The following is a 181907-nucleotide window of genomic DNA, read 5'->3' as shown; positions in this document are numbered from 1 at the left end:
CTGGCCATGACACGCATCCCGGAGGGCTACCGCGGCACGCTCGTCTACAGCACCGAGCTGTTCGAGCACTCCACCGCCGAGCGCCTCATGGCGCACCTGCGACTGCTGCTGGAGGGAGTGCTGACCTCCCCGGACCTGCCGCTGTCAACGCTGCCCTTGCAGACGGCACAGGAGCGTCAGCGGCTCCTGATGGAGTGGAATGGCGCCACGGCCAGCTTCCCACGCGAGGAGTGCCTCCACTCGCTCCTCGAGCAGCAAGCGGCCCGCACGCCGTACGCGCCGGCCGTCCAGTTGGGGGATCTGGCGCTGTCCTTCCGGGAGCTCAATGCCCGCGCCAACCAGCTTGCCTGGCACCTGCGCAGCCTGGGTGTCGGCCCCGACGTGCGCGTGGGCCTGTGCCTGGAGCGCACCCAGGACGCCATCATCGCCCTGCTGGCCGTGCTCAAGGCCGGTGGCGCCTTTGTGCCCATCGATCCGGCGGCGCCCGCGCAGCGCAAGTCCTTCGTCCTCCAGGACTGCGGCGCATCCGTGCTCCTCACCGTGCAGCACCTGGCCGACGCGTGGAAGCCCGAGGTGCGGCACCGCGTCTGCCTCGACTCGCAGGATGTACGGCTGACGTCCCTCTCCCGGGACAACCTGCCGCCGCTGGCCACTCCGGACAACCTCGCCTACGTCATCTACACCTCCGGCTCCACGGGCACCCCCAAGGGCGTCATGGTGCAGCACCGCTCGTGGATGCACCTGCGCGCGGCCACCGCCCAGGCGCTGCATGACGGCCAGACGGGGCCGTTGCGCTTCAGCGTCAACGCGCCGCTCTTCTTCGATGTCTCCATGGAGCAGCTGCTGCACGTGGTGGACGGCCACTGCCTGTGCCTGGTTCCGGAGAAGACCCGGTTGGACCCCGGGGCCATGCTGGACTGGCTGGAGCGGCAGAAGGTGGACGTGCTGGACTGCACCCCCGCCCAGCTCACCCTGCTGCTCCAGGCGGGCCTGCTGGAGCGCGCCCATGTGCCGCGCATGGTGGTGTGCGCGGGCGAGGCCATGGACGATGTCCTCTGGCAGCCGCTGGCGCGCACGACGCGCACGCGGACGTTCAACGCCTACGGCCCCACCGAGTGCACGGTGTACGCCACCTCCTGGTGCGTGCAGGACGCGTCCGTCCCGGTGCCCGTCATCGGCCGGCCCTTGCCCAACCTCCAGGCCTACGTCCTGGATGAGCAACTCCAGCTCGCGCCGCTGGGCGTGCCCGGAGAGCTGTACCTCGCGGGCGAGGGACTGGCGCGTGGCTACCTGGGCCGTCCGGCCCTCACCGCCGAGCGCTTCATCCCCAACCCCTTCAGCACCGAGCCCGGCGCACGGATGTACCGCACCGGTGACAAGGCTCGCTGGAGGGCGGACGGCACGCTGGAGTACCTGGGCCGCCTGGACTTCCAGGTGAAGGTGCGTGGCTTCCGCATCGAGCTGGGCGAAATCGAAACCGTCTTGCGCACGCACCCATCGGTGAAGGACGCCGCGGTGCTCGCACGCGAAGACGTGCCCGGCGACAAGCGCCTCGTCGCGTATGTGGTGGCGGGTACCTCGGAGCTGGATCCGGCGGCGCTGCGAGCGCACCTGCAGCAGCGGCTGCCCGAGTACATGGTGCCCTCGGCCTTCGTGGCCCTCTCCGGCCTGCCTCTCAACGCCAACGGCAAGGTGGACAGGAAGGTCCTGCCCGCACCGCGTGCCCTCGACGTGCCCACCGTGGGCCATGTCGCCCCCAGGGACCCGTTGGAACTCACCTTGGCGCGTGTGTGGGAGCAGGTGCTCGGAGTCCAGCCGGTGGGCGTGCGCACCAGCTTCTTCGAGCTGGGTGGCCACTCGCTGCTGGCCGTGCGCCTCATGGCCGCCATGCGCCAGGCCACGGGCCGTCAGCTCCCGCTGGCCGCCCTCTTCCAGGCCCCCACCGTCGAGCAGCTCGCCGCACTGCTGCGCCGCCAGGACTCCGGCACGTACTCGCCCCTGGTTCCCTTCGGCACACAGGCCAACATCGGCAAGGCGCCCGTCTTCTTCGTCCACCCGGTGGGTGGCAACGTCCTCAGCTACGCCGAGCTGGCGCGGCTGCTCGGCACGGACCGGCCCTTCTACGCCTTGCAGGCACGCGGCCTGGACGGCCCCACCGCGCCGATGAACACCGTGGAGGAGATGGCCACCGAGTACGTGAAGACCATCCGCTCCGTGCAGCCCTCCGGGCCCTACTTCCTGGGTGGCTGGTCCATGGGCGGCGTCATCGCCTACGAGATGGCGCATCAGCTCCGCGCCGGCGGTGAGCAGGTGGCGCTCGTAGCGATGATTGACTCCTACGTCCCGTCCGTGACGGTGGCGAAGGAGCCGGAGCCGGACCGCATGCAGCTCGCGTTCATGTTCGCCCGGGACATGATGGGCGCGTCGCTGGCGGACCTGCCGCTGGACCTCGAACAGCTCGCAGGTCTGGAGCCGGACGCGATGTTGGAGCGGTTGCTCCAAGCCGCGGCAAACGCGGGAGCCCTGCCGCCGGGAACGGACGCCGAGCACGTGCGCGCCCTGTTCCGGGTGTTCGAGGCCAACCTGCTCGCCTCGCGGCGCTACGAGGCCCCGGCCACCCAGGGCCGCGTGGTGCTCTTCAAGGCCACGGACAGCGCGGAGGGCCTGCCCGAGGACGGCGGCTGGAAGGCGCTGGTGGGCGACGGGCTGGAGCAGCACCTGCTGCCCGGCGACCACTACAGCCTGCTGCGGCAGCCCGCGGTCCGCGAGCTGGCTGAGCGACTCCGCGAGGCACTGAAGTCCGCTCGGTAGGCCTCCGGCCTGGGTGGTGCCGCCTCGCCCAGAAGCGGCATCACCCGGGCAGCCTCCGCCCGAGCCCAGGTGCACCCAGTCACGGAGCATCCGTCCTGCCGAGGTGCCGCCCGGCGAGCACCCTGCCATCACAACATTGCCAGTGGCCTCACAGCCGCCTCCCGGCGACTCCTCCTCCTCTGGGGGGATAGATGACCATGGAGAAGCGGCTGTGGTTGCAGATCGACATCGATCGCGTCGGAGACCAGCTCCGAGCCTCGGGCCGGGGCAGTGACGGCGAGAATCCCGCCCCCCACATCCTTCCCAATACCACCGTCGAGGACGTGGAGGCCTTCGGCGAGCAGATCCGCCAGGCGGCGAAGCACGGCAAGGAACTCCAGGAGGAACTCCTACAGGCCCAGCGGCTCTACAAGGCCCTGCTCCATGCGGACCTTCGAGACGTGATGCAGCGGCAGCATGGGTACCGCCAGGAAGAGGCGCTCCTGCTGCGCCTGGGGCTCAAGCATGAGCGCTCGCTCCAGGCCATCCCGTGGGAGGCCCTCTGCCAGCCCGATACGAACCAGGGCTTCCTTGGCAACTCGGATGAGGTGCTCGTGGCGCGGAGCGTCGTCTCGAACCGGCGAGCCGTCTGTCGGGAGGTGAGCGGGGCAGTCCGGGTCCTGGGAGTCTCACTCGTCGGCCGCGCGACGGTCACCCGGCTTCAGGCCGCGCTCGATGAGCCCATCCGGAACGGAGAGGTCGAGTTCGATTTCCTCGTGGGCGCCCAGGCACGCCGCTCCGCGCTGATCAAGCGTCTGGCACGCCCGCCCTCTCCCCACATCCTCCACCTCGTCTGTCACGGGCGGGTCGATGAGCGCGGCCGGCCCCAGCTCGAGATGCTCGATGACACGGGCACTCCGGACTGGTTCGACGTGGAGTTGCTTGCCCAGGATCTCCACGAGCACTGTCGCGAGTACCTGCGCTTGATTGTCCTGGATGCCTGCGAAGGGGCCCAGCCAGGAGGCCTGGTCAGCGCGGCGGAGTGCCTCGCCCAGAAGGCGGCCGGCGCTGTCGTCGCGTACCTCTGGCCCGTCAAGTCGGACATCACCCAGCACTGCTCGGAGGAGTTCTACAAGTCGCTCACCCGCGAGTCCGCGCGCCGCGGCGACGTGGCCGTCAGCCTCAACGCGGCCAGGCGGGCGGTGCTCACGAGGTTCCGCTCCTCCGCGGAGGCGTTCTCGCCCGTGCTGTTCCTGCGCGGAGACGACTCCGTCCTGTTCGACTTCCAGCACCGGGAGGTCCAGCGGCCTCCTCCGCCCTCTCCGAAGCCCCAGTCCCCCGAGCCGTCGCCCGCCCTCCGCATGCTCCTGAAGAAGCCCTTCACGCTGGTTCTGGGTGACCGCTGGAGCAACGAGCGCGACATGCTGAAGGGCTTCCGCAGGCGGCTCATCGAGGACCTCGCCTCGAAGGTCGGACCGATTCCCGACGGAGTCTCCATGAGCGCGCTCACGCAGCACTATGCGCTGCGCTTCGAGGAGCAGAACCTGGACAACCAATTCCAGGATGTGTTCGGAAAGGTCGCGGCCTCACTGCCCCTGGTGGAGGATCTGGCGCGCCGGCTCGCGCCCGGCGTCCACGTCACGCTCCTGCGGTTCCCCATCCTGGAGCGGGCGCTCGACAAGCACCGGCCGGACATCACCATCCATGTCATCAATCCTCCCCCTCCCGGACGGGACGGGGGCCTGGCCACGCTGCGCCAGCGCAAGGCGGGAGCGCGCGACTGGGAGATCGTCACCACCCCGCCCCGCTCGTTCAACCCGGAGCGAGACATCATCCTGCTCCGGCTCTACTGCGGCTACCTGCCTCCGAACGCCTACATGCGCGCCCTGCTCACGGAGGACGACTATCTCTTCGGAGTCAGTGAGCTGGACAGCATGCTGACCGGAGAGGCCGGGAGCATGTTCCCCCCGGATCTCGTCGACGAGCTGGTCGCCAGCCTGACCCACAGGCCCGCCCTCGTGCTGGGCATGTCGATGCTGACCTGGCACCACCGGAGGCTGCTCTACCAGCTCTTCGGCAGGAGCCCGCTCCCGAAGGGCAGCCTGGTGGTCCTCGAACCGGGCGAGGGAGAACAAGAGCTGTGGAGACGGGGGCGCATCCTGCCCCCGAAGGGCGCGGACCCGGTGCTGGAGCTGAGCGCCTCGCAGCTCGCGGTGCCGTTGAGCAACGCGGAGCCTCACGTGGAGGGGCCATGAGCGCCGTTGACTCCCTCAATCCCTTCCGGGGCCCCCAGCCCTACCGGGCGGAGGACCAGTCGCGCTTCTTCTGCCGCGATGAGGTCACCCGGAGGCTGACGAACAGCATCCTCGCCCATCCCTGCGTCTCGCTCTTCAGTCCGTCGGGCGCGGGCAAGTCCTCGCTGATGCAGGCGGCGGTCCTGCCCCAGCTCCGGGAGCAGCACGGCATCCGCACGGTTTGTGTCGATGCCTGGCTGGCCCACGAAGACCCCCTCCACCGGGTGGCCCGGAGCATGTTCGTGGACCTCGATCTGGGTGACATGCCCGACGGCCGGAACCCGCGCGAGCTGATCGACGAAGCGTTCCAGCTCGCGGAGCTGCGCTCCAGCCGCCCCATCCTCCTCTTCCTGGATCAGCTCGAACAGACGCTGCTGCCGTCGCGCCAGCCGGAGGGGGTGCGAGCGCTGATCGACACGCTGGCGGCCATCCTCCGGGAGCCCATGCGAGACAGGCAGCTCGTGCTGTCCCTGCGCGAGGACTACCTGGGGCGGCTGCGGGACCAGGCGCGCGCGAGCCGGGAGCTGCTGGACCGCGGCTTCCGCCTGGGTCCGCTGACGGTGAAGGAGATGACACGAATCGTCTGCCGGCTGGCGGCGATGGGCGTGCCCGCGCAGGAATGGTGCCCGGTGCAGATGCAGCAGCTCATGCTCCAGATGCGCACGCCCGGACAGAGCGACTCCGCCGAGGCCGAGGTCCAGGCCGCCTTCGCGCAGATTGTCTGCCGGGCCCTGTGGGAGGAGCGCAGGACGTGCGACGGCGAGACGGGCCCGGTGGCGGCGGAGCCCATCCTCCACCGGTACCTGGACACCACGTTGAAGGCGCTCGGCCCCACCCAGGGGTATTCCGCCCGGAGGCTGATGGAGGAGTACCTGGTGGCCGAGGGCGGGAGCCGCACCCTGGTGACCCAGCAGCAGGCGTACGAGGTGCTGTCGCCCGACTGCGCCGAGCAGGTGCTGTCCCAGCTCCAGGACGCGGCCGTGCTGCGGTCGGAGCACCACGAGGGCAGCCGGTACTTCGAGCTGGGCCACGACTGGCTGGCGAACAAGGTGACCGAGCTCAAGCGGGGGCGCCGGCAGCTCGAGTTGCAGCAGTGGGAGGCCGCGCAGCGCAACCGGATGCTCCGCATCACGCTCGCGGTGAGCAGCCTCGCCCTCCTGATGCTCTTCCTGGCCTTCATGGCCTGGATGTACAAGCGCGACGCGGTCAACCAGTCCCTGATGACGGGCGCGCGCGAGGCGATGCAGCGGGGCCAGCCCGCCGTGGCCATGAAGCTGCTCGCCGAGGTCAAACACCCGAAGCCCGCCCGCCAGTGGGACGCCCTCGCCCTGGAGGCGATGGACTCCAACTTCCTGGAGGTGACGCTCCGCGGCCCCGAGGGCCAGTCCGTCAACGCGGCCTCCTTCAGCCCGGACGGCCGCCGCATCGTCACGGGCTCGGATGACGGAGTCGTCCGGGTCTGGAACGCGGATGGCCATGAGGCGCCGCTGGAGCTGCGGGGCCATACGGCGCCCGTCACCGCCGCGGAGTTCAGCCGGGACGGCCGGCTCATCGTCACCGCCTCGGCGGATGGCACCGCGCGGGTGTGGGCCACCGGGGAGCGGACGCCGCCGCTGGTGTTCACGCACTCGGATTCGGTCCGCTTCGCCACGTTCCACCCGGACAATGCGCGCATCCTCACCGTCGCGCGGGACGGGGTGGCGCGGCTCTGGCGCATCGACCTGCCCGAAGGGCCGCCCGAGGTCCTGAATCGCTCGTCCAGCGAGCGGCTCAACTTCGCCGCGTTCAGCCCGGACGGTCAGCGGCTCGTCATGACCTCGTGGGACAGGACGGTGCGGGTGTGGCGGGCACGCGGAGACTCCTTCGAGCGGGAGGGGAAACCCCTCCGGGGACATGGGGGTCCGGTCGTCTTCGCCGCGTTCAGTCAGGATGGGCTGCGCCTCGTCACGACTTCGCATGATGGGACGGCCTGGCTGTGGCGGACCGAGGGCCCCGGGCAGCCCTTCGTGCGTGACAGGAGACTCGAGGAACACGACGCGCCGGTCACCTCCGCGGCGTTCAGCCCGGATCGCCAGTACATCGCGACCGCCTCGCTGGATGGGACCGCCCGGGTCTGGCAGTGGGACGGCTCCGGGCCGCCCTTCATCCTTCGGGGGCACACGGCGCCCATCAACTCGGTGGCATTCACCCAGGAGAGCCTGCCGCAGCGTCTCGTGACCGCCTCTCAGGACGGCACGGCCCGGGTGTGGCGCGCGGAAGCCTCGACGCAGCCGCTCGTCTCCCGGGTGATGGCGCATGAGGAGCCCCTGGCCTCCGCCGCCGTCAGCCCGGATGGCCGGCACGTCGTCACCGCGTCCCAGGACGGCCGGGCGCGGGTGTGGGACGCCGAGGGCTTCCGGGAGCCCACGCTGCTGCCGGAGGAACACGCGCAGGCGCTCACCTCCGTGGCGTTCAGCGCCGATGGCCGCCGCTTCGTCACGAGTTCGTGGGACAAGACCGCCGTGGTCTGGCGGTTCGACTCACCGGGCGAGCGGCCCCGGGTCTTCACGCACACGAGCCCGGTGACCTCCGCCGCGCTCAGCTCGGATGGCCAGCGCCTCGTCACGGGCACGATGGAGCGGCGAGCGTGGGTGTGGTCAGTGGAGGATGGCGCCGCCGCCTCGCCCGTCAGCCTGGGGGAGCACGGGGGCCCGGTCACCTCCGTGACGTTCAGCCCGGACGACCGGTTCATCGTCACCACCTCGCGAGATGCCACCCTGCGGGTCTGGCCCGCGGAAGGAGGTGACGCGAGGGCCATCCTGAAGAAGCACAAGGGGCCGGTCCTCTCGGTGGCCTTCAGCCCGGATGGCCAGCGCCTCGTCACGGCCTCCCAGGATGGCGACGTACGGCTGTGGGACTGGGGCGCCGGTCATCCCGTGCCCCGTGGCGTCCTCCGGCACGATGGTCCCGTCCTCTCCGCGCGCTTCAGTCCGGATGGGCGGTTCATCGTCACCGCGTCGTGGGATGGGACGGCGAGGGTGTGGCTCGTCGGCGAAGACAGGGTGCCCCGGGTGCTGAAGGGACACGAGGGGCCGATCCGCTCCGCCATGTTCGCCGGCAGCGGCCGCATCGTCACCGCGTCGTGGGATGGGACGGCGCGGGTGTGGGACCTGCCGGAGGACCTCGAGAAGCCGGCCTCGCGCGCGGAGCGCCGCGACGACCTCCTGGAGCGGAACCGGGACTGCCTCCTCCCCCGGATGCGAGAGGACTACCTGCGTGAGAGCGAGGCGAAAGCACGGAAGGGCTATGCCCGGTGCGAGCGCGACTACCGCCGCGTTCCGGATCAAACCGTGGCGCTGCGGAATGACAACCTCGCCGCCGGGTCTCCGAGGAGGATGTAGCCGCGAAGGTCGTTGCGGAGCATCCATCGCAAGGCATGGCCCTTCGGCTCGATGGGGTCCGGCTGCCCGTCCAGCTCCGCCCTGCGCCGGAGGTCGTAGTCCGCCATCAGGTCCTCGGTCGCATGCAGGGATTCGCGCATCAGGGTGCCGAGCGCGACGCCGGCGCGGCCGCCGTTGGCCAGCACCTTCAGCACCGAGGCAACCCGCGAGGCGCGGCTCTGGGGCACCTCGTCGCCTTCCGAGAAGCTGAACAACCAGGCCAGGTCGCTGTGGCCGATGACGGCCAGGGGCCCACTCGGGTTCGCCAGCGCGGCCTGTGGCAACGCGGCGAGGAAGGGCCGCTGCTTGGGACCGGGCAGGCACTTCAGCACGTCGTCGAGCGGGACGTCGTAATCCTGTTGCTGGGCGAGCATCGCCAGCCAGGGGTGGTACATGCTCCGGGCCGGAGTGGCCGCGCCGAAGCACGCGAGGCAGAACCACATGCCGCCGGGAAGGAAGGTCCTGTCACGGACCTGCTCACGGGTGAGCCACTGCCCGGCCCCCAGGTCGAGCGCCCCTTGCTGGGCCCACCGCGTCTCCTCCGAGGCCTTTTCCGCCTCCAGTCCCAGGCCATGGGACACCGACAGCATCACGCCCGCGCGAGCCCCAGCGGCCGTGTCCAGGAGCGTCTCCAGCCCCGCGCCCTTCCCGGTGAGCACCTGGAGCGCCAGGCCCGGCCGCCGTGGCATCCACTGCGTCTCCACCATCCGCTGGAAGGGCTCCACCAGCAGCTCACGGCCGTACCTCGTGGCCTCCGAGCCATCCGCCGCGACGTAGAGCACGACCTCGGGGACGGCGCTCGCGGCGGTGCCCGTCTCGAAGGCCCGCACCTTCTCCGCGTAGGAGGCATAGCCCTCCAGGTCCGCCGAGCCCGCCGGCGTCGCGACGTGGAGCCTGCCCACATAGGAGCCGGGGGCCAGCACCTGCTGGAGCTCGATGGAGACCTGATGCAGGTCGCCCAGCAGCAACAGGTACTTCGGCCGCTCCTCCTCGGGGACCTGCTCGGCGCGGTACGTCGCATTGCTCCACTTCACGGCCGCCGCCGCGTCCATGCCGGCGGGGACCCGGTAGACACGCACCTCGGCGCCTTGCTCCCGGGCACGGTGCTGGAGCAGCGGCTTCAGGGCCTGGAGCATCGCGTCTCCCTCGGTCCCCTCCGGAGCAATCACACCCCAGCGCTGCGCGGCCAGGTCCCTGGGAGCGGCGTCCGGGTCTTCGAGCCGTGGCACCTCCGCCCGCTCCGGGAGGTACTCGGGCTCGGGCGCATTCCCGGCGGCTTCCACCGGGAGCCCTCGTTCGAGGAATGGCCGGTGCTCCCCGGCGCGCGACATGAGCAGGTGCAGGACCTCCGGGTGCCTGGGTTCCATGAGTGAGTCCCCCTTACGGATGAAACCCACGGGCCCCTGCATTCTCCTCCACCTTCGCACCACCCTCCGCGCACCTCTCACGGACTCAAAACCGACACTCCCCCCCGTCCCCGGGTCCATTGTTCCCCACCCCGGCGCGGCCCCACCCTGTGCGCCCATTTGCCGCCACGAGTGGAGGTCCCGGGTGCCGCAGCTCGACGTCGACGCGATGAATGACGCGGCATCGTGGCGGCCCCTCGCGCCCGACGGCGTCACGCCGTCCAGCGAGCTCACCGTCGCGCTGGAGAGCGCCACCGTCCGCTTCGGCGCCGACGCCCGCAGCCTGCGCATCACCACCAGCCGCGCCGCCACGGGACACCTGCTGAGGCGCACCCTGCCCGCCGCGCTGGACCTGCGCCCCTTCGACGAGCTGCGCCTCTCTCTGTGGAGCAGCCGCGTCACCCACGGCACCGGCGGGCCCCTGCCCTTCTTCCTGGAGCTGCGGCTGGGCAGCGACGCCGTGGGCCCGGACGCGCCCTCCAACACCTGGCACCGGCTCCTGCCCGTCTCCACCCGCTCCACCTGGGAGCCCGTGCGCCTGGGGCTCTCGGACCTGGACCCGGCCGTCCGCTCCGCCGTGCGCGTGCTGCAACTCCGCTGCGTGGAGGCCTCCTCGCCCTTCACCTGCTTCCTGGATGACGTCATCGCCGTGCGCGAGGAGATGATTGGAGACGTGGAGGCCGCCCTCGCCGCGAGGCTCGACGGGAAGCTCCGCCTCGGGGACACCGCCGTCCCGGCCGTGGTGAACGCTCCCGGCGTCCCGGTGTCCGCGACGCCGCCGTACCTCCTCATCACCCAGTACGAGATTGCCTGGTCCGACGCGCGCACGCCGGCCACCCGCGGCCGGGGGGACTTCTCCACGGGAGGCAGCGTGCTGCGCCCGCCCAGCTTCGGCTGGGACCTCCACTATCAGCTCCAGGCCTTCGCCAATGACAGGCCCTCGCAGGCGCGCATGCTGGAGTTCCTCCTGCGCGCGCTCGGCCCGCACGGCGAGCTGGTGGTGAACGGCTGGCCCCTGCCCTACGCGCTGGTGTCGCCGCCCGCCGACGAGCGGCTCGGCGGACAGCGCACGGAGCGGGTGGCGCTGCACTACCGCATCGCCGCGCGCCTGGAGGTGGGCGCCTCCGAGCCCACCCACTCCGCGCGGGAGCCCATCATCGAAGCGGACCTCCGCTCGGCCTGAGTCCAGCCGCGCACGCAGCAGTCGGGGAGGAAGGCATGGCATTCAATATCGGCCTGAACGTCGTCGAGGTGGATGGCGAGGGCACACCGGCCCTCGCCGGCGCCGCCGCCTCGGTCGCGGCCTTCAACGTCACCACCTGGCGCGGGGTGCCCAACCGCCCGGTGCGCCTCACCAGCTTCGCGAAGTTCGTCGAGCACTTCGGAGGCTTCTCGCGCGACGAACCCGGCGCCTTCCTGGTGAAGGGCTTCTTCGACAACGGCGGGCAGACGGCCTGGGTCAACCGCGTGGTGGGCACGGACCCCAACACGGGCGCCCTGCCGGCCTCGCTCCCATTGAGGAACGGCGGCGGGGCCGTCACGCTGTTGCTCGAGGCGGGCTCCCGCGGCGAGGGGGACCCGGGCACGTGGGGTGACGGGCTGCACGTCCAGGTGAGCGCCCGCGCCACCGCGTCCTCGCGCGTGCGGGAGACGGCGCCCGCGAGCATCCAGGGCTCGCCGCTCACCGAGCCGCTCGACATGTCCGGCCTGCCCCCCCTCTCCCTGAAGGTGGACGGAGAGGACAGCGTCACCCTCATTGCCTTCCAGCCCTCGGACTTCCCCAGCCCGGCCCAGGCCACGGCTGGACAGGTGCGCGAGGCCATCAACCGGCGCACCTCCAAGGTGGTGGCCTCGCTCAGCGGGGACAACCGGCTCGTGCTCACCTCCACCGGCACGTCCGCGCGGCTGCGCAGGGACTTCACCCGGCTCCAGGTGACGGACACGAACGCCACGCTCGGCTTCACCGTCATGGCGGCGCCGGTGGTGGGCACGCCGGCCGCCGTGAGCGGCACCGGCACCCAGCTCATGTTCCTCGACGGCTTCAAGCCCGGGGCCGCCGTGCGCATCAGCGACGGGACGAACACCGCCCACGCGAAGCTCCAGTCCGTGGACCCCCTCACCCGCGCGGTGACCTGGGCGCCCGCGGTCTCCGGCATCGGGGACTTCTCAGTGACTGGCCTGCGCGTGGAGAGCGTGGAGTTCGACCTCACCGTCGCGCTCGGCAGCCCGCCACGGGAGCACGTGGTGGAGCAGTGGACGGGCCTGTCCATGGAGCCCGACGTGGACACCTACGCTCCCCGGGTGCTCAACGACAGCCAGCGCGGCTCGCGCTACATCCGGGCCAGGGACACGGAGAGCTCCAGTCCCCCCGGGCAGAACGTCCCGGCCGCCAGCGCCAGCTTCCTGCGCTTCGACCCCGGGCGCGACGGCACCCCCACCGCCAACGACTTCATCGGCGACGAGGCCGGGCACACCGGCTTCCACGCCTTCGACGCGTTCGACGTGCAGCTCCTGGGCACCGAGCGCACCGAGCCGGGCATCGTCGCCGCGGCGCTCACGTACTGCGAGCGCCGGGGTGACTGCATGTTCGTGGGTGCCGTCCCGGAGGGCTCCGTGGAGACGGGCGAGGCGGCGGCCTACGGCCAGTCCTTCCAGGGCCGCAAGGTGTACGGCGCGCTCTACGGCCCGTGGATCGTGGTGGCGGACCCGCTGGGCACCGGCGCCGAGCCTCGGAGGAAGCTGCCGCCCACCGGGCACGTCATGGGCGTCTACGCCCGCATCGAGAGCAGCCGCGGCGTCTGGAAGGCACCGGCGGGCGACGAGGCGAACCTGCGCGGCGTGCTGGACGTGGAGTACCGGCTGAGCGAGGCCGAGCACACCGAGCTGGTGGTGAACGGGAGCGTCAACGGCATCCGCGCCGTGCCCCGCGCGGGCATCGTGGTGGACGCCTCGCGCACGCTCAGCACGGACTCCCGGTGGCGCTACGTCAACGTGCGCCTGCTCTTCAACTTCGTGAAGAGCAGCCTCAAGCAGGGGCTGCGCTGGGTGCGCCAGGAGCCCAACCGCGACGCGCTGTGGAAGGCGGTGAGGCTGGGCAGCGTCACGCCCTTCCTCATGGGGCTGTGGCGCCAGGGCGCCTTCGGCACCGGCACGCCGGAGCAGACCTTCACCGTCATCTGCGACGAGACGAACAACCCGCCCGAGCTGGTGGAGCAGGGCTACCTCAACGTCGAGGTGTACTTCTACCCGTCGCGTCCCGCGGAGACCATCGTCATCAAGGTGGGCCAGCAGCCCGGCGGCGGCAGCGCCTCCGAGGCCTGAGCCGCCCTTCCCTCCCACACACGCAGGAGCGCGCCATGCCCAAGGTGGGCGATTTCTACGAGAGCTTCAGAGCCAACGAGTTCGTGCTCGTCATCGACGGCACGGAGAGCCCCGGCGTCACGAAGGTGTCCGGCCTCAGCGAGGGGGAGCTCGACACCATCGAGCAGCCGGACGGGGGCACCAACCACGTCTACAAGGTCGCCGCCACCAAGGTGAAGTTCGAGCCGCTCACCATCGAGCGCTACGTGGACGGCAGCCCGGAGGACCAGCGCTTCAAGGACTGGTTCCAGCAGACGTTCAAGCTCAACCGGCGCACCAACGCCGGCTCCTCGCTGCGCAAGAACGGGATGATCATCAAGCGGCACGAGGGCCGCGACGTCCTCACCTTCGCCTTCCGCGACGCGTGGGTGAAGTCCTCCAAGTTCACGGACCTGGAGGCCGGCAGCACCAACCTGATGAAGCAGACCATCGTGCTGGAGCACGAAGGGCTCGAGCGCGTCGACTGAGGAGGCACGTGCATGCAACCCAACGCACCGCGAAAGCGGGAGGCGGAGTTCACCCTCCCCATCGGCTACACGGACGACGAAGGCCGCACCCACCGCGTCGCGGTGCTGCGGAAGATGACGGGCCGCGAGGAGGCCATCCTCGCGGACAAGCGCAACCAGCGGAACGGCGGCAAGCTCGTCAGCGAGCTGCTCGCGAGCTGCATCCTGCGCCTGGGCGAGGTGGAGAAGCCCACCGTCAACACCGTGGAGCACCTGTACTCCGCGGACCGCAACTTCCTGCTGCTCCGGCTGCGAAGCATGACGTTCGGCGCGGAGCTGCAGGCCGGCTATAGCTGCAACACCTGCGGCGACGCGGTGCAGCTGGTGGAGGACCTCGACGGGCTGCCCGTGCGCATGCTCGGCGAGGGCGAGAGCCCCGAGGACATCACCGTGCAGTTGGAGGACGGCTACACGGACAAGGAGGGCCAGGTCCACACCGCCCTCACCCTGCGGCTGCCCACCGGCGCGGACGAGACGGCGGTGGCCGCGCAGATGCGGCAGAACGCCTCGCTGGGGAAGAACGCGCTGCTGGCCCGCTGCATGAAGTCGCTGGGGGACATGCCCCGGCACCGGCTGGAGGCGCTGGGACCGAAGATTCTCTCGGAGCTGACGCTCACCGACAGGCGCCTCATCGACAACGCCCTCAACCAGGCCGCGCCCGGCGTGGACCTCATCCGGGAAATCTCCTGCACCGGCTGCGGCAACGTCTTCAAGAGCACCCTGGACATGACCCATTTTTTGTCTCCGGGGTAGGCGAGGAAGACCTCCGCCGCGAGGTGTTCTTCCTCGCCTACCACCTGCACTGGTCCTGGTCCGAGCTGATGGAGCTGGACAGTGGCGAGCGCCGCGCCTTCGTGCGGCTGCTCGTGGAGCAGATTGAACGCGAGAACGCCCAGCTCGAGTCCTCGAGGAGAAGGTAGCCCCATGCCCATCGCGCTGCTCCTGCACCCCGTGGCCGGCGCCCTGTGGCGGGGAGTCCACGGCGTGCAGGGCGGATTGGGGCTGTCCGCCTGGGTGGAGCTGGTGCGGCTGGAGGAGGTGCTCATCGGCCGCGCCCAGGGCGCCTTCCTCGTGCGCTGGTTCGGCCCGCGCCTGCCCCTGCGCGGCGGGCACCTGCGCGTCGTGCTCGTCAACCTGGAGGCGCTGCGCGAGCGCTTCCTCGCCATACAGCGCGCCCGGGTGCGGGAGACGCCGGGCCTCAACCTGGAGGAGCCGCTGGCGGGGTTCACCGGCATCGCCGCGGGCCTGGCGCTCTCGCCCACCGGTGTCCTGCTCCTCGTGGCCTTCCTGCTGCGCAACCTGCCGGGGTGGTTCGCGGCAGTCGTGGGCGCCATCGCCGGTGTCCTCGTGGGTGTCCTCGTGGGTGGCCTCGTGCTGGGGGCTGGCGTGCTCGACCTGCCGCTCGCGCTGCTGGGACTGCCCGCCGCCGGAGCCCTCAGGCCGGACTGGCTCCGGAAGTACGGGCTCGTCCACGAGGCGCTCGGCGCGGCGGCGCGGCTGATGGAGGCCTTCCTCGGCTTCGTGGACGTGCTGCTCGGCCCGCGTGAGCAGGTCCGCAACCCCATCCTCCGCGGCATCCTGGAGGTGTTCGACGCGCTGGCGCGGTTCGTGCCTTTCGTCATGGCGGCCGCCGCGGTGCTCATCGTGTACGTGGCGGGCAATACCCTGAAGCTCGCCCGGCAGGCGGTGGCCCTGCTGGAGGTGAAGGACGCGGTGCTGGAGTCCGTGGCCCTCGTCGTCTCCAACACCTCCGAGACGCTGGCCGGCATGCTCTCCGGCCCCGGCTCTCCCTTTGAGGGGCTCCGGCTCACGCTCACCGCCATCGGCCGGGCCCTGGCCGCCGTGGGCCGCCAGCTCTCCGGGCTCGTGGAGCAGGTCTCCACCACCTTCGTCAGGTTCGCGGAGTCGTCCGGCGCGCGGCTGGGAGGCTACGGCGAGCAGCTTCACGGCTTCTTCTCCGCCGCCTTCGAGACGCACCCGCTCGGCCGCGTCATGACGTCCTTCCTGCACCAGGTGGAGGTCATCCAGGAGGCGCTCAGCCAGCTCCCGCCGAAGCCCTCCAAGCCGCCCGAACCACCCTCCGAGGGCGGCTGGCTGTTTCCGGAGTGGCTCCTCGCGCCTCCACCTCCCATGCCTCCGCCGCCGAAGCTGCCGAAGCCGGCCGACATCGCCGCGCGCATGGGCGGGCTGCCCCGCATCGAACTGGAGAAGCTGAAGCCCCGCGAGGGCCTCTACAACGTCTTCGACACGCTGCGCGGGAGGCGTCCCTTCATCGGCCCCCAGGGGCTCGCGGAGCTGGAGGTGGCCCGGGACATCCACGGCGTCCTCGGCAGGGAGCGGCGCGAGCAGGTGCGAAAGGCGGGCGTGGAGCTGGCGCGGGCCCGGGCCCGGGAGACGGCCCTGCGCGAGGTGATGGTGGGTGTCGTGGAGACGGTGCTGCCGCCCGCGTTCCACGCCTACGTCCCGACGCTGCGGGAGGTGTTCGAGGCCCTCGACGAGAACCTCTACGGCGGGAAGACGTACCCCGTGAAGACACCGCGCGACAGCGGGAAGCTCCGCCCCGTGGTGCACCGGCTGCACCTGCGCCACCCGGACGGAGCCACCGCCGAAGTGACGGGCTTCAGGACGCTGCTGCTCCAGCGCCTCGGTGAGCAGCGGTACCTCGCCCCGGGGGAGGTGTGAGCGGATGCCCATCGACCTCGCCCGCATCGCGGCCGCCTTCGAGGCCCCGTTCGCCCTCCAGCTCAAGGGCATCTCACTCGCGTTCGAGGAGGTCGGCCGCCGGCTGCGGGCGCGCCTGCGCGAGGCGTCCCTCCTGGAGAGCGCCAGCCGCGACTACCCCACCCTCACCTTCCGCGACGACGCCGTCACGCTCTGGATTGACCGGGTCCAACACCGGGCCCTCGCGCCATCCACGCCTGCGCCGAGCTTCGGTGCCTCGCTCCAGCGGGCCGGCTCCCGCTTCTCCCGCGAGCTGGGCCGGGTGCGCCTGGCCGTGCGCCAGGAGCGGCTCGTGCCCGGGCTCTTCGAGCGGACGGCGGAGGTGCTCGAAGCCATTGACGCGTCCATCGCCCGCTTCGAGCGCGTCTCGCCGGAGATGTTCGACCCGCGGCGGCGGAAGGCCTCGGACCTCTTCGGTGAGGCGGCGCTCCTGTGGCGCGCGCTCGGCAGCAGCACGGAGCACCTGCGCGGCGTCGCCGGCCAGCTCGCGGAGGCCCAGGCGCTCTTCACGGACTACTTCACGGGCCGCGAGCTGCTCCAGCGGCTGGAGGCCGAGCGCACGGGACAGGCCGTGGCCCACGCGGAGGAAGCGCTCGCCGCGGCGGGGACTCCGGGCCCCCTGGCGGAGTCTCCGGTGGCGATGCTGGAGGAAGGCACGCGGCTCCTCGTCGGGACGGCGCTCGTGCTGCCGCTGATTCCCGAGTGGCTCACGCTCCTCCACGGGCCGGGCGGCGCCAACCTCCGGCTCGCCCTCCTCGACGCCTTCTCGAAGCACGGTGTCGCGGCCCTGGAGGAGACCGTCATCGGCCTGCGGCGACAGGTGCTCGACACCGTCTACGGCGACCTGCTGAAGGTGGCGCAGCAGGCCTCCGACTTCCTCTGGGCCGTGGAGCGCGTCTTCCTGGGGACGCTGCGCGTCTTCCTGGAGTTCGGCCACCTCTACGGGGAGGAGCTCGTCACCGCGGTGGTCTTCTTCGTGGAGGACCTCTCGAAGTACCTGCACGCGTGGACGGTCGTCATCGAGAAGCTGCGGCGCTTCGTCGACTTCATCATGAACGCCGACCTGCTGCCCCTGCTCGCCACGGCCATGGGCTTCGGAGGCGCGAGGCTCCTGCTCCTCATCCCCGGGATGCCGTCCCTCTCCCTGCGGGACTTGCTGGTGCTGGACGCGAACGTGCGCCGCGTCGCCACGCGCGCCGGAGCCCTGAGCGCACTCACCATGGCCGAGGCGGAGCTCTCGCTCGTCCCCGAGTTCCTCTTCAAGGACAAGAAGAAGCACCTGCGCCAGCTCGACCTGATGAAGCAGGTGGTCCGGGCGGCGACCACGGCCCCTCCCCCGCTGCCTCCGGAGACGGCCCGCTTCCAGTACCCGGAGCACGTCGGCTTCCCCCACCTCGGCTGGGCCTTCTTCGGCTGGGGAGCGCCGGACTTTCGCTCCACGCTGGCCACGCTGCGCGACGGCGTCCAGCGCACCGTGCGGGAGAACCTCCTCGTGGGCGAGGACCTGCTGGAGAACGTGGCGGACGTCTTCCAGCGGGTACAGACGGAGGCCATGCTGCTCGGCGCGCCCGAGCGCTACCGCGCCATCTCCGAGCAGTCGGAGCAGCTCACGGCCACGGTGTTCGGCGCACAGGCCGAGGAGCTCCAGGCACGCCTCGCGGCGCGCCGGCCGGACCTGCTGGCCGAGGCCTTCGAGGGCTGGCTCGCCATGGGCGGCTTCCAGCTCGTGGGCCAGACCCTGCCCCTCTACGTGGAGGAGATGGACTCCTGGTGGCACGCAGGACAGGAGGCGTACCCGACGTCGCCCCACCTGCTCGCGCGGCGGGCGCGGGTGGGACGGGTGAGCATGCAGCGGCTCACGCTGGACGCGCGCGGCCGGCCGCTGGACGAGGCCCTGGCCCTGGAGCTGGCCCACCAGTTTCAGGGAGCCGTGGCCACCGCGTACACCACCGCGAGCGAAGAGCTGAGGAGGGGCGGCCATGGATGAAGAGCTCATCGGCCAGCTCGGGCTCATCCTCACGCAGCTACGCGTCACGCGGCGCGCGCTGGAGGACGTGGAGCGCAGCACCGCTCGCTACCACGGGCTGGCCTTCGCCTCGGCCCTCCAGCGCGGGCCCCGCTTCGGCGAGCCGCCCCTCTTCGCGGACGCGCTCAAGGTGTACGTGGTCAACATCAACGACCTGGCGCCCGGCGGCGGCTTCGGCGCCTTCCTGGAAGGGCTGGTGGGCGGGCTCGGCCGGTTCTTCGGCGGCCTCTTCGGCGGGCTCGTGGGAGGAACCCTCTCCGGGGTGGCGCTGCCGGTGATGCTCGGGCAGGTGGAGCGCATCGCCCGCACGCTGGAGCGGATAACGAACCGGCTCCTCTCCGGCGTGGCCCCGGCCGCGTCCGAGGCCCAGGCCGCCGTCGCGCCCCCGCCCGCCGCCGCCGCGCCCGACATGGAGGCGATGCTGCGCGACCTGCGCGCCACCGCCGATGCCTTCACCGGCCTCTTCCTGGCGGCGCAGGGTGAGCCGGAGAAGGCCGCGGGCGTCTCGGCGCTGCCGAGCACCGAGGCAGGCGCGCGCTGGATGCAGATGCTGGAGCTGGCGCGCGGCGTGCTCCAGGGCATCACCAAGGTCATCGACGGGCTGCGGCAGCTCATCCCCCTGGTGCTCGGCTCGCTGGCGTTGCTCTTCTCTCGGCTGGACGACCTCAAGCTGGCCATCCTCGGCGTGCTGGAGTTCGGGCTGCGCAACGCGCTCACGCTGCGGGGCACGCTGATGGTGACGCTGCTCGACACCGTCTCCGCGGGCGCGCGCCTGGGGGTCATCGTCCTGGGAGTGCTGGCCAGCTCGGTGGAGCGCATCCTCGCCTCCGTCTTCGACATCGTCGGCGTGCTGCTGGACACCGCGCTGGAGGCCTTCCACTTCCTCTCCAGCGGCCTGCAGCGCACGGTGGACACGCTGCTGCGCTGGGCCACCACCACCCTCTTCGCGGTGCTCACCACCCTGGGTGACACGCTCGTCTTCCGGGCCTTCGTCTACGTCGTCCGGGTGCTCCCCGCCGTCCTTCCCCCGCTCTACGCGCTGGTGCACGAGAAGAACCCGCTCACGGACGAGCAGGTGAAGGCGCTGGAGAGGGCCTCGCGGCTCGCCTTCCCGGCCACCCGGTACACCGGGGAGGCGCCGCTGGAGTCCCTTCCCCCCTTCCCCGGCTTCGCCCCCACCGAGGATCTCTTCCAACTGAGGAGTGCCGTCACCCAGGCGGGCGAGCAGATCACACGGCAGGCAGGCAACATCCTCGGCGAGACGCAGGGAGCGCTCACGCGCTTCGGTAGCGCGCTCAACGCGTCGGCGGCCCAGGGCGAGGCGCTCTTCACCCAGCAGCTCAACACGAAGCTGTCCGGCGTCGCCTCGCGAGCGGCCACCCTCACCGAGTCGCTCCGGCTCGACGTGGAGCGCGGCGCCCGGCCTTCGGGCCTGGAGCTCATCGCGGACGCCTACCAGGGCTGGCTCACCGGCGGTGGGCTGGAGCACCTGCTCGGCACCGTCACGAAGCACTTCCAGCGCACGCCCACCGCGGGGCCCGGCGCCGAGGGCACGCTGCCGGCGAGAATCACGGAGGCGGCCCAGGCCGAGCGCCCTCGCGCCACCGTCGAAATCCGGGACGTCATCATCGAGCTGGCGCCTCCCCCGGCGGCGGCCGCGTCCCCCGTCCCCACCGCCCTCGCGCCGCGGCGCATGAGCGACGAGGAAATCCTCGGCGCCGTGGTGCGCGCCATCCACGACCTGGAGGAGCGCGGCATCACACCCGAAGCCAGCACGCTTCTCACGCACCTCGGTGCCTAGGAGGAATCACCATGCAGCGAAAGACGGGCTACCTCGCCAGCATCGACAACGTGCCGCCGCTCATCTTCCGGTTCCAGTTCAACCCGGAGCTGCTCCAGGAGAAGAAGACCTTCAACTACCGCGAGGCCAACAGCTTCGGGCAGTGGAGGTTCGACCAGGCGCAGGCGGGCACCGGGCTGGTGGAGAGGGGCTCCGGGCTGATGAATGACGCGAAGGAGATTGGCTCGCTGCTGGTGGGCGCCCGCCCGCTGGAGGCGCTGGAGGGCTCGCCGCGCACCTTCTCCCTGGACTTCACGCTGGACGCCACGGTGCCCGGCCCCATGGACGGGGACAATCACTACGGCGGGAGCATCGAGCCGGACCTCGCGGTGCTGCGCTCCTTCATGCTGCCGGCGTGGGACCTCATCGACGTGTCCAAGATGGTGGCGGCGGGCTTCAGTGACGTCCCCTGCTTCAGCCGGCCGCCCCAGTGCTCGCTCGTCTACGGCGCGCTGAGCGTCACCTGCGTGATGACCGACCTGAACATCAAGCTGACGGCCTTCCAGGATGACGGCTCGCCCGCGCGCGCCGAGGTCAGCGCCACCCTCAAGGAGCAGACGTTCGCCTTCTCCCCGCTGGCGGACTTCCTCCTGCGGCACGACGGCATCCGGCGCAGCTACAGCCGCAAGGGCTTCGGCGAGGACGTCCTGGCCGTCACGCCCGTCCTCAGCAGCATCTTCACCTGAGCCGCGCGCGCAAGGAGCCCGCCATGCCTGTCCACCTCACGTCGCGCTATCACGGCACGCCCGTCTACCCGGCCCGGGACGCCGGGGGCGAGGTCCACCCCACGGTGGGCATCCGCCCCTCCACGCCGCCTCCGCCCGGCACGCCCCTCGTCCGGCACCGCGTCACCGGGGTGGAGTCGCTGGAGTACCTCGCGTGGCGCTACTACGGCGCCAGTGATGCCTGGTGGCGCATCGCCGAGGCCAACGCGCTCGTCTTCCCGCTGGACCTGAGGCCCGGGGCCGCCCTGTCGATTCCAGCGCCGGGCGACCTGGGCGAAGTGAAGCGGACCCGGAGGTTCTGAGCCATGGCCGATTCCCGCAGGCCCCGGGTGTCCGTCTCCGTGGAGAAGGTGCCGGTCGAAGCCACGGTGCAGTCCGTCACCGTGGAGGACGACGACCGCGCCCTGGACAAGGCCACACTCGTGGTGGACGACCCGGACGGCATCGCCCGGGAGATGTTCCGCGAGGGGCTCACCCTCAAGGTGGGGATGGGCTGGGCGCGGGAGCACACCACGCTTTTCGAGGGGGAGATTGTCTCCTCGAATCCGGTGTCCAACGGCGGCGTCCCCCGCGTCTCGGTGACGGCGTATGACCTCGGCTACCGGCTGATGCAGGGCCCGCCGCTGCCCCCGCGCAACCACGTGGGCCGGCTGAGCGACATCGTCCTCCAGGTGTTCCAGCAGGGCGACTCGGGCGTGGAGGTGGGGACCATCGCCCCGGACCCGGACCCCGAGTTCACCGAGGAGAACCCGCTGCGGCCCGAGCCGGACGAGCGGCCCTGGCGCTTCCTCCAGCGGCTCGCCGACAGGCACGGCTGCCGCGCCTTCGTCGAGTACAACGAGGGCGCCTCGGCCTTCTACTTCGTGCCCGTGCGCAAGCTGCTCCAGGCCGAGCCGCAGGGGACGCTGAAGTACTGCCGGGGGATGAGCCAGCTCATCGAGTTCAGCTACGAGCGCATCGCCCGCGCCGCCGCGCCCGTGAGGTCCGCGACGGTGGAGGACCCGCTCAGCGGAGAGGCCCACTCCGTGGCCGGTCCCCCGCCCGAGCCCGCCCCGCTGCCCACGCCCAGCGCGACGACGCGCACCCAGCTCGCGAGCCGCGGCCCCACCCGGGTCCAGCAGTACGACGCCGCCCTGGAGGTAACCGCGCGCGCGCCGGGCAACCCCTCGGAGCAGGTGCCGCGCCAGGAGGTGCGGGGGCTGCCCTCGGACCGGGCGCTGGCCGAGACCGCCATCCAGCAGGACCCCACGCGCGTGCTCGGCTTCCTCGGCCGGGGCGAGGCGGTGGGCACCGTGAAGCTGCGCGCCAAGGGCCGCGTCACCATCGAGGGCATCGCCTCCTGGGCCGCGGGTGACTGGTACGTGCGCCAGGTGCGCCACGTCTACACGCGCTCCGCCCTGGGAGAGGACGCCCGCGGCACCTACCGCACCCACTTCGTCGTCACCCGGTGAGAAGGCCCCATGCTCCAGGCTTCCCTTCAGCGGCACGCCGGCAGGTACTACGGCAAGTACAGCGGAGAGGTCACCGGCAACGCGGACGAGCAGCACCTGGGCCGGCTGCTGGTGCGCGTGCCCGCGATCTTCGGCGGGGAGCTCGCGGTGCGCGCGCGCCCGTGCCTGCCCTACGGCTGCTTCTTCATTCCCCCCGTGGGCACCAAGGTCTGGGTGGAGTTCGAGGCGGGAGATCCGCAGTACCCCATCTGGGTGGGCACCTGGCACCCCACCGGCACCACGCCCCCGGAGGCCGCCGTCTCACCTCCGGAGCACCGCCTCCTCCACACCCCCTCGGGACACAGCCTGGAGCTGCGCGACGCGGAGGGCGAGCAGGAGGTGGTGCTGCGCCACCGGGGCAACGTCGCACTGCGCATCGCCCCCGAGGGCACCGTCACCCTCACCCTCCCCGACGGCGCGCACCTGACGCTCCACGCGGCGGGCCAGGCCGTGCTGGTCAACAAGGAGGGCAGCCAGCTCGAGCTCAGCGGGAACACGGCGCGCGTGGTGGCCACGAACATCTCGCTCCAGGGCACCACGGTGGACGTCGGCGAGGACGCCTCCGAGCCCACCCTCCGGGGACAGTCCTTCAAGACGCTGTGGGACGCCTTCGTCCTCCACACCCACGCCACGGCGGTGGGCCCCTCGGGGCCGCCCGTGCCTCCCGTGGGTCCGCTGCAGCCAGGGGTCCACCTCACCACCAGCGCCCGGGTGAAGTGAGCGCGCGCACGAGAGGAGGCGTGGCATGGCGTTGAACAAGACGGAGCTCGCGGACTCCATCCGGGGCCTCTTCCAGAAGGCCTTCGACGAGTCGTGGTCGAGCGAGCAGGTGGCTGACGCGCTGGCCGAGGCCATCGACACGTATGTCCGCGCGGCGGCCGTCACCGGGGTGACGGTGACGGTGACGAATACGAGCAACACCGTCATCGGCACCGGGACGCAGACGGGCACCGGCTCGCTTCAGTGAGGGAGACACATGGCGAACGAGCTCGACGACGTGGGCGGCATGGCCTTCCCCTTCCGCATCGACCCCCAGACGGGCGGCGTGTCCTGGGCCACCGGCGCGGACAAGCTCCGCCAGAACATCCGCGTGCTCATCGGCACGCGTCACGGGGAGCGGCCCATGCTGCGGGACTTCGGCACGCGCGTGCACTCGCTCGTCCACGAGCCCAACGACGGCGTGCTCGCGGACCTGGTTCGCACGCAGCTCCAGCAAGCGCTGCTGACGTGGGAGCCGCGCGTGCTGGTCCTGGGCGCCGACGTCACCCACGCGGAGGGCGAGCTGCGGGTCCGCCTGCGCTACGCCCCCACCAACGAGCCCTCCCCCGACGAGCTCGTCCTCGTCCTGCCCTGAGAGGAGCCTCCCCATGGCGCAGCCACCGCCGGCCATCGACTACACGAACAAGGACTACGCCTCGTTGCGCGCCGCGATGCTGGACCTGGCGCGCTACCGGCTGCCGGAATGGACGGACCGTTCCGCGAGCGACCTCGGCATGTTGATGGTGGACCTCTTCGCCTACATGGGCGACGTCCTCCTCTACTACCAGGACCGCATCGCCAACGAGGCCTTCCTCCACACGGCGGTGGAGCGGCGCAGCGTGATGCACGCGCTGCGGCTCATCGGCTACGAGCTGGCCCCGCCCGTGGCCGCCACCGCGGAGCTCCTGCTCACCTTCCGGGCCCCGCCGGCGCAGGGCTCACCGCTCGTCACCGTGCCCCACGGCGCGCAGTTCGCCACCCGGGCCGTCAATGGCGTGTCCCTGCCCTTCGTGTACCTGGGGCCGGACCTCACCCTGGACCTCACCTCGGACCAGGTGGAGGCGCTCCCGGACGGCCGGCGCATCTACGCGGGGCTGCCCGTGCGGCAGGGCCAGCACGTCCCCACCGAGGTCATCGGCTCCTCCACCGGCGAGCCCAACCTGCGCTTCGCCCTCTCGCGCGCGCCGCTGCTCCCCGAGTCCCTCGTGGTGGAGGGGCAGGAGGGCGCCGGCTGGGTGACGTGGCATCGGCGGGAGAGCCTCGTTCTCGGCCTCGCCCCGGATGGCCAGGTCACCGCATCCGGCCCGGAGGCGCGCCACTACACGCTCCAGTTCGACGAGAAGGACACGGCCTGGGTCCTCTTCGGAGACGGTGTGTCCGGGCGCAAGCCCCCGGTGGGGCTCAACAACATCCGGGCCTCCTACCACGTGGGCGGAGGCGCCGCCGGCAACGTCCCGGCAGGCAGCATCACCGAGGCGCGCACTCCGATTTCCCTGCTGGAGTCCGTCACCCAGCCGCAGCCTGCCGCGGGTGGAGCGGACGCGGAGAGCACCGAGCACGCCGTGCGCTTCGGCCCCCAGGCCTTCCGCTCCGCCGGTCGCGCCGTCACGGTGAGCGACTACGTGGCGCTGGCCCACCAGGCCGGCGGCGTGGCCAAGGCGCGCGCGCGCAGCCAGGGGTGGAACGAGGTGGCGCTGTACGTGGCCCCCCAGGGCGGCTCGTGGCGGCCCGTCCCGGAGGCCCTCAAGCGGCACCTGCTCTCCTTCTTCGAGGACAAGCGCATGGCGGGCACCTTCGTGCGCATCCTCGACGCCACGCCGGTGCGCATCGACGTCGCCATGGAGGTGCTGCACCAGCCCAGCCACCGCGCGGAGGCCGTCCGCCAGACGGTGGAGTCCACGGTGCGCGCGCTGCTCGCGTACGAGCGGGTGGACTTCGGCATGCCCGTGTACCTCAGCGACCTCTACAGCGCGGTGGAGGCCGTGCCCGGCGTGCTGGCCGTCACGGTGACGCGCTTCCGCCGCAGGGACGCGGGGGACTCGGAGATAGAGGCCGAGCTGCGGCGCCTCAACCTGCCCCCGCTGGAGCAGCTTCCCGAGGTGCTGCGCCGCGGGCTGTCGCTCGACGTGGCGCCCGAGGGCCGCATCGACCTGGACGACTTCGAGCTGCCCGAGCCAGGCACCCTGGAGGTGGCCGTCAAGGCCACGGCGAGATGAAGCTCCTGCACTTCCAGGCGGCCTCCGACCTCCTCGGACGGCGCATCCGCGTGAGCTGGGAGCTGGAGCCCGAGGACGGCGAGACGCTCGCCGACGCGCCCCCCGTGCGCCTGCGCCGCAAGGAGCGCGACTTCGACTTCCCTCCGCCCGCCCCGGGCGCGGACGCCTTCCTCGTCTACGACAGCACCACCTTCCCCGAGGGCCCGCCCGCCGTGGCCACGGACCTGCCGGGCTGGGAGGTGCGGGAGGAAGGCGGCGGGCGCACCGTCACCTCCGTCATCTCCGTGGCGCGTCCGCTGGGCGGGCGGCTGGAGGAGACGTCCCGGCGCACGGTGTCCACCACCTTCGGCCCGGGCGGCACCGTGCTGCGGCAGCGGGTGGAGGTGCTGGACCTCGGCGGCGCCTCCGGCGCGCTGGTGCCCCGGCGGACGTACTACTACCAGCTCTTCGGGGCCTCGCTGCCGGTGGACGGAGACGGCGCCCCGCGCGCCACGGCCACCGCCACGGAGGCCTACGGCCTCAACAAGGTCCTCTACGACTCGCTGCCCGAGGTGTACCGGCGGCACGACGTGGTGACACGCGCCCCCGGCCATGGCTCGGACTCGGTGCCCGAGGCCGCCCCGCGCGGCGGCCAGCTCCGGCGCTTCCTCGACCTGTTCGGCCTGCCGCTGGACTCGCTGCGGGGCTCGGCGGAGGGGCTGATGGACTTGCGGGACGTGGACGCGGTGGACGCGCGCTTCCTCCCGCTGCTGGCGAAGTGGCTCGGCTGGGATTTGAGCTTCGACGTGGGGATTCCCGTCCAGCGCAACGAGCTGAAGGCCGTGCCCCGCTTCTACCGGAGCGTGGGGACGGTGCCCGGGCTGCGCGCGCTCGTCAGCCACTACACCGGGTGGTTCACCCAGGTGGCGGAGCTCGCCCAGCACCTGCTGCGCGCCAACCACCCCCCGCAGCGCAACCTCTTCGCCGCCACCGAGGCGGGCGGCACCTGGCGCGGCATCGACGACGCGGCGGCGGTGCTGGGCTTTGGACCGGGCAATGACACCGCCCGGGGCGACAGCACGGGGCCCGCCCGGCTGGAGGGAACGGCCACCGAGCCCTTCGCGCTGCGGCCCGGAATGGAGCTGCGCCTCTCGGTGGATGGCGGACCGCCGGCCGGCGTGCGCTTCCGTGCCACGGATTTCGCACGCCCCGAGGCCGCCACCGCCTCGGAGGTGGCCTCGGCGCTCGCCGCCGTCCTCTCCGAGGTGGCGGTACGGACCACGCAGGACGGAAGGCTGGAGCTGGCCTCGCACACGCAGGGGCCCGAGTCCGCGCTGCTCGTGGAGGCGCCGCCCACCAGCCTCGTCACCCTGGAGGGCGCGCCCGGAGGGAGGCCCTCGGCCACGCGCGATGCCGCGGGGCGGCTGCACCTCCTCTACGAGGCGCGAGAGCTCCCTGCCTCCGACCTGCTCTCCACCGGGCCCGTCAGCGCCCCGGCGCGCGTGGCCCGGAGCGCCACCCTGGCGGCCAGCGTCCCGGGAACGGCGCCGGAGGTGCGCCACAAGGTGATGGTGGACGGCGCGTGGCGGGACTCGCATCCGGTGGAGCTGCCCACGTCCGCGCCGCGCTCGATGCCCACCGCCGCCGCGATTCCGGATCGGCGCCTGTGGCTGGCCTTCGTGGAGGCACCGGACACGCCCGCCTCGCGCCTGTGCTGGGTGCTCGGCACGCCGAGGCCCGCCACGCCGGCCCGGCTGCTCGGCCAGCGGCGCGAGCCCTTCGCGCTGGCACCGGGCACGCGGCTGCGCCTCACCGGCGGCTTCGGCGCGGAGACGTTCGAGGTGCGGGAGACGGACTTCGCGGACGTGAGGCGCGCCACCGCGTCCGAGGTGGCCGCCGCGATCAACGGGCGGCTCTCCCATGTGCGGGCCGCCGCGCAGCCGGACCGCACGCTGCGGCTGGAGACGGTGGTGACGGGGGACTCCGCCCGGCTGGAGGTGGACTTCGCCGGCTCCACCACGGCTCGGGCGCTCGGCTTCGGCCCGGGCAACGCCTCCGCGCGGGGCCACTGGGACGAGCGCCACGCCTGGAGCGCGCCCCAGGACGTGGGCACCGTGCCGGACGGCTTCCACGCGGACCCGTATGCCCTGGCGGACGCGGGCGGTGCCGTGAGCCTCTTCTGGGCCTCCCACCAGGAGGGCCGCTGGCACATCCACTCGGCGCGCTGGGACGAGCGGCTGTGGGTCGCCACCTCCTCCGGCGTGAGCGTGCGGCGCGGAAGCGGGCCCTTCACCACGCTGGGCAAGTCCCAGGGCCTGCCGAGCGCGGACGTGCGAAACGTCGCGGTGGACGCGCGGGGCATGGCGTGGTTCGCCACCCCGGCGGGAGTGGTCCTCCGCCGGCCCGACGGCACCACCTCCACCTTCGACACCGGCAAGGGCCTGCCCTCCAACGACGTGCGGGCCGTCGCGCTCGCGCCGGACGGGACGGCCTGGGTCGCCACGGCGGGCGGCGTCAGCCTCCTGCGCGAGGACGGCAGCCACTCCACATTCACCACGGCCGACGGGCTCTCCTCCAACGACGTGCGAGGGGTGGCCGTGGCACAGGACGGCACGGTGTGGCTCGCGACGGCGGCGGCGCTCAGTGTGCGGCCCCCGGGCGGGACGTGGCGGCCCTGCGGCCCCCCGGACTGCTTCCCGGGCTTCATCGTGCGCGCGGTGGCCGTGGCGCGGGACGGCACGGTGTGGGCGGCGACGGCCGGCGGGCTGGTGAGGCGCGAGCCGGACGGCACCGTGCGCATCTTCGGCGCCGCGGACGGGCTGCCCTCGCTGGACGTGCGCTCGGTGGCGCTGGGCGCCGGAGGTGCGGTGTGGTTCGGCACCTCGAGCGGGCTGTGCGTGCGCCGGCCCCCGGGCGGCTTCGAGACCTTCGACACGCGGCGCGGGCTGGCGAGCAACGACGTGCGTGGCGTCACGCTGGAGCGCGATGGGACGGTGTGGGCCGCCACGGCGGCGGGACTGTCCATGCGGCGCCCGGACGGCGCCTTCACCACGCTCACCACGGCCCAGGGGCTCGCGAGCAACAACGTGCGCGCGGTGCATGGGCCCTGGTCGGCCCGCCGCGCGCTGGCCTCGGGCCTGGGCGGCCGCCGCGAGCCGGCGGTGGCCAGGGACGGCGCCGGCAACCTGTGGCTCGCGTACGCGCACCACCCGGACGGGGGCACGGCCGAGGACACCTGGCTGTTGCGCTACCGCCGCTTCGATGCGGGCTCCTTCACCTGGGGCGAGGAGCGCGAGCTCACCCGCCCACCAGCGCTCGGGCGCGCCACGGACCGCGAGCCGGGAATCGTCGCGCTGCCGGGCGGCGGCGCCCGCGTGTACTTCCGCTCGGACCGGAGCGGCGGCACCCGGCTGTGGTCCGTGTCCGTGGACGCGGCCGGTGACGTCGGCGCGCCGGAGCTGCTCACGGACGGCCCCGAGGCGGACACAGCCCCGGTGCCCGTGGCGCTGGGGGACGGGACGGTGTGGCTCTTCCACCGGAGCGACAGGAGCGTGGCGCTGTCCGGAGTGGGCTCGGCGCGCATCGCGGAGGAGGGCTCGCTGCGCCGCCATGCGGGCTCGACGAGCATCGTGCTCTCCGACCTCGCGCGTGCCGGGCTCCAGCGGCGCTGGGGGGACCTGCTCGCGTACACCCCGCAGCGGCCCGCCAACGAGGCGCCCCTCACGGACGACGAGCTCTACACCCGCGGCACGCTTGGGCTGTATGTGAGCCGCACTCCGTTCGGAGACCCGCTGACGGCCGACGAGGGAGAGCGGGTGCGGCAATTGCTGCACCGCTTCCTGCCCATCAACACCCGCGCCGTGCTCGTCCTCGCTCCCTCCCTCACCGTCGAGTCCATGTACCCGGCCGGCCAGGACATCGAGGAGCGATACCAGGACAATCATCCATTTATCGACACGTACCCGGGACCCGCGGACGGCACCTCGGCGGCCCTGCCTGGATGGAAGATTCTCGCTTCCAACACGAAGGACGACGTCTCGGTGGACCCGGGCAGGCCCACCACCTGGCGGCGCCGGACCTTCTTCTTTCCCCCCGGTTGACACGAGGGTTTCGCGAGGAGGCACGCATGGCGGGACGGCCCGGCATGGAGAGGGCCGCGGAGGGCCTTCATGGGCTCTACCGCGACGTGGTGCGCGACGCCCGGGGACAGGTGTCGTGGGACAGCGGCTGGCGGAGCAACGCCATCGTGGGCTCCTGCCGCAGCCTGCTGGCGGCCTTCCTGCGCGGCGGGCCGCCGGAGGCGCTCGGCATCCAGGGCCTGGCGGTGGGCGCGGGCCTGGAGGCCTGGGACTCGGGCTTCATCCCGCCGGCCACCAGCGCGCAGACGGCCCTGGTGGACCCGCACCCGCACCTCGTCCCGCGCTCGGCGCTCACCCTCTCCTTCCTCTCGGGCGCCTCGGTGTCGCCCACGCCCACGAACCGGCTCCAGATCTCCGCCTCGCTGGGGCCCGGAGTGCCGCCCTGGCCCGACACGGCGACGGGCCACCCCACCAGCGCGCTGCGCGAGTTCGGGCTCGTGGGCCGGCTGGACGGGCAGTCCATCCTCATCAACTACGTCACCCACCCCGTCATCACCAAGGACGCGGCCAGCACGCTGGAGCGCACCGTCTGGCTCGTCTTCTGAAGCGCAGGAGCGCCGCGCATGGCCATCATCTCCCCCAACACGTTCGACCCGCTGAAGCGCTACATCAGCGTCCGGCTCCAGCAGGGCGTGCCCATCGTGGACGCGGACTGGAACGAGCTGGAGGACGTGCGCCGCTTCGAGCTGCGCGCCTTCCTCAAGTGGTTCGTCGGCGACGGCATCCCCGAGGGCATGAACGCCTTCGTCGTGCAGGGCTCGGAGACCCCCGACAACTTCGTCGTCCGCGCCCGGGTGTACGAGCCCGGAGACGACGGGACGCCCCCACTGCTGGACCGGGGGCTGCACCACGTGGGGCGCTGCCTCGTGGACGGGCTGGACGTCATCATCGCGGAGGACCTCACCTACCGGGGCCAGCCGCTGCACGTGAGCCAACCGGGCTCGGCCGCCCTGGCCGCGGCGTGGGGCGTGCCCCAGATTCCCGAGCTGCCGGCCGTCGACGGCGACCTGCTCGTCTACCTGGACGTGTGGGAGCGGCTGGTGCGGCCCAGCGAGGACCCGCGGCTCGTCTTCCCGGGGCTGGGGACGGAGAGCTGCGCGCGCCTCAAGCGCGAGTGGGTGGTGCGCGTGCGCCAGTCCGGCCACGTGCCGCAGACGGGCTTCGGGATTCCACCGGTATCGGACCCGGACTATCTGCAAGGACACAGCTACTTCGCCCTGGCGAGCATCCGCCGCCGCGCGAGCGGGGGCCCCGTCACCTTCCAGGACATCACCGACCGGCGCGGCTCCCGCCTGATGCTGCCGCCAGCCACCCTCATCGAGGACACCCTCGGCGAGAATGCCTCCACGTACCGCCTGTACAACACCTATTCGAGACCACGCCTCAGCCTGCGCAGGGCCATCAACCTGCTGATGCGCGGCGAGCTTCCGGGCGAAGACGAGCGGGTGGTGTCGGACACCCCGGGCTCCGACAACATCAAGAGGGCCTTCTTCGTCGACGCCCAGGAGAGGCTCCAGGCCTACTGGGAGGCGCCGCAGGAGGGGCTGGACCAGATTGTCGGCGCCTCTCTGGATACTCGCGAGACGCTCTTCACCCCCTCGTTCGGCTCACTGCGCAAGTACACCTCTGGAAGCGCACGCAACCGGGAGCCCGACGCGGCTCCACTCCCCGACGGAGGCGCCCTGCTGACCTACCAGCGCGAGGTGTCGGGCATCTTCTGCAAGCGCCTGCTCCCGGGCCTGGATCCGGGCGCCCCCGAGCAGCAGGTGTCCGACTCGGGCTCTGCCCCCGCGGTCCGGGTGCACGGCAACCTCGCGGCGTTCTTCTTCTTCACCACGACGGGGAGCCAGTGGCAGTTCCGCCGCTACCGGCACACGGACGGCGTCTTCATCGACTCCAGCCCCAAGTCCTTCGCCTCCATTCCCAACACCACCACCCAGCGCCACTTCCACGCCACGGTCGACAACAGCGGCCGGATATGGGCCGGCTTCCGTACGGGCGTTGACATCGGGGTGGCCCGGCTCTCCCTCGCGGACGGGGTCGTCACGCAGCTCGGCACCTTCAACTCGGGTGGCATCGACTTCGACCCCTTCCTCGTCCCCGACAACGAGGGTCAGGCCCTGCTCTTCTGGGGCAACGACTCGGGAGGGTTGCGGGTCGCGAGCTTCCGCGCGGACGGCTCCTCGCAGGTGGACACCGTCCCCACCACCCAGCAGGGGGATGCCAACCCCACCGCGGTGATGGACGTGATGGGAGACCTCTGGCTGTTCTTCAACCGCAACGCGAACAATGAAATCTGGTTCATCCGGCGCGGAGCGGATGGGACCTGGTGGCCCGCGCGCATGCTCACGGGCGCCCGCAACTCCAACATCCTGCCCCATGCGGTCCTCGCCCCCGACGGCAGCATCTGGCTGTTCTACCTCGCCTCACGCACCGGCCCCTCGAACATCGTCTTCCGGCGCCTCTACACGTCCATCTGAAGGCGGCGGGGAGACCGCTCACCACCGGGTGATCAGCACCTCCACGCCCAGGCCCGTCTCCTTGAAGATCTTGGGCGTCCCGTGGTGCCACCCGTCCTCCGACTTCTTGACGAGGTAGAGGGGCACGCTCAGCCGCAGGCCCACCAGCTCCGCCACGTCCACCCCGAGCCGCGCCTCGGGGACGAGGAAGGAGAACTCCTCGGGGTTGCGAAGGTAGCTGCCGGACGCCCCCAGGCCCGCGCGCAGCCGGACGTAGGGCCCGCCCTGGAGCCCCTTCACCCTGCCCCCGAAGCCATCCATGTCGGAGACGAAGTCTGCATACGTGCCGAGCGTGACGAGCCGCAGCCGCGTCTCGTTCGGCACGAGCCGGTCCATGTCCCGCACTCCGAACGCGGACACCGCCACGCCGAGCCTCAGCTCGCTCCGGTCGGACACGCCCCCCTCCCGGCGCTCCTCGTAGGCCGTGGACGACAGCGGCTTCTCCCAGCCCACTCCCACGCCCCGCTGGCGGCTCGCATGGACCGTGAACGCATGGCGCGGCGGCGTATAGGTGAGCCAGTCATCCAGGAACGCGGCCCCGGCCGGGCGCAGGGCAATCCTCAGCCCGCTCTTCTGGTGCGAGACCAGGTCATGGAAGGCCGTGCCCACGCGCACGCGCACCGGCAGCAGGTCGCTCCGCGTCCCCGTCGCCTTCGCCACGCCCATGACGCCCTCGCCATACTCGTAGCCCACCTCCCCGAGCGCCTCGAGCAGGTCGTCGACGTCACCGTGCTTCAGCTTCTTCGCCTTCGCGGTCCGCGTCAGGGCGTCGGTGGCGTCGCGAAGCTTCCCCAGCTCGACGCCATCCGCGACGTCCTCGCAGGCGCCGTCCACCACGCACCGGAAGCCGCCGGAGGAGATGCCGAGCACGTCGCGGATGTCCTGCTCTCGCCTGTCGAGCATCTGTCCGGGGACGCGCGGCACCAGGGACTCCACGGCCCGGGTCGAGGTGAGCTGGGTGGACAGGAAGCGGATGGCGTCCTGCATGCCGCGATAGAAGTCGTGCTGGCGGAAGCGCCGGTCGAAGAAGCCCATCATCGCGAACTGGTACTCGGAGGGGAGCACGGTGCCGCGCCGGGGAATCTTGATGCGGCCCGACAGGTTCGCGTCGTGCTCCAGGGTGTCGAGCACGACGCTGTCCCGCGCCGCGGTCATGAGGTTGCCCACGTGCTGGAAGTACGTCTCCTCCAGCGGGCTGAGGGAGCCCTCCCGGGGTGCGTCGCGCGGCTTCCACGTCCAGTCGACGACGTCCTGGTCCAGGTACACGACGGGAAAGCGCGAGCGATTGAAGCCCGCGCCTCCCTCGTCGACCCAGCGCGCCCCGAGCCGCACCGCCAGGTCCAGCGGGTTGTTGTTGAGGAAGCCTCCGTCCACCAGCTTCAGCGACTGCTTCGGGCCCCACTGGACCTCGTCGAAGAACGACACGTCGACTTCGACAGGAGGGAACGCGAGCGGGAACGCGCCCGACGCCTGCGGGGTGAGCAGCAGGTTCTTGAGGGAGACGGGCTGGCCACCCTCCTCGTCCGACGGCGGCGCGCCCAGCGCCGGGTAGTGGACCCGCGCTTCCTGCTCGAGCGCGAGGTAGGGCGCCGTCGCGCTCGAAGCGCCCTTCGTGAACGGCAGGCGTGCCGTGAGCGTTCCATCTCCCCGCGTCATCACCTGGACGACGAGCTTCTCGGTGACGCGTGTCAGCTCCGCCTTGGAGTCGGGGCCTCCCCAGCCGAAGGGAACATCCCGGCCGCGCAGGTTCGTCACCGTGAGGCCGAAGGCGAACGAGCAGTCCGGCCGGAAGCGCTTCGTCTTCGCCTCCTTCTCTATCTCCGCGAGCGTCAGCTCCATGTGAGGCGCGCTGAAGAGGTGGTTGCTCCGGTCGGGGTCGTCCTGGGGAAGCAGCATCTCCAGGTCGAGCTGCTTCACCCAGACGGTCCAGAAAAGGCTCTCCTCGGGGGACCATTGGGGCTGCTCGAAGGCGGGATCACAGGAGGCCAGCCCACCCAGCAGGGCATTCACCGCGCCCGCCGAGGCGCCCGTCCACACCCGGGGCGTCGGGTCTCCCAGGCCGGCGCCGCCATCCCGGCGAGCCACGCTCCAGAACCGCACGAGCGTGGAGATGAACCCCGCCTGGTATGCCCCCAGGCTGATGCCGCCGCTGACGACGAGGACCGGAGCGCTCGACTCGGTCGCCCTGGCCAGCTCACTCGCGGCGGCCGGGTCCGCGACGTGCTCGGGCGGGAACTCCGTGCCCATGTACACGCGCCGGGGCTCCTCGGCGGGGGGGCCTGCGTCCGGCGTGACACCGGCATCGGGCGCCTGGGCGTTCGCCGCCCAGGCCCACAGGAGGACAGCACAAGCGGGGAGAAGGGAACGAAGCATCGGCATACCCCGCATTCTCGCCCACTTCCGCCCCAACCCGTCCCTTCAACAGGGCTCCGTCTTCTGTATAAGCCAGTCCGTCCCCTACGAATCCGGATTGACCATGAGCACCCTGCCCCCCTGTCCGAAATGCAATTCCGCGTACACCTATGAAGACGGCAGCCTCTTCGTGTGCCCGGAATGCGCGCATGAGTGGTCGAAAGACGCGGCCGCCGCCCCCGCGGGCGGTGAAGAGAAGCGCGAGGTGCGCGACGCCTACGGCAACCTGCTGCAGGACGGCGACAGCGTCACCGTCATCAAGGACCTGAAGGTCAAGGGCTCGTCGACGGTCGTCAAGGTCGGCACCAAGGTCCGGAACATCCGCCTCGTCGACGGAGATCACGACATCGACTGCAAGATCGACGGCATCGGCGCGATGGGGCTCAAGTCGGAGTTCGTGAAGAAGGCGTAGGCGAGACCGCCGGTCTACCGCGCGGTCCGTGCCGGGCCGGCCGGCGCCGGAGTGGCGAGGAAGCGGGTGACCTCCTCGAGGAAGAGGCCCCGCCCCCGCTCCGGCCGATCCAGGTGCACGAAGTGGGTCGCCTCGGGAATCGTGACGGCCTTCACCTCGGCGGCATGGGCCAGGTGCGCCTGGAGCCGGGTGACATCCTCGGGCCGGCTCCAGAAGTCCTTCTCGGCGCGCAGGATGAGGACGCGCGAGGTGATGGACGCCGCATCCCAGAGCTGCCGCCCGATGGCGAGGTAGAAGCTGTCCTCCAGCGCGCCGGAGGGGGCGCGAAGGGCCGGCGGAGTCCGCGAGGCCGACATCGGGTCGCTCGCGAGCGCCTCGCGCTGGTAGGCCTCTGCCACCGCGGGGAAGCGCCACTGCGCCTTGTCTTCCATGGGAATGGACCGGTCCCACCCACCGACGAGCGAGGCCGACGTGCTCCAGCGGTAGGCCTCCACCGCCTCTGCGTTGAAGCGCCCCGGGCGCTTCGGGTCCTCGTACTCCGTGCCGTGGCCGAGCATCTTGTGCTCGGTGCTCCCGGCATACAGCGTGTTGAGGGCGACCAGGTGGCTGACCTCTTCGGGGTGGAGGCTGGCGTACATTCCCGCCCAGTGGCCACCGGTGGCCCAGCCGAGGATGGCGACCTGGGGCCGGCGGGTTCGCTTCTTCACCCAGCCCACCACCGCGTGCACGTCGCGGACGACCTCGTGAGACGTGACGAGTGGACGGCCCGCGGCGGGCCCGCTCATGGCCTTGGGGCGGGTGGAGCCGCCGTAGCCACGCGCATCCATGACGTAGACGGCATGCCCCGCGCGCGCGAGGTCCGCCGCGAGCGAGCCGCCCTCGACGGGCAGGTCGAAGGAAGCCCGGCCCGGGACTCGCCCGCCATGAAGGAGGATGACGGGCGGAAGCCCCGGCACCTGCTTGCCGGTGTCACGCACCTCGCGGACGGAGAGCTCGATGCCCGGCTCCGCGGGCACCCGGAAGTCCCCGCGCGTCACCGCGGCGCCCGCGTCGGCCGCGAGCAGGGCTCCCATCAGGAGCAGGGTCCGAACGGCATGTTGGATGTCCATCAACGCCTCCGCGCGTGAGTCGCGGAGGATACTGACACCAGGCCGCGGCGCGGGCCTACGTCTTCTGCAGCTCGCGAACGGGCTCGGCAGCGGCAACCTTCTCCGGGGCGGAAGCCGTGGAGCCCACCTCGAACAGGGGCTCGCCGACGCCCGTCACGGTGTTCCGCAGGGACGGAGTCACGCTCTCCTGGACGCGGGCAGCCACGGGGAGGGGCTCCGCCATGGAGGGAGTGTGCGTGGCATCCGCGTACCGGACCTGGACCTGCTTGCGCTTGCGGCGCCACAGGAGGTAGCCGGTGACGGCCACCGCCAGCACGCCCATGACCACGTACTGGCCTTCCTTGAACTTGCTGATGAGCATGTCCAGCTCACCGCCGAAGTGGAAGCCGAGCCAGATGAAGACGGGCGCGGACAGCAGCGCGGCCAGGCCGTCCCAGAAGATGAAGCGCCAGTAGGACATGTGCACGGAGCCCGCGGTGAAGTACGTCACCGCGCGCACGCCGGGCATGAAGCGGGCGATGCAGACGATCTTCTGCCCGTGCTTCTCGAACAGCCCTTCCACCTTGGCGCGTTTCTCGGCCGTGACGATGCGGGCGAAGAAGCCCCCGCGCGTGTCGGAGCCACGGCCCAGCTTCGCGCCCAGCCGGCGGCCGGCGAGGTAGATGAGGCTGTCACCAACGAGGATGCCGGCGAAGCCCACCACCATCATCACCGGCAGGCTGGCCGCGCCCTTGTGCGCGAGGAAGCCGCCCAGGATGAGCGAGATGTCCTCGGGAAGCGGAACGCCGAGACCACAGGCCACCAGGATTCCGAAAACGGTGGCATAGGCGAAGAAGCCCTGTGAATCGCCAAGCAGGTGGGTGAGGAGTTCTTGCACGCGTTGTCCCGTCCGTTCACTTCCGGAGGGCCGCGCCGGGGGTGACCCGGGCCAGCCCATCCAGCGCCCAGGCTTCAACCGGGCGCGAGTCGTCAAAACTCCGGGCCAGGGCCTTCAATCCGAAGTAGCCCTGCCGGCCAGCCGCCTCGTAGGCCGCTTCCTGCGCACCCGTCGCCAGCAACGCCAGCGCCCGGCTCAGCAGTGCGACCCCGTATTCCCCCACCGTCGCCTCCCCCGCCCCCGCTACCCGGGCCTCGCGCAGCGCCGCCGCCCCGCCCGCCCACCTGCTCTCCAAGCGCGTCCCCATCCGGGACGAAAGCACCGCACGCGCGAACTCCCGGACCACCGGCTCCATTTCGGGCCGCCGGGTCGCAGGTCCCACCACCAGCACCCACCCTCGCCCCGTCTCCACCCGCCGGATGCTGCCCTCCACGTCGAGCAGATTAACCACCACCTGCAAGACGGGCTCGCCTTCTGGCAGGCCCAGAAGTCGCGCGGCCTGTTGAAGGGGCGCATCCAGCAGCGGCAGCCATGCGCGCTGTTCCGCGCGGTACAGGTCCAGCGTGCCGGCGCGAAGGTCCGCCACCGGCCACTCCGCCTCCACCCGCTCCAGCAGCGCCTCCAGCCCGTCCAGACTCCGGGCGGCCCCGGGCGCCTCGGGCCCTCCCAGCAGCCGCGCCAGGTAGGCCTCCACCGGCACGGGGTGGGCGTCGAAGTAGGCCTGGGCCCGGGCCAGCACGGCCGGGGACGCCGTCACCAGGGCGTCACGCACGCGCGTCCGGGCCGGTCCGTAGCTGAAGGCGGGCACCGGGTGCTCCCGGTACCTCACGCCCGCGTCGTACCCCAGGCGGTTCAGCAGCGCGAACAGGGTGAAGACGCGGACATCAGCCCGAACCTCCAGGCCACCGGCCGTGTACACGCTGGAAAACCAGTCCTCCGCCGGGGCAACCGTCACGGGAGTGGACATCCGCGCCTGTGCATGCACGGCCCCGGAGGCCCCGAGCAAGGTGAGGATGACCAGGAGGGAGGCACGCATTCGCGCGCCGGAAGCTACCACGGGCCCGTCAGGCGGCCGGGGCCTTTCCGACGAGCGTGCGCAGCATGTCCCGGTTGTCGCGCGCCTTCTGCCCGAAGTGGCTGACGATGCCCATCAGCAGCTTCACACACGCCTGTGGCTTCGAAGCCAGGAGCTTCTGGAAATCCGAGGCGCGAATCTCAAGAGCCGAGACGTCGGTGACGGCGGTGGCGGTGCAGAGCCGCTCACCCTTCTGGACGAGGGCCAGCTCGCCCAGGGGCTCGCCCGCGCCCACCTCGCCCAGGGCCACGTCCTCGCCCGAGGCGCTCTTCGCGCTCAGGCGCACGGTGCCCTCGCCGACGATGATGAGCGACTCGCCCGTCTTGCCCTCGACGAAGAGGGCCGAGCCCTTGGGGAACGCCCGGGGCACCGCCACGCCGGCGAAGATCTGGATGCCGGTGTCGGTGAAACCCTTGAAAATCGGGCACGCCTTGAGGGTGTTCGCGGGCACGAGAGCCATGCGGGACCTCCTAACACGGGGAGCGCGAGCCCGCGAGTCAGCGGCTGGCGCGGTGCTCCGCGGCGAGGTGCACGTAGCCCTCGGCGGACTTGCGGAGGAACGCCCGCTCCTCCTCGGTAATGGGCCGCTTCACCTTGCCGGGCGAGCCCACCACCAGGGAGCCCGGCGGCACCTTCGTCCCGGGTGTGAGCAACGCCCCGGCGCCGATGATGCACTCGTCCCCCACCTCGACGCCGTCCATGAGGACGGCGCCCATGCCCACCAGCACCCGGTTGCCCACCGTGCAGCCGTGGAGGATGACGCGGTGGCCCACGGTGACGTCATCCCCCACGTGGGTGGGGTGCGTCTTGCTGGTGACGTGGACCACGGTGAGGTCCTGGATGTTGGTGCGCCGGCCGATGCGGATGGGGTTGACGTCCCCGCGCAGCACGGCGTTGAACCAGACGGAGGAGTCCTCCCCCAGCTCCACATCACCCACGACCTGGGCGGAGTCCTCCACGAAGCAGCTCGGATGGACGTGGGGGGACACCCCGCGGAACGGCCTCAACGCCATGGCGGAACCTCCTGCGCGACGACGGGACGGCGGAGGCGGCGGACTACGCCTCCGCGACGACGTGGAAGGGCGAGGTGGCGGGAGCCACGGGCAGCGGCTCCACGGTGGGCAGCGACAGCACGGACACCTGATTCCCGGCGAGCTGGTTGGGCGTGGCGCGCTCCACCTTCACCTTGACGATGGCGCCCGCGGGGGCGTCCCCATCGAAGTTGACGGTGCGGTTCTCCGGCGTGCGGCCGAAGCGCTTCGAGGCGTCGTAGCGCGAGTGGCCCTCCACCAGCACCTCCACCTCCGAGCCCACCAGCTCCGCGGTGATCTCCCCGCTGATCTTCCGCTGCAGCTTCTGCAAGCGCTCCAGGCGGGCGATCTTCACCTCGTGCGGCACGGGGCCCCACTCGTTCTCCCGCAGGGCCGCGCCCGTCTTGGGACGGGGGCTGAAGACGAAGGAGAACTGGTTGTCGTAGCGGACCTGCTCGGTCAGCTTCATCGTCATCTCGAAGTCCTCCTCGGTCTCCCCGGGGAAGCCCACGATGATGTCGGTGGTGACGGCGATGCCCGGCCGCGCCTGGCGCAGCTTCTCCAGCCGCTCCAGGTACTGCACCACGGTGTAGTCGCGGCGCATCATCTTCAGGATGCGGTCGCTGCCGCACTGCACGGGCAGGTGGAAGTGCGGAGCAATCTTGGGCTGGATGCGGAACGCCTCGATCAGCTCGTCGGACAGGTCATGCGGGTGGCTGGTGGTGAAGCGCACGCGCTCGATGCCCGGCACCTCCGCGGTGCGCAGCAGGAGCTGCGCGAAGGAGATGCCGCCCGCGTACGAGTTCACGTTCTGGCCGATGAGCGTCACCTCGCGCACGCCCACCTTCGCCAGGTCGGCGACCTCCACGAGCACGTCCGGGAAGGCGCGGCTGACCTCGCGGCCGCGGGTGTGGGGGACGACGCAGAACGAGCAGACGTTGTCGCAGCCCTTCATCACCGTGACGAACTCGGTGACCTTGCCGCGGGACGTCTCCGGGTCCGCGCGGGGGAAGACGTACTCCTCCGAGTGGACGAAGGCGGTCTCCACCACGCGCGCGCGGTCCTCGGCGACGCGGCCGATGATGTCCGGGAGCTTCGCGATGTTGTCGGGGCCGAAGACGAAGTCCAGGTACGGCACCTTCTTGAGGAGCCGGTCCTTCTCCTGCTGCGCCACGCACCCGCCCACGCCGATGAGCGCGCCACGGCTGGCCTTCACCGGCTTGTAGCGCCCCAGGGCGGACAGCATCTTGTCCTCGGCCTTCTCGCGGATGGCGCAGGTGTTGAGGATGATGAGGTCCGCGTTCTCGGGCACCGGGGTCGGCTCGTAGGACATCTTCGCCAGCACCTCGCTCATGCGGAGCGAGTCGTTGACGTTCATCTGGCAGCCGAAGGTGTGGATGAAGTAGCGCTTCATGGGAGAACCCTGAGTAAGAACGTGCCCTTATGCGATGGCCGGGCGCGGAATGCAACCCGACGGACGGCCCGGCTCATCCCCGGCTGAGCAGCCGCGTCAGGCGGGTGTGGAGGTCCACCAGCTCCGCCTCTCGGGCGCGCAGGAGGGCCAGGGTGTCCGCCCCGTACTTCCGGGCCAGGGCCTCGGTGGCGGACTCCTGCTTCGTCAGTTCCTCGCGGATCTTCTCGCGCAGCTCCTCCACCTGGGGCCCCGTCTGGCCCTCGAGCTGGCGGAGCTTGTCCTGGAGCTTCTGGGTGGCCCAGCGCCGTCCGCTGAAGGCGCGAAGGATGGCGGTGCCCTGCTCCGCCTTCTTGGAGTCCAGCCCGGAGACCGTCAGGGCCTCGTTGTGGGCGCGGACGAGTGCCTCCGCCCCCTGCCCCGCCTCGGCGTGGGCGAGGTAGGTGCGCTGGTAGCGGACCAGGGTGTCGAGCAGGGGCCCGTCCACCGGCAGGTACGCCATGCGGAGGGTGCGGTCGTCGGCGGCGTCCAACTGGGTGGAGCGCTCGAAGTTGGGGATGTCCTGGTAGCCCGCGTCGTCAAAGAGGGAGGGTGCCATGGGATTTTCTCTCGCTTCTAACAGCCTCGGAGGGGCGGTTGTAGCGCGTAGCGGCGGGGATGTGCCGCCCAGACAGCCGAGGCTGGCCTCAAGGCAGGTTGGCGAGGTCGTCCGTAAAGAAGGCGTCAAGGAGTGTCGGTGGCGGATCCGAGCTGAGGTAGTTGAGCTGCCCGATACGGAGGCCCTCCAGGGGTACCTTCGCGAGCTCCAACGGAAACGGACGGCAGTCGGTCATGCGTTCGACCTCGCGTCCCAACACATCGGCCAAGGGCTTGTCCTCGCTCCGTGGCTCCAGGAACAACATGGGGCGTGAAAAGCGGCGATTGGGAAGCCAGAGCTGCGTCGTCACGTAGACGAGGTAGAGCGGGGCCAGGACGCTGACAGCTACGGCCCAGCGGGTGACTCGCCTGTTCCCGTCGGGCTGAGGCTCCGTCTTGAAGAGCTGGCAGCGCAGGCAGGCGGAAACGAACGGCTGTGTCCCACCACCGACGGAGTGCTCCGGAAAGGCTGTCCGGAGCTGCCCCACGAACAGCCCCCACTCCTTCCAATCGAGTGCCCTCTCCCATGCGGCCATGAAGCGTTGGTGCTCGGGCGTGCGCTGATGGGCAGGGATGGACTCGCTTGCGTCATCCTCCTCCGGTGGAAACCCGCGTGGGTAGTACTGTTGAGCACAGCGAACGAGTTCCTCTTGAGTCAGACCAGTCATCGCTTGGGGTCCACGGGAATGTCGAAATGTGCGATCTCGATTCCGCGGGTGCGACACTCCGACACCCGGGCGCCGGCAATCTCCTCCTTGAGGATTCGCTCGTAGCGGCTTTTGAAATGGATGCAGTGCACGGCGATCATCTCCCCTGGCCGAGCTTCAGCCAGGACATCGTGCGCAGCACGGTTCGCCATCTCTGCGGATATCCACCGTGCTTCATTCAGGGAGATATCTCCCTGTGGCCCATTGCGCAGCGGCAGACCCACCTCGAACTTGCAGACATCCGTGGCGCCTGAGTCGCCTTCGGTAATCCGTGCGCTGATGCAGACAGCTCTCCACCCATCAGGCATCGACCTGCTGTCTACCGCGACAACCGTCCTGAACCGGAAATGCGCAGGGGTGATCCGTCCGGTGACGGGATTGCGCCCATGCGCACAACCGCCCAGTCCCCAGCAGGTCCACAGGACGGCGACGAATCCGACCCGTCGTCTCCACTGAGCGCCGAGTCGGGCCACTTCCCCACCTCACACCGGCACGAGCTGATCCGCGATGCGCGCCAGGTCCGACACGGAGTTGACGACCACGGCCTGGTGGCAGTGCTTCTCGTAGGTGAGCATCTCGCTGTCGCCGATGCCCCAGTTGCCGCGCTCCTCGGGGCAGATCCACAGCAGGCGCTTGGCCTTGCGGCGCAGGTCCTTCAGCGCCCACGCGTTGTTCGCGTTGTAGTTGTTCCGCCCGTCGCCAATGATCATCACCGTGGTGCGCCGGGTGATGCTGCCCAGGTGGTCTCGGGTGAAGTCCGCCAGCGCGCGGCCGTAGTTCGAGTTCGCGCTCAGGGAGACCGTCTTCCCCGCCGTGGCCATGTCGATGGCCTCGTCCACGTCCAGGTCCTTGAAGTACCGCGTCACCTCGCCCACGTCGGACACGAAGACGAAGGAGCGCACACGCACGAACAGTGACTGCATCGTGTGCATGAACAGCATCATCATCCGCGACGCGTTCCGCACCGAGTCGGACACGTCACACAGCACCACCAGCTCCGGGCGCTCGGGCCGGCGGCGGCGGAACTGCGGCACCATGGGCACCCCACCCCACGGCATGTTCCGGCGCAGGGTGCGGCGCACGTTGAGGGCGCCCCGGCGGTACGAGCGCTGCTTGCGAATCATCCGGCTGCGCAGCTTCTCCGCCAGCGTGCGGACGGCGGACTCCATCTGGTCCACCTCCGCCTGGGTGAGCAGGTGCAGCGGCTTGTCCTGCACCGTGTCCGTGCGGCGGCGGATGCGGGCCTCGGCCTGGCGCTTCACCTCCTGGCGCGCGGCGTCCTCAATCTTCCGCATCGCGTCCGCCACGTGGCGCGAGACGATCTCCACGCCCTCCGGATTGAGCCCCCGGGAGCGCAGCTCGTCCTCCAGGGACTTCATGTCCGAACGGGCCTTGTCCATGCCCGCCGCCGCCAGCATGCGCCGCGAGAAGAAACCCGCCTGCAACGGGCTCTCCAGCTGCGACAGGTCGAGCTGGAGCGAGGCCATCCGGAAGATCTGCGCCAGCTTCGCCCGGTCCCCTTCGAGGATGGCCTGGGCCAGCGGCGACATCTCCGGCAGGAGCTGATTCATCTGGATGATGACCATCTTCAGCAGGTCGCCCTCCAGGTACCCCTCTTCCTTGAGCTGGTCCGCCAGCGACTTGTCGATGGCCTCGAACGTCTTCGCCGCGCCGGAGAAGTAGAAATCGAACGCGCGGTTGAAGGTGTCCACGTCCAGCTCGCGCTTCACCAGGGTGGTGCGAAGCACGGAGCGGAACAGGCCCCGGTCCTTCAGCCCCACCTCGGCGGTGGCGCGCAGGGCGTCCTGGACCTCGGACGTGCTGACGCGCACGCCGTTCTGACGGAGCACTTCGGCGAACTCGACGATGCGGGCGTCCATCAGCGCTTCCCCTCCCCCTCGGCCATGCGCTCGAAGGACATGACGGCCTCCACGTGGTGCGTCTGGGGGAACATGTCCACCACCTGCAAGGCCAGGGGCTTGTAGCCCGCCTCCACCAGCCCCGCCGCGTCGCGGGCCAGCGAGGCCGGGTCGCACGCCACGTACACCACCCGGCGCACGCCCAGGGCCGTCATCCACTTCGCCAGTCCCGGGGCCCCCGTGCGCGGCGGGTCCGCCAGGCACACGTCGAACTTCCGCCCCTCGGCCACCAGCCCGTCGCACGCCTTGCGCGCGTCGCCCTGGATGAAGCGCACGTTGGCCACTCCACCCTCGCGAGCACTCCGCTGCGCCAGCTCCACGCCCACCGGCGACGACTCCACGCCCAGCACGGACGCCGCGCCCGCTGCCAGGGGAAAGGTGAAGTTCCCATTCCCCGAGTACAGCTCCAGCACGGAGTCACCGTCCCGCGCGCCCAGCTCGTACACGGCCGCCGTGACGAGCCCGACGTTGGCCTCCGCGTGTGCCTGGGCGAACGCATCCGGCCGCAGGTACAGCGGCACCTCCGGCCGCAGCGGCGAGTACGAGCGCAGCGCCGGCTTCCCCAGCACGCGCGGTGAGCCCTCCTTCGGCACCAGCACCGCGCCCTCCAGCCGCAGCGAGCGCACCGCGGCCTCCGCCGCCTCCACGTGCCGCGCCGTCACCGGCCCGTTCAGGTTCACCGCGAAGGCCGCCTTGTCCCCTTCCGCCAGCAGGAGCACCTCCTCGGTGTCCTTCGCCAGCGGCTTGAGCAGCGGCGCCAGCTTCCCGGGCAGCGCCGCCAGCACGGGCGTCAGCGCGCCACACTCGGACACGGGGACGCGCTCGTGGCTGCGCCGCCCGAAGTACCCCAGCGTCCCCTTGCCCGTCGGGTGCAGCACCGCGCGGCGCCGGTAGCCCCAATCCCGGGGTGCCACCAGCAGCGGGCGTACCGTGAAGGACTCCCTCGGCAGGTGGCCCAGGTGCTCCAGGGTGGAGAGGACGATCTCCTGCTTCGCGGCGCGCTGGGCGGGCTCGGACAGCCCCAGCCAGTCACAGCCGCCGCACTCGCCGGCCGAGGGGCACTTCTCCGGACGCCGGTCCGGGCCTGGAGCCACCACCTGCCGCAGCAGCCCACGCAGGACGCGGCCCTGGGCCTCCAGGTGCACGCGCACGGTGTCGCCGGGGAAGGCGCCCGGGATGAAGACGGTGCGCCCCAGCCAGGAGGCCACGCCCTCGCCGAGCTGGCCCAGGCGCTCGATGGTCAGTTGAACAGGAGTCTCGGGTAGCGGCTGCATTCAGGGGCTCGACGGGCGGCGCCCCAGGCAGCCGCCCCTACTTCCGGGTCATCGCGACCGGCTCTTCCGGGGGGAACTCCGCGCGCAGGCGCTCCACGAATTCCCCGATGCGCGACCGCTTCTCGTCATCAACGTCCAGGAACTCCACGGCCATCCCCGGGGACTGGTTCGCCACGGGCGTGCCGAGCGCATTGGTGCGAGTCACCCGGCCCTTCAGCTCCACCGGGAAGTGCGCTCCGGGCAGCGTCACCAGCAGCCGCACCACCGTGTCCACCGGCAGCGGCTTGTCGGTGTTGATGTAGAGGCCGCCGCGCGACAGGTTGACGGCCCAGTCCGTCACGAAGCCGGACACGCTGCTGTAGGCCACGGGCAGCTCATACTCCACGCGGGGTGCGCGGTCGCTCGGGCCCTGCTTCTCCGGAGTGTCAGCCATGGATGGGGGCTCCCCCGCGGACCATCAACAGCGCCCGCGAGGGCACACCCTAGCCGCGTGCGCTCAGAATTTCATCTCGCGCACGTCCGGAGCCACCTTCAGCTTCGGCTCCGTCAGCTTCTGCACCAGCTCCACCGTCACCCCGGGGGCCAGCTCGCGCAGCACCAGCCCCTCGGGCGTCACGTCGATGTACGCGTGGTCCGTGACGATGTGCTGCACGCACTTCAGGCCCGTCAGCGGCAGCGAGCACTTCTTGAGGATCTTCGGCTGGCCATCCTTGTTGGCGTGCTCCATGGCCACGTAGATGCGCTTGGCACCCACCGCGAGGTCCATGGCGCCGCCCATCCCCTTCACCATCTTCCCGGGGATCATCCAGTTGGCCAGGTCGCCCTCCTCGCTCACCTCCATGGCGCCGAGCACGGCCATGTCGATGTGGCCGCCGCGAATCATCCCGAAGGACAGCGCGGAGTCGAAGAACGCGGCACCCTTCACCGTCGTCACCGTCTCCTTGCCCGCGTTGATGAGGTCCGGGTCCTCCTGCCCCGCGAGGGGATAGGGCCCGATGCCCAGCAGGCCGTTCTCCGACTGGAGCACCACCTCCACGCCGGCCGGGATGTAGTTGGGGACCAGGGTGGGGATGCCGATGCCCAGGTTGACGTAGTAGCCGTCCCGCAGCTCCTGGGCGATGCGCATCGCGATCTGTTCACGAGTCAGTGGCATGGGCTCCTCACGCCTGCTTGCGGACGGTGCGCCGCTCGATCCACTTCTGGAGGTTCTTCGCCTGGACGATGCGGTGCACGAAGATGCTGGGGATGTGCACCTGGTCCGGGTCGATCTCCCCGGGCTGCACGATGTGCTCCGCCTCGACGATGGTCGTCTTGGCGGCCATGCACATCATCGGAGAGAAGTTCCGCGCGGTCTTGTTGAACACCAGGTTGCCCCAGGTGTCCGCCTTCCACGCGTGGATGATGGCGAAGTCCGCCTTCAGCGGCGTCTCCAGCACGTGGAGCCGGCCGTCGATCATCCGCGTCTCCTTGCCCTCGGCCACCTGCGTCCCGGCGCCCGTGGGGGTGAAGAAGCCGCCGATGCCGCAGCCACCGGCGCGGATGCGCTCGGCCAGGGTGCCCTGCGGGTTCAGCTCCACCTCCAGCTCGCCGGAGAGGAACTGCCGCTCGAACTCCTTGTTCTCTCCCACGTAGCTGGACACCATCCTCTTCACCTGCTTGTTCTGGAGCAGGATGCCCAGGCCCAGCTCGGTGGTGCCGCAGTTGTTGGAGATGATGGTGAGGTTCTTCACGCCCTTCCGGTGAAGCGCCTCGATGAGGTTCTCAGGGTTGCCGCACAGCCCGAAGCCGCCGCTCATGAGCGTGCAGCCATCCGGGATGTCGGCGACCGCCTCGTCCGCGTTCGCGTAGACCTTGTTCATCCGCCCTCCCGATATGGAAACGGGGTGAAGGCCCGGGAAGGCCCCCACCCCGCCCCCCTCCCCGTGGGGAGAGGGTGATTACCGCTCCACCATCAGCGCGATGCCCTCGCCGCCGCCGATGCACAGCGACGCGACGCCGCGCTTCTTGCCCAGGTCCTTCATCGTGTGCAGCAGCGTCACCAGCACGCGGGCGCCGGAGGCGCCAATCGGGTGGCCCAGGCACACCGCGCCACCACGCACGTTCACCTTCGACGCGTCCAGCCCGAGGAGGCGGTTGTTGGCGATGGCCACCACCGCGAACGCCTCGTTGATCTCCCACAGGTCCACGTCACCCGCGGAGAGGTTCTTCTTCTTCAGCAGCTTGTTGATGGCGTCCGCCGGGGCGATGGTGAACTCCACCGGCTTGCGCGCCGCCTGGTCATAGCCGGTGATCCGGCCGAGGATGGTGCGGCCCTCCGCCTTGGCGCGCTCCTCGCTCATCAGCACCAGCGCCGCGGCGCCGTCGTTGATGGAGGACGCGTTGGCGGCCGTCACCGTGCCGTCCTTCTTGAAGACGGGCTTCAGGCCCGGAATCTTGTCCGGCTTCGCGTTGCGGGGACCCTCGTCCTCCACCACCGTGACGATGTCCTCCGGCTTCTTGCCGGGGATGTGCACCGGGGTGATCTCCGCGGTGAACAGGCCCTCCTTCTGGGCCTGGATGGCGCGGCGGGTGGACTCCAGCGCGTACTCGTCCTGCTGGGCGCGGCTGATGTTCTGCGACGTGGAGCACTCCTCGGCGCAGTTGCCCATGTGGACGTTGCCGTACACGTCCCAGAGGCCGTCGTGGATCAGCGCGTCCTTGAACTCCACGTTCCCCATGCGGGCGCCGCCGCGCATGGTGTGGCTGAGGTAGGGCGCGTTGCTCATGGACTCCATGCCGCCGGCGACGACGACGTCCGCGTCACCCAGGGCAATGGCCTGGGCGCCGGCGATGACCGCCTTCAGGCCGGAGCCGCACACCTTGTTCAGCGTGGTGGCGGGAACGGTCTCCGGGAGGCCGGCGAAGATGGCCGCCTGGCGGGCGGGCGCCTGGCCCACGCCGGCCTGCAGCACGCAGCCCATGATGATCTCCTGCACGGCCTCCGGCTTCACGCCCGCGCGCTCCAGCGCCGCCTTGATCGCCGTCGCGCCGAGCTGGGGCGCCGTCACCTTGGACAGCGAGCCCTGAAAGGAGCCGATGGGAGTACGGGCCGCGCCCACGATGACGACTTCACGAGCCATGAAAACTGCCTCCGTTGAGGATGAGCGAATGACCTTCGGTAACAACGATGGGGGTCCTTATCACCGGGCGTTCCCCGGAGTTCAAGCGTCCTCGCTCGGCCTCCGGACGGGAGCGTCCACTGACCGCGTCGCGCCGCGCTAGGTGCCATAAGCCCTTGAATACAGAGGGCCTGGAGATGGCCCGGAAGGCCAGCCCCCCGCCCGACCGGTCGGATGGTCCCTCGCGAGCGCGAAGAATCTCAGGGAGTCAGGCGCCAGGTGCTCAGCGCCGCGTCGGAGCCGCCGGTGGTGAGGCTCTGCCCGTCCGCGCGCCACGAGACGGCGTTCACGTCGCCGTCGTGGAAACCGACCACCGCCAACGCAAGGCCGGCATTCACGGCCCAGGTGAAAACGAGGCCGCCCACCCCGCCTCCAGCGATGAGTCGGCCATCCGGGCTCCAGGTGAGCGTGTACGGATCGAGCCCGCCACGCGTCTCTTCGAGCACCTTCCCGGTGAGAAGCTCGTGGACGGACAGGCCAGGCCGGTGCCCGATGGCCAGCCGAGTCCCATCCGGACTGAGGGCCGCGGTCAGCGGCTGGGCATCCACGCCGGACTCCACGATGCGCAGCTCCCCGGTCTGGCTGTCCCAGAGCTCCCAGCGGCTATCGGAGCCCACCGCCACGACGTACCGGCCATCCGGGGTCCATGTCAGGGCCCGCACCGCTCGGTTCCGCTCCGGGAAGCGGAACACCTCGCCCCCCGAGTCCACGTCCCAGACCCGCACCGTCGAGGTGGTGCTGGACGCCGGATTGAATCCCGAGAGGGTCGCCAGCCGCCGGCCATCCGGGCTCAGCGCGACGCCGCGGACCTCGATGGGCAGGGGCTCCTGTCCCGTGGCGAGCTGGATGGGCGCACGGACGAGCGTGCCGTCCTCCACGCGCCACACACAGGCCTGACCATCAACGCCGCCACTGGCGAGCCGGGTGCCGCCACCGTCCCAGGCCAGCGCGCGGATGGCCTTGCCACCGTGCCCCGCCAGCGTGCGCACCGGCGAGCCCTGGCGGTCCCAGAGGCGGATGAGGCCCTCCCTGCCTCCGGAAGCCAGCCGGTCTCCCGACGGGTTCCAGGCCACCGCGTCCACTTCGTAATCATGGGGCAGCAGCTCACGCAGGAGCAGTCCCCGGGTCACCGCGTCCACCGTGAGCACGTCGACCGCGGCGGGCAACGCCTGCACGGCGGCGAGCGCCGGCCTCGAGGGGTGGAAGCGAAGCGCGTGATAGCGCCGCGCGCCGAGGCCGGAAGGGTCTTCCTGGCGGGCCTGCCCCACCACGGCGCCGGTATCCGCCTCCAGCACGGCGAGGCTTCCGGCCATGTCCCCCACCCCGAGCCATCGGCCGTCCGGGCTCCAATCGAGGACCCAGGCCGTGCCCCAGGAGCCGCTCCACGTTGCCTGGAGCTGATGGGTCGCCGTCGCGTACACGCGCACCTCGCGCGTGCCACCCACGACGTAGCGCTTGCCGTCGGGGCTCCACGCGAAGCCCGCCACCTCCGTCAGCAGCGCGTCACGCCGTGCGAGGGAGACGTCGTGGAGCTCCACCCACCACTGCGAGGAGGAGAGCGGGATACCCACCCCCACCGAAATCCGGCTCCCGTCGGGGCTCCACGCCAACCTCCGTGGCTTGCTCACCGTCGACAGGAATGTCCCGGTCGAAGCCCCGGTACCGGCGTTCCACAGGCGCACGGAGGATTCGAGGTCATCCGCGCTGGCGAGCCGTTGCCCATCCGGGCTCCACTCCAGCACGCGCACATTGCCGGTGTGGGCCTTCCACTCCCGCAGGGTGCGCCCCGTCGACGGGTCCAGTAGCGCGATACCTCCCCCCGAGCGACCCACGGCCACGACGTCTCCACGGGGGCTCCAGGCCACCGAATGGAACAGGTGGGGCCAGGCGCTGATCACCCTCATCGCGCGCCCGGTCTCCGCGTCCCAGATGCGCAGCCGGTTTCCCCCGGTACCGGGACTGTCGAGCGCGGCGAGCCGCGTGCCATCGTGGCTCCAGACAGGCGACTCGGGCAGGCGCGCCCCCACTCGCCGCCATGCGTCGGAGGAGGACTCCAGCTCCGGGGCGAACCGCGCGGTGCAGACCTCGATGGAGGCGAGCGTGAAGGTGTAGGGCCCCTCACGTCCCTCACAGCCCACGCCCCACCAGCCGACGAAGCGCCAGCCCTCCTCGGGCGTCGGGGTCAAGGTGAGCTGGCTTCCAGTGTCGAACCAGCCACGGCAGTTGCCCGGGCAGTCGAGCCGCGCGGGCGTGGTCGTCACCCTGCCGCGGCCGAACACCTCGACCAGGACCTCGCTCCGGCCCTCGCCCGGAAGGGGGGGCCGGATGGAGTAGCTCGCCGCCACGGACCAGGGCCCCTCATGCCCCTCCGCATCCACGGCGCGGCAGCGGGCCTGGAAGGCCCCCGCCTGGAAGAAGACCTGGCCCAGTTCGAAGGTGGCCCCGCTGGGGACCGCGTCGAGGAAGTGCGTCACGCCCTCGCCGTCCCCGAAGTCGAACTGATAGGTGAGCGGGCCGCCCTGGGGGTCATCGGCGGCGCAGCGGAACACCAGTTCCTCGCCAGGCTCGGCGTGCGTGCCGTCGACCTCAAGACGGGCCGCGCCTGGAGCCACGGGCTCGGGCGGCGGCTCATCGCCCCCCGAACAGGCTGTGAGCGCGAGCGTCAGGGAGAGGACGAGAAGAGAGCGCCCGGAACGGGCGGAGGCCAGGGACACAGGACGGGTGTACATACGGTTCGTTCCCTCGCGCCCCGGCCCCGGATATGCGCGGGGTGATGACTAACCGCACCACCCGTGGGAAGTCAAAGGCCCCCTCACGGAGTGAGGCACCGCGCAAGCACCTTGCGTCTCCCCGGATACGGCAACGGCCGGGCCCCCTCTCGGGAACCCGGCCGTCTCGCCGTGAGGCGCGTGCTGCTGAAGCGATTACTTCTTCAGCTTGCTCGCCATCACGTCGCCGAGGCGCGCCTTCGAGCCTTCCGCCTGCTTGCGGAGGTACTCGCGGTAGTCCTCGCCCTCGCCGATCAGGGCCTTCATCGACAGCGCCACCTTCCGGTCCGGCGTGTTGATGTCGATGATCTTGACCTCGACCTCCTGGCCCTCGTTCACCACGTCACGCGGGTTCTCGACACGCTCCTCCTTCAGCTCGGAGACGTGGACGAGGCCCTCGATGCCCGGCTCGATCTCCACGAACGCGCCGAAGTCGGTGACCTTGGTGACCTTGCCCTTCACGCGGCTGCCCACCGGCAGGCGCTCGGACAGCGTCTCCCAGGGGTCCGGCTGGAGCTGCTTGATGCCCAGGCTGAAGCGCTCGTTCTCGACGTCGATGTTGAGCACCACCGCCTCGACCTCGTCGCCCTTCTTGAACATCTCGCCCGGGTGCTTGATGCGCTGCGTCCACGAGATGTCGGACACGTGCACCAGGCCGTCCACGCCCTCCTCGACGCCGACGAACACGCCGAAGTCGGTGACGTTGCGGATCTGGCCCTTGATGACGGAGCCGATCGGGTACTTGTCCTCGAGCAGCGTCCAGGGGTTCTGCTCGATCTGCTTCATGCCGAGCGCGATGCGCTTGGCCTTCGGATCGATGTCCAGGACGACGGCCTCCACCTCCTGGCCGACCTCCAGGATCTTGGACGGGTGCTTGAGGCGCTTGGTCCAGGACATCTCGGACACGTGCACGAGGCCCTCGACGCCCTGCTCGATCTCGATGAACGCGCCGTAGTCCGTGATGCTGACCACCTTGCCGCGCACGCGGGTGCCGACCGGGTACTTCTCGTCGGCGCGGTGCCACGGGTCCTCCTGGATCTGCTTGAGGCCCAGGCTGACGCGCTCCTGCGTCGGGTCGAACTTGAGGACGACGACGCGGACCTCGTCACCCACGTTGAACATCTCGCTGGGGTGACCGATGCGGCCCCAGGACATGTCCGTGATGTGGAGCAGGCCGTCGATACCGCCGAGGTCGATGAAGGCGCCGTAGTCGGTGAGGTTCTTGACCACGCCCTTGAGGACCGCACCCTCCTTGAGGTTCTTGAGGGTCTCCTTCTTCATCTCCTCGCGCTGCTTCTCGAGGAGCACCCGGCGCGAAAGCACGATGTTGCCGCGCTTCTTGTTGAACTTGATGACCTTGAACTCGAATTCCTTCGAGATGTACTGGTCCAGGTTCCGCACGGGGCGGATGTCGACCTGGGAGCCAGGGAGGAACGCCTTCACGCCGATGTCGACGGAGAGGCCTCCCTTGACGCGGCCGACGATGGTGCCCTTGACGATCTCGTCGCGCTCACAGGCGGCGCTGATCTCGTCCCAGATGCGCATCTTGTCGGCCTTCTCCTTGGAGAGGACGACCATGCCGGTGTCGTTCTCGCGGCTCTCCAGGAGCACCTCGACGGGGTCGCCGGCCTTGACCGAGACCTCACCGCGAGGATTGGTGAACTCGGAGATCGGGACCTGTCCCTCGGACTTGTAGCCGATGTCGACAATCGCGAAGTCCTTCGTCACCTGGACCACGGTGCCCTTGACGATCTCCCCTTCCTTCAGGATGCCGTCACCACCGCGCTCCTTGAGCGAGGCCTCGAACAGTGCGGCGAAATCCTCGTCGCCTGCGTCCATCCCGACCTGCTGGTTCACGTTCTGCTGCATGTAGAGGAAGTCCTTTGAAACGGTACAGCTGCCCCCTGATTGTGGGTGTACGCTGCGGCCTGCGGGGAGCAACGGGCCGTGACGTTCGTCCTCGTCATGAGGACCAGAAATTTTTGGAAGCCGCGCACCCTAGACACCGGAGATTCCGGGAGTCAAGCCAGCACGTGCTCCTTCTGATGTTGGGTGGATACCCTACATCGGCCCTGTCAAGCCCGCCGCACCTCATCCGCCCGGTAGGACCCCAGGCGGACGGGCACGAGGCCCGGCCGGATGGACCCAACACCTAGGTAAGAACGGGTCTGCCCGCGCGCAGCCCTCCCTTCAAATCCCGACCTGGACTCGACGGAGGCCCGCCCGGTGAGGGGGCTGGCGGAATGGAACTTCCATTCCACCCGTCAGCGGCCCGGGGAGCCCCTTCACCCGGAGGGGAGAAATCCAGCCGAATGCGACAATTTTCCCCCGGCTCCGTTCCGCCTCTGGGTGGAGGCCCGCGAGTCCGGTGACCGGCGTATGTCACGGGGGAGGTGCGCCCGGGGGGGTGGACTGTTCCCGAACGTCGGCGGCCGCGGGCCCCTCCCCCTTTTCCCCTGTCCTCCACCACACGGGCTTCCGCTGGGTTGTGCGGCCCTGCTTCGAGCCTGCTCGACAGGTGCCCGCCCGGGTCCAGAATCACCCGACTTCAACGGATTTCATGCCCTTCCATTGATTCAAGAATCAATGAGCCGCTACGGTACGCGCGCTTCCTGCTCGCCGTCCCCCGAGGTGGCCATGGTGCAGCGCTTCCCCTCACGAGTCCTCCGTCTGTCGTCCCTCCTTGTCGCATTGCTCGTCCCGCTCGCCGGGTCAGCCCTTCCCGTCCGGGCCACGGCCGCGAGTGCCGTGCTGGCCGGGGTGCCGACCACGGGCTTCCGGTTCGTCGACATCACCGCCGGCGACGGCACCGTGCTCAAGGCCAACTACATCTCGCCGACGGCGCCGGGCCCGCACCCGGCCATCGTCTTCATCTCGAGCTGGGGCCTCAACGACCTGGAGTACCTGGCCCAGGCCGGCGCGCTGGCGCAGCGGGGCTACGTCGTCCTCTCCTACACGCCGCGAGGCTTCTGGGCCTCCGGTGGCGGCATCGACACGGCGGGCCCGGCGGACATCGCGGACACCTCGCGCGTCATCGACTGGCTGCTCGCGAACACCCAGGCGGACGGCTCGCGCATCGGGCTCGCGGGTGTCTCGTATGGCGCCGGCATCTCGCTCATCGCCTCGGGGTTCGACTCGCGCGTGAAGGCGGTCGCCGCGCTCTCCGGCTGGACGGACCTGGTGGCCTCGCTGTTCGGCGGGGAGACCCGGCGGCCGCAGGCGGTGGCCCTGCTGGACCTCGCGTCGCGGCTGCTGGGCAGGCCGAGCCCCGAGCTGCGGACGGCCGTCGACAACTACTTCGCCAACCGCGACATCGAGGGCATCAAGGCCTGGGGCCGGGTGCGCTCGGCGGCCACCTACGTCGACCGCATCAACGCGAACGCGCCCGCCATCCTGATGGCCAATGCCTACGGAGACAGCCTCTTCCCGCCCAACCAGCTCACGGACTTCTACAGCCAGCTCACGGGGCCCCGCCGCCTGGAGCTCGCCCCGGGTGACCACGCCGTCGTGGAGGCCACCGGGCTGCTGGGCCTGCCGAACCACGTGTGGACCAGCGTGACGCGCTGGATGGACCAGTACGTCGCGGGCGTGAACACCGGCATCGCCAGCGAGCCTCCCGTGGTGCTTCGCACCTACGACGGCGACGTGGAGGGCTACACGTCCTGGGCCGACGTCTCCTCGGGCACGCAGCGCTACGGGCTGGGCGCCATCCGCCTGCTGGACGGCACCGGCACCCTGGGCGGCACGCCCTCCACCAGTGGCGCGAGGACCGTCTGGGCGGGCTACGACACCACCGCCGACGCGGGTGTGGCGCTGCTGACCAACGGGCTCCAGGCGCTGACCGGCATTCCTCCCACCGTCTGGCTGCCGGGGGTCAACCGCCTCAGCGCCGGAGTCTGGACCTCGGCCTACGCGTCGAGCCCCATCGCCATCCGTGGCGTGGCCACCCTGCGCCTGCGCATCACCCCGTCCACGGCCTCCGGGACTGTCGTCGCCTACCTGTATGACGTCTTCGGCGACTCCGGCGGGCTCATCACCCACGTGCCCCTGAGCTGGCACGGCGCCACGCCCGGCGCGCCGCTGGACCTGGACGTGGTGTTCCCCGCCACGGCCTACGACGTCCCGGCGTGGCACCGGCTCGCGCTCGTCGTCGACACGGAGGACCCGCTCTACCTGGACGCCAACTCCACCGGCGCGCCGCTGTCGCTCGGCGCTCCCTCCTGGCTGGACCTGCCGCTGCGCTGACTGTTGGGGGCGGCGGTGAGCGCGTGCGCACCGCTGCCCCCCAGGGCTATCGGGTGACGGCGATGGCGACCGTGAGGGTCGCCACGTAGCCGCTGGTGGTGTTGCCCGTGACGTTCGCGAGCTGGGACGTCCAGCCATCGCGGAACACGTTGTCCGTGGACAGGCTGATTCTCGACAGGTTGGTGACGCTCTGCGAATACCCGGTGGTGGCGTACACCGCGTCGCAAGAGGCCTTGGGAAGGGCGAGCTGGGAGGTGGCCACCTTGTTCGCCGCCGTCGTCGCGGACGCGAGGCTCGGGTAGACCTCGAAGTGGATGTGCGGCCAGCGCCCCGAGTAGCAGCCGGGGAAGATGGTCGTGAACGTCACCTGCCCCTGGGCGTTCGTCGCCTGCACCCCGCGCAGGTAGTTCTGGTTCGTCACCCCGGAGGAGTAGAGCGAGTAGCGGCCCTCGCGGTCGCAATGCCACAGGTAGATGGCGTACCCGGCGAGCGGCTCACAGTTGCCCGCGGAGTTGATGAGCGTGAGGGTGACGGTCAGCGGAATCCCCGCCGCGGTCCCCGTGGCGGAGCCCACGCTCGAGCGGATGTCACTCCGGACGATGCCCGTCTGGGTGAGCACGTTGGGGCCGTTGGAGCCGTCTCCCGGATACGGTCCCGCCGTCTCCGTCGGAATCGTGGTGCAGGTGCCAGCGCTCGGCGTGAGCCCCAGGGCCTCCGCGGAATCCTCGCCGCCGCAGCCCACGAGAGGCACCAGGCTCGCGCCCAGGGCGAGGCGAAGGAGCGTCCTGCGCTCCATGGACGCGTGGATGAGCTTCAGGTCCTGTTGCAGGCCACCATCGTCATGCTCGTGCATTGTGAATCCTCCCCTGCCCCGCCGGGGGCAGTGGGGAGGGGATTCAACCCAGGATATCTTACGAAATCCTTAAGACGCGTATTTTAAGCATACCTTGAAATACGCGCCTTCATGGTCCACGAGCTGCCTACCCCAGCAGCTTGAACGTCTCGCGGGCAATCACCATCCGCTGCACCTCGCTGGTGCCCTCGTAGATGGTCTGCACGCGGGCGTCGCGGAAGTACCGCTCGACGGGGAACTCGTCGATGTAGCCGTAGCCGCCGTGGAGCTGCACGGCCTTGTCGGCCACCTTGTTGCTCATCTCGCTGGCGAACAGCTTCGCCATGGAGGCCTCGCGGGAGAAGGGCTGGCCCTGCTCCTTCATGTACGCCGCGCGCAGCGTCAGCAGCTCCGCCGCATCGAGCTGCGTCTTCATGTCCGCCATCATGAAGCGCGGGGCCTGGAACTCGCCAATGGCCTGACCGAACGCCTTGCGGTCCTTCGAGTACGCCACGGCGGCCTCCAGCGCCGCCCGGCCCACGCCGCACGCCTGCGACGCAATGCCGATGCGCCCGCCGTCCAGCGCCGTCATCGCCAGCCGGAAGCCCTGCCCTTCCTGGCCCAGGAGGTTCTCCGCCGGAATCTCACAGTCCTCGAACGTCAGCGGCACCGTGTTCGAGGAGCGCAGCCCCATCTTGTCCTCGTGCTTGCCGATGATGAGGCCCTTCGTCCCGCCCTCCACGATGAAGCAGGACAGGCCCTTGTTCCCCGTCGGAGCCGTGCGCGCCCACACCACCATCACCCCGGCGTACGCACCGGACGTAATCCACTGCTTGCTGCCATTGAGGACGTACGTGTCCCCGCGCCGCACCGCGGTGGTGTTCATCGCGCCCGGGTCGGAGCCGGCGTGCGGCTCGGACAGCGCGAAGGAGCCCGCCACCGCCTCGCCGGAGGCCAGCCGCGTCACGTACTTCTCGCGCTGCGCCTCCGTGCCGAACGCGTTGATCAGCTCCGCGCACATGTTCGTCACGGCCATCGTCACCGACGTGGACGCGTCCGCCGCCGCCATCTCCATCATCGCCAGCGAGTAGGCGACGACGCCCGCCTCCGAGCCGCCGTACTTCGCCGGGATGTTCACCCCGAGCAGCCCCAGCTCGCCCATCTCCTTGTAGAGCTCCGTGGGGAAGCGCTCCTCGCGGTCCAGCGTGCGGGCCAGCGGGGCCACGCGCTCGCGCGCGAACTTGCGGGCGGTGTCGCGGATCAGCGTCTGGGTCTCGGTCAGCTCGAGGTTCACGGCGGTCTTCCTACTCGATGGCCTTGAGGTTGAACGGGTACTCGATGGGGCGGTCCACGCCGTCCGGCGGCTTGGGGAACGTCATGGACGACAGCACCGCCACCACGCAGTCGTGCAGGCCCGGGTCCTTCAGCGTGCTCGACTTCTTCACCACCTTCGCGTCCTTCACCAGCCCGTTGGCGTCGATGGTGAAGGACGTCATCAGCCGCCCCTCCACCTTCTGGTCCTTCTCCGCCATGTGGTCCTCGTAGCACTCCTGGATACGAGGCTGGTTGTACGTGACCACCTGGCGGATGGAGTCCGGGGTGAACGGAAGGCGCTCGACGTCCGGCCCCTCGCTCTTCGCGGGGGCCGTCGCCTGGGCGGGCTTCCCGCCGGAGGGCTTCTTCGCCGGAGCGCCCTGCGCGAGCGCCACCGCCGAGGAGAGAACGACCACGGAGAGAAAAGCCCGCTTCATCACGACTACTCCTTCAGGACGTTGGCCGAGATGACGATGCGCTGAATCTCGCTCGTCCCCTCGTAGATCTCGGTGATGCGCGCGTCGCGCACGTGGCGCTCGGCGTCCATCTCCTTGCTGTAGCCCATGCCGCCGTGCACCTGGAGGGCCTTGTTGGCCACGCGGCTGGCCATCTCGCTGGCGTACAGCTTGGCCATGGCGCTCTCCGCGCTGTGGCGCACGCCCTTGTCCTTGAGCAGCGCGGCGCGCCACACCAGCAGCCGGGCCGCGTCGATCTCCGTGGCCATGTCGGCGATCATGAACTGGATGGCCTGGTGCTCGCGGATGGGCTTGCCGAAGGACTTGCGCTCACCGGAGTAGCGCACCGCCTCCTCGTACGCCGCGCGGGCGATGCCCAGCGCCTGCGACGCGATGCCGATGCGGCCGCCGTCCAGCGTGCTCATGGCGATCTTGAAGCCGTCGCCCTCCTTGCCCAGCATGTACTTCGCCGGCACGCGCATGTCCTCGAAGAACATGGAGCAGGACCAGGCGGCGCTGATGCCCATCTTCTTGTCGGGCTCGGCGCGGATGAAGCCGGGGGTGTTGGTGGGCACGAGGAAGGCGGTGATGCCCTTGTTGCCCTTCTCCTTGTTCGTCATGGTGAACAGGACGATGGCGTCCGCCTTCGGCCCGTTGGTGATCCAGTTCTTGGAGCCGTTGATGACGAACTCGTCACCGCGGCGCACCGCGACGGTCTTCTGGGCGGCGGCGTCGCTGCCGGCCTCGGGCTCGGTGAGGCCGAAGCAGCCGAGCTTCTCGCCACGGGCGAACGGCGTGAGGAACTGCTCCTTCTGCTCCTCGGTGCCGAACTTCATCACCGGGTCGCAGTAGAGCGAGTTGTTCACGCTCATGATGACGCCGGTGGAGGCACAGCCGCGGCTGATCTCCTCCATGGCGATGGCGTAACAGACGTTGTCCAGCCCGGCGCCGCCATAGTTCTCGGGGACGGCCACGCCCAGCAGGGAGAGCTCCGCGAGCTTCTTCACCGCGTCCGTCGGCCACGCGTGGTGTTCATCCCACTTGCGGGCGTTGGGGATCAGCTCCTTGGCGGCGAACTCGCGGGTCATCCGCTGGATCTCGCGCTGGACGTCGGTCAGCTCGAAGTTCATGAGACTCCTCAACAGCGGGGAGGAAAAGAGAAAGGCCTACATAGTATGAGGGTTTCCCCTCGGGAACAGCGAAGAGCTAGCGCCGGGCCTCAAGCGCGGGTTGGTGGTCCGATTAGAGGACGACCGACTGCCTGATACCTCGGAATCCAAGGGTGAGCCCAGGAACATGTTGAGGGGCACGGTGACGTCGAAGGTGACGTCCGTCCGGCCGCCCTCCCCCGTCCAGACCCGCCGCGCGACGAGGGACAGCGTCCAGGGCACGGTGTGCCGGTGGCGCTCGATGAGGTCGTACGACAGCCCCACCCCGGCCATTCCACCCGAGCCGTCCCGTCCCCACAGGCCCGCTCCCTCGGCGAGCACTCCGATGCGGAGTGTGTCGGGGAAGGCATACACCCGGGCCCCGGCGAGCAGCCGGAAGGCCGAGGGCTTCCGGCGGAGCTGCGGCTCCACGAAGGGCGAGAGCACCAACGTGGGGCCGGGCACGTCCAGCGGCGGCGAGGCCCAGGGGTGGATGGGCCAGGACAGCACCCAATGCTCGCGGGAGCCGGGCCCCCACTCGTAGCGGACATCCGGGACGAGCGGCTCCAGGAAGCAGCCGGTGTACAGGCAGAGCGTGCGCTTCCAGGAGACGAGCGCGGGAGCCCGCCCGTCCCCGTCACCCTCACCTTCCGAGGCCCGGGAGGGAGCCGCGGCCAGGAGGCAGATCAGCAGTCCCCCGGCCGCGAGCGCGCGCCGCACGTCACTTGCCGGTGAAGGTGGCCGGGCGCTTCTCCAGGAAGGCCTTCATGCCCTCGCGCTGGTCCGCCGAGCCAAACAGCTCGCCGAACGTCTTGCGCTCCATCTCGTTGGCGACGCGCAGGTCCTGGTCGGCACCGGCCTCGATGACGCGCTTGGCCTTGGCGATGGCGAGCGGGCCGTTCTTGAGCATCTTCGCGGCCACGTCGCGGCAGTGCGGGAGCAGCGCCTCGGGGGCGAGCACCTCCAGCACCAGGCCGATCTCCTTGGCCTTGGCGGCGTCGATGCGCTCACCGGTGAAGATGAGCTCCTTGGCGCGGGCGCGGCCCACCGCGCGGGTGAGACGCTGGGTGCCGCCGAAGCCGGGGATGACGCCCAGGCCCACCTCGGGCAGACCGAGCTTCGCCTTCTCGGACGCGTAGATGATGTCGCAGGCCAGGGCCAGCTCGCACCCGCCGCCCAGCGCGAAGCCGTTGACGGCCGCGATGGTGGGGATGGGCAGCTCCTCCAGCATGGCCATGACGCGGTGGCCGAGCGCCCCGAACTCCTGGGCCTGCGTCTCGGTCAGCGCCGCCATCTCCGCGATGTCCGCGCCGGCGACGAAGGCCTTCTCACCGCCGCCGGTGACGATGAGGACGCGCACGTCCTGGCCGATGGACTTGAGCGCCGCCTCCATCTCCTGCAGCGTCTTGCTGTTGAGCGCGTTGAGCGCCTTGGGACGGTCGATGAAGAGGGTCGCGACGGCGCCCTCCTGCTCCAGCCGGATGTTCTCGTAGGCCATGTTCGGGGCTCCTCGTGTCCTAGTACTTGTAGAAGCCGCGGCCGCTCTTCTTGCCGTACCAGCCGGCGTCCACGTACTGGCGCAGCAGCGGGCTGGGGCGGTACTTCGAGTCACCCAGGCCCTTGTGCAGCACCTCGGCGATGTAGAGCACGGTGTCCAGGCCGATGAAGTCCGCGAGCTGCAGCGGGCCCATGGGCTGGTTGGTGCCCAGCTTCATCGCGGTGTCGATGTCCTCCACCGTGCCCAGGCCCTCCATCAGCGCGAAGCAGGCCTCGTTGAGCATGGGGATGAGGATGCGGTTGACGATGAAGCCCGGGTAGTCCTTGGACACCACGGTCGTCTTGCCCATCTTCTCGGCCAGGGCGCGCGTGGTGGCGTACGTCTCGTCGGACGTGGCGGCGCCGCGGATCAGCTCCACGAGCTGCATCACCGGCACCGGGTTCATGAAGTGCATGCCGATGACGGACTCGGGGCGCTTCGTGGACGCGGCGATACGGGTGATGGGAATGGACGAGGTGTTGGTGGCGAGGATGCCGCCCGGGCGCACCACGGCGTCCAGGTCCTGGAAGATGCGGCGCTTGAGGTCCTCGTTCTCCGTCACGGCCTCGACGGCGAAGTCGACGTCCTTCGCCTCCTTGACGTCCGTGAGGGTGACGAGGTTGGCCTCGGCGGCGGCGCGCTTCGCCTCGTCCAGCTTGCCCTTCTCCACCAGCTTCTTCAGGCCGCCGCGGATGCGGTCCGCGCCCTTGGCGAGGCCCTCCTTGGAGACGTCCGCCAGCGTGACGCGCAGGCCCGCCTGCAGTGCCACCTGCGCGATGCCCGCGCCCATCTGCCCAGCCCCGACGACGACGATGTGCTCCGTTGCCATGGTCTTCGCGTACCCCTCGGTCGGTATGTGAACGGCGTGCGGGCGCCCTTAGCCCACGCGTCCGGGGCGGTCAACGACCGGAGGGAGGCAACCGGAGCTGACGGACGATGTAGCGGTCCTCTCCCACAGACAACGACTCGTCCAGCCGCACCCTGTCTTCACGCCCTTCCAGCTTCACGAAGAGCCGCGCGCGCCAGACGCCCTCGGGCAGGTCCACCTGGAACGTCACCTCCGGCGGAGGCCCCGAGGAGAAGAAGCGCTCCTCGCGCTTGAGCACCTTCCCCTCCTCGTCCAGCACCTGGAGGTCCAGGGCACGGGCGGCGCTCCACCCCGCCCCATCGAACTGGAGCCGCAGCTCGCGCTCGGGGGTGCCCGAGGTCTGCCACAGCCAGAAGCCGAGCGCCGCCAGCAGCAGCAACGGCAGCCGCTTCGCCAGCGGGTGGGAGCGCCAGCCCCGGCGCTCGGGGGCGGGAGCCGGGGGCGGCGCGGGAGGAGGCGTGTCCGCCACCGTCACTCCTTCTTCGTCCGCTTGGAGCCGGAGCCGGGACGGCGCGCGTTGAGCTCGGAGACGACCACGCGGGGCGTGCCGGCCCGCTTCTCCTTCGCCTCGCCATGCGGGTGCTCGGCCTCGGAGGACTTCTCGGCCTTCTCCGGGGGCACCAGGCGGATCTGCGCCTTGATCTCCACCGTCATGCCGGACATCAGCTTGAGGAACTCGTCGCGCAGCTTCTCCGACTGGAGGAAGCGGCGGAGCTCGTCGCTGATGACGCGGGTGATCTCGTCCTTGGTCTTCTCCGCCTGGCCCAGGATGAAGCCCAGGGCCTCCTTGGGCAGCTTGAGCTGGCCCGCGAGGTTGCGGATGCCCTCCTCGGTCATGAAGAGGGCGCCCAGGCCCGCCACGGCCATGCGACGCACGAACTCCGGCACGAAGCCGGCGGGTCCGCCGGAGCGCCCTTCCCGGCCCTGACGGTCGTCATCGATCAGCGGGTCGGGCGGGAAGTCGTCGGTGGCCATGGAGTGTCTCCTCGGAGTCTATCGGGCCTGCACCACCGGCAGCGGCACGCTCTTCACGCTCTGCGCGGACACCCGTCCCGCCACGTTGCGCGCGACCTCCAGGAAGGCCTTGGCCTCCGGGCTGTCCTTCGCGCCCACCACCACCGGCACGCCCGAGTCTCCCGACTCGCGCACCTTGAGGTCCAGCGGGATCTCACCCAGGAATGGGATGCCGAACATCTCCGCGGCCTTGCGGCCGCCGCCGTGGTTGAAGATGGGCGTGACGTGCGAGCAGTTCGGGCAGACGAACTGGCTCATGTTCTCCACGATGCCCAGCACGGGGATGTGGACCTTGTCGAACATCTGCTTGGCGCGGACCACGTCGGCCAGGGCCACGTCCTGCGGCGTCGTCACCAGCACGGCGCCCGCGGCGCGGATGGACTGGGACAGGGACAGGGCCACGTCGCCGGTGCCCGGCGGCAGGTCGAGGACGAGGTAGTCCAGCTCGCCCCAGTTCACGTCGCGAACGAGCTGCATCAGCGCGCCGTGGAGCATGGGGCCGCGCCAGATGAGCGCCTGGTCCGCCTCCACGAGGAAGCCGATGGACATGACCTTCAGGCCGTGGGCGAGCAGCGGATCCAGGGACTTGCCGTCCGGGCTCACGGGCTTCTTGTCCGACAGGCCCGTCATCAGGGGCACGGAGGGTCCGTAGAAGTCCGCGTCCAGCAGGCCCACCCTGGCGCCGTGCTGGGCCAGGGCGGTGGCGAGGTTGAGGGCCACGGTGCTCTTGCCCACGCCGCCCTTGCCGGCGCCGACGAGGATGACGTTCTTCACGTGGGGGAGCAGCGCGCCGCCGGGCACGCCGCCGCCGGCCGCGCGCACCTGGGCGCCCCACTCGATGTCGAAGGACTTGAGCCCCGGCACGGCCTTGAGGGCGGCCTCGGCGTCCGCCTGGATCTTCCCCTTGAGGGGGCAGGCCGGCGTGGTGAGCTCGATCTTCAGCTTCACCGTGTCCCCGCTGACGCGGACGTTCTTCACCATCCCCGCCTTCACGAGGTCCACGTGGAGCTCGGGGTCCATGACCTTCGACATCGCCGCGAGGACGTCCGCCTCGGAAACGCTCATCTGAACACCTGAAACCTTTTGGAAAACGGGCGGTTGGGAGCCGCCACCGGGCGCGGAATCTGCCAGCCCCCCGGGGGCTGTCAACGTCGTTTAACGCGGATGGCCCCCTGGCGCACCCTGGTGGCACGCCGTCCGGCGAGGCATGGCTGGAGGGCTGAACGGGCCCATCAGCGCGGCTGGAGGACCGGGCAGGCGTCCGCCCGTGTCACTCAAGGGCGGCCACGCGGTACTCGCCATCCTCGAGGACGAGGACCACGGCGCGATCCTCGCCCAGGGGGAAGAGGGCCTCGCCCGCGCCGACGCGGACGTTGGCGTTGAGAGCGAGCCGGGCGCGGCGGAGGCGCTCCTTCGCGAGGGGCTCACGCTCGAAGTCCTCGCGCAGGCGCTCGGGGGTGTAGCGGGCGCGCAGCGGGGCGGCGAGCTGGCTCCATGCGGCCTTCCAGTCGCGGGACTCCACGGTGTCCAGGAAGCGCGAGAGGGCCGCCCGGGGCACGTCGGCCGGCCTGGACTCCACCACGCGCCAGCCCTGGTCGCCCCGCGCCAGGGTGAGCGAGGGGGCTCGGGCCTCCAGTACGGCGGTTCCCGCGCGCACGGCGGCGGCGCGCTCGCGACGGGTGGTCTCGTCGGAGTAGCGCTCCAGGAAGGCGACCTCGCCCTCGGGCCCTCCGTTGGTGAGGGCGTAGGCCTCCTGGAGCCGGCCCTCCTCCAGGGCGCGAGCGTAGGCCTCGGCGACGGATACGGGCTCGCGCGGGGTGGTGGCGCAGGCGGCCAGAAGTGGAAGGCTGAGCAGGACGGAGCGCTTCATGAGCGCGCGGAGGGTAGCACGCACACGCGGCGCCGCATCCGTGAGATTCAGTTCCCTACTCCAGACATTCTTCCACGACCAGGCTTTCGGTGCCTACCACCGCTCCAGCAAGCATTTGATTCGCAATGCAATGCAAGGTCCGAGGCCTCGAACAGGTCACCATTCATCCGGGGTGCACCCTCAATGTCTGTCATTCCCGCTTTCCGCTGCGCCCCCTCAGAAATCCGTCACTGTCACGTCAAGCGATTGGCGGTATAGAGCGTGCCAGGGCCGGGGCAAACGGGCGCCATGCTTTCCATGCATGCCCGTAGGGTCGCGAGGGTCATGAGGGGGCATCGCCGAAATCGCAGAGGGCCGCTCGAGGCCGTGCTCCCGTTTGGGGCGGTCCGCGCCTTCGGCAACTCCGCCCCCAGCAACGCTCCTCACGGCCAGGTCAGGCTCCCGGACCGGTACTCGTCCAGCCGTCCGGGATGCCTGGGACACGCTGACAAAAGGAACAACCAGATGAGATACTCCTCCCTCCGAAAGAGTTGGGTGGTGCTCGCCGCGGTGCTCGTGGCGGGCATGGGATGCAAGTCGGACCCCGAGAAGCCCTGCGAGGAACCTCCCTCCTCGTGCGAGGCGCTGGAGCGCAACTGCGGTCAGGTGCCAGACGCGTGCGGCCGTGTCCTCGAGTGCGGAACCTGCGCCGTTGGGCAGACCTGTGGTGGTGGTGCCGAGGGGCTGTGCGGTGGCAGTGACTGCACCGTGGAGTGCCCCGCCGGGTACACCTGCACCGCCGACAACACCTGCACGGGTGGAACCAACAGGACGCTCGCGCTGGACTTCAAGACGTTCTCCGTGGCGGGGCGCCTCCTGCGTGACGGGGCTCCCATCCTGGACGACACGTGCCTCCGGTTGGACCATCACAACACCAGCACCGATATCCTCGCTTCGTTCCTCGTGCTGACCGAGGTGACTCGCGGCACCCAGCACTCCGTCCTCGTCGAGTGCTCGCGGGAACAGGGGTGGACGTTCCGCGGCCAGGTGCCTCCCGGCGCCTATCGTGTCGACTTCCAGACACACAACTTCTTCTGCAGCCAGAAGGGACTGCCTCCCCGGATCGCCGAGTTCTTCTCCGTGCAGTCCGACCGCGAGGACGAGGTCTTCGACCTGAGCGCGCGGGCCGTGACGGTGGAGGGGTGGCTGCTGCTCGGGGGGCAGCCCTTCCCCTCGGCGGAGGGCCCGTACCGCCTCCGCTTCACCGAGGTGCGCACCGGCGCGACCTTCGAGCTGTCACTCGCCGCGGACGGCACCTTCCGGGGAGATGGCACCCCGGGCGTCTACCGCGTGGACTGGCTCGGCGGCCGGGAGCATCCAGAGGTTCCCACCGAACCGCGTCTGGTGGCGTCCACCGTGCGCATCGACGGCCCCATGGAAGGCCTGACGCTGGACCTTACCCGCCTGGAGCATGAGGTCGCCGGCACCATCACCCGTTCCGGGCAGCCGATCCTGGACACGACGTGCGGAACGACAACCGTGCGCTTCGTGGAGCGGTTCAACGGAGCCACCAGGACCTTCCAGGCCCGGTGCTCGCAGGAGCAGGGGTGGAGCTTCGCGGGCCGCCTCCCCGCTGGCACGTACCGGGCGGAGGTCGTCACGTCGCCCTTTGATGGCACAGCCGCCGTGGTGGGCCTGCCCGAGGCCCTCTCCACCGTGGCCCTGCCCTCGCTCGAGCTGCGCGGGGACACGGCCACGCTCGCCCTGGACGTGAAGGCGTACGCCGTGGCGGGCCGCATCCTCAACGGAGGGGCCGAGCTCCCTCTGGGAGCGTGCGAAAGCGCGAGTCATCCCGAAGGCGACCCCGCCCGTTACAGCTACGTGCAGTTCATCAATGAGGCCACACGGAATGGGAGCCGGGTTCGTGTCGATTGCACCTCCGGCACGGGCTGGACCTTCACGGGCCATGTGGCCCCGGGCACCTATCTCCTGACGATCCCGAGCACTCACGGGCCGGTTGCCCCGGGCTTCGTCGCCCCTGCCACGGTCGAGGTCTCGGGAGACCGGAAGGAACTCGTGGCCGACCTCCAACGTCATGAAGTCGCGGGACGCATCTCCTTCGAGGGTGAAGGCGCCAGCGCCGCGTGCCTCACGGACACCGGCTTGCCTCCTCATCTGCTCTTTATGGAGCCGAGGAGCCGGAGGAGCCAGCTGGTGGAGATTCACTGCGACGAGCCGGCGGCGGGAAGCTTCCGTGGCGAGATCTACCCCGGTACCTACTGGGTCTACTTCCAGTCCCGCCGAACGAAGAACGCCGAACTCTTCTCCGCCTTCGTCATGGATGGCCCCCGCACGGACCTCGCACTGCGCGCGGTGGTGACCTTGCTTCCGTCCCGGCCACCCGTGGGACCTCCACCGCCCCCTCCCCCATCTCCTGATGACACCCCCATCTCCGGAACGCTGACCCTCAACGGAGGGAAGATTGGACCGGTGCGGGAATGTGGATGGCATACCTACTGGCCCGGGACGACGATTCGGGTGGACCACCCTCCACTCGTGGTGCTCACCGACGAGCGGCGCGGACGCACGTACCGCCTCCCCATTTCCTGCGGTGATGGCGGATCGGAAGGGAGCGTGTGGACCTTCTCGGGCTGGGCGACCCCGGGCACCTATCGCGTCGAGGTGGAGGCGACCTCGCCCCTCCTGCTGAACCGGATCCCAGGAAACCCGTACGTGTTCAACCCAACCATCGTGATTCCCTGACAGGGCGAGGAACAACCAGATGAGATGCTCCTCCTTTCGAAAGAGTTGGGTAGCGCTCGCCGCGGTGCTCGTGGCGGGCATGGGATGCAAGTCGGAACCCGAGAAGCCCTGCGAGGAACCTCCCTCCTCGTGCGAGGCGCTGGAGCGCAACTGCGGTCAGGTGACGGACGCGTGCGGCCGTGTCCTCGAGTGCGGAACCTGCGCCGTTGGGCAGACCTGTGGTGGTGGTGGAACCGAGGGGCTGTGCGGTGGCAGTGACTGCACCGTGGAGTGCCCCGCCGGGTACACCTGCACCGCCGACAACACCTGCACGGGTGGAACCAGCAGGACGCTCGCGCTGGACCTGAAGGCCTTCGAGCTGGAAGGACGGCTGCTGCGCGACGGAGCCCCCATCCGGGACACTTCGTGCCAGGGGACGTACACCTCCAACGGCGGCTCCTACACCTGGTCGTCTCACCTGGACCTCATCCAGTTGCCAGGAGGCGCGCGCTACTCCGTGAACCTCTCGTGCTCGGAGGAGAATGGCTGGACCTTCCGCGGCTGGGTACCCGCCGGGGCGTACCGGGTCGACTTCCAGCAGGTCCCGAGCCCCTTCGATGTCCCGCCTCAGCCCCTTTGGCTCGCCGAGTTCCTGTCCGTGCAGGAGGACCGCGTGGGGCTGGTCTTCGATCTGTCCACCACTCGCGTGTGGCTGACCGGGAGCCTGACGAACAATGGGCAGCCCATCCCCGCGACGAGCGGATTTTCCCTGCTGCGCTTCACCGATGTGCGCACCGAAGCCACCTTCGATCTGAAGGTCTTCGAGGGGCGCGTCGAGGGTAACGGCACGCGAGGTAACTATCGGGTGGAATGGCGCGGCTCGGATAGGGGCGACGACGCGCCCCCCGATCTGCCGCAGGGCCCTGTCGTGTTGTTGTCGGAGCCCATGCGAATCGAGGGCCCCATGAACGGGCTGGCGTTCGACATTGCGAGCGTGCCGGTGGCCGGCTCCATCACCCGCGATGGTCAGCCGCTGCTGGACTCCAGTTGCTATGTTCCTGGCGTGCGCTTCACCAATCTGGACACAGGGGGCACCCAGCGCCTCAGCATCCGCTGCTCCTCGGAGAATGGATGGTCCTTCTCGGGCGTCTTGCCACGGGGCAGGTACCAGGTGGACGTCGAGAACCCATCCAGTCATGGTACCAGGCGACCGCCGAGCGTTCCCGAGGGGACCAGTCGGGTCCTTTCCTCGCTGGAAGTGGCCCAGCCCCAGCCCACGCTCATGCTGGACGTGAAGACGCATGCTGTCTCCGGCCGCGTCCTGCTGGCGGGGGCCGAGATCCCGGAGACAAACTGCACCCGCTACCGCCCGAGCAACTGGGTGGACGTCACCGCCGTGGCGTTCACCGACGTGGACACCGGAGAGACGTCCCGGGCGCTGGTCGAATGCGCCTCTGGCACGGGCTGGACCTTCCAGGGTCGGGTCCGGCCGGGGCGCTATCACGTGAGCTTCAACCTCCGCTCCACCTACCGGGACGACCCCTACCTGCTGTCGGGCATGGGCAACTACGCCTTGGCCTCCACGGTCGAGGTCTCGGCGGACGTGCAGGACATCGTCCTCGACCCCGGCGTGGCCTTCCCCGAGGTTGCGGGCCGCGTCACCTTCGTGGGGGACCTGCCCTCCCTCCCCACCCCGGCCTCCGCCGGCACCAAGCGGCTGGAGTTCCACGAGCCCACGACCGGGCGGAAGCAGACCCTGCAGCTCACGGATGTGGAAGGGGCCCCGGCGAGCTGGACGTTCCGCGGCAGGATCAACACCGGAACCTGGCACGTGAAGCTCGTCTACCTCGACCGCTCCTGGACCTTCGTCGAGCACGAGCTCGCGTCCGCGTTCGTCATCGACGGAGCCCGTGACGACGTGGAGTTCCAGGCCGTGCTGAGAGGGCCTGACTGGGTCCCCGTCTCGGGCACCCTCACCCGCAACGGCCAGCAGCTCGGATATTCGATGCTGTGCGGGCATGGCCTCTTCCAGTCCAACGCGGGTGGCCTGGCGGGAGAGGTCGTTCCAGAGGTGGTGCTCACCCACTCCGGCAACAGGCGCACGCACCGCTTCCGCCTCCAGTGCGGCACCGAGTCCCCCCGGAATGACGCGTGGACCTTCTCCGGTTGGGCACCGCCGGGAACCTACCGGGTGGAGGTGCGGCTCGACTTCCCGCCGGAGCGGCGAGCCACGTTCACCTCCCGGCATCTGGACCAGGTACCGGGGCCCGTCTACGTCATCAATCCGAGCCTCCGGCTTCCCTGAGCGCCAGCAACACCGCGGAGAGCCCGGCCCACCCCGGGCGCTCCGCGTCGAACCGCTCCGTGCCCCACCCGCCCAGGCTCCACGCGGTGGGGCACAGGGCGTACGTCTTCGTGCTCGAAGCGCCCATCAGCAGCTTCAGCAGGGAGAGCCGCCGCCGTGGCGCGCCGTAGGTGAAGAGCTCGAAGCGCTCCGCGGACACCTTCGCCAGTGACAGCGCATGGCGGCACGCCTCCTCGAAGCCGCCAATGCCATCCACCAGGCCCAGGTCCTTCGCTCGCAGGCCCGAGTACACCCGGCCCTCCGCCAGCGCGTGGATCTCCTCCGGGGTCCGGCCCCGCCCCTTCGCCACGTGTCCGAGGAAGGCTTGGTAGAGCTCCTCCACCTCCGCATCCACGATGGCGTGCTCGCGCGCCGTGAAGCCCCGCGAGTTGGAGAAGATGGCCGCGTTCTCCCCCCGGGCTATCAGCCTCCGGTGGATGCCCAGCCGCTCCAGCAGCGCGGACGCCTCGAACTTGCCGGCGAACACGCCGATGGAGCCGACCACCGCGTGCGGCGCGGACCAGATCTCCTTCGCGCCCACCGCCACCATGTACCCGGCGCTGGCGCACACCCGGTCCATGTAGGCGAGCACCGGCTTCTTCCGCGCCACCCTCTGCACCGCTTCCAGCATCAGCTCCGAGGCCAGCGGCGCGCCTCCGGGGCTGTTGACGTAGAGCACCACGGCCTTCGCGCGCCTGTCCCGCGCCGCCGCGCGCAGGGCCTTCACCACCGTGCCCGACAGGGCCATTCGCCCGCCGCCGCCCGCCTGTCCCGGAGCGATGATGCCCGACACCGGCACCAGGGCCACGCGAGGAGGGAGGCGCAGCCGCCGCCAGCGCACCGGCGGGAAGGGCACGGTGGCCAGGTACGTGGCCATGGACTCCAGCTCCGTCTCCTCCTCGTGCTCCTCCCCGGCCTTCACCAGGCCCAGGTGCACCGGCAGGTCCGCCTCGCTGACCAGCGTGTCCACCAGCCCCGCCTCCACCGCCCGCCGCGCGCTGAAGGGCCCCCGGTCGATGAGCGCCTTCACCTCCTCCGCCGTCTTCCGGCGCCCACGCGCCACCGCGGCCACCAGGTCCGCGTAGCGCTCGTCCAGGAAGGACTCCACCGTCCGGGCCTGGATGTCCGACACCGTCTCATGGGTGAACAGCTCCGGCGCCGTCTTGTAGTCGCCGCGCCGCACGAAGTGCGCCTGGATGCCCACGCGCGCGAGCCCCCCGGCCAGGGCGGTGGCCTCCGCGGCGTAGCCCACCAGCTCCACCCGTCCCATGGGCGCCAGGAGCACCTCGTCCGCCGCGCACATGACGGGGTAGGCCTCCGTGTCCACGCTCACCGCCCAGGCCACCACCCGCTTGCCCGCCGCCCTGAACTCCGCCAGCACCGCCACCAGGGCGTCGCGCTTGGCCGGGGGCACCGCCAGGTTCTCCACCTCCAGCAGGATGCCCTTCACCCGGGCGTCCCCCGCCAGCAGCCGCAGCGACTCCCGGAAGCGCTCCACGGAGGTGACGGCCGCCGGCTCCGGGCGGCTCCCTCCGAGCTGGAAGCGGGGCGCGCGCCGCTCCCGGTACGGGGGATCTCCCGTCAGCCGGAAGCGCACGTAGGCCGGCCGGTGGCCCACGGCCAGCAGCCGGAGGGGCAGTCCCAGCAGGGTGCGCAGGAGGAGGAAGAGGTTGATGAGGGCCACGAAGGGCAGTCGCAGCATGGCGTCCACCAGGAGGGAAATGTGGGCCTTCGGGCCGTAATGGAGGCCCGTATTGAGTGCAAGCCCTGTTCAGCCCGTCCGTTGGGTCGTGTTAGCCTCGCCCGCCATGCGATACGTCCTTCCCCGGCTCGTTCTCGTCCTCGCCCTGATGTCGGGCGGTGCCGCGCTGGCCCAGCCCCGGCGTCAGGTCAGTGAGTTCCAGGCCCCCCGCGAACTGACCCCCGAGGAGAAGGAGGCCGCCAAGCAGCGAGCCATGGGCAACAACCTCAACGCCTATGGCAAGGACATCCAGGTGAAGGAGAAGCCCGTCCCCTGGATGGCCATCGGCCTCGTCGGCATCGTGTTCGTGGTGGCCACGCCCTTCGCGCTCCGGGCCTACAAGAACACGACGAAGGAGATCGCTGGCGCCAACACCTTCGGCTCCAACCGGGGTGACGAAGAAGAGGCCTGAGCCTCCCTTCCCACGTCAGCGAGGGCGGACCTCCACCTCGCCGCCCGGCTCCACGCTGACGCGCACGGGCAGGAAACGCTCCACGACGCGTGCGTGGGTGGTGAGGTGGTCGGTGATGCGGGCCGTCGTGAAGCGCGTGGTGCCGGGCGTGGCCGGGCCCAGGCGGCCGGAGGCCAGCAGCGCCGCGGGCAGGAGGATCTGATCGGCGAGGTGCTCATCGAGCGCGCCCCCGGCCTCCATGAAGTCCGTCAGGGCCTCCGCGGCCTCGCGCCCCACCGCTTCCGCGGGGCGGCCCCGCTCGCCCAGCGCGGTGAAGCCGGCGAGGGTGTGCTCGAACTGGGCGAGCACGAAGGTGACGGTGCCCACCGAGCGGGTGACGGGCAGTGGCCGGTTCTCCGCCTCGGCGAGGATGCCGTGCTCGCGCAGGGCGGACACGGCGGAGCGGGACTGCCGCTCGGCGATGGTGAAGGGCAGCCCGCCGACGTACGAGGACACGCGCACCTCGCGCAGCATGCCCCGGGCAGGCAGCTCCACCAGGAGCGGCGGCACCTGGGGCGGGCCCACGTCCGCGACAATCTCCCCCGCGCCCTCCGGATAGAAGCCGGCGTGAGGCATCGTGAGCTGCACGGGCAGGCCATACGCGCGAGCCACCGGCTGCCAGACCTGCGCGACGTAATGGAAGCTGGGGCTGTGCGGCAGGTGCGTGCCGCCACGGAGGGTGAGCCGCCCGCCGCCGGCCAGGGCCAGCGGGTAGACGAGGCACTGGAAGAGCAGCGGCGTGCTGCCGGCGGTGCCCACCTCCAGGAGGTAGTCGCCCGCGCGCACGGGACCCGGCGTGAAGGTGAGCTCGGAGGCGCCCACGGTGGCGCCCTCGCTGGAACCGCTGCTCAGGGCCTCGGCGCCACGCACGCAGGCCAGGTGCTGGGGACGCAGGCCAGGAGGCGCTCTCCGCTCGCGCAGACGGGTGATGTGGAAGGGGCGTCCGGTGATGAGCGACAGGGACAGCGCCGAGCGGAGGATCTGCCCTCCCCCCTCCCCTTCACTGCCGTCGAGCTGCACCGGCCCGCTGGCGGGCCCCTCCGTGCCGGTCATGTCCCTCGCCGTCCATGGCGATACCGCGTGGCGGTTGAAGCGTAACAGGTACGCGCGGAGATCTCCCGAGAGGATACGGAGGCCGCCGCGCTGGCGCGAGGGAGCTGTCAGGCCGGAGGCAGTGCGGCCTCCGGCCCCCAGCCCTACTCGTCCGCGGAGGGCAGCACGCCCACCTTGATGGCGCTGGGGTGCGCCGCCGAGTGGTACACGCGGTGGAAGGCCCGCGTGAAGTCCCCCTCCTTCGCCTCGAAGATGTTGGGGACGAAGGTCTGCGGGTTGCGGTCGATGAACGGGAACCAGCTCGACTGCACCTGGATCATCACCTTGTGCCCGCGCTGGAAGGTGTGGAACACGTCGTTGATGACGAAGCGCACCTTCGTCACCTCGCCGGGCTTGAAGGGCTTCGGCTCGCTGTAGCTGTCGCGGAAGCGGCCTCGGAACGGCTCGCCGCGCACCAGCGTCTGCTGGCTGCCGCGATTCTTCAGGCCCTTCTCCGCGTCGCCCTTCTTCCACCCGCGCGGCCTGCCGGGGTGCACATCCACCAGCTTCACCACCCAGTCCGCGTCCGTGCCCGTCGTGGAGACCCACAGCTCCGCTTCCAGCGGGCCCGCCAGCGTCAGGTCGCGCTCCAGCGGCTCCGTCTCGAACACCAGCACGTCCGGCCGGCGCGACGCGAAGCGCTGGTCCTCCGCCATGTAGTTCTTGCCCCAGCCCGCCGTCAGCTCCTGCGTGTACGGCACCGGCTTGTCCGGGTCGCTGACGTACTCGGCGAAGGACTCCGCGGTGCCCGTGGGCGCCTTGTTGAAGCTCAGCCCGCCCTTCGGCTGGAAGTAGAGCCGCGCCTCGCGCAGCCCCTTCGGAGGCCACGACTCGAAGCGCCTCCAGCGGTTGGCGCCCGTCTCGAACACCAGCGCCTCCGGCAGGTCCGGCTTCTCCCCGCCCTTGAGGTGGTGCTTGAAGAAGGCCAGCACCAGCGCCTGGTAGGTCTCACTGGTCTTGAAGCCGAACTCCGCGTCGCCCAGCGAGGAGCCCTCCGTGCCCTGCCAGCCCCCGTGCTGCCACGGGCCCATGATGAGCGTGTTGGAGATGCCCGGGTTCTGCTTCTCGATGGAGTCGTACGTCCGCAGTGGCCCGTACAGGTCCTCCGTGTCGTACCAGCCGCCCACCGTCATCACCGCCGCCTTGATGTTCTTCAGGTGCGGCAGGATGTTCCGCGCCTGCCAGTAGCTGTCGTAGTTGGGGTGCGCGGCGATTTCCTTCCAGAACGCCACCTCACCCTTGAGGTGCTTCGCGTCCGCGTTGCTCAGCGGCCCCAGGTCCAGGAAGAACTCGTACCCGTCCGGCGTGCCGTGGTCGAACCACTCCCAGTCCTCCTTGTCGGTGGGCTGCGGACGGGGCTTGCCGAACACCGAGAAGAAGTTGAACGCGAGCGCCAGGTTGAAGGCGCCGTGCCGGTGCATGTCGTCCCAGAACCAGTCGCCGATGGGCGCCTGCGGGGACACCGCCTTGAGGGCCGGGTGCGAGTCGATGGCGCCCGCCGACGCGTAGAAGCCGGGGTACGAGATGCCATACTGACCCACGCGGCCATTGTTGTGGGGCACGTTCTTCACCAGCCAGTCGATGGTGTCGTACGTGTCGGTGCTCTCGTCGATGTCCCTGGGCCCGGCCTTCTTCGGCTTGTGCGGGCGCACGTTGACGAACTCGCCCTCGGACATGTTGCGACCGCGCACGTCCTGGCCCACGACGATGAAACCCTCCTTCTCGAACTCCTCGGAGGGGCTGATTCCGGCCGGGTACCGGTCCACACCATACGGCGCGACCGAGTAGGGCGTGCGCATCAGCAGGATGGGGTAGCGCTTGTTCGGACCCGCATCGTTCGGCACGTAGACGGCGGTGAACAGCCGCGTTCCGTCCCGCATGGGGATGCGGTACTCGAACTTGGTGTAGCGCGTCCGGATGCGCTCGGTGCGCTCGGGGGACTGGCCGTACGGCTTGGGCGGCGTCGTGGCCTGGGCCCAGGCCGGACCGGAGAGGGAGAACAGCAGGAGTGCCGCGAGGCCGCGGGACACGAAGTGCATGCTCGCTCCTGGTGGAGAGGGCGACATTCTGGGGGAACACGGGCGACGCCGGAAGGTCCGGCTTCGTGGCGCCCCCAACGCGTGTCAGCGGCGTTTGTTCCCAGGGCCCCCGGAATCCGGCGGCGGGTGCGTCCGCGGGCGCCCTGGCAGTCACGCCCCGTCGTCCGGGGCTCCGTCCAGCCCGTACTTGCGCAGCTTGTCGTGCAGCGTGGCGCGGCCGATGCCCAGCCGCCGCGCGGCCTCGCTGCGGTTGCCTCCGGCGATGCGTAGCGCGTCGAGGATCAACCCCCGCTCGTACGCCTCCACCCGCTCCTTGAGGCCCGCGCCGGCCATGTCGTCCCGGGGCTCGCCGCCTCCCGCGGAGGCCGCCGCCGGGGCACCGCCCTCCCCGGCTCCGGGTGCCGGCGCGTCCGGGACGGGCAGCAGCCCCAGGTCCAGCTCGCCCTCGCTGGAAAGGGCCACCAGGCTCTCCAGCGTGTTCTCCAGCTCGCGCACGTTGCCCGGCCACGGCAGCGCGCGGAGCTTCTCGAAGAAGCCCTCGGGCACCTTCAGAGGTCCGGTGTGGAAGCGGTCGCTGAAGCGGTCCAGGAACATCCGCGCCAGGACGGGGATGTCTTCCGGACGCTCGCGCAGCGGAGGCACCCGGAGCTGCACCACGTTGAGGCGGTAGTAGAGGTCCTCGCGGAACGCCCCTTCCGCGGCCCGGCGGCGCAAGTCGCGGTGCGTGGCGGCGATGATGCGCACGTCCACCTTCACAGGCCGGTCCTCGCCCACCGGCCGCACCTCGCCCTCCTGCAGGACGCGCAGCAACTTGGCCTGGAGCGGCGGGGCCAGCTCGCCCACCTCGTCCAGCAGCAGCGTGCCGCCGTCCGCCTCGCGGAACAGGCCCTGGCGCACGCGGTTCGCCCCGGTGAAGGCGCCCTTCGAGTGGCCGAACAGCTCCGCCTCCGCCAGCTCCTCGGTGAGCGCCGCGCAGTTGAAGCGCAGGTAGGGCCCCTTCGCGCGCGGCGAGGCGCGCACCAGCGCCTCCGCCACCCGCTCCTTGCCCGTGCCGCTCTCACCGGTGATGAGCACCGTCACGTCCCGCGAGCCGGCGCGCTGGACGAGCTGCGCCAGCCGCCGCATCGCCTCCGAGGCGAACACCAGCGAGCGGGACAGGTTCAGCTCGCCCGCCAGCCGCTCGTTCTCGTCGCGCAGCCGCACCGCCTCCAGCGCGCGGGACACCACGGCGAGCAGCTCGTCCACGTCGAAGGGCTTGCGGAAGTAGTCGTACGCCCCGGCCTTCATCGCCTCCACCGCGAAGCGCTCCGAGCCATGCGCGGTGACGACGATGACCCTCGGCGTCTGCGGCAGGCCTTGCAGCCGCTTCACCAACTCCAGGCCGTCCATCCGCGGCATGCGCAGGTCGGTGATGACCAGCTCGTACGGCCGGGCCGCCAGCATCCGCAGGGCCGCCTCGCCGTCCTCCGCGACTTCCACCGTGACTCCGGGCAGGCTGCGGAGCGTCTCTCGCAGCGTGAAGCGCACGCCCGCGTCGTCGTCCACCACCAGGACGTGGTTGGACGGCTCCGGCGGCGCGCCCGGCTCACCCGGCATGGGCCACCTCACGCGCGGGCACGGGCCGCAGGGTGTCCGCGGGCAGCTCGCGCGGCAGCACCAGCTTCGCGATGCACCCGCCCCCCGCCCCGTTTTCCAGCGTGACTTCGCCCCCGTGCTGGCGCGCCAGCGCGCGCGCCACCGTCAGTCCCAGCCCGGAGCCCTTCGCCTTGGTGGTGACACCCGCGTCGAACACGCGCCCGGCCACCTCCCGAGGCAGCCCCGGCCCCTCGTCCTGGATGGACACCCGGGCCTCCCCGAGGGACGTGCCCCCCACGTCCACCGTCACCCGTCCTCCCTGGGAGCTGGCCTCGATGGCGTTGTGGAGCAGGTTCATCACCACCTGCTTCACCTTGCGCGAATCACACACCGCGTTCACCGGGCCCGTCCCCACGCGCTCCAGCCGGATGCCGCGCTCCGCGGCGAGTCCTTCGTGCAGCACCAGCGCCTCGTCGCATAGCGCCGCCAGGTCCACCGAGCTCACCGACAGGGGCACGAGCGGCCGGGAGTAGTTGAGGAACTCCTCCAGGATGCCCTGCATGCGGACCACCTCCGTCGACAGCACCTCCAGGCGCTCGGCGGGCTGGGCGCGGCCGGCCTCGCGCACCATGAGCTGGGTGAGCCCCTTCACGGTGGCCAGCGGGTTCTTCAGCTCGTGGGCAATCTCACCGGACAGCGCCTCCAGCGCGCGCGTGTACGTGCGGTGGGTGGCCAGCAGCTCGTCGCGCTGCGCCAGCGCCTCGATGAGCATGTCGTCGAAGGTCTTCCGGATGATGACACCCAGGGCGTTGACCAGGACGAGCAACAGGAGCATCAGCACCGCCACCGCGATGAGCATGGCCCGCGGGGGAGACCCCAGGAAGGACAGGGGAAGCCCCGGAAGCCAGCCGCCGAGCTGCCCCACCGAGAGCAACGACAGCGCGCTCATCTCCGCCAGGAACACCTTCACGTGACGGGCCCTGGGAAGGCCGATGGCGCCCACGAAGGCCAGGACAATCACCAGGGGCAGCAACGGGCTGGCGAGCCCGCCGGTCCCCACGATGAGGCAGTGGAGGAACACCACGCCGAAGAGGAGGTTGGTGGGCACGGTGCGCGCCGTGAACTGCTCCCGGTTGAAGCGCCGCAGCTCGTAGACGAAGAACGAGAGGGCGCACACCACCAGCGTGCCCATCCAGGCCAGCCGCCACGGCTGGGGGTCCAGCAGGGCCGACCCCGCCAGCGCCACGATCAACACCGCGCCCACGGTCGCGCGCAGCCGCACCATGTGGCCGAAGATGCGACCGATGTGCTTGAGCTGGATGTCGTTGAAGCTGCGCTTCATCCGCGCGTCCATGGCCGCTCCCTTCCGCTCACGCCTCCATGCTCATGGTATGCCGGCCCGGCCGCCTTCAATCACCCGAAGCGAGGGCGGGGCCGCGCGCCGCTTTCCACGTCCCCCCTGCCCTCCCGCCTTGGGGGCCGGCGAAGACGGCTTCCTCGAGCCGGGGGACACTCGCCGCCCGGTGCCCGCCTTCCCGTCCGCCTTCGGGCCCCGGAGGGCCGGGACGCGTGTACCCGCTGGCGGCCGCCGGCGCGTCTTCGGTGATGGCCTCGGGGCGGGGCGCGCCGGCCGCGGGAACGGCAGACAGAAGAACAGGTACATGTCGAGCAGCATGGGGGCGTCTTCCCCTTCCTCGGGTGCGCACGGGATGTGGCGCCCGTCTCGCTGAGCAATGGCGATGCCACCGGCGGGCGGCGCCGGCGGGCCTCCCCCTCCTCATGGGAAGAGGACGGGCGCAAGGTGCCACGCCCCCCCCCATGCGAGCCCGTGAAGAAGCATGAAGAAGAGGTGATGAAGGACCCTCTCCCCTCGACGGAGCCCCGCGTTCGGAGGATGCGCAGCTTTCGCTGAAACGGGGTGGCCGCCCGGCGGAAGTGAATGGCGCGGCTGGAGGGACCGGGCGAGGCCCTGCCGGGCTTCCGGCGGGGGTGCCGGATTTCCGGCGGGGGCATCGCGCGGGCTTCCGGCACCTGGGCACCCACCCCGACGGACATGGACACGGCATGGGCCTTGCGATGGGCCGCCATGTCACCGCGCGACATGCCGCGGCTTCGAGGGGAGAGTCCATGCGACGTGCCGTCCTGCTGTTCGTGGCCCTGGTGGCCGTACTCGGTGGCCTGCTGGGGTTCCGCATCCTGCGCGACCGCCGGGCCGCGGAGGCCCCCCCCGGAGGCTCGGGCGTGGTGGAGGGAACCAGCGTGGATGTCCGGGCCCGCATCAATGCTCGTGTGCTCGGCAGGCATGTGGAGGAAGGCGCCCGGGTGGACAAGGGAGCGCTGCTCGTCACCCTGGACTGCACGGAGCCCGAGGCGGGCCAGGCGGAGGCGGAGGCACGGCTCTCCATGGCCCGGGCGCAGGCGGACGCGGCGCGGGCCGCCGCCCAGGCCGCCATCCGCAACAGCGAGGCCGTCGCGGCCCAGGCCGAGGGCAGCCAGGCGCAGATCGCCTCGCTCGCGGACCAGCAGGGACTGGCCCAGCGGCAGGCGGAGCGGCTGGAGAAGATGGGCGCGGCGACCACGGAGGCCGCGCTGGACCAGGCGCGTGCCCAGGCCGCGGCACTGGAGCAGCAGCTCGCGGCGGCCCGTCACTCCAGCACGGCCGCGGGGCGTCAGGCCCGCGCCGCCACCGAGCAGGAGCGCGCCAGCCAGCAGCAGGCGGAGTCCGCGGTCCGCGCCGTGGAGGCGGCCGAGGCCACGCTGCGCCGCGCCCGGGTGTCCGTGGCGGAGTGCGAGCTGCGCGCCCCCATGGCCGGCACGGTGGAGACGCTGGCGCTGGAGCTGGGAGAGCTGGCCCTGCCGGGCGCGGTGGTGGCGCGGCTGGTGGATACGCACCGCCCCAAGGCGACCTTCTATCTGCCCAACGCGGAGCTGGCCGCCGCGCACCCCGGGCAGGAGGCCACGGTGCGCGCGGACGCATACCCCGACCGCACCTTCCCCGCCCGGGTCGTCACGGTGTCGCGCGAGGCGGCCTTCACGCCGCGCAACGTGCAGACGCGCAGCGACAGGGACCGGCTCGTCTATCCCGTCGAGGTGCACATCGACGCGCCGGAAGGGCTGCTGCTCCCGGGCATGCCGGTGGAGATTTCCCTGAGCGCGGCGCGGGAGCCCGCGGTGGCGGAGCAGCGGCCATGAGCGCGGCGCCGGAGGGAGACGGAGCCCCGGACGTCGCGCTGGAGGAGGTCCGGCGGAGCTTCGGCGCCACCCAGGCCCTGCGGGGTGTGTCGCTGGCCGTGGGCCGGGGCGAGGTATACGGCCTGGTGGGCCCTGACGGCGCGGGGAAGACAACGGCCATCCGGCTCATGGCGGGCCTGCTGCGGGCGGACGGGGGCCGGGTGCGGATGCTGGGCGAGGACCCGACGCATCCACGCTCCCAGGTGCGGGAGAGCCTGGGCCTGGTGCCCCAGCGCAACACGCTCTACGGCGACCTGAGCGTGGACGAGAACCTCCACTTCTTCTCGCGGCTGTTCGGCCTGTCGAAGGAGGACTTCGCGGCGCGGCGCGAGCGGCTGCTCGACATCACCCGGCTGGGGCGCTTCACGGGGCGGCGCGCGGACGCGCTCTCCGGAGGCATGTACAAGAAGCTCGCGCTGGCCTGCGCCCTGCTCCACCGGCCGCGCGTGCTGCTGCTGGACGAGCCCACCAACGGCGTGGACCCGGTGAGCCGCCGTGAGCTGTGGGAGCTGCTCTACACGCTGGTGCACGAAGGCATGACGCTGGTGGTGTCCACGCCGTACATGGACGAGGCGGCGCGCTGCCACCGGGTGGGGCTGCTCTACGCGGGAGAGCTGATTGCCGAGGGCGGCCCCCGGGAGCTGGCGCGGCGGCACGGCGTGGCGGCCTCCAACTTCGAGGCGGTGTTCCTGGCGCTCGTCGAGCGGCGCAACGGCGGGAGGGCTGCATGAGCACGGCCATCGAGGTGGAGCACCTGACACGGCGCTTTGGTGCCTTCACGGCGGTGAACGACGTGAGCTTCACCGTGGGCACCGGGGAGATCTTCGGCTACCTGGGCGCGAACGGCGCCGGCAAGTCCACCACCATCCGCATGCTGTGCGGACTGCTGAAGCCCACGGACGGCCACGCGCGGGTGGCGGGCCACGACGTGGGCCACGAGCCGGAGCGCGTGAAGGAGCGCATCGGCTACATGTCCCAGCGCTTCTCGCTGTACCTGGACCTGACCGTCCGGGCGAACCTGGAGTTCTTCGCCTCCGCGTACGGGGCGCACGGCCGGGAGCTGGAGCACCGCATCGGCGAGATGCTGGAGCGGATGCAGCTCACCGCCATCCAGGACGAGGTGACGGGCTCGCTGCCGGGCGGCATGCAGCAGCGCGTGGCGCTGGCCAGCGCCGTGCTGCACCGGCCGCGCATCGTCTTCCTGGATGAGCCCACCGCGGGCGTGGACCCGGTGCAGCGGCGCTCCTTCTGGGCGCTCATCCGCGAGCTGGCCGCGGGGGGCACCACCGTCTTCGTCACCACGCACTACATGGACGAGGCGGAGTACTGCGCCCGCATCGGCATCATGGTGGACGGCCGGCTGGTGGCGCTGGACACGCCGGAGGGGCTGAAGCGCACGCACGCGCCGGGACGGGTGCTGGAGGTGCGGGGCCCGAAGCTGGCGCCGGCGCTGGACGCGCTGCGCGGTGAGCCGGGCGTGCTGGACGTGAGCCGCTTCGGCGCGGGCGCCACGGTGCGGGTGGACCCGGAGCGGCTGCCCGGAGAGGCGCTGGGCCACTGGCTGCGGGCGCGGGGCGTGGACCCGCTGGAGATGGAGGAGTCCGCGCCCACGCTCGACGACGTCTTCCTGGCGCTCACGGCCGGGGCCCAGCGAGGGGAGGACTGAGCCACCATGGCCTCTTCACACGCGAGCCGCACGCTGGGACGCATCCTCGCCATGGCGGGCAAGGAGGTGCTGCACATCCGCCGTGACCTCCGCACCCTCTACCTGGCGCTGGCCATGCCGGTGCTGCTGCTGGTGCTGTTCGGCTTCGGCATCAGCTTCGACGTGGACCACCTGGAGCTGGCGGTGGTGGACCAGGACCGGACGGCCGTCTCGCGCGAGCTGGTGCGCCAGGTGACGGCGTCCGAGGAATTCGTCGTGGCCTGGGAGGGCACCTCTCCCGAACAGGCCGTGGCGGAGCTCCGGCGCGGGCGCGCGGTGGCGGTGATGGTGCTGCCCCGGGGCTTCTCCGAGGACGTGGCGCGCGGCGGGGCGCAAGTGCAGTTGCTGATGGACGGCGCGGATGGGAACACCGCCACGCAGGCGCTGGCCAAGGCCCAGGCGCTGGTGGACGTGGCGGGCCGGAAGCTCGCGGGAGCGGCCTTGCCCGCCCCCCCGCTGGAGGTGCGGGTGCGGACGCTGTTCAACCCCAACGGGCGCTCGGCGCTGTTCCTGGTGCCGGGGCTGGCCGCGTACCTGCTGGCGATTGTCGCGGTGCTCATCACCGCGCTGACCGTGGCGCGCGAGTGGGAGCGGGGCTCCATGGAGCAGCTCTTCGCCACGCCGGTGGGGCGGCTGGAAATCGTCGTGGGCAAGCTGCTGCCGTACCTGGGCATCGGCCTCCTCCAGGTGTTGCTGGTGCTGACGGTGGGCGCGTGGGTGTTCGACGTGCCGGTGCGTGGCAGCCTGGTGGCGCTGGGGCTGGGAGCGCTGCTGTTCCTGGTGGGCATGCTGGGCCAGGGGCTGCTCATCTCCGTGGTGACGCGCAACCAGGTGGTGGCCACGCAGGTGGCGACGATGACGTCCGTGCTGCCGTCCCTGCTGCTGTCGGGCTTCATCTTCCCCATCGAGAACCTGCCGCTGCCGCTCCAGGTCCTCAGCCGGCTGATTCCGGCGCGCTACTTCGTGGCCACGCTGCGGGGAGTGCTGCTGCGGGGCAACGGCCTGGACGTGCTGTGGCCACAACTCGTGGCGATGACGCTGTTCGCCGCCCTGATGCTGACGGTGGCCACGCGCCGCTTCCAGCGGCGGCTGGACTGAAGGGAGGCCGGGACATGCATCCGCTCGTCGTGCAGTACCGCGCGGTGGTGGTGAAGGAGGTCCGGCAGACCGTGCGCGACAAGCGCGTGATGGCGCTGCTGACGCTGGTGCCGCTGGTCCAGCTCTTCGTGCTGGGCTTCGCGGTGAACTTCGACGTGCGCCACGTGCCCACGGCAGTGGTGGACCGGGACGGCACGGTGGAGAGCCGCGACCATGCCCGCACGCTGCTAGCCGGGGACACGCTGGACCTGAAGGCGGAGGTCCGTGACGAGCAGTCCGCGGAGGAGCTGGTGGAGCGCGGCGAGGCGTCCGTGGCACTGGTGTTCCCTCCGGACTTCGAGGAGCACGTGCTGCGCGGGAGCGGCGCGCGGGTGCAGGCGCTGGTGGACGGCTCGGACCCGGTGCGCTCGGGCGTGGCGGCGGACGCGGTGGCGCGGCACGCCGCGCTGCGGGCCTCCCAGCACCTGCGGGAGCAGGCGCGAGTCCGAGGGGAGACGCCACCCCGCCCGGCTGTGGAGCTGGTGCCGCGCGTCCTCTACAACCCGGAGCTGGCCACGGCGGTGTACGTGGTACCGGGCATCGCGGCGATGCTGCTGCTCATCGTCACCACCATCATCATGGCCATGGGGCTGGCGCGCGAGCGGGAGAGCGGCACGATGGAGCAGCTCCAGGTGACGCCCCTGCGGCCGGGCATCCTGATGGCGGGCAAGGTGACGCCCTTCCTCCTCATCGGCCTGGTGGACGTGGGGCTCGCGCTGAGCGTGGGGGCCTGGGTATTCGGCGTGCCGCTCCGGGGCAACCTGGGGCTGGTGGCGCTGGCCACCCTGCTCTACGTGCTGTCCACGCTGGGCACGGGGCTGCTCATCGCGACGCTGAGCCGCACGCAGCAGCAGGCCTTCGTGGGAGGCTTCCTCTTCATGCTCCCGGCGGTGCTGCTGTCGGGAGTGATGACGCCGGTTCGGGCCATGCCGGACTGGCTGGCGTGGGTCACCTACCTCAATCCGGTCCGCTACTACGTGGAGGTGCTGCGCGGCGCCCTGCTCAAGAGCGCGGGCCTGCCGGACCTGTGGCCCCAGGTCCTGCTGCTGGCCGTCTTCGGCGCCATGGTGATGGCGGTGGCGTCACGCCGGTTCCGCAAGACGACGGCGTGAGGCCCGCGGCACCGGCTACTTCGGACCGGACTCCGCGGTGCCTCCCGAGCCGGCGCCCAGCTTCTGCTTCAGCGCCTCCAGTCCCTTGCCTCCCGCCTCGCGGGCCGCGTCGAGCGTGTCCGAGGCGCGCGCGCCCACGCCCTGACGCACCCGGTCCATCCAGGTGATGGGCGCGTAGACCTGCTTCGCCCGCTCGGGGCCCAGCACGGTGACGAGAATCTTCTCCGGCCCGCCTGCCCGGGCGATGAGCGCCTGTCCCAGGATGAGGGCCGCTCGAGCCTGGAGGAAGATGGGCACCCGGTCGCCGTGCTTGCGCATCTCCTCCGCGCTGGCGTGGACCTCCTGACGCTCCTTCTCGCCGACGTACGGACTGGCGGCCAGCTTGTCGAGGTACTTCGCGGACTCCTCGTAGCGCTCGCGGCGGAAGTGGATGAAGGCCCAGCCCCACCACGTCAGCTCGTTCTCCACGCCCAGCTTCTCCAGCGAGCGCAGGCCACGCTCGATGTCATCCTCGGCGGGGCGCTCGCGCTTGAGCGCCATGCGGTTCCACGCGCGCAGGAAGTAGCCTGCGGCCAGCAGCGTCTCGCGGGACTGCTCGGAGGTGGTGTTCTCGAACGCGGGGAAGTCCTTCACGGGCAGCGCCTCGACCTCGGAGAGGTAGGCGTTCAGCTCCTCTTCCGCCGCGTAGTGGTAGCCGGCCTCGCAGAAGGACAGGCCTCGGCTGGCCCGGACCGCCACGCGCAGCGACGGCATCCACGTGGGCTGGGGCGTGGCGCGCGACAACTCGTAGAACACCAGGTCGGTGGCGGGCACCCGGTTGCCCCGGTCCGCGCTGTCGAGCACGAGCCAGGCCAAGGAGAGGAAGGCATGCTCCTGCCCGGCGTCGTACCCCGGGAGGGGCGGCGGCTCCTGGGGCAGCCAGCGGCTCCACAGCAGCGGGAACTCGTCCTCGTCGCGCTTCTCGAGCGTCTTCTTGGCCTTGTAGAAGGCAACGCCCAGGTCCAGGTACGTCCTGGCCACGCGGCGGGCCTCCTCGTCCGTGACGGCCTTCTCCGGAAGGGCCCGCGTCTCGGCGACGGCCTTCCAGAGCGTGGCGATCTCCTCGGGCGCGTTCGGCTGGCCTTCGGCGCGAATGGTCAGCTTGAGGGCGCGGTAGGGCACCAGCGCGTACGAGTCGCGAATCTTCTTTTCGATCTCCGCGCGCTCCGCGGCGGCCCGCTCTGCGTCCGTCTTGCGGCAGCCGCTCAGGACGGACAGGAACACGAGGAGGAGCGCCGCGGTGCGGGTGCAGCGCTTTCGAGAGACAGGGAGTGCGAGAGCCATCTGGCCGGGACGGTACCACGAGCCCCCTCCCCCTCGCTCCGAGGGCATTCCGGGAGGCAAGCCCTCCTCCGTGTGCATGCGCCCCCGTGCATGCATAGACTCCGGGGAACGAAAGCCGCGAGGAGGTGGACGATGACGCACGACGAATTCCTGTCCCGGCTCGCCGAGCGAGCGGGCCTCCGGGACACCGAGGAAGCGGCCCGGACCGCGCGCGCCGTGCTGGGTGTCGTGGGCACACGGTTGGACCGGAGGGACCTCCAGCTCCTCACCGAGGACCTTCCCGCGCCCATCTCCGAGTTGCTGCGGAGCGACACTCCCGGTCAGGACTTCGACCTGAAGGAACTGTACGCGCGCGTCGCGGGCCGCGAGCACGTCCGGCCGGGCTTCGCCATGGAGCACACCGGCATCGTCTGCCAGGTCCTCGCGGAGGCGCTCTCGGAGGGCACGCTCCACCGGCTCCACGAGAACCTGCCCGCGCCGCTCGCCGGCCTCTTCACGCCACGTGAGCCCCGCGAGCGCTTCGAGTACGTCCACCTCGATCCGGCCCGCGGAACGCTCGCCGAGGGCCGTCCGGGAAGCCGGCATCCGCTGTCCGAGTCCCGGCCCGAACGGACGCACACGCACTCCGTGGCGAGGTCCGACAACCCGCACGGAGACACGAAGCTCTCCAGCGCGTCGGGACTCACGCAGGAGCGCGAGCACGAGACGCTGGCGACCGGACATCCCCGGACGGGGCCCACGCGGCGCGGCGAAGACTGACGGCGAGGTTCCGGTGGCCGTGGTGACGGTAGTTCCAGCCTCCTCGGGCTTCCAGTTGTCGGGTTACGCCGCCTCTCCCTGGATGGAGACGCGGAGCCCCCGGTGGGTCACCCGGATGTGCGGACGTCCGAACCATCCGCAGTGCTTGCAGACGGCGTTCGGACCGGACGCGGACACGCGAACCGGCAGGTCCGCGGCACAGACAGGGCATCCCTCGGGGATCTTGTAGTCGAGCGGTGTCGTCTGAACTTCGGTCATGTTCCAGAGGTAACGCAGTTCGGAGCCTCCGCAAGCCACGGCGGCCGGAAGCGTCCGCCACGCCCCTCTTCGAGCCCGCCCGGCTGCTCTCCGTTCAGCCGGCCGCGTCATCCTTGAAACGGGAGGCGGGCAGCCGTCACACGGCTCAGGCCGCTTCGAGCAGGCGCAGGAAGGCGCGAGCCGCCTCCGCGTCGCGAATGCCGGACACGCCCTCCCCGAGCTGGAGCTCCGTCTCCACGACGCCGGGCACGCGCGTCTGGCTGAAGCCATTCGCCACCCAGATTCTGTCCTCGCGAGCGATGCGAGCAACCTGCCGGTACAGGGCCGCCGGGTCCGCCCGCAGGAAGACGCGGAACATGTTCGTCTGGACGGGGCGTGGCAGCACGGTGATTCGGGAGTCCGCCGCCAGGAGCTCGGTCACCGCCTTCGTCCGCTTGACGTACTCCGGGATGCGGGCCAGCACGTCATCCAGCCGCATGGCCGCCGACGCCACGTACGGGTACATCTGGAACACATTCCCGCCGTGCCGGTGGCGCCAGGTGCGCGCGGCGCTGATGAAGTCCTTCCCGCCGACCACCATCGCCCCGCCGAGCGCGCCCACCATCTTGTAGAAGGACACGTAGACGGAATCGAAGCCACGGCAGATGTCCGCGAGCGAGCGCCCGTAATAGGGCTGGCACTCCCACAGCCGCGCGCCGTCCATGTGGAGCTTCACGCCCTTCTCGCGGCACGTGCGCTTGAGCTCCTCCAGTTGCTCCCACGTCTGGAGCTGGCCTCCCAGCCACCGCACCGGCAGCTCCACACTCACCGTCCCGAGTGGCTCACGCGCCTCGAGCACGTCGCTGGCCAGCAGCGGCCGGCTCCACGGAGAGATGATGACGTCGCGCAGCCCGTGCAGGACGGAGTGGCTGTCATTCTCGTGCAGCACGTGGTGGGAGGACGGATGCACCCCGAAGGTCCGGAGCCCTCCCGCGTCCGCGTACAGCCGCAGCACGATGAGCTGGCCCATGGTGCCGGTGGGCATGAAGCAGCCGTCCTCGAAGCCGAGCAGCCCCGCGATGCGCTTCTCGAAGGACTGGACGAGTTCGCCCTGCCCGTAGATGTCCCCCGAGAGGCCCTGGCGCTGCATCCACTGACCGATGCGGACCAGCTCTGCGCCCGCGTCCTTGGGAGTGCCACTGGCCAGGGAGCCACGGCAGTCGCGGCGCAGCTTGTTCATCTCCTCCCGGGAAGGCCCCGCCCCGGGCTCGGACCTCCCCGCGGGCGCGGAAGGCGGTGGCGTGGCGGCCTCCGCGGTGCCTCGCAGGAGCGTGGAGCCGGACAGCAATCCGGTGAGGGCGAGGAACTCGCCCCGGCTGAACTGGCGTGAGGTCATCGGGTGCACACCTTCCTGGGCGCAACGGTGTCCGGGAGGGCGAACCTACCCCGCGCGAGGACACGCGGCACCCGGTACCTTCGGTGGACACGCTCCGGACCCCACCCCTGCTCACAGGGAGTTGACACGGCGGGTCGACAACATGCGTCACGAGTGGACGGCGCGGCCACCGGGAAATGTCCGGCGCGAAGTTGAAGGTGATGTCATATTCATGTGCCATGCGCATCACGATCATCACGTTCGGGACGGAGGGGGACGTCCGCCCCATGGTGGCGCTGGCGGAGGGCCTCGCCCGGGCGGGACACACCCCGGTGCTGGTGGCCGACCCGGCGTTCGCGCCGCTCACGGAGGGGCGTGGCATCGAGTTCAAGCCCCTCTCCGGAGACATCCGCGCCACCACGGCCAGCTCGGAGATGGAGGCGCTCTTCACCCGGGGCCTCAACCCGGCGGAGCTCTCGCGCATGATGGCCCGCCTCGCCATCGACCACTCGGAGTCGTGGGCCGAGCAGTTCCTCGCGGCGGCCCGGGGCAGCGACGCCATCATCGCGATTGGCCTGGGGTTCTTCATCGGCCTGGCCATCGCGGAGAAGCTGGGCATTCCCGCCATCGGCGCGGGCCTGCAGCCCGTGTCCCCCACCGGCCGGTTCCCACCGCCGCTCATTCCCCCACCCCGCCGTCCGCTGCCAGGGGTGGTCAATCACTCGCTGCACGTGGCGATGCGGCAGCTCGTCTGGCTCAGCTTCCGCCGCATGGTCAACCAGGCGCGCCGCAACGTGCTGGGACTCGGGCCCTGGTCGCTCGTCCATCCCGGCCACGTCATGTTGAAGCGCCGCTGGCCGGTGCTCTACGGCTTCTCGCCCGTGGTCGTCCCGCCGCCGTCGGACTGGCCTGACCTCATCAAGGTCACCGGCTACTGGTTCCTGGACGGGGCCAATCACTGGAAGCCGCCGGCGGCGCTGCTCGACTTCCTCGATGCCGGGCCGGCGCCCGTGTACGTGGGCTTCGGCAGCATGGGCGGCTTCGACCCGGTGGAGACGAGCCGGCTCGTCGTTCGCGCGCTGAACGGCCGGCGCGCGGTGCTGGCGGCGGGCTGGGGCGCGCTGGACCGGAACGCCCTCCCCGACACCGTGCACTTCCTCGAGTCGGCGCCGCACGACTGGCTCTTCCCCCGGATGTCGGCCGTCGTGCACCACGGCGGCGCCGGCACCACGGCCGCGGCGCTCCGCGCGGGCGTGCCCATGGTCACCGTGCCCTTCCTGGGTGATCAACCCTTCTGGGGATGGCGCATGGAGCAACTCGGTGTGGCGCCGGGCGCGATTCCGCGCAAGCAGCTCACGGCGGAGAACCTCGCGGCCGCGATTGCCGCCACCGGCCGGCCCGGGCTGCGAGAACGGGCCGAGCAGCTTGGCGGGCTCATCCGCGCCGAGGACGGCGTGGCCCGGGCGGTGCGGATCATCGAGGGCATGCGATGAACGCCGTGCGAGAGGCACCGGGCCCGAAGGGCCACTGGTTCTGGGGCAGCCTGCGCGAGCGGCGGAAGGAGTCGCTGAGCTTCTTCCTCCGGATGCACCGCGAATACGGCCCCGTGGCGCAGTGGCGCATGGGGCCTGTCAACCGGGTGATTTCCCTGGTGGATCCGGAGCACGTGCGTCACGTCCTGGTGGAGCACGTGGGCCGCTACACGAAGGGCGCGGGCGCGCAGCGGCTGAGCGCGATGCTCGGCAATGGGCTGCTGACCAGCGAGGGAGACTTCTGGAAGCGGCAGCGGAGGCTCGCCCAGCCCGCGTTCCATCGCGAGCGGCTGGTGCCGATGGTGCGGGTGATGGAGGAGGAAGGCCGGCGCATGCTGGAGCGCTGGCGGGAGCGCCCGGACCCTTCCGCGCCGCTGGACCTGGCCGAGGAGATGGCCAGGACGACCCTCTCCATCGCCAGCCGGGCCCTCTTCTCCACGCAGGTGATTGGCGAGGCGGGCCGCGTCCTTCCCGCGCTGACGGTGGCGCAGCAGGAGGTGAACGGGCGCGTCCTCGCCCTGCTGCCCCTGCCGCTCGCCCTTCCCACACCGGGCAACCGCGCCTTCCTGCGGGCGCGCCGGACGCTCGACGCCGTCGTCTTCGACATCATCGCCCGCCGCCGGAGAGGAGAGACGACCGGACAGGACCTGCTGGCGATGCTGATGGAGGCGCGCGATGCCGACACCGGCGAGGGCATGACGGACGCGCAGCTCCGCGACGAGCTGATGACGCTCTTCATCGCCGGATATGAGACCACCGCCAACGCGCTGTCCTGGACCTGGTCGCTGCTGTCCCAGCACCCGGAGGTGGAGGAACGGGCGCGCGCGGAGGTGGCCCGGGTGCTCGGCGAGCGGGCGCCCGAAGCCGAGGACATCCCCAAGCTGCGCTACCTCTCGCAGGTGCTGGAAGAGAGCATGCGCATCCACCCTCCTGCCTGGGTCCTGGTGCGGCAGGCGCTGGAGGAGGACGTGCTGGACGGCATCCGAATCCCCGCGGACCCGCGCCTCATCGTGGCCATCTCGCCGTGGACCCTCCACCGCCAGCCGGACCTCTGGCCGGACCCGGAGCGGTTCGACCCGGACCGCTTCTCACCGGAGCGCGCGGCGGGACGCCCCCGCATGGCCTACCTGCCCTTCGGCGCCGGACAGCGCCTGTGCATCGGCACCCACTTCGCCATGATGGAGATGGTGCTGCTGCTGGCGCAGGTGCTCCGGCGCTACCGCCTCAGGCGCGTGCCCGGCACGAAGGAGCACGAGGAGCCCCTGGTGGCGCTCCGTCCCAAGGGGGGAGTGCCCATGTTCCTGGAGCCCCTCGCCTCCTGAGCGCCATCATCCGATGGCCGCCCGCAGCCGCTGCTCGAAGCGGCCCAGGAGCGACTCGGCGAGGGCCGGCGCGATGTTGCGCCGGTCATAGACGGTGTGGGCGCGCAGCCCGCCGCACGTGCTGACCGCCATCACCACCGCCTGGTTCGGCAGCGGTCCACCCAGGAAGCCCAGGCCCTGGAGCGTCAGCTTCCGCCCGGGCTCCGGCGTGGGCAGGCGCCCGATGTTGGTGATGACGCTGTTCCACGGGAAGCGCATCATCCCCTCGATGAGGCCGAGGCCGCTCTCCTTCTCCAGGCTCGGAGGCGTCTGCGCGTAGACCAGCTCGTGCAGGAGGTGGGCATTGCCCAGCTCGGCCTGTTGCCGGACATCCTGCGTCACGGTGCGGGCCAGCTCCCAGAACGGCTCGTGGTTGCTCACGCGGATGCGGCTGACCACGCCTGACAGCCGCACCGCGACGTCCTCGGAGTCCGTGGGGCTGTGGCGCGCGCCGCGCAGGTCCACGGGCGAGCCGAGCGACAGCACCACCGGCTGCCGCGGTGCCAGGAACTCCGCATGCAGCGCCCCCAGCCAGGCCGCGCCCAGCGCTCCGTGGACCGTCGCGCCGTTGCGCCGGCAGGCCTGGACCAGGGCCTCGGTCTGCTCGGGCGACAGCTCCAGCTCGTGGTGGCCATTCTCGCGCGTCAGGCGCAGCACCTCGCACAGTCCCGGGACCACGTTGCCGGGAGCCAGCGTCTGCGCCCGTGCCCGGATGTCCGCGACCACGGTGGCGAAGTGGTGGGCCTTGTCCGGCGCGCCGAAGGCCTCGGGCCGATAGAACGACTCCTGCGCCGGTGGCGGCGCGCTGGGACGAGGGGCCACGCCCTGGTCCAGGAAGCGGATCAGCTCCGTCATCAGCCTCGCGCTCGAACGGCCGTCGGCGATGGCGTGGTGGAACGTCAGCCCCACCCACGTCCGCGCGCCGTCACCGGACACGTGCGCCCGGAACAACGGGGCACTGCCTTCCGGGAAGGGCCTGTCCAGCTCGCGCAGCCAGTGGGTGCGCAGGTTCTCCGGCTCGATTCGCACCAGCTCCGGCGGAGCCGCGTCCACCGCCTCGAAGCAGGGACGCCCCAGCGCCGCGTCCTCGACGATGCGCGCCCGCAGGATGGGATGGGCCTCGATGAGCGCCGCGAGCCCCCGCGCGAGCTCCTCCTCCGAGACCGCGCCGGTGAGCTCCGCGTAGGCCACGAAGTTGCCGCAGATGACCCTGTCGATCTGCCAGAAGAGACACTCCGCCAGCCCCAGCGGCCGCCGCCAGGCGGTGGCCGACTCCGGGTTCGATGAAGGGACGGGCTCTGCACTCATGAGGGACCTCCGCGCGAGGGCTTCGTGCCGCACCGCGCCACACGATCGGATGTGAATGCCGATTCAGGTTTCAGTATACCTGCCCGGCGCACAACGGGAATGACGAGGAAGGCATGAGCACCGAGCAACCACTGGACCAGGAAGCCATCGCCATCATCGGCATGGCGTGCCGCTTTCCCGGCGCCAGCACCGTCGAGCAGTTCTGGCGAAACCTCCAGGAGGGGGTGGAGTCCATCACCTTCTTCTCCGACGCGGAGCTGGAGCGCGCGGCCATCGACCCGGCGGAGCTGGCGGACCCGAAGTACGTGAAGGCCCGGGGGCTCGTGGACGGCATCGAGCGCTTCGACGCGCGCTTCTTCGGCTTCTCGCCGCGCGAGGCCGAGCTGACCGACCCGCAGCAGCGCGTCTTCCTGGAGTGCGCGTGGGAGGCCTTCGAGCGGGCCGGTTATGAGCCCTCCTCCTTTCCGGGGCCCATCGGCGTCTTCGCGGGAGCCGGAGCCAACGGCTACCTCCTGCACCACCTCGCGCCCGCGGGGCGGCTGGTGGGGACGGCGAACGCGTTCCAGGCCATCCTCCACAACAAGAACGACCACCTCGCCACGCGCGTCGCCTACAAGCTGGACCTCAAGGGGCCGAGCGTCTCCGTGCAGACGGCGTGCTCCACGTCGCTCGTCGCCGTGGTGATGGCCAGCCAGTCGCTGCTCAGCCATCAGTGTGACCTGGCGCTGGCCGGCGGTGTCACCCTCCCCCTGCCCCAGCGGACCGGGTACCTCTACAACGAGCGGGGCATCGGCTCGCCGGACGGCCACTGCCGCTCCTTCGACGCGAAGGCCCAGGGCACCGTCCCCGGCGCCGGAGCGGGCGTGGTGCTGCTGAAGCGGCTCTCGGATGCGCTGGCCGACGGAGACACCGTCCACGCCGTCATCCGGGGCGGTGCCCTCAACAACGACGGCGCGTCGAAGGTCGGCTACACGGCGCCGAGCGTCGACGGGCAGGCGGAGGTCATCGCCATGGCCCAGACGCTGGCGGGCGTGTCACCGGACTCCATCACCTACGTGGAGGCGCACGGAACGGGCACGCCCATTGGCGACCCCATCGAAGTCCAGGCGCTCACCCAGGCCTTCCGCCGCGACACCGGGCGCACGGGGTACTGCGCGCTGGGTTCGGTGAAGACCAACCTGGGACACCTGGACACCGCGGCCGGAATCGCCGGGCTCATCAAGACCGCCCTGGCGCTGGAGCACCGCCAGCTCCCGCCCAGCCTCCACTTCGAAGCGCCCAACCCGGAGATCGACTTCGCGCGGAGCCCCTTCTACGTCAATGCGAAGCTGAGCGACTGGAACGCGCCCGCCCCGAGGCGCGCGGGGGTGAGCGCCTTTGGCCTGGGCGGCACCAACGCACACGTCGTGATGGAGGAGGCACCGGCGAGAGGCCCCTCCGGCCCATCGCGCCCCTTCCAGCTCCTCCAACTGTCGGCCCGCTCGGACGCGGCGCTGGAGGCGATGACGACGCGGCTCGCGGAGCACCTGAAGGCGAACCCCACCCTGCCCCTGGCGGACGTGGCGTACACGCTGGCGGTGGGCCGGCGGACGTTCGACCACCGGCGGTTCGTGGTGTGCCGGGACACGGAGGACGCGGCGAGCACGCTCGCGGCCCTGCACCCGGAGCGGGTGCTCTCACGAGTGCAGGAGCCCGCTCGACGCACGCTGGTGTTCCTCTTCCCGGGCCAGGGCTCGCAGCACCCCGGCATGGCGGCGGACCTCTACGCCTCCGAGCCCGTCTTCCGCCAGGAGGCGGACCGTTGCCTCGAAGCCCTGCGCCGCCGGCACGACCTGGACCTGCGGCCGCTCCTCTTCCAGTCCACCCGGGATGACGCGGGCGCGGCGGCGCGGCTGGAGCGGACGGCCCTCACCCAGCCCGCGCTCTTCGTCATCGAGTACGCGCTGGCACGGCTGCTCCAGCACTGGGGCCTCCAGCCGGGCGCGATGCTCGGTCACAGCGTCGGTGAGTGGGTCGCGGCCTGCCTCGCCGGGGTGTTCTCGCTGGACGACGCGCTGGACCTGGTGGCGCTGCGGGGACGCCTGCTCCAGGACTGCCCTCCCGGGGCGATGCTCTCCGTGCAGCTCCCCGAGAAAGAGCTTCTCCCGTGGCTGACGCCTGAGGTGGAGGTCGCCGCCGTCAACGCCCCGTCCTCCTGTGTGGCGGCGGGCTCCGTGGAGGCCATCACCGCGCTGGAGCGCCGGCTCCTCGAGGCCTCCGTGCCCTGCCGCCGGCTGCGCACCTCGCACGCCTTCCACTGCGCGCGGGTGGACTCCGCGGTGGCACCGTTCCGCGAGGCGGTGGCCCGCGTCCAGCGGCACGCGCCGAAGCTCCGATTCCTCTCCTGCGTGACGGGGACGTGGATCACCCCCGAGCAGGCCACCAGCCCCGGCTACTGGGCCGAGCACCTGCGCCGGCCCGTGCGCTTCGCCGATGGACTGGACGTTCTCCTCCAGGAGCCCGACTCCGCGCTGCTGGAGGTGGGCCCCGGGCGCGCGCTGCGCACGCTCGCGCGGTGGCACCCTCGCAAGAAGCCGGGACAGGCGGTGCTGCCATGCCTCCCCTCCGCCGAGGAGCGCACCTCCGATGTGGAGCACCTGCTTCGCACCGTGGGACAGCTCTGGTTGCTGGGCGTGGAGGCTCCGGGCCTCTTCGCCGGTCAACAGCGCCACCGCCAGCCGCTGCCCACCTACCCGTTCGAGCGGCAGCGCTACTGGGTCGAGCCGCCCACCACCGCGCTCGCCCAGGGAGCGCGGCCGGGCTCGCTGGAGAAGAACCCGGACCTGTCGGGCTGGTTCTACCTGCCGACGTGGAAGGAGTCGGTTCCCCGGTTGATGACGCCCGCCGCCTCGGGTGGAGCGTGGTTGCTGCTCGTCGACGAGGCCGGGCTCGGCGCGCGCGTGGCCGAGCGGCTGCGCCAGTCCGGCCGTGACGTGATTGAAGCGCGGCGGGGCCGCGTCTTCCGCCGCACGGGGGCGGACACCTTCGAGGTTCCCCTCACCCGCGAGGGCTACGCGGCCCTGCTCTCGGAGCTGTCCACCGAGGCCCGCGCGCCGGAGCGGGTCATCCACCTCTTCGGCCTCACTCCTGAAGGCTCGGGGGCCTCGTCCGAGGACGTGCTCTCGCGCTCGTTCTACAGCCTGCTCTTCCTGGCCCAGGCGCTCGGGAGTCAGGGGCTGGAGCGGCCGGTGCGGCTGGTGGCGGTGACCAACGGCATGCAGGAGGTGGCGGGAGGAGACCTGCTCTGGCCCGAGCAGGCCACGGTGATGGGCCCGGTTCGCGTCATCCCCCGCGAGTACCCCAGCATCCACTGCCGCGCCGTGGATGTGTCGCTGCCCGCGACGAAGGGGCCGCTGTTCGACCGGCTCGCGGAGTTGCTCGCCGCGGAGCTCGCCTCCGGCGCTGATGAGGCGGTCATCGCGTACCGGGGAGGCCGCCGCTGGGTGCAGGACTTCGACACGCTCCGGCTCGAGGCCGGCCCCACTCCGCCCCTGCGAGAGCGTGGCACCTGGCTCATCACCGGTGGCTTCGGCGGCCTGGGGCTCTCCATCGCGGAGACCCTGGCGGAGAAGGTGCGTGCCCGCATCGTGCTCACCACGCGCTCGGAGTTCCCCTCACGCGAAGAGTGGCAGCGCATCCTGGAGCATCCGGCGGGCAACGACGAGGTCCGCCGGAGGATTCGCGCCGTCCAGCACCTGGAGGAGCGAGGCGCGGAGGTGCTGGTGTGCCGCGCGGACGTCACGGACCTGGAAGCGATGCGCGCGGTGGTGGCCACGGCGAGGGAGCGCTTCGGTGAGCTCCATGGCGTCATCCACGCCGCGGGCGTCCCGGGCGGCGGCCTCATCCACCTCAAGAGCCCGGACACGGCGGCCACGGTCCTGGCACCCAAGGTCCAGGGCACGCAGGTGCTGCTGGCCGCGCTGGAGGGCACATGCCCTGACTTCGTCGTGGCCTGTTCGTCCCTGTCCTCCGTCGTCGGCCGGCTGGGACAGGTGGACTACACGGCGGGCAACGCCTTCCTGGACGCGGCCATGCGCGCGTTCCACGCCCGCACCGGCCTCCACGCGGTGGCGGTGAACTGGGGCGCCTGGGAAGAAGTCGGAATGGCGGCTCGCAAGGACGCCGCTCCGGAGCAGCCGCTCCGGTTGCTGGAGCATCCCCTCCTCCACCGCTGCCTCGAGGACACACCGGAGCGGATGGTCTTCGCCTCGGACATCGGAGACCCGCGCTCGCGCTGGGTGGTGGACGAGCACCGCATCCTCGGGACGCCCACCGTCCCCGGTGTGGCCTGGTTCGAGCTGGTGCGCGCCGCGCTCTCCGGGCGCGCCGAGGGGCGTCCCATCGAGCTGCTCGACACCTTCTTCCTCTTCCCGCTGCGGGTGCCGGACGGAGAGACGCGCGAGGCCCGGCTCGTCATCGAGCAGGAGCCGGACGGCTACCGCTGGGTGGTGCGCTCGCAACCAGCGGACGGCACCGGCAAGGCCACGGCGCATGCCACGGGCCGCGCCCGGTTCCTGGAGCCCCAGGAGCCGCGCACGCTGGACCTGGACGCGCTCCGGCGCCGCTGCGAGGGCACGCCCGACTCGCTCGAAGCCGAGTACGAGGAGGACCTGGGGCCCCGGTGGCGCAGCGTCCGCCAGCTCCACCTGGGCAAGGGCGAGCTGCTGGTCTTACTGGAGCTGCAGCCGGAGTTCGCCTCCGACTTCGAGCACATGCGCTTCCACCCGTCGCTCATGGACCGGACCTCCGGCATGGCGAAGAGCTTCCTCGCCGAGCGCGGCTACTACCTCCCCTTCGGCTACGGCCGGCTGCGCTTCCTCGCACCGCTGCCGCGCCGCATCTACGCGCACGCTCGCTACCTGGAGCAGGCGGGCTCGGACGGAGAGACGCGCGCCTTTGACGTGGTGCTGGCGGACGAGTCGGGCCGCGTGCTCGCCGAGGTGGAGCGGCTGACGCAGAAGCGGGTGAATGACCCGGCCGCCGAGCTGCGCGCCCTGGCCGCCGCGAAGGCGGAGTCCCTCCCCGGGTCCGAGCACGCCGGAAGCACCCGAGAGGAAATCCTCCCGTCCGAGGGAGTCGCCGCCCTGGAGCGCCTGCTGGGCGCCCGGGTGATGCCGCAGGTGGTGGTCTCGGTGCGGGACCTCCAGGCCACCCAGGAGCACACCGACGAGGTCGTCCGCGAGCGCATCGCCGAGGCGGCCTCCGAGCTGCGTACGGGAGGCACCCTCCAGCCCCGGCCGGACCTCAAGAAGGCCTACGTGGCTCCGCGCACGGAGCTGGAGCAGAAGCTCGCCGCCGCGTGGCAGGAGGTGCTGGGCATCGAGCGCATCGGCGTCCACGATGACTTCTTCGAGCTCGGAGGCGACTCGGTCCAGGCCATCCAGATCATGGCCCGCGGCAGCCGGCTGGGGCTTCAGCTCAACCCGGAGCAGTTCTTCCAGACCTCGACCATCGCGGAGCTGGGCCGGGAGCTGGAGGGGATGCTGACCCGCCAGGCCGAGCAGGGACCGGTGGTGGGCCCCGTCCCGCTCACACCGGAGCAGCGGCGTCTCCTGGAGGGTCCACCCGAGGCCCTCGCCCAGGCCAGCCGCGTGCTGGCGCTATACATCCCCGGCTCGCCCGGCACGGACCGCGTGGCCCGGGTGCTCGACGGGCTGCTCACCCGGCACGACGCACTCCGGCACCGCTTCACCCGGGACGACACGGGCTGGCGTCAGGAGAGCGCGCCACCGGGCGGCGAGGTTCCGCTGCGGGAGTTCGACCTCGGCGCGCACCTCACGGATGGACATGAGGAGGCGCTCCGGACCGCGGAGGCGCAAGCCAGGTCGATGCTGGACCCGCTGCATGGGCCGCTCCTGGCGGCGGTCCTCCTGCGTGGCTCGGGAGACGGTTGCCGGCTGCTCCTGGCAGGCCATGACCTGGTCGTGGATGGGACCTCGTGGCGCATCCTGGCCGAGGACGTGACGGAGGGCCTGCACGCGGGTGATGGCGGTGCCCCCCGCCCGAAGACCTGGTCCTTCCGGCACTGGGCGGAGCAGCGTGCCGGTACTTCGGATGCCCCTCGGAAGGACCTCGGGCTTCCACCACCGGGTCCGGCGAAGGCCGCCACGCACGAGCGCACGGACTCGCTGTCAGCGGACGAGACGCGGCTGCTCCAGGAGAAGCTCACGAGCGCCTGGCGCGCGGACCTGGGCGAGGCGTTGCTCGCGGGATTCACCCGTGCGCTGGCCTCCTGGACGGAGGGGCGCGTGCTGCACCTCGACTTCACCCGCGACGGGCGCACCGAGGTCGAGGGCCTGGACTGCTCCCGCACGGTGGGCTGCTTCGACGTCACCCGCTCCCTGCGCATCGCGCTGACGGAGGGCTCCGACGAGGTGACGCTCCTCAAGGTCATCAAGGAGGAGGTCCGAGGCCTCTCCGCCCAGGCGCCCCGCCCTCCGGAGCGGAACGAGGTGGGGCTGCGGGTCCTCGGAGGAAGCGGAGCACTCCCGGAGGGGCTCTCCGGACGCGGCCTGACGGGAGGCTGCCTCCTGGAGCTCGAAGGCTACGTCTCCGGAGGCCGGCTCCACGTGCGCTGTGTCCATGAAGGAAGCGTCCTGGCCATGCCGGCACCGGAGCGGCTGGTGACGGACGTGCTCGGCTCCCTGCGCTCGCTGTGCGCCGGAGACCGGGAGACGCGGGACGCCATCTCCCCCACCGACTTCCCACTCGCCGGACTGGACGACGCGCAGATGGATGTCCTCGCGTCGCTCATCGACCAGGTCGACGGAGCCAACGACTGACATGAAGAACATCGACGACGTCTACCGGCTCTCGCCGATGCAGCAAGGCATGCTGTTCCACAGCCTCTACTCGCCGCGCGGGGGCGCGTACGTGGAGCAGGTCTCCTGGACGTGGAGGGGCCCTCTCGAGGCCCCGCTACTCCAGCGCGCGTGGCAGCGGGTGCTGGAGCGCAATCCCGTGCTGCGCACCGCCTTCTTCTGGGAGGGCCTCGCCGAACCGGTGCAGGCCATCCGCACCCGCGCGGAGCTTCCCTGGGCACAGCACGACTGGCGGGGCCTGTCCGCGGAGGAGCAGGAGGCGCGCTGGAAGGCGTTGCTCGACCTCGACTTCCGGCAGGGCTTCAACGTCGCGGCGGCGCCATTGATGCGCTTCACCCTCCTCCACCTCGGGCCGGACCTCTACCGATGCCTGTGGAGCTACCACCACCTCCTGCTGGACGGCTGGTCGCTCCCGCTGTGCCTGAGGCAGGTCGCCCTCCAATATGACGCGCTCGTCCAGGGGCGAGAGCCGGAACTGGAGACGGGGCGTCCCTATCGCGACTTCATCGCCTGGCTGTCGAAGCGGGACCGGAAGGAGGCGGAGCAGTACTGGCGGCAGGCCCTCCAGGGCTTCGTCGCCCCCACTCCGCTCTGGGTGGACCGTGGCGCGGAGCAACCACCTCGCGTGGATGCGGTCTACGCCTCGCGCTCGGTGCGCGTGCCCGCCGCCGTGTCGGGGCAGCTCACGGCGCTCGCGCGCCAGCACCAGCTCACGCCCGGCACGCTCGTGCACGGCGCGTGGGCGCTGCTGCTGAGCCGCTACAGCGGTGAGCAGGACGTGGTCTTCGGCAGCGTGACGTCCAGCCGCTCTCCCGCCCTCCCCGGCTCGGACATGATGCTGGGGCTGCTCATCAACACGCTGGCCACCCGCGTGGCGGTGCCGCCGGACGCGGAGCTGCTGCCGTGGCTCAAGGCGCTCCAGGCGGACCAGCTCACCGCGCGCAAGCACGACCAGCTCTCCCTGGTGGACGCGCAGGGACTGGGCCAGGTGCCGCGCGGACAGCCGCTGTTCCACAGCGTCGTCTCCATCCAGGCCGCGGTGGACCTCCGGTTCGACCCGTTGGCCGGAGGCAAGGTGCTCCTGGAGGACTTCGCCTACGCGGATCCCCGGACGGGGCACCCGCTCACCTTCGTGGCGAACATGGGCGCGGAGCTGGAGCTGCAGCTCGTCTACGACGCGGACCGCTTCACGGCGGACGTCATCGAGCGGATGCTGGGACACGTCCGCACGCTGCTGGAGGGAATGGTCGCGGGCCCCCGCCAGCCGCTCCGCGAGCTGCCGCTGGTCACTCCCGAGGAGCGCCACCGCCTGCTGGTGGAGTGGAACGACACCGCGACCGCCTTCCCCCGAGACTTCTGCCTCCACGAGGTGTTCGAGGCGCAGGTGGCCCGGACGCCGGAAGCGGTGGCCGTGGAGGCGGAGGGCGCGCGCCTGACGTACCGCGAGCTGGACCGCCGGGCGAACCAGCTCGCGTGGCACCTGCGCTTGCTCGGGGTGACGCGGGGCTCCATCGTCGGCCTGTGCCTGGAGCGCTCGGCGGAGACGGTGGTGGGCGTGCTCGGCATCCTCAAGGCGGGCGGCGCGTACCTGCCGCTGGACCCGGCCTATCCCCGGGACAGGCTCGCCTTCATGCTCGACGAGGCCCACGTCTCCGTGCTCGTCACCCAGCGGTCGCTGGCGGACCTGCTGCCCATGAGCGGCGAGCAGCGGGTGCTGATGGACGAGGACCACGAGCGGCTCGCGTCCTCGCGGGAGGACCGCCTCGAGTCGGTCACCGGCCCCATGGACCTGGCGTACGTCATGTACACCTCGGGCTCGACGGGGCGGCCCAAGGGCGTGTGCGTCCCCCACCGCGGCGTGATGCGGATGGCGACGGACACCGGCTACTTCGACACGGGTCCGGCGGAGACCTTCCTGCTGTTCTCGCCCATCTCCTTCGACACCTCGGCCTTCGAGCTGTTCGGGAGCCTGCTCCACGGGGCGAAGCTGGCGGTGTGCCCGCCGCACATGCACACGCTGGAGGAGCTGGGCGGGGTGCTGAAGCGCTTCAAGGTGACGACGCTCTGGCTCACGGCGCCCCTGTTCGACCAGATGGTGGCGTATCACCCCGAGGCGCTCGACCCCGTGCGCCAGGTGCTCGCGGGGGGCGACGTGCTGCCGCCGGCCAGGGTCCGGGAGCGGCTCGCGCGGGGTGGCCAGGTCATCAACGGCTACGGCCCCACGGAGAGCGCCACCTTCACCACGTGCTACGTGATGAAGACGCCGGAGCAGGTGGAGCGCACGGTGTCCATCGGCCGGCCCATCGCGAACACCCAGGTGTACCTGCTGGATGCTCAGCTCCGCCCCGTGCCGCAAGGAGTGCCGGGGGAGCTGTACATCGGCGGAGACGGGCTCGCCGCGGGCTACCTCCGAAGGCCCGCGCTCACGGCGGAGCGGTTCCTGCCCAACCCGTTCAGCACCGAGCCCGGCGCGCGGATGTACCGGACGGGAGACATCGCCCGCTACCTGCCCGACCGCCGCATGGAGTTCCTCGGCCGCGCCGACCACCAGGTGAAGGTGCGGGGCTTCCGCATCGAGCTGGGAGAAATCGAGGCCAGACTCCTGGAGCACCCGGCCGTGAAGGAGTCCGTCGTGATTGCGCGCGAGGACGTGCCGGGGGACCGGAGGCTGGTGGCCTACGTCGTCACCGCGGCCGGTGCGAAGGTGGAGAGTGAGACTCTGTCGCGCTTCGTCGCGGAGCGGCTGCCGGCGCACATGGTGCCCTCGGCCATTCTCGTGCTGGACGCCCTGCCCCTGTCCCCGAATGGCAAGGTGGACCGCAAGGCCCTGCCCGCCCCCGTGGGCGTCACGGCCTCCAGCGCGGCGCCGGCGGCTCCGCGTGACGCGGTGGAGCAACAGCTCGTCCAGCTCTGGGAGGAGCTGCTTCACGTCAAGCCGGTGGGCATCGATCAGAGCTTCTTCGCGCTCGGCGGCCACTCGCTGCTCGCCATGGGCATGATGTCGCAGATTGCCCGCAGGCTGGGGCGCACCCTCCCGCTGTCGGTGCTCTTCACGCACCCCACCATCGCGAGGCTCGCGGAGCTGCTGCGCGAGGAGCCCTCCACCGCCGGGTGGACACCGCTCCTCCCCATCCAGCCCCACGGCAAGCGCAAGCCGCTGTTCTGCGTGCACCCCATCGGAGGGAGCGCGCTCTGCTACGTCCCGCTCTCCAAGCACCTGGGCCCGGAGCAGCCGCTCTACGGCCTTGAAGCGCCGGGGCTCGACGGGAGCCGCGAGCCCTTCACCTCGCTGGAGGCCATGGCGGCGGCCTACCTGGAGGTCGTGCTGAAGACGCAGCCGGATGGGCCGTACTTCCTCGCCGGCTGGTCCATGGGTGGGCTGGTGGTCTTCGAGATGGCGCGGGAGCTGCTGCGCCGCGGGAAGTCCGTCGCGCTCGTGGCCCTCATCGATAGCTGGGTCCCCATGCTCCAGCCTGGGGCCACGCCCGCGCGGCTCGATGACACGCTCGTGCTCCAGGGCTTCGCGATGGAGCTGGGGAAGATGGCCGGACACGAGGTGTCCCTCTCCAGCGAGGAGCTGGCACCGCTCACGCCCGAGGCACGGCACGCCCTGTTGTTCGAGCGGGCCCGGAGCGCCAATGCGCTGCCTCCGGGACTGGGGCCCGAGGCCCTGCGCGCGCGTCTGGACGTCTACCGTGCCCATGCCCAGGCCTTCCGCGCGTACGCCCCCGCGCGAGAGCACCCCGCGCCCATCGTCCTCCTTCGTCCAGAGGCCGGCGCACTCCAGGCCGCATCGGGCCCCATGGGTGGATGGGACACGGTGACCCTCCAGCCGCCACGGCTGATCGAGCTGCCGGGAGACCACTACTCGGTGATGGTCGAACCCCAGGTGACGGAGCTCGCCCGCCAGCTCGGGGCGCTCCTGTGAAGAACGTCCAGGATGTGTATCGGCTCTCGCCCGTGCAGCGGGAGCTCCTCTCGCGGCTCGATGCACCGGAGGCACGTCCCTCGTGCCTGCACTGGAGCTTCCGGCAGGGGCTGGACGAGGCGGCCCTGGAGTCCGCGCTGCGCCAGCTCGTGGCCCGGCACACCGCCCTGCGTACCGGCTTCTTCTCCGAGGCCCAGGGCATGCCCGAGCCCAAGCAGGTGGTGCGGGAGAAGGTGGAGCCGAAGCTGGGACGCGTGGACCTGTCGGGCCTCCCGGAGCCGGAGCGCGCCCGGCGCGTCGCTGCCTTCCTTGCGGAAGAACCTCGTCGTGCCATGAACCCGTCGGCGGCGCCCCTCCTGCGCGTCACGGTCTTGAGGACGTCGCCGGGCGCGGGGACGGTGGTCCTGTGCTGGCACCCCCTCATCCTGGACGACACCTCGGCGCTGCGCTGCGTCCAGGAGCTGCTCCTCCTCTACCGGGCCGCGCGACGAGGAGAGGACGCCGGGCTCGGGAGCAGCCGTCCCTACCGGGACTACATCGCGTGGCTCGAACGGCAGGAGCCGCGTGAGGCCGAGCAGCGATTCCGGCACGCACTCCAGGCCCCACGAGGCTCGACGCTCCCCGAGACCTGGAGCACGGGAGCCACGGACGCCTCCGGCGTGGTCGAGCAGAGACTCTTCCTGCCGCCCGCCGCCAGTGGCCACGTACAGGCCTTCCTGCGGCAGCACACGCTGGAGCTCGGGACGTTGCTCCAGGCGGCGTGGGCGTTCCTCCTGTTCCAGCAGGGGCTGGGAGACGACCTGCTCCTCGGCGTGCACTCCGGCTGCCCTTCCGCGCTGGTGGGAGACGACACCCTGGTGGGGCGCTTCGCCACCGTCGTTCCTCGGCGCATCCAGGTCCCGCGCGCGGGCACACGGCTGCGCTGGCTCCGAGGGCTCCAGGCCGAGCTGCCGGAAGCACACACCGGCCACCCCTGCGTCCCTTCGCGGCTCCAGTCCGTGTCACCCGCGAGCGTGCTCATCACCGAGCCCGAGGACGCCGTGCTGGGGCCACACGCCCGGAGCCTTGGCTTCCATGGGCTGACGCTCGTGCCAGGCAGCCTGCCCGCTCCGCTGGTCATCAGCGCCGCACAGGGGCCCCGCCTGTGCCTGCGGTTCCAGTACGACGCACGACGGCTGGCGTCCACCGCGGTGGCCCGCCTCGCCGGGCAGCTCGGCAGGCTCATGGAGGAACTGGCGCTGCAACCGGAGCGGGAGCTCTCCTCACTCCCCCGTCCGCCGGGCGACGACGGCACCGCGACACGCGACCACTCGGACGCGGCGCGAGTCGCCCTCGCGGATGACGCCTCCAGTCCGACAGGAACCGGGGCCGCACTCCCCCAGCCTTTGGCGGCCGCGGAGACCCTCCACGTGGGCACGACCTTCGGGCGGGCGGAGGTGGAAGCCGTCCTCGCGCAGCATCCGCTCGTGGCCCGGGCCACCGTGGTGCCGGACAGGACCGAGCCCGGCCGGCTCGTGGCGCACGTGGTGCCAGCACGTCCCGCGGGGCACGCACGCAAGAAGCCCGGCTTCGGCCTCTTCTTCTTCGCCAACGAGGACGCCCGCGCGGCCAACAAGTACCGCCTCCTCCTCGAAGCGGCCCGGCTCGCGGACCGCAATGGCTTCACGGCCGTCTGGACACCCGAGCGCCACTTCGACGAACACGGCGGGCTGTACCCGAATCCCTCCATCCTCGCCGCGAGCCTGGCCACCATCACCGAGCACGTCTCCCTGCGAGCGGGCAGCGTCGTCCTGCCGCTCCACAACCCGCTCCGCGTCGCGGAGGAGTGGGCCGTCATCGACAACCTGTCGAACGGCCGGGCCGGCCTCGCCGTGACGTCCGGCTGGATGCCGCAGGACTTCGCGCTCGCGCCGGACCACTTCCCCCGGAAGCGAGAGGTGATGCTCCAGTCGCTCGCGCAGGTGCGGGAGCTCTGGAGGGGCGGCACCGTGCCCTTCAAGGACGGCGCCGGCAAGGAGGTCCACCTGCGCACCCTCCCGCGCCCCGTGCAGCCCGAGCTGCCGGTGTGGATGACGTGCCCCGGCAACCCGGACCTCTTCGTCCAGGCCGGCGAGCTGGGCCTCCACGTACTCACCTCGCTGGCCTCCCAGTCCGTAGAGGAGGTGCGGGACAAGATTGCCCTCTACCGCGAGGCCCGCGCCCGCGCCGGCCACGACCCGGCCGCGGGCAACGTGACGGTGATGCTGCACACCTACGTGGGCAGGGACTCCGACGAGGTGCTCGACACGGTCCGCGAGCCGCTGACCCGCTACCTCCGCACCCACCTGCGGCTCCAGGAGGCACGCGTCCGGAGTCTGGACCTCCAGGTGGACATCAACGACCCGCGGTGGCTCGACTCGCTGGCCCGGTTCGCCTTCGAGCTGCACTACCGCACCAGCGCCCTCATCGGCACGCCGGCCTCCTGCCTCCCCATGGTGGACCGGCTGGGCGAAATCGGTGCCGACGACCTCGCGTGCTTCATCGACTTCGGTGTCGGCGAGGACTCCGTGCTGGAGGGGTTGACCCACCTGGTCGAGCTGAAGACCCTCGCCAACGATGAGACGCTGCGCCTGCGCCGCGTGCTGACCGAGTACCTGGACGAACGGCTCCCGGGCCTGCCTTCCGTCTCCATCGAGTCATGACGCATCGCGACGCGCACCTTCAGCGGCGCGCTGGCGCCTCAATCCCTGACGCACTGCAATACTGAATCAGGCTTCAGGTCCATGACGCGCTGCGATGTTGAACCGATGTTCAACTCACGGCCGTCGAAAGTTGAATCACCCTTCAAGTCCGATTTGCTCCGCGAGCCTTGCGTTTGGTACGAATCGCCCACTTGCGGCGCTCGTCGTTCACGCCGCGGGCCGGGGCATCCCCTTCCACCAGGTGCAGGCCTTCGCCAGGGGACGCGCTCGCACTCTCCACCGAAATCAAATAGCGATTGCAACGGAGCTACAAATGGCAACGAGTCGCGCGGGTATTCGTGCTGTGGCTGCGGTCCTCGGTCTTTATGGCATCGCGTGTCAGAACCAGGACCCGGCGGGTGATGGCCCTCAAGTGACGGAGCTTCCCGCCGAGGTCGTGGCATGTCGCGAGCGCATCGCCGCGAAGACCTCGGAGGTGACCGCGGCGGGCATCGACATCTCCACCTGGCCCATCACCGACGCGCCGGAGATGAAGGAAATCACCACCACGGCGCCGCAGACCCAGCAGAACTACCTCGAGTATGACGGCCACTACCGCCCGGTGACGAACCACCCGGGCTGCTCGGTGACGAACCTCTACTACGACAAGAGCAACACCACCGGCGCCACGCCGTACGTCGACGGCAACAATGACGGGAAGTGGACCGGCAACTCCGCCTTCGGCGGCCCCAACGCCGCCACCGGCTTCCTCGACGGCAACGTGGCGAAGATCCCCGGCTATCCCTGCGCGGCCAAGGAGTACACGCAGAACAACGAGGACACCTCGAAGCCCATCGTCATCCTCGTGCACGGCAACTCCACCCGCCCGCACACCTGGGAGAAGTTCCAGCTCCCGGCGGGCACCGACGTCAACACCGCCTACGAGAACGTCCAGTTCACCGCGGACACCACCGCCAGGAACCAGCTCGCGGAGATGCTCATCGCGCAGCGCTACCGCGTCATCGCGGTGGACTTCCGCACCGACGTGGTCACCAGCATCGACCCGTCCGCCAACAGCAGCACGCAGAACGCCTCGGGCAACATCGACCACGGCTGGGCCACGCCCATCCTCGAGTCGCTCCTCAAGGCGGTGATGAAGGACCAGCCGAACCGCAAGGTCGCCCTCATCGGCCACTCGCTGGGCGTCACCGTGGCGCGCGACGCGCTCCGCCGCATGTACGTCGAGTGGAGCTCCGGCCGCGCGGGCGCCATCAACCCCTTCCCGCAGGTCAGCCACGTCATCCTCGGCTCGGGCGCCAACCACGGTGTGTCCACGTATGACCCCGCGCTCGGCTCGCTCTGCCAGAACAACACGACGATGCGCGGCACCATCGTCTGCGAGATGGGCAGCCGCTCCAACTACGTGCAAACGTACTTCCACAAGCCGCTCAACGGCCCCCGCGACCTCTTCGCCACGCCGTGCGCGGACGGGGACTACGCCTTCGGCAAGACGGGCCAGTGCGGGAACAACGTGGTGAAGTACTACACCATCACCATGACCGATAAGGAGCGCGGCACGAACTACCAGGACCTCTACGTGTCCGAGGCCGCCTCCCGCATCGACATGGACGGCTGCGTGAAGAACACGCTCACCACGCTGAACGACTACGACACCAGCGGCTACTTCAACAAGGGCTTCATCGCCAACCACTTCGGCTCCATGCGCTCCGCCGCCGGCCTCGACCTGGTGATGCGCTACCTGGCCGAGTAGCACGCCCCACCCTCCCCGCCTGAATCAGGGCCGGCCCACGCCCTCATGGCCGGGCCGGCCCGCGTCTTTCCCTCCTTCCCGAGCACTCCCCATGAAGCGATTCCCGTTCACCGCGACTCTCTGCGCGCTCGCCCTGGGCGCCGCGCCGGCGGCCTGGGCCCAGCAGGCGCCCGCCACCGCCGAGGCCCCTCCCGCTCCCCAGTCCGCGCCGGCCGCCGACGCGCCCCAGGCCACCGAGGCCAGCCCCGCCGCCGGGAGTGAGCAGGCGGCCCCCACGAAGGACGAGCAGAAGCCGGGCACCACGCCCGAGCAGATGGCGGGCACCTCCGAGGTAATTGACCCGCGGCCTCCGCCCGTGGTCCGTCCGCGCATCGCGGTGGGCAACGAGACGTTCTACGTGAAGCCCCTGCTCGCGCTCGCGGGCGGCATCCACGTGGAGAACCTCATCCAGACGCTGAACCGCAGCCGCGAGAGCCGGGCGACGACGCTGGCGCTCACGCGCTTCGGCTTCGAGGGCCGCCTGGGCGAGTACGTCTCCTTCCGCAGCGAGTTCGAGCGCAACATCCGCGCGCACGGCTCGGGCGTCTGGGAGGGCACCGCGTCCTTCAGCGTCCGCGACCAGGTCATCCGCCTGCAGCGCTGGGGTGCCACGGTGGAGGCGGGCATCATCGTGGACCCGGCCAGCGTGGACTACATCTCCACCCACATCGCGGACACGCTGCTCGCGGACAAGTACACGCGAGACCCGCTGCTCTACAGCGGCTTCAACCGCGGCCAGGGCGCGCAGGCGGCCTATAACTGGAAGGGCTTCCGCGTGGGCTTCGGCTTCACCGCGGCCAACCCGCTGAGCACCTCCAGTTCCTACCAGGTGGGCGGCACCTTCGGCGGCGGCAGCCGCTTCTGGGAGCGGCCCCTGGGCAACTACCGCAACGGCCAGCCCGACGACGACCTGCACTTCCAGGTCCTCAGCCCGTCCGTGGGTTACACGCACGAGCTGTTCGAGGTGAAGGCGATGGCCCAGGTGTTCGACGTGAACTACCAGACGTCGTCGCGCACCGACCCGCTCCTGCGCGGCAACAACCTCCGCGGCAACGTGCTGCTGAAGCTGCACACCAACGTGGGCATCCCCCTCTTCATCACGCCCTTCTTCAACATCGCCCGCGTGCAGAACGACGTCGCCAACAGCACCCCGGGCTTCGCGGACCAGCTCCTGTCCACGAAGTACACGGCCACCTCGCTGTCGGCCGGCGTGGACTTCAACGTCCAGGGCCGCTCGGGCGTCGGTGTCCAGTTCGCCCGCATCGCCGACCGGTCGCCCACGTACGTGGCGGCGACGGGCGACAGCCCGGCCAGCGAGCCCCTCACCCGCACCACGCAGACGTACCTCAACATCGGTGGCACCTACTGGTTCACCGAGGACGTGGCGCTCGGCGCCCGCTACGCGCGCTACCAGAAGAAGCAGGACCTGGTGGAAGACGAGATTGACGCCTCGTACTTCGTGACGATGCGGCTGCTGCTCTAGGACGTCCGGAAGCGCGGACCGGCGACACCACGTTCGATTCGGGAGGGGAAGACTTGGAACCGACGCAGCAGCGGCAGGACTCCATCATCAAGGTGGCGGTGGCGAGCTTCATCGGCACGGCCATCGAGTGGTACGACTTCTTCCTCTACGGGACGGCGGCGGCGCTGGTGTTCAACCGCCTGTTCTTCCCCTCCTTCGACCCGCTGACGGGGACGATGGCGGCCTTCGGCACCTTCGCCGTGGGCTTCGTCGCCCGTCCCCTCGGTGGCGTGGTGTTCGGCCACTACGGCGACAAGCTGGGCCGGAAGGCCATGCTCAGCGCCACCCTGATGATGATGGGTGTGGCGACCTTCGCCGTGGGCCTGCTGCCCACCTACGACACGCTGGGCGTCTGGGCACCGGCGCTGCTCGTGCTGCTGCGGCTCATCCAGGGCTTCGGCCTGGGCGGTGAGTGGGGCGGCGCCGTGCTGATGGCGGTGGAGCACGCCCCCCCGAACCGGCGCGGCTTCTATGGAAGCTGGCCGCAGATGGGGGCCCCGGCGGGGATGCTGCTGGCGACAGCGGTCTTCTCCATCTTCTCCCGCCTGCCGGAGGAGTCGTTCACCGCCTGGGGCTGGCGCGTCCCCTTCCTGCTCAGCTCGCTGCTCATCGGCATGGGCGTCTTCATTCGGCTGAAGGTGGCGGAGTCCCCCGTCTTCCAGCACCGCAAGCCCCAGGAGGCGGCGCCGCGCATTCCCGTGCTGGACGCGCTGCGCACCTACCCCAAGCAGATCCTCCTCGCGATGGGGGCGCGCTTCGCGGAGAACGGCTTCTTCTACATCATCACCACGTTCGTCCTCTCGTACGGCACCGAGCGCCTGGGGCTGCCGCGCTCCACGTTCCTCAACGGCGTGTTGCTGGCGATGGCGGTGCACCTGGTGGCGATTCCGGCGTTTGGCGCCGCGTCGGACCGCTTCGGCCGCCGCCCGGTGTACCTGGCCGGCGCGGTGGGGTGCGGCCTGATGTCCTTCCCCTTCTTCTGGCTGCTGGACACGAAGGCGACGGGGCTCATCTGGCTGGCGATTTCGCTGGGCATCGTCGCGCACGCGGCCATGTACGGCCCGCAGGCGAGCTTCTTCTCCGAGCTGTTCGGCACCCGCGTCCGTTACAGCGGGGCGTCGCTGGGCTACCAGCTCGCGTCGGTGTTCGCGGGAGGCCTGTCGCCGGTGATTGCCACCGCGCTGCTGGCGCGCTCGGGGGGACAGGCGTGGCCGGTGTCGCTCTACATGCTGGTCCTGGCCGTCATCACGCTCGTCTCCGTGTACCTGTCGGCGGAGACGTTCCGGGAGGAGCTCACGGAGGTTGCCCCCGAGAGCCCCTCGCCAGACTCGCTCAGCGAGCCGTCCAGCCGCAGTCCATCACCTGCGCAGCCCCGGTGATGCCGGAGGCGGCGTCGGAGCACAGGAAGGAGACGTAGGCGGCGACCTCGGCCGGCTCCAGCAACCGCTTCACGGCGGCCGGCGCGAGCATGATCTTCTCCACGACCTCCGTCTCGGTGATGCCGTGGACGCGCGCCTGGTCGGCGATCTGCTTCTCCACCAGCGGCGTGCGGACATAGGCGGGGCACACCGCGTTCACCGTCACACCCTTGTCTGCGGCCTCGAGGGCGACCGTCTTGGTCAGCCCCATGAGGCCGTGCTTGGCGGAGACGTACGCGGACTTGTACGGCGAGGCCACCAGCCCGTGCAGCGAGGAGATGTTGACGATGCGCCCCCACTTCCGGGCGTACATCAACGGCAGGGCGTAGCGCGTCAGCAGGAACGGACCGACGAGCATGATGCGGATCATCTGCTCCCAGCGGTCCTCGGGGAACTCCTCCACGGGCGAGACGTGCTGGAGGCCCGCGTTGTTGACGAGGATGTCCAGCCGTCCCCACTCGCGCTCCGCGTGGGCCACCAGGGCGCGGCAGTCCTCCCGGGACGACACGTCCGCGCGCTGGAACCGCGCGCCGGGAAGCCGCTTCGCCACCGCGGCGCCCGCCGCCTCGTCCAGGTCCGCCACCAGCACCCGGACACCCTGGGACGCGAGGCTCTCCGCCACCGCGAGACCGATACCGTTCGCGGCGCCCGTCACGAGCGCGCACCGACTTGAATCCTGAATCATGTTTTCACCTCCGCCGACATGGTGGAGGAAGCCGCCGTGAAGGGCAATGCCGTGACGCTCGAAGCGCCCCATGGGGCAGTGAGTCACCCCGGCCCTCCCCCGCGCCGGGCGCCCGCGCGAGCCGTCGAAGCCGAAGCCTCGGTACCAGTCCCGGTCGGAGCCGGCCACGCGGTCCCCGGGAGCGATGCAGGCGGTGGTGGAGGTCCCGCGCCGCCCGGGGTATTGAGCCGGCCCATGTCTCTTCACCTCGTGAAACGCCTCGCACGGGACTGGTTCCTGGTGGGAATGGTCGCCGCCGTGGTGCTGGCCGCCCTCTTCCCCGACTTCGGCCGGACCGGCGGGGCGATGCACGCGGACGTCGTCGCCAACGTTGGCATCTTCGTGGTGTTCCTCCTGTATGGCCTCGGCCTGCCGCTGGCGAACCTGAAGGCCGGCGTCATGAAGTGGCGGCTGCACGTGGTGGTGCAGGCGTTCACCTTTGGCGTCTTTCCCCTGCTGTGGCTGCTGCTCGACGGAGTGGTGGGCCGCTGGCTCCCGTCCGAGCTGTCCCTGGGCTTCCTCTACCTGTGCGCGGTACCGTCGACCATCTCCTCCTCGGTGGCGATGACGGGCCTGGCTCGCGGCAACGTGGCGGCGGCCATCTTCAACGCGAGCCTGTCGAGCCTGATCGGCGTCGTGCTCACACCGCTCATCGTCAGCCTGCTCGCCACGACGGCGGGACAGTCGCTCTCGCTGGGGGACGCCATCACCAAGCTGGCGGGGCTGCTGCTGCTCCCCCTCGTCATGGGCCAGTTGCTCCGGCCGGTGCTCGGGGGATGGTTCACGCGGTACCGGCGCTACACCAGCATGTTCGACAGGGTGTTCATCCTGGTGCTGGTCTACGCGTCCTTCTGCGACTCGGTGAAGTCGGGGCTCTTCACGAACTACGGAGGGGGCATCGTGGCGGTGACACTCGGGGGCGCGGCGCTCTTCCTCACGCTCGTGCTGACGCTGAGCACCCACGTCACGCGCTGGCTCGGGTTCGTGAAGGAGGACGAGATCGCCGCGGTCTTCTGCGGCTCCAAGAAGACGCTGGCCTCCGGTGTACCCATGGCGCGCCTCATCTTCGGCGCCCACCCGGGCCTGGGGCTCATCGTCCTGCCGCTCATGTTCTACCACCAGCTCCAGTTGCTCGTGTGCTCGGTGCTGGCCGAGCGGTACGCGAGCCGCGAAGCGGTTCCCGCCCCCCAGGAGTGAAGAGTCCGGGTGTCACGTTGACCTACCCTGCCGCGACCTTCGCGGCCTGGAAGAAGTCCGCGGGCATGGCGTGCTCCAGCTCCCAGTGGATGCGCATCGGCCGCTCCGACTCATGGCGCACGTAGCGAGCCGGGCCCAGGCACAGATACGGCATCGACTCTCCACGGTCGTCCTTCTTGCGCTCACGAACGAAGAGAACCACGCGTGTCCCGCGCCTGGAGTGCTCCACATACCGCAAGCCCGTGGGAGATGAGGCTGACGTGCTGTTCTGCGACTCCCAATGAAAGAGCGTCGGCGACACCGCGTAGTCCGCGTAGCGCGTGGTGGGCTTGAAGTCGGCATCCGACTTGTCGAGGGTGACAAAGAGCAGATCCGTCCGGTGCGTCTCCACCCACAAGACGCCTTCCCTCAGCTCCCGCAGCATCCCTCTGGCCCCCAACACTCCGTAGCCGGCAATCACCTCGTAGAGTCCGTAGGTCGCATGACTCGACAGTGGCACCGCCCCCTCCGGGTCCAATGGAACGTGTACCCGCCGGCTCCTGTCCGCGAGCACGTCCAGCAGGTCCAGCAGCTCCTCGCGAAGCGGTGCACAGGCCCACACCTCCGACATCACCTGTGGCCACTCCGCCACGGACCGTTTGCGAAAGCCCAGCGCCGCGAAGAGCATCCACCGAAGGCGCTCCTCACGGCTGCCCGGGACCACGGGCGCCGGAGGCTCGGCACCTGACAGCCACGTGCGCCAGGTCGTCAGCCGCTCCTCGTCACCGACATGGAGGAGCCGCGCCAGGGCCTTCGCGAGCGTGGCCTCCTGCGGCTCAGCAGGCCGGCGCTCGAAGCCCGCCGCGCGTCGCAGGGCCGTGAAGGAGCTGGTTTCCGAGGGACGTCCGTACACCTCCTCCAGCTCATGACCCGATGCCCGCAAGAATCCTTGCAGGCGTGTGTCAGGCGGCAAGCCCCGCAGTTCCTCCACGAGCATTCGCCGCGCCTGGAGGACCGCGGACCGGACGTTCTGGAGGACGTGCTGCTGGGCAATCCTGTCCAGACGGATGGCGCAGCCGGGCGGGAGGCGGGGGAAGTCGTGCTCCAGCTCGTGCTCCAGTTGCCGTCGAGTCCCTCCGACGATGGCTCGGAAGCGCACGTCGAAGCGGTAGCTCTTGTGCGCCTGTCCGATGAAGTCGAGCACGGTCAACACGCTCTTGCCCGGGGACCAGCGAAGGCCGCGGCCGAGCTGCTGAAGGAAGATGGTGGCGCTCTCCGTGGGCCGCAGCAGCAGCACGGTGTCCACCTCGGGGATGTCCACGCCCTCGTTGAAGAGGTCGACCGTGAAGAGGGCCTGTACCTCACCACGCCGCAGCCTGGCGACCGCCTCCCGCCGCTCGGTATCGGGTGAGCCGGCGTGCAGGGCAACGGACTTGAGCCCCGCGGTATTGAAGTGGCGAGCCATCATCTCCGCATGCGCGACACCCGCGCAGAACCCCAAGGCCCGCATCGTCTGGGGGACCTGGACGTACTCCTCGACGGCCTGGAGGATGCGCCGGGCCCGCATGTCATTGCCCGTATAGACGCCCTCCAGCTCTCCCTTCGCGTACGTGCCGCGCTTGAACGTCACCGAGGAGAGGTCCGTGCCGTCATGAACACCGAAGTAGTGGAAGGGGCAGAGCAATCCCTGCTCGAGGGCCTGCCAGAGCCGCACGTCACAGGCGATGCGGCCGTCGAACCACCCCAGGACGGACTGGCCGTCTCCGCGATCCGGAGTGGCGGTGAGCCCCAGCAGGACGCGGGGGCGCAGGCGCTCGAGGAGTCTGCGGTACGTGGGCGCCTCGGCATGGTGGAACTCGTCCACGACCACGACGTCGTAGGCATCCGGCGCGAAGGCGTCGGGCTGCCGCTGCAACGACTGGATGGAGGCAAATACGTGCCGCCCGCCATGACTCGGGCGTTCGCCTCCGACGAGACGCTCACCAAACGCGGCGTCCCTCAGGACCAACTGGAAGACTTGCTGGCTCTGCTGGAGGATTTCATCGCGATGGGCCACGAACAGCAGTCGCTCATGTCCCGCGGCGCGCAGGCGCCGGTAGTCAAAAGCGGCCACCCACGTCTTCCCCGTCCCGGTCGCGGCCACGACGAGGTTCTTCCAATGCCCATGGAGGCGCTCCGCCTCCAGCGCTTCAAGCATCTGGCGCTGGTGCGGCTTGGGCTCGAACTCGATGTTGAGCGCCACGAGTCGCTCGATAGCGGACGTTCCGGCCCCGCCTCGCTCACGCGCGAGTGCCTTGGACAGCCGTTCGCCATCCGCTTCCGGGTGGTACGGGACGAACTCCGGCTCGCTCCAGTACTGCTCGAAGGTCGCCCTCACCCGCTCGAGGATGCCCGCGTTGTCCGCGTGGCTCACCCGCACGTTCCACTCCAGCCCGTCCACCAGCGCACTGTGCGTGAGGTTGGAGGAGCCGATGTAGGCGGTGTGAAGCCCCGTGTTCCGGTGGAAGAGCCACGCCTTCGCATGCAGGCGCGTCTGGTCCGTCTCGTAGGACACCTTCACCTGGGCGCCAAGCCCGACCAGCTCATCGAGCGCGCGGCGCTCCGTGGCCCCGGTGTACACAGTGGTGATGACGCGGAGCTGCCCTCCACGGCGGACAAAGTCCTCCAGTTGCCTGCGCACCAGCCGAAGGCCGGCGAAGCGCACGAAGGCACAGAGGAGGTCGATGCGATCGGCGCTCACACACTCCCGCGCCAGCTCGGGCCCCACCTGGTAGTCCCGACGCCCATTCACCAGGAGGCCACTCTCCGCGAGCGAGAGATGGGGACGTGCCGTTGGCTGCGGCTCGGCCATATGGGATTGGGGCCGGCGTGCCTCACGAAGAAGCTGGGCCTTCTCGTACACCTGGTCCGCACGAAGGACCGCGGCATCCTGTCCTTCCTCGCTCAAGCGCGAGACCAGGGCGTTGGTGAGGCGCACCTGCTGCTCGAGTTGCCCTTCGTCCGCGGGCACGGCGGCAAGGGCTCGACGCGCCAGAGCATACACATGCCGCGCGAGCAGCTCCGGTCGCAGCGTCGCGTCACACTCCTGGAGGTCGATCCACCAGCCTTCGCGCTCCGAGACGCCAAGGCGTTCTCGCAGATCAAGGCTGACGAGTGTCTCGTAGAGGCCGGACTCGAGCGCGGAGGGCATTCGCGGAGTCTACCCTCGCCGCTCGCGTGTTGGGACTGGGGCTTGCCGCCAGTCCGAGGCCTGACGTCTACTCCCACCAGAGGGGAAGATTCATGACGACGGCGATGGAGCGTCTGGCGGAGAAGAAGACGCTGCGGCAAAGCTGGCAGGCCGCGCTGGCAGTCCTGGTCCTGGAGCTGGCGCTCGCGGCCCTCGCCGCCAGGACGAGCGGACAGTGGGTGAACCTGGGAGCCGTCTTCTGGGGACTGGCGTGGCTCTTCCTGGGAGCCGTTCCGGGCTTCTTGTTCGGCATCCCCAAGGTCCTCCAGAGGACCTCCGATGCCGAGGATGCGCCAGCGGGCAGGCAAGGTGCCTACTCCCAGTTGGTCAATACCAACCTCGAGCAGGTCTCCGACTGGCTCACCAAGATCCTCCTCGGCGCGGGGCTGGTGCAGCTGCAGCAGATCCCCTCCGCGGTCATGCGCGCGGCGGAGCATATGAAGGGAGCGCTGGGCGGCGACGCGAGCGTGTCGTTCGCCACCTCGATCATCGTGCTCTTCACGGTCGAAGGGTTCCTCATCGGCTACCTCGCCACGCGGCTGCTGCTCGCGCGGGCCTTCCGCAAGGCCGATCAGGATGCCATCTCCGAGGTGCTGTCCGCGTCTCAGGTCCAGGCCCTGGAAGCAGTGACCGGGCCTGACGCCAGCGATCAGGAGGAACCCTCGAAGGAGCTGACCGAGGCGGCGGAAACGCTCGCCCAGATGCCGCTGGCGGAGGTGCGGGCGCCGGAGCTGGTCCGGTGGTCCACGGCCCAGCGGCTCCTCGGCAACACGGCGGATGCCATCCGGGCGGCGCGCCTGGCGGTCGAGGCGTATCCGAATGATGTCCGCACCCGGCTCGAGCTGGGCATCGCGCTCCAGGACGCCAACGAAACGGACGAGGCGCTCCAGCACTTCCGCCTCGCGCACAAGCAGATCCTGGATCGGGGACCGAAGAAGCTGGCGGCCGGTGTCTACGGCTGGCTCACCTACCTCTGTCTCTTCCGCCCTGCCCCGGAGGGCTTCACGGAGGCCATCCAACTGGGCGAGGAGTTCCTGGCGAAGAAGCTGCCCCTGGGTGACGGCTCCCTCCTCGTCAACCTGGCGGCGGCGTACGGGCAGAAGGCCCGCCACCTCGCGAGCCTGGGCGGGCACGACGACGAGGTGAAGCAGACGCGGCTCCGGGCGCTCGAGACGGTGAAGATGGCCATCGGTGTCAACAAGGGGCGATGGAAGGACCGGGTACGGGATCTCCTCGTCAAGAACACCCCCGGAAAGAAGCCCGGAGACGACGACCTCGAAATCTTCGAGGCGGATCCCGAGTTCCGCGAAGCGGTCGGACTCTAGGCCCGGTCTGATTGTTGCCTGGAACTCTTTCCCTCCCACCTGGATGCGCTCCTGCGGGCCTACGAGCGTTTCCCAGCAATCGGCGCGCGCTCGGCGCCTTGAATCCACGACAACGCACCCGCGCATCCGCTCGCGAGGTACCTCATGCACCCTGCTCACCTGAATCCGGCGCGTCTTCCCCTCGGGACGAGGGTGGGCCCATGGCGTGTGCTGGAGCGCCGCGGGCTGGGGGCCCACGGCGCCGTCTACCGTGCCATCCACGCGGAGACTCCCTCCGCCCCCGTCGCCCTCAAGCTGGCACTCCACCCTCGCCATGAGCGCTTCGCCCGCGAGGTGGAGCTGCTCTCCCGCATCCGCCACCCCAACGTCCCTCGCCTCGTGGACCATGGCGTGTGGCAACCGCCGGAGGGCCCCGCCTACCCCTACCTCGCCATGGAGCTGGTAGACGGCGTCTCGCTTTACACCTGGGCCTGGGTGCAGCGGCCCACCTCCCGGCAGGTGCTCCACGTCCTCGCCAGCCTCGCGCGCGCCCTGGGCGCGACACACGCCGCGGGCGGCGTCCACAGAGACATGAAGGGTGACAACGTCCTCGTCAGCGGCGCGGATGGCCGCGTCTTCCTCACCGACTTCGGCGCCGGGCACTTCCTTGGCGCCGCCACACTCACCCAGCCGCCTTTTCCTCCAGGCACGCCCGCCTACCGCTCCCCCGAGGCATGGCGCTCCGTGAAGCTCCCCATGCGGGAGCCCCTCGTGCCCTACGCGCCCGGGCCGGCCGATGATGTCTTCGCCCTCGGCGTCACCGCCTTCCGCCTCGTCACCGGCGAGTACCTCCACGGCGCGGACACGGCTCCCGGCTCCGGGCTCCTCGCGGGCGCCGCCGTCCCGTCCGTGCGCACGCTCAACCCCCGCTGCTGCCAGGCGCTGAGCGAGTTGACGTCCCGGATGCTCTCCATGAGCCCCGAGGCCCGTGGCAGTGCCCGCGACCTGGCCGAGGCGCTGGAAGCCGCCGCGCATGAGGCGGGGCCCGAGGCGGATGTGCCTCTCTTCCTCCCGGAGGCACCTCGCCCCGTGGAAGCCCCCGCCTCCCACCAGCACGTCGTCCTCCCAGCACCTCGGCGCGCAAGGCGCCATCCCTGGAGCATGGCGGCGGGAGTGGGAGGCGCGCTGGTGGTCGTAGCCGGGTGGCTGCTGAGCACGCAGCTCGCGGAAGAGCCCGGAAAGGCGCTCGCCGCGGTGCACGAAGACTCGAAGGATGGAGGCACCGTCGGCGTCGGAGACGCGGCGCTGACGGCCCCGGTGCCTCTCGACCGGGCGCCATCCGCCTGGTCGACCATCGCGGTGGAGGTGCCGCCGAAGCCCTTGCCGGGACAGCGGAGGCCGGATGCCAATGGCCGCTGCTCAGGCAAGCTGCAGGTATCCATCAATGGGGGGTGCTGGATCAAGCTGACCTTGGATCCGAAGGACTGTGAAAAGGAGGAGGACTACTACGTGCACCAGGGCCGATGCTACGTCCCTGCCTTACGACCCGCGCGCCCGCCCACATCGAGTCCTTCAGGTCGCCTCGACGGCGCCCGATAGCTCAAGGTTCGGACTGGATCTCCCAATCATGCGCACTCAAGCAACGGGCATCCCAGAACTTCGCGTCGTGTGTTCGTTCGTATCTCTCGAAGAATTTTCCAAGACAGCCTGCCACCTCGAACCACTCGTCCCGAGGAGCAAGGGACGAGGCAACAACAGCTCCGCCATGTCTCACTGAAGGGCGCGTTGAGGCGAACAACATGACGAACCGCTCGATGGCGCTACTCGCGCTACTGCTGGCATCCGGGTGTGCAGCGGAGTCGTATTATGAAAAAGGCATTGGGAAATGGTTTGGCCGGGACCCCAGTAGGATTGGCAGCCCCGTTTGGGTTCAGGGTCCTTGGCCAGAGATCGAACCGTCCGAAGACAGAGACCAGGTGATTGACCAACTCTGCCCCGCGCTCATGCACATGCCGGCCGCCACCGCTGGCACGCATGGGCAGGAATATTGCGGAGTCATCTACAGCTTTCAAGGTCGATACTACGCGAGCTGGCCTGCTCCGTTGAGACTCGACCCGACATCAGCAGGCAAGGACTGCATCGTGCCAAACGACGTCCGCGACAATCGAGGGCGCGTCTCCGTAGTCGGTGACTACCACACCCATCCATGGAGGCGCTCCCCCATGTCCGAGAAAGACCGCTGGAAGGCCCGCCAGCGATACTCCTTCCGCGTCCAGATGGATGCCGCATGTACCGTGCAAATGCTCATTCCCCATGTCCACGAGGACCGGCCTGGAGAGATCTACGAGCGTCGAGAGAGACGATGGGTGCTCATCGGGCATATCTACGACAAAGACAGCGGCACGATCAGCCCCATCAAGGAGGCACCATGAGAACCGTCGCGCTGGCACTCGCGCTTTGCCTGACAACCGGGTGCGCCCTCTTCAACCGCGCCTATAAGCCCCCTCGCGCCCCCGGAGCGGAGCGAGGGGACTACGAGTTCCCCGTGATGGGGATGAAGGACATGGAGTCCACGCGAGTTCGCGGCGACCTCGCCATGGCTATCGCACTCGCCATGGACGACTTCTTCCTCTCCATGCCGCCCCTGCCAAAGGGTGCAAGCCCGGTCGAACAGTGCCTGAGGAAGCGCGAGGTCTGGGATGTGGAGGCAGTACCGCACCTGGAGGGAGTGGTCATCGTCGGGATTTCTCCCCGGCCCGAGAAGTGCGATCCACACAATGTCTCCCTGGATGGTGGCGGCCTCTATGCCATCGACACAACGCAGTGGCGGATACTCTCGGTCCGCAAGTAGAGCCCGCCTCACCGTTCTTGGGACCTTGGGTGGTGACTCCAGGCTCTCTTCGAGAACATTCGGCCCCGGACACGACCGTCCATTCATGGATGAGGCGGTCGCGAGCCGGGTGCTCGCGGATGCGCAGCCCGATGCGCCCCCTCCCTACTGATGGGCGTGCGCGGAACCTCCGTGCTCCTTCACGGCCCGCTTGAGCAGTTCCAGCAGGGCGCGCAGGCGCGGGTCCTCCACGGGCTCGACGAGCTGGACCGAGTGCCGCCGCCCTCCATCGTCGATGGTGACGGTGTACGAAGTCCGGTCCGCGCCTCGCTGAGACGCCGGCCCTGGAGTGGAGGGCTGCTCGAAGAAGCGGGCCTCCTGCACACCCCGCGAGATTGCCTCCGCTGTATCAGGAGGCAGCTCCCCCAGGTCCACCCCCCGGGGCCTGCTGAGACCCGGGAAGAAGGCAAGGCCTCCCTCCCTCTTGAGCTCGATACGCATCGCTCGCTCCGTACCAGGCCGAGAGTGTCCCGCCCGTCCTAGTGGGCGACAGGCTGCTGCTCGGCCGGCATGCCGACAGCCTCGATGGGTTCGCCGGCCTTCGCCCGGGAGATCCGGACGCCCACCTGGTTCCAGGCGTCACGGACCGCCTTCTCCTCTTCCCCGCCCTGGCCGTAGAGGCGGGCGGCGGCAATCACGGTGAGCCGTGCGAAGGAGAGGAAGGAGGAATCCGCCTTGAGCCGGGGGTCGCGCAGCGTCTCGTACCAGATGTGGCCGGCCCGCTCCCACGCGTAGCCTCCAAGGTCCGTGGCCACGAGGTAGAAAGCCCGGTTGGGAATGCCGGAGTTGATGTGCACGCCTCCGTTGTCCTCCCAGGTGCGGACGAAGTCCCGCATGTGGCCGGGCTGGGGGTCCTTTCCCAGGACGTCATCGTCGTACGCCGTGCCCGGCTCCTTCATGGAGCGCAGGGCCTTGCCCTCGACCTCGTCCGTGAACAGCCCGGCGCCGATGAGCCAGTCGGCCTGCTCCGCGGTCTGGTTCAGCGTGCGCTGCTTCACGAGCGAGCCGAAGACATCGGAGAGCGACTCGTTGAGCGCCCCCGCCTGGAGGAAGTAGGCCAGAGGGCCCTCATATTCGGTGACCCCGTGCGCCAGCTCGTGCCCGATGACGTCGATGGCGAGGGTGAAGCGGTTGAAGATCTCCCCATCTCCATCGCCAAACACCATGCGCTCCCCATCCCAGAAGGCGTTGGCGTAGTCGGTGCCGTAGTGGACGTGGGCGTTGAGCGGCATCCCGTTGCCGTCGATGGAGTTGCGGCCGAAGATTTCCCAGTAGAGGTCGTAGGTCGCCCCCAGCCCCGTGTAGGCCTCGTTCACCGCCACGTCGCCTGTGTCGCCCTGCCCCTCGATCCGGGCCACCATCCCCGGAAACTGCTCCGAGTTCTTCATGTCATAGATGGTCCGCTGCTTCTGGCTCTCGACGACCATCGACCCCGGGATGAGCGCCCGCGCCATCCGAGGCATCCCGCTCCGCATGAGCCGCATGGCCCGGAAGGTGTTGTCGATGGCGAGCGTCCGCAGGATTCGCGCGCGCTGCTGGGGTGAGCCGTTCTGGATGATTTGACGGGCCAGGTACGGGGGAAGGATGCAATGAATGGAATGGCGGTGTCTGGGTAGGCCGTGCATCACCGGGCGCTCCTTCTACGAGGGTCTCCCCGAAGGATGGTGATGGCGGCAGTTGGAGCGCGAGGTGCGGCACTGCGCCGCCTCCATCGCTCCCACGGAGCCCAGCCTGGCCTGGGGCCCCACGCCCTCTCACGCGCACGCTCTCAAGGCGTGGTGATGCGCACCATCCGCCCCACCGAGGGCACGCCCGTGCCGTTCACCAGGAAGAGCTGGTAGTAACCCGGGGGCGCCACGTTGTTGTTGGGCGGCGCGGTGATGGTGAGGCTGCCGGTGCCCCGCGTGAAGCCCAGCGTCACCAGCCGCTGGTGCTGGTCGAACGCATGCGTCACCGACCCGAGCGCGATGAGTGACACCCGGGTGATGCTCGCCGCGTCCGGCGTGGAGAGGGTGAACGTCGTCCCGGGCGCCACGGTGCCCGGCGCCGAGCTGACCACCGGCCGCGCCCCCTTGAAGAGGTAGGGCGGCGAGTACACCTCCGCGGTGCGCACCTTGCGTCCGCCAGCGCTCAGCACACGCCCGTCCGGAAGCAGCAGCGCGGTGGAATGGTAGCCCCGGTAGGCGGCGTTGCTCGCGAGCCGGGTCCACCGGTTGGTGGCGGGGTCGTACACCTCCGCGTGACGCACGGGATAACTCGAGTTGTCGAAGCCGCTCCCGCGCGTGCCTCCGAGGACGAGCACCCGGCCATCCGGGAGGATGACCGCGTTGTGCTGGCGCCGGGCCGTGGTCATGGACGCCACGTACCTCCAGGCTGGCGAGGACACGTTCAGGTCGATGGTCTCCACCGTGGCCGTCGGCGGGTCTCCCCCGCCCACCAGGAACACCCGGCCGTCCAGAATCACCGCCGGCCCGTAGCTCCGCGTGCCGAAGTTGCTGGACGGCCCCGTGCTCCAGGCCCCGGTGCCCGAGGTGGTCATCCAGCGGGAAGCGCGCCAGGGCCCGGCGAAGAAGAGCCGGCCGTCCGGCGCCAGGAACATCCGCGGGTAGTACGGCAGCTTGAGCCGCGCGGTGGTCATGTCCCGCCACGTCCGGGAGCCCGCCAGGTAGCGCTGCGGCAGCTCGTTGATGTCACCCGAGCCGTTGTCCTCCCCGGAGATCACCATCACGTCCCCGTTCGCGAGCGTCGTGTTGGTGGGGTACCAGCGCCCGTCGTTCATGTCCGGCAGGCGGGTCCACGACGACGTGAAGGCATTGAACAGGCTCGCGTCGGGCAGCCCCACGTGGCTCTCGATGTGCCCCCCGGTGACGAGCAACTGGCCGTCCGCGAGATACGAGTGGCCCGCGCAGAAGATGTTGTAGCCAGGATATGGCAGCGAGGTGACGGCATTCGTCGCGGGGTCCCACCGGCGCGGAGGCAGCGCGCCTTCCTCGAACTCGCCGAAGAAATTCACCTTCCCGTCCGGCTGAAGGTTCGCGTGTGTGGCCGATATGGGCCAGGTCATCACGCTGGACCATGTCCCGATGTCAGAGGGCGCGGTCTGCGCCCGGGCGGGTCCAGCCAGGGCCACGCAAGCGACGAGCCCGGCCACGAGCCACCGAGAGCGGGGGAAGAGGAAGCGCCACGACATTGCGGTCTCCAGTGGGTTCTGCCGAGTAGAGGGGCAGAACCTAAGGGCCGGGCCCCGCACGCCAATGGGTCCTCGCGTCGGAGGAAGTGTCATCTCCAGACGTGGGGACTGTCGCCTCGATGCGCCTCCCACCACACCGCCGCACGGGTAGACGCGCGGTCCCGAACGGCCAGATTGCGCCGGTCCCTTCAGACAGAACGAGGAGGTTCTCAATGAAGTACTGGCGTTCTCTCTCCGTGGTGGTGGCGCTGCTCGTGGGCTGCGAGGAGCCCGGCTCCGGCAGCCGCGCCCCGGAGAAGGAGGAGGCAGGGAGAACCTCCGCGCAGGAGGCCACCCCCTGGATCCCCTGCGGCACGACGGCCGTCCCGCTGGGCCCCGGGCTCCCCGGCTTCGACCCGGAGCCGAACGAGCCGGTGCATGCGGGCGGCCTCCTCTACTTCTTCTCCACGGACGACGCCTCGGGCGGAGCCCTGTGGACGAGCACCGGCACCGGGGGCGAGGGCACCTTCAAGGTCAGGGACTTTCCCCCGGGTCCCCTGGGCATGCCCCCCTCGCAGCTCACCCGGGTGGGAGACCGGGTCTTCTTCACCGCCGAGGACGAGGAGCACGGGCGCGAGCTCTGGGTGAGCGACGGCACCCCCGCCGGCACGCGCATGGTGACGGACCTCTGGCCCGGGACGAATGGCTCGTTCCCGCGCGCCCTGTTCGAGTACCAGGGCCTCCTCTACTTCACCGCGGGAGACGAGGACCACGGGCGCGAGCTGCGGGTGACGGACGGCACCGCCGAGGGGACGCTGCTGGTGACGGACCTCGAACCCGGCCCCGAGGGCGCCGGCCCGGACCGCCTGACGCGCTCCGCTGACGGGTCCATCTATTTCATCGCGCAGTTCCAGGCCATCTTCACCGCGGTGATGCGCCTGGACCCCGCGACCGGCGGCGTCGTGGAGGTCCTGCGCGTGCCGAGCGAGGGCGCCGTCCTCGGGGACCCGACTCCCGTGGGCTCGAAGGTGTTCTTCATCATCGGGGACCTGCACGGACACAAGCTCAAGCTGATGGTGTCGAGCGGAGGCGCCGCATCCCTGGTGACGGAGCTCACCCACGCGGGTGACATGGCCGCGATGGGCGGCAAGCTGTACTTCGCGGGCGCGACGGATGCAGAGGGCATGGACATGGAGCTGTGGCGGAGCGACGGCACCCCGGGCGGGACACGGCGGGTGAAGGACCTCCGAACCGGCCACGAGGGCTCCGAGCCCATCGAGCTGACGGCGGTCGGGCGCCGGCTCTTCTTCTCCGCGGACGACGGAATCCACGGGCGCGAGGTCTGGGTGAGCGACGGCACCGAGACGGGGACACGCCTCCTCGTGGACCTGGAGCCGGGCCTGCCCGGCGCGTCGCCGGAGCGGCTGACGGCGCTCCAGGGCAACCTCTTCTTCAGCGCGAGCACCGGGGGGCGTGGCGCGGAGCCGTGGATGAGCAACGGCACGCCCGAGGGCACGGTGCCCCTCGTCGAGGTCGCGCCCGGAACGCTCGACTCGAACCCGAGGAGCTTCATCCGCTCCGGCTGGGATGCCTTCTTCACCGCCGAGGATGGCACCGGCGTCCGGAGGCTGTGGGCCCTGCCCTTCCGGCCCGAGGGCCGCTGCGCCCCTCTCCGCCGGTAGGCCGCCACGGCCCTGTCGCCACACCTCCCACATGAGATGCCCCACCCGCCCGGGCGCTATGATAGGTCCGGGCCAGGCCGGGCTCGTTCCTGTAGATGCGTCGTGCGATGCGCCCGGGCGTCGATGACCCAGGAGCGATGGCCATGTTCGCACCACGAAGGAACCCACCCGAGGGGCTTGACCCGACCGCCACGCCCCGGGCTGGAATGCCCCTCATGGCCGAGAGACTCGTCTTTCCTCCGATTGTCGAGGGTCTCTTCGTCAGGGGACTCACCGGGAGGGTGTCTCCCCTGCTCAAGGAGCGGCTCCGCAGCGAGGGGCTGGACCTGGACCGGCCGCTGCTCCCGGCGTACCCCCTGGAGACGTGGATCCGCTGCGTGGCGGTGACGGCGAAGTCGCTGCATCCGGACGAGCCCGAGGCGGTCGCCTGGCGGCTGCTCGGCGAGCGGATGATCGACGGCTACCGCGACACGATGATGGGGCGCGCCCTGCTGGGGGTGATGAAGCTGCTGGGCCCCTGGCGGATGCTCTGGAAGGCGCAGCACGGCTTCCGGACGAGCAACAACTACACCGAGGTGCGCATCACCGAGCGCGGCCAGAACGAGGCGGAGGTGTGGCTCAACGAACCCGGCAACCTGCGCTACTTCAAGCAGGGCGTGATGCTGGCCATGGGGCGTGCCGCGGGGGCGCCCGCCTGCACGGTGGAGGTGAGCCAGTTCGACGAGGAGAGCGTCACCTACCGCATCGTCTGGAACGACGCCCAGGGCTGACGCGGCTTGCCGGGAACACCCCGGCTCTGCGAGCGTGGGTCCCCTGACGGCCCGCTTCGCCGTCCATTGAGGGGGAACGCAATGCCTTCGAGCGAGCGCGCCAACCTGCCGCGCTGGAAGGGTCAGCCGGGGTTCTTCGAGATCTGGTTCCTGGTGGTGCTCGACCTGGACGGCGAGCGGGCCTGGTGGCTGCGATACACGCTCTTCACCCCCGCCCCCGGTGCTCCCGGGGAGCCTCGCGCCACGGTGTGGGCCGCGGCCTTCGACAGCGGCTCGCCCACGCCCGCGGTGGCGCTGAAGTCCATCCACCCCATGTCCGGGTTCAGCGCGGGGACGCCGGGACGCTTCGGCATCCGCATCGGGGACTCGGAGCTGGCTCCGGGCCGGTGCCATGGCCGTGTCGCCTCGGACGGACACGCCATCGACTGGGACCTGCGCTTCTCGCCGGAGTCGGCCGAGGCCGTTCGCCGCGCGCCTCGGGGCACGGACCTGCTGCCGCTCACCACGCACGTGGCCCATGCCGTGGACGACGCCGTCTTCACCGGTACCGTCACCGTGGATGGCCGGCGCTACGAGGTCCGCGGAGCACCGGGCTTGCAGAAGCACCTCTGGGGACACCGGCGCATCGAGGAGCTGACCTGGCTCTACGTCCCCGTGTTCCGCGAGGACCCGAAGGCGCGACTGGAGGCCCTGTCCGTGCTGCCCCGGCGCGGTGCCAGCCCGCGCCTGACGCCCGTCTACCTGCGCACCGCGCGTGAGCAGCACACCTTCCACGAGGTGCCCGGGCTGCTGTTCACGAAGATGGAGGTGCCTCGCGCGGGCGAATTGCTGTTCCAGGCGACGTCGCTCACCACGTCCATGAAGGGCCGCGCGTGGTGCGACCCGCGGACGCTGGTGGGGTACGCGTATCGGGACCCGACGGGCTGGGACGTCCACGTGGCCCAGAGCGACGTGGCCACCTGCGAGGTGGAGCTGTTCACCCGCCCCCACCCCTTCGCCGCGTGGAGGCCGGACGGCAAGCTCTCCTCCGCGGTGGGCGCCCTGGAGTTCCACGCGCCCGAGCCGCTGGAGGGCGTGCGCTACATCGGCTGGGACGGAACCTCCACCTGAGGCCTCAGGCCGTGGCCTCCAGCGCCTCCAGCACCACCGGGTACGTGTCACGCGCGGCCGTGCTGCCCATGAACGTGTCCAGGTGCCCGTATCCCTCCAGCACCTTGCGCTGGTACCAGTCCCCGCCGTTCTCCTCCCGGAGCCACTCGTACGTCAGCTCCGTGGACGCGGGCATGTACGTCCCGTTCTGCGCTCCCGACAGGAATGTCATCGGCCGGCGCAGGTGCTCCGCCCGCAGGTAGGACGGCGGCTTGACGCTGCCGTACCGGCGGAGGTTCTCCTCCGTCCCGTGGTCGAAGGCCACCGCGTGCCCCGCGCGCGCCATCTGCGCCAGGTGGCGGAACGTCAGCATGTTGCAGGGGCCGAACTGCTCCTCCAGCCGGTCATGTGTCTCGCGGTTGAGCCGCGCGTGCTTGTACAGGTGCCCGTACATGAACGTCAGCCGGTGACACACCGTGCTGTCGCACTCGTGGCTGATGAGGTCCACGAGCTTCCCGAAGGCTGCCTGCCACACCGGGTTCTGGGGGTCCTCGTCCGGCGACAGGTAGTCCAGCGCCACGTCCAGCGTCTCCGGCAGCCGCAGCATCGCCTTGAGCTGGGTGACGGGCGGCACGATGTGGTGCAGCGCCACCTGCGAGGCCACCACGCTGCGCACGGCCGGCAGGTACCCCGCCGCCATCGACATGAAGAACGCCGCCGAGCCCGCGCAGTGCACCACCGCCTGCACCGAGTCCTCCTTCGTCACCTCGCGCACGCGGCGCACGGCCGCGGGCATGTCGTACCGGGCCGCGTCGTCCAGTGTGAATTGCCGCAGCGGCAATTCCACGCTCGCGCGCCAGTCCAGCAGCCACGTGTCGTAGCCGTGGCGCACCAGGTACTGCACGAAGTTCTCCTTCAGGGTGGGCAGCATGAACATGCCGCTCCACACCCCCGCCCCGTGCACCAGCAGCACCGGGCCCTTCGTGCCGCCCCGGTAGCGCGTGAGCTGCAGCGGAGTGCCGTCGTCCGCGGTGAAGTCGTGCCGCTCAGCCGCCGGTAGCGTGTCCATGGTTTTCTCCTCGAAGTCACGAAAGGGTTCAGAAGCCGCGAGCCACGGCCTCGGCGATGCGCTCGGACACCGCGCTGATGGTCATCACCGGATGGAAGCCGATGGCGGTGGGAATCACGGAGCCGTCCGCCACGTGGAGGCCCGGATAGTGGAACACCTCGCCCTCGGTGGACACCACGCCGCGCTCGGGCGAGTCCGCGAGGTGGGCCCCGCCCAGCGAGTGCACCGTGAAGGGCCGCTTGAAGAGCTGCCACGTCACCAGCGGCGCGTACGTGCCGCCGTACTGCGACGCCAGCTCCCGCATCGCCTCGGACATGCGCTTCACCAGCTCCGCGTTCTCACCGGCGTAGTTCCACTCCACGTCCAGCCGGCCGCCCTTCAACCCCATGCGGCCGTTGGCGTTGTCCTGACCGATGCCGAAGAGGTTGCACGTGCGCGCCGCGTCCACGCGGTGGCTCATGGGCTTGCTGAGCAGCCCCTTGGCGAAGGCCTTGTGCACGACGGGCCCGAGGAAGGTCCACAGCGGCGCGCCAATCCCCTGGAAGGGCCCGAGCCGCGGCTGCCCCATGCCGGCAATCACCTCCGTCGCCGGCCGGTTGAACGTCGCCGTCACCAGCGTGAACCGGGGCGCCGCGTCGGTGAAGCGCATCACCGTGGCCACGTCCGGGCCCATCCACGGAAGGATGTCCTCGCGCGCGTTCTGCAAGGAGCCCAGGAAGTCGCCATTGCCCGAGTACCCGTGCCCCAACCGCGCGCTCACCCGGGGCAGCGTCTTCGCCCCGTCCCGGCTGCGCAGGAGGATCTCCACCGTGCCCAGCGTGCCCGCGGCCAGCACCACGCGCGTGCCCTCCACCGTCCGCCGCTCGCCGGTGGCCAGGTCCTGGCAGTGCACCCGGTAGCCTCCGCGCACCGGCTCCACGTGGGACACGAGCGTGCGCGGCCACACCGTGGCGCCGAGCGCCTCGGCCCGCGCCAGGTACGTCTGGTCCATCGTGTTCTTCGCGCCGTGCTGGCAGCCGAACTCGCACTCCGCGCAGAGCTGGCACACCTTGCGGCCCGGGCCGGGCGGCTCCGTCCAGGCCACGGCCTCCGGCGGGTCGAACGTCTCGCGCCCCATCCTCCCGGCGGCGCGCTTGAAGAGGTCCCGCTTGCGCAGCGGAATGGACGCCGGCACCGGCTCCAGGCGCAGCTCCCGGGCCACCTTGTCGAAGTAGGGCTCCAGCGAGGCGCGGCTGTAGCTCCGCGGCCAGCGCGGGTCCTCGAAGACGACGGGGTCCGGCCGCACGTGGACGTTGGCGTAGATGAGCGAGCCGCCCCCCACCCCGCTGGCCGTCACCGTGCCGATGCCGGACAGGAAGCGCATGTCATACAGGCCCTGCGCCTCCAGCCGCGACGGGTGGCGCCAGAGCAGCTCGTCCGCGCGTGTCACGTCGCGGGGGAACTCGCCGGGCCGGTAGCGCCGGCCGCGCTCCAGCACGGCCACCGACCTGCCGGCCTGCGCCAGCCGGAGCGCGCTGATGGAGCCGCCAAAGCCGGAGCCCACCACCACCACGTCGTACCGCGTTGCCATCACCAAGGTGCGCCTCTCCTATTCCAGCTTCGTGCGGGCGAAGACATCCCAGAGGTGGCCCATGAACATGCTCCCGAAGCGCTTGAGCGCGTCCGCCTTCTTCACGGCGGAGTCCGTGCCCAGCACCGCGAACGTCGTGAGCTGCTGGAGGAAGTCCGGCAGGTGCAGGCGGATGACGCCGCTGGACACCACGGGCGCATCCCGGTCCGTCCCCCGGCGGATGACGGTATACAGCGTGGAGGTGTCGCTCCACACGTCGAAGCCGTCGTCGTCCCGCACCTCCTTGTAGCCATCCAGCAGGTAGCGCTGGCCGTCCACGCCGGTGAAGGGCAGCAGGTAGAGCATCCGCCGCTCGTAGAAGCTGTCCGTGTCCACGAAGAGGTTGAAGACGCCGTTCTCCACGTCCGCGCCCTCGGGCGGCGTGAGGCCGTGGACGCGCACGGTGCCCTGGGCGATGCCGCCGTGGGCCTTCTCCGCGAGGAAGCGGTCCAGGCTGGGCAGGGTGATGGTGACCACGAACTCCGCCACCTGCCCCGTGCGCTTGCCCGCCTTCTCCGCGCCCACGAAGTCGTCCGCCGGCGCGTGGCCCGGGGAGTGGAAGCCCCGCATCCGCTCGGTGAAGCGCAGCCCCACCACCGGCGTGGGCGAGGCCACCGTGCCCCCCTCCGGAATCACCACGGCCCTCATCGGGTCCACTCTTGCCGGCACCGTCAGGGCCGACTCGGCATGAACCTGGAAGCGCATCGCCGCGCGGTAGGGCTGCTCGCCCCCGCTCGAGGCGAACGCGGCCCGCTCGGGCGCAAGCCATGACGGGTTGCCCAGGGCTACGCGGATGGCCCGCTCCACGTTGCGCTCCGCCACCGCGGCGATGGTGGACGCCGGGTTGACGCCGGTACTGGACGGCAGCGCCGCGCCGTCCAGGACGTACAGCCCGGGATGGCCATGCACCTCGCCGTCCGGAGTGAGGACGCCGTACGCGGGCTCCTCGGACATGACGCAGCCGCCCAGGTTGTGCACCGACACGGGGATGTGCAACCGCTCCCACAGCGGGTTGTAGACGGCGCGCGCGCCCAGCGCCCGGGCGATGTCCTGGCAGACCTGCTCCTGCGTCCGGTACAGCGGCAGGTTGGAGGGCACGTCCCAGCGCGCCTCCAGCTCCCCGGTGAGCGGACGCAGCGCGAGCCTGCCGTTGGCCCTGTCGCGCCCCATGGCCAGGAACACCGCCTGGAAGCGCCCGCGCTCGCCCTCGATGGACGCCGCCGAGCGGGAGCGCTTGCGCAGCGCCTTGACCAGCTCCTTCTGGAGCAGGTCCGCCGGAACCTTCAGGTCCTTGTCCGGGTCCAGCGCCTGGACGAGGCCGGCCACCTGCTCCGGGTGTCCGCCCTCCTGCAGGAGGAACCACGTCTTGTCCGGCCCCTGGCCCTGGTCCACCACCATGCTGGTGGTGATGGTGGGCCCCTCCGCCGGGTCCCACACCTCGCGCGTCTCCAGCGCGAAGGCGAGGAAGTCCCCGTTGGCCGAGTAGCGGCAGCCCAGCTTCTCGCCGAGCCGGGGCAGCGTGCCCCACTCGTCGCGGCAGCGGAGCAGCAGCTCCGTGCTGTTCACCGCGCCCGCGCACAGGAAGACGCGGCGCGCATCCACGGTGCACACGGCGCCGCCGGCCCCGTGGTCCACATAGGTGACGCGGTAGCCCTCCGGAGAGAGCGGCTCGAGGCGGGTGGCCTCGGCCTGGGTGGACACCTGCGCGCCGCGCTGCTCCGCGACGGCCAGGTAGTTGAGGTCCAGCGTGTTCTTCGCGCGGACGTTGCAGCCGATGTCACACTCGCCGCAGTAGTTGCAGCCCTCCTGCGGTACGCCGAACTTGTTGGGCAGGGGCTCGCCGGCGGGAGTGAAGCGGACGGCGAGGTCCGGGTAGAAGAACTGCTGCTCCCGCCCGAGCTGGCGGGCCACGTCCCGCATCCGCTGCGTCTTGGTGGGCAGCCCCCGCGCGGAGTCGGTGATGGGCCGCAGGTCCATCATGTGCGCCACGAGGTCGAAGTACGGGTCCAGCGACTCGCGGCTGTAGCCCTCCGGCCAGCCGGTGACGAAGGTCTCCGCGGGCGGGCGCAGGTGGACGTTGGCATAGATGAGCGAGCCACCTCCGTAGCCCGCCGCCTGGACGATGCTCATCCCTTGCAGGAGCTTCACGTCGAAGAGGCCCTGGCCGTGCTTCCACAGCCAGCCGTTGATCGGGTTGTCCCAGTCACGGGGGAAGCCTCCCTTCGGATAACGGAGCCCCCGCTCCAGCACGCGCACGGACAGCCCCGCCTGGGCCAGCCGGCAGGCCGCCACGGCTCCACCAAACCCGGTGCCGATGACCAGCGCGTCGTACTTCGGCGCCATGTTTGCCCCCCCTCGTTCAGCCGGACCACCCCGCGGGCCGGTGTGTACCGCATACCATTAAACGGATGAGGTCCGGATTCTTGCAGGGGCTCCGCCAACCTCCTGGAATCGCTGATGAAACCCGGCTCACACGGCGGCCCGGCCCGGGTCCGGAAAGACCGGGGCCGGGCCGAGACATGTTTCATGTATCGGGGGGGCCTACTTCTCGAAGATGACGGCGTACTTCCCGCCGTACGCGCTGACGTGACGGACGCGGTAGTTGAACGTCCCCACGTAGAGGTCGCGGTAGCCGCGGAACTGGTCCGGGGTGAGGTCCAGGATGGGCACCAGCGTCTTCGACGTGACGTGCCAGATGGCCATGTACCGGTCCCCCAGCCCCGGGTGCGAGTACTTCGACACGTGGACCATCTTGAAGCCGGACGCCTTCAGGGTGTCGTCCTGGTCCCACAGGCCGGTCTCCGTCATGGAGTGGTAGAGGTACTGCGCCGTCACCGACGGCTGCTTGACCCAGGTGCCGGTGAAGAAGAGCTGGCCCCCGTCCAGGTACGCCGAGGCATCCGTCACCAGGTAGCCGGCCTGGTAGTTGTCGTTGATCTGCGAGCCGAACCAGCTCGGCGTCATCTTGTGCCGGGCGATGAAGCCCGTGGTGATGGGCGCGTAGATGGCGGTGAAGCGCGGCTCGTCCGGCGCGGTCATTCCCACCACCTTGTCCGGGCGCCAGCCGTTCGGAATCCACGTGTCCGCGTCGGACTGGTGCTGCGCGAAGGTGCGGAAGGTGCGCGTGACGGGCGCGGACGGGTTGTACTGGAAGGAGCCGCCCATCTTCCACGTCCACCCACTGGACTCGGTGGCGAGCGTGGACGGGAACCAGCCGAACGACGCGAAGTGGTTGAAGCCCTGCTGGAACTTCCCGGCGTCCACCCCGGCGAAGTCCTGGAAGAAGGGCGCGAAGTGCGAGGCGTGCTGGTCGGCCTGGCCCCCCTGCCCCGTCGGATACTCCGTCTGGTAGCAGGAGGCGCTGAGCGCATAGAGGCCGTACGGGTCGAAGAACGTCCACAGGCTCTTCTTCACGCCCCCCACCCAGTGCTCGGCGGGCCGCGCGAACATGATGTGAAGGTGCGTGTTGTTGACGGAGCTGTTCATGCCGTGCGCGCCCGTGAGCCCGGCCATGGCGATCTGCTGCCCCGCCTTCACCGTCTGGCCCTCGCTGACCAGGATGCCCTGCGACGGCGTGCCCCAACGTGACTCGATGGCGGCGAGCTGCGTGGCGGTGGGGGTGCCGCCCAGCACCTGCGCGTCCGCGTCCGCCTGGTTCTGGTAGGCCTTCCAGGTGCTGCTCGCCGTCGTCCAGGAACCGATGACGTTCTCGTAATACGTCTTCGTCAGCCGGGCGCGGGCGATGTCCTCGTCCCGGCCGTCACGCAGGTGGTGGTAGATGGCGCGGAACCTCGAGCCGTCCTTCGCGGTGTGCTCGATGATGACCACGTTGCCCGGACTGGGCATGTAGCCCACCCACACCACCGTGCCGTCCGCCACCGCGTCCACGCGGAAGCTGGCGCCGTCCTTGTCGTAGTCCACCGCGTTGTGGCGCGAGTTGGCTCCGTACATCCAGCCGACCCCCACCTGCACCGCGCTGTCGCGGAACGGCTTGTACATGGGCATGCGGGCCACCGTGCCGTCCAGCCAGCCGGCGCGGTCCACCATGCTGGCGGAGCTGATCTGGTAGTAGCCGTCGGGGTGCGAGGCCGCGACATTCCCCGCGCCGTCGATGCGGTGGTACCAGTTGTTGGAGCTCAGCGCCGGAGCGGACTGCGCCGCGCTGTCGATGTCGCAGGCCGCGCGGGCCAGGGTGGGCGCGAGGGTGGTCAGCGCCAGCAGCCCGCTCGCGGCGGACGCAAGGACGTGGTTCTTCATGGGTTTATCCAGGGAAGGCGTTGTGGAGCTACGGCGAAGGAACGACGGGCTCCGTGAATCTTCCCGGGCTGGGATTCCCGGCGGAGCGCCCCAGGCACGCGGCCTGCACTGACGGTCTCCCGAGCCCGCCGCCGATGGCCGGTGGAGGGCTCTCGCAGGCAGCGCCACGCGCGGAGCAGCGGGAGCACACGACATGGCGGCACGAGAGCGAAGCGGTGGCCTGCCAGAACGTCACGTGAGGTGAAGAACAGTCATGAATCCCAACAAGCCGAAGCAGCAGCGCCGTCGCAGCCGCGGAATGACTCTCATCGAAATCATGGTGGTCATCACCATCCTCGGCCTCATCGCGGCGACGGTGGGCGTCGCCGTCATCCGCACGCTGGGAGAAGCCAAGGAGGACAAGGCCGCGCTGGACATCAAGGCCATCGAGACCGCGCTCAAGCTCCATTACGTGAAGACGGGCCGCTTCCCGGACACGAGCGCGGGGCTGAATGCGCTGGTGGAGAGCCGGACGCTGGAGCAGCTCCCCAAGGACCCGTGGCAGAACGACTACGTGTACCTCAACGAGGGCGGCAGGCCGGTCATCCTCTCCTACGGAGCGGACGGCACCGCGGGGGGCGAAGGCGAGAACGCGGACATCTCCTCCGCGCCCGCACAGTCCACCAGGGGCTGATCCAGGACGCGGATGAGTCCTGCCATGGAGCCGCCTCGGCCACGCGGTAGCCGCAACGGTAGCTCGGACATATTCGGAGTGCCGGGAGACCGAGTACCCGCGAAGCCCCAGGCCCTGTCTCCCCATGCCACGACTTCTCGCCATGTCAGCCCCCGGGCCGCCATGCGCGGAATGGAGCCTCCGTTCCGCGCGGCCCGCCACCACGCATGGGCCCCGCCTCTCCACCTTGTCAGTCCTCCGCCCGGGCCGCCATGCGTGGAATGGAGCCTCCGTTCCGCGCGGCCCGCGCAGCCCTCACCGCTTCATCAGCCTTACCTCTCCCGCCTTGTCACCTGCCCTGAGCCGCCATGCGTGGAATGGAGCCTCCGTTCCGCGTGACCCGCCAGGTCCTCGCCGGTGGCGGGCTCCAGCCTCCCCGCCATGTCAGCCCCCTGGGGTAGACACCATGCCGTGGGAGGAGCGCTCCTTTCAGCGGAGCACGTCGAGGCCAAGAGCACTGGCGGCCCCGCGTTGGCCACCGGTGCTGCAGCGCCAGAGGCGCCCGTCTCCGACGGAGTGGTGCCGGGTCATGTTCTCCGAGAAAGCGACGCACTCTCGACGCACGCCGAGTCCCCGCCCCCATGCGCTCCCCGGCAATGCGAGCGCCTGGCCGTGTCACCTGGCCGTCGCGCCGCCTGGCCTTCGATCGAGTGCCTTGGCTCCCGGGCGGCCGCGAACGTGGCGGGACATCCATCCTGGTCCGTACAACACGAGGGCCTTCATCGAGGACCGCCCCGTTCGCGCCTTCTCCGATGCACCGCCATGGCCCAGGCACCGCCAGGCGGAGCCCCGCCTCGTGCGAATCCCTACCGCGCCACGAATGAGTCCCCCCGGCTGAGCCGGGACGTGCCCGGCTCCCGTTCCTGTCTCGTGGCGGAGGGGAACGGGAGCCGGTGTTCCCCTGCCCCACCGGAGGAGTCCGCTGCCGGGGAGCGGACGAACGGACAGCCCCGGGGCCGATGGAACGCGAGCGCTCGCGCCCTAACTTCGCGCGCTACGGGAGCCTCCCTCCCGGCCCACCCTGGAGGCGCCCCATGTCGCGAGCCTTCACCCGCCGGACCCTGCTCAAGTGCATCGCCGCCGTGGCCGCGAGCACGGCCTTCGGCTGCTCCGACGACGATGATGAGCTGCCCATCATCGAGGACCGCGCCTTCTTCCCGCAGTCCGTCGCGTCGGGAGACCCGCGCCCGGAGAGCGTGGTGCTCTGGACACGCGTGGTGGACTCCGGCCGTCCCGGCGCGGACCTGTCCCTCACCGTCCAGGTCGCACTCGATGAGAGCTTCTCGAAGCGCGTCCTGGAGCTGAAGGACGTGCCCACCACCTCCGCGCACGACCACGTCCTCAAGGTGAAGGTGACGGGGCTCGCGCCGCGCACGACCTACTTCTACCGGTTCCTCTACGAGGAGAGCGGCCGGCGCGTCGCCTCGCCCCTGGGGCGCACCCGCACCGCACCGGAGGCCGGCGCGGACACGCCCGTGCGCTTCATGGTAGCCAACTGCCAGAACTACAACGGGCGCTACTACAACTCCTGGCAGCGCCTGCTGCAGCTCGACGAGGACCTGGACTTCGTCGTCTTCCTCGGAGACTACATCTACGAGACCACCCCGGAGGCGGCCCCGCCCGAAGGCGCGCGCCAGGTGCGCTTCAGCGAGCCGGACGGCGCCCTGCGCCTGTCCACCTCTGGAGGCACGGTGCTCGCGGCCGCGTCCCTGTCCAACTACCGCGACCTCTACCGGACGTACCGCGAGGACCCGTTCCTCCAGGGGGCACACGAGCGCTACCCGTTCATCCTCGTCTGGGACGACCACGAGTTCTCCGACGACTCGTGGAGCGCGCACGCCAACTACACGGAGGGACGCCAGGACGAGCTCCAGGAGGAGCGGCGGCGCAACGCGGAGCTCGCCTTCTTCGAATACCTGCCGCTGGCCCCCGACGAAGCGCCCGAGGGCGTGGTGGACCTGGAGGCGACGCCCCGCTACCCGGACACGCGCATCTGGCGCTCCTTCGACTTCGGGAGCGCGCTGCGGCTCATCGTCACCGACTACCGCACCCGGCGTCCGGACCACCTCATCCCCGAGGATGCCTGGCCCGCCGCCGTGGCGGTGGACGCCTCGGCGCTGGCGACACTCGGCCTGACGGGGGCCTTCACGGCGGACACCTTCGCGTACGTGGACATCGACGCGCAGGAATACACCGAGGCGCGGAGCATCCTGCGGCTGGCCTACGTGCGGCTCGCGGTGGCGGCGGGACTGTCCCAGGCGGAAGCAGCGTCCCGCGCCGGCGCCGCCGTGCGCGGCCCGCAGGCCCTGGCGTACGTCAACCCGGTGCTCGCCCAGGCGGGCCGGGCCCCCATCGACCCCGCCGGCAAGCCGCGGGGCCTCGGCTTCGTGCACCTGGGGAAGACGGAGCTCTTCGCCCGGCTGGGGGCCCGCTACGTCGTGGTGAAGGACACGTATGACGTATACGCGGCGTGGCGCGACGCCTCCACCGGGGGCGAGGCCCAGAACGTGCTGGGCACGGAGCAGCGGTCCTTCGTGCAAGGCGCGGCGGCCGGCCCGCAGGCGTGGAAGGTGCTGGTCAGCTCGGTGTCCGCCACCTCCATGATCTGGGACCTGAGCAACAAGCAGGACGTCACGCCCGAGTCGGTGCGCAACCGCTACTACTTCGACGTGGACCAGTGGGACGGCGTCCCCCAGGAGAAGGAGCGGCTGCTGGGAGCGCTTCGCGCCGCGACATCGGACCGCACCGTCGTCGTGTCCGGGGACATCCACGCGTCCTTCGCCTCCGTGGAGGCGGGCGTGCCGGCGCTCACCGCCCCCGCCATCTCCTCCTCGTCCGTCGGCGAGGAGGCGGGCGAGCAGGTGACGGAGGCGGGCTTCCCTCCCGGCACGGCGGTGTACCGCTACGTCGTCACCGAGCAGGTCGCGACGCTGCGCGAGGGCAACCCCGGCATCGTCTTCGCGGACACCGACTCCCACGGCTTCACCGTGGTGGAGGTCCACGCGGACGAGGTGCGCGCCGCGTACCACCTCATCCCCGGCGCCGAGGCGCGGACGAGCTACGCGGAGCGGCCCGAGGCGCTGGCCGCGCGCTTCACCCGCCGGGACTTCACCGTCCGCGCCGGTGCCATCTCCCAGGCCTGAGCATCCGGCCCGTCAGACGCGGTAGGCGCTCGCCACCACCTCCATGCGCTGCGCCACCTCGCGCAGCGCCTCGGTGGTGCGCTGGGTGCCCTTCAGGCCCTGCATCGTCTCGTCCATCATCCTGGACAGGTCCGTCACCGCGGTGAAGATCTGCGCGACGCCCGCGTTCTGCTGCGTCACCGCGGCGGCGATCTGCTGCGCCGCGTTCGCGTTGTCCTGGATGATGCCCGTCAGCTCGCGCAGGCTGTCGCCACTGGCGCGCACCTGGGACAGGCCCGCCTCCGTGCGCCGCTGTCCTTCCTCCGACAGCGCGACGGTGGCCTGGATGCCCCGGCGGATGTCCTCGAGAATCTCCCGCACGCGGCCGGTGGAGGAGATGGACTGGTCCGCGAGGCTGCGAATCTCCCGCGCCACCACGCCAAAGCCCTTGCCGTGGTCGCCGGAGCGCACGGACTCGATGGCCGCGTTGAGCGCCAGCATGTTGGACTGGTCCGCCAGGTCCTTCACCGTCTGGGTGATGCCGTCGATCTGCTGCGTGCGCTCCGCGAGCGAGGCGATGCTGCCGGCCACCCGTCCCACCTGCTCGCGCAGTTGCTCGAAGCCCTGGAGGCTGGCGCCGACGGTGGCCTCGCCCGCGGCGCTCACCGCGCGGGCGCGCTCGGTGGCGCCGAGCACGGCCTGGGAGCGGTCCGCCGCCATCATCGACGTCTGCTTGATTTCCTGCGCCGTCACCTGCGTCTCCTGGAGCGCGGCGGCCTGCTGCGTCAGGTTCCGCTCCTGCTGGGCGGCGGCGCTGGTGAGGTCCGCCACCGTCTGCCCCAGCACCCGCGTGCCCTGCTGCAGGCTGGCGGTGGACTCGCGCAGGTGGCTCATCATCCGCGAGAAGGCGCTGGCCAGCTCACCCACCTCGTCACGCCGCGTGGACACCTGCACCTTCTGCGTCAGGTCGCCCTCGCGCACGATGCGGCCCACGACCTCGCTCAGCGTGGAGATGGGCCGCGTCATCCCGTGCGCCAGCAGCCACGCGCCCAGGCCCGACAAGAGGATGGACACCACCGTGAGGATCAGGACCACCGTCTCGGCGCGCTCGAGCGGCGCGTAGGCCTCTTCCGGCTCCACGGTGGCCACGAAGCGCCAGCCGTCGCCCACGTCACGGACCGCATCGGAGTTGATGGCGGAGGCCTGGACGAGCTGCCCGGCGCTCCGCGAGCCGGCGGGGCGTGAGTCGTACAGCGAGGCGCCGCCGGCGGTGAGGACCTCCAGTCCGAAGCTCCTCAGGCCACGGGCGTGGAAGCGCTGCAGCGCGGCGGACACCACGCTGCCCACCTGCCCCCAGTCATAGGCCGCCAGCAACACGCCGATGCGCGAGCCGCTGATGGGGCTGACCACCGGCACGGCGAACGGAAGCACGCGGCGCTTGAAGACGGGGTCCTCTTGCGAGAGGGCGCTCGTGTCCAGCCGCCCCTCCAGCGCGGCGCGGAACCAGGGGGTGGCGAGCACGTCCTGCTGGCGTCCGGCGAACGCGTCACGCAGCAGGGGCTCGCTGGCGGAGACCGCGCGGCCGTCCTCGGTGAAGAGCACCAGCCCGATGAAGGACGGGTGCAGCCGCTGGAGCGAGGCGAGCACCATGTCGCTCTTCTCGAAGGTGTCGAAGAGAAGCGCGCCGCGGAGGATGGAGTCCTCGGACCAGCTCCGCACGTTGGCCTCGCGCTCGGCGAGCGCCGCCTCCATGAGGTCCCTCAGCGCCTCGGCCTCCACCTCCAGCGTGGCGTGGATCTGCTGCTCGAGGTTCTCCGTCGTGGAGTACTTCATGAAGAGGTTGAGCGGCAGCAGGGCGCAGAGGATCAGCAGGGACACCGCCAGCGTGAGGCGGGCGCGCAGTTTCAAACCGTCCAGGAATCGCATGAAGGGGGGCTCAGAGGTCCAACAGGGAGAGACCGATGGTGAGGGCGCCGATGGTGCGGTCGCCGTCACGAACCGGGAGGGAGAGCTGGATGACGTAGGCCTGCGAGGATTCGTCGAAGAAGGGCTTCTCGCGCAGCGTCTCGCCCCTGGCGTAGGGGACCTGGAACTTGGCCTCGTCCCCCTGCCAGAAGTCAGACGTGCGGCGGGTGGCGCCCACCAGCGCGCCCTGGTCGTCCATGGCGAAGGCCTCGGCCACGGCGATGCCGAGCCTCGCGCGGTGGCGGTTCAGGACACGCGAGCACGCGCTGCCGAGCACCTGCTGCTTGAAGGCGGTGAGCTGCGGGGTGGCCTGCCACGCGGCGTCCTGCTCCTGGATGGTGGCCAGAGGCACCCGGCGGGCATTCTGGGCCCGCACCGCCGCGACGACCTCCGGGTCCGTGGCCATGCGCCGCAGCGCCGGCATCATCCGGTCCACCTTCTGGAGCTGAGCGGCACCATCCGCGGGAAGCTGCGCCAGCACCACCACCGCCAGACCGAGCCACGACATCCACAACCCCCGCTGCCCGGACGCCACGCGCCGGAGACTCGAGAAACATTCCCCAACTGAACGATATGGATTGTTACACGGGCGGCGTTCCAAGATGGAATCCGGGAGAGCGGGCTTGCCCTCCCCCACCTGTTCCAGACGACCGCCGCTGGTCGGAGATGGCCACATGAACGCCTCCCCCCTCCCCCTCGACCTCCAGCGGGCCGCTCGCCTGGCCATCCTGGTGTCCGCGCTCGGCTACTTCGTGGACATCTACGACATGGTCATCTTCAGCGTCGTCCGCGCGGCGAGCCTGGAGGCCATCGGCGTGCCGGCGGCCGAGCGGATGAGCGTGGGCGTCCGGCTCCTCAACATGCAGATGATGGGCATGCTGGCGGGCGGCATCCTCTGGGGCGTGCTGGGGGACAGGCGCGGGCGGCTGTCCGTGCTGTTCGGCTCCATCTTCCTGTACTCGGCCGCCAACCTCGCGAACGCCTTCGTGCAGACGGTGGAGCAGTACTCGCTGCTGCGCGTGCTGGCGGGCATCGGCCTGGCCGGAGAGCTGGGCGCCGGCATCACCCTGGTGAGCGAGCTGATGTCGAAGGAGCACCGGGGGTACGGGACGACGCTGGTGGCGACCAACGGGGTGATGGGGGCCATCGCGGCCGCCCTGGTGGGCAGCCGGCTGGACTGGCGCACGGCGTACCTGATTGGCGGCTGCATGGGGTTCGCGCTGCTGTGCCTGCGCGTCACCGTCCACGAGCCGCGCCTGTTCACCGCGCTGAAGGAGCAGGTGGTGTCGCGTGGCAACTTCCTGCGGCTCCTGAAGCCGGGGCCCTCCGCGAGGCGCTACCTGTCCGTGGTCCTGGTGGGCGTGCCCATCTGGTTCGTCATCGGGGTGCTCATCACCTTCGCGCCGGAGTTCGGGAAGGCCCTGGGGATGAAGGAGGTGCCCCTGGTGGCGCATGCGGTGCTGGTGGGCAACGTGGGGACGGTGCTGGGCGACGTGGGCAGCGGGCTGTTCAGCCAGTTCACCCGGAGCCGGAAGAAGAGCGTGGCCTTGTTCCTGGTGCTGGGGGCGCTGGGTACGGCGGCGCTCTTCACGGTGGGGAGCTCGTCGCTGTGGGCCTTCTACGCGTGCTGTGGAGTGCTGGGGTTCTCCGCCGGGTACATGGCCGTGCTGGTGACGATTGCCGCGGAGCAGTTCGGCACCAACCTTCGCGCCACGGCCGCCACCACGGTGCCCAACTTCATCCGCGGCTCCACGGTGCTGCTCACGTCGGGGCTCCAGCTCGCCACGCCTTCGCTGGGCCTGCGCGGCGCCGCCCTGTGCGTGGGCGGGCTGGCGCTGGCCGTGGCCTTCGTGGCCCTGCGCGGTATCGACGAGACGTTCGGCAGGGACCTGGACTTCGTGGAGACGTGAGCGTCAGCGGCGGCCCGCCACCTGGGCGAAGTGGCGCGCGAGGCGGTGGAGCAGTTCGGTGTTCTCCGCCTCCGCGGCCTTGAGCTTGGGGAGCTGGGACTTCAGCTCCTGGACGTCCTTGCCGCGCTGCTGGAGGCCCTCCGCGCCCAGGTCCAGCCACCGGCCCATCTCCGCGGCGGTCAGCTCCAGGTGGAACTGGAAGGCGTAGGAGTTGCCCAGGCGGAAGGCCTGCTGGGTGTAGCGGTCCGTGGAGGCCAGCAGCGTGGCGCCCGGGACGGGCTTGTAGGTGTCACCGTGCCAGTGGGCCACCACGCTCTTGGGACGGGCACCGCCAATCACCGGGTCCTTCAGCCCGTCCTGCGTCCAGCGGACTGGGGCGACGCCCACCTCGAAGCCATTCTTCCCGGGGAAGACCTCCGCACCGGCGGCGGACGCGAGGAGCTGGGCACCCAGGCAGATGCCGAGGCAGGGGCGCTCGTTGGCGAGGCGCTCGGTGAGCAGGGCCAGCTCGTCGTGGAGGAAGGGGTGCTGCTCCGCCTCGTAGACGCCCATGGGGCCGCCCATCACCACCACCAGGTCCGCGTCCACGTCCTCCCGGCGCACCGAGCGGAACCGGTTCACCAGCGAGAAGCCCGCCTCCTCCAGCACCGGCCCCAGCAGGCCGGGCCCTTCGTGCTCCTCGTGCTGGAACACCACCGCGCGCATGGTCATGACCTCCATCCCTCGAGTCGCGCGGGAGCCTAGCGGGATTCCGGCCGCGCGGGAGTGGCCTCTCCATTCCGCGAGGTCAGGCTGACGAGCACCCCGGACAGCCAGAGGAGCAGCACGTAGACGGCGGCGTCCATCAGGGTGCCCTCGGGCGCCACGTCGTACTTCCAGAGCGCGCCGAGCCGGGGGTTGCCGGACACGAGCATGTCCCCCATCACCACCAGGGCCCGGGCCCCCACGGGCGCCCAGAGCGAGCCCGTCTTGTGGAACAGCCATGCCGCGTACAGCCCCGTCGCGAACAGCCCGCAGAACTGCCAGAAGGTCGGCGGCTGCTCGAGGGAGTGGATGACCGCGAACAGGAGCGACGAGACGCCGAGCCCATAGAGCCCCGAGCGCGCCCGGCCCAGCCGCACGAAGGTGTATCCCCGGAACAACAGCTCGTCCTTGAGGCTCAAGAGCGGCGCGAGCAGCAACCACGCCGGCAACGCCCAGACGAGCACCGCCGGCAGCGACTCTCCATCCAGCGCCGACTGAAGCCCCCTCCCCCGCACCAGCAGGTGGTACCCGAGCATCCCCAGCGACACGAACGCCCCGGCCAGGATGCCCAGCACCAGAGGAGGAAGCACCGGACGCGCCATCCGGAACCGCTCGAGCGTCCACCCGTCCGCCACGCGCGCCCAGACCATCGTCACCGCGCACATCGCCGCCTGGAACAGGAGGATGCCCAGGAAGCCCCCACCGCTGAGGCGTCCTCGCGCATCCGTCCCGAGGTGCTGGAAGGCCAGCAGCGCGGCGAAGCCCGCCACCTCCAGCACCCCCATCAGGAGGAGGAGGTTCACCTCGGGGAAGCGTTGGTTCAGCTCTCGGTAGCGCATGCGGGGTCTCGGACCGGCCCGCCTCCGAGCTAATCACGAGCCCCCGCGCCGGCACACCCGCATGTGCACCGGCGCGGGAGGAACCTCACTGCTCCGCGGGCACGGGGCAGCGGTGGCGGAAGCTGTCGCTCAGCGCGACGGCCACCATCAACTCCGGCAACCTGTAGCCCCCCTGCGCGAAGCGCGCATCCACGCTCCGCACCACGGCTTCATCCGCGTCCGTCAGCTCGCGGCCGAGCCCGTAGGCGAGCGCCTGCCGGCTGATGCACTTCGAGAAGGCGGGGTCCTGCTTGAGGAGGGCCGCCAGCTCGCGCGGCCCCTGGAAGGACAGGCCCTGGAAGTTGCCCGCCGCGTCCACCGGAGAGCCATTGTCCACCGCGCGCCAGGCGCCGGCCGCGTCGAAGTTCTCCAGCCCGAAGCCGATGGGGTCCAGCAGGTTGTGGCAGCCCGCGCAGGACGGATTGGAGCGGTGGGCCTCGGTGATCTGCCGCAGCGTCGCGCCCGGAGGCAGCGTCGTGGGCAGGGCCTCCACGCCGGGAGGCGGCGGTGGCGGCTCCTGGCACAGCAGCCGTCCCAGCACCCACTTCCCCCGGCGCACCGGCGAGGTGCGGGTGGCGAGCGACGACTGCGCGAGCACTCCCGCCTGGGCGAGCAACCCTCCACGCTGGCCACCGGCCGTGGACACGCGCGTGGGCGTGGCCGAGCCCGGACGAGGCAGACCGTAGTAGTCCGCGAGCCGGTCGTTCACGAAGGTGAAGTCCGCGTCGAGCAGGTCCAGCGCGCTGCGGTCCTCCTTCAGGAAGACGCGGAAGAAGCTCTCACCCTCCTCGCGCATGGCCTTCTTGAGCGAGGTGTCCACGCCCGGGAAGAGGCTCGGGTCGGGGGTGATGCCGTCCACCTGCCGCAGCCCCAGCCACTGGCCCGCGAAGTTCTGCACCAGCGCCTCGGACTTCGCGTCCTTCAGCATCCGGCGCACCTGCGCCTCCAGCACCTCCGGCTCCTTCAACCGGCCCTGCTCCGCCAGCGCGGCCAGCTCCGCGTCGGGCTGGCTGCTCCAGAGGAAGTAGGACAGGCGCGAGGCCAGCTCCAGGCCGGTCAGCTCCGTCTTGCCCTCGCCCGGCGCCGGCGTCTCCACCACCTGGAAGAGGAAGTGCGGCGACAGCAGCACGCCCCGGAGCGCGAACTTCACCGCCAGCTCGAAGCCGTCCCCCGAGGAGCGCACCAGCGAGTACACGCCCATCAACTCCGTGACTTCCGCGTCCGTCAGCGGGCGCCGCCACGCGCGGCGGGCGAGCCGCTGCACGATCTGCCGGGCGCAGGGCTCCTCCCCCACCACCGCCGGGTCGCAGACGCGCAGGGCCGCCTGGTCCAGGCCGGGCGCGGGAGCGGGCGCGGCCACCTCCAGCCAGTCCACCAGCAGGTTGCGGTCGGTGGACGTGTCGGGGTCATAGACGTCGTTGGTGAAGCGCACGGCGAAGCGCTTCTGGCCGGGCGCGCCCACCGTCACCTGCCGCGTGTACAGCGTGGGGCTGGTGGCGGGCACGTCGAACGAGGCCACCACCGCGCCGTCCAGCAGCCACTCCATCTTCACCGGGTCCGGCGGCGCCTGCGTGCCCCAGGCGCGCACGGACAGCCGGTACTCGCCGGCCTGCGCGAAGTTGAAGGTGGCGGTCAGGTCGCCGTTGGACCACAGGTTCCAGGCCGTGCCGTTCTCCGCGCTCGCGCCGGTGGTGGCGCTGGCCGCCTCCGCCTGGACGCGCACGGCACCGCCGGAGGAGGACGCGGCCAGGTCCCGCGCCCAGGCCTGGTCGATGAGGCGGCCGGCCGTGGCCTCGTAGGCTTCCACCAGCGCGGGCGACACGCTGAGCAGGCGGGCCTCGTTGTCGAAGCCCGTGCCCGTGGGGTCCGCCGGGAAGGTGGCCGCGGGCCGGCTCGTCTCACCGAGCAGATCGCGCACGGTGTTGTCGTACTCGGCGCGGTTGAGGCGGCGCAGGGCGTGGGCCCCGTCCGAGCAGGCCTGAGCCGAGGTTCCCGGGCCATCCGGGGGTGACTGGGGGCCGTTGGGCTTCTCCCCCGAGCAGGCGAGGAGCAGCAGCGGCAGTCCGAAGAGGAGCGAGCGCGAGTTCATGGGAGTCATGGGTGCGGTTCCCCTTCCTCACGCCAGTCCGGACAGCGGCCCCTGCGCGAGCGGACCGAAGTTGCCGCGCGGGATGCCGAAGGCCTGGAGGATGGACAGCAGCACGTCCCCACACCGCTTGTCCTTCGCGCGCAGGTGCCGTCCGGGACGGAAGGCACCACCCGCGCCGCCGGCGAGGATGACGGGCATGTCGTAGTGGTTGTGCCAGTCGCTGTGCGAGATGTCGCTCGAGTAGAAGACGGCGGTGTTGTCGAGCAGTGTCCCCGTCCCCTCGGGCACCGCCTTCAGCCGTTGCACGAGGCGCGCGAGCCGGGCCACCTGCCACCTGTCAATCTCCACCTTGGCCGCCATCTTCACCGGGTCATTGCCGTGGTGCGACGCGTCTCCGTGATGCGAGACGGTGCGGCCGTTGACGGTGAAGGTCATCGGGCTCACGCACATGCCGAGCATCAGCGTGGCCACGCGGGTGGCGTCACACTCGAAGGCCTTCACGATGAGGTCGCACATCAGGTCGGCGTACGCGGTGCGGTCCATGGGGATGCCCACCGGCTGCGCTCCGGTGCCGCAAACGGGGGCCGGCGCGCCCTGCTCCGCGCGCTGGATGGCCTGCTCGAGGGTGCGGATGCCGGACAGGTACTCGTCGAGCCGGAGCTGGTCGGCGCGGCCGAGCCGTCCTTGCAGCTCCTTCGCCTGGCCCGTCACCCGGTCCAGCACGCTGCGGCGGTAGGCCCAGATGCGCCGCTCCTGCTCCGTGGGGCCGGTGTTGGTGAGGGAGCCGAACAGCCGGTCGAAGATGACGCGCGGGTTGTAGACGTTGGGCAGGCGCTGGCCCTTTGCGAAGGTCACCATGCACTGCTCGGTGGCGGTGCAGTGGTCCTGCGTGTCGTCGTACGAGGACGTCTTCGGGTCGATGAACCCGTCGCCGTTCTCGTCGCGGTAGCCCGGGTTGTAGTAGCCGTTGTTCTCCACGCTGAGGGTGAGCGACGGCACGCGCACCTGCGAGGCGGTGGCGCCGGCAATCACCTGGTCGATGGAGTCGGTGGTGCCCGCGACGATGCGCTCGCTCGCGGTGAGCATCATCCAGAAGCCGCCTTCGTGCGTCCTCTCGTAGTAGTCCCACGAACCGAGCCGCAGTCCGCTCAGCACGATGACGTCGCCCTTCACCGGCTCCAGCGGGGAGAGGCTCGCGGGCAGCGCGTAGTTGGCGCCCTCCGTGGTGGGGAACCACTGGTCCGGGATGACGCCCGCGGAGTGGAAGATGCCGACGAAGCGCAGGGGTGGCTTCGTGCCGGTGGACTGCGCACGGGCCACGGACGGGGCCATGGCCTCCAGCCAGGGCAGCGCGAGCACCGCGCCGGCGGCACCTCTCAGGACGCTCCGGCGCGACAGCTCCCAGGATTTTGTTTTCGACACGCAGGGCCTCGGGGGGTTTGAGCCACCGACGCACTGAGCAATGGGGGTGCCATGTCCGGAAAACCCCAGGAGTCCCGGAGAGTTGCAGCAGCCGTGTATAAACAGACCCAGAGGGGCGGCTTCGACCCCACACTCTGGTGTGGAGTGTCGCCCCCAGGCGCGGAGGTGGGCCTCGCCCCCACCGCGCGCTCAGCGCCGGGTGAGCGTCCCGCGGAAGTTCACGGGCAGGGCCACGGCGGCCAGCATCATGCGAACCGCCTCGGGCTCCAGCACCTGGATGCGATAGCGGGTGCACATGAAGTGACACAGCAGGATGAGCTGCGTGGTGCCCAGGCCCGCGCCAATGCACGTCGTCGGAGCCCAGCCGAACGGGACGTACGCGGCACCGGAGCAGGGCCCGTGGGGTGCAGTGGCCAGCCAGCGGTCCGGGTCGAACGTGTCCGGGTCCTTCCAGTGCTTCGGGTCGTGGTGGATGAGGTACGGACTGACGAAGTAGCGCTCCCCCGTCTTGAGGCTCGCCTGTTCGAGCTGGAGGTCGGTGCGGGCCGACCGCGTCAGGAACAGCGGCGGGCTCCACATGCGCAGCGTCTCCTTGACGAAGCGGTGGGTCACCGGGGCGACGCGGGTCGCCGCGCCATACAGCTCCTCCACCGGGATGGACTCGAGCTCGGTGGTCAGCCGCTCTGCCCAGTCCGGACGGCGGCTCAGCTCATACAACATGCAGGCGGCCGCGGCCCCTGGCGGTCCGGCGATGGCGGTGAGGACCGCCGTGACGGCGTCGATGGCGCGGTCCAGGCCGAGCGAAGGGAGCAGGTCGACGATGGGGTCGGTCAGGTCGGCCTGGCGGGGCCTGCGGCCCTTCGCACGGCCGCGCAGCTCGCGGCGGACCGCCGAGCCCGCGCCGACCTGGATCCAGATGGCGCGAAGCTCCTCCCAGAACGTCTCGCGCAGGGGCTCGATGGACAGCAGCCTCGCGAGCTTGAGGTGCTGGTCGCGCACGATGCGGGCGGTCTCCGCGGCGGAGAGGCCCGCCACCACGACGGGGATCAGCGCCTGGGTACACACCTCCTGCGCCATCCAGACCAGGTCCAGGGGGCGGTCGAGCCGCGCCTCGAGCAGGTCTCCCATGCGGGCGGCGAGCTTCGCGACGGACTCGGCGTCCGACAGACGCCGCATCTGGGGAAGCCACGCCGCGCGCACCTCCCTCCAGGAGACCGGGTCACTCGTGCGGCCGCGCAGCAGGTCGGCGAGCTTGTCGGGCAGGGTCAGGTCGCCGTAGTTGAGCGCGTTGATCTTCTGGGCCGCCTCGGGCTCGAAGACACCCAGGTCGCCCGTGTGCGTCCGGAAGACGCCACCTTCCGCGTGGCTCCGGGTCCGCATCAGGCGAACGAACTCCAGCTCGTCGGGGGGCGTTTCCATGCGTCCTCTCACGGGTGTGGTGAGGAGCGGAGCAGCTCCGCCCCCCACCGGGGACTGCCTAGATGTGGTGGTACAGGTACCAGCGGTACAGCGGGTCCTTGCGACGGATGGACAGCGCGGCCATCACGGAACGAAAGATCTTCGCCATGTGGTTCACCTCCTTTCTCGTGCAGCGACGTCACGACAGGCGTGGGACCAGCCTCAGCGTGAAGCGAGGGGGAGCGAGCGCGGCGGTAACGTGCGGCCGGGTACCATGGGGGACCACGAGCAACCGGTAGTCACCGGTGATGACACGCAGGACGTCCTCGACCAGCTCCATGGAGAGCAAGGCGGCGGGACACGTGTGGGGCCCCCATCCGAACGGGATGAAGGCCTGGGGGTTCTTCAGTGAGGCCCACCGCTCAGGGCGGAAGGTGGCCGGCTCGTCCCAGTGCTTCGCGTGACGCTGGACGGCGTAGGGACAGACGACCACCTCGTCCTGGGGCGTGACGGTGACGCCGGCGACCTCGTGATTCTTCGCGGGCCTGGCTCCCAGCAGCCACGCCACGGGCCACAGGCGCAGCGCCTCGCGGACCACCCAGGCGGGCTCGGCCTCGGTGTGAGGGTTCGTGCCCAGCAGGTAGAGCGACCAGCCAAGGACGAAGCCGAGCGAGCCCGCGATGGCGAAGACGCAGGAGAGGAACACCTCCGCCAGTTCCTCCGCGGGTGCCTCGGGGCCCGCCGCGCCAACCACGACGTCGAGCAGGTCGACGGGCTCCGCCCCACCCCGCTTCCGGCGATGCTCCACCGCCCGCACCAGCTCGCGCTCCACGCGGAACCGGAACACCGCGCGGCGCAGGAAGGAGTAGCGCTGCCGCGCCCCGGCGAGGACGGCGCGCTCGACGACCTCCTCCACCGTCCGCCGCAGCCGGACCGGACTCCCGGGCCCCAGCAGCACCCTGGAAAGGTGCCGGTACATGAACCAGTTGCCCGCGTCCGGCCATTCGCTGCCCGGGACCAGGGCCCGCCGCACGGACTCCGCCAGCTCTTCCCTGTGCGCGTCGATGTGGGCGCGCAGCAGCGCCCGAGCCTCACGTCCAATCCTCACCTGCACCGGGCGCGGACCGAAGGTGCCCTGCCGGGTGCGGAAGAAGTCGGAGTGGTCCTCGTACAGGCCCTCGCCGTTGGTCAGGACCGCCCTGGAGGCCGCCGGGTCCGAAAGGCAGAGCTGCCGCCCCGGCAACCAGACGGCGTCGCCACCGGCGGGAAACGCCTCATCGAGGAACCGCAGCGGCTCTCTGTCGAACTGAACCGTCGACTCGCGCTCCGCCATCGTGTCGCTCCCCTGGAACAGCAAAATTCGAATACCAAGGTAGACACGAAGTATCGGATAGGCCGTGAATCACGGCTAGGCTCGGCGAGCGCGACTTTCAACTACCTGACATCGCCGCTCCCGCGCTCGCCCTTCTGGACGATGCGCAGCAGCCCCTCCTGGGCCACCGAGGCCACCAGCCGTCCGTCGCGGGTGAAGATGTTTCCCCGCGCGAGGCCGCGCGCGTTGCCGGCCCACGGGCTGTCGATGGAGTACAGCAGCCAGTCATTCACCTTCAGGTCGCCGTGGAACCAGAGGGCGTGGTCCAGGCTGGCGCCCTGGATGTTCGGCTGGAAGAAGCTCATCGCGTGGGGCAGCAGCGCGGTGCCGATGAGGTTGAAGTCGGACGCGTAGGCCAGCACGTACCGGTGCACCTGCGGGTCGTCCGGCAGGTTGCCGTCGGCGCGGAACCACACGTGCTTGATGGGCTCGCGCTTCACGGGGTTGAAGGGGTCCACGTACGCCACCGGGCGGATCTCGATGGGCTTGTCGTGGAGGAACTTCTCGCGAAGCCGCTCGGGGATGTGGCCGGAGTTGCGGCGCAGCAGCTCCATCTCCGTGGGCAGCCCCTCCGGCCCCGGCACGTCGGGCATGGTGGCCTGATGGGCGAAGCCCTGCTCGTCACCGTGGAAGGACGCAATCATCGTGAAGATGGGCTGGCCCTTCTGGATGGCCACGACACGGCGGGTGGTGAAGCTGCCGCCGTCGCGCACCCGGTCCACCGTATAGACCACCGGCATGCTCGCGTCGCCCGCGCGCAGGAAGTAGCCGTGCAGCGAGTGGACGTGGCGATCCGCGGCCACCGTCTGGCTGGCCGCCGACAGCGCCTGCCCCAGCACCTGGCCCCCGAAGAGACTGCGGAAGCCCAGGTCCTGGCTCCGGCCACGGAAGAGGTTCTCCTCGATGGGCTCCAGCTTGAGGAGCTCCAGCAACTCATCCAGGACTCGACTCATACCCCCTTCTCCTATCCGACCCCGGTGCGGCTGTCTCGGGCTCCAGAAGGGTCTTGAAGCGGCAGCGGAATGAGCCGCCCGTCTTTATGTTGGGGCGCGCGGCCACCGCTCCAGGCCGAACCCACGCGAGCCCACATCATGCCCCGTCCCCTGCTCCTGCCCGTGCTGGCCCTCCTCTCCGCCCCGGCCGCCCACGCCGCCGAGCCTTCCCCCGAAGCGGAGCGCTGGTGGGGCCATGTCCGGTTCCTCGCCAGCGACAAGCTGGACGGCCGTGACACCGGCAGTGCGGGCTACCGCAAGGCCGCCGCGTACGTCTCCGAGCAACTGGCCGCGCTGGGCGTGAAGCCCGGCGCCGGTGACTCGTACCTCCAGGAGCTGGAGCTGGTGGCACGCAGGCTGGTGGAGGAGCGCTCGCGTCTGGCGCTCGTCCGCGACGGCAAGGAGGTGCCGCTGGTGCTGGGCCGGGACGCCATCATCTCCCCGCGCGCGGGCGAGTCCGGCACCGTGGACGCGCCGCTGGTGTTCGTGGGCCATGGCCTCTCCATCCCCGACGCCGGACATGACGACCTCGCGGGCGTGGACCTCCAGGGCAAGGTCGCTGTCTTCCTCATGGGCGGCCCCTCCACCGTCTCCGGACCCCTGCGCGCCCACCACTCCTCCTCCGCCGAGCGCGTGAAGGCGCTGAAGAGGGCGGGCGCCATCGGCTACGTCGCCCTCCAGAACCCCAAGCACCTGGAGGTGCCCTGGTCTCGCGTCGCGGGCGCGCGCAAGAAGGCGGCGATGCAGTTCGCCGACATGTCCCTCAACGAAGACCAGGGAATGAAGCTGGCCGTCATCTTCAACGCCGAGCGCACGGAGCAGCTCTTCACCGGAAGCCCGCACACCTTCAAGGCGCTCCTCGCGCTCGCGGACGCGGACCAGCCGCTGCCCCGGTTCGAGCTGCCCGCGCGCCTCAAGGCCCGCGCGGAGTTCGTCAGCGCCCCGGTGAAGTCCGCCAACGTGGTGGGCCTGCTGCCCGGGAGCGACCCGGCGCTGGCGAAGGAGTACGTGGTCCTCTCCGCGCACCTGGACCACGTGGGCGTGGGCGAGCCCGTGAAGGGCGACCGCATCTACAACGGCGCCATGGACAACGCGACGGGCGTGGCCGCGGTGCTGGAGGTGGCGCGCGCGCTCCAGGCCGCGAAGCCGAAGCGCTCCGTGCTCTTCGCCCTGGTGACGGGTGAGGAGAAGGGACTGCTCGGCTCGCGCTACCTCGCGGCCCGTCCGCCCGTGCCCACCGAGGACATGGTGGCCAACTTCAACCTGGACATGTTCCTGCCCCTCTTCCCCTTCACGCGCGTGGTGGCCCACGGACAGGAGGAGTCCAGCCTCGCCGCGCCGCTCCGGCAGGTGGCCGCGGCCCACGAGGTGAAGCCGCTGGAGGACCCCGAGCCCAACCAGATGCGCTTCATCCGCAGTGACCAGTACGCCTTCATCCTCAAGGGCGTGCCGGCCCTGTCCTTCAAGTTCGGCTTCGACAAGGGCTCCCCGGAAGAGACTGTCTTCAAGACGTGGTACCGCGAGCGCTACCACGCGCCCTCGGACGACCTGGCCCAGCCCATGGACAGGGAGGGCGCGGCGAAGTTCGTGAAGCTGCTCTCCGAGCTCACCCGCACCGTGGCGGACACTCCCGAGCGCCCGCGCTGGAACGCGGGCAGCTTCTTCCGCCGCTTCGACCAGACCGGCGCCCGGGGCGGCATTTCCGCGAACCCGTAGCACGTCTCTCCGCACGGCATTCCGCTCTGCCGCACAGCGGCATTGACGCCCGGCGTCACAGGTAGGCAACGCGCCAGGCCATCCGTCAGGACGGGGGTGGCTTGATGCGGAAGGCCCACCTGCGTCACGCTCCCCGTTCAACACAGGACACTGGATGGGGGGCAAATGCAGGCGAACGTGTTCACTGCTGTCCTGATGCCGCTTGCGCTGGGCATCATCATGCTGGGCCTCGGCCTGTCATTGACGGTCGAGGACTTCAAGCGCGTCATCCTCTATCCGCGCGCGGTCATCGTCGGGCTGGTGTGCCAGATGTTGCTGCTTCCGGTGGTGTGCGCGCTCGTCGCGCATGCCTTCGGACTGCCGCCGGAGCTGGCCGTGGGGCTGATGCTGCTGTCCGCGTCCCCGGGCGGAGCGACGGCGAACCTGTTCAGCCACCTGGCCCGCGGTGACGTCGCGCTCAACATCACGCTGACGGCGGTGAACAGCGCGCTCACCCTCTTCACCCTGCCCCTCATCATCAACCTGTCCATGACGCACTTCATGGGCGAGGGGCGCGCGGTGCCGATGCAGTTCGGCAAGGTGCTCCAGGTCTTCGCCATCGTCCTCGGGCCGGTGAGCCTGGGGATGCTGATCCGCTCGCGCCGCCCGTCGGTGGCGCTGAAGCTGGACAGGCCCATCCGCCTCATGTCCGCCGTGTTCCTCGCGGCCGTCATCGGCGCCGCGGTGTACCAGGAGCGAGCGAACGCGCTGGGCTACTTCCAGCAGGTGGGGCCCGCCGCGCTCGCCTTCAACGTGGCCAGCATGTTGGTGGGCTACTTCGTGCCGCTGCTGATCCGCCTCCCCCGCCGCCAGGCGGTGGCCATCGGCATGGAGATTGGCATCCACAACGGGATGCTCGCCATCGCCATCGCGCTCAGCCCCACGCTGCTGGCGAACCCGACGATGGCCATCCCACCCGCCATCTACAGCCTCGTCATGTACTTCACCGCGGCGGCCTTCGGCTTCTTCGTCAGCCGAAGCCACTCCCGCGAGCAGGACGCAGTGCCGCTCCCCCCCACACCCCACCCCGAAAAGGTGTCTTGATGAAGAGGATGCGTTCGAAGCTGTCCCTGCTGTCGCTGTGTCTCGGGTTCGCCGGTCCGGCGTTCGCGGAGGAAGCGGATGCCAGCTCCGAGGCCTCACGGGCCGCCGCCGTCCCCACGGAGGCCCCGGCACCGCTGACACCGCCCCCGCCTCCGAACCTCCGCCTCTACTTCGCCAACATCAACTTCCTCCGCTACAACCCCATCGGCATCGAGTCGCAGAACCGCCTCATCCTGCAGAAGCGCCTGTCGGACAGCACGTCCCCGCTGCTTCGCGACACCTTCATCAACGGCGCGGCGGTGCTGAAGCTCAACCCGGCCGGCATGAAGGTGGGCCCCGCGGTGGAGTTCCAGCCCATCGCCATGCTGAACGTGAAGGGCACGTACGAGTACTGCCGCTACTTCGGCGCGTTCGGGTTCCTCCAGTCCTATCCGGGTCCGCTCTCTGACTTCTCGGACGACGCGCGCAGCCTGACGGAGGACAGCGCGTACAGCACCGGGGGCCACCACTTCATGCTGGAGCCGACGCTCCAGGCGAAGGTGAGCTCCTTCGTGCTGCGCACCAAGGCGTCCATCGAGTACTGGAACATCCGCCTGCGCGATGGCGAAGGAAACCAGGGGGCCTTCTACGACGCGCTGCTCGACACGCTCGTCCCCGGCAAGGGCTGGATCTTCACCAACGACACCGACCTGCTCATGCTGGCCTCTCCGCAGCTCACGCTGGGGGCCCGCTTCAGCGCCGTGTGGCCTCGTTATGCCGGGGAGGGCGCGGACTCGCCCGCCACCCGGGCGGACAACAGCCACCTGCGCATCGGGCCCATGGTCGCCTACGCCTTCCACACGCGTGAGCGCTCCACGTTCAACCGCCCCACGCTCTTCGCCACCGCGGCCTGGTACCTCAAGCACCCGAACCGCGAGGGCGCGCTCCCCTACATCGCCACCGGCTTCTCCTTCTCGTCGGACCTGATGAGCGTGGACTAGCGGCGCGCCGGCGAAGCCTCGCTGAAACAGAACGCCCGTGGCCCCCTCTTCGGAGTGGGCGCCACGGGCGTCGTCTTTCCGGCTCGTGAGCCTGTGACTTCAGTGGTCGTGTTCCTCACCGGGGCCGTGGGCGTGGCCGTGCTCCAGCTCCTCGGCCGTCGCGGCGCGCACGTCGCGCACGGTGACGTCGAAGTGGAGCGTCTTGCCGGCCAGCGGGTGGTTGAAGTCCACCAGCACGCTCTCGTCCCGCACTTCCTTGATGAAGAAGTCGACCTCGTCACCATCCGGGTCGGTGGCGCTGAGGATGCCGCCGGGCACCAGCTCCAGGCCCTCGGGGAACTCGGAGCGGGGAACCTCCTCGAGACCGTCCGGGTCGTAGTCGCCGTAGCCCTCGTCGGGAGTGACAACCACCTGGAGGGTGTCGCCCTTCGACTTCCCCTCCAGCGCCTTCTCCAGGCCGGGGACGAGCTCCTCGTACCCTTGCAGGTAGACGAGCGGCTCACCGGGCTCGCTCTCGTCCACCGCCTTTCCGTCACCGAGGTGGAGCCGGAAATCGATGGAGACGACGCTGTCCTTGGTAATTTTCATGAGGCCCTCATAGCGCACGGCGACGGCACACGCCTCAATCATGTGCCTGACTGACAATGGGGCGAGCGTCCCACTTCAGGCATCTGTCAGATTCCGGCGCTGGGGGAATGCCACCGGGTCAGCCCGGCACGGGGCCACGCTGGGGCGGCGCGGCAAGGTCCAGCGAGTACGCCCCGGAGCTCCGGGCGAGCCGGGCCTCCAGGCGGGTGACGCGGCGCCGGTGGTCTTCCGGAAGCTCGGCCGCCGCCGAGAGGCGCGCGTGGTGCAGCGCCCTCGGGAGGTCCTTGAGGCCGTGCTCGTAGAGCTTGGTCAGCTCCAGGTGCAGCGTCGCCGCCTGGAAGCCGCGCGCGGACTCGAGGGCCCGGTGCAGGTGGCCGGCCGCGGTGATGGGGTCCCCGGCCTTGCGCGAGAGGCGGGAGGCCAGCGCCAGGGCTTCCACGCCCACCGCGCCGTTGTCCCCCGCCGCCGCGGCCCGGGCGAACGCCTGTGCCCGCGGATAGTCCCTCGCCCGGAGCGCGACGCCCGCGAAGCCCAGCAGGTCCCGAGGGTCCTCCCCCGCGGGCACCGAGGCCCCCGCGCCTCCCGCCCGGAAGCGGCGCACCAGCTCGCCCAGCAGCGCCGCGAGGAGGAGCAGGTCGTTGACGTTGTGCTCCAGCACCGGCGTCAGCGCGGAGCCGTCCCCTCCGCGCAGGAAGCGGAAGTACAGCTCCGGAATCAGCGCGCCATCCACGTCCCCGACGCGCCGGTGCCCCAGGACCTGCTCCTCCATGTGCACCAGGCGCGTGCCGGAGCCGCGGTGCTTGAAGACCCGGCGCGCGCAGTGCAGCAGGTCCAGGTGCGGCAGCTCCGCGGGCGTGGGCACGCGGTTGAGCACGAAGCGCGTGCGCAGCAGCGGCCAGTCGAAGCTCTTCCCGTTGAACGTCACCAGGCAGGAGGACCGGGCCATGCGCTCGGCGAGGACCCGCAACATGGGGGATTCCTCGCCCAGCCGGCGGAGGAAGAGCTGGTGCACGCGGAGCGAGCGCCCCTCGAACCAGGCCAGGCCCACGAGGAAGGGCACCGTGCCCGTGCCACCGGCGAGTCCCGTCGTCTCCGTGTCCAGGAAGAGCATCCGCTGGAAGTCCACGCCCGCCAGGTCCGCGTGCAGCGCGAGGCTGGCCACCAGCGGGCCCTCCACGTCCAGCGCCCCGGCCAGCGGCGCGGAGCCATGACGGTGGTCTGGCGGCAGGACGCGCTCGGAGACGTGGACGGTACCGTGTGCCGTTGCCCGGGGCTCCACGGGGAGTGGGCCCGGCGGTGGCGGCGCGGGAGTGGAGGCGCGACGCGCGGAGGACGTCTCCTGGCGCTGCGACCAGTCCGCGAGCATCCGGCGGAGGGCCTCGACGCGCGGGTCCTGCGAGCGAGGGACTGCTCCCGAAGCCGTGGCCGAGGTCTGACGGGCCTCCTCCGGAACCGGAGCAGGAGCCGGAGACGGCGTCGCCTCGCCGGTGCCCTCCTCCGAGGCCGCCGGCACGGGAGCCTTCGCCGGCGCCCTGCCCCCGGGGCCCACACTCGTCAGCCGTGCCAGCTTGCGCTTCAGGTCCACGGGCTCACCTCCGCGCTACTGCATTCCCGCGACGCCCAGCGCGGACAGCAACTCCAGCCCCAGCCGCTTGCGCGGGTACGGCTCCACCGGCGCGCTCCCGGGCGTCGCGCCCGCCGCCGGGCCGATGCAGGCCGGGCATCCGTCCTCACACGCACACGACTCCAGCAGCCGGCGCGCGCGGAGCAGCAGTTCGTCACGCTGGTCGTACAGGCGCGCGGCCAGCCCCACCCCGCCGGGCACGTTGTCGTAGAGGAAGAGGGTCGGGTCGAAGCCCACGCCCCCGTCCTTGCGCGGCGGCCCCTCGGCGTCGTCGCGGCTCCCGAGCGTCTTGCCCACGTCCCTCGGGTCGATCATCAGCCCCACGCACGCCACGGTGCGCAGCGCCGTGGCCACTCCGCGCAGCGCGTCGATGACCGCCGGCCGGGGCGCGCGCATCGAGCGCACCACGGACTCCGGCACCGTCAGCCAGAGCGACGTGGTGTGCATCTGCATCTCCGGCAGCGCCACGTCGCCGTAGCCCACGTTCTCGTGCGTGTGGAACTTGATCTTCTTGTAGCCCACCACCTTCTCGATGACGGACACCTCGCCCATGCCCGCCTGGAGGTCCGGCCCCATGGGCGCGCCCTGGTCCTCCTGGATGACGTGCACGCGCACGTACGTCATCGCGTCGGTGAAGTAGTCCGGCGCCACCTTGCGGACGAAGGCCTTGTGGTTCTCGTAGTCGAACTTCTCGACCTGGTACTGCTCGCCCTCGTGCTGGTAGATGGCCTGCTCGTGCAGCATCGTGTGCGCCGAGCGGAAGTCCATCTCCGCCAGCGTCCGGTCCGTGCCCCGCTCGATGATGACCACGTTGTCCCAGCCCACGCTGCGCAGCGACACGTGGTTGGCGGGGTACGCATCCGTGGACCAGTGGAAGACGCGGCGGCCCGACTCACCCACCGTGGGGTGCACCACCTCATGCTGCGCGAGGAAGCCGAGCGCCTCCGCCGTGGACTCGGGCGGCACGTCCCCGAAGGGCTCGCCCTCCTCGAACGGCAGCTCGAACGAGGCGCACTTGAGGTGCTGGACGAGGATCTCCACGTTGTCCGGGTCGATGCGCGCGTGCTCCACGGGCGCGCCGACGAGGAAGCGCGGGTCCGCCGCGAGGTACTGGTCCAGCGGCGCGCTCGACGTCACCAGCAGCGCCAGGCTCCCCGCTCCGCGCCGCCCCGCCCGGCCGAAGCGCTGCATCAGCGCGGCCACGGAGCCCGGGTAGCCCGCGCACACCACCGCGTCCAGCGAGCCGATGTCGATGCCCAGCTCCAGCGCGTTGGTGGCCACCACGCAGCGCACCTCCCCCGCGCGCAGCGCCGCCTCCGTGGCGCGGCGCGTTCCCGGCAGGTAGCCGCCGCGGTAGCCCTGGATGAGGGCCGGGTCCAGCTTCTCCTCGACGAAGCGGTCGCGGAGGTACTTGAGCATCACCTCGATGTTGTTGCGCGACTGGCCGAAGAGCAGCGTGGACACGCCCGCGCGCACCAGGTCCGCCGTCAGGCGCACCGCCGTCTTGAGGTAGCTGGCGCGGATGCCCAGCTCCGCGTTCACCACGGGCGGGTTGAAGACCATGACGCGGCGCTCGCCGGACGGGGCGCCGCTCTCGGAGACCAGCGCCACCTCGCGCCCGAGCATCCGCTTCGCGTGCGCCTGGGGATTCCCGATGGTGGCCGACGCCGCGACGAACACCGGGTCCGCGCCATGGAAGCGCGCCACACGCTGGAGGCGGCGCAGCACGTTGGCGAGGTGCGAGCCGAAGACGCCCCGGTACGTGTGCAGCTCGTCGATGACGACGTAGCGGAGGTTGGAGAACAGGCGCGCCCAGCTCGCGTGGTGCGGGAGGATGCCGGTGTGCAGCATGTCCGGGTTGGTGAGCAGCACACCGCTGCGCTCGCGAGCGGCCCGGCGCGCGTCCGCCGGGGTGTCCCCGTCGAAGGTGATGGCGCCGTGGGACAGGCCCGCCTCGCGCATCAGCGCGCGGAGCGACTCCTCCTGGTCCCGAGACAGCGCCTTGGTGGGGAACAGGTACAGGGCGCGGGCCTGCGGCTCGCGGGCGAAGCGGTCCAGCAGCGGCAGGTTGTAGCAGAGGCTCTTGCCGGAGGCGGTGGGCGTGGCGATGACCAGGCTCTGCCCGGCGCGGGCGAGGCGGTAGGCCTCCGCCTGGTGGGAGAAGAGCTGCTCGATGCCGCGCTTCTGGAGGGCCTCGCGCACCTGGGGAGCGACTTCCTCCGGAATGGGCGCGAAGGAGCCGGCGCGGGCGGGCGTCACCTCGTCGAGCACGAAGGAGGACGAGAGCTGCCGGTCCGAGCGCCACCCCTGGAGGACGGCGTCCAACCCCCGAGGGGCGTTCCAGGGGGTGCGCCGGGGACCACCGAAGGCGTCCGCTTCCTTCTCAGGCTTCATGGGGCGGGCACTGTACAGGCGTATACCCGGCCGGACAACGCGCTTGCGGCGCGGACGCCCGCACTCGGCTACGGTGCCACCCCCGTGGCCCTCGCCATCTTCCTGTTCACCTACGTCTTCATCGCCGGGGCCCGCCTTCCGTTCCTGAGGCTGGACCGACCCGGCGGCGCGCTGCTGGGCGCCGTGCTCATGGTGGTGCTCGGCGTCGTCACCCCCGCCGAGGTCTTCAACCACAGCGAGAATCCCGCCCGGCATGCCATCGATGGGGACACCATCATCCTGCTGCTGGGGATGATGCTGCTGGCGGCGTACCTGTCCCAGGCGGCCTTCTTCCGCACCGCGGGCGCCTGGGCCGTGCGCAAGGCCCACACGCCCCGGCTGCTGCTGGTGGCCGTCACCTTCATCTCCGCGGTGCTGTCCGCCTTCCTCGTCAACGACACCGTGTGCCTGATGCTCACGCCCCTGGTGCTCGCCACGGTGGAAGACGCGCGCCTGCCGCCCGTGCCCTACCTGCTCGCGGTGTGCATGGGCAGCAACAGCGGCTCGGTGGCCACCTTCACCGGCAACCCGCAGAACATGCTCATCCAGGGCGCCTCCGGCCTGTCCTACGCCAGCTTCGCCGCGTACATGGCCCTGCCCGCCCTGCTCTCCACCGCCATCGTCACCGGCGCCCTGCTCTACATCTTCCGGTACGACCTGCCCGCGAAGCGCTTCGAGGCGCACCCGCCACCGCCTCCCATGGACCGTGGGCTGCTATGGCTCACCCTGGCCGTGCTGGTGGGCGTGGTGGCGGCCTTCTTCGCCGGGCTTCCCATGAGCTGGAGCGCCCTGGCCGGCGCGGCCCTCGTCATGGCCCTGTCCCGCCGCGAGCCGCGCGAGGCACTGGAGCGCGTGGACTGGGTGCTGCTCCTCTTCTTCGCCAGCCTCTTCGTGGTGGTCTACGGCGTGAACAAGCACGGCTGGGCGGAGGACATCCGCGAGCTGTTCAGTCCCCTCATGGCCGGCCCGCCCTGGCGCGAGACGCTCGGCTTCGCGGGGCTGACGCTCGTGGCGTCCAACCTCTTCAGCAACGTGCCCTTCGTCATGCTCGCGCGCACGTGGGTGCCCACGCTGCAGGACGTGGAGCTGGGCTGGCACGTGCTCGCGCTGGGCTCCACGCTCGCCGGCAACCTCACCCTGGTGGGCAGCGTGGCCAACCTCATCGTCTTCGAGGCCGCGCGCGGGAAGGTGAACATGACCTTCCTCGGCTACCTCCGCGTGGGGCTGCCCGTCACGCTGGTCAGCTTCGCCGTGGGGCTGGCGGTGCTCCTCGCGGAGCACGCGCTCTTCTGACGGCGGCTATTCCGGGTCCGGGTCCGGCAGCTCGCCCGCGGGCAGCTCCTGCTCGGGCGGCTTCGGAGGCGCGGGCCGATTCTGGCCCGCGGCGCCGGGCACGGTGTCCGGCGCGGCCGTGGTGGACATGTCGGGCAGCGGTGGGCCGCCCCGCCTGTCCTTCGGCGTCAGGTCCTTCACGAAGACCACCGCCACCTCGTCCAGCATCGCCGTCATCGCCTCGCGGAACAGGCCCGGGTTCTTGCCCACCTTGAACGGATCCAGGTGCGCGGCGCCCGCGGATACCTGGTCCACTTCGAACGGGCGGCGCCATACCTCCGAGCGCCCATCCAGCGTGAACATGCGTCCGTACCCCCGCACGTAGGCCCCGGCGCGGCCGTCCTTGCTGCGCATGCCGTACTCCTGGACGACGAACTCGACGACGGTATCCGCGCCCAGTGGCGTCATCAGGTCGTAGTCCGGAGCGTTGGCGGGCACCTCCTCGACGAGGAAGCTCTCCAGCACCGAGGCCACCCGGGCCGGATCCACCACGCGCGTCCACGGGTGTTCCTGGGGGAGCTGTGTCAGCGTATTCACCCGCAACCGCTCGGAAATCTCGAAGCGCGTCACCGCCTGCTGCAGCTTCACGGTGAGCCGCCGGTCGGCCTCCACCGGCTCCAGCTTCTTGAGCTTGGCGACATAGGCGGAGTCGTCGCGGAACACGAGGCTCTTGGGCCCCGCCCCCTCTTCGATGCGGGAGATGAACGCCGGCCGCCGCACGCGGTCCAGGTCCGCGCCCGCCAGCCGCTGAGACGCACAGCCGGCGGTGAGCGCCAGCACGAGTACCGGAAGAAGGCTTCGTGTCATTCACCCGCAGTTGTACCCCAAGTCGCGCCTTCATGCTCCTACCCGGCCGTACCATGGGCTCGTCGGGCGCCCCCCAAACGGTCCGCTGCTATGCTGCCGGGCCGTGAGCCGCTCGCCTACCCCGCCCCCTGTTTCCCTCCCTGGCCGCAAGCGCCGGCTGGGGGAAATCCTCATGGACGCCGGACTGCTGACGGAGACGCAGCTGCGCTCCGCGCTCGCCGAGCAGCGCAAGTGGGGCGGTCGGCTGGGACTCACCCTGGTGCAGATGGGCTTCGTGGACGAGAGCTCCATGGTCCATGCCCTCTCGCGCCAGCTCGCCATCCCCACGGTGGACCTGGACGCACACACGCCCTCGCCGGTGGCCCTCCAGGCGCTCCGGGCGGACATCGCCGAGCGCTACACCGTCTTCCCCACCGCCGCCGACCCGGGCAACAAGCTGCTGACCGTGGCCACGTCGGACCCCACCAACGTGGAGTCCCTCCAGGAGCTGGCCTTCCACACCGGACAGCGCATCCAGGTGGTCGTCGCGGCCGCGTCCTCCATCGAGCGCGCCATCCGCCGCCACTACCACGGGGAGGTCACCTCCCCCACCGCCACCCCGCTCACGTTCGGCATGGACGAGCCCACCTTCGAGCTGGCACCGCCGTCGGCGCCGGAGCCCGCCCCCACCGTCAACCGCGCGGCCGCGGCCGTGGCGCCGGGGCCGCGTGAGAGCGAGCTGCTCCAGCGCGTGGAGGACCTCGGCCAGCAGGTGGCCCGGCTGGAGGGCATGGTCGCGCAGCAGGCACGCTCGCTGCGCGCGATGCTGGAGCTGCTGGAGACGCGTGGCCTGGTGACTCGCGACGACTACCTCGCGAAGGTCCGGTGACGCCGGAGCGCCTCACACCAGGATGAGGTCCTCGTCGCCTTCCGGCGGCATCCCGGAGGCCGCGGCGCCCAGCACCCTCTGGGTGCGGAGCAGGCGCTCATCGCTCAGCTCGGAGATGAGCACCAGGATCTGCGGGTGGCTGGAGATGAGCAGGTCGAAGTCCTCGCGCGGCAGCCGCAGCAGCGTGGTGTGCCGCGTGGCCGTCACCGTCGCGGTGGCGGGCGTCTTCTGGAGCAGCGAGATTTCGCCGAACAGGTCGCCCTCCTTCAGCCGCGTCAGCAGGAGGCCATCCTTGCGCACCTCCACCTCGCCGGAGAGGACGACATAGAGGCCGTCCGTCGCGTCTCCGTCGCGGATGATGACGGCGTCGCGCTCGACGTCGCGCGCGCGGAAGCGCTCCACCAGCGTGCGCCGGTCCTTCCGGTTGAAGGGCCGGAACAGCGCCGAGGTGTTCATCACGTTCGTCAGCATGCGCTGCCGGACGAACTTCTTGAGGGCCTGGGCCACCAGCGGGTAGCGGCGCGACAGCTCGGCGAGCACCGGCGCGGAGATCTCCAGGAGCTGCGTGTCCTCCGACGCGCCCTCGACGGAGGCCGTGCGCGGCGCGCCGGACAGCAGCGCCATCTCACCGAAGCAGGCGCCGCCCTCCAGCGTGGCGAGGTCCTGGCGCTGGCCCCCGTCCGTGCGGAAGACGCGGACGGAGCCCTCGCAGATGACGTAGAAGGCGTCGCCCCGGGTGCCCTGCTCGATGATGCGCTCGCCCGGACCGAAGCGGCGCAGCGGGCAGCGCTCGAACAGCTCGATGAACGCGTCGCGCGGCAGGTCCGAGAACAGCGGAACGGTGGGCAGGTCGTCCAGCGAGCGCCCCTCGGGGCCGACCTCCTCCGTGAGGCTGTAGACCTCTTCCTCGCCCTCCACGCTCGCGGGGACGGACATGGCGGCGCGCTGGCTCACGCCGGCCTGGGCCGCCAGCTCCACCGCGTGCAGCAGCGAGTCGGCCTCCAGCTCCAGCTCCGTGAAGGACGAAGGCCCCGCCGCCGCCCGGAGTGACACCCCGAGGCCCGGAGACAGCTCGGGGAACGGGAGCGCGGTGGCGCCCGCGGGGGCCTGCGGCTCGGCTCGGCGCGGGCGGAGGCCCGGGGGCGCGGCGGCGGGAGGGGCCTCGGCGGCCACGGGCGCCGGAGGACTCGCGGGGCCGGAGCCCTGGACGGCCGGATCCGCGATGGGCGACGCGAGCGCCGTCCACTTCCTGCTGATGGGGTCCTTCGCGGCCGGGGGTGGTGGCGCCACGGGCAAGGGGCTCGCGGGCTGCCGCGGTGCCGCTGGCCCGGACACCCGCTGGGAAGAGCGTGGCGCGAGCCCCGGAGGCAGCGAGCTGGTCGCGGGACGGGCGGACACCGCGGGGGCCGGCGCGCTCGCGGGCGCCGGTGGAGCAGCGGCCACGGCCGGACTCTCAGCCGGTCCGGTGACGACAGGAGCCGCCAGGGGCCCGGAGTCCATCGGCTCGGGAGCCAGCTCCTGGCCGACCACCACCGGCTCCGTCTCCTGGGCTTCCTCGACGGGCTCGCCCACGAGGATCGGCTCGTCGGCCACCTCGACATCCAGCGAGACCTCCGCGCTTCGGGAGCGCGCCCCTTCCGTCCCCTCCAACCCGACGCGCACGGAGTGGACGACCACTTCCTCCGTGCCCGCGGACGTATCCAGCGACAACTCCGCCGGCGCGCCACCGGCTTCCAGGGACTCGGGAGCCGCCGGGCCGTCCACCTCGACGTCCAGGTCGATCTCCGCCACGGCCGCCCGGACTTCCTCGGGCAGGCGCGACTTCGCCGCGGGCTCGGCGGTGGGCGCCGGCGTCGACAGCACGCTGCCCATGGGGCCTCGCGCCTTCGCGCCCGCGGGCGCCGCCCGGCGCGCGTACAGGTCCGCGAGCATCTGCTGCACGCCGCGATGCGCGGGGTCCAGCTCGAGGATCAGCTTGCTCGCGGCGATGGCGCGCGGAAGGAAGCCCTCCTTCGCGAAGCCCTCGGCGGCGGCCTGGTACGCGGCGACGGCGCGCTCGCGCTGACCGGCCTTGGCCCACGCGTCCCCCGTGCGCAGGCGCGACTGGTGGTCCTTCGGGTCGGCCCGGCAGTATTCCTCGTAGAGCTCCGCGGCTTTGGAGAAGCGGCCCTTGGTGAAGGCTTCCGTGGCCTTGTCCTTGAGCTTGCGCAGCTCCATTACCGGGCCCCCTCGGCGGCGGTGCCGTCCTTCGTCAGCGCCGCGCCCGCCGACTCGCGGACGGTGCGGAAGTAGTCCCCCTTGAGCGCATCCAGCGCCTCGGCCTGCGCGGGGGTGCCAATCTTCTTCAGCGCCGAGGCCGCGGCGGCGCGAATCTCCGGCAGGTCGTGGTACAGGTCCCTCGCCACCACCTCGGCGGCCTGCGGGTCGCCGATGGCCCCCAGCGCCAGCAGCACGTCCCGCCGCGCGACGCTGTTCGGCTCATCCAGCGCCTTGATGAGCGTGAGCACCGCGTCCTTCGCCCCCATCCGGCCGAGCAGCGACGCCGCGAGCGCGGCCTCCGGCCCACCCTCACTCACCACCGCCCGCAGCGGCGCGGACGCCGAGGCCGGCACGCCCGGACTCCGCATGAGCGCATCCAGCACCAGCAGCTTCTCGCTGCCCATCTTCGGCAGCATCTCCACCAGCGCGGCCTGGCCCGCGTCACCCGCCTCCGCCAGCGCCTGCGCCAGCGACTTCTGCACGTCGCGCTCGGGCTCGAGGAGCCCCGCCTTGGCCACCTCCACGCCCTCCGGCCCCAGCCGAGCCAGCCCCACCAGGGCCGCGAGGCGCAGGGTGGCGCTCGAATCCTGGGCGTACCCCTTGAGCAGCTCCAGCGCGCCCGGGGCCTTCAGCGTGCCCAGGGCCCGCAGCAGCGTGGCCAGCGGCTGCAGCCGCTCCGGCTCCACGTCGTCGTGAAGCTCGGTGGGCATGCGCGGCTGCACCACCGTCCGGCCCGCCTCTCGTGCGCGGGCCGCGTTGAGCGCCCTCACCCGCTCGAGGAGCTGTGCGTGCTTCGCGGCCTTGTCCTCCCCCCCGGCGTGCGCGTGGCCATGGGCGGGGGGAGGCGTGGAGGACGGGTCGAAACCGGGGCCGTAGCGCTCCGGCAGCGGCTGCGTCACCCAGTCGGCGCGCAGCGCCTCCAGGCCCTTCACCTCCTGCTCGTACAGCTTCTGCAGGGCGGGCAGCACGGAGGCGTCGCCCATGGCCGCCACGGCCTCCACCGCGAGCATCCGCAGCGACGCGTCGGGCTGGTTGAGCCACGGCGTCACCTTGCCCAGCAGGGGCTGTGCCGAGGGCCCCAGGCCCACCACCGCCTGGAGTCCGCTGGCCGCCGTCGCGGGACGCGCGAGCCGCTCACCAATGGGGTCCACCGGACAGCCACCGCGCGAGCGCATGCCCTGGGCCGCGGCCAGCGCCTCGGCGGGAGCGCCCTCCATCACGATGGCGCACAGCGCGGCATCCGTCTGGGGCGTGCGGGGGAAGGACAGGATGGCGTCGATGGCCAGTGGGCTCACCGCGCTCTTCTCCATCGCCACCGCCTGCAGGCGCGGCGCGACGGCCGGGTCCCGCAGCTTCGTCAGCGCGATGATCGCGGACTCGCGCAGCTCGGGGAAGCTCTCGTCCAGCAGCAGGGCGATTTCCCCCACCGCGCGCTTGTCGCCCGCGTCGCCCAGGCCCCGCACCGCCGCGGCGGCGAGGATGACCTGGCTGTCACGCACCAGCGGCAGCAGCCGGTTCACCGCGTCCGGACGCCCGCTCTTGCCCAGCGCCTCGGCGGCGCCCACGCGCTCGGGCAGCTCGCCCTCGGTGAGGGCCAGGAGGTTGCGGTCCCACTGCGCCTTGGCCTCGGCGGCCACGACCTCCGACATCGCGCCGTTGACGTTCGCGCTCTTCAGGGCCTGGACGATGACCTGCCGAGTGGCGCGGCCGCGGCGGCCGTACTGGAGCGTGAGGTACGCCTTGGCCTTGTCGTTCTTCACCTTCGAGAGTGCCATGGCGGCGCGCGCCTGCACGTCCTCGACGGGGTCTTCCAGCAGCTCGCCGAGCAGGTCCACCACGCGGGGGTCCTGACTCTCACCGAGCGCCACGGCGGCCTCGGCGCGGACGATGGCGGCCAGGTCCTTGGCCGCGCGGGTGAAGAGGACGAGGTCGTCCGCGTTGCCCTGCCCGGCCAGCTTCTTCACGGCGAGCGCGCGGACCTCCGGGCGGGGACTCTGGAGGTCGGCGAGGAGCTGGTCCCGGCTGCCGTTGCAGCCGAGGACCAGGGCCATGATGAGGAGGAAGGGGCGCGCGCCGGTTCGCATCGTTCTCCGGTATATCAACGAGCCCCTCCGCCCCCAATCCGCCATGTAGGGCCGTCAGCGCGGCCGGCGCGGACCCCTCGGAGGGGGTCGGCCAGCACCACCCCGGGGAGGCCCGCTGCTCCAGCGCGGCGTGACGCCCCGCTCCTTCTTCTTGCTCCAGTCCTGGAAGCCGCCGGACTTCTCGCCGCCTTCCCCCTCGGACGGGGGGCCACGGCGGGCCCCGGCGCGGACGATGCGCTCACTGGGGTTGCCGCGCTCGTCGGTCGGGCTCCAGGAACGGCGCTCGGGACGTCCGCCTGCCCCCCGAGCCCCGGCGCCTCCGCCGAAGGCCGGGCGGCCCTCACCCCGGGCGCCGGACTCCCGGCGCTCCGGACGGCCCGCGCCGCGGGGCGCACGGCCTTCGTCACCACCGCCCCACGTCTTGCGCATCGGACGGCCTTCGCCTCGGGGCGCGCCGCTGGCACCACCGCCCGCGCTCCACTCGCGACGCTCCGGGCGGCCCGCGCCACCGGCGCCGAAGCCACGGGCCCGGGGCCGCTCCTCGCCGCCGCGCTCCGGGCGGCCCGCGCCACCGGCACCGAAGCCACGAGCCCGGGGCCGCTCCTCACCGCCACGCTCCGCGCGGCCCGCGCCGAAGTCACGGGCCCGAGGCCGCTCCTCACCACCACGCTCCGCGCGGCCCGCGCCACCAGCGCCGAAGCCACGAGCCCGGGGCCGCTCCTCACCGCCACGCTCCGCGCGGCCCGCGCCACGGCCACGAGGCGCACCGCCCTCGTCTCCGCCCGCGCCCCAGGCCTTGCGCTCCGGACGGCCGGCGCCGCCCGCGCTCCACTCCTTGCGCTCCGGACGCCCCGCGGCACCACGGCCACGAGGCGCACCGCCCTCATCGCCGCCCGCGCCCCACGTCTTGCGCATCGGACGGCCTTCGCCTCGGGGCGCGCCGCTGGCACCACCGCCCGCGCTCCACTCGCGACGCTCCGGGCGGCCCGCGCCACCGGCGCCGAAGCCACGGGCCCGGGGCCGCTCCTCGCCGCCGCGCTCCGGGCGGCCCGCGCCACCGGCACCGAAGCCACGAGCCCGGGGCCGCTCCTCGCCGCCACGCTCCGCGCGGCCCGCGCCGAAGCCTCGAGCCCGGGGCCGCTCCTCACCACCACGCTCCGGGCGGCCCGCGCCACCGCCACGAGGCGCACCCTCGTCTCGGCCCGCGCTCCACTCCTTGCGCTCCGGACGGCCCGCGCCACGGCCACGAGGCGCACCACCCTCGTCTCCGCCCGCGCCCCAGGCCTTGCGCTCCGGACGGCCAGCGCCGCCCGCGCTCCACTCCTTGCGCTCCGGACGACCCGCGGCACCACGGCCACGAGGCGCACCGCCCTCGCCCCAGGCCTTGCGCTCCGGACGCCCCGCGCCCCGGCCGCGAGGGGCCTCGTCTCCGCCAGCGCCCCACTCGCGGCGCTGCGGACGACCCGCCTCGGCCCCGCGCGCGCGGCCGAACCGCGCCATGCCCGTGCCACCACCCTCGGCGGCCGGCTTGCGCTCACGCTTCTCGGGACGCGCGTCCATCGCGCGAGCCGCCCTGCGCCCGGTGCTCTCGGGCACCTCGGGCGCCTCATCATCCATCGACAGCTCAGCCTCCTCGCCGTCGAAGCCCGGCGCCGCGCGCCCGTGCCGCCGCGGAGGCAGCTTCAGCTCCACGGCCGGAGGCTGCGACCGGCCCTCGGCCACCGCGTTCAGCAGCTCCACCTCGGCCTTCTTCAGTGAGCGCAGGTCTCCGGGCCGCATGCCCTCCACGCCGACGCCCGCGTACGCCGGCCGGAACAGGCGCACCACCGGGTGCCCCACCGCGGCGCACAGCCGCTTGATGAGGTGCGGCCGCCCTTCCGCCACGACGATCTTCAGCCACGTGTTCTTCTCGGCCGCCTCGAACACGTCCACCGACAGCGGGGTGGCCATGCCGTCCTCGAGCCGCACGCCCCCGCGCAGCTTGTCCAGCGTGGCCGCGTCCGGCACGCCCTTCACCTTGGCCAGGTACATGCGCGGCACCTGGAAGCTGGGGTGTGTCAGCTTGTGCGCCAGCGCACCGTCGTCCGTGAAGAGCAGTGCGCCCTCGGCGTCGTAGTCCAGCCGTCCCACGGGGAACAGGCGCTTGCCGGTCTCCTCCACGTAGTTGGCCACGGTGGGCCGGCCCTGCGGATCCGACAGCGTCGTCACGACGCCAATCGGCTTGTAGAGCACGAAGTACGAGGACTCTTCCGGAGGCGAGACGAGCTGCCCGTCCACCGCGACCAGGTCCTTGCCCGGCTCCACCCGGCTGCCCAGCTCCGTCACCGTCTCGTTGTTCACCGTCACACGGCCCGCGGTGATGAGCTCTTCTGCGTGCCGGCGCGAAGCCACTCCCGCGCGGGCCAGATACTTCTGTAGTCGTTCGGCAGCCATCCTTGCCTTCTTCCGTCTTGCCCGTCACTCGGGCTTGGGCCCCTCTTCGCCCTTCTCGGGCTTCGGGGGCGTGTCCAGGACGCTGGATGCGACCTTCTGTGTCCGGTCGGCGGCCTCCATGGCCTCTTCCAGCTCCTCAAGGGCGGCCTCGCTGGCCGCCGCGCTCTTCTCCATCCGCTTCGTGAAGCCGGGGTCCGAGAGGGTGTCCACCGTCCCCTCCGCCTTCGGCGCCGGCTGCGCTTCCTTCTCTACAATCTCCCGGTGCTCCTGCGTCAGCTCATGGAACTCCCGCAGCGTGGGCAGGGCCGACAGGTCCTTCAGGGCGAAGAACTCCAGGAACTCGCGCGTAGTGCCATAGAGGATGGGGCGCCCCACCTCCTCGCGCTTGCCGAGAATCTTCACCAGCTTCCTGTCCATCAACGCCTTGATGACCGCTCCGCAGTCCACCCCGCGGATATCCTCGATTTCCGGCCGTGTCACCGGCTGCCGGTAGGCAATGATGGCCAGCGTCTCCACCGCCGCGCGGGTGAGCCGCTGCGGCTTCACGCGGAGGTAGCGCCGCACATACTCGCCCGAGTGCGGGTCCGTCCGGAACTGCCATCCGCCGGCCACCTCGAAGAGGACGATGCCGCTGATGCCGTCGCGGTGGATGCCGGAGAGCTGGTTGAGGGCCTCGGCGATGAGCTCCCGCTCGATGCCGGTGGCCATGTACAGCTCGTCCACCGACAGGGGCCGCTCGGCCACGAAGAGCACGCTCTCGATGACGGTGCGGATGCGGTCCGGCGACAGCTTCCGGCTCTTGGCGACGAGCTTCTCGAAGGAGGACTGAAGGTCCGGAACGGCCTCGTCCGAGTCCTCCTCGATGGCGGCGGCCTCCACCTCGTCCAGCTCGTCCGCCGGGCCGGGGCCGGTGACGGCCGCGATTTCGTCCTCGGAGAACGGGCCGGGGCCTCCGGGCGTACCCGGAGCGGGAGTCTCGTCCTGCGGTCCGTTGCTACCGGTAGTCACTGTCGTCGACCTCCGTGGGAAGCAGCTTCTCCAGCGCGTCCCCGTTGGGTAGGAGCAGGATGGGTCCGAGCGGCTCGTCCTGGACGACGCGGATGAGACGCCGCTTCACCATCTCCAGGATGGCCAGGAAGGTGATGACCACCTCCTGCCGGGTGGGCGTCTCCTCCTCGGAGAACAGGCTCTCGAAGAGCACCTGTCCCTGGGGCCGCAGGCGCTCGACGATGCGGAGGATGGCCTCGGACAGCGTCACCCGCTCGCGCACCACCTCGTGTTGCAGCTTGGGCTGCAACCGCTCCAGCACCCGGTCCAGCGACTCCACCAGCTTGAGGACGCTGAACTCCTGGAGCCCCACCTCGTCCTCGGGGATGGGCACCGCCTCCACCGGCACGTTGCGGGTGAAGACGTCGCGGCCGAGCAGGTCCTGCGTGGCGAGCTGCTCGGCGGCGTCCTTGTACTTCTGATACTCGAGCAGGCGCCGCACCAGCTCCGCGCGCGGGTCTCCCGCCTCCTCCACCGCCGCCAGGACTTCCGCCCCCTCCTGCACCGCCGCGGCATCCTGCCGGGGCAGCAGCATGCGGCTCTTGAGGTGGGCCAGCGTGGAGGCCATCACCAGGAACTCCCCGGCGATGTCCAGGTTGATCTCCCGCATCCGCTCCAGGTGCTCGAGGTACTTCTCGGTGATCAGCGCCAGGGGGATGTCGAAGATGTCGACCCGGTGCTCCTTGATGAGGTGGAGCAGCAGGTCCAGCGGGCCTTCGAAATTGGGCAGCGCGACGCGGAAGGAGTCGCCCGGGCTCCTGGGCAACTCCCCTTCACGAAGGGCCTCCTCGGCCGGTGCGCGTCGACCGTCACTCACCGGTGGTCCTTGGGTTGGCCTCGAAGGTGTGGGTGTAACGGCGGGTCATCGCGCAAAGGCCCGACTTTCCTTGGCCTCGGGCAAGACTTGGGGGGACACACCTCCTTAGCAGCGCCCTCCAGGTGGGTCAAACAATCGGCAGTGAAAGCCCGTTCAGTCGCTCCCCATCAGGGGATGCCCACCGCTCGGCGCACCTTGTCCATCAACCGGGCGGCCTCTTCGCGGGCGCGGTTGGCGCCGTCCTGGAGGATGCGCTCCAGCTCGCCGGGGTCGGCCACCAGCTCGGCGTGCCGCTGGCGGGCCGGACCGAAGGTCGCATGGTAGGCCTCCAGGAGCTTCTTCTTGTACTCGCCGTAGCCCTTCCCGCCCGCCTTCCAGGTGGCGTCCACGTCGTGGAACTCGGACTCGGGGAGCATCAGCTTCAGCAAGTCGTAGAGCGGGCTGTCCGTCGTGGGCTTGGGCGCCTCCACGGGGGTCGAGTCCGTCTTGATGGACATGATCCGCTTCTTGACCTCCTTCTCGTCGCCGAAGAGGTCGATGGTGTTCCCGTAGGACTTGGACATCTTCTGTCCGTCGATGCCGGGCACCACCGCGGTGGACTCCTGGATGCGCGCGGCGGGCAGCTTGAGGATGCCGGGCGCGTGGCCGCGCTCCTCGCCGTCCGGATCCGCCGGGTCGTACCCGGGCACGTACTGGGTGTTGAACTTCACCGCCCAGTCGCGCGCGAACTCGATGTGCTGCACCTGGTCCTTCCCCACCGGCACGAAGTCCGCGCTGTAGAGGAGGATGTCGGCGGCCATCAGCACCGGGTACGCGAAGAGGCCGAAGTCGGGGCTGATGCCCTTGGCGATCTTGTCCTTGTAGCTGTGGGCGCGCTCGAGGTTCGCCACGGGCGTCACGGTGCCGAGAATCCAGTACAGCTCCAGCACCTCGCGCACGTCGCTCTGGCGGAAGAGGATGGCCTTCTTCGGATCCAGCCCGAGCGCCAGGTAGGCGGTGGCGGCATCGCGCGTCAGCTCCAGCGCGAGCTTCGGATCCCGCACGGTGGTGAGCGCGTGGTAGTTCGCGATGAAGTAGTACGCCTCGCCCTCATCCTGGAGGTGCACGAACTGGCGGAGCGCGCCGTAGTAGTTGCCGATGTGCAGCTTTCCGGACGACTGCACGCCTGAGAGAATCCGCATGTCGGTTCCGACTCGAGAGTGACGGGTGGTGGACGCGGTTGGTTCGCACACCCGCCGCGCCCCTGCAACCTTCCGTTACGGCCGTCTGGCTTCCGTCACCTTCTGGAAGCGGACGGGGCCCCTCCCTGAAAATTTGCGACCCGCACATAAATTCCCAGGAAATTCAGGCACTTGCGTTTGAATGACGGTGGGTGGGACGCTACCCTGACAGCACCACCTGCGAGCACGCGCAGCCATTCCGTGGAGCCACACCTCGGGAGGACGCATCGGCATGGAGTCATTCAACGGAAGTCTCGCCAGCTATCGCCTGCAGATGGTGATGCCGCCGCTATTCACCGCGCAGGGCGTGGAGGGAACGTTGCGAGTGGAGCGCGGGGCGGTCCGGCGGTGCTTCCACGTGAAGGACGGCTGCCTGGTGGGCGAGAGCTCGAATGATCCTCGCGAGCACCTGGCCCAGGTCCTGGTGAATCTCCGCATCCTGGACGCGCCCCGGGCGGCGGCGGCCTTCGAGGCGGCGGAGGGAGCAGGCATCCCCTACGGCACCTTCCTGGTGCAGCGCTGCTTCGTGGAGCTGCCGCGGCTGACGGAGGCGCTGGAGCACAAGGCCCGCGAGGCACTCTTCGACTGCTATAGCTGGGAGTCCGGCGAGGTGGAGTTCACCCCGGAGCCGGCGCCCTTCCGCCGGGCGGTGGGGCTGAAGCTGCCGCTGGCGACGCTGCACCGCGACGCGGTGTCGCGGCTGCGAGAGTGGGCGGTGTTCCGGGACATCTTCCCGCGGATGGACACCACGTTCCGCGTGTTCCGCGAGTTCGCGGTGGAGACGTACTCCGAGGAGGAGGACGTGCTGCTGGACCTCGCGGCGGGCGGGGCCACGCTGGGGGAGATGCTGGCGAGCGCGAAGGAGGCCCCGCTGTTCGCCGCGCGCTGGGTGCTGCACCTGTACCGGCGCGGGGCGCTGGCACCGAGGCAACCCAAGGGGCCGCAGCTCGGCGAGTCCGCGGAGCTGGCGGAGCTGCTCAACATGGTGAAGCACTGCCTGGAGGCGGGGAAGTACGACCACGCGGTGGCGCTGGCGGCCCAGGTGCTGGAGCGCGGGCCGGTGCCGGAGGCGCACGCGCTGTACCGCGAGGCGGAGGTGCGGCTGACGCTGGCGCTGAGCGACGAGCTGTTCGCGCTGGACGGGAGGCTCGTGTTCGAGCCGATTCCGCGCCCCACCCCGCCGGACCTGACGGCGGATGACCTGTACCTGTACTCGAAGCTGCGGGGCAGCCGGAGCATCCGGCAGGCGCTGCGCACGGCGGCCATGGGTGAGCTGGCGGCCTCGCGCTCGGTGCACCGGCTGCTGGCATCCGGGCTGATCCACGTGGCCCCGCTCCCCGGGAGCGAGGCCTCCGCGCCCCGGCGCACGACAACGGACCCATTCGGGGTGCCCATCGTCCGCGTGGGGACCTGAGCCGGAGGGCCCGTCTCAGGGCGCGGGCGGACCTTCCCGCCCGCGCCGGGCTTCCGGCAGCCACAGGAGGCCCAGATCCAGGGGAATGGCGTCGAAGGGCTCCACGCGCACGATGTCATCCCCTCCGTAGAGTTCCGCGCGAATCCACCCATAGGTTCCGCGGCGGTAGATCTCCAGGGTCCGCTGGGCGGGGTCGATGATCCACGCATGTTCCACCCCTTCCCGGTGGTACAGCGGCATCTTCCGTTGCACGTCCACGGACCAGGTCGACGGGGACAGCACCTCACAGAGCCAGTCCGGCGCGATTGTCAGCCAGGGCGCGTTCGGCGGCTCGGGTACCCGCTCACGACGCCAGCCGGCCAGATCCGGAACGACGACATTGCGTCCGAAGTGCAGCTCGGGCTCGTCGAAGAACCACCACCCGCCCGGTCCGCCCTGGGCCATCTCGAAGCGCATCGCCAGCAGTGCCCCCAGCCGAGACGCCACGCGGAGATGGGGTGATGCCGGCCGGGGGAACGCATACAGCTCGTCCTCGATGATCTCCCCCACCCACCCGACCGGCAGCGCTTCGATGTCCTCATACGTCGCCGGCTTCTTCCCCTTGCCCTGTCCCATGCACGCCTCCCCTTGAAGACCTCAGAGGTCTTCTGAATAGCACCCAATCCCCCAGGGTGTCTACCTACAGGGTAGCCATTCTACAACCCGGTCTGACATGTCCCCCCGACCCGGGAAGCCCTCCCGGGAAGCCCCGCCCTCCCTGCCTCGTCAGGTCCCCGTCTTCCGCTTCTTCGGCTTGGGCACGAACACGTCGCTGCGCGGGTGGAACTCGTCGTAGACGGCGCGCAGGCGGGCGCTGTTGACGTGGGTGTAGATCTGCGTGGTGGACAGGTCCGCGTGGCCGAGCATCTGCTGCACCGCGCGCAGGTCCGCGCCCCGCTCCACCAGGTGCGTGGCGAACGAGTGCCGCAGCTTGTGCGGCGAAATGGGCTTGCGGATGCCCGCCTTCAGCGCGTAGCGCTTGAGCAGCTTCCAGAACCCCATCCGAGAGAAGCCCGCGCCGCGAGGCGTGACGAAGAGCGCCTTCGACTGGCGCTTGCCCAGCAGGGCCGGCCGCGACACCGCCAGGTACGCCTGCACCTTCTCCACGGCCACGCGCCCCAGCGGCACGAGGCGCTCCTTGGAGCCCTTGCCCTTCGCCACCAGGTAGCCCGCGGTGAGCTGCACGTCGTTGATGCCCAGCCCGCACAGCTCGCTCACGCGCAGGCCCGTGGCGTAGAGCACCTCCAGCATGGCCTTGTCCCGCAGGCCCGTGGAGCCGCGCTCGTCCGGAGCGGCCAGGAGCTGCTCCACCTCCTCCAGCGTGAGGAACGAAGGCAGCTTGCGCGCGGAGCGCGGCGTGTCCAGGTCCTCCGTGGGGTCCTTGTCGGCCATGCGCTCGGCGACCAGGAAGCGGTGGAAGCCCCGCAGCGCCGCCAGGTGCCTCGCCTGGCTGCGCTTGCCCAGGCCCCGCCTGCCCAGCGAGGACAGGTGCGCGGACACGTCTTCCTGCGTGATTCGCGTCACGTCCGAGATGCCGCGCGCGCGCAGGTCCTCGAAGTACGTGTTGATGTCGGCGGCGTAGGCCTCCACCGTCTTGCCGGAGAGCCCACGCTCCGCGCGGACGAAGGCGATGAACGCGTCGAGGTACCCTTCCATCGCCGCCACGGTACCGGAGGCGCGCGCTTAGGCAACTCAGCGTCCCGGCCGCCCGCTTGCAGGCTCCGCGACGTGGAGCCGGCTCCCCCCTTCAGCGTCCCCAACCGCCCGCGCCGGCTCCGAGCTCCGGCCCGCGGAGCCCATCACACCGCTCAACTCCGGGGCGCCGCGCCCCCATCCGCCGTGGCCGAGGCCGACTCCAGCGCCTGGACCACCCAGGGCCACCCCACCAGGATGTTGCCGGGCGAGCGCAGGCACGCGTCCGCCACGGCCAGCACCTCCGCCGGCCGCGAGCGCACCGCCAGCGCCAGGTGCCGCCCCAGGAACGGATGCGGCAGGTAGCTGAGGTTGTGGTGGCGCACCGGCACCCAGCTCAGCGTGGGCCGCCCGGTGAACCGCTCCACCGCGTACGCCACCGCCGAGGCCAGCACCTCCAGCGCGTACAGCGGCAGCCGGAAGGCGCTGACCAGGAAGGCCACCAGCGCGCTGGCCGCCACCGCCCCGGCGAAGGACACATTCACCGTGCCGCTCCACACGAACATGGGAATCACACTGGTGAAGACGGCCGCCACCTGCACGCGCACCACCGATGGACCACGTCCGATGGCGAGGCTCGCGATGCTCCCCGAGGCCAGCCCCGTCACCACACCCAGGCACACGCCCACCGCCACACCCGCGGCGCCTCCGCCGATGGGACCGAAGGCGCCCCCGGCCGTGGCGTGCAACCCCACCAGCATGGACAGGCTGGCCAGCGAGCCCAGCAGCACCCCCGCCGCCAGCCCCGACACCAGGGACAGCGCCAGCCCCGCCGCCGAGCAGAAAAGCGCCGACATCCCCCACCCGCCCCGCAGCGGCACCCCCGCGCCGAACAGGGCCAGCCCCATCAGCCCCGTCGTCAGCGGCGAGCCCACCACGAGCAACAGCAACAGCCGGCGCACGTAGACACCCGCGGCGCGGTTGCCCTCCGCCTGCTCACGCCAGAGCTGACCGATGCGGCCGCCCGGCACGCGGATGCCCGCGCCCCGCAGCCGGTAGTGCAGGTCCACCGGCCGGAACAGCAACAACAGCAGCAGCTTCAACAGCCCGGGGACCTGCTCCGGCGCGTCCACGGGTCCTGGCTCTGTTCCCCCCTGTGCCAAGGTGGCCCCCCTTCGTGAGGTTCAGTCCGCAAGCCTACCCTTGCCCTGCCTGAGGATTTCAAGCGTATCGCCAATGAGTGAAATCACGGTGGACGGCTCGTTGAGGGTCACCCCCCCGTCCAGGATGAGGTCCAGCCCGTGTCCCAGCTCGGCCTTGATGTCCTTCGCATCCGTGAGTGGCTCACCCTCCGTGTTGGTGGCGGACGTGGTCACCAGGGGGCGGCCCAGCGCCCGGGCAATCTCGCGCACCAACGGAGCGTCCGGGACGCGGATGCCCACCTGCTTCTGCCGGGTCATCATCAGGTCCGGCACCAGCCGCGTCGCCTCCAGCACGAAGGTGAACGCACCCGGAGTGAGGCCCTTCATCGTCCGGTACGCGAAGTTGCTCACGTGCGCGTACTTCGCCACGTCCGACAGGTCCGGGCACAGGAAGGACAGGGGCTTCTTCTTGTCGCGCTGCTTGAGCTGGTACAGCCGCTCGATGCCCTTCTTCGAGCTGAGGTCGCAGCCCAGGCCGTAGTACGTGTCCGTGGGGTACGCCAGCACCCCGCCGCGCTCGAGTATCTCCACCGCGCGCTGCACGTGGCGCGGCGAGGGATGCTCCATGTCCACCTCGAGGATGGGTGCGGCCATGATGTCTCCGTGTCTCCCTGCCGCGCCCGGCCCCCGGGGCGGCGACTTCCAGCCTACGCCGTTCCAGCCGCCTCGTCCGTGCGGATCTCTCCGCTGGCGGCCAGCGCCCGCCGCGTGAGCACCGGGCCCACCAGCTCGTGCGCGGTAATCATCGCCACGATGAGGACCTCCACCTGGGGTCCGAAGCTGGGGAACGTCCGCGACACCAGCGCCGCCAGCCCGAAGGTGACACCCGCCTGGGAGATGAGCCCCATCCACAGGAACTGCTTGAGGCGCGGGTCGTCCGCGGGCGCGAAGCGCCGGCACGAGAACCAGATGGCCAGGCCCCGCAGTGCCACCAGCAGCATCGCCGCCGGCCCCACCGTCACCAGCGCGTCCAGCTTCAGCCCCGCCCCGGCCGCCGCGAAGAAGAGCGCGAACACCGGCAGGCCCGCCTGTTGAATCGCCTGGTGGATGCGCTCTCCCGCGTGCTCGTCCAGGTTGGCGATGAGCGCGCCGGCCGCCAGCGCCACCAGCAGCGGAGACAGGTGCAGCCGCGAGCCGCCCTCGGCCGCCGCGAAGGACAGGCCCACCAGGAACAGCGGCAGCTCCTGCTTCACGCCCCGCATGTAGACGAGCACCACCACCGCCAGCACGCAGCCCACGCCCACCGAGCCGAACAGCTCCCACCCCACCGAGCCCAGGAGCCCCGTCACGTCCAGCCCGCCGCCGAAGCTCGCCTTCGTCACGCCCGCCGCCAGCGCGAAGGCCACCATGACGAACAGGTCGCCGATGATGACCAGCGCCATGAGGAACTCGGTGAAGGCCCCGCGCGCGCTCGTCTCCTGGACGATGGCGATGGTCACCGTGGGCGAGAACGACACCACCACCGTGGACACCAGCGCGCTGACCGCCAGGGCCTGCGGCACCGACAGGGCCGACAGGAACGGCAGCAGCGGCTTGAGCGCGAACGTGGCGCCGAAGCACACCAGGAACGTCACCCCGCAGACGCTCGCGCACAGGAGCGCCACCCGCGTGCCCACCCGGCGGATGAGCCCCAACCGCAGCTCCGTGCCCGCCACCAGGGCGATGAGGCTCACCGCCAGGCCCTTCACCAGCTCCAGCCCCTTCACCCCCGCGTTGGGGATGAAGCCCAGCGCGTACGGGCCCACCGCCACGCCCACCAGCAGGTAACCCGTGAGCCGGGGCAGCCCCAGCCCCTTGGCCACCTTGCCCGCGAAGAGGCCGCACAGCAGCAGCGCGCCCGCCGCCAGCGTCACCGGCGTGCCCGCGTCCGCGCGCAGCACCTGTGCCCGGCTGATGATGGCCAGCAGCCCCACCAGCAGCAGCAGCCGGATGACGGCGCCCTTCATGTCGCCACCCCCACGCCCGGCGCCGGCTGGGTGGCGCGCGTGGGCCCCTGCTCCAGCACCTGGCGGAAGGCCGGGCCCGCGAGCAGCTCATTCACCACCGCGCCCACCACCACCACGTCCAGCACGCGCTGGGACAGTCCGCCCGGAACCAGCATCCCGTACTCGGCCACCAGGCACAGCGCCAGGCCGCCCTGCGCGACGAGCGCGTAGCCCAGCCGGGGGGGCAACTCCAGCGCGCTGCCCACCAGCCGCTGCGCCAGCTTCCCGCCCAGCACCTTGCCCAGGAAGCGCAGCCCCACGAAGCCCGGCACCAGCGCCCACGCCGCCCAGTCCCGTGCGTGGAGGCCGCAGCCCACCAGGAACACCAGCACCAGGAACACGGGGCGCTCCACCCTTCCCAGCGCGCGCGCCACCCGCTCCACCGTGCGCCCGCCCACCAGCGCCAGCGTGGCCCCGCAGGCCACCCCGGCCAGCAGCGCGGACACGCGCAGGTACGCCGCCGCGCCTCCCACCAGCGCCACCCCGCCGAGCGTCACCGTGGTCAGCTCCGCCAGGTCCTTCAGCGCGTGCGTGAGGAAGGCCAGCAGCGCCCCGCACATGACGCCCAGCAGCACCGCCAGGCACACCAGCCCCAGTCCCTCGCCCACGTTGGTCGCCGCGCCCAGCACCAGCGCCAGCGCCAGCACGCCCAGGCCCACCGCGTCATCCAGCATGGTCAGCAGCGCGATTCCCAGCCCCCGCGCGCGGTCCATCCTCCCGGAGCGGTACGCCAGCACCGCGAAGTGGCCGGAGGACAGGCTCGCCGCCGCGCCCAGCAGCGCCGCCGCGCCCACCGCCGCCTGGAGGGACCTCCCCGAGGTGAGCAGCAGCGGCGCCACCAGCGCCGGCGCCACGAAGAAGAAGGCCGTGCCCGCGTGCGCCAGCGCCGCCGAGTACACCGGCCGGGGGAGCAGCCGCAGCAGCCGCGGCTCCAGGTTGAGGCCCAGGATGACGCCCGCGGTGCCCAGCCCCAGCGCCATCACCGGGCGCATGCCCTCCAGGTTGCGCGTGGAGAGCACCCCCGCCATCGACGGGCCCAGGAGGACGCCGACAAGCAGGAACAGGAAGCCGCTGGCCGCCAGCCTCGCCAGCGCCGGAAACCGTCCGGCGTCCAGCGCGCGGCTGGAGGCGAGCAGCGACAGCGCCGCGATGGATAGGAAGACGAGCAGCGCTTGCACATTGCGTGCTTACACCGCCCCGGTGCCTCGCGTCACGAGCGGCGGTGGGTGGGCGCGGAAATCACCGGCAGGGCGACCAGGCGGCCCATGGGCGGTTCGTCCGCATCCATCTCCAGCTGCACCCGTTGGATCAGCCGCTCCATCTCCTCGACGGGCACTGTCGGGAGCAGGCTCACCAGGAGGACACGATCCTCATCCGCGCCGAGCGCCAGGCTGCGAAGGCCCGCGAACACGGGCACCTCGGCGGACAACGCAGCCGCCGCGCTCCGGGCGCGCACCACCAGCGGCTCCGGAATGCCAAACTCCCGGAGCCGGCGGATGGCCCGCTCGGTCCCTTCCAACTGTTCGAGGAACGTGATGACCAGGTACACGCGGCCCCTCTTACCGGGTCCGCGCGCCTGGCGCCACGCTACTCGTTCTGGCCCTGGCCGGCCGGCTCACTGGGGGGAACCGCCGGAGCCGCGCCCTCCTCCGCCCCTTCCGCGGCGGGAGCAGCCATGGCGGCGCGGGCGGCGCGCTTGCCCTCCTCGATGAGCTTCTTCACCTTCTGCCCGCCCTTGCGGCCAATCTCCTCGTAGAAGTTCGGCCCGCGGGTGGCCTTGACGCGGTCGCCACCCTTCTTGCCGATCTCCTCGTAGAACTTCGCGCCGCGCTCGGCCTTCACCGTCTCGCCGCCCTTGCGGCCAATCTCCTCGTAGAAGGAGCGGCCGCGCTCGGCCTTCACCGTCGCGCCGCCCTTGCGGCCGATGGTCTCGTAGAACTCGCGGCCCCGCTCGTTCCGGACGGTCTCTCCACCCTTCCGGCCCGCCTCGGCCACCGTCATGCTGCCCTTGTTGTCCTTGTCCGACATTTCGCCATCTCCTCTCGTGACTGCCACCGTCCCTCGCCCTCGGTGCCCCTTGCCTGAAACCTTGGGACGGAAGCGCCCCGATGCAAGCAAGCTCCGTACACCGCCAGCCGTTCGCGCCTGACACACCACATAAAAACCCGAATGATTCCAGACGCTTGATTACGCCTGCCAAGCATTCGAGCCGGGCGGAGGCATGTCCGCCAGGACGCTATCTTGTTGGAAACAACCCACTGCACATTGCGGATTCCCGATAGGCCCTCCACCTTCTGCCCGCGGCGCGTCCGGGTGCGGGCCGCGGGGGAGACACGACGTGGCGCGGTCGGCGAAGACATGGCTCCGGGTTCTGGCCCCGATGCTGGTGTCCGTGGGAGGGCTGGTGATGCTCCGGCTGCTGGGGCCGGACTTCATCGACCAGAAGCGCATTGCCGCCGTGCTGGAGCCCCTGGGTGAGGCGGCCCCCCTCGCGTACATCGCCTTTCTCGCCATCCGCCCGGTGACGCTGCTCCCCGGTCAGCTCCTGACCGCCGTGGGCGGGATGATGTTCGGGACGCTCGCAGCGACCCTCTATTCACTAACAGGCAGCTTCCTGTCTGCCATGCTGCTGTTCGGCGTGTCGCGAAAGCTGGGCACGCGGTTGATGAAGCGCCTGGCTGGCGGCAAGTACCCCGCGCTCTCGCGGGCCGCGAAGCGCCACGACTTCCTCTTCGCGCTTCTGTCCTGCATCAATCCGTTGTTCCCCACTGACGTAATGCTGGTAGCGGCGGCGTCAAGCGGCGCGCGGCTGTGGCCCTCCATGGCGGGCATCATGCTGGGGACCATTCCCGGCACCTTCCTCACCGCGCAGTTCGGCAGCGGGCTCGCACAGGGCCGCACGGTGATGACCGTGGTGTCGGCGGTGGGGCTCGTGGCGTCGCTGGTGCTCGGTGTCTTCATCGGCCGCCGCCTCTACAAGGAGCTCAACGACGCGCCGGAAGAGGAACCAGAGCGGCCGGCCCGCGACGCGTCAGCAGTGCCCGCCGGCGCCTCGCCGGTGGCACGGGTACGGCCGGGGACGTCGAAGCAGGACGGCGTGCCCGCCACCTGGTAGCGCCCCGGTCCAGTCCTCTTTTCAACTGTTGGACGTCACCGGCCGCTGGAAGGTTCCCGGCTCGCTCTGCCCCCGGGTCGCAGGTCCTCCGACAGGAGCTGCAGCAGCGCCTGCACGCGCGGCACGGACTGGCGGCCGGGAATGCACAGCGCGTGGACCGGAGGCCCTTCCGCGGAATGATCCGCCAGCACCTCCACCAGCCGCCCGTCCCGCGCGCGCTCGTCGAGCATGAAGTCCAGCACCTGGCACATGCCGGCGCCCGCCGCGGCCAGGTCCAGCAGCGCGGGGCCGTGATTCACGTCCATGACGTGCCGCAGGCGCATCACCTCCGGAGGACCTCCCGGCTCGCGGCGGAACACCCAGTCCCGCGCCAGGCCCTTCGGATCCACGAACTTCAGGCACGGGTGCCGTGACAGCTCGGAGGGGCGCGCCGGAGTCCCATGCCGCGCGAGGTGCGCGGGCGAGGCCAGCGTCACCCACCGCGTGTGCAGCAGCCGCCGCGCCACGAGGCTGGAGTCCTCCAGCGCGCCCACGCGGATGGCCACGTCGATGTGCTCGTCCACCATGCGGCTGTAGCGATCATCCAGGCGGACGTGCAGCGTGAGCTGCGGATAGCGGGCCTGGAGCCGCGCGAGCCGGGGCATCATCACCTGCGCCAGGATGTACGGCAGCGCCACGGTGAGCGGCCCCTTCGGCGCGCGCTGCGCCTGGGCCACCGTCTCGCGGGCCGCCCGCACCTGGGCCACCGCCTCGCGGGCGCGCTCCAGGAACTCGTGGCCCTCCGGGGTGAGCGCCACCTGCCGCGACGTGCGCTCCAGCAGCCGCGCGCCCAGGTCTTCCTCCAGCCGCCGCACCGCCTTGCTCACCGCCGCCGTGGTGACGCCCAGCCGCGCCGCCGCCTTCCGGAAGCTGCGCTCCTCGGCCACGTGCAGGAACGGGAGGACACCCGTGAACAGGTCCATGGGCCCGGATTGTCAACCCAGGGTTGACGATACTTCAACTCCCGCGTGCTCGATGCGCTCCGGGTTGACGGTTAGGGTTGTGCCATCCACGAAGCAGGAGGACGTCATGAAGATCGCAATCCTGGGCACGGGCATGGTGGGTGAGACGCTGGGCGGCAAGCTGGTGGCGCTGGGCCACGAGGTGCGCATGGGCTCGCGCACCGCGAACAACGAGAAGGCGGTGGCCTGGACGCAAAAGGCAGGGGCACGGGCCTCACAGGGCACGTTCGCGGACGCCGCGGCCTTCGCGGAGCTCGTCTTCAACTGCACCGCCGGCACGGCCTCGCTCGAGGCGCTGAAGCTCACGGGCGCGCGGAACCTGAACGGCAAGGTGCTGGTGGACGTGGCCAACCCCCTGGACTTCTCCAAGGGCTTTCCCCCCACCCTGTCCGTCTCCAACACGGACTCGCTGGGCGAGCAGCTCCAGCGGGCCTTCCCGGAGGTGAAGGTGGTCAAGGCGCTCAACACCGTCACCTGCACCGTCATGGTGAATCCGGGGATGCTGTCCGCCCCCACGGACACCTTCGTCGCCGGCAACGACGCCGGCGCGAAGAAGCAGGTGACGCAGCTCCTCACCGAGGGCTTCGGCTGGAAGCGCGTCACCGACCTGGGTGACATCGCCGCCTCGCGGGGACTGGAGATGCTCCTGCCGCTGTGGCTCCGCCTCTACCAGTCGCAGGGCACCGCGGAGTTCAACTTCCAGCTCGTCCGCGCCTGAGCCCTGGCCCCATCATCGTTCGGGGCGTCCAGCCCCGCGACGCTCCGGCCTCGCGGGCCCCTCACGGCACCTTCAGAATCCGCCACGCCGCCAGCGCCCCCGCGGCGGACATGAACGCGCCCCACCCGACTCCCGCGTAGCCCAGCGCCAGCAGCGCGCCCCACGTCAGCAGCCCCAGCACCCCGACTCCGAGGAAGCCGAGGCGCACGCGTGGGCGTACCTTCTGGAGCCGGCCCACGGTGACGGCCGCGACGCCGGCGAGCACGTTCTCCAGGAACAGGCCGGTGGACACGAGGTACTGGCCCTCGTACCGGAACCAGGCGCTCAGGCCCGCCGGCGGACATGGCACTTCTCCCGCCAGGCATTCCGCGGAGACTCCGAAGAGCTGCCTGGGCTGGTCCGACATGAGCACGAAGAAGCACTGCATCATGGCCGC

General features: G+C 70.8%; 136 protein-coding genes (1 of these 136 cut by a window edge). 60 read left to right on the top strand and 76 right to left on the bottom strand.

Going from position 1 to position 181907, the window contains the following annotated elements; genetic code table 11:
* The 3 genes from K8638_RS13245 to K8638_RS13235 form a co-directional block, all read left to right on the top strand.
* Window positions 1-2811 (top strand): amino acid adenylation domain-containing protein (locus K8638_RS13245; RefSeq protein WP_223754857.1); only part of this gene is annotated, 2811 nt, incomplete at its 5' end.
* A gap of 191 nt (window positions 2812-3002) precedes the next feature.
* Window positions 3003-5045 carry a CHAT domain-containing protein gene (locus tag K8638_RS13240; protein WP_223754856.1) on the top strand — a complete coding sequence of 681 codons (2043 nt, stop codon included), beginning with the start codon at window positions 3003-3005 and terminating at the stop codon, window positions 5043-5045.
* The gene (locus K8638_RS13235; protein WP_223754855.1) at window positions 5042-8464 is read left to right on the top strand and encodes a hypothetical protein; all 3423 of its coding nucleotides are present in this window, start codon (window positions 5042-5044) and stop codon (window positions 8462-8464) included. The genes K8638_RS13240 and K8638_RS13235 overlap by 4 nt, the downstream gene beginning before the upstream one ends.
* On the opposite strand, the gene K8638_RS13230 is transcribed toward K8638_RS13235, so the two are convergent.
* A complete protein-coding gene (locus K8638_RS13230; RefSeq protein ID WP_223754854.1) occupies window positions 8407-9870 on the bottom strand; it encodes a hypothetical protein in 1464 nt (487 codons plus the stop codon). The two genes, K8638_RS13235 and K8638_RS13230, sit on opposite strands and share 58 nt — an antisense overlap.
* Window positions 9871-10054: 184 nt before the next feature.
* Here K8638_RS13230 and K8638_RS13225 point away from each other — a divergent pair, with 184 nt between their 5' ends.
* From K8638_RS13225 to K8638_RS13140, 18 genes are read left to right on the top strand one after another with little or no spacing between them, the layout of a single operon-like run.
* Window positions 10055-11092 carry a hypothetical protein gene (locus K8638_RS13225; RefSeq protein WP_223754853.1) on the top strand — a complete coding sequence of 346 codons (1038 nt, stop codon included), beginning with the start codon at window positions 10055-10057 and terminating at the stop codon, window positions 11090-11092.
* 35 nt (window positions 11093-11127) lie between these two features.
* Window positions 11128-13230 (top strand): phage tail sheath C-terminal domain-containing protein, encoded by a 2103-nt coding sequence (locus tag K8638_RS13220; RefSeq protein WP_223754852.1) that lies wholly within the window; start codon window positions 11128-11130, stop codon window positions 13228-13230.
* Window positions 13231-13265: 35 nt separating this feature from the next.
* Window positions 13266-13736 carry a phage tail protein gene (locus tag K8638_RS13215; RefSeq protein ID WP_223754851.1) on the top strand — a complete coding sequence of 157 codons (471 nt, stop codon included), beginning with the start codon at window positions 13266-13268 and terminating at the stop codon, window positions 13734-13736.
* A 12-nt stretch (window positions 13737-13748) separates the two neighbouring features.
* On the top strand, window positions 13749-14528 hold the full coding sequence (locus tag K8638_RS13210; RefSeq protein WP_223754850.1) for a hypothetical protein: 780 nt from the start codon (window positions 13749-13751) through the stop codon (window positions 14526-14528).
* Between the two features lie 23 nt (window positions 14529-14551).
* Entirely contained in the window at window positions 14552-14695 is a 144-nt protein-coding gene (locus K8638_RS13205; protein ID WP_223754849.1) for a hypothetical protein, read from the top strand.
* Window positions 14696-14699: 4 nt separating this feature from the next.
* Window positions 14700-16457, top strand: coding sequence for a hypothetical protein (locus K8638_RS13200; RefSeq protein WP_223754848.1), 1758 nt, complete (start codon window positions 14700-14702; stop codon window positions 16455-16457).
* Window positions 16458-16461: 4 nt separating this feature from the next.
* On the top strand, window positions 16462-18483 hold the full coding sequence (locus tag K8638_RS44845) for a hypothetical protein (RefSeq protein ID WP_305071159.1): 2022 nt from the start codon (window positions 16462-16464) through the stop codon (window positions 18481-18483).
* Window positions 18476-20323, top strand: a complete 1848-nt coding sequence (locus K8638_RS13190) for a hypothetical protein (protein ID WP_223754847.1) — start codon at window positions 18476-18478, stop codon at window positions 20321-20323. The genes K8638_RS44845 and K8638_RS13190 overlap by 8 nt, the downstream gene beginning before the upstream one ends.
* Window positions 20324-20334: 11 nt before the next feature.
* Window positions 20335-21048 carry a hypothetical protein gene (locus tag K8638_RS13185; RefSeq protein WP_223754846.1) on the top strand — a complete coding sequence of 238 codons (714 nt, stop codon included), beginning with the start codon at window positions 20335-20337 and terminating at the stop codon, window positions 21046-21048.
* A 23-nt stretch (window positions 21049-21071) separates the two neighbouring features.
* Window positions 21072-21389, top strand: coding sequence for a hypothetical protein (locus K8638_RS13180; RefSeq protein WP_223754845.1), 318 nt, complete (start codon window positions 21072-21074; stop codon window positions 21387-21389).
* A 3-nt stretch (window positions 21390-21392) separates the two neighbouring features.
* Window positions 21393-22538, top strand: a complete 1146-nt coding sequence (locus K8638_RS13175) for a hypothetical protein (protein WP_223754844.1) — start codon at window positions 21393-21395, stop codon at window positions 22536-22538.
* Window positions 22539-22547: 9 nt separating this feature from the next.
* On the top strand, window positions 22548-23297 hold the full coding sequence (locus K8638_RS13170; protein ID WP_223754843.1) for a phage baseplate assembly protein V: 750 nt from the start codon (window positions 22548-22550) through the stop codon (window positions 23295-23297).
* Between the two features lie 25 nt (window positions 23298-23322).
* Complete coding sequence (locus tag K8638_RS13165; protein ID WP_223754842.1) at window positions 23323-23544, top strand: hypothetical protein; 222 nt, start codon at window positions 23323-23325, stop codon at window positions 23542-23544.
* Window positions 23545-23553: 9 nt separating this feature from the next.
* Entirely contained in the window at window positions 23554-23931 is a 378-nt protein-coding gene (locus K8638_RS13160; RefSeq protein WP_223754841.1) for a GPW/gp25 family protein, read from the top strand.
* A 13-nt stretch (window positions 23932-23944) separates the two neighbouring features.
* The gene (locus tag K8638_RS13155) at window positions 23945-25552 is read left to right on the top strand and encodes a baseplate J/gp47 family protein (RefSeq protein WP_223754840.1); all 1608 of its coding nucleotides are present in this window, start codon (window positions 23945-23947) and stop codon (window positions 25550-25552) included.
* Entirely contained in the window at window positions 25549-29631 is a 4083-nt protein-coding gene (locus tag K8638_RS13150; protein WP_223754839.1) for a phage tail protein, read from the top strand. Before K8638_RS13155 ends, K8638_RS13150 begins: the two co-directional genes overlap by 4 nt.
* 26 nt (window positions 29632-29657) lie before the next feature.
* Window positions 29658-30215 (top strand): hypothetical protein, encoded by a 558-nt coding sequence (locus K8638_RS13145; protein WP_223754838.1) that lies wholly within the window; start codon window positions 29658-29660, stop codon window positions 30213-30215.
* 18 nt (window positions 30216-30233) lie between these two features.
* On the top strand, window positions 30234-32150 hold the full coding sequence (locus K8638_RS13140; RefSeq protein WP_223754837.1) for a DUF6519 domain-containing protein: 1917 nt from the start codon (window positions 30234-30236) through the stop codon (window positions 32148-32150).
* Between the two features lie 18 nt (window positions 32151-32168).
* On the opposite strand, the gene K8638_RS13135 is transcribed toward K8638_RS13140, so the two are convergent.
* Window positions 32169-34436 (bottom strand): patatin-like phospholipase family protein, encoded by a 2268-nt coding sequence (locus K8638_RS13135; protein WP_223754836.1) that lies wholly within the window; start codon window positions 34434-34436, stop codon window positions 32169-32171.
* A 229-nt stretch (window positions 34437-34665) separates the two neighbouring features.
* Between K8638_RS13135 and K8638_RS13130 the strand changes: the two genes are divergently transcribed.
* Complete coding sequence (locus K8638_RS13130) at window positions 34666-35013, top strand: zinc ribbon domain-containing protein YjdM (RefSeq protein ID WP_223754835.1); 348 nt, start codon at window positions 34666-34668, stop codon at window positions 35011-35013.
* Window positions 35014-35027: 14 nt separating this feature from the next.
* On the opposite strand, the gene K8638_RS13125 is transcribed toward K8638_RS13130, so the two are convergent.
* The 17 genes from K8638_RS13125 to K8638_RS13045 form a co-directional block, all read right to left on the bottom strand.
* Window positions 35028-36122: an alpha/beta fold hydrolase gene (locus K8638_RS13125; RefSeq protein ID WP_223754834.1), complete on the bottom strand. Its 1095-nt coding sequence runs from the start codon at window positions 36120-36122 to the stop codon at window positions 35028-35030.
* Window positions 36123-36177: 55 nt separating this feature from the next.
* Window positions 36178-36999: a DedA family protein gene (locus K8638_RS13120; RefSeq protein WP_223754833.1), complete on the bottom strand. Its 822-nt coding sequence runs from the start codon at window positions 36997-36999 to the stop codon at window positions 36178-36180.
* A 16-nt stretch (window positions 37000-37015) separates the two neighbouring features.
* Window positions 37016-38035, bottom strand: a complete 1020-nt coding sequence (locus K8638_RS13115; protein ID WP_223754832.1) for a hypothetical protein — start codon at window positions 38033-38035, stop codon at window positions 37016-37018.
* Between the two features lie 28 nt (window positions 38036-38063).
* A complete protein-coding gene (locus K8638_RS13110) occupies window positions 38064-38534 on the bottom strand; it encodes a cyclic nucleotide-binding domain-containing protein (protein ID WP_223754831.1) in 471 nt (156 codons plus the stop codon).
* A gap of 37 nt (window positions 38535-38571) precedes the next feature.
* On the bottom strand, window positions 38572-39087 hold the full coding sequence (locus K8638_RS13105) for a gamma carbonic anhydrase family protein (RefSeq protein ID WP_223754830.1): 516 nt from the start codon (window positions 39085-39087) through the stop codon (window positions 38572-38574).
* 43 nt (window positions 39088-39130) lie between these two features.
* The gene (miaB, locus tag K8638_RS13100) at window positions 39131-40519 is read right to left on the bottom strand and encodes a tRNA (N6-isopentenyl adenosine(37)-C2)-methylthiotransferase MiaB (RefSeq protein ID WP_223754829.1); all 1389 of its coding nucleotides are present in this window, start codon (window positions 40517-40519) and stop codon (window positions 39131-39133) included.
* 73 nt (window positions 40520-40592) lie between these two features.
* Window positions 40593-41114 carry a hypothetical protein gene (locus K8638_RS13095; RefSeq protein ID WP_223754828.1) on the bottom strand — a complete coding sequence of 174 codons (522 nt, stop codon included), beginning with the start codon at window positions 41112-41114 and terminating at the stop codon, window positions 40593-40595.
* A gap of 88 nt (window positions 41115-41202) precedes the next feature.
* Entirely contained in the window at window positions 41203-41688 is a 486-nt protein-coding gene (locus K8638_RS13090; protein ID WP_223754827.1) for a hypothetical protein, read from the bottom strand.
* Between the two features lie 128 nt (window positions 41689-41816).
* Window positions 41817-42011, bottom strand: a complete 195-nt coding sequence (locus tag K8638_RS13085) for a hypothetical protein (protein ID WP_223754826.1) — start codon at window positions 42009-42011, stop codon at window positions 41817-41819.
* Between the two features lie 330 nt (window positions 42012-42341).
* Complete coding sequence (locus tag K8638_RS13080; RefSeq protein ID WP_223754825.1) at window positions 42342-43739, bottom strand: VWA domain-containing protein; 1398 nt, start codon at window positions 43737-43739, stop codon at window positions 42342-42344.
* Window positions 43739-45052 carry a class I SAM-dependent RNA methyltransferase gene (locus tag K8638_RS13075; RefSeq protein ID WP_223754824.1) on the bottom strand — a complete coding sequence of 438 codons (1314 nt, stop codon included), beginning with the start codon at window positions 45050-45052 and terminating at the stop codon, window positions 43739-43741. The genes K8638_RS13080 and K8638_RS13075 overlap by 1 nt, the downstream gene beginning before the upstream one ends.
* Window positions 45053-45089: 37 nt before the next feature.
* Complete coding sequence (locus K8638_RS13070; protein WP_223754823.1) at window positions 45090-45485, bottom strand: TIGR02266 family protein; 396 nt, start codon at window positions 45483-45485, stop codon at window positions 45090-45092.
* 63 nt (window positions 45486-45548) lie between these two features.
* Window positions 45549-46205: a CoA transferase subunit B gene (locus K8638_RS13065; RefSeq protein ID WP_223754822.1), complete on the bottom strand. Its 657-nt coding sequence runs from the start codon at window positions 46203-46205 to the stop codon at window positions 45549-45551.
* Window positions 46206-46212: 7 nt separating this feature from the next.
* The gene (locus K8638_RS13060) at window positions 46213-46911 is read right to left on the bottom strand and encodes a CoA transferase subunit A (protein WP_223754821.1); all 699 of its coding nucleotides are present in this window, start codon (window positions 46909-46911) and stop codon (window positions 46213-46215) included.
* A gap of 78 nt (window positions 46912-46989) precedes the next feature.
* Window positions 46990-48171 (bottom strand): acetyl-CoA C-acetyltransferase, encoded by a 1182-nt coding sequence (locus K8638_RS13055; protein ID WP_223754820.1) that lies wholly within the window; start codon window positions 48169-48171, stop codon window positions 46990-46992.
* 239 nt (window positions 48172-48410) lie between these two features.
* A complete protein-coding gene (locus tag K8638_RS13050) occupies window positions 48411-50822 on the bottom strand; it encodes a WD40 repeat domain-containing protein (RefSeq protein WP_223754819.1) in 2412 nt (803 codons plus the stop codon).
* Between the two features lie 312 nt (window positions 50823-51134).
* Entirely contained in the window at window positions 51135-52847 is a 1713-nt protein-coding gene (locus K8638_RS13045) for a 30S ribosomal protein S1 (RefSeq protein ID WP_223754818.1), read from the bottom strand.
* 717 nt (window positions 52848-53564) lie between these two features.
* Here K8638_RS13045 and K8638_RS13040 point away from each other — a divergent pair.
* Complete coding sequence (locus tag K8638_RS13040; protein WP_223754817.1) at window positions 53565-55223, top strand: CocE/NonD family hydrolase; 1659 nt, start codon at window positions 53565-53567, stop codon at window positions 55221-55223.
* Window positions 55224-55269: 46 nt separating this feature from the next.
* On the opposite strand, the gene K8638_RS13035 is transcribed toward K8638_RS13040, so the two are convergent.
* The 11 genes from K8638_RS13035 to K8638_RS12985 form a co-directional block, all read right to left on the bottom strand.
* Entirely contained in the window at window positions 55270-56076 is an 807-nt protein-coding gene (locus K8638_RS13035; RefSeq protein ID WP_223754816.1) for an intradiol ring-cleavage dioxygenase, read from the bottom strand.
* Between the two features lie 127 nt (window positions 56077-56203).
* Window positions 56204-57349, bottom strand: a complete 1146-nt coding sequence (locus tag K8638_RS13030; RefSeq protein WP_223754815.1) for an acyl-CoA dehydrogenase family protein — start codon at window positions 57347-57349, stop codon at window positions 56204-56206.
* A 10-nt stretch (window positions 57350-57359) separates the two neighbouring features.
* Window positions 57360-57806 (bottom strand): AgmX/PglI C-terminal domain-containing protein, encoded by a 447-nt coding sequence (locus K8638_RS13025; RefSeq protein ID WP_223754814.1) that lies wholly within the window; start codon window positions 57804-57806, stop codon window positions 57360-57362.
* A gap of 5 nt (window positions 57807-57811) precedes the next feature.
* Entirely contained in the window at window positions 57812-58954 is a 1143-nt protein-coding gene (locus tag K8638_RS13020) for an acyl-CoA dehydrogenase (protein WP_223754813.1), read from the bottom strand.
* A 36-nt stretch (window positions 58955-58990) separates the two neighbouring features.
* Window positions 58991-59692 (bottom strand): hypothetical protein, encoded by a 702-nt coding sequence (locus K8638_RS13015; protein ID WP_223754812.1) that lies wholly within the window; start codon window positions 59690-59692, stop codon window positions 58991-58993.
* 1 nt (window position 59693) lies between these two features.
* Window positions 59694-60470, bottom strand: coding sequence for an enoyl-CoA hydratase-related protein (locus K8638_RS13010; RefSeq protein ID WP_223754811.1), 777 nt, complete (start codon window positions 60468-60470; stop codon window positions 59694-59696).
* A 19-nt stretch (window positions 60471-60489) separates the two neighbouring features.
* The gene (locus K8638_RS13005; RefSeq protein WP_223754810.1) at window positions 60490-61338 is read right to left on the bottom strand and encodes a 3-hydroxyacyl-CoA dehydrogenase family protein; all 849 of its coding nucleotides are present in this window, start codon (window positions 61336-61338) and stop codon (window positions 60490-60492) included.
* A gap of 70 nt (window positions 61339-61408) precedes the next feature.
* Complete coding sequence (locus K8638_RS13000) at window positions 61409-61846, bottom strand: hypothetical protein (protein WP_223754809.1); 438 nt, start codon at window positions 61844-61846, stop codon at window positions 61409-61411.
* A 2-nt stretch (window positions 61847-61848) separates the two neighbouring features.
* Complete coding sequence (locus K8638_RS12995) at window positions 61849-62352, bottom strand: hypothetical protein (RefSeq protein ID WP_223754808.1); 504 nt, start codon at window positions 62350-62352, stop codon at window positions 61849-61851.
* Between the two features lie 18 nt (window positions 62353-62370).
* A complete protein-coding gene (gene apbC / locus K8638_RS12990) occupies window positions 62371-63456 on the bottom strand; it encodes an iron-sulfur cluster carrier protein ApbC (protein ID WP_223754807.1) in 1086 nt (361 codons plus the stop codon).
* Window positions 63457-63661: 205 nt separating this feature from the next.
* Window positions 63662-64261 carry a hypothetical protein gene (locus K8638_RS12985; RefSeq protein ID WP_223754806.1) on the bottom strand — a complete coding sequence of 200 codons (600 nt, stop codon included), beginning with the start codon at window positions 64259-64261 and terminating at the stop codon, window positions 63662-63664.
* A 504-nt stretch (window positions 64262-64765) separates the two neighbouring features.
* On the opposite strand from K8638_RS12985, the gene K8638_RS12980 reads away from it, so the two are divergent.
* The gene (locus K8638_RS12980; RefSeq protein WP_223754805.1) at window positions 64766-67003 is read left to right on the top strand and encodes a hypothetical protein; all 2238 of its coding nucleotides are present in this window, start codon (window positions 64766-64768) and stop codon (window positions 67001-67003) included.
* Window positions 67004-67022: 19 nt separating this feature from the next.
* Complete coding sequence (locus K8638_RS12975) at window positions 67023-69287, top strand: hypothetical protein (protein WP_223754804.1); 2265 nt, start codon at window positions 67023-67025, stop codon at window positions 69285-69287.
* Here K8638_RS12975 and sppA read toward each other — a convergent pair.
* Complete coding sequence (gene sppA, locus K8638_RS12970) at window positions 69262-71028, bottom strand: signal peptide peptidase SppA (RefSeq protein WP_223754803.1); 1767 nt, start codon at window positions 71026-71028, stop codon at window positions 69262-69264. The genes K8638_RS12975 and sppA overlap by 26 nt on opposite strands.
* A 106-nt stretch (window positions 71029-71134) precedes the next feature.
* On the opposite strand from sppA, the gene K8638_RS12965 reads away from it, so the two are divergent.
* The gene (locus K8638_RS12965) at window positions 71135-71479 is read left to right on the top strand and encodes a hypothetical protein (protein WP_223754802.1); all 345 of its coding nucleotides are present in this window, start codon (window positions 71135-71137) and stop codon (window positions 71477-71479) included.
* Between the two features lie 15 nt (window positions 71480-71494).
* Here the strand turns inward: K8638_RS12965 and rtcA are convergent, their stop codons facing one another.
* The 4 genes from rtcA to K8638_RS12945 all read right to left on the bottom strand — a co-directional run bounded on the left by rtcA (window position 71495) and on the right by K8638_RS12945 (window position 77578).
* Window positions 71495-72571, bottom strand: coding sequence for an RNA 3'-terminal phosphate cyclase (gene rtcA, locus K8638_RS12960; protein WP_223754801.1), 1077 nt, complete (start codon window positions 72569-72571; stop codon window positions 71495-71497).
* Window positions 72572-72714: 143 nt separating this feature from the next.
* The gene (locus K8638_RS12955; protein WP_223754800.1) at window positions 72715-74649 is read right to left on the bottom strand and encodes a CocE/NonD family hydrolase; all 1935 of its coding nucleotides are present in this window, start codon (window positions 74647-74649) and stop codon (window positions 72715-72717) included.
* 150 nt (window positions 74650-74799) lie between these two features.
* Window positions 74800-76245, bottom strand: a complete 1446-nt coding sequence (locus K8638_RS12950; RefSeq protein WP_223754799.1) for a sigma-54 dependent transcriptional regulator — start codon at window positions 76243-76245, stop codon at window positions 74800-74802.
* Window positions 76235-77578: a HAMP domain-containing sensor histidine kinase gene (locus K8638_RS12945; protein ID WP_223754798.1), complete on the bottom strand. Its 1344-nt coding sequence runs from the start codon at window positions 77576-77578 to the stop codon at window positions 76235-76237. The genes K8638_RS12950 and K8638_RS12945 overlap by 11 nt, the downstream gene beginning before the upstream one ends.
* 773 nt (window positions 77579-78351) lie before the next feature.
* On the opposite strand from K8638_RS12945, the gene K8638_RS12940 reads away from it, so the two are divergent.
* From K8638_RS12940 to K8638_RS12920, 5 genes are read left to right on the top strand one after another with little or no spacing between them, the layout of a single operon-like run.
* Entirely contained in the window at window positions 78352-79416 is a 1065-nt protein-coding gene (locus tag K8638_RS12940; RefSeq protein WP_223754797.1) for an HlyD family secretion protein, read from the top strand.
* On the top strand, window positions 79413-80186 hold the full coding sequence (locus K8638_RS12935; protein WP_223754796.1) for an ABC transporter ATP-binding protein: 774 nt from the start codon (window positions 79413-79415) through the stop codon (window positions 80184-80186). Before K8638_RS12940 ends, K8638_RS12935 begins: the two co-directional genes overlap by 4 nt.
* On the top strand, window positions 80183-81121 hold the full coding sequence (locus tag K8638_RS12930) for an ABC transporter ATP-binding protein (RefSeq protein ID WP_223754795.1): 939 nt from the start codon (window positions 80183-80185) through the stop codon (window positions 81119-81121). Before K8638_RS12935 ends, K8638_RS12930 begins: the two co-directional genes overlap by 4 nt.
* Before the next feature lie 6 nt (window positions 81122-81127).
* Window positions 81128-82258, top strand: a complete 1131-nt coding sequence (locus K8638_RS12925; protein WP_223754794.1) for an ABC transporter permease — start codon at window positions 81128-81130, stop codon at window positions 82256-82258.
* 14 nt (window positions 82259-82272) lie between these two features.
* Complete coding sequence (locus tag K8638_RS12920) at window positions 82273-83409, top strand: ABC transporter permease (protein ID WP_223754793.1); 1137 nt, start codon at window positions 82273-82275, stop codon at window positions 83407-83409.
* 15 nt (window positions 83410-83424) lie between these two features.
* Here K8638_RS12920 and K8638_RS12915 read toward each other — a convergent pair whose 3' ends face one another.
* Window positions 83425-84732, bottom strand: coding sequence for a hypothetical protein (locus tag K8638_RS12915; protein WP_223754792.1), 1308 nt, complete (start codon window positions 84730-84732; stop codon window positions 83425-83427).
* A 132-nt stretch (window positions 84733-84864) separates the two neighbouring features.
* On the opposite strand from K8638_RS12915, the gene K8638_RS12910 reads away from it, so the two are divergent.
* The gene (locus K8638_RS12910) at window positions 84865-85491 is read left to right on the top strand and encodes a DUF2267 domain-containing protein (protein ID WP_223754791.1); all 627 of its coding nucleotides are present in this window, start codon (window positions 84865-84867) and stop codon (window positions 85489-85491) included.
* A 403-nt stretch (window positions 85492-85894) separates the two neighbouring features.
* Here the strand turns inward: K8638_RS12910 and K8638_RS12905 are convergent, their stop codons facing one another.
* Complete coding sequence (locus tag K8638_RS12905) at window positions 85895-87124, bottom strand: low specificity L-threonine aldolase (RefSeq protein WP_223754790.1); 1230 nt, start codon at window positions 87122-87124, stop codon at window positions 85895-85897.
* 218 nt (window positions 87125-87342) lie between these two features.
* Between K8638_RS12905 and K8638_RS12900 the strand changes: the two genes are divergently transcribed.
* Together K8638_RS12900 and K8638_RS12895 are read left to right on the top strand one after the other, a co-directional pair.
* On the top strand, window positions 87343-88596 hold the full coding sequence (locus K8638_RS12900; RefSeq protein ID WP_223754789.1) for a glycosyltransferase: 1254 nt from the start codon (window positions 87343-87345) through the stop codon (window positions 88594-88596).
* Complete coding sequence (locus K8638_RS12895; protein WP_223754788.1) at window positions 88593-89957, top strand: cytochrome P450; 1365 nt, start codon at window positions 88593-88595, stop codon at window positions 89955-89957. Before K8638_RS12900 ends, K8638_RS12895 begins: the two co-directional genes overlap by 4 nt.
* Before the next feature lie 6 nt (window positions 89958-89963).
* On the opposite strand, the gene K8638_RS12890 is transcribed toward K8638_RS12895, so the two are convergent.
* Complete coding sequence (locus K8638_RS12890) at window positions 89964-91304, bottom strand: condensation domain-containing protein (protein WP_223754787.1); 1341 nt, start codon at window positions 91302-91304, stop codon at window positions 89964-89966.
* A 113-nt stretch (window positions 91305-91417) separates the two neighbouring features.
* Between K8638_RS12890 and K8638_RS12885 the strand changes: the two genes are divergently transcribed.
* The 6 genes from K8638_RS12885 to K8638_RS12860 all read left to right on the top strand — a co-directional run bounded on the left by K8638_RS12885 (window position 91418) and on the right by K8638_RS12860 (window position 109463).
* Window positions 91418-98125, top strand: a complete 6708-nt coding sequence (locus tag K8638_RS12885) for a type I polyketide synthase (RefSeq protein WP_223754786.1) — start codon at window positions 91418-91420, stop codon at window positions 98123-98125.
* Window position 98126: 1 nt separating this feature from the next.
* On the top strand, window positions 98127-102092 hold the full coding sequence (locus K8638_RS12880) for an amino acid adenylation domain-containing protein (protein ID WP_223754785.1): 3966 nt from the start codon (window positions 98127-98129) through the stop codon (window positions 102090-102092).
* On the top strand, window positions 102089-104773 hold the full coding sequence (locus K8638_RS12875) for a MupA/Atu3671 family FMN-dependent luciferase-like monooxygenase (RefSeq protein ID WP_223754784.1): 2685 nt from the start codon (window positions 102089-102091) through the stop codon (window positions 104771-104773). The genes K8638_RS12880 and K8638_RS12875 overlap by 4 nt, the downstream gene beginning before the upstream one ends.
* Window positions 104774-105185: 412 nt before the next feature.
* Complete coding sequence (locus K8638_RS45180; protein WP_223754783.1) at window positions 105186-106523, top strand: alpha/beta hydrolase; 1338 nt, start codon at window positions 105186-105188, stop codon at window positions 106521-106523.
* 91 nt (window positions 106524-106614) lie between these two features.
* Complete coding sequence (locus K8638_RS12865; protein ID WP_223754782.1) at window positions 106615-108045, top strand: hypothetical protein; 1431 nt, start codon at window positions 106615-106617, stop codon at window positions 108043-108045.
* A 53-nt stretch (window positions 108046-108098) separates the two neighbouring features.
* A complete protein-coding gene (locus tag K8638_RS12860) occupies window positions 108099-109463 on the top strand; it encodes an MFS transporter (protein WP_223754781.1) in 1365 nt (454 codons plus the stop codon).
* Here K8638_RS12860 and K8638_RS12855 read toward each other — a convergent pair.
* Complete coding sequence (locus K8638_RS12855) at window positions 109417-110187, bottom strand: 3-hydroxybutyrate dehydrogenase (RefSeq protein ID WP_223754780.1); 771 nt, start codon at window positions 110185-110187, stop codon at window positions 109417-109419. The two genes, K8638_RS12860 and K8638_RS12855, sit on opposite strands and share 47 nt — an antisense overlap.
* 234 nt (window positions 110188-110421) lie before the next feature.
* Here K8638_RS12855 and K8638_RS12850 point away from each other — a divergent pair, with 234 nt between their 5' ends.
* Window positions 110422-111423 carry a bile acid:sodium symporter family protein gene (locus K8638_RS12850; RefSeq protein WP_223754779.1) on the top strand — a complete coding sequence of 334 codons (1002 nt, stop codon included), beginning with the start codon at window positions 110422-110424 and terminating at the stop codon, window positions 111421-111423.
* Between the two features lie 22 nt (window positions 111424-111445).
* On the opposite strand, the gene K8638_RS12845 is transcribed toward K8638_RS12850, so the two are convergent.
* A complete protein-coding gene (locus K8638_RS12845; RefSeq protein WP_223754778.1) occupies window positions 111446-114592 on the bottom strand; it encodes a DUF3427 domain-containing protein in 3147 nt (1048 codons plus the stop codon).
* A gap of 92 nt (window positions 114593-114684) precedes the next feature.
* Here K8638_RS12845 and K8638_RS12840 point away from each other — a divergent pair, with 92 nt between their 5' ends.
* The 5 genes from K8638_RS12840 to K8638_RS12820 all read left to right on the top strand — a co-directional run bounded on the left by K8638_RS12840 (window position 114685) and on the right by K8638_RS12820 (window position 118786).
* On the top strand, window positions 114685-115956 hold the full coding sequence (locus K8638_RS12840; RefSeq protein WP_223754777.1) for a hypothetical protein: 1272 nt from the start codon (window positions 114685-114687) through the stop codon (window positions 115954-115956).
* Between the two features lie 18 nt (window positions 115957-115974).
* Window positions 115975-116058: a DUF5953 family protein gene (locus K8638_RS12835; RefSeq protein ID WP_370643964.1), complete on the top strand. Its 84-nt coding sequence runs from the start codon at window positions 115975-115977 to the stop codon at window positions 116056-116058.
* 90 nt (window positions 116059-116148) lie between these two features.
* On the top strand, window positions 116149-117534 hold the full coding sequence (locus tag K8638_RS12830; RefSeq protein ID WP_223754776.1) for a serine/threonine-protein kinase: 1386 nt from the start codon (window positions 116149-116151) through the stop codon (window positions 117532-117534).
* A gap of 200 nt (window positions 117535-117734) precedes the next feature.
* A complete protein-coding gene (locus K8638_RS12825; protein WP_223754775.1) occupies window positions 117735-118367 on the top strand; it encodes a hypothetical protein in 633 nt (210 codons plus the stop codon).
* Window positions 118364-118786 (top strand): hypothetical protein, encoded by a 423-nt coding sequence (locus tag K8638_RS12820; protein WP_223754774.1) that lies wholly within the window; start codon window positions 118364-118366, stop codon window positions 118784-118786. The genes K8638_RS12825 and K8638_RS12820 overlap by 4 nt, the downstream gene beginning before the upstream one ends.
* Before the next feature lie 144 nt (window positions 118787-118930).
* On the opposite strand, the gene K8638_RS12815 is transcribed toward K8638_RS12820, so the two are convergent.
* The 3 genes from K8638_RS12815 to K8638_RS45175 all read right to left on the bottom strand — a co-directional run bounded on the left by K8638_RS12815 (window position 118931) and on the right by K8638_RS45175 (window position 121838).
* A complete protein-coding gene (locus tag K8638_RS12815; RefSeq protein ID WP_223754773.1) occupies window positions 118931-119266 on the bottom strand; it encodes a protealysin inhibitor emfourin in 336 nt (111 codons plus the stop codon).
* Window positions 119267-119304: 38 nt separating this feature from the next.
* Window positions 119305-120450, bottom strand: coding sequence for a M4 family metallopeptidase (locus K8638_RS12810; RefSeq protein WP_223754772.1), 1146 nt, complete (start codon window positions 120448-120450; stop codon window positions 119305-119307).
* A 143-nt stretch (window positions 120451-120593) separates the two neighbouring features.
* Window positions 120594-121838: a galactose oxidase-like domain-containing protein gene (locus K8638_RS45175; protein ID WP_223754771.1), complete on the bottom strand. Its 1245-nt coding sequence runs from the start codon at window positions 121836-121838 to the stop codon at window positions 120594-120596.
* 389 nt (window positions 121839-122227) lie between these two features.
* Here K8638_RS45175 and K8638_RS12800 point away from each other — a divergent pair, with 389 nt between their 5' ends.
* The 3 genes from K8638_RS12800 (at window position 122228) to K8638_RS12790 (ending at window position 125556) form a co-directional block, all read left to right on the top strand.
* Window positions 122228-123676, top strand: a complete 1449-nt coding sequence (locus K8638_RS12800; protein ID WP_223754770.1) for an ELWxxDGT repeat protein — start codon at window positions 122228-122230, stop codon at window positions 123674-123676.
* Between the two features lie 215 nt (window positions 123677-123891).
* Window positions 123892-124446 (top strand): DUF2378 family protein, encoded by a 555-nt coding sequence (locus K8638_RS12795; RefSeq protein WP_223754769.1) that lies wholly within the window; start codon window positions 123892-123894, stop codon window positions 124444-124446.
* Window positions 124447-124527: 81 nt separating this feature from the next.
* On the top strand, window positions 124528-125556 hold the full coding sequence (locus K8638_RS12790) for a hypothetical protein (RefSeq protein WP_223754768.1): 1029 nt from the start codon (window positions 124528-124530) through the stop codon (window positions 125554-125556).
* 4 nt (window positions 125557-125560) lie between these two features.
* On the opposite strand, the gene K8638_RS12785 is transcribed toward K8638_RS12790, so the two are convergent.
* From K8638_RS12785 to K8638_RS12770, 4 genes are all read right to left on the bottom strand, one after another.
* Window positions 125561-126604: an alpha/beta hydrolase gene (locus tag K8638_RS12785; protein ID WP_223754767.1), complete on the bottom strand. Its 1044-nt coding sequence runs from the start codon at window positions 126602-126604 to the stop codon at window positions 125561-125563.
* A gap of 28 nt (window positions 126605-126632) precedes the next feature.
* On the bottom strand, window positions 126633-128174 hold the full coding sequence (locus K8638_RS12780) for a GMC family oxidoreductase N-terminal domain-containing protein (protein ID WP_223754766.1): 1542 nt from the start codon (window positions 128172-128174) through the stop codon (window positions 126633-126635).
* Window positions 128175-128192: 18 nt separating this feature from the next.
* Complete coding sequence (locus K8638_RS12775) at window positions 128193-130556, bottom strand: GMC oxidoreductase (protein WP_223754765.1); 2364 nt, start codon at window positions 130554-130556, stop codon at window positions 128193-128195.
* 198 nt (window positions 130557-130754) lie between these two features.
* The gene (locus tag K8638_RS12770) at window positions 130755-132470 is read right to left on the bottom strand and encodes a hypothetical protein (protein ID WP_223754764.1); all 1716 of its coding nucleotides are present in this window, start codon (window positions 132468-132470) and stop codon (window positions 130755-130757) included.
* A gap of 253 nt (window positions 132471-132723) precedes the next feature.
* On the opposite strand from K8638_RS12770, the gene gspG reads away from it, so the two are divergent.
* Window positions 132724-133143, top strand: coding sequence for a type II secretion system major pseudopilin GspG (gene gspG / locus K8638_RS12765; RefSeq protein ID WP_223754763.1), 420 nt, complete (start codon window positions 132724-132726; stop codon window positions 133141-133143).
* A gap of 1073 nt (window positions 133144-134216) precedes the next feature.
* Window positions 134217-136325, top strand: a complete 2109-nt coding sequence (locus K8638_RS12760) for an alkaline phosphatase (RefSeq protein ID WP_223754762.1) — start codon at window positions 134217-134219, stop codon at window positions 136323-136325.
* A 12-nt stretch (window positions 136326-136337) separates the two neighbouring features.
* Here the strand turns inward: K8638_RS12760 and K8638_RS12755 are convergent, their stop codons facing one another.
* Both K8638_RS12755 and K8638_RS12750 read right to left on the bottom strand, forming a co-directional pair.
* Entirely contained in the window at window positions 136338-138230 is a 1893-nt protein-coding gene (locus K8638_RS12755; RefSeq protein WP_223754761.1) for a methyl-accepting chemotaxis protein, read from the bottom strand.
* A gap of 10 nt (window positions 138231-138240) precedes the next feature.
* The gene (locus tag K8638_RS12750; protein ID WP_223754760.1) at window positions 138241-138777 is read right to left on the bottom strand and encodes a PDC sensor domain-containing protein; all 537 of its coding nucleotides are present in this window, start codon (window positions 138775-138777) and stop codon (window positions 138241-138243) included.
* A 166-nt stretch (window positions 138778-138943) separates the two neighbouring features.
* Between K8638_RS12750 and K8638_RS12745 the strand changes: the two genes are divergently transcribed.
* Window positions 138944-140179: an MFS transporter gene (locus tag K8638_RS12745; RefSeq protein WP_223754759.1), complete on the top strand. Its 1236-nt coding sequence runs from the start codon at window positions 138944-138946 to the stop codon at window positions 140177-140179.
* 3 nt (window positions 140180-140182) lie between these two features.
* Here K8638_RS12745 and K8638_RS12740 read toward each other — a convergent pair whose 3' ends face one another.
* The 7 genes from K8638_RS12740 to tesB form a co-directional block, all read right to left on the bottom strand.
* Window positions 140183-140884: a type 1 glutamine amidotransferase gene (locus tag K8638_RS12740; protein WP_223754863.1), complete on the bottom strand. Its 702-nt coding sequence runs from the start codon at window positions 140882-140884 to the stop codon at window positions 140183-140185.
* A 35-nt stretch (window positions 140885-140919) separates the two neighbouring features.
* Window positions 140920-141762, bottom strand: a complete 843-nt coding sequence (locus K8638_RS12735; RefSeq protein ID WP_223754758.1) for a CPBP family intramembrane glutamic endopeptidase — start codon at window positions 141760-141762, stop codon at window positions 140920-140922.
* An 85-nt stretch (window positions 141763-141847) separates the two neighbouring features.
* On the bottom strand, window positions 141848-143899 hold the full coding sequence (locus K8638_RS12730) for a DUF1592 domain-containing protein (protein ID WP_305071158.1): 2052 nt from the start codon (window positions 143897-143899) through the stop codon (window positions 141848-141850).
* An 18-nt stretch (window positions 143900-143917) separates the two neighbouring features.
* Complete coding sequence (locus K8638_RS12725) at window positions 143918-145312, bottom strand: DUF1552 domain-containing protein (protein ID WP_223754757.1); 1395 nt, start codon at window positions 145310-145312, stop codon at window positions 143918-143920.
* A 189-nt stretch (window positions 145313-145501) separates the two neighbouring features.
* Complete coding sequence (locus K8638_RS12720) at window positions 145502-146731, bottom strand: cytochrome P450 (protein WP_223754756.1); 1230 nt, start codon at window positions 146729-146731, stop codon at window positions 145502-145504.
* Between the two features lie 178 nt (window positions 146732-146909).
* Window positions 146910-148043, bottom strand: a complete 1134-nt coding sequence (locus tag K8638_RS12715; protein ID WP_223754755.1) for a cytochrome P450 — start codon at window positions 148041-148043, stop codon at window positions 146910-146912.
* Window positions 148044-148144: 101 nt separating this feature from the next.
* A complete protein-coding gene (gene tesB / locus K8638_RS12710) occupies window positions 148145-149035 on the bottom strand; it encodes an acyl-CoA thioesterase II (protein WP_223754754.1) in 891 nt (296 codons plus the stop codon).
* Window positions 149036-149173: 138 nt separating this feature from the next.
* On the opposite strand from tesB, the gene K8638_RS12705 reads away from it, so the two are divergent.
* From K8638_RS12705 to K8638_RS12695, 3 genes are all read left to right on the top strand, one after another.
* Window positions 149174-150790, top strand: coding sequence for a M28 family metallopeptidase (locus K8638_RS12705; RefSeq protein WP_223754753.1), 1617 nt, complete (start codon window positions 149174-149176; stop codon window positions 150788-150790).
* A 165-nt stretch (window positions 150791-150955) separates the two neighbouring features.
* Entirely contained in the window at window positions 150956-151873 is a 918-nt protein-coding gene (locus tag K8638_RS12700) for a bile acid:sodium symporter family protein (RefSeq protein WP_223754752.1), read from the top strand.
* Window positions 151873-152853, top strand: coding sequence for a hypothetical protein (locus K8638_RS12695; RefSeq protein ID WP_223754751.1), 981 nt, complete (start codon window positions 151873-151875; stop codon window positions 152851-152853). Before K8638_RS12700 ends, K8638_RS12695 begins: the two co-directional genes overlap by 1 nt.
* A gap of 99 nt (window positions 152854-152952) precedes the next feature.
* On the opposite strand, the gene K8638_RS12690 is transcribed toward K8638_RS12695, so the two are convergent.
* From K8638_RS12690 to K8638_RS12680, 3 genes are all read right to left on the bottom strand, one after another.
* Entirely contained in the window at window positions 152953-153441 is a 489-nt protein-coding gene (locus K8638_RS12690) for a peptidylprolyl isomerase (RefSeq protein ID WP_223754750.1), read from the bottom strand.
* Window positions 153442-153559: 118 nt separating this feature from the next.
* A complete protein-coding gene (locus K8638_RS12685; RefSeq protein WP_223754749.1) occupies window positions 153560-155026 on the bottom strand; it encodes a ribonuclease H-like domain-containing protein in 1467 nt (488 codons plus the stop codon).
* Between the two features lie 15 nt (window positions 155027-155041).
* A complete protein-coding gene (locus K8638_RS12680; RefSeq protein ID WP_223754748.1) occupies window positions 155042-157459 on the bottom strand; it encodes a DEAD/DEAH box helicase in 2418 nt (805 codons plus the stop codon).
* An 84-nt stretch (window positions 157460-157543) separates the two neighbouring features.
* Between K8638_RS12680 and K8638_RS12675 the strand changes: the two genes are divergently transcribed.
* Window positions 157544-158791, top strand: coding sequence for an SLC13 family permease (locus K8638_RS12675; protein WP_223754747.1), 1248 nt, complete (start codon window positions 157544-157546; stop codon window positions 158789-158791).
* A gap of 6 nt (window positions 158792-158797) precedes the next feature.
* Here the strand turns inward: K8638_RS12675 and K8638_RS12670 are convergent, their stop codons facing one another.
* Window positions 158798-159637, bottom strand: a complete 840-nt coding sequence (locus tag K8638_RS12670; RefSeq protein ID WP_223754746.1) for a hypothetical protein — start codon at window positions 159635-159637, stop codon at window positions 158798-158800.
* Between the two features lie 172 nt (window positions 159638-159809).
* Between K8638_RS12670 and K8638_RS12665 the strand changes: the two genes are divergently transcribed.
* Window positions 159810-160505: a general secretion pathway protein GspE gene (locus K8638_RS12665; RefSeq protein WP_223754745.1), complete on the top strand. Its 696-nt coding sequence runs from the start codon at window positions 159810-159812 to the stop codon at window positions 160503-160505.
* Between the two features lie 12 nt (window positions 160506-160517).
* Here K8638_RS12665 and K8638_RS12660 read toward each other — a convergent pair whose 3' ends face one another.
* From K8638_RS12660 to trpS, 6 genes are all read right to left on the bottom strand, one after another.
* Entirely contained in the window at window positions 160518-162722 is a 2205-nt protein-coding gene (locus K8638_RS12660) for a cyclic nucleotide-binding domain-containing protein (protein ID WP_223754744.1), read from the bottom strand.
* A complete protein-coding gene (locus K8638_RS12655; RefSeq protein ID WP_223754743.1) occupies window positions 162722-164848 on the bottom strand; it encodes a HEAT repeat domain-containing protein in 2127 nt (708 codons plus the stop codon). The genes K8638_RS12660 and K8638_RS12655 overlap by 1 nt, the downstream gene beginning before the upstream one ends.
* Window positions 164849-164902: 54 nt before the next feature.
* The gene (locus K8638_RS12650; protein ID WP_223754742.1) at window positions 164903-167281 is read right to left on the bottom strand and encodes a pseudouridine synthase; all 2379 of its coding nucleotides are present in this window, start codon (window positions 167279-167281) and stop codon (window positions 164903-164905) included.
* A gap of 24 nt (window positions 167282-167305) precedes the next feature.
* A complete protein-coding gene (gene scpB, locus K8638_RS12645) occupies window positions 167306-168289 on the bottom strand; it encodes an SMC-Scp complex subunit ScpB (RefSeq protein WP_223754741.1) in 984 nt (327 codons plus the stop codon).
* Complete coding sequence (locus tag K8638_RS12640; protein WP_223754740.1) at window positions 168276-169145, bottom strand: segregation/condensation protein A; 870 nt, start codon at window positions 169143-169145, stop codon at window positions 168276-168278. The genes scpB and K8638_RS12640 overlap by 14 nt, the downstream gene beginning before the upstream one ends.
* Before the next feature lie 167 nt (window positions 169146-169312).
* Window positions 169313-170326 (bottom strand): tryptophan--tRNA ligase, encoded by a 1014-nt coding sequence (gene trpS / locus K8638_RS12635; protein ID WP_223754739.1) that lies wholly within the window; start codon window positions 170324-170326, stop codon window positions 169313-169315.
* A 271-nt stretch (window positions 170327-170597) separates the two neighbouring features.
* On the opposite strand from trpS, the gene K8638_RS12630 reads away from it, so the two are divergent.
* Window positions 170598-171779 (top strand): DUF4388 domain-containing protein, encoded by a 1182-nt coding sequence (locus K8638_RS12630; protein ID WP_223754738.1) that lies wholly within the window; start codon window positions 170598-170600, stop codon window positions 171777-171779.
* A gap of 15 nt (window positions 171780-171794) precedes the next feature.
* Here K8638_RS12630 and K8638_RS12625 read toward each other — a convergent pair whose 3' ends face one another.
* The 8 genes from K8638_RS12625 to K8638_RS12590 all read right to left on the bottom strand — a co-directional run bounded on the left by K8638_RS12625 (window position 171795) and on the right by K8638_RS12590 (window position 178665).
* Window positions 171795-172394, bottom strand: coding sequence for a Uma2 family endonuclease (locus K8638_RS12625; RefSeq protein ID WP_223754737.1), 600 nt, complete (start codon window positions 172392-172394; stop codon window positions 171795-171797).
* 150 nt (window positions 172395-172544) lie between these two features.
* On the bottom strand, window positions 172545-173474 hold the full coding sequence (gene xerD / locus K8638_RS12620; protein WP_223754736.1) for a site-specific tyrosine recombinase XerD: 930 nt from the start codon (window positions 173472-173474) through the stop codon (window positions 172545-172547).
* A 152-nt stretch (window positions 173475-173626) separates the two neighbouring features.
* The gene (locus K8638_RS12615; RefSeq protein ID WP_223754735.1) at window positions 173627-174583 is read right to left on the bottom strand and encodes a hypothetical protein; all 957 of its coding nucleotides are present in this window, start codon (window positions 174581-174583) and stop codon (window positions 173627-173629) included.
* Between the two features lie 51 nt (window positions 174584-174634).
* Window positions 174635-175246 (bottom strand): L-threonylcarbamoyladenylate synthase, encoded by a 612-nt coding sequence (locus tag K8638_RS12610; RefSeq protein ID WP_223754734.1) that lies wholly within the window; start codon window positions 175244-175246, stop codon window positions 174635-174637.
* Window positions 175247-175299: 53 nt separating this feature from the next.
* Window positions 175300-176598 (bottom strand): cation:proton antiporter, encoded by a 1299-nt coding sequence (locus K8638_RS12605; RefSeq protein ID WP_223754733.1) that lies wholly within the window; start codon window positions 176596-176598, stop codon window positions 175300-175302.
* Complete coding sequence (locus tag K8638_RS12600) at window positions 176595-177815, bottom strand: sodium:proton exchanger (protein WP_223754732.1); 1221 nt, start codon at window positions 177813-177815, stop codon at window positions 176595-176597. Before K8638_RS12600 ends, K8638_RS12605 begins: the two co-directional genes overlap by 4 nt.
* Window positions 177816-177847: 32 nt before the next feature.
* Entirely contained in the window at window positions 177848-178186 is a 339-nt protein-coding gene (locus K8638_RS12595) for a hypothetical protein (RefSeq protein WP_223754731.1), read from the bottom strand.
* A gap of 38 nt (window positions 178187-178224) precedes the next feature.
* Entirely contained in the window at window positions 178225-178665 is a 441-nt protein-coding gene (locus tag K8638_RS12590) for a general stress protein (protein WP_223754730.1), read from the bottom strand.
* 310 nt (window positions 178666-178975) lie between these two features.
* Between K8638_RS12590 and K8638_RS12585 the strand changes: the two genes are divergently transcribed.
* Window positions 178976-179752 (top strand): VTT domain-containing protein, encoded by a 777-nt coding sequence (locus tag K8638_RS12585; protein WP_223754729.1) that lies wholly within the window; start codon window positions 178976-178978, stop codon window positions 179750-179752.
* Window positions 179753-179787: 35 nt separating this feature from the next.
* Here K8638_RS12585 and K8638_RS12580 read toward each other — a convergent pair whose 3' ends face one another.
* Entirely contained in the window at window positions 179788-180714 is a 927-nt protein-coding gene (locus K8638_RS12580) for a LysR family transcriptional regulator (protein WP_223754728.1), read from the bottom strand.
* 106 nt (window positions 180715-180820) lie between these two features.
* Between K8638_RS12580 and K8638_RS12575 the strand changes: the two genes are divergently transcribed.
* Window positions 180821-181471 (top strand): NADPH-dependent F420 reductase, encoded by a 651-nt coding sequence (locus K8638_RS12575; RefSeq protein ID WP_223754727.1) that lies wholly within the window; start codon window positions 180821-180823, stop codon window positions 181469-181471.
* Between the two features lie 61 nt (window positions 181472-181532).
* Here the strand turns inward: K8638_RS12575 and K8638_RS12570 are convergent, their stop codons facing one another.
* Window positions 181533-181907, bottom strand: the 3' portion of a protein-coding gene (locus K8638_RS12570) for a hypothetical protein (protein WP_223754726.1). It continues 342 nt past the right edge of the window; only the last 375 of its 717 coding nucleotides appear in the window; the start codon falls outside the window, past its right edge; it ends in the stop codon at window positions 181533-181535.

Origin of the sequence: Myxococcus sp. RHSTA-1-4, assembly GCF_020037125.1 — a bacterium.
Taxonomy (GTDB): domain Bacteria; phylum Myxococcota; class Myxococcia; order Myxococcales; family Myxococcaceae; genus Myxococcus.
The sequence above is the reverse complement of the archived record's forward strand: the minus strand, read 5'-3'. Positions and strand labels throughout refer to the sequence as shown.

What these genes read in the sequence shown, in the direction of transcription:
- K8638_RS13240 (WP_223754856.1), top strand. Translation starts at nt 3,003, where the DNA reads ATGACCATGGAGAAGCGGCTGTGGTTGCAGATCGACATCGATCGCGTC.
- K8638_RS13235 (WP_223754855.1), top strand. Translation starts at nt 5,042, where the DNA reads ATGAGCGCCGTTGACTCCCTCAATCCCTTCCGGGGCCCCCAGCCCTAC.
- K8638_RS13230 (WP_223754854.1), bottom strand. Translation starts at nt 9,870, where the DNA reads ATGGAACCCAGGCACCCGGAGGTCCTGCACCTGCTCATGTCGCGCGCC.
- K8638_RS13220 (WP_223754852.1), top strand. Translation starts at nt 11,128, where the DNA reads ATGGCATTCAATATCGGCCTGAACGTCGTCGAGGTGGATGGCGAGGGC.
- K8638_RS13215 (WP_223754851.1), top strand. Translation starts at nt 13,266, where the DNA reads ATGCCCAAGGTGGGCGATTTCTACGAGAGCTTCAGAGCCAACGAGTTC.
- K8638_RS13210 (WP_223754850.1), top strand. Translation starts at nt 13,749, where the DNA reads ATGCAACCCAACGCACCGCGAAAGCGGGAGGCGGAGTTCACCCTCCCC.
- K8638_RS13200 (WP_223754848.1), top strand. Translation starts at nt 14,700, where the DNA reads ATGCCCATCGCGCTGCTCCTGCACCCCGTGGCCGGCGCCCTGTGGCGG.
- K8638_RS44845 (WP_305071159.1), top strand. Translation starts at nt 16,462, where the DNA reads ATGCCCATCGACCTCGCCCGCATCGCGGCCGCCTTCGAGGCCCCGTTC.
- K8638_RS13190 (WP_223754847.1), top strand. Translation starts at nt 18,476, where the DNA reads ATGGATGAAGAGCTCATCGGCCAGCTCGGGCTCATCCTCACGCAGCTA.
- K8638_RS13185 (WP_223754846.1), top strand. Translation starts at nt 20,335, where the DNA reads ATGCAGCGAAAGACGGGCTACCTCGCCAGCATCGACAACGTGCCGCCG.
- K8638_RS13180 (WP_223754845.1), top strand. Translation starts at nt 21,072, where the DNA reads ATGCCTGTCCACCTCACGTCGCGCTATCACGGCACGCCCGTCTACCCG.
- K8638_RS13175 (WP_223754844.1), top strand. Translation starts at nt 21,393, where the DNA reads ATGGCCGATTCCCGCAGGCCCCGGGTGTCCGTCTCCGTGGAGAAGGTG.
- K8638_RS13170 (WP_223754843.1), top strand. Translation starts at nt 22,548, where the DNA reads ATGCTCCAGGCTTCCCTTCAGCGGCACGCCGGCAGGTACTACGGCAAG.
- K8638_RS13165 (WP_223754842.1), top strand. Translation starts at nt 23,323, where the DNA reads ATGGCGTTGAACAAGACGGAGCTCGCGGACTCCATCCGGGGCCTCTTC.
- K8638_RS13160 (WP_223754841.1), top strand. Translation starts at nt 23,554, where the DNA reads ATGGCGAACGAGCTCGACGACGTGGGCGGCATGGCCTTCCCCTTCCGC.
- K8638_RS13155 (WP_223754840.1), top strand. Translation starts at nt 23,945, where the DNA reads ATGGCGCAGCCACCGCCGGCCATCGACTACACGAACAAGGACTACGCC.
- K8638_RS13150 (WP_223754839.1), top strand. Translation starts at nt 25,549, where the DNA reads ATGAAGCTCCTGCACTTCCAGGCGGCCTCCGACCTCCTCGGACGGCGC.
- K8638_RS13145 (WP_223754838.1), top strand. Translation starts at nt 29,658, where the DNA reads ATGGCGGGACGGCCCGGCATGGAGAGGGCCGCGGAGGGCCTTCATGGG.
- K8638_RS13140 (WP_223754837.1), top strand. Translation starts at nt 30,234, where the DNA reads ATGGCCATCATCTCCCCCAACACGTTCGACCCGCTGAAGCGCTACATC.
- K8638_RS13135 (WP_223754836.1), bottom strand. Translation starts at nt 34,436, where the DNA reads ATGGGCACGGAGTTCCCGCCCGAGCACGTCGCGGACCCGGCCGCCGCG.
- K8638_RS13130 (WP_223754835.1), top strand. Translation starts at nt 34,666, where the DNA reads ATGAGCACCCTGCCCCCCTGTCCGAAATGCAATTCCGCGTACACCTAT.
- K8638_RS13125 (WP_223754834.1), bottom strand. Translation starts at nt 36,122, where the DNA reads ATGGACATCCAACATGCCGTTCGGACCCTGCTCCTGATGGGAGCCCTG.
- K8638_RS13115 (WP_223754832.1), bottom strand. Translation starts at nt 38,035, where the DNA reads ATGCGTGCCTCCCTCCTGGTCATCCTCACCTTGCTCGGGGCCTCCGGG.
- K8638_RS13110 (WP_223754831.1), bottom strand. Translation starts at nt 38,534, where the DNA reads ATGGCTCTCGTGCCCGCGAACACCCTCAAGGCGTGCCCGATTTTCAAG.
- K8638_RS13105 (WP_223754830.1), bottom strand. Translation starts at nt 39,087, where the DNA reads ATGGCGTTGAGGCCGTTCCGCGGGGTGTCCCCCCACGTCCATCCGAGC.
- miaB (WP_223754829.1), bottom strand. Translation starts at nt 40,519, where the DNA reads ATGAAGCGCTACTTCATCCACACCTTCGGCTGCCAGATGAACGTCAAC.
- K8638_RS13095 (WP_223754828.1), bottom strand. Translation starts at nt 41,114, where the DNA reads ATGGCACCCTCCCTCTTTGACGACGCGGGCTACCAGGACATCCCCAAC.
- K8638_RS13090 (WP_223754827.1), bottom strand. Translation starts at nt 41,688, where the DNA reads ATGGCCGCATGGGAGAGGGCACTCGATTGGAAGGAGTGGGGGCTGTTC.
- K8638_RS13085 (WP_223754826.1), bottom strand. Translation starts at nt 42,011, where the DNA reads ATGGCGAACCGTGCTGCGCACGATGTCCTGGCTGAAGCTCGGCCAGGG.
- K8638_RS13080 (WP_223754825.1), bottom strand. Translation starts at nt 43,739, where the DNA reads ATGGACGCCCGCATCGTCGAGTTCGCCGAAGTGCTCCGTCAGAACGGC.
- K8638_RS13075 (WP_223754824.1), bottom strand. Translation starts at nt 45,052, where the DNA reads ATGCAGCCGCTACCCGAGACTCCTGTTCAACTGACCATCGAGCGCCTG.
- K8638_RS13070 (WP_223754823.1), bottom strand. Translation starts at nt 45,485, where the DNA reads ATGGCTGACACTCCGGAGAAGCAGGGCCCGAGCGACCGCGCACCCCGC.
- K8638_RS13065 (WP_223754822.1), bottom strand. Translation starts at nt 46,205, where the DNA reads ATGCCACTGACTCGTGAACAGATCGCGATGCGCATCGCCCAGGAGCTG.
- K8638_RS13060 (WP_223754821.1), bottom strand. Translation starts at nt 46,911, where the DNA reads ATGAACAAGGTCTACGCGAACGCGGACGAGGCGGTCGCCGACATCCCG.
- K8638_RS13055 (WP_223754820.1), bottom strand. Translation starts at nt 48,171, where the DNA reads ATGGCTCGTGAAGTCGTCATCGTGGGCGCGGCCCGTACTCCCATCGGC.
- K8638_RS13045 (WP_223754818.1), bottom strand. Translation starts at nt 52,847, where the DNA reads ATGCAGCAGAACGTGAACCAGCAGGTCGGGATGGACGCAGGCGACGAG.
- K8638_RS13040 (WP_223754817.1), top strand. Translation starts at nt 53,565, where the DNA reads ATGAGCCGCTACGGTACGCGCGCTTCCTGCTCGCCGTCCCCCGAGGTG.
- K8638_RS13035 (WP_223754816.1), bottom strand. Translation starts at nt 56,076, where the DNA reads ATGCACGAGCATGACGATGGTGGCCTGCAACAGGACCTGAAGCTCATC.
- K8638_RS13025 (WP_223754814.1), bottom strand. Translation starts at nt 57,806, where the DNA reads ATGAAGCGGGCTTTTCTCTCCGTGGTCGTTCTCTCCTCGGCGGTGGCG.
- K8638_RS13020 (WP_223754813.1), bottom strand. Translation starts at nt 58,954, where the DNA reads ATGAACTTCGAGCTGACCGACGTCCAGCGCGAGATCCAGCGGATGACC.
- K8638_RS13010 (WP_223754811.1), bottom strand. Translation starts at nt 60,470, where the DNA reads ATGGCCTACGAGAACATCCGGCTGGAGCAGGAGGGCGCCGTCGCGACC.
- K8638_RS13005 (WP_223754810.1), bottom strand. Translation starts at nt 61,338, where the DNA reads ATGGCAACGGAGCACATCGTCGTCGTCGGGGCTGGGCAGATGGGCGCG.
- K8638_RS12995 (WP_223754808.1), bottom strand. Translation starts at nt 62,352, where the DNA reads ATGGCCACCGACGACTTCCCGCCCGACCCGCTGATCGATGACGACCGT.
- apbC (WP_223754807.1), bottom strand. Translation starts at nt 63,456, where the DNA reads ATGAGCGTTTCCGAGGCGGACGTCCTCGCGGCGATGTCGAAGGTCATG.
- K8638_RS12985 (WP_223754806.1), bottom strand. Translation starts at nt 64,261, where the DNA reads ATGAAGCGCTCCGTCCTGCTCAGCCTTCCACTTCTGGCCGCCTGCGCC.
- K8638_RS12980 (WP_223754805.1), top strand. Translation starts at nt 64,766, where the DNA reads ATGAGATACTCCTCCCTCCGAAAGAGTTGGGTGGTGCTCGCCGCGGTG.
- K8638_RS12975 (WP_223754804.1), top strand. Translation starts at nt 67,023, where the DNA reads ATGAGATGCTCCTCCTTTCGAAAGAGTTGGGTAGCGCTCGCCGCGGTG.
- sppA (WP_223754803.1), bottom strand. Translation starts at nt 71,028, where the DNA reads ATGCTGCGACTGCCCTTCGTGGCCCTCATCAACCTCTTCCTCCTCCTG.
- K8638_RS12965 (WP_223754802.1), top strand. Translation starts at nt 71,135, where the DNA reads ATGCGATACGTCCTTCCCCGGCTCGTTCTCGTCCTCGCCCTGATGTCG.
- rtcA (WP_223754801.1), bottom strand. Translation starts at nt 72,571, where the DNA reads ATGACCGGCACGGAGGGGCCCGCCAGCGGGCCGGTGCAGCTCGACGGC.
- K8638_RS12955 (WP_223754800.1), bottom strand. Translation starts at nt 74,649, where the DNA reads ATGCACTTCGTGTCCCGCGGCCTCGCGGCACTCCTGCTGTTCTCCCTC.
- K8638_RS12950 (WP_223754799.1), bottom strand. Translation starts at nt 76,245, where the DNA reads ATGCCGGGTGAGCCGGGCGCGCCGCCGGAGCCGTCCAACCACGTCCTG.
- K8638_RS12945 (WP_223754798.1), bottom strand. Translation starts at nt 77,578, where the DNA reads ATGGACGCGCGGATGAAGCGCAGCTTCAACGACATCCAGCTCAAGCAC.
- K8638_RS12940 (WP_223754797.1), top strand. Translation starts at nt 78,352, where the DNA reads ATGCGACGTGCCGTCCTGCTGTTCGTGGCCCTGGTGGCCGTACTCGGT.
- K8638_RS12935 (WP_223754796.1), top strand. Translation starts at nt 79,413, where the DNA reads ATGAGCGCGGCGCCGGAGGGAGACGGAGCCCCGGACGTCGCGCTGGAG.
- K8638_RS12930 (WP_223754795.1), top strand. Translation starts at nt 80,183, where the DNA reads ATGAGCACGGCCATCGAGGTGGAGCACCTGACACGGCGCTTTGGTGCC.
- K8638_RS12925 (WP_223754794.1), top strand. Translation starts at nt 81,128, where the DNA reads ATGGCCTCTTCACACGCGAGCCGCACGCTGGGACGCATCCTCGCCATG.
- K8638_RS12920 (WP_223754793.1), top strand. Translation starts at nt 82,273, where the DNA reads ATGCATCCGCTCGTCGTGCAGTACCGCGCGGTGGTGGTGAAGGAGGTC.
- K8638_RS12915 (WP_223754792.1), bottom strand. Translation starts at nt 84,732, where the DNA reads ATGGCTCTCGCACTCCCTGTCTCTCGAAAGCGCTGCACCCGCACCGCG.
- K8638_RS12910 (WP_223754791.1), top strand. Translation starts at nt 84,865, where the DNA reads ATGACGCACGACGAATTCCTGTCCCGGCTCGCCGAGCGAGCGGGCCTC.
- K8638_RS12905 (WP_223754790.1), bottom strand. Translation starts at nt 87,124, where the DNA reads ATGACCTCACGCCAGTTCAGCCGGGGCGAGTTCCTCGCCCTCACCGGA.
- K8638_RS12900 (WP_223754789.1), top strand. Translation starts at nt 87,343, where the DNA reads ATGCGCATCACGATCATCACGTTCGGGACGGAGGGGGACGTCCGCCCC.
- K8638_RS12895 (WP_223754788.1), top strand. Translation starts at nt 88,593, where the DNA reads ATGAACGCCGTGCGAGAGGCACCGGGCCCGAAGGGCCACTGGTTCTGG.
- K8638_RS12890 (WP_223754787.1), bottom strand. Translation starts at nt 91,304, where the DNA reads ATGAGTGCAGAGCCCGTCCCTTCATCGAACCCGGAGTCGGCCACCGCC.
- K8638_RS12885 (WP_223754786.1), top strand. Translation starts at nt 91,418, where the DNA reads ATGAGCACCGAGCAACCACTGGACCAGGAAGCCATCGCCATCATCGGC.
- K8638_RS12880 (WP_223754785.1), top strand. Translation starts at nt 98,127, where the DNA reads ATGAAGAACATCGACGACGTCTACCGGCTCTCGCCGATGCAGCAAGGC.
- K8638_RS12865 (WP_223754782.1), top strand. Translation starts at nt 106,615, where the DNA reads ATGAAGCGATTCCCGTTCACCGCGACTCTCTGCGCGCTCGCCCTGGGC.
- K8638_RS12855 (WP_223754780.1), bottom strand. Translation starts at nt 110,187, where the DNA reads ATGATTCAGGATTCAAGTCGGTGCGCGCTCGTGACGGGCGCCGCGAAC.
- K8638_RS12850 (WP_223754779.1), top strand. Translation starts at nt 110,422, where the DNA reads ATGTCTCTTCACCTCGTGAAACGCCTCGCACGGGACTGGTTCCTGGTG.
- K8638_RS12845 (WP_223754778.1), bottom strand. Translation starts at nt 114,592, where the DNA reads ATGCCCTCCGCGCTCGAGTCCGGCCTCTACGAGACACTCGTCAGCCTT.
- K8638_RS12840 (WP_223754777.1), top strand. Translation starts at nt 114,685, where the DNA reads ATGACGACGGCGATGGAGCGTCTGGCGGAGAAGAAGACGCTGCGGCAA.
- K8638_RS12825 (WP_223754775.1), top strand. Translation starts at nt 117,735, where the DNA reads ATGACGAACCGCTCGATGGCGCTACTCGCGCTACTGCTGGCATCCGGG.
- K8638_RS12820 (WP_223754774.1), top strand. Translation starts at nt 118,364, where the DNA reads ATGAGAACCGTCGCGCTGGCACTCGCGCTTTGCCTGACAACCGGGTGC.
- K8638_RS12815 (WP_223754773.1), bottom strand. Translation starts at nt 119,266, where the DNA reads ATGCGTATCGAGCTCAAGAGGGAGGGAGGCCTTGCCTTCTTCCCGGGT.
- K8638_RS12810 (WP_223754772.1), bottom strand. Translation starts at nt 120,450, where the DNA reads ATGCACGGCCTACCCAGACACCGCCATTCCATTCATTGCATCCTTCCC.
- K8638_RS12800 (WP_223754770.1), top strand. Translation starts at nt 122,228, where the DNA reads ATGAAGTACTGGCGTTCTCTCTCCGTGGTGGTGGCGCTGCTCGTGGGC.
- K8638_RS12795 (WP_223754769.1), top strand. Translation starts at nt 123,892, where the DNA reads ATGGCCGAGAGACTCGTCTTTCCTCCGATTGTCGAGGGTCTCTTCGTC.
- K8638_RS12790 (WP_223754768.1), top strand. Translation starts at nt 124,528, where the DNA reads ATGCCTTCGAGCGAGCGCGCCAACCTGCCGCGCTGGAAGGGTCAGCCG.
- K8638_RS12785 (WP_223754767.1), bottom strand. Translation starts at nt 126,604, where the DNA reads ATGGACACGCTACCGGCGGCTGAGCGGCACGACTTCACCGCGGACGAC.
- K8638_RS12780 (WP_223754766.1), bottom strand. Translation starts at nt 128,174, where the DNA reads ATGGCAACGCGGTACGACGTGGTGGTGGTGGGCTCCGGCTTTGGCGGC.
- K8638_RS12775 (WP_223754765.1), bottom strand. Translation starts at nt 130,556, where the DNA reads ATGGCGCCGAAGTACGACGCGCTGGTCATCGGCACCGGGTTTGGTGGA.
- K8638_RS12770 (WP_223754764.1), bottom strand. Translation starts at nt 132,470, where the DNA reads ATGAAGAACCACGTCCTTGCGTCCGCCGCGAGCGGGCTGCTGGCGCTG.
- gspG (WP_223754763.1), top strand. Translation starts at nt 132,724, where the DNA reads ATGAATCCCAACAAGCCGAAGCAGCAGCGCCGTCGCAGCCGCGGAATG.
- K8638_RS12760 (WP_223754762.1), top strand. Translation starts at nt 134,217, where the DNA reads ATGTCGCGAGCCTTCACCCGCCGGACCCTGCTCAAGTGCATCGCCGCC.
- K8638_RS12755 (WP_223754761.1), bottom strand. Translation starts at nt 138,230, where the DNA reads ATGCGATTCCTGGACGGTTTGAAACTGCGCGCCCGCCTCACGCTGGCG.
- K8638_RS12750 (WP_223754760.1), bottom strand. Translation starts at nt 138,777, where the DNA reads ATGTCGTGGCTCGGTCTGGCGGTGGTGGTGCTGGCGCAGCTTCCCGCG.
- K8638_RS12745 (WP_223754759.1), top strand. Translation starts at nt 138,944, where the DNA reads ATGAACGCCTCCCCCCTCCCCCTCGACCTCCAGCGGGCCGCTCGCCTG.
- K8638_RS12740 (WP_223754863.1), bottom strand. Translation starts at nt 140,884, where the DNA reads ATGCGCGCGGTGGTGTTCCAGCACGAGGAGCACGAAGGGCCCGGCCTG.
- K8638_RS12735 (WP_223754758.1), bottom strand. Translation starts at nt 141,762, where the DNA reads ATGCGCTACCGAGAGCTGAACCAACGCTTCCCCGAGGTGAACCTCCTC.
- K8638_RS12730 (WP_305071158.1), bottom strand. Translation starts at nt 143,899, where the DNA reads ATGACTCCCATGAACTCGCGCTCGCTCCTCTTCGGACTGCCGCTGCTG.
- K8638_RS12720 (WP_223754756.1), bottom strand. Translation starts at nt 146,731, where the DNA reads ATGGAAACGCCCCCCGACGAGCTGGAGTTCGTTCGCCTGATGCGGACC.
- K8638_RS12715 (WP_223754755.1), bottom strand. Translation starts at nt 148,043, where the DNA reads ATGGCGGAGCGCGAGTCGACGGTTCAGTTCGACAGAGAGCCGCTGCGG.
- tesB (WP_223754754.1), bottom strand. Translation starts at nt 149,035, where the DNA reads ATGAGTCGAGTCCTGGATGAGTTGCTGGAGCTCCTCAAGCTGGAGCCC.
- K8638_RS12705 (WP_223754753.1), top strand. Translation starts at nt 149,174, where the DNA reads ATGCCCCGTCCCCTGCTCCTGCCCGTGCTGGCCCTCCTCTCCGCCCCG.
- K8638_RS12700 (WP_223754752.1), top strand. Translation starts at nt 150,956, where the DNA reads ATGCAGGCGAACGTGTTCACTGCTGTCCTGATGCCGCTTGCGCTGGGC.
- K8638_RS12695 (WP_223754751.1), top strand. Translation starts at nt 151,873, where the DNA reads ATGAAGAGGATGCGTTCGAAGCTGTCCCTGCTGTCGCTGTGTCTCGGG.
- K8638_RS12690 (WP_223754750.1), bottom strand. Translation starts at nt 153,441, where the DNA reads ATGAAAATTACCAAGGACAGCGTCGTCTCCATCGATTTCCGGCTCCAC.
- K8638_RS12680 (WP_223754748.1), bottom strand. Translation starts at nt 157,459, where the DNA reads ATGAAGCCTGAGAAGGAAGCGGACGCCTTCGGTGGTCCCCGGCGCACC.
- K8638_RS12670 (WP_223754746.1), bottom strand. Translation starts at nt 159,637, where the DNA reads ATGACACGAAGCCTTCTTCCGGTACTCGTGCTGGCGCTCACCGCCGGC.
- K8638_RS12665 (WP_223754745.1), top strand. Translation starts at nt 159,810, where the DNA reads ATGGACGCCGGACTGCTGACGGAGACGCAGCTGCGCTCCGCGCTCGCC.
- K8638_RS12660 (WP_223754744.1), bottom strand. Translation starts at nt 162,722, where the DNA reads ATGGAGCTGCGCAAGCTCAAGGACAAGGCCACGGAAGCCTTCACCAAG.
- K8638_RS12655 (WP_223754743.1), bottom strand. Translation starts at nt 164,848, where the DNA reads ATGCGAACCGGCGCGCGCCCCTTCCTCCTCATCATGGCCCTGGTCCTC.
- K8638_RS12650 (WP_223754742.1), bottom strand. Translation starts at nt 167,281, where the DNA reads ATGGCTGCCGAACGACTACAGAAGTATCTGGCCCGCGCGGGAGTGGCT.
- trpS (WP_223754739.1), bottom strand. Translation starts at nt 170,326, where the DNA reads ATGCGGATTCTCTCAGGCGTGCAGTCGTCCGGAAAGCTGCACATCGGC.
- K8638_RS12630 (WP_223754738.1), top strand. Translation starts at nt 170,598, where the DNA reads ATGGAGTCATTCAACGGAAGTCTCGCCAGCTATCGCCTGCAGATGGTG.
- K8638_RS12625 (WP_223754737.1), bottom strand. Translation starts at nt 172,394, where the DNA reads ATGGGACAGGGCAAGGGGAAGAAGCCGGCGACGTATGAGGACATCGAA.
- xerD (WP_223754736.1), bottom strand. Translation starts at nt 173,474, where the DNA reads ATGGAAGGGTACCTCGACGCGTTCATCGCCTTCGTCCGCGCGGAGCGT.
- K8638_RS12610 (WP_223754734.1), bottom strand. Translation starts at nt 175,246, where the DNA reads ATGGCCGCACCCATCCTCGAGGTGGACATGGAGCATCCCTCGCCGCGC.
- K8638_RS12605 (WP_223754733.1), bottom strand. Translation starts at nt 176,598, where the DNA reads ATGAAGGGCGCCGTCATCCGGCTGCTGCTGCTGGTGGGGCTGCTGGCC.
- K8638_RS12590 (WP_223754730.1), bottom strand. Translation starts at nt 178,665, where the DNA reads ATGTCGGACAAGGACAACAAGGGCAGCATGACGGTGGCCGAGGCGGGC.
- K8638_RS12580 (WP_223754728.1), bottom strand. Translation starts at nt 180,714, where the DNA reads ATGGACCTGTTCACGGGTGTCCTCCCGTTCCTGCACGTGGCCGAGGAG.
- K8638_RS12575 (WP_223754727.1), top strand. Translation starts at nt 180,821, where the DNA reads ATGAAGATCGCAATCCTGGGCACGGGCATGGTGGGTGAGACGCTGGGC.